Origin of the sequence: Nonomuraea sp. NPDC000554 (assembly GCF_040300065.1) — a bacterium.
Classification (GTDB): Bacteria; Actinomycetota; Actinomycetes; order Streptosporangiales; family Streptosporangiaceae; genus Nonomuraea.
In genome coordinates this window covers 1-171331 of sequence record NZ_JBEPDC010000023.1, presented here as the reverse complement: position 1 = coordinate 171331, position 171331 = coordinate 1, and the positions used below count along the sequence as shown (strand labels likewise).

General features: G+C 70.9%; 151 protein-coding genes, 7 tRNA genes and 2 pseudogenes. 80 read left to right on the top strand and 80 right to left on the bottom strand.

Annotation, left to right across the window (positions count from 1 at the left end):
• Positions 1-690 precede the first annotated feature (690 nt).
• Entirely contained in the window at positions 691-867 is a 177-nt protein-coding gene (locus tag ABT294_RS35900) for a hypothetical protein (RefSeq protein WP_350810781.1), read from the top strand.
• A 128-nt stretch (positions 868-995) separates the two neighbouring features.
• Here the strand turns inward: ABT294_RS35900 and ABT294_RS35895 are convergent, their stop codons facing one another.
• The 4 genes from ABT294_RS35895 to ABT294_RS35880 all read right to left on the bottom strand — a co-directional run bounded on the left by ABT294_RS35895 (position 996) and on the right by ABT294_RS35880 (position 5590).
• Entirely contained in the window at positions 996-2165 is a 1170-nt protein-coding gene (locus ABT294_RS35895; protein WP_350810780.1) for a zinc-dependent alcohol dehydrogenase, read from the bottom strand.
• Complete coding sequence (locus tag ABT294_RS35890; protein ID WP_350810779.1) at positions 2162-3607, bottom strand: SRPBCC family protein; 1446 nt, start codon at positions 3605-3607, stop codon at positions 2162-2164. Before ABT294_RS35890 ends, ABT294_RS35895 begins: the two co-directional genes overlap by 4 nt.
• A gap of 544 nt (positions 3608-4151) precedes the next feature.
• The gene (locus tag ABT294_RS35885; protein ID WP_350810778.1) at positions 4152-4451 is read right to left on the bottom strand and encodes a hypothetical protein; all 300 of its coding nucleotides are present in this window, start codon (positions 4449-4451) and stop codon (positions 4152-4154) included.
• 272 nt (positions 4452-4723) lie between these two features.
• The gene (locus ABT294_RS35880; RefSeq protein WP_350810777.1) at positions 4724-5590 is read right to left on the bottom strand and encodes an RNA polymerase sigma-70 factor; all 867 of its coding nucleotides are present in this window, start codon (positions 5588-5590) and stop codon (positions 4724-4726) included.
• A 241-nt stretch (positions 5591-5831) separates the two neighbouring features.
• Between ABT294_RS35880 and ABT294_RS35875 the strand changes: the two genes are divergently transcribed.
• Complete coding sequence (locus ABT294_RS35875) at positions 5832-6317, top strand: carboxymuconolactone decarboxylase family protein (protein WP_350810776.1); 486 nt, start codon at positions 5832-5834, stop codon at positions 6315-6317.
• A gap of 74 nt (positions 6318-6391) precedes the next feature.
• On the opposite strand, the gene ABT294_RS35870 is transcribed toward ABT294_RS35875, so the two are convergent.
• Positions 6392-7264 carry a LysR family transcriptional regulator gene (locus ABT294_RS35870; protein WP_350810775.1) on the bottom strand — a complete coding sequence of 291 codons (873 nt, stop codon included), beginning with the start codon at positions 7262-7264 and terminating at the stop codon, positions 6392-6394.
• A gap of 82 nt (positions 7265-7346) precedes the next feature.
• Between ABT294_RS35870 and ABT294_RS35865 the strand changes: the two genes are divergently transcribed.
• Entirely contained in the window at positions 7347-8240 is an 894-nt protein-coding gene (locus ABT294_RS35865; protein ID WP_350810774.1) for an MBL fold metallo-hydrolase, read from the top strand.
• 76 nt (positions 8241-8316) lie between these two features.
• Here the strand turns inward: ABT294_RS35865 and glgC are convergent, their stop codons facing one another.
• On the bottom strand, positions 8317-9552 hold the full coding sequence (glgC, locus tag ABT294_RS35860; protein WP_350810773.1) for a glucose-1-phosphate adenylyltransferase: 1236 nt from the start codon (positions 9550-9552) through the stop codon (positions 8317-8319).
• Positions 9553-9708: 156 nt separating this feature from the next.
• Here glgC and glgA point away from each other — a divergent pair, with 156 nt between their 5' ends.
• Positions 9709-10881 (top strand): glycogen synthase, encoded by a 1173-nt coding sequence (gene glgA, locus ABT294_RS35855; RefSeq protein WP_350810772.1) that lies wholly within the window; start codon positions 9709-9711, stop codon positions 10879-10881.
• Between the two features lie 2 nt (positions 10882-10883).
• Here glgA and ABT294_RS35850 read toward each other — a convergent pair whose 3' ends face one another.
• The 4 genes from ABT294_RS35850 to ABT294_RS35835 form a co-directional block, all read right to left on the bottom strand.
• On the bottom strand, positions 10884-11252 hold the full coding sequence (locus ABT294_RS35850) for a PH domain-containing protein (protein WP_350810771.1): 369 nt from the start codon (positions 11250-11252) through the stop codon (positions 10884-10886).
• A 112-nt stretch (positions 11253-11364) separates the two neighbouring features.
• Positions 11365-11778: a nitroreductase family deazaflavin-dependent oxidoreductase gene (locus tag ABT294_RS35845; protein WP_350810770.1), complete on the bottom strand. Its 414-nt coding sequence runs from the start codon at positions 11776-11778 to the stop codon at positions 11365-11367.
• Positions 11779-11856: 78 nt separating this feature from the next.
• Complete coding sequence (locus ABT294_RS35840) at positions 11857-12312, bottom strand: hypothetical protein (protein ID WP_350810769.1); 456 nt, start codon at positions 12310-12312, stop codon at positions 11857-11859.
• Positions 12313-12572: 260 nt separating this feature from the next.
• Positions 12573-13340, bottom strand: coding sequence for a sirohydrochlorin chelatase (locus ABT294_RS35835; RefSeq protein ID WP_350810768.1), 768 nt, complete (start codon positions 13338-13340; stop codon positions 12573-12575).
• Positions 13341-13535: 195 nt separating this feature from the next.
• Between ABT294_RS35835 and ABT294_RS35830 the strand changes: the two genes are divergently transcribed.
• Complete coding sequence (locus tag ABT294_RS35830) at positions 13536-14831, top strand: MFS transporter (protein ID WP_350810767.1); 1296 nt, start codon at positions 13536-13538, stop codon at positions 14829-14831.
• Here ABT294_RS35830 and ABT294_RS35825 read toward each other — a convergent pair.
• The 7 genes from ABT294_RS35825 to ABT294_RS35795 form a co-directional block, all read right to left on the bottom strand.
• A complete protein-coding gene (locus ABT294_RS35825; protein ID WP_350810766.1) occupies positions 14811-15434 on the bottom strand; it encodes a hypothetical protein in 624 nt (207 codons plus the stop codon). The genes ABT294_RS35830 and ABT294_RS35825 overlap by 21 nt on opposite strands.
• Positions 15425-16828 carry a hypothetical protein gene (locus tag ABT294_RS35820; protein WP_350810765.1) on the bottom strand — a complete coding sequence of 468 codons (1404 nt, stop codon included), beginning with the start codon at positions 16826-16828 and terminating at the stop codon, positions 15425-15427. Before ABT294_RS35820 ends, ABT294_RS35825 begins: the two co-directional genes overlap by 10 nt.
• A complete protein-coding gene (locus ABT294_RS35815; protein ID WP_350810764.1) occupies positions 16825-17658 on the bottom strand; it encodes an ATP-binding cassette domain-containing protein in 834 nt (277 codons plus the stop codon). The genes ABT294_RS35820 and ABT294_RS35815 overlap by 4 nt, the downstream gene beginning before the upstream one ends.
• A complete protein-coding gene (locus ABT294_RS35810) occupies positions 17655-18443 on the bottom strand; it encodes a zf-HC2 domain-containing protein (protein WP_350810763.1) in 789 nt (262 codons plus the stop codon). The genes ABT294_RS35815 and ABT294_RS35810 overlap by 4 nt, the downstream gene beginning before the upstream one ends.
• A complete protein-coding gene (locus ABT294_RS35805) occupies positions 18440-18997 on the bottom strand; it encodes an RNA polymerase sigma factor (RefSeq protein WP_350810762.1) in 558 nt (185 codons plus the stop codon). The genes ABT294_RS35810 and ABT294_RS35805 overlap by 4 nt, the downstream gene beginning before the upstream one ends.
• Before the next feature lie 72 nt (positions 18998-19069).
• Complete coding sequence (locus tag ABT294_RS35800) at positions 19070-19891, bottom strand: SPFH domain-containing protein (protein WP_350810783.1); 822 nt, start codon at positions 19889-19891, stop codon at positions 19070-19072.
• Positions 19892-19971: 80 nt separating this feature from the next.
• Positions 19972-21276: an MFS transporter gene (locus tag ABT294_RS35795; RefSeq protein WP_350810761.1), complete on the bottom strand. Its 1305-nt coding sequence runs from the start codon at positions 21274-21276 to the stop codon at positions 19972-19974.
• A gap of 93 nt (positions 21277-21369) precedes the next feature.
• Between ABT294_RS35795 and ABT294_RS35790 the strand changes: the two genes are divergently transcribed.
• The 5 genes from ABT294_RS35790 to ABT294_RS35770 all read left to right on the top strand — a co-directional run bounded on the left by ABT294_RS35790 (position 21370) and on the right by ABT294_RS35770 (position 25366).
• Complete coding sequence (locus tag ABT294_RS35790) at positions 21370-22050, top strand: GntR family transcriptional regulator (RefSeq protein ID WP_350810760.1); 681 nt, start codon at positions 21370-21372, stop codon at positions 22048-22050.
• 10 nt (positions 22051-22060) lie between these two features.
• The gene (locus ABT294_RS35785; protein WP_350810759.1) at positions 22061-22423 is read left to right on the top strand and encodes a DUF2203 domain-containing protein; all 363 of its coding nucleotides are present in this window, start codon (positions 22061-22063) and stop codon (positions 22421-22423) included.
• Between the two features lie 97 nt (positions 22424-22520).
• Positions 22521-23519 (top strand): hypothetical protein, encoded by a 999-nt coding sequence (locus ABT294_RS35780; RefSeq protein WP_350810758.1) that lies wholly within the window; start codon positions 22521-22523, stop codon positions 23517-23519.
• A gap of 5 nt (positions 23520-23524) precedes the next feature.
• Positions 23525-24541 carry a WD40 repeat domain-containing protein gene (locus ABT294_RS35775; protein WP_350810757.1) on the top strand — a complete coding sequence of 339 codons (1017 nt, stop codon included), beginning with the start codon at positions 23525-23527 and terminating at the stop codon, positions 24539-24541.
• Between the two features lie 198 nt (positions 24542-24739).
• Entirely contained in the window at positions 24740-25366 is a 627-nt protein-coding gene (locus tag ABT294_RS35770; protein ID WP_350810756.1) for a CGNR zinc finger domain-containing protein, read from the top strand.
• Here the strand turns inward: ABT294_RS35770 and ABT294_RS35765 are convergent.
• Entirely contained in the window at positions 25256-26704 is a 1449-nt protein-coding gene (locus tag ABT294_RS35765; RefSeq protein WP_350810754.1) for an MFS transporter, read from the bottom strand. The two genes, ABT294_RS35770 and ABT294_RS35765, sit on opposite strands and share 111 nt — an antisense overlap.
• Positions 26705-27066: 362 nt before the next feature.
• On the opposite strand from ABT294_RS35765, the gene ABT294_RS35760 reads away from it, so the two are divergent.
• Positions 27067-27696 (top strand): alpha-ketoglutarate-dependent dioxygenase AlkB, encoded by a 630-nt coding sequence (locus ABT294_RS35760; protein ID WP_350810753.1) that lies wholly within the window; start codon positions 27067-27069, stop codon positions 27694-27696.
• Between the two features lie 143 nt (positions 27697-27839).
• Positions 27840-28916 carry a pyruvate dehydrogenase (acetyl-transferring) E1 component subunit alpha gene (gene pdhA / locus ABT294_RS35755; RefSeq protein WP_350810752.1) on the top strand — a complete coding sequence of 359 codons (1077 nt, stop codon included), beginning with the start codon at positions 27840-27842 and terminating at the stop codon, positions 28914-28916.
• Between the two features lie 40 nt (positions 28917-28956).
• Here the strand turns inward: pdhA and ABT294_RS35750 are convergent, their stop codons facing one another.
• A complete protein-coding gene (locus tag ABT294_RS35750) occupies positions 28957-30012 on the bottom strand; it encodes a beta propeller repeat protein (protein ID WP_350810751.1) in 1056 nt (351 codons plus the stop codon).
• A 146-nt stretch (positions 30013-30158) separates the two neighbouring features.
• Between ABT294_RS35750 and ABT294_RS35745 the strand changes: the two genes are divergently transcribed.
• A complete protein-coding gene (locus ABT294_RS35745) occupies positions 30159-30911 on the top strand; it encodes a thioesterase II family protein (protein WP_350810750.1) in 753 nt (250 codons plus the stop codon).
• 550 nt (positions 30912-31461) lie between these two features.
• Here the strand turns inward: ABT294_RS35745 and ABT294_RS35740 are convergent.
• From ABT294_RS35740 to ABT294_RS35725, 4 genes are all read right to left on the bottom strand, one after another.
• Positions 31462-31536, bottom strand: a tRNA-Val gene (locus ABT294_RS35740).
• Position 31537: 1 nt separating this feature from the next.
• A tRNA-Cys gene (locus ABT294_RS35735) sits at positions 31538-31611 on the bottom strand.
• Positions 31612-31624: 13 nt separating this feature from the next.
• Positions 31625-31696, bottom strand: a tRNA-Gly gene (locus tag ABT294_RS35730).
• 43 nt (positions 31697-31739) lie between these two features.
• Positions 31740-32375, bottom strand: coding sequence for an ACT domain-containing protein (locus ABT294_RS35725; protein WP_350810749.1), 636 nt, complete (start codon positions 32373-32375; stop codon positions 31740-31742).
• An 86-nt stretch (positions 32376-32461) separates the two neighbouring features.
• On the opposite strand from ABT294_RS35725, the gene dusB reads away from it, so the two are divergent.
• The gene (gene dusB, locus ABT294_RS35720) at positions 32462-33571 is read left to right on the top strand and encodes a tRNA dihydrouridine synthase DusB (RefSeq protein WP_350810748.1); all 1110 of its coding nucleotides are present in this window, start codon (positions 32462-32464) and stop codon (positions 33569-33571) included.
• A gap of 31 nt (positions 33572-33602) precedes the next feature.
• Here the strand turns inward: dusB and ABT294_RS35715 are convergent, their stop codons facing one another.
• A complete protein-coding gene (locus ABT294_RS35715; RefSeq protein ID WP_350810747.1) occupies positions 33603-34382 on the bottom strand; it encodes a phytanoyl-CoA dioxygenase family protein in 780 nt (259 codons plus the stop codon).
• 56 nt (positions 34383-34438) lie between these two features.
• Between ABT294_RS35715 and ABT294_RS35710 the strand changes: the two genes are divergently transcribed.
• Positions 34439-35383, top strand: coding sequence for a helix-turn-helix domain-containing protein (locus ABT294_RS35710; protein WP_350810746.1), 945 nt, complete (start codon positions 34439-34441; stop codon positions 35381-35383).
• Between the two features lie 33 nt (positions 35384-35416).
• Here ABT294_RS35710 and ABT294_RS35705 read toward each other — a convergent pair whose 3' ends face one another.
• Together ABT294_RS35705 and ABT294_RS35700 are read right to left on the bottom strand one after the other, a co-directional pair.
• Positions 35417-37498 carry a phosphocholine-specific phospholipase C gene (locus ABT294_RS35705; RefSeq protein ID WP_350810744.1) on the bottom strand — a complete coding sequence of 694 codons (2082 nt, stop codon included), beginning with the start codon at positions 37496-37498 and terminating at the stop codon, positions 35417-35419.
• A gap of 225 nt (positions 37499-37723) precedes the next feature.
• Positions 37724-38881, bottom strand: coding sequence for an ROK family transcriptional regulator (locus ABT294_RS35700; RefSeq protein ID WP_350810743.1), 1158 nt, complete (start codon positions 38879-38881; stop codon positions 37724-37726).
• A 170-nt stretch (positions 38882-39051) separates the two neighbouring features.
• Here ABT294_RS35700 and ABT294_RS35695 point away from each other — a divergent pair, with 170 nt between their 5' ends.
• Genes ABT294_RS35695 through ABT294_RS35665 form a run of 7 tightly spaced genes read left to right on the top strand, consistent with a single transcriptional unit; the run spans position 39052 to position 48601 of the window.
• Entirely contained in the window at positions 39052-40365 is a 1314-nt protein-coding gene (locus ABT294_RS35695) for a glycoside hydrolase family 36 protein (protein ID WP_350810742.1), read from the top strand.
• Positions 40362-41303 (top strand): carbohydrate ABC transporter permease, encoded by a 942-nt coding sequence (locus ABT294_RS35690; protein WP_350810741.1) that lies wholly within the window; start codon positions 40362-40364, stop codon positions 41301-41303. The genes ABT294_RS35695 and ABT294_RS35690 overlap by 4 nt, the downstream gene beginning before the upstream one ends.
• An 8-nt stretch (positions 41304-41311) precedes the next feature.
• Positions 41312-42121, top strand: a complete 810-nt coding sequence (locus tag ABT294_RS35685; protein WP_350810740.1) for a carbohydrate ABC transporter permease — start codon at positions 41312-41314, stop codon at positions 42119-42121.
• Between the two features lie 7 nt (positions 42122-42128).
• A complete protein-coding gene (locus ABT294_RS35680) occupies positions 42129-43454 on the top strand; it encodes an ABC transporter substrate-binding protein (RefSeq protein WP_350810739.1) in 1326 nt (441 codons plus the stop codon).
• 8 nt (positions 43455-43462) lie between these two features.
• The gene (locus ABT294_RS35675) at positions 43463-45007 is read left to right on the top strand and encodes an alkaline phosphatase D family protein (protein WP_350810738.1); all 1545 of its coding nucleotides are present in this window, start codon (positions 43463-43465) and stop codon (positions 45005-45007) included.
• 11 nt (positions 45008-45018) lie between these two features.
• Entirely contained in the window at positions 45019-46980 is a 1962-nt protein-coding gene (locus ABT294_RS35670) for an NPCBM/NEW2 domain-containing protein (RefSeq protein WP_350810736.1), read from the top strand.
• A 13-nt stretch (positions 46981-46993) separates the two neighbouring features.
• Positions 46994-48601, top strand: a complete 1608-nt coding sequence (locus ABT294_RS35665; protein ID WP_350810735.1) for a beta-N-acetylhexosaminidase — start codon at positions 46994-46996, stop codon at positions 48599-48601.
• A gap of 74 nt (positions 48602-48675) precedes the next feature.
• Here ABT294_RS35665 and ABT294_RS35660 read toward each other — a convergent pair whose 3' ends face one another.
• The 11 genes from ABT294_RS35660 to ABT294_RS35610 all read right to left on the bottom strand — a co-directional run bounded on the left by ABT294_RS35660 (position 48676) and on the right by ABT294_RS35610 (position 60595).
• Complete coding sequence (locus tag ABT294_RS35660; protein WP_350810734.1) at positions 48676-49896, bottom strand: MFS transporter; 1221 nt, start codon at positions 49894-49896, stop codon at positions 48676-48678.
• Positions 49893-51218, bottom strand: coding sequence for a hypothetical protein (locus tag ABT294_RS35655; RefSeq protein WP_350810733.1), 1326 nt, complete (start codon positions 51216-51218; stop codon positions 49893-49895). The genes ABT294_RS35660 and ABT294_RS35655 overlap by 4 nt, the downstream gene beginning before the upstream one ends.
• Entirely contained in the window at positions 51211-52761 is a 1551-nt protein-coding gene (locus tag ABT294_RS35650; RefSeq protein WP_350810732.1) for an amino acid adenylation domain-containing protein, read from the bottom strand. The genes ABT294_RS35655 and ABT294_RS35650 overlap by 8 nt, the downstream gene beginning before the upstream one ends.
• Positions 52762-54579 (bottom strand): hypothetical protein, encoded by a 1818-nt coding sequence (locus tag ABT294_RS35645; RefSeq protein WP_350810731.1) that lies wholly within the window; start codon positions 54577-54579, stop codon positions 52762-52764.
• Positions 54576-54833, bottom strand: a complete 258-nt coding sequence (locus tag ABT294_RS35640; protein WP_350810730.1) for a phosphopantetheine-binding protein — start codon at positions 54831-54833, stop codon at positions 54576-54578. Before ABT294_RS35640 ends, ABT294_RS35645 begins: the two co-directional genes overlap by 4 nt.
• Before the next feature lie 2 nt (positions 54834-54835).
• Positions 54836-55705 (bottom strand): aspartyl/asparaginyl beta-hydroxylase domain-containing protein, encoded by an 870-nt coding sequence (locus ABT294_RS35635; RefSeq protein ID WP_350810729.1) that lies wholly within the window; start codon positions 55703-55705, stop codon positions 54836-54838.
• Positions 55706-55737: 32 nt separating this feature from the next.
• Positions 55738-56739 (bottom strand): proline racemase family protein, encoded by a 1002-nt coding sequence (locus tag ABT294_RS35630; RefSeq protein ID WP_350810728.1) that lies wholly within the window; start codon positions 56737-56739, stop codon positions 55738-55740.
• 10 nt (positions 56740-56749) lie between these two features.
• Positions 56750-57580 (bottom strand): PhzF family phenazine biosynthesis protein, encoded by an 831-nt coding sequence (locus tag ABT294_RS35625; RefSeq protein ID WP_350810727.1) that lies wholly within the window; start codon positions 57578-57580, stop codon positions 56750-56752.
• The gene (locus ABT294_RS35620; RefSeq protein ID WP_350810726.1) at positions 57577-58677 is read right to left on the bottom strand and encodes a DUF6421 family protein; all 1101 of its coding nucleotides are present in this window, start codon (positions 58675-58677) and stop codon (positions 57577-57579) included. The genes ABT294_RS35625 and ABT294_RS35620 overlap by 4 nt, the downstream gene beginning before the upstream one ends.
• Before the next feature lie 24 nt (positions 58678-58701).
• Complete coding sequence (locus tag ABT294_RS35615) at positions 58702-59487, bottom strand: DUF6202 family protein (protein WP_350810725.1); 786 nt, start codon at positions 59485-59487, stop codon at positions 58702-58704.
• 613 nt (positions 59488-60100) lie between these two features.
• Entirely contained in the window at positions 60101-60595 is a 495-nt protein-coding gene (locus ABT294_RS35610; RefSeq protein WP_350810724.1) for a DUF2087 domain-containing protein, read from the bottom strand.
• Positions 60596-60612: 17 nt separating this feature from the next.
• Here ABT294_RS35610 and ABT294_RS35605 point away from each other — a divergent pair, with 17 nt between their 5' ends.
• Positions 60613-61176, top strand: coding sequence for a hypothetical protein (locus tag ABT294_RS35605; RefSeq protein WP_350810723.1), 564 nt, complete (start codon positions 60613-60615; stop codon positions 61174-61176).
• 155 nt (positions 61177-61331) lie between these two features.
• On the opposite strand, the gene ABT294_RS35600 is transcribed toward ABT294_RS35605, so the two are convergent.
• Together ABT294_RS35600 and ABT294_RS35595 are read right to left on the bottom strand one after the other, a co-directional pair.
• The gene (locus ABT294_RS35600; protein WP_350810782.1) at positions 61332-63839 is read right to left on the bottom strand and encodes a DEAD/DEAH box helicase; all 2508 of its coding nucleotides are present in this window, start codon (positions 63837-63839) and stop codon (positions 61332-61334) included.
• The gene (locus ABT294_RS35595) at positions 63836-65158 is read right to left on the bottom strand and encodes an acyltransferase family protein (protein ID WP_350810722.1); all 1323 of its coding nucleotides are present in this window, start codon (positions 65156-65158) and stop codon (positions 63836-63838) included. The genes ABT294_RS35600 and ABT294_RS35595 overlap by 4 nt, the downstream gene beginning before the upstream one ends.
• A gap of 182 nt (positions 65159-65340) precedes the next feature.
• On the opposite strand from ABT294_RS35595, the gene ABT294_RS35590 reads away from it, so the two are divergent.
• A complete protein-coding gene (locus ABT294_RS35590; protein ID WP_350810721.1) occupies positions 65341-66588 on the top strand; it encodes a sensor histidine kinase in 1248 nt (415 codons plus the stop codon).
• Complete coding sequence (locus ABT294_RS35585) at positions 66579-67226, top strand: response regulator (RefSeq protein ID WP_350810720.1); 648 nt, start codon at positions 66579-66581, stop codon at positions 67224-67226. Before ABT294_RS35590 ends, ABT294_RS35585 begins: the two co-directional genes overlap by 10 nt.
• Positions 67227-67350: 124 nt before the next feature.
• Here ABT294_RS35585 and mihF read toward each other — a convergent pair whose 3' ends face one another.
• On the bottom strand, positions 67351-67656 hold the full coding sequence (gene mihF, locus ABT294_RS35580) for an integration host factor, actinobacterial type (RefSeq protein ID WP_350810719.1): 306 nt from the start codon (positions 67654-67656) through the stop codon (positions 67351-67353).
• A gap of 650 nt (positions 67657-68306) precedes the next feature.
• On the bottom strand, positions 68307-69536 hold the full coding sequence (locus ABT294_RS35575; protein ID WP_350810718.1) for an ROK family protein: 1230 nt from the start codon (positions 69534-69536) through the stop codon (positions 68307-68309).
• Positions 69537-69556: 20 nt separating this feature from the next.
• Between ABT294_RS35575 and ABT294_RS35570 the strand changes: the two genes are divergently transcribed.
• The 10 genes from ABT294_RS35570 (at position 69557) to rbsK (ending at position 80479) form a co-directional block, all read left to right on the top strand.
• On the top strand, positions 69557-70768 hold the full coding sequence (locus tag ABT294_RS35570) for an MFS transporter (protein WP_350810717.1): 1212 nt from the start codon (positions 69557-69559) through the stop codon (positions 70766-70768).
• A 227-nt stretch (positions 70769-70995) separates the two neighbouring features.
• Complete coding sequence (locus ABT294_RS35565; RefSeq protein ID WP_350810716.1) at positions 70996-72093, top strand: LacI family DNA-binding transcriptional regulator; 1098 nt, start codon at positions 70996-70998, stop codon at positions 72091-72093.
• The gene (locus tag ABT294_RS35560) at positions 72090-73001 is read left to right on the top strand and encodes a carbohydrate ABC transporter permease (RefSeq protein WP_350810715.1); all 912 of its coding nucleotides are present in this window, start codon (positions 72090-72092) and stop codon (positions 72999-73001) included. Before ABT294_RS35565 ends, ABT294_RS35560 begins: the two co-directional genes overlap by 4 nt.
• On the top strand, positions 72998-73816 hold the full coding sequence (locus ABT294_RS35555; RefSeq protein ID WP_350810714.1) for a carbohydrate ABC transporter permease: 819 nt from the start codon (positions 72998-73000) through the stop codon (positions 73814-73816). The genes ABT294_RS35560 and ABT294_RS35555 overlap by 4 nt, the downstream gene beginning before the upstream one ends.
• Positions 73817-73825: 9 nt before the next feature.
• The gene (locus ABT294_RS35550) at positions 73826-75133 is read left to right on the top strand and encodes an ABC transporter substrate-binding protein (RefSeq protein ID WP_350810713.1); all 1308 of its coding nucleotides are present in this window, start codon (positions 73826-73828) and stop codon (positions 75131-75133) included.
• A complete protein-coding gene (locus ABT294_RS35545; RefSeq protein WP_350810712.1) occupies positions 75130-76113 on the top strand; it encodes an ADP-ribosylglycohydrolase family protein in 984 nt (327 codons plus the stop codon). The genes ABT294_RS35550 and ABT294_RS35545 overlap by 4 nt, the downstream gene beginning before the upstream one ends.
• A gap of 5 nt (positions 76114-76118) precedes the next feature.
• Complete coding sequence (locus ABT294_RS35540) at positions 76119-77087, top strand: ADP-ribosylglycohydrolase family protein (RefSeq protein ID WP_350810711.1); 969 nt, start codon at positions 76119-76121, stop codon at positions 77085-77087.
• On the top strand, positions 77084-78232 hold the full coding sequence (locus tag ABT294_RS35535) for an ADP-ribosylglycohydrolase family protein (protein WP_350810710.1): 1149 nt from the start codon (positions 77084-77086) through the stop codon (positions 78230-78232). Before ABT294_RS35540 ends, ABT294_RS35535 begins: the two co-directional genes overlap by 4 nt.
• Positions 78233-78266: 34 nt before the next feature.
• Positions 78267-79598, top strand: coding sequence for an ADP-ribosylglycohydrolase family protein (locus ABT294_RS35530; RefSeq protein ID WP_350810709.1), 1332 nt, complete (start codon positions 78267-78269; stop codon positions 79596-79598).
• Positions 79595-80479: a ribokinase gene (rbsK, locus tag ABT294_RS35525; RefSeq protein WP_350810708.1), complete on the top strand. Its 885-nt coding sequence runs from the start codon at positions 79595-79597 to the stop codon at positions 80477-80479. The genes ABT294_RS35530 and rbsK overlap by 4 nt, the downstream gene beginning before the upstream one ends.
• 54 nt (positions 80480-80533) lie before the next feature.
• Here the strand turns inward: rbsK and ABT294_RS35520 are convergent, their stop codons facing one another.
• Positions 80534-81040, bottom strand: a complete 507-nt coding sequence (locus ABT294_RS35520; RefSeq protein WP_350810707.1) for an NUDIX domain-containing protein — start codon at positions 81038-81040, stop codon at positions 80534-80536.
• 63 nt (positions 81041-81103) lie between these two features.
• The gene (locus tag ABT294_RS35515) at positions 81104-81865 is read right to left on the bottom strand and encodes a FadR/GntR family transcriptional regulator (RefSeq protein ID WP_350810706.1); all 762 of its coding nucleotides are present in this window, start codon (positions 81863-81865) and stop codon (positions 81104-81106) included.
• Between the two features lie 168 nt (positions 81866-82033).
• Here ABT294_RS35515 and leuA point away from each other — a divergent pair, with 168 nt between their 5' ends.
• Positions 82034-83806 carry a 2-isopropylmalate synthase gene (gene leuA / locus ABT294_RS35510; RefSeq protein ID WP_350810705.1) on the top strand — a complete coding sequence of 591 codons (1773 nt, stop codon included), beginning with the start codon at positions 82034-82036 and terminating at the stop codon, positions 83804-83806.
• On the opposite strand, the gene pyrF is transcribed toward leuA, so the two are convergent.
• Positions 83795-84601, bottom strand: coding sequence for an orotidine-5'-phosphate decarboxylase (gene pyrF / locus ABT294_RS35505; protein WP_350810704.1), 807 nt, complete (start codon positions 84599-84601; stop codon positions 83795-83797). The genes leuA and pyrF overlap by 12 nt on opposite strands.
• Before the next feature lie 121 nt (positions 84602-84722).
• On the opposite strand from pyrF, the pseudogene ABT294_RS35500 reads away from it, so the two are divergent.
• The 3 genes and pseudogenes from ABT294_RS35500 to ABT294_RS35490 all read left to right on the top strand — a co-directional run bounded on the left by ABT294_RS35500 (position 84723) and on the right by ABT294_RS35490 (position 87404).
• Positions 84723-85991: pseudogene (locus tag ABT294_RS35500) on the top strand (RNA-guided endonuclease InsQ/TnpB family protein).
• Positions 85992-86084: 93 nt separating this feature from the next.
• Positions 86085-86561 carry a DUF2283 domain-containing protein gene (locus ABT294_RS35495; protein ID WP_350810703.1) on the top strand — a complete coding sequence of 159 codons (477 nt, stop codon included), beginning with the start codon at positions 86085-86087 and terminating at the stop codon, positions 86559-86561.
• Between the two features lie 48 nt (positions 86562-86609).
• Positions 86610-87404 carry a Cof-type HAD-IIB family hydrolase gene (locus tag ABT294_RS35490; RefSeq protein WP_350810702.1) on the top strand — a complete coding sequence of 265 codons (795 nt, stop codon included), beginning with the start codon at positions 86610-86612 and terminating at the stop codon, positions 87402-87404.
• A 12-nt stretch (positions 87405-87416) separates the two neighbouring features.
• On the opposite strand, the gene ABT294_RS35485 is transcribed toward ABT294_RS35490, so the two are convergent.
• Complete coding sequence (locus ABT294_RS35485) at positions 87417-87761, bottom strand: winged helix-turn-helix transcriptional regulator (RefSeq protein WP_350810701.1); 345 nt, start codon at positions 87759-87761, stop codon at positions 87417-87419.
• 88 nt (positions 87762-87849) lie between these two features.
• On the opposite strand from ABT294_RS35485, the gene ABT294_RS35480 reads away from it, so the two are divergent.
• Entirely contained in the window at positions 87850-88485 is a 636-nt protein-coding gene (locus ABT294_RS35480; protein ID WP_350810700.1) for an NADPH-dependent F420 reductase, read from the top strand.
• A gap of 81 nt (positions 88486-88566) precedes the next feature.
• On the top strand, positions 88567-88938 hold the full coding sequence (locus ABT294_RS35475; protein WP_350810699.1) for a hypothetical protein: 372 nt from the start codon (positions 88567-88569) through the stop codon (positions 88936-88938).
• 255 nt (positions 88939-89193) lie between these two features.
• On the opposite strand, the gene ABT294_RS35470 is transcribed toward ABT294_RS35475, so the two are convergent.
• Positions 89194-89853 (bottom strand): endonuclease V, encoded by a 660-nt coding sequence (locus ABT294_RS35470; RefSeq protein WP_350810698.1) that lies wholly within the window; start codon positions 89851-89853, stop codon positions 89194-89196.
• Positions 89854-90086: 233 nt separating this feature from the next.
• On the opposite strand from ABT294_RS35470, the gene ABT294_RS35465 reads away from it, so the two are divergent.
• Both ABT294_RS35465 and ABT294_RS35460 read left to right on the top strand, forming a co-directional pair.
• The gene (locus ABT294_RS35465; RefSeq protein ID WP_350810697.1) at positions 90087-91274 is read left to right on the top strand and encodes an alpha/beta hydrolase fold domain-containing protein; all 1188 of its coding nucleotides are present in this window, start codon (positions 90087-90089) and stop codon (positions 91272-91274) included.
• 168 nt (positions 91275-91442) lie between these two features.
• On the top strand, positions 91443-93056 hold the full coding sequence (locus tag ABT294_RS35460; RefSeq protein ID WP_350810696.1) for an AMP-binding protein: 1614 nt from the start codon (positions 91443-91445) through the stop codon (positions 93054-93056).
• A 141-nt stretch (positions 93057-93197) separates the two neighbouring features.
• Here ABT294_RS35460 and ABT294_RS35455 read toward each other — a convergent pair whose 3' ends face one another.
• The 7 genes from ABT294_RS35455 to ABT294_RS35425 form a co-directional block, all read right to left on the bottom strand.
• Complete coding sequence (locus tag ABT294_RS35455) at positions 93198-95975, bottom strand: WD40 repeat domain-containing protein (protein ID WP_350810695.1); 2778 nt, start codon at positions 95973-95975, stop codon at positions 93198-93200.
• A 274-nt stretch (positions 95976-96249) separates the two neighbouring features.
• Entirely contained in the window at positions 96250-96912 is a 663-nt protein-coding gene (locus tag ABT294_RS35450) for a type 1 glutamine amidotransferase (protein WP_350810694.1), read from the bottom strand.
• Between the two features lie 32 nt (positions 96913-96944).
• Positions 96945-97772, bottom strand: a complete 828-nt coding sequence (locus ABT294_RS35445) for a bifunctional 5,10-methylenetetrahydrofolate dehydrogenase/5,10-methenyltetrahydrofolate cyclohydrolase (protein ID WP_350810693.1) — start codon at positions 97770-97772, stop codon at positions 96945-96947.
• Positions 97769-98374, bottom strand: coding sequence for a cyclodeaminase/cyclohydrolase family protein (locus ABT294_RS35440; RefSeq protein ID WP_350810692.1), 606 nt, complete (start codon positions 98372-98374; stop codon positions 97769-97771). The genes ABT294_RS35445 and ABT294_RS35440 overlap by 4 nt, the downstream gene beginning before the upstream one ends.
• Before the next feature lie 28 nt (positions 98375-98402).
• The gene (locus tag ABT294_RS35435) at positions 98403-98969 is read right to left on the bottom strand and encodes a hypothetical protein (RefSeq protein ID WP_350810691.1); all 567 of its coding nucleotides are present in this window, start codon (positions 98967-98969) and stop codon (positions 98403-98405) included.
• 32 nt (positions 98970-99001) lie between these two features.
• Positions 99002-100006, bottom strand: coding sequence for a LacI family DNA-binding transcriptional regulator (locus ABT294_RS35430; RefSeq protein WP_350810690.1), 1005 nt, complete (start codon positions 100004-100006; stop codon positions 99002-99004).
• Positions 100006-101340: a rhamnulokinase gene (locus ABT294_RS35425; RefSeq protein WP_350810689.1), complete on the bottom strand. Its 1335-nt coding sequence runs from the start codon at positions 101338-101340 to the stop codon at positions 100006-100008. Before ABT294_RS35425 ends, ABT294_RS35430 begins: the two co-directional genes overlap by 1 nt.
• 122 nt (positions 101341-101462) lie before the next feature.
• On the opposite strand from ABT294_RS35425, the gene ABT294_RS35420 reads away from it, so the two are divergent.
• The 8 genes from ABT294_RS35420 (at position 101463) to ABT294_RS35385 (ending at position 111112) form a co-directional block, all read left to right on the top strand.
• A complete protein-coding gene (locus ABT294_RS35420; protein WP_350810688.1) occupies positions 101463-102959 on the top strand; it encodes a sugar ABC transporter ATP-binding protein in 1497 nt (498 codons plus the stop codon).
• On the top strand, positions 102956-103996 hold the full coding sequence (locus ABT294_RS35415; protein WP_350810687.1) for an ABC transporter permease: 1041 nt from the start codon (positions 102956-102958) through the stop codon (positions 103994-103996). The genes ABT294_RS35420 and ABT294_RS35415 overlap by 4 nt, the downstream gene beginning before the upstream one ends.
• On the top strand, positions 103989-104945 hold the full coding sequence (locus tag ABT294_RS35410; RefSeq protein WP_350810686.1) for an ABC transporter permease: 957 nt from the start codon (positions 103989-103991) through the stop codon (positions 104943-104945). The genes ABT294_RS35415 and ABT294_RS35410 overlap by 8 nt, the downstream gene beginning before the upstream one ends.
• Positions 104942-106024, top strand: coding sequence for a rhamnose ABC transporter substrate-binding protein (gene rhaS, locus ABT294_RS35405; protein WP_350810685.1), 1083 nt, complete (start codon positions 104942-104944; stop codon positions 106022-106024). Before ABT294_RS35410 ends, rhaS begins: the two co-directional genes overlap by 4 nt.
• A 14-nt stretch (positions 106025-106038) precedes the next feature.
• Positions 106039-106365 (top strand): L-rhamnose mutarotase, encoded by a 327-nt coding sequence (locus ABT294_RS35400; protein ID WP_350810684.1) that lies wholly within the window; start codon positions 106039-106041, stop codon positions 106363-106365.
• Positions 106362-107507, top strand: coding sequence for an L-rhamnose isomerase (gene rhaI / locus ABT294_RS35395; RefSeq protein ID WP_350810683.1), 1146 nt, complete (start codon positions 106362-106364; stop codon positions 107505-107507). Before ABT294_RS35400 ends, rhaI begins: the two co-directional genes overlap by 4 nt.
• Positions 107507-109555: a bifunctional aldolase/short-chain dehydrogenase gene (locus ABT294_RS35390; RefSeq protein WP_350810682.1), complete on the top strand. Its 2049-nt coding sequence runs from the start codon at positions 107507-107509 to the stop codon at positions 109553-109555. The genes rhaI and ABT294_RS35390 overlap by 1 nt, the downstream gene beginning before the upstream one ends.
• A 141-nt stretch (positions 109556-109696) precedes the next feature.
• Positions 109697-111112, top strand: a complete 1416-nt coding sequence (locus ABT294_RS35385; protein ID WP_350810681.1) for an L-fucose/L-arabinose isomerase family protein — start codon at positions 109697-109699, stop codon at positions 111110-111112.
• A gap of 10 nt (positions 111113-111122) precedes the next feature.
• Here the strand turns inward: ABT294_RS35385 and ABT294_RS35380 are convergent, their stop codons facing one another.
• Genes ABT294_RS35380 through ABT294_RS35365 form a run of 4 tightly spaced genes read right to left on the bottom strand, consistent with a single transcriptional unit; the run spans position 111123 to position 115247 of the window.
• Positions 111123-111953, bottom strand: a complete 831-nt coding sequence (locus ABT294_RS35380) for a carbohydrate ABC transporter permease (protein ID WP_350810680.1) — start codon at positions 111951-111953, stop codon at positions 111123-111125.
• Between the two features lies 1 nt (position 111954).
• The gene (locus tag ABT294_RS35375; protein WP_350810679.1) at positions 111955-112995 is read right to left on the bottom strand and encodes a carbohydrate ABC transporter permease; all 1041 of its coding nucleotides are present in this window, start codon (positions 112993-112995) and stop codon (positions 111955-111957) included.
• 8 nt (positions 112996-113003) lie between these two features.
• Entirely contained in the window at positions 113004-114221 is a 1218-nt protein-coding gene (locus ABT294_RS35370; protein ID WP_350810678.1) for a sugar ABC transporter substrate-binding protein, read from the bottom strand.
• Between the two features lie 36 nt (positions 114222-114257).
• Positions 114258-115247, bottom strand: a complete 990-nt coding sequence (locus ABT294_RS35365) for a LacI family DNA-binding transcriptional regulator (RefSeq protein ID WP_350810677.1) — start codon at positions 115245-115247, stop codon at positions 114258-114260.
• Between the two features lie 88 nt (positions 115248-115335).
• Between ABT294_RS35365 and ABT294_RS35360 the strand changes: the two genes are divergently transcribed.
• Positions 115336-117444: an amylo-alpha-1,6-glucosidase gene (locus ABT294_RS35360; RefSeq protein WP_350810676.1), complete on the top strand. Its 2109-nt coding sequence runs from the start codon at positions 115336-115338 to the stop codon at positions 117442-117444.
• Positions 117445-117456: 12 nt separating this feature from the next.
• Here the strand turns inward: ABT294_RS35360 and ABT294_RS35355 are convergent, their stop codons facing one another.
• The 4 genes from ABT294_RS35355 to ABT294_RS35340 all read right to left on the bottom strand — a co-directional run bounded on the left by ABT294_RS35355 (position 117457) and on the right by ABT294_RS35340 (position 120854).
• Positions 117457-117759 carry a hypothetical protein gene (locus ABT294_RS35355; protein WP_350810675.1) on the bottom strand — a complete coding sequence of 101 codons (303 nt, stop codon included), beginning with the start codon at positions 117757-117759 and terminating at the stop codon, positions 117457-117459.
• A gap of 238 nt (positions 117760-117997) precedes the next feature.
• Positions 117998-118759, bottom strand: a complete 762-nt coding sequence (locus ABT294_RS35350; protein WP_350810674.1) for a chitosanase — start codon at positions 118757-118759, stop codon at positions 117998-118000.
• A 288-nt stretch (positions 118760-119047) separates the two neighbouring features.
• On the bottom strand, positions 119048-119650 hold the full coding sequence (locus ABT294_RS35345; RefSeq protein WP_350810673.1) for an FMN reductase: 603 nt from the start codon (positions 119648-119650) through the stop codon (positions 119048-119050).
• A 115-nt stretch (positions 119651-119765) separates the two neighbouring features.
• Positions 119766-120854: an LLM class flavin-dependent oxidoreductase gene (locus tag ABT294_RS35340; protein ID WP_350810672.1), complete on the bottom strand. Its 1089-nt coding sequence runs from the start codon at positions 120852-120854 to the stop codon at positions 119766-119768.
• Positions 120855-121125: 271 nt separating this feature from the next.
• Here ABT294_RS35340 and ABT294_RS35335 point away from each other — a divergent pair, with 271 nt between their 5' ends.
• Positions 121126-121419, top strand: a complete 294-nt coding sequence (locus ABT294_RS35335) for a hypothetical protein (protein WP_350810671.1) — start codon at positions 121126-121128, stop codon at positions 121417-121419.
• 89 nt (positions 121420-121508) lie between these two features.
• On the opposite strand, the gene ABT294_RS35330 is transcribed toward ABT294_RS35335, so the two are convergent.
• The 4 genes from ABT294_RS35330 to ABT294_RS35315 all read right to left on the bottom strand — a co-directional run bounded on the left by ABT294_RS35330 (position 121509) and on the right by ABT294_RS35315 (position 122582).
• A tRNA-Val gene (locus tag ABT294_RS35330) sits at positions 121509-121583 on the bottom strand.
• Position 121584: 1 nt separating this feature from the next.
• Positions 121585-121658: transfer RNA gene (locus tag ABT294_RS35325), tRNA-Cys, on the bottom strand.
• A gap of 14 nt (positions 121659-121672) precedes the next feature.
• Positions 121673-121744 (bottom strand) — tRNA-Gly (locus ABT294_RS35320).
• Between the two features lie 82 nt (positions 121745-121826).
• Complete coding sequence (locus tag ABT294_RS35315; protein ID WP_350810670.1) at positions 121827-122582, bottom strand: SDR family oxidoreductase; 756 nt, start codon at positions 122580-122582, stop codon at positions 121827-121829.
• A 238-nt stretch (positions 122583-122820) separates the two neighbouring features.
• Here ABT294_RS35315 and ABT294_RS35310 point away from each other — a divergent pair, with 238 nt between their 5' ends.
• Positions 122821-123534, top strand: a complete 714-nt coding sequence (locus tag ABT294_RS35310) for an ArsR/SmtB family transcription factor (RefSeq protein ID WP_350810669.1) — start codon at positions 122821-122823, stop codon at positions 123532-123534.
• A gap of 16 nt (positions 123535-123550) precedes the next feature.
• A complete protein-coding gene (hutH, locus tag ABT294_RS35305; RefSeq protein ID WP_350810668.1) occupies positions 123551-125101 on the top strand; it encodes a histidine ammonia-lyase in 1551 nt (516 codons plus the stop codon).
• A gap of 2 nt (positions 125102-125103) precedes the next feature.
• On the opposite strand, the gene ABT294_RS35300 is transcribed toward hutH, so the two are convergent.
• Positions 125104-126267, bottom strand: a complete 1164-nt coding sequence (locus ABT294_RS35300) for a Rid family hydrolase (protein ID WP_350810667.1) — start codon at positions 126265-126267, stop codon at positions 125104-125106.
• A gap of 57 nt (positions 126268-126324) precedes the next feature.
• Here ABT294_RS35300 and ABT294_RS35295 point away from each other — a divergent pair, with 57 nt between their 5' ends.
• Genes ABT294_RS35295 through ABT294_RS35280 form a run of 4 tightly spaced genes read left to right on the top strand, consistent with a single transcriptional unit; the run spans position 126325 to position 130710 of the window.
• Positions 126325-127242, top strand: a complete 918-nt coding sequence (locus tag ABT294_RS35295; protein WP_350810665.1) for a LysR family transcriptional regulator — start codon at positions 126325-126327, stop codon at positions 127240-127242.
• Positions 127209-128222 (top strand): chorismate-binding protein, encoded by a 1014-nt coding sequence (locus ABT294_RS35290; protein ID WP_350810664.1) that lies wholly within the window; start codon positions 127209-127211, stop codon positions 128220-128222. The genes ABT294_RS35295 and ABT294_RS35290 overlap by 34 nt, the downstream gene beginning before the upstream one ends.
• Positions 128219-129049, top strand: a complete 831-nt coding sequence (locus ABT294_RS35285) for an aminotransferase class IV (RefSeq protein WP_350810663.1) — start codon at positions 128219-128221, stop codon at positions 129047-129049. Before ABT294_RS35290 ends, ABT294_RS35285 begins: the two co-directional genes overlap by 4 nt.
• Before the next feature lie 38 nt (positions 129050-129087).
• Entirely contained in the window at positions 129088-130710 is a 1623-nt protein-coding gene (locus ABT294_RS35280; protein ID WP_350810662.1) for a serine/threonine-protein kinase, read from the top strand.
• Here the strand turns inward: ABT294_RS35280 and ABT294_RS35275 are convergent.
• Entirely contained in the window at positions 130704-132074 is a 1371-nt protein-coding gene (locus tag ABT294_RS35275; RefSeq protein ID WP_350810661.1) for an LVIVD repeat-containing protein, read from the bottom strand. The two genes, ABT294_RS35280 and ABT294_RS35275, sit on opposite strands and share 7 nt — an antisense overlap.
• A 38-nt stretch (positions 132075-132112) precedes the next feature.
• Here ABT294_RS35275 and ABT294_RS35270 point away from each other — a divergent pair, with 38 nt between their 5' ends.
• Positions 132113-132763, top strand: a complete 651-nt coding sequence (locus ABT294_RS35270) for a DUF305 domain-containing protein (protein ID WP_350810660.1) — start codon at positions 132113-132115, stop codon at positions 132761-132763.
• Positions 132764-132774: 11 nt separating this feature from the next.
• Here the strand turns inward: ABT294_RS35270 and ABT294_RS35265 are convergent, their stop codons facing one another.
• The gene (locus tag ABT294_RS35265; RefSeq protein WP_020547189.1) at positions 132775-133191 is read right to left on the bottom strand and encodes an SsgA family sporulation/cell division regulator; all 417 of its coding nucleotides are present in this window, start codon (positions 133189-133191) and stop codon (positions 132775-132777) included.
• Between the two features lie 451 nt (positions 133192-133642).
• Here ABT294_RS35265 and ABT294_RS35260 point away from each other — a divergent pair.
• Positions 133643-133717: transfer RNA gene (locus ABT294_RS35260), tRNA-Val, on the top strand.
• Positions 133718-133771: 54 nt separating this feature from the next.
• On the opposite strand, the gene ABT294_RS35255 is transcribed toward ABT294_RS35260, so the two are convergent.
• The 3 genes from ABT294_RS35255 to ABT294_RS35245 form a co-directional block, all read right to left on the bottom strand.
• Entirely contained in the window at positions 133772-134755 is a 984-nt protein-coding gene (locus ABT294_RS35255; protein ID WP_350810659.1) for a hypothetical protein, read from the bottom strand.
• 108 nt (positions 134756-134863) lie between these two features.
• Positions 134864-135220 (bottom strand): hypothetical protein, encoded by a 357-nt coding sequence (locus ABT294_RS35250; protein ID WP_350810658.1) that lies wholly within the window; start codon positions 135218-135220, stop codon positions 134864-134866.
• A gap of 288 nt (positions 135221-135508) precedes the next feature.
• Positions 135509-136561, bottom strand: coding sequence for an alpha/beta fold hydrolase (locus tag ABT294_RS35245; protein ID WP_350810657.1), 1053 nt, complete (start codon positions 136559-136561; stop codon positions 135509-135511).
• 497 nt (positions 136562-137058) lie between these two features.
• On the opposite strand from ABT294_RS35245, the gene ABT294_RS35240 reads away from it, so the two are divergent.
• Positions 137059-138207, top strand: coding sequence for a carboxylate-amine ligase (locus ABT294_RS35240; RefSeq protein ID WP_350810656.1), 1149 nt, complete (start codon positions 137059-137061; stop codon positions 138205-138207).
• Here ABT294_RS35240 and ABT294_RS35235 read toward each other — a convergent pair.
• The 3 genes from ABT294_RS35235 to ABT294_RS35225 form a co-directional block, all read right to left on the bottom strand.
• Entirely contained in the window at positions 138190-139764 is a 1575-nt protein-coding gene (locus tag ABT294_RS35235; protein WP_350810655.1) for an NAD(P)-binding domain-containing protein, read from the bottom strand. The two genes, ABT294_RS35240 and ABT294_RS35235, sit on opposite strands and share 18 nt — an antisense overlap.
• Positions 139765-140049: 285 nt before the next feature.
• On the bottom strand, positions 140050-140604 hold the full coding sequence (locus tag ABT294_RS35230) for a carboxymuconolactone decarboxylase family protein (protein WP_350810654.1): 555 nt from the start codon (positions 140602-140604) through the stop codon (positions 140050-140052).
• A 183-nt stretch (positions 140605-140787) separates the two neighbouring features.
• A complete protein-coding gene (locus ABT294_RS35225) occupies positions 140788-141630 on the bottom strand; it encodes an aldo/keto reductase (protein ID WP_350810653.1) in 843 nt (280 codons plus the stop codon).
• A gap of 256 nt (positions 141631-141886) precedes the next feature.
• Between ABT294_RS35225 and ABT294_RS35220 the strand changes: the two genes are divergently transcribed.
• A complete protein-coding gene (locus ABT294_RS35220; RefSeq protein WP_350810652.1) occupies positions 141887-143500 on the top strand; it encodes an outer membrane protein assembly factor BamB family protein in 1614 nt (537 codons plus the stop codon).
• A gap of 41 nt (positions 143501-143541) precedes the next feature.
• Here ABT294_RS35220 and ABT294_RS35215 read toward each other — a convergent pair whose 3' ends face one another.
• Positions 143542-144018 carry a hypothetical protein gene (locus ABT294_RS35215; RefSeq protein ID WP_350810651.1) on the bottom strand — a complete coding sequence of 159 codons (477 nt, stop codon included), beginning with the start codon at positions 144016-144018 and terminating at the stop codon, positions 143542-143544.
• A 370-nt stretch (positions 144019-144388) separates the two neighbouring features.
• On the opposite strand from ABT294_RS35215, the gene ABT294_RS35210 reads away from it, so the two are divergent.
• On the top strand, positions 144389-145930 hold the full coding sequence (locus tag ABT294_RS35210) for an acyl-CoA carboxylase subunit beta (protein WP_350810650.1): 1542 nt from the start codon (positions 144389-144391) through the stop codon (positions 145928-145930).
• 354 nt (positions 145931-146284) lie between these two features.
• Here the strand turns inward: ABT294_RS35210 and ABT294_RS35205 are convergent, their stop codons facing one another.
• On the bottom strand, positions 146285-146998 hold the full coding sequence (locus ABT294_RS35205; protein ID WP_350810649.1) for a helix-turn-helix domain-containing protein: 714 nt from the start codon (positions 146996-146998) through the stop codon (positions 146285-146287).
• A 218-nt stretch (positions 146999-147216) separates the two neighbouring features.
• Here ABT294_RS35205 and ABT294_RS35200 point away from each other — a divergent pair, with 218 nt between their 5' ends.
• The 8 genes from ABT294_RS35200 (at position 147217) to ABT294_RS35165 (ending at position 157555) form a co-directional block, all read left to right on the top strand.
• Entirely contained in the window at positions 147217-147474 is a 258-nt protein-coding gene (locus ABT294_RS35200; protein ID WP_350810648.1) for a hypothetical protein, read from the top strand.
• A gap of 65 nt (positions 147475-147539) precedes the next feature.
• The gene (locus ABT294_RS35195) at positions 147540-149756 is read left to right on the top strand and encodes a TOMM precursor leader peptide-binding protein (RefSeq protein WP_350810647.1); all 2217 of its coding nucleotides are present in this window, start codon (positions 147540-147542) and stop codon (positions 149754-149756) included.
• Between the two features lie 559 nt (positions 149757-150315).
• Positions 150316-152712, top strand: coding sequence for a sensor histidine kinase (locus tag ABT294_RS35190; protein WP_350810646.1), 2397 nt, complete (start codon positions 150316-150318; stop codon positions 152710-152712).
• A 93-nt stretch (positions 152713-152805) separates the two neighbouring features.
• Positions 152806-153411, top strand: coding sequence for a response regulator transcription factor (locus ABT294_RS35185; RefSeq protein ID WP_350810645.1), 606 nt, complete (start codon positions 152806-152808; stop codon positions 153409-153411).
• Positions 153412-153462: 51 nt separating this feature from the next.
• Positions 153463-154023, top strand: a complete 561-nt coding sequence (locus tag ABT294_RS35180; RefSeq protein ID WP_350810644.1) for a DUF5987 family protein — start codon at positions 153463-153465, stop codon at positions 154021-154023.
• A complete protein-coding gene (locus ABT294_RS35175; protein WP_350810643.1) occupies positions 154020-155678 on the top strand; it encodes a GMC family oxidoreductase N-terminal domain-containing protein in 1659 nt (552 codons plus the stop codon). The genes ABT294_RS35180 and ABT294_RS35175 overlap by 4 nt, the downstream gene beginning before the upstream one ends.
• Positions 155675-156748: a carboxymuconolactone decarboxylase family protein gene (locus ABT294_RS35170; protein WP_350810642.1), complete on the top strand. Its 1074-nt coding sequence runs from the start codon at positions 155675-155677 to the stop codon at positions 156746-156748. The genes ABT294_RS35175 and ABT294_RS35170 overlap by 4 nt, the downstream gene beginning before the upstream one ends.
• 3 nt (positions 156749-156751) lie before the next feature.
• Positions 156752-157555: a TIGR03084 family metal-binding protein gene (locus ABT294_RS35165; RefSeq protein ID WP_350810641.1), complete on the top strand. Its 804-nt coding sequence runs from the start codon at positions 156752-156754 to the stop codon at positions 157553-157555.
• A 98-nt stretch (positions 157556-157653) separates the two neighbouring features.
• Here ABT294_RS35165 and ABT294_RS35160 read toward each other — a convergent pair whose 3' ends face one another.
• Positions 157654-158406, bottom strand: coding sequence for an alpha/beta fold hydrolase (locus ABT294_RS35160; RefSeq protein WP_350810640.1), 753 nt, complete (start codon positions 158404-158406; stop codon positions 157654-157656).
• Between the two features lie 601 nt (positions 158407-159007).
• Between ABT294_RS35160 and ABT294_RS35155 the strand changes: the two genes are divergently transcribed.
• Positions 159008-159229, top strand: coding sequence for a hypothetical protein (locus ABT294_RS35155; protein ID WP_350810639.1), 222 nt, complete (start codon positions 159008-159010; stop codon positions 159227-159229).
• Positions 159230-159741: 512 nt separating this feature from the next.
• Here ABT294_RS35155 and ABT294_RS35150 read toward each other — a convergent pair.
• Positions 159742-161043 (bottom strand): acyltransferase family protein, encoded by a 1302-nt coding sequence (locus ABT294_RS35150; RefSeq protein ID WP_350810638.1) that lies wholly within the window; start codon positions 161041-161043, stop codon positions 159742-159744.
• A gap of 110 nt (positions 161044-161153) precedes the next feature.
• Positions 161154-162308 carry an epoxide hydrolase family protein gene (locus ABT294_RS35145; protein ID WP_350810637.1) on the bottom strand — a complete coding sequence of 385 codons (1155 nt, stop codon included), beginning with the start codon at positions 162306-162308 and terminating at the stop codon, positions 161154-161156.
• Between the two features lie 198 nt (positions 162309-162506).
• Here ABT294_RS35145 and cmdF point away from each other — a divergent pair, with 198 nt between their 5' ends.
• From cmdF to ABT294_RS35110, 7 genes are all read left to right on the top strand, one after another.
• Positions 162507-164102 (top strand): tyrosine 2,3-aminomutase, encoded by a 1596-nt coding sequence (cmdF, locus tag ABT294_RS35140; protein WP_350810636.1) that lies wholly within the window; start codon positions 162507-162509, stop codon positions 164100-164102.
• Between the two features lie 29 nt (positions 164103-164131).
• Positions 164132-165502 (top strand): condensation domain-containing protein, encoded by a 1371-nt coding sequence (locus ABT294_RS35135; protein ID WP_350810635.1) that lies wholly within the window; start codon positions 164132-164134, stop codon positions 165500-165502.
• A 20-nt stretch (positions 165503-165522) separates the two neighbouring features.
• Positions 165523-167034, top strand: coding sequence for an FAD-binding oxidoreductase (locus ABT294_RS35130; protein WP_350810634.1), 1512 nt, complete (start codon positions 165523-165525; stop codon positions 167032-167034).
• A 127-nt stretch (positions 167035-167161) separates the two neighbouring features.
• Positions 167162-167503 carry a YciI family protein gene (locus ABT294_RS35125; protein ID WP_350810633.1) on the top strand — a complete coding sequence of 114 codons (342 nt, stop codon included), beginning with the start codon at positions 167162-167164 and terminating at the stop codon, positions 167501-167503.
• Between the two features lie 453 nt (positions 167504-167956).
• Positions 167957-169540, top strand: a complete 1584-nt coding sequence (locus ABT294_RS35120) for a 4-hydroxyphenylacetate 3-hydroxylase family protein (protein ID WP_350810632.1) — start codon at positions 167957-167959, stop codon at positions 169538-169540.
• Between the two features lie 38 nt (positions 169541-169578).
• Complete coding sequence (locus ABT294_RS35115; protein ID WP_350810631.1) at positions 169579-169863, top strand: phosphopantetheine-binding protein; 285 nt, start codon at positions 169579-169581, stop codon at positions 169861-169863.
• A 290-nt stretch (positions 169864-170153) separates the two neighbouring features.
• On the top strand, positions 170154-170582 hold the full coding sequence (locus ABT294_RS35110) for an SgcJ/EcaC family oxidoreductase (protein WP_350810630.1): 429 nt from the start codon (positions 170154-170156) through the stop codon (positions 170580-170582).
• Positions 170583-170773: 191 nt separating this feature from the next.
• Here the strand turns inward: ABT294_RS35110 and ABT294_RS35105 are convergent.
• Positions 170774-171331, bottom strand: a pseudogene (locus ABT294_RS35105) (alpha/beta hydrolase); the annotation flags it as partial.

Below are 171331 nucleotides of genomic sequence, written 5' to 3'. Positions count from 1 at the left end.
GATCGCGGCAGTTGCCTATGTCCCGAGACACACCTTGCTGGAGTTTCCTATGTCTTGCGACATGGGTTTCCTATGTCCTGAACCAGCACACTGCCACTCGGACGACGGCCCTGAAAGAAAAGGGCCGCGGGCCTCGGCCTGGCTGACGGGAATGGCGCCCCCCGGCCGGACAGAGCCCACCGCCCCGGGCGCGGCCCACGCCAGCCCAGCCCGGGGCCCACCCCTTCTCCCCGGGCGCGGCCCACGCCGGCCCGGCCCGGAGCTCGCCCCTTCTCCCCAGCCGGAACCTCTGGGGGCGAACCCCTGTGGTGGCCTGACCCGGGACCCCCCAGCCTCTCCCCAGCCGGCGGAGCCCAACCGTCCCACCCGATCGGACGGGCGCTCTCGCCCGGAACCGGCTGGGTTCCCGCTCGGCCGGGTATTCGCGCGCGGCCCGCGGTGGCGGCGTCCCCGGCGAAAACGTGGGATAATTCCCGTCGGTGCCCTCTCGGCCATAGGTGTGGAAGCTTCCACCAACCTCGGCGAGAGGGTTTTTTCATGCCCTGATGCGCCCACATCCGGATATCCCGATCGACGGATCTGGGCTGAGAGACCGTTGGCGACGAGCCCGCGCCATCCCGTCAACGTCCAAGCCGACGCCCTGCTGCCGTCGTCTCGACCACGCCTTTCCCGAGGACCCTGGAGTTTCGCATGCTTGATGAGTACGCACTCGTGCGCCACGCCGAGCTGATCGCCGAGGCGGAGGAGTTCCGCAGGACCCACCCCGCGCAGGAACGACGTCCCGTCCCTGCCCGGAGTCGCGCCGCGGGGATGCTCCGTCGCATCGCCGACCGCCTCGAACCCCCGGCGGACCAGGTGACCGCATGAAGGCGTCCTTCTCCCTCCGCGCCTGCCTGCTGCGGTCGGCGGCCGATTCTGCTACGGCGCGACCGGCTGGGGGACGGTCGCGTCCGGCCGCCCGAACGGGTCGGGGGCCGGACGGACCGTCGCACCTGCTACGGCGTCAGGACGACCTTGTTGCACTCGTCCTGCCTGTTCTTGAACAGCTCGAACCCGTGCGGAGCCTCCCGCAGCGGCATCCGGTGCGAGATGACGAAGCTGGGGTCGATGTCGCCCCTGCGGATCCGCTCCAGCAGCGGCTTCATGTACCGCTGCACGTGGCACTGGCCGGTCCTGAGCGTGAGCGAGCGGTTCATCAGCGAACCCATCGGGAACTTGTCGAGCATTCCGGCGTACTCCCCGATGACCGACACCACCCCGCCGTTCCGGCAGGACAGGATGGCCTCGCGCAGCGCGGACGGACGCTCGGTCTCCAACCGGGTGGTCTGCCTGACCCGGTCGTACGCGTACAGGGCGGGAGTCGGATGATGGCCCTCCATGCCGACGGCGTCGATGCAGGCGTCGGGCCCGTGCCCGCCGGTCATGTCGCGCAGTGCGTCGAGGACGTCCACCTCCTCGTAGTTGAGCGTCTGCGCGCCCGCGCGCTGCGCGTGGTTCAGCCGGTACGGGAACCGGTCGATGCAGATGACCCGCTCTGCGCCGAGCATGTAGGCGCTGGCCACGGCGAACTGGCCGACCGGCCCCGCACCCCACACCGCGACCGTCTGGCCCGGCTTGATGTCGCACATCTCCGCGCCCATGTAGCCGGTCGGCAGGATGTCGGACAGGAAGAGCACCTTCTCGTCGGGCAGATCGTCCTCGATCTTGATCGGCCCCACGTCGGCGAACGGCACCCGCGCGTACTCCGCCTGGCCTCCGGCGTAACCGCCCAGCATGTGCGAGTAGCCGAAGACGCCCGCAGGGGAGTGCCCCATGAACTTCTCCGCCATCCCCGCGTTGGGGTTGGAGTTCTCGCACACCGAGTACAGGCCCGCCTGGCAGGCGAAACAGGCGCCGCACGCGATCGGGAACGGCACGACCACCCGGTCGCCGACGCTCAGGTTCGACACCCCGGGGCCGACCTCCACGACCTCGCCCATGAACTCGTGGCCGAGGATGTCCCCCTTCTTCACCGTGGGGACGTGGCCGCCGACCAGGTGCAGGTCGGACCCGCAGATCGCGGTCGAGGTGACGCGGACGATCGCGTCGCGGGAGTTCAGGATGTGCGGGTCCGGGACCTCCAGCACCTCCAGGGTGTCGCGGCCCATCCAGCAGTTGGCCCTCACGACCGTCCCCCCGATCCGACGGGCTGGGCCGGACGCTGCGCGGCCAGGCGCGGCGTGTACGCGCCCTCCGGGCTGGCCTCGGAGCGGACCACCTCGCCCGTCTCCATGACCTGCTTGAACCGGCGCAGGTCATCGCGTAGCTGCTGCTCGGGGTGCTCGCCGAGCATCCTGGCGAGCACCGCGCTGAGCGCGCGGCCCGGCGTCCCGTACGTCAGATCGACCTGGACCACTGTGCCGTGCCCGCCGAGCGCGTTCGTGAAGCGCACCGAGCCGTTGGTCGTCACGTCGGCGCCGCGGATGGACCCCCAGGTGATCAGGTCGCCGACGCGGTCCTCGAAGATCTCCGCCTCCCACTGGACGCCGCCCATCGGGCCCCTCGCCCTCCACTGGGAGCGGCGCTCGCCGAGCGTCCTGACCGACTCCAGGTGCGTCATGAACTGGGGCAGCTTCTCGAAGTCGCGCCAGTAGCGGTAGACCTCCTCGCGTGGCCGGTTGATCGTGATCGTGGCGCGTACCCTCAGCGGGCCCTTGCCGCGCCTGGCCTTCGAGACGCGGATCGCGGCGTAGAGGTCGATCGCGGTGATCCCGGCGACGGCGACCGTCGCCACCATGATCCGACGCCGCCTTGCCGCCGCCGACCGCTCCCAGCTCCCGAGACGCCCCCGCCCTCCCGCGAGCCCCGCCCCGATCCGCCCCATCTCGGCACGACCTGTCCCGATACGCCCCCAGATCCCCGTGCGGCCTGTTCCGGTGCGGCTCAGGATCCCTGTGCGGCCCGCTCCGGCGCGGCTCAGGATCGCGGCGGGAGCGAGGTCGGCGAGACCCCATGTCACGCCCCGTCCGCGGCTTGGTGTGCGCTTCCAGCGTCCGAGGCGTTTGGCGCCTTCCGACTGCCTCCAGACTCCCGAGCGCATCGCCCCTCCGACGAGCGCCGAGGCGGCCGACCGTCCCGAAAGTCTCCCCGAGCCCGCTGCACGCTCTGAGCCCATGAGCATGGAGCCGAAGGGGATGGAGCGGGTGAGCCTGCCGCCGCGGGACTTGGAACGCGCGAGCCGGGAGCCCAGAGAGCCGGGGACCGAGAGGCGCGCGTCTGAGAGTCTCCAGCCGGTGAGCTTGGCGCCTGAGAGGTTCGAGCGTGAGAGCGCTGACCTCGAGGGCTTCGAGCGTGAGAGGCCGGCCATGGCCTTGCCCAGGAGCGCCAGGTCCATCGCGTCGCCGGCGACGCGGGTCCACACCCACGGCCCCGGCTTGCGGCTGCCCAGCAGCGTTGCGGCGTGCATCAGCTGGCGCGCGCCGACCAGCCGTGTGGTTTCCCGGGCCAGGCGGGAGTCGCCGACCCCGCTGAGGCGGCTGACACTCCTTGGTGCGGTCAGTTGCGCCGTGCCCAGCGCGAGGCTGACCATCCCGAGCATGCGGGCGAGCTTGTCGGTTTTGATGCTCATATGTCCTCACATGGCTGATAGCTGTTCGTCCCCCGTGGACGGCGGACGTCCAGCGACCACGCACAGCCTCACACCCACCCCGACCGAGCGGCGCGGACGCGACGCGAGCCACACGAGCACGCGGACGCACCCGAAGCCGCGCGACGCGAGCCCGGCGGCCCACAAGCCACCTGCCCAGGCCACGCACCGACCTCGGTAACCCCGAGCCCGGCAACCGGGCCACGCGCCCCAAGCCACGCGGCTCAGGCACGGTGGCGTGGGCCCCGGTGGCGTGAACCCCCGTGACTCGAAGCTCCGTGACTCGGGCCTCCGTGCCCAAGCCACGCGGCCCGCGCCACCGTGCTCGAGCCGCGTGGGCTCGGGTCGGTGGCGGGCCGTGTGACGTCAGGCCGATGATCCGAGTCGCGCGGACGTGACCCGAGCGCTCGGACACGACAGGGACAAACACGTCCCCCCGTACGTCGCTCTCCGGTCGTGATCAGCTCTTGGCGGACTTCCCCCGTGGCCTAGGCAGTACCCTCTTGGCCTGGGATGACACCATGGGTCACGCAATGGCCTCCCAGACGGCCTCGAATGCCGACTCGCTGATCTCGGTCAGCTCCCAGATCTCCAGCGGCTGGTCCGTGAGGAAGCCGTGCTCGTCCTGCAGATGACCCCACCAGTAGCGGTGGGCGACCCGCCGGCTGTCGACCTCGATCTGCCGGATCGCCCAGTGCTCCCCCTCACCCTCGACGCTCTCGAACAACCAAACCCCGCCGTCCTCGTCGTCGGCCCGCCAGCGGCGCCGTGGCTCGCCCGACTCGGCGAGCTGTCTGATCAGGGGTTGGCGAAGGTCGGGAAGCACGGTGCCCTCTCTTGCTCGGCGTGGACGGCCACCGGTCGCCCTGCCGGGAGCGTGGCCCTTCTGCCGTTCACCGGTTCGGGTCGCCGTCGGTGAACGGCACGCGCTGGTACATGCGGGAAGGTAGCAGCCGCCTCCGACAATCCCGCGGGTGCGCGTTCGCCGGCCCTTGCCGGACGATCCCGCGCGTGCGCCGTCAACAGAGGGCGCCGCTCCAGCAGGCGACGTGCGGGTGGCGATGCCGGTTGTGTTGTTCGTTTCCGAGGGCCCCGGACTCAGCGGCGCAGGGCGGTCTCCCGCTCCATATGCGACAGCTTCTCGGGATTGCGCACGGCGTAGAGCCCGGTGATGAGGCCGTCGTCGATGCGCACCGCCATGACGGCGTCGATCTCGCCGTTGAGCTGGACGATCAGCGCCGGGTAGCCATTGACCTGCGCCGGCCGCAGAGACGCCACGGCTGCGATCCTGCCCAGCAGGTCGGCCACCCTGCCGGCCCCCACGACGGGCGCCAGCGCGGCCTGCACGACTCCGCCACCGTCAGCCAGGAGGACGACATCCGGCGCGAGGATGTCGAGCAGGCGTTGCAGATCGCCCGTTTCGACCGCCCGCTGGAACGCCTCGAGCGCGTCCCGGATCTCGGCCGGAGAGACGGCCCCGCGCGGTCGGCGCGCCGCGACGTGTGCCCGCGCCCGGTGGACGATCTGGCGGACCGCAGCCGGGCTCTTGTCGACGGCCTCCGCGATCTCGTCATACTCCAGGTCGAACACCTCACGCAGCACGAACACCGCCCGCTCGGTCGGCGTGAGCGTCTCCAGCACCAGCAGCATCGCCATCGAGACGCTGTCGGCCAACTCGACGTCCTCGGCCACGTCGGGCGCGGTCAGCAGCGGCTCGGGCAACCAGGGCCCGACGTAGGACTCCTTGCGCCGGCCGAGCGTGCGCAGCCGTCCCAGCGCCTGCCGCGTGGTGATCCTGACCAGGTACGCGCGCTGGTCCAGCACCGTGTCGAGATCGACGTTCGCCCACCGCAGCCAGGTCTCCTGCAGGACGTCTTCGGCGTCGGCGGCCGAGCCGAGCATCTCGTAGGCGACGGTGAACAGCAGGTTGCGATGGGCGACGAACGCCTCGGTGGCGGAGTCCACGCGGTCGCCACGAGCGGGCGGCTCGGCTGTGTCCCTTGTTCGTCCGCTGCGCTCGCTCAAAGCTGACTCCTGCCTGTTCGCTCTCGACCGTGCCATACACAAGACACCGGTCCCAACCGCTTTGTGACACCCACGATCGGTGGCGCACGTCACACAGCCGCGCTGTCACAAGGATCGGGTCGTCGGCATCTTGTGTTCGTCCAGTGCGGCAGCACGCAACACCACGAATGAGGACGAAGTCATGGAACCCCGTATCGACCTGATGGCCAACGAACTCGGCGCCAAGATCGCCAAGCGGATCTACAACGTCAGCCTGGCGATCGAGCAGTCGCCGCTGCCCAAGGCCACCCAGGATCTGGTGATGCTGCGCGCCAGCCAGATCAACGGCTGCGGTTTCTGCGTCGACTTCCACAGCAAGGACGCCGCGGCCGCCGGTGAGAGCGCGGTCCGGCTCAACCTGGTCGCCGCCTGGCGCGAGTCCACCGTGTTCACCGAGGCCGAGCGGGCCGCGCTGGCGCTCGCCGAGGAGGGTACCCGGCTCGCCGACGCCCACCAAGGCGTGTCCGACGAGACCTGGGCCCAGGTGCGCAAGCACTACGACGACGACCAGATCGTCGCGCTGGTCTCTGTGGTCGCCATGATCAACGCGTCCAACCGGCTCGGCGTGATCGTGCGCAACCAGGGGGGTTCCTACGAGCCCGGTATGTTCACCAGCATGTCGAGCTGATAGGCAGGTGAATCGCGCCCGGCCCAGGACCACTCGATCCGGGCCGGGCGCGGCTACGGATACCCGAACGCGAACTACGTCCGCGCCGACCGGTACGTGTTGACGGCGATCTGGGTGAACGAGCGGATCAACGGGCTCTCCCGCGCGGTCGCCCAGGCGACGACGAGGGGGCTCGGGGGCATGTCGGTGAGAGGCGCGAAGGTCAGCCCGTCGGGCAGGGCGTGGGTGAGGGGCGCGATACCGACCATACCGTTCCAGAGGACGGCCTGGAGGCACTCGTTGACGGTGCGAACCACTGGGCCGGGGGGTCGTTCGCCGACAGGCGTCGCGCCATTCCAGTAGTCGCGCCAGATCGGGTCGGTACCGTCCGGCAGTTGGAACCAGGGACGGCCGGCGAGGTCGGCCAGGCGGAGGGGGCCCCGGCCGGCGAGTGGGTCGTCCGTGCGCAGAACGACCCCGACCTGGTCGGAACGCAGCATGCGCATGCTGATGCCGGTGTCGTCGAAGGGTGATCGGGTGAGTGCCACGTCGACCAGCCCGTTGCGTAGTCCGGTGGTGGGGTCGGTGAAGTCCGCCTCACGGAATCGGATCGAAACCTCGGGATGGTGGCGGCGGAACGTCGCAGCCAGGCGGGTGCCGGCCTCCTCGGCGCTGTCGGCGAGCGTGCCGACGGTGAGTGTCACGGCGCCGGCCGCCGCCGTCACTCGGGTGCGTGCCTGCTCGGCCTGTTCCAGCAGGGTGCGGGCCTCCGTGTACAGGGCGTTTCCGGCGGCAGTGAGCTCGACGCCGGTGGCCGAACGATGCAGCAGCACGACACCCAGGTCGGTTTCCAACTGCTTGATGGCCCGGCTCAGGGGTGGTTGCGTCATGTGCAGCCGGGCCGCGGCGCGCCCGAAGTGTCGTTCCTCGGCGACAGCGACGAAGTAGTGCAGCAGCCGAAACTCCATGAGCAGCGATGATACCGATACGGCATCGGGGTTGCGGGGTCGGTGTTGGACGCCGGCCGCGCGTCCGCGGGACAGTCGGATCATGTCTTCCGAAGCTGTCACCCACGAGCCGGTCGTCGAGATCAGCCAGGTCCAGGAGCTCGACCGCGACCTGGTGGTGATCCCGAACCGCGGGGTCGAGCTCGTGCCCAACATCGGCGTCATCGGCGGCGAGCACTCCGTGCTGGTCGTCGAGACCGGTATGGGGCCGCGTAACGCTGAGAAGGTCCTCGCCTTCGCCTCCGAGTACGCCAAGGGCCGCAAGCTGTACCTGACCACGACGCATTTCCACCCCGAGCACGCGTTCGGCGCGCAGGTCTTCGCGGGCGAGGCGACGTACCTTGTCAACGGCGCGCAGGCCGCGGACCTCGCCGGGAAGGGGCCAGGCTATCTGGAGATGTTCCGCGGCCTCGGCGCGCCCGTCGCGCGGCAGCTGGACGGCGTCGAGCTGGTCACGCCGGACGCGGTCTACGACGACACCTACGAGCTCGATCTGGGCGGCCGGGTCGTGCGGATGCGTGCCACGGGGCGCGCTCACAGCAAGGGTGACCAGGTGGTGACCGTCCCCGACGCCGGTGTCCTGTTCACGGGTGATCTGGTCGAGGCCGGCCAGTTCTCGATCTTCCCGTGGTTCCCGCCGTACGACGTCGACGTCTCGGGGCTGCGGTGGATCGAGGTGATGCGCCGCCTGATCGCCACCGACCCGCGTGTGGTGGTGCCCGGCCACGGCGCTGTTTCCGGCCCGCAGGTACTCGCTGATGTCCGTGACTATCTTGAGCTGTTGCGCGATGAGACCTGGGTACGGCGTGACTCGGCGATGAGCACGGAGACCATCGTCGCCGAAGTCGAGGCGCTGATGATCCGGCGGCACCCGGAGTGGGCCGGGCAGGAGTGGATCGAGAAGGGCGTCGGCTGTTTCTGCGCGGAGCACGCGTGACGGGTAGTCCAGGAAAGTCAGTCATGCGCGTTTCGCGTTGATTCCTGTGCGGCCGCCGCCGGCTCTGCCGCGATGATCAGCGGTCGACGATCTCGTTCTTGCCGATCACCACGACCCCGCCCCTGGTCAGCGCGAACCGGGTGCGGTCGTACTCCAGGTCGAAGCCGATCCGGGCGCCGTCGGGGATCACCACGTTCTTGTCGATGATCGCCTTGCGCACGATCGCGCCCCTGCCGATCTTGACGTTCTCCATCAGCACGGAGTCCTCGACCAGGGAGTGCGAGTGCAGGACCACCTTGGGCGACAGGATCGACCGGCTCGCCGTGCCGCCCGAGACGATCACCCCGGGCGAGACCAGGGAGTCGAGCGCCCGGCCCACCCGGTCGCCCTCGTTGTGCACGAACTTGGCCGGAGGCAGCGGGTCGTGCCCGGTGAAGATCGGCCACTTGTCGTTGTAGAGGTTGAAGATCGGGTGCGCGGAGATGAGGTCCATGTGCGCCTCGTAGTAGGCGTCGAGGGTGCCCACGTCGCGCCAGTAGCCGCGGTCGCGCTCGCTCGACCCCGGCACGATGTTGTTCGCGAAGTCGTACACGTCGGCCCCGCCGGACTTCACCATCATCGGGATGATGTTCCCGCCCAGGTCGTGCTTGCTGGTGGGGTCGAGGGCGTCCTCCCGGAGCGCGTCGATCATGGCCTGGGTCTTGAACACGTAGTTGCCCATCGAGGCGAACACCTCGTCGGGGGAGTCGGCGAGGCCGACCGCGTCCTTCGGCTTCTCCCTGAAGGCGACGATCCTGCGCCCCTGCGGGTCGGTCTCGATCACGCCGAACTGGTCGGCCAGCGACAGCGGCTGCCTGATCGCCGCGACCGTGACGTCGGCGCCGGAGTCCTCGTGCTGCTCGACCATCTGCCGGGGGTCCATCCGGTAGATGTGGTCGGCCCCGAACACGATGACGTGCTCGGGCATCTCGTCGTAGATGAGGTTCAGGTTCTGGAACAGCGCGTCGGCGGAGCCCGAGAACCAGCGCGGGCCCAGCCGCTGCTGCGCGGGCACCGGAGTCACGTAGTTGCCGAGCATGGCCGACAGCCGCCAGGTGCGCGAGACGTGGCGGTCGAGGCTGTGGTTCTTGTACTGGGTCAACACGACGATCTTCAGGAAGCCGCCGTTCGCCAGGTTCGACAGGACGAAATCGATCAGGCGATACATCCCGCCGAACGGCACCGCGGGTTTGGCCCGGTCCGCAGTGAGCGGCATGAGCCTCTTTCCTTCTCCACCCGCCAGCACGACCGCAAGTACCCTCCGCGACCTCATGCCCAGACGCTACCCTCAATTGGCCGATCTATCGACGAAACCTCGTCCGATACTCTCCCGTCGTGTCCCCTTTGTACGACTGGGGCGGGTCCAGCGTTGTCAGACGTTTGCCTGGTGATGTGTCCGGGATGCGGGCACTGATCGTAAGGTCGTGTCATGCGCGTTGATCTGCTCAGCCGGGAGTATCCGCCCGAGGTGTACGGCGGGGCCGGAGTCCACATGGAGTACCTGGCCAGGGAGCTGCGGCGGCTGGCCGACGTCCGCGTCCGGTGCTTCGGCGGCGAGCGCGACGAGCCGGGCGTCAGCGCCTACCGGGTGCCCGCAGGGTTGCAGTCGGCCAACGCGGCCCTGCAGGTGCTCGGCGTGGACCTGGAGATGGCCGCCGCCTGCGAGGGCGCGGACGTGGTCCACTCGCACACCTGGTACGCGAACTTCGCCGGGCACGTCGCGAAGATGCTGCACGGAGTCCCGCACGTCGTCACCACGCACAGCCTGGAACCGCTGCGCCCGTGGAAGGCCGAGCAGCTCGGCGGCGGCTACACGATCTCGTCCTGGGCCGAGCGCACCGCCCTGGCCGGGGCCGACGCGGTGATCGCGGTGTCGGAGGGCATGCGGCGCGACGTGCTCGCCGCCTATCCCGAGATCTCCCCGGGCAGGGTGAGCGTCATCCACAACGGCATCGACACCGCCGAGTACGCCCCCGACCCCGGCGAGGACGTCCTCAACAAGCACGGCATCGACCCGCGCAGACCGTACGTGATCTTCGTGGGGCGGATCACCCGGCAGAAGGGGCTGGTGCACCTGCTGCGCGCGGCGCGCTCCTTCGACCCCGGCGCGCAGCTCGTCCTGTGCGCCGGAGCGCCTGACACACCGGAGATCGCCGCCGAGGTGACGGAGCTGGTCAGGGGGCTCGACCGCGACGGCGTCCACTGGATCTCCGAGATGCTGCCCAAACCGGAGGTCATCCAGCTGCTCACGCACGCCGCCCTGTTCGTCTGCCCGTCGGTGTACGAGCCCATGGGGATCGTCAACCTGGAGGCGATGGCGTGCGAGACCCCGGTCGTGGCGACGGCCACGGGCGGCATCCCCGAGGTGGTCGCCGACGGCGAGACGGGCCTGCTGGTGCCCATCGACCAGGCCGCCGACGGCACCCCGCACGATCCCGCCCGCTTCGAGGCCGACCTCGCGGCCCGCGTCAACGCCCTGCTGGCGGACCCGGCGCGGGCGCGCGCGATGGGGGTGGCCGGCCGCGCCAGGGCCGTCGAGCACTTCTCGTGGGAGAGCGTCGCCCGCCGCACGATGGACCTGTACGCCTCGCTGCAGGGCTGAGGTCAGCTCTGCGAGATGTAGTGCAAGATCACGTTGTGGACGTGGTGCGCCTTGTTGTCGCCGCGGAAGTCCACCTCGTAGGTGTGCGTCCCGACGTGCACGGCGATCGAGCCGGACGAGAAGAACCCGCCGGCCAGCGACTTGTTGCTCACCACGCTCACCGCGGAGATCTTGCTGTACGGGATGCTGGTGATCGCCATCCGCTTGCCCACGAACGACTTGTCCTGGACGATCACCCGTCGGTCGGTCAGCCCGAGGAACCCGGTGCCCGCCCCGATGGCGTCGTACACGGCGATGATCTGCTCGCCCGGCAGGAGTCCGCTCTCGATCTGCTTGAGCTGCTCTTTCCGGTCGTAGGGGATGTCAGCCATGCCAGCAGAACGAACCGGACCGCCGGGAGCGTTCCGCCACGACGGTTAGATCTCCGTGCCGCCGGTTCGGGTCCCCCTGGAGGGGCTCACCTCACCCCGAAGGAGCCGCTCCCTAACCGCTCTCCCGGATGGGCTCCAGAATGACGATCGGGATCTCCCGGTCGGTCTTGTGCTGGTACTCGTCGTAGTCGGGCCACGTCCGCGTCATCAGCCCCCACAGCTCGGGCTTCTCCTCGTCGGTGGCCGTGCGGGCGCGGGCCCTGAACTTCTCGCCCTTCACCTGCACCTCCACCTCGGGATCGGCCTTGAGGTTGAGGTACCACTCCGGATGGCGAGGGTCGCCGCCCTTGGAGGCGACGACGATGTAGTTGTCGCCGTGCTTCTGGTAGATGAGCGGCGTCGTGTAGGACTTGCCCGACTTACGCCCCTTGGTGGTCAGGAGGAGGACCGTGGTGTTGTTCCAGTCATGTCCTTCGCGCCCGTCGGTCTCGCGGTAGCGGCGCACGTGTTCCTTGCCGTAGAGCATTCTCAGGAACTACCCGCTGCGGCTGGAGAACTCCGGCGCGCAGGCCGATCTGTACGAGAAGTTGACCCTGCCGGGCGCTCACAGGTAGGGGCGGGCCACGCTGACGAGCTCCCTGGCGGCGTCGCGGGTGCCGACGGAGACGGCGGAGTCGGGGGTGCGCTCGCGGACGTCGCGGTCGCGGATCGCGAACACCGCCGGAGAGACGCCCACGTCGCCGTACCGGGACGTGACGGCGGCGCACACCGCCCGGCGGACGTCGGCCACCACGCCGCGCGCGGTGTGGCCGGGGCCGGAGGCGGCGAGGTAGCCGAGCATCGCGGCGAACCGCAGCTCCGCCTCCGCCGCGGGGCGCTGCCGCGGCAGCACCGGACGGTCGAGCCAGAAGACCTTGCCGGCCAGGAACCCGTCGTAGCTCGCGCCGTCATGGCCGAGGGCCCGGGCCGTCTCGGCGAGCAGCTCGCCGAACTCCGCCAGGTCTGCCCGGGGCGGCAGGTCGGTGGTGACGAACAGCGGCACGATCAGCGAGTCGAGCATCTGAGTATCCCTCCGTGAGGAGGCTCATCGTAGGGGCCACCACCGACAATCCCGGGGTACGCGCGCCGTGGTCTGGGGACGAAGGGCGACGCGCACCGTCCCGGCGATGGGGCGCCGCGAGGCTCCCGGAGACCCGCCGCGTGGAACTGGCCACCGCACTGGCCACCGCACTGGTCGTCCGCGAGAGCACGGCCGCTCTCCAGCCTGATGGGTGTCCGGGCCTCCGAGAGGTTGCGGTGGCCCGGACGTGCAGGCGTCCGTCAGGACGCGAGCTGGCTTCCGTAGGCGCGCGCGACGAGGTCGGCGATCGTGCTGTGCGCGCCGAGCGGCTCGGCGTGGCCGGCGTCGATCGCGGCGGCGGCCTGCTGGACGAGGTCCGCCGGGGCCTCGTGGCCGATGAGGCAGGGGGAGATGGCCAGGCGTTCCGCGCCCGCGGCCCGCAGCCGCTGGGCGGCCATCTGCACGCCGGGCTCGCTGTCGAGGGAGGCGGCGACGACGGGCAGGGTGAGGCGGGAGGCCAGCAGCACCGCGGTGGCCTGGACGGCGTGCACGGCGCGCTCGCCGCCCACGGTGGCGAGGATGACGGCGTCGACGGGGCTGGAGACGTTCAGCAGGCGGACCCGGTCGGCCCTGGCCAGGCCGCGCTCGGCGAGCCTGATGTGCAGCGCTTCCGCCAGCAGCGGGTGGGGGCCGAGCGCCTCGGTGACGACCGCGCCCGACCCGCTGGCCGCGACGGCCTTGCCGATGGCCGCGAGCACGGCCGGATCGTCCCAGGTGAGCAGCGGCACCACGACGGCGTCGCGCCCCGAGGGCAGGGAGTCGGCCAGCTCGGCGACCGGAGACAGACGCACCTCGATCTGCGGGTTGTCGACCCGGACCACGGCGGCGATCTCGGCCGCCACGCCCTCGGCGCTGCCCGGCGCCGCGAGCACGAGCACGGGGGCGTCCGGAGGCAGGGAGGTGGGCACGGGACGGCGGTGGCGACCGCCGCCCGGCCGGGGGGCGCGTTCACGTACAGGCAGGCTCACAGCCGCGCAGTTTATGCCCATTCAGCCTGCGGCGTTAGTTGAAATGGCAGCATTTCAATCACAACGCGCGGGGTGTGACCGAGATCACATTGTAATAGGCAAAAACGTTGACTTATCGATACAAAACGGCAAACTCAACAGCAACTAGAAACGCGTTCTAGAGCGACAGTCAAACACCGTCCCCGGAGGATGGGAATGAAGCCGTTCTATGTCCGCGAACTGAGCGTCTACCCGGTGGGCGCGCGCCGCATCCGCCTCCTGGCGATCGCCGTCCTGGCGAGTCTGGTGGCCAACTTCGAGACCACGATCGCCACCATTCTTCCCCTGCTGATGAAGGACCTGGGCATGTCGCTCACGGTCTACGGGCAGATCGCGGCGGTGTCCGTGCTGGTGGGAGGGCTGTCGGCCGGGTTCGGCGGCATCCTGTCCGACCGGTGGGGGCGCGTCACCATCCTGGTGCCCACGCTCACGGTCACCGCCGCCTGCAACTTCCTGCTCGCCACCGTCGACTCCGTGGGCGGGCTGTTCGCCGTCCGCTGCCTGATGCTGTTCATCGAGGGCGCGGGCATCACGATCACCGCGTCGCTGGTGCGCGACTTCTCGCCCCGGATGGGCAGGGCGCAGGCGTTCGCCTTCTGGACGTGGGGCCCGGTCGGCGCGTCCTTCCTGGCCTCCGCGCTGGCCGGCCTCACCCTGCCGCTGTTCGGCGACCGCTGGCAGTCGCAGGCGATCATCATGGGCGTCGTCTCGCTCGTCCTGTGCGCGATCATCATCTGGCAGGTCGCCGAGCCGTCCGCGGCGCTGCGGGCGCAGGTGCTCGAGGCCGAGTCGGCGGTCAGCACCGAGGAGAAGATCGACCCCGGCAGGCTCAGAGAGCTGTTCAGGCACCCGCACCTGTGGGCGCACGTGCTCGGCAACACCGGCTGGCAGGTCCTCTACTGGACGTTCGCCATCTTCGGCCAGACGATCCTGACGAGCACGTTCAAGATGCAGACGGCCGCCGCCAACGGCGTGGTCGCGCTCGGCATCGTGCTGAACGCGCTGGCGGTCATCGCGGTCGGCCGCGTCTCCGACCGGTTGCGGCTGCGCAAGCCGTTCACCGCGGTGGGCACCGTCCTGACGATCGCGACGCTCGGCTACTTCATCGCCCTCATCGGCGGGGACGTCTCTCCCGCCCACGTCACGCTCGTCTACGCGCTGCTCTTCCTGTTCCTGGGCGTCGCCTACGTGCCCTGGATGGCGAACTTCTCCGAGGACGCCGAGGACGTCGACTCCCGCCTGCAGGGCGCCGCGCTGGGACTCTGGGGCATGGTCGTCCGGGTCATGGTCGTGGCGCTGCTGGTCGTCTCGCCGCTGGTGGTCGCGGCCGGCGGGTGGGGCGCCTGGCTGCTGGTGGCCCTGGCCGGCCAGGTCGTCTTCCTGCTGTCGATGGCGGCGTACAAGGGCCGCTGGCGGACGTCCCGCGCCGCCTCACCGGAGGTCGCGGCCTGACACCGCCAGCCACGCGTACGGCAGGGGCAGCGCGAGCAGCCAGAACCGGTGCGCCTCGTCCCAGTGGCCGAACCCGCACGTCGGCGGCCAGAGCCTGACCTCCGGCGGCAGCAGGATCGTCCCCAGCACCAGGCCGAGTTGCACGAGCACCGCGGCCAGGGCGGCCTGCCTGCCCTGCGCGTACCGGACGGCGGTGCCCGCTGCCGCCAGCCCGATGCCCAGGCACACACCCACCTCGATCAGCAGGTCGCCGACGGGGAAGAGGGCGTCGTCCGGGAGCCTGGTCAGCACGTAGGCGAAGGCGCAGAGCCACACGGCGACGGCGACACCACCGGCGAGCAGGCAGCGCAACGCCTGCCGCAGTCGGCGCGGCACCGGCTCGGCGCCCCGGTCCACGGCGTCGACCAGGGCGAAGGCGGCGGCCGAGCCGAGCAGGGTGCCGCAGACCCGCATCACGAGGAGCCCGACGGCAGAAGACAGGGGCTGCCCGGCCTGGACGAGCGTGACCAGTCCCGCGGTGAACATGGTCACCACGGCCAGCGGAGCCCAGTCGATGGCCCGCAGCAGCGGCCGGAGCAGGGCGAGGGGGACGGTCAGCGGCATGGCGCGCCCTTCGGTTTCGAGACGGGGTACTGCTGGGAGAGCCCGAGCAGGGGGAGCGCCTGCTCGGTGGTGGTGGCGGGCCGCATCAGCGTGTCCCAGTGCGCCCAGATCCGTTCGCGGATCCCCGCGGTGCGCAGCATGAGCCGGGCGTAGCGGACCTCGGTGTCGCCCCACTCGCTGCCCGGCGTGACTCCGAGATGTTCGTCCATCCTCAGCATGGTGGGCAGGCCGATGCCCGAGCCCTGACCCCACAGCCAGAGCGCCACGACCATGCGCGCCTGCCCGCGGGCGTCGCACTGGGAGTCGAAGCCCGCCACGTCGAAGGCCACGGACTGGGCGAGCGCGGTGCGCTGGTCGGGCCGGCCCCACGCCATGGGCGCGTAGGCGACGCCGGAGTCCATGGAGATGATCCAGGACGAGGTGGCCTGCTCCACTCTGGGGACGAGCCCGCGCCGCTCCGGGGGCACGGCCCGCGCCACCGGCGCCACGGCCTCCGCCCAAAGCGGGATCCAGGGGACGTACTCGGGGAAGGCGCAGTACCGCACACCGTCGTGCTGCTCACAGCGCCGGGCGTCGGCGCCGAAATACCTCTCCCGGACCCGCTGATCGACGTCGCTCAGGTCGAACCGCCCAGCGTGGAGGGGCGTGACCGGGGGGACCGCCGCCGCGGTGGCCCCCGCGGGCACCGCGACGGCCAGCCCCGCCACCGCCGCCACCGCGGCGACGGGCCGCAGGCCGTGCCGGAGCAGCGCCAGCGCGCCCGCCAGCCCGGCCAGGGCCAGCACGTACAGCAGGTGCGGCCCGCTGGGCCGGTCCGGCCAGTCCATCCAGTGCTGCTGCACCACCGGCGACCACCAGCTGCCCGGCCCCGGAGTGACGTTGAGGAAGATCAGCAGACCGAGCCCGGCCATCACCACCGGCCCGGCGATCAGCCGGCGCGCCCACCGGCCCACGGACGCGCCCAGCGCACCGCCCAGCGCACCGAGGGCGAGCCCGGTCAGCGGCTCGAACACGTCCAGCCGGCCGCCCACCGGGCCGCTCGCCAGCCGGACCAGCAGGTAGCCGCCCATGAACACGGTCTCGGCCAGCACCCCGGCGAGGACGGCGGCCGCCAGCACCGCCGCGGTCCTCGCCCTGGACCTGCCGGGCAGCCCGCCGAGGCTCTCCGGCATCCGGTGCCGCCCGTCACGCGAGACGGCCAGGCTCGACACCACGAGCACCGCCCCGGCCAGGCAGGCGGCGAACCCGGTGGCGCGGACGGTGTCGACGGTCAGGTCGGGCTGCTCGCCCCAGCTCAGGTAGACCTGCACCGCCAGGATGAGCGCGGTCCCGCCCCACAGCATCGGGTGCCTGAGCATCCTGCGGACCTCGAAGCGGAAGAGCTGGACGGTCACGCCGCCACCTCCAGCAGCAGGTAGCCGTCCTCCACGCCGGGTTCGGCCGGTTCGGCTCCGGGCGGGCGGTCGCCGAGGGTGCGGTAGCGGCCGTCGGCGGTGCGCCAGAACAGCTGCGACCGCGCCGGTGGCTTGTCGGACAGCCACACCTGCCCGGCCGCGGTGGCGGCCAGCCCGCCCGGGGTTCCGTCGAAGACGACGCGGCCGCGGTCCATGGCGACCACACGCTCGCACAGCGCCGCGACGTCCTCCGTCTGATGGGTGGACAGGATCACCGTGCGGCTCTCGCCGAGCCTGGAGACGAGCGCCCTGAACCGCATCCGCTGCTCGGGGTCGAGCCCGACGGTCGGCTCGTCCAGGATGAGCAGCTCCGGGTCGCCCAGCAGCGCCTGGGCCAGGGCGAGCCGCTGGCGCATGCCGCCGGACAGCTTGCGCACCTTCGTCCGCGCCTGGTCGGTGAGGTCCACCTCGGCCAGCACCCGCCGCACCTCGCGGTGGCGGTGCTCCCTGCCGGTCAGCTCCTTGAGGATCGCCACGTAGTCGACCAGGTCGAACGCGGTGAAGTGCGGGTAGGAGCCGGGGTCCTGCGGGAGGTAGCCCAGCCTGCGCCGCAGCGCGGTGCGCTGGGACGCCTGGCTCGGGTCCAGGCCGAACGCCTCGACGCGGCCGGAGTCGTAGGCGAGCGTGGTGGCCAGGCAGCGCAACAGCGTGGTCTTGCCTGCGCCGTTCGGCCCGAGCAGCCCGGTCACGCCGTGCCCCAGCGACAGCGTGAGCCCGTCCAGCGCGTTCTTGCGGCCGTAGCTCTTGGTCAGGTTCCTGATCTCGATCATGTGAAGGTCACCCTGTAGAGGCGGAGGGACAGCAGGAGCGCGGCGCAGCCGTACCCGATCTGGGCGGCGGCGCCGAAAGCGGTGAGCCAGTCGCCCGTGGCACCGCCCACGGCGGCCACCCCGAGCAGCCAGAGCCCGCCCGTCGCGAGCGCGGCGAGCGGCACGCCCAGCCGCGCCGACAGGGCGAGGCAGCCGGACGTCACCGCGAACGAGGGCAGCAGCCACGCGGCGCTCAGCCCCGGCGGCGCGGGCAGCAGCGGCGAGGCGAGCGCGGCCAGCACCACGGCCACCCCCAGCACGGCCGTGGCCCTGACCATCAGCAGCCTGGGCCCCGACAGCGGCGTGGCCGACAGCAGCTCGTGCGCCGGGTCGACGCGCCGCCCGTAGGCGAGCGCGATCCCGGCGAGCGGCAGGACCGGCGCGAGCGTCAGGAACACCGGTAGCAGCCCGGCCGACTGGCGGGCGGCGAGGACGGCGAAGGCCAGCGCGGCCACCACGGAGCAGATCCACGCTCGGCTCGCGGAGGGCGTCACGGTCAGCAGCCGCGCCACGTGCTCGGGAACGCCGCCCGCGCGCAGCAGCCGGTCCGCCGGCGACGGGCTCGGCTTGGCCACCTCGGCCTCCAGCCGCTGCCACGACTCCCGCAGCCACTCCTCCTCGTACGGCACCGTCGCCCGGCAGTCCGCGCACGCGACGAGATGTGCGTCCACCGACATGGCCTGCGCGGGGTCGAGCCCGTCCGACAGGTAGCGCCCGAGGACGTCGTCGGGAATGTGCCAGCTCATGCGAGTTCCTCCCTGAGCCGTGCCCTAGCGCGCATCGCGCGGGTCTTGACGGTCCCCTCCGGGATGCCGAGCAGCCTGGACGCCTCCTTGACGGTGAGCCCGTCCAGGACGGTCGCCTGGATGACGGCGCGCAACTCGGGCGAGAGCCGGTTGAGCGCGGTGCCGAGGTCACCGTGCTCCACGTTCAGCAGCACCAGGTCCTCGGCGGATTCGATCATCCTCTCCTCGACCGGGACGGGGCGCGGCCCGCGTCCGCGCAGGGCCGAGACGAGGCGGCGCAGCGCGATCGTCCACAGCCAGCCCGCCGCGTTGCCGCCGGTGAAGCGTCCGGCCGAGCGCCACACGGCCAGGAACGTGTCCTGCAGCGCGTCGTCTACCGCGTCCTCGTCGGCGCAGCGGCGCGACAGGCGGGCCCGCAGCCACGGCGCGTGCCTTCGGTGCAGGAGCCGCAGCGCGGTCACGCTCTCGGCCGCGACTGCGCTGATCAGCTCCTCGTCCGTGCTGTCCGCGCCGACGGGCGGGGGCTCGCGGCGGCGGGAGGGGAAACGTCTCACACCCCATCTATCGCACGCGCCGCCGGGAAGGGTTCTCAGCGCGAGGGGGCCGCAGTTTCAGCGCGTGGGAACTCAGCGTGTGGGAACCACGACTGTCTGCGGGTTGCCCGGCGCGTACACGGTGATGCCCTGGGGGAGGGACTTGAGCTTGTCGATCTCGGCGCAGGCCGGGCACTTGTCGTAGCCGTCCTGCCTGGCCTGGTTCGCGTCCGCCTCCGCCTTGGCCTCGGCCACCCGCGCCTGGGCCTCCGAGACGGCGGCGTCGGCGGCCAGCGACCTGTCGACCGCCTGCTGCACCTCGGCCGGGAGCGTGACCTTGACCAGCGTGAAGCGCGGCCCGGTGAGGAAGTCGCCGCCCAGCGTCCGCGGCAGGTCGCGGGCCAGGGTGGCGTTGACCCCGTCCTGCACCTTGGTGATGTTCGTGTTGCTGTCGCCCGCCTTGGCGGCCCCTGTCTCCTTCAGCAGCCCGCACGACGGGACCAGCTCGGCGCAGCGCATCGCGCCGAGCTGGGTGCGCAGCGCGTTGTCGACCACCGGACGGACCGCCTGGCCGAAGAAGGCGGTCCAGCCGTCGTCGCCGTCCCGTGGGGAGAGCGAGCGGTTGTCCTGGGCGCGGAAGGTGCGGGTGCCGTACCTGTCGTCGAACGTCCTCAGCGTCTCGTGGTCCAGGTTGAGCGTGAAGTACAGCGTGCCCTCGATGCCCAGGTTCACGCCGTCGCTGCTGGGCACGGTCACCACGTCCACGCCGAGGGTGGTGGCGCGCTTGGCGTCGAACGGGCCGCCGTCGCGGATCACGGCGACCTCGCCGCCTTCGGTGCTCCGCAGCCCGCCGACGGCCCCGATGAGCGTGGGGATCGCGATCAGCGTGGCGACGACGAGCAGGACGATTCTCACACGTGTCAAGGGGACCTCCCGCGCGGGCGGCGGTGGCAGCCGCCGCCCGCGGCTTTCGCGGCGAATCGTGCGGGACGGGGTCAGGCGCGCTGCGGCTCCTGGTCTTCGGCGGCGAGATCGAGGTCGCGGGTCTCGGGCGCGATGGCCAGGCCCACGGCCGTGACGGCCAGGGCGACCAGCACGTACAGCGACACCGCGAGCGTGCTGCCGTACGCGTCGAACAGCTTGAGCGCGATGATCGGCGCCAGCGCCCCGCCGACGATCCCGGCCACCTGGTAGCCCATGGACGCGCCGCTGTAGCGCAGCCGGGTGCTGAACAGTTCGGCGATGAACGCGGCCTGCGGGCCGTACATCGCGGCGTGCGTCACCAGCGCCACCACGGCGGCCAGCACGATCAGCGGGACCGACTCGGTGTCGAGCAGCGGGAAGAACGCGAACACCCACACGGCCGCGCCCACCACGCCCGCCAGATACACCGGCCGCCTGCCGACGCGGTCCGACAGCGCGCCGAACAGCGGGATCAGCGCCAGTTCCAGGGCGGACGCGATCAGCACCGCGTTCAGCCCGACCGAGCGCTCCAGCTTCAGCTGCCCGGTGATGTAGACGAGGATGTAGGCGGTGAAGATGTAGAAGGCCACGTCCACGCCGATGCGCGCGGTGAACGCCGAGAGCAGGGCTCGCGGGTGCGTCCGCAGCACCTCGACCAGCGGCATCCGCGCCTTCGCGCCCTGCCGCGCGACCTCGGCGAACAGCGGCGACTCGGTCACCTTGAGCCGCACCCAGAGGCCGACCAGCACCAGCACGCCCGACAGCAGGAACGGCACCCGCCATCCCCACGACAGGAAGGCCGCGTCCGACAGCGAGAACGACAGGATCGCCAGCAGCCCGGTGGCCAGCACGTACCCGGCGGGGACGCCGACCTGCGGCCAGCTCGCGTTGAAGCCGCGCCGCCGGTCGCCGCCGTGCTCCAGTGACATGATCACCGCGCCGCCCCACTCGCCGCCGAGCCCGAGGCCCTGCACGAACCGGAGCGTGGCCAGCATGATCGGCGCGGCGGCGCCCACACTGTCGTAGCCGGGCAGCACGCCGATGAGGAACGTCGAGACGCCCATCACCAGCAGGGTCACGACGAGCACGGTCTTGCGTCCCGCGCGGTCGCCGAAGTGGCCGAACACGATCCCGCCCAGGGGCCTGGCCACGAACGCCACGGCGTTGGTGGTCAGCGCCAGGAGGGTGGCGTTCAGCGGGTCGAAGGTGGGGAAGAACAGCTTGCCGAACACCAGGCTCGCGGCCGTGGTGTAGAGGAAGAAGTCGTACCACTCCAGGGACGTGCCGATCAGGCTGGCGAGGATCACCCGCCGGGTCTGCTGGGGGGAGCCGGGCATCGGATCGCTCCTTCGACGAAAGGGGGACTTCTTTCAACGTAAGGATCGTTGAACAATTCGACAAGAGGTTTGTTCGATGATTCGCTGTCAAATGTGGACAACGGCGTTGCTGGTCTCGAACAGGACCGTGGTCGGCTGGGGCGCAGCAGCACGGCCGAGCGGGTGGCCGACATCCTGCGCGACCGCATCACCGAAGGCTTCTTCGAGCCGGGTCAGCGCCTGTCGGAGGAGGCCATCTCCGAGGCGCTCGGCGTCTCACGCAACACGCTGCGCGAGGCGTTCCGGCTGCTCGGCCACGAGCGGCTGCTCGACCACCGGCTCAACAGGGGAGTCTTCGTCCGCATCCTGTCGGCCGAGGACGTGGCGGACCTGTACCGGGTGCGCCGGGTGATCGAAGGCGCGGCCGTGCGGCGCAGCGCGCCGAAGCAGGTGCTGGCCGTGATCAGAGAGGCGGTCACCGACGCCCAGCGGGCCGCGGCCGAGAACGACTGGCAGGGCGTCGGCACCGCGAACATCCGTTTCCACCAGGCGCTCGTCGCGCTCAACGACAGCCCCAGGCTCGACGAGGCGATGCGCCAACTGCTGGCGGAACTGCGCCTCGTCTTCCACGTCATGAAGAACCCGCGCACGTTCCACGAACCCTTCGTCGACCGCAACCACGAACTGCTCGAACTTCTCGAAGCCGGACGCCACGAGGAGGCCGCCGCCTTCCTCGACGCCTATCTCGACCACGCCGAGGAACTTCTCGTCCGCGCCTACGAGCCGAACCGCTAACGTTCCCCGCATGGCCAGGACCTTCACGCCCGACGAGGCCCGCTCACTGATGTCCGCGATCCTCGTGGAGGTCGGCGAGCTGGTCGCGGCCCGCGCCGACCTGCGCGAGATCTCCGTCGACCGCGAGAACGCCGGCTCGTCGGCGCTCGGCGGCATCCCCGAGCTCAAAGCGCTCGAAGCCCGCATCCAGGAGATCATCAGCGGCTGGCAGCAGCAGGGCATCGTGGTGAAGGGCCTCGCGCCCGTCCTGCTCGACTTCCCGTCCGTGCGCGAGGGCGTGCCGGTCCTGCTCTGCTGGGTCGAGGGCGAGCCGGAGCTGGCCTGGTACCACCGCGCCGACCTGGGCTTCTCTGGGCGCCGCCCGCTCACCTAGCGCCGCGCCGCCCAGCTGTGCCGGATCCGTGGCCGACCTGTGACCAACCGGTCACGGCGGGCACGGGTCTAACCCGGTGAGCGAAAGGATCACCGCCATGAGGCACACCTCAGTGTCCGCCGCGCTCCTGGCCGCGGCGGTCATCGGCGGGCTGGGGATCTCACCCAGCGCCGCCCAGGCCCAGACGGGCCCGCCCGCGGCCAGAACCGCGTGGATCAAGTCCTGCACCGGCAAGAACGACGCGACCCGCCCCTGCGGGCACTGGCAGCTCGTCCTGCGCGACGGGCGCGCGATCGTCCTGCGCGACGCCTCGGCCACCACGACCGACCGCCGCGGCCACAAGGTCGCGGAGCCCGGCGCGCTCGCCCTCAGCGGCGACGGCCGCACCGTCGTCTACGAGCGGGCCCGCGACCACCGGCTGGTCGCCAGGGCGGTGGCCGGGGGGCCGGTCCGCGAGCTGCCCAGGTCCCTGGTGCCGAAGGGGTACGGCATCGAGGACGTCAGCGTCTACGTGTCGCCGTCCGGCGACAGGGTGCTGGTCGACTGCATGGACGACGCCGATCGCGTGCCCAGCCGGGTGCTGACGCTCGCCACCGGCAAGGTCGTCCAGATCCCCGGCAGGGACACGCCCGAGGGCTTCAGCGCCGACGGCGACGAGGTCCTGGCGCTGCGCCACCCCACGGACAACACGACCGCCGTGGTCGCGTACCGGCTCGACGGCACCTCCGTCGTCCGGACTCCGCCGCAGGTCGTGGCGAACGCCGCCGACCTCGCGCTGGCCGCCGACGGGCAGACGGTCGCCGTGGTCGCCTCGGGCGACCCCGACAGGAAGAAGCCGCCGAGGCTGCGCACGTACGACCTGCGGACCGGGGAGCTGTCCGGGGGCGTCGACCTCGCGCTGAAGCCCGACGAGACGCCGTACCACGCGCAGTGGGGAGCGGACGGCAAGCTCGCCGCCTACGTCCAGACGGACGAGGTGGGGACGACGGCGGTGGTACGGGTGCTCACCGTCGACACCGAGACCGGCGCGACCACGCGGACCGACCGGTTCACCATCAGCAAGAGCAGGTACGCCCACGTCGAGGCGGGGGAGTGAAGGACATGAAGACCAAGATCACCCTGGCTGTCGCCGCAGGGCTGACCGCGATCGCGACGGCGTCCGCGGGCGTCTCGCCCGCCTCCGCGTCCATGGCGGGTGGGGCCGCGCCCGCGGCCGGACAGACCGGAGTCGCGGCCGAGCCGCACCACGCACACGACAGCATCCGGTACGCCTCGATCAAGGGCTGCTCGACGAAGGACGGCGCGCTGAAGCCGTGCGGCAAGTGGCGGCTCGTCCTGCACGACGGCATGAAGCGGCTGCTGCCCGACGCCCAGACCGTCGCCCTCGACGCGAAAGGCAGGCCCGCGGACTACAACGCCGCACCGATCGCCGTCAGCGGCAACGGCCGGCGCGTCGCCTACTTCACCAAGTCGGGCCGGCTCGCCGTCCGGACGCTCGGGGGCGGCGTCAAGCTCCTGGCCAAGAACGCGCTGCCGCGCGTCGCCCAGTACGACGTGACGCTCAAGATGTCGGACGACGGCGCCAAGCTGGCCGCCGCCCTGGGCGGCGACAAGCCCAAGGCCACCCGCCTCTTCGACACCGCCACCGGCGAGCTGCTCGGCACCGTGCCGGCAGGGGAGACCCCGCTCGGCTTCAGCGCCGACGGAGGCGAGCTGCTGGCCAGCGCCGACGGCGGCGAATCCGTGACGGACCTGACGGCCTACAGCGACACCGGCGAACGGCTCCTGAAGGCCACACCGCCGCAGGTCGTCTCGGCGAACGGCCCGCAGGCCCTGTCAGGCGACGGCAGGACGGTGGCGAACGTCATCACCTCCCGCAAGCCCGAGCTGGTCCTCTGGGACATGCAGACCGACCAGGTCACCCGCAAGAAGATCAAGCTCCCGGCCGGGGACCTGATGATGGTCGACTGGACGGGCGAGACCCAGGTCACCCTGCACCTCCAGAACGGCTCCACGATCACGATCGTCCAGATCGACACGGAGACCGGAGCGGTCAGGCAGCGCGACAGGTACACCTTCCTGAAGGACACCTTCGTCTTCGCGGCCTGCGGCGGCTGACGACCGCCCGGCGCGCGGGCGGCGGAGCTGGGGGAGCCCCGCCGCCCGGCGCAGACCCGGCGACCGACCAGCCCGCGCACGGCGGGACGGCCCGTGCACCGTTGGAGGTCGGATGGCGGCCCCTTCTCCTCTCGCTGTGTCCTTACCCGTCGGCCGGCTGGTCGGCGTCTGTGGAGGGCGGAGCCGTAGATTGCTGGGGTGAAGGCTCACTCGACGAAGGCGATGGCGGCGCGGGCCGTCGGACTGTGCGTGGCACTGCTGTACGAGGAGCCGTCGGTCGAGTCCGTGGTCCGGGTGCTGCGGGAGCACGGTGAGACCGGGGCGCTGGAGGTCGGGGACGACGACGTGCGCGCGATGCGCGGGGCCGCCGCGCGGCTCGTCGAGGTGTTCGCGGCCCCCGACGCCGACACGGCCGCCGAACTGCTCAACGACCTGCTGTCCGCGGGGGCACGTCCGCCCCGGCTGACCAGCCACGGGGGGACGAGCGGGTGGCATGTGCACGTCGACGGCCACGACGACGCGCCGTGGGGGGAGTGGTTCCTGGCGTCGTCCGCGATGGCCCTGGCGGTGCTGCTGGCCGACCAGCAGCGGGTCCCTGGCGGCCTGTGCGCCTCGCCGACCTGCCGGAAGCCGTTCCTCGACCTCGGCGGCGGCAGCCCGCGGCGCTATTGCAGCTCCCGCTGCGCGACCCGCGAACGGGTCGCGGCCCATCGCTCACGCGCGGGACAGGACGGCGAGCACCAGAACGGCCACCACCTGCAGCGCCGCACCGGCCAACAGGGCGGCGGCGACCGAGTGGGCGGCGAGCGGACCGGCCAGCGCTGAACCCAGCGCGTACGAGGTGATCTTCAGGCTGGCCCCGGTGGTGAAGATCTGGCTGCGCAGCCCGGCGGGCGCCTCCCGATGCCGTACGGAGAACAACGCGGTGAGCTGCGGCCCCTCCCCGACGCCCGTGACGGCGGCGGCCAGCACGGCGACCCAGAACGACCCCGCCAACGCGGCCACCACGCCGACTCCGAGTCCAACCGCCACCACCAGCGTGGATCCCGCCAGGACGCTCTCCGCCGACCAGCCGCTCCTGGCCGCCCCGGCGGGCGCCGAAGGGCGGACGGAGGCCGGTGGCAGGTCCGTTGGAAGGGCTGGGCGAGGTCGCGACGAGGCCGCTGGAGGGGCCTTGCGCCCCGCTGGGCGGGTGCGGCGGGCCAGGACGGCGTTCGCGGCGAGCGCCGTGGCGGCGGTGACCGCGAGCAGGAGCGCGCCGTGGCCCGCGCTGCCGGCCAGCTCCGAGCCGAGCAGAGGGGCGCTGACCACCAGCATGGCGGTGCCAGAGATGGACACCATGGAGGCCAGAGTCGCCCGCGCGAGCCTCCTGTTGCGCGCGATGGCGGCGAATCCAGCGACAAGCTCGCCCCAGACTCCCAGCCGCCCCGGAAGCGACGCCTGGACTGGCGGCTGATTTCGAGGTGACGTCTGTGCGGGCGGCTGGTCCGGGAGTGACGTCTGGATCGGCGGCTGGTCGGGAGGGGACGTCTGGATGGACGGCTGACTCGGGGGCGAGACCTGGATCGATCGCTGGGCCGGAGGTGGCGGCCGGTCCGGGGGCGGGCTTTCGGCCGGATGGTTGTGCGGGAGGCGCCAGGCGGCGGGGGCGGCGACGAGCAGGAGCACGACGGAGGCCACGACCGCCGTGAAGCCTCCGCCCAGCGTCGTCAGGACTCCGACCACGGCCGGTCCGGCGAGCCCGGCCACGTTGTAGGTCATGGAGTCGAGAGCGTTGGCCCGGTGAAGGCGGCTGCCCGGCGCGACCAGCGGGAGCTGCGCCGTCCAGCCCGCGTTGAGCGACGGCCCGAGCAGCCCCGTCACGGCGGCGACCCCGATCAGGACGCCCACAGGCACCCGTCCCAGCCCAAGCGACACGATCACCAGCCCGGCGGCGTACCCGAGCAGGCACCAGCCGAGCAGCCTCCCCGGACGGGACGCCCGGTCGAGCAGCACCCCCAACAGCGGCCCACCCAGCGCGGCCGACACGGTGAGCCCGGCCAGCAGCCACGAGGCGACCACGGGAGAACTCGTCGCAGTCAGTCCCACGACGAGAAGGGCTGGTCCGGACATCTCGTCCCCGGTGCGAGCGGTGAGCGCTCCGACCATGTAACGCGATAACACCACAGAGACGTTACCGGATCGGATTCCGGACTGCTCCGCCTGGCCTCCCGTACATATCTACCTGGCCGGATTCCGGAGAGAGCTGTGCCGGATGCGGACCGTGACCGATACTTGGGCTGTGGGGGCGATCGTTCGGTCTGTACGAACTGCGTGCCGCGCAGACCGAACGGTTGCTTTGTCACCTATGAAGCGGCGGCGTGGCTGCGCCTGGTTGGCGGACGAGGTCCGGCCGCCGCCGAAGCGCGCCAGGCGCTGTGACACTCACCGTCAGCACGCGCCGACAGCGCCGAGGAGGCCAGGCAACGTCCCGTATTCGAGGGGCACTCGAATGGGTGTTTGAAGAAGGGCGTAGTATCGCCTCCATGGCGGCTGTATTCCAAGCATCTCTGCTGGATCTGGACGAGGAGCCGGGCGTCGGGCCGCTCGCCTCGACGGTCCGCCGGACGTACCTCGGCCAGGGCGCGTGGATCGACGTCAGGCCGGGCTGGATGGCCGGCGCCGACGCGCTGTTCGACCGGCTGGCGGAAGGGGTTCCGTGGCGCGGGGAGCGGCGGCGCATGTACGACCGGGTCGTGGACGTCCCGCGGCTGCTCAAGTTCTACGACGAGGGTGAGCGGCTGCCCGATCCGTCCCTCGACGAGGCGCTGGCGGCGCTCAACGCCTACTACGGCGAGGAGCTGGGCGAGCCGTTCCGCACGGCGGGGCTGTGCTTCTACCGCGACGGGCGCGACAGCGTGGCCTGGCACGGCGACACCATCGGACGGGGCAGCACCGAAGACACCATGGTCGCGATCGTCTCGGTGGGCACCCCGCGGCCGCTGCTGCTGCGTCCCCGGGGTGGCGGTCACTCCATCCGCCACGATCTGGGGCACGGTGATCTCATCGTCATGGGGGGAAGCTGCCAGCGCACCTGGGAGCACGCCGTCCCCAAGACCGCCCGCCCCGCAGGGCCCCGCATCAGCATCCAGTTCCGGCCGCGCGGGGTCCGCTGACGGCCAGGCCGGAGCTCGTGCTCACCCGCGAGCCTGATCAGGGTCCCCGTTCGATCACGAAGGCCGGGCCGGGGCGCGTCCGCACAAGGGCTTGCTCGTACGATCACACACGGAATCCTTGGCTGGGTCAGAGAGGAGAGCAGGTGCGGCACCAGGTCGATGATGACGGGCTCGTGCAACTACTCACCCCCGACGGGATGCGGGTCGAACATCCCGAGTACGACGTGGACCTGTCCAAGAGCCAGTACCGCGGGTTGTACCGGGACATGGCGCTCGTGCGCCGGATCGACCGGGAGGCGTTCGCCCTTCAGCGCCTCGGCGAGCTCGGCATGTGGATCCCCTGCCTCGGGCAGGAGGCCGCCCAGATCGGCTCGGGGCGCGCGCTCGAACCGGGCGATCACGCGTTCCCGTCCTACCGGGAGCACGGGGTGGCGTGGTGCCGCGGGGTCGAGCCGTTGAGCCTCATGGGCCTGGTGCGCGGCACGACCCACGGCGGGTGGAATCCGGAGGAAACGGGATTTCACCTGTACACGATCGTCATCGGCTCCCAGACCCTGCACGCCGTCGGGTACGCGATGGGCGTGCGGATGGACGGCGCGGACTCCGCCGTCGTGGCCTATTTCGGAGACGGCGCCGCCAGCCAGGGCGACGTCAACGAGGCGCTCAACTTCGCGGCGGTCTTCGACGCCCCGGTCGTGTTCTTCTGCCAGAACAACCAGTGGGCCATCTCGCAACCGGCGGAGCGGCAGACCCGGGTGCCGCTGTACCAGCGTGCTCACGGCTTCGGCATTCCGGGCGTCCGCGTCGACGGCAACGACGTGCTGGCGTGCCTGGCCGTGACGCGAGCGGCGCTGGCCCGCGCCCGGAGCGGCGGGGGGCCGACGCTCATCGAGGCCTTCACGTATCGGATGGGGCCGCACACCACGTCCGACGACCCGGGGCGCTACCGGCCCTCCGAAGAGCTGGAGGTCTGGCAGAAGAGAGACCCGATCCAGCGGATGAGGTCGTTTCTCCTGCGCGAGGGCCTGGCCGACGACGCCTTCTTCACGGAGGTCGACGAGGAGGGCGACCGGCAGGCTCTCGAGCTGCGTCAGGGCGTCGTCGCGCTGCCGGACCCCTCGGTCGACGACCTCTTCCGCCATGTCTACGCCGACAAGCACGCGCTGCTCGAACAGGAGCAGGCGTGGTACGCGGCGTACCTGGACCAGTTCCAGTCCTGACGAGCGACTTCGGCCCGACCCGGGCGGCCGGGCCGAGGAGTCAGCGAAGGGTGAGGCGGGCGATCCTGCCCTGTTCGCCCGACGCCCAGCAGGCCAGGTCGGGCGTGCAGGACACGGTGTCGAAGGAGCCGGTGTCGAACGTCTGCCACGTCCTGCCGCCGGTGTACGTCACGTCGCTGCCCGACGGGCCGACCGCGATGGCCGCGAACGGCAGGTGGGGCACCCACGTGACGCCCGACCGGTAGGCGGGCGGCGGGGTGGCGGCGGGCTGCCAGGTGGCGCCGCCGTCGCCGCTCAGCGCGCCCGCGCTGGGCGACTGCTGGTCCGGACGGTAGTCGCCGCCCACCGCGAGCCCCTGGTGCCGGTTGCGGAACGCCAACCCGAACACGCCGCGCGCCGGGTCGCCCGCCGGGATGGGCGTGTCGGCCACGGTCCAGGTGCGTCCGCGGTCGCCCGTGTGGAACACCCGCGAGCGCTCGCCGCCGCCGCTGGCCAGCCAGGCGTCCTGGCCGCCCGCGGTGACCAGGCACTGGCCGCTCGCGGCGAACCCGGCCTCGCCGGGCAGCGCGTCCGGCATCCCGCTGGACGGCAGCACCTGCCAGCTCCGCCCGCCGTCCTCGGTGGCGAGGACGCGGAACCTGCCGTCGACGGGGTCGCTCATGGCCAGCCCGTGCCGTTTGTCGAAGAACGCCATGCAGTCGTAGAACGCCTTGGGGTCGTCGTTCCTGAACGTCTCGGCCCAGGTGCGTCCGGCGTCCTCGGTCCGGTAGACGCGCGAGTCGCCGCCTTCGCCGATGGACAGCACGACGGCGCGGCGCGCGTCGAACGCCTCCACGTCGCGGAACTGCAGCGTCTGCGTGCCGGGCGGCGAGACCTGCTGCCAGGTGCGCCCGCCGTCGACGGTCCGCAGCACGGTGCCCTCGCTGCCGGAGGCCCAGGCGACGTCCCGGCTGACGGGCGACAGGCCGCGCAGGCGAGCGGTGACGCCGCTGCTCTTGAGCTCCCAGCCGAGCGACGGGACGTCGGCGTGGGCGGGCAGGGGGACGGCGAGCACGCAGGCCGCCGAGAGCGCGGACAACGCGATACGAAGCCTCATGCGGGGCAAACTAGCCCAAACGATCAACGCGGTCCAGGGGATCCGTCCGGCCGGATCCCGTCGCGCCGGGGCTTCGTGGACGGGAGGCGCCCCTCCATGGAAACCTCGGAAATATCACACTTGAATAGGTGAAGGAGTGTTATCAGATGAATATTGAGGCCAATCTATGGATTCGACGTTTTCATCCCTCTAAAGGGGACGTCGTGAGGCTTGTCTGTTTTCCGCATGCAGGGGGATCCGCGAGCTATTACTTTCCGGTTTCCCAGGCCCTGTCACCGGTGGCCGAGGTGCTCGCCGTGCAGTATCCGGGCAGGCAGGACCGCTTCGCCGAGCCCTGCGTCGACGACGTCCACGAGCTGGCGCGGCAGATCTTCGGGAACCTGGGGCCCTGGACGGACCGCCCGCTGGCGCTGTTCGGGCACAGCATGGGCGCCACGGTCGGCTACGAGGTGGCCCGGTTGCTGGAGGAGCACGGCACGACGCCTGTCCACCTGTTCGTCTCGAGCGCCCGGGCGCCCTCGCGTCGTCGCGACGAGCGGGTGCACAGGATGAGCGACGACGAGCTGATCGCCGAGATGCGGCGGCTCGGCGGCACCGACTCCTCGGTGCTCGGCGACGAGGACCTGCTGCGCATGGTGCTGGGCGCGGTACGCAGCGACTACAAGGCGGTCGAGACCTACCTGCACAGACCCGGCCCCAGGCTGGAGTGCCCGATCACCGCCCTGGTGGGCGACGACGACCCCACGACGACCGTGGCGGACGCCGAGCCGTGGAGATCACACACGAACGCGGCCTTCGACCTGAAGGTCTTCACCGGCGGACATTTCTATCTGAATGCACATACGACGGAGATGCTGCGAATAATCACCGAATGTTTGGCGGCGACCGCAGGGGAGTAACGGGCGACCGTCCTGCCGAAAGTGCGCCCAGCTGCTGCCCCACGCCGTCGCCGCCTGGCACCCGTCCGGGTCGGCGCGGCGGGCACGGGACCGCGCGACGGGCTTATCGGCGGGGCGGGAACCGCCTGACAGGCGGAGGCGGATGAGGGCCGTACGGCTGCGGCGCCGCAGGTGGCCGCTGCCGTGCCCGGGCATCGCGGGCTCGGCGACGCGAACGTACGGACAGCACAAGGGTCACGGCCCACAGCGGGATCGAGACGAGGAGAAGAACCATTCCGGTGGTGTAGGCCCCCTCGAAGAGGATCCCGATCCCGGCCCCGGTCGGAATGAACGCAAGGAGGCTCAGATATCAGGCGGTCGATCCGGTAGGGCGGTGACTAGTTCAGACACAGGTCGCCCTTACCTAGGTGTACATGTGCGAACCGCGCACAGTATGCCAGACAGCCCTTCCGGCTCACGGCGTCCGGCGCAAGGCCGTCACGGAGAGCGCACCGGCGGCGAGACGACGAAGAAGCCCCAGCTCACCGAGGTGAGCTGGGGCTTCAGCGCATGGTGGACGATACTGGGATTGAACCAGTGACCTCTTCCGTGTCAGGGAAGCGCTCTCCCGCTGAGCTAATCGTCCTTGGAGGTGGAGACGGGATTTGAACCCGTGTGGACGGCTTTGCAGGCCGCTGCCTCGCCTCTCGGCCACTCCACCGAGCGATTCTCCGAGCGGAAGACGGGATTCGAACCCGCGACCCTCACCTTGGCAAGGTGATGCTCTACCACTGAGCCACTTCCGCGTGTTGTCGCCCCACTACTCTAGCGGGTTTTCTGACCTGATGCTCACTTGCGGAGCTGCCGGGCGACGCTGCGTTCCGTGGCGGGCAGGCTCAGGAAGATCTCCAGGATGCGCGTGAGCCGGTGGACCTCGATGCGGTGGAAGGCCGGGCCCTCGGAACGGGCGAGGAGGAGAGCGAGCGCGAGCGGCGGCAGCGGGGCGTGGATGACGTGCAGGCCGTCGGCGAGCGTGGACGCCGTGGGACGCGCCGGCGTGTCAGTGAGCAGCGGCACGTTCCTGGGGGCGCGCCAGCTCGCGTAGACGACGCCCCGGTCGGTGGTCGTGGCCGCCCAGTCGGCGCTGAACAGGACCGGCAGCGAGTCGATCAGCGTGGTGAGGGCCCGGTCGCCGGCCGTGGTGATGTACTTCAGGATCTCCAGCTCGGGGTACGTGCCGGGGGCCTCGCGGGTGGTCCAGATGCCCTCAGTCTCGACGTCCGGGACGCTCTCCAGGCTCTTGAGCAGGGCCTGCTTGGGCGTGCCCTCCGGGTAGAAGAGCGTGATGTCGTCGGTCGCCCGGCCGGCCCCCCTGTCGAGGACGGTCACCTGCGTGATGTCGGCTCCGGCGGCGCCCAGGGCGCGGGTGACCTGTGCCAGGGACCCGGGACGGTCAGGCAGCGTGATCCGCAGTCGCAGGAGCATCCATCGCCTCCCCAGTCGATACCAGACCAGCTCTCAGCCTATCCGCGAATACCTCTCACGGTCGGACCTGCGCTACAACTGTCGGGGTGAAGATTGGGGCGATAGGGGGGTGGCCCCCCGTTGTGCTGGCGCCGATGGCGGGGATCACGAACGCGCCGTTCCGGGTGCTCTGCCGCGAGCAGGGCGCCGGGCTGTTCGTGTGCGAGATGATCACGACGCGGGCGCTGGTGGAGCGGAATCCCAAGACGCTCAGGATGATCAGGTTCCACGAGTCCGAGACGCCGAGGAGCATCCAGCTCTACGGCGTCGATCCCGACACCGTCGGGCGCGCCGTGAAGATGATCGTCGAAGAGGACCTCGCCGACCACGTCGACCTCAACTTCGGCTGCCCGGTACCCAAGGTGACCAGGCGGGGCGGCGGCTCGGCCCTGCCGTACAAGCGGAACCTGCTGCGCGCCATCCTGCGCCAGGCCGTCGCCAACGCGGGCGCGCTGCCCGTCACGATGAAGATGCGCAAGGGCATCGACGACGATCACCTGACCTACCTCGACGCCGGGCGAATCGCGGCCGAGGAGGGGGTGGCGGCGATCGCCCTGCACGCCCGTACGGCCAAGCAGCACTACGGCGGCGTCGCCGACTGGGAGGCGATCGCGCGGCTGAAGGAGTCCGTGCCCGAGATCCCCGTGCTGGGCAACGGCGACATCTGGTGCGCCGACGACGCGCTGCGCATGGTGGCGCGCACCGGGTGCGACGGCGTGGTGGTCGGACGCGGCTGCCTGGGCAGGCCGTGGCTGTTCCGCGACCTGGAGAACGCGTTCAACGGCGACGCCGGGCGGGCCACGCCGACGCTCGGCGAGGTGGCGGCCGTGATGGCCAGGCACGCCGAGGGGCTCACCGCCTGCTTCGACCTCGAGCGGTACGCGATCGCGGACTTCCGCAAGCACGTCGGCTGGTACCTGAAGGGCTTCACGGTGGGCGCGGAGCTGCGCCGGGAGCTGGCCACGGCCGAGTCGCTCGACGGGCTGCGCGAGAGCCTGGCCAAGCTGGAGCACGACCAGCCGTGGCCGCCGAACACCGACACCCCGCGCGGCAAGTCCGGTGAGCGCGCCAAGGTGCACCTGCCCGACGGCTGGCTGGACGATCCGTGGGACGGCGCCGTCCCGGCCGACGCCGAGTCGGAGGTCTCCGGCGGCTGACCGGCTCCACGGGGCGGTGCGTGCCGCCTGGTCAGTGCGGGCCGACGGGTTCGGTGCCGCAGGGGCCGCCGCCCGTGGCGGGCTCCAGCGTGACCGGTTCGCCGGACATCGTGAGCGTCGGGTAGTACTCCGAGATGCGCTCGGCGGACCGGCCGACGTAGTGGCAGATGAAGCTGCGTCTGAAGCGGTCGGTGGTGCTGTTCGGCTCCGAGCCGTGCACCAGGCTGCCGTTGAAGAACAGCACGTCCCCCGGCTCCATGTCCACCGGGACGCGGTCCAGGCCGGGCGGGGGCGGGACGTACTCCCTGGTGAAGGAGGTGTCCAGGTCGGCCTCCTCCGGGCAGAACAGGTCCATCAGGTGGGTGCCGGGCACCACCTCGAGGCCGCCGTTCGCCCGGTCCACGCGGTCGAGCGCGGCCCACGCCGCCACACAGGTGCCCGGTTCGACCCGGAGGTAGAAGTTGTCCTGGTGCAGCGCCTGGCCGCGCGCGCCCGGCGGCTTGAAGTAGAACATGCTCTGGGCTGCTATCGGCTCCTCGCCGAGAAGGTCGCGCAGCACCGCCGCGATGCGCTGGTCGAGCAGGTACCGTAGCGCCACGTCGCTCACCTGGTGGGGGTGCATGACGCGCGGGTAGTCGCGCAGGATGTCGTACGGCTGGCCGGGCTCCTGCGGCTTGGGCGCGAAGTGGCCCGGGATCGGGCCGTTGGCGTGCAGCGTCATGAACGCGTCGCGCAGCTCGGCGACCTCGTCGGGCGACAGCAGCGCGGGCACGATGACGTACCCCTGATCATGGAAATCGGCGATCCTCATGTATCTCACGCTAGGAAGCCGGACCGGCGAAAGGTATGCCTGTGACCGCTGAGGACATGTCTGTTCCTGCTGCCGAGCTGACCATCGTGGGCCGCCACGACACGACTCCCGGCTACGTGACCCGCCGCACCACCGGTTCGCCGAGCTGGCTGCTGATGTGGACGCAGGCCGGGGCGGGGCTGGTCGAGCAGGCGGGGGCCTCCTTCACGGTGGGGGCCGGGGATCTGGTGGTGCTGGGGTCGGGGGCGGCGCAGTTCTACCGGGTGGCGCCGGGGGCCGGGCGGTGGCGCTTCTGGTGGGCGCACTTCCAGCCGCGCCCGTCGTGGCCGGGGTGGCTCAGGGCGTACGCGCTGGCGCCGGGGTGCCACCTGGTGGGCGGGGTGCCGGGATCGCTGCACGACCGCATCGACCGGACGTTCGGCCGCGCCGTGAGCGACGCCCGCTGGGTCCCGCCGCTGGTCGAGATGGACGGCGGGGAGCGGGAGCCGGCGGCCGCCGGGCGGGAGCCGGCGGAGGAGGACGCGGGGTGGCTGGGCGGGGGCGGCGTGCGGCCCGCCGTCGCCGTCGCGGGCGCGGGGCGGGAGCTGGTGATGGGGGCGGTCGAGGAGGTGCTGGTGCTGGCCACCGCCTCGGCGCGGCGGGCCGGGGAGCCGTCCCGGATGGACGACGCGCGGGACGCCCGGGTGGGGCGGGTGCTGGCGCTCATCGCCGCCGAGCCGGGCGCGCCGCACTCGGTCGCCTCCCTCGCCCGGGCCGTGGCCCTGTCGCCGTCCCGGCTCGCGCACCTGTTCACGTCCGAGACGGGACGCACGCCCATGCAGGCCGTGCGGCAGGCCAGAGTGCGGCACGCCGCCGGCCTGCTGGAGGTGACCGACATGGACGTCGGCCAGGTCGCGGCGGCCTCGGGGTTCGTCAGCCCGTTCCACTTCAGCCGGGCGTTCAGGCGGGAGTACGGCCTGCCGCCCCGCGACTACCGGGCCCGCCTGCGCCGCGAACGGTGACGTCGCCGGCGAGCCGCCCCCTGAGCCGGGCCGTCAGCCGCTGACGCTGGGCCTGCCGTTCTCGACGTGACCCATCAGCCGCCGGACATAGCCGGCGTCGTCCTCGCAGGTGATCTGTACGTCGTACCAGCCATGCGCCTCCTCGAGCGGCCAGACGACCTGCTTGTGCTGGCCGGGCCCGAGCGGCACGGCCTGGTCCTTGTCGCCGTAGGCGTTGGCCTTGACCCGCAGCTTCACCCGCTGGTCGCCCAGGTTCACGATCTCGATCCGCAGCCTGCGCGGGTCGATGTCGATCACCGTGGAGACCTGCACGCGGGCGGCGGCGCCGGACAGCGAGCCGGCGAACTCGCGGCGGAAGCCGTTCGGACCGGTCAGGACGAGGTTGTAGTCATCGCCGGCGAGTTCGACCCGCCGCGTCCGGGTGCCGAGCACGTCGAGCTGGAGCGGCTTGTCGAACTCTCCCGCGTAGGGGTAGAGCGCCATGTGCATGCTCTCCTTGCCGCTGTTGGCCAGCGTCAACTCCAGAGTGCGGCCGAGCAGGCGGGCCCACGCGTTCGGCTGGTACGGCAGGGCGCGGGCCGGCCTGGTGCCCTCCTCCTGGACCGGCATCTTCTGGGCGGCCGGCGGCGTGGGCCGCCATCGGCCGCTGAAGGCGGGGACCTGGCCGGGCCGGGCGGGGGTCGGTCGCTGTGCGTTACCGGAGAAGTCGAAGGCGGAGGTGAGGTCGCCCGCCACGGTGCGGCGCCAGGGGGTGATGTCGGGGAACCGCACGCCGAGCCACGTCTCGAGGAACCGGACGGTCGAGGTGTGGTCGAAGATCTGCGAGCAGACGTAGCCGCCGACCGTCCAGGGCGAGACGACGGTCATGGGCACCCGGACGCCGAGGCCGATCGGGTGGCCGTCGTAGTAGTCGGCGGTCTGCTCCGCAGGCGGCAGCGGCGGCGGGACGTGGTCGAAGAAGCCGTCGTTCTCGTCGTAGGTGATGAACAGCGCGGTCGACTGCCAGACCTCCGGGTTGGAGGCGATGGCGTCGAGGATGTCGTAGGTGATGCGCGCGCTCTGGATCGGCGAGGAGGCGCTGGGGTGCTCGGAGTCGGCCGCCGAGGGCACGATGTAGCTCACTTCGGGCAGCCTGCCCGCGTCGATGTCGGCCTTGAAGGAGGCGGCCAGGGTGCCCGAGGGCACGCGGCGCAGCGCCCGGTCGAACAGCGAGCGCTCGGCCGAGGTCAGTGTGGCCACCCCTTCCTCGAGGCGGGCCAGCATCTGCTCGCGCTTGGCGGCGGAGGCGCCCATGAGCGCGTTGTAGAACGAGTCCATGCTCTTGTGCTCGCCGAGCAGGGCCTTGCGCGCGATCTGCCGGAACCTGGCGAAGAACTCCAGGTTGCTGTCCTGGTAGTTGTCCCACTCGTGGTAGACCTTCCATGGCCGCCCGGCGGCCTCGAGGATCTCCCCGGCGTTCGACCACGTGTAGCCGGCGTGCGTGTCCTCGTCGTAGGCCGCGTTGTCGATGGCCCGCTTGGTGGTGCTGCCCGGCTCGTAGCCGGTGTGCCCGCTGACGTGGTAGTTGCGGTTGGGGCTGGTGGACGACAGCACGGAGCAGTAGTAGCCGTCGCAGACCGTGAAGGTGTCGGCGAGCTCGTACTGGAGGGGGATGTCCTCGCGCCGGTAGTAGGTCATGGTGGCCGGGCTCTTGGCCGCGATCCAGCCGTCGTGCCAGCCCTTGGCGGCGGCCTGGTGCCCGTCGTTCCAGCCGTGGGGCAGGTCCGAGATCCACTGGAGGTCCTTGCCGACCAGGTCGGCCGCGTCCCTGACGGAGAACGGCAGGACCGTCCCCGCTCCCCCTGGCTGCTCGAAGACCGGCTTGCCGCTGGGCAGCGTGATCGCGTTGCGGTCGCCGAAGCCGCGCACGCCGCGCAGCGTGCCGAAGTAGTGGTCGAACGAGCGGTTCTCCTGCATCAGGAAGACGACGTGCTTGACGGCCGACAGGCCGCCCGCGGGGGCGGGCATGGCCAGCGCCTGGTGGACCGAGGGCGGCAGCATCGAGCCGGCCACCGCGCCGCCGATGACACCGGCTCCCACGCTGAGGAAGCGACGTCGAGAGGGTCCTTGGGACATGAGGGTTCCTTCCAATGAACAGGACTAGCCGGGGGAGCCTGTCAATGGTCGGGAAATGGAGCTTTAACTCCGGGTGGGGCGGAGGGCTTGATCGAGTGAACTGAACGGTTCTGCTTCCTCAGAGGCGGCGCCCGACAAGGCCGCCGCCGACTACCCGGCCCGCTGGCGAAGGCGTCGCGCGAGGAGATCGGCGACCACGACCTGTTCCACGCGCGGCAGGATGAGCTAGCGGGGGGACAGGGGGAGGAGGCCGGTGTCGGGAGTAAAGAGCTGGTCGTCGAGGTGGTCCACCGCGTAGTCGATCGCCCCCACCACGACGCACTCCTCGCCCAGCGTGGACGCGCGGACCTCCGGCATCCGCATGCAGGCCCGCTCCAGCCGCTCGCGCAGCGGCGGCAGCAGCACGTCGGACGAGCGGGAGAACCCGCCTCCCAGGACCACGACCTCGGGGTCGAGGATGAGGACCATGGCGGCCGTGCCCACGGCGAGGTCGTCGACGTACCGGTCGACGGCCGCGAGCGCCACCGGGTCGCCGCTCCGGGCGGCGGCGAGGGTGTAACCGGCGGCGTCCTCCGGGGCGGTGCCCTCGGGGACGATCTCGCAGGCGTTCAGGTGCTCGGGCGCGTCGAACCAGCGTGACTGCGGCAGCATGACGATCTCGCCCGCCGCCGCGCCGAAGCCCCTGTGCACCCTGCCGTCGATGATCAGGCCGGTGCCCATGCGGCGGCCCACGTGCAGGAACACGACGTCGCGGGCGCCCCTGGCCGCGCCGCGCCTGGCTTCGGCCAGGGCCGCCAGGCGGCTGTCGTTCTCGATCAGGACCTCGCACGGGAACATCTCGCGCAGCTTGCCCCCCAGGTCCAGCCCTCTCCAGGCGGGGATGGCGGCCGAGTAGGTGATGCGGCCCTCGGGGGTGAGGACGCCGGTGGTGCCGACGGCCATCGTCCACAGGTCGTCGAGGGCGGTGCAGCTGAGCGCCAGGCAGCCGGAGACCGCGCGCTCTATCGCCGCCAGGCGCTCGTCCAGCGGCGCGCCGGGCAGGACGGGCTGCCTGGTCTCGGCGAGGATCTCGCCGTCGAGGTCGGACAGGGCGGCGCGGACGTTGTGCCCGCCGATGTCGACGCCGACGAGGTAGCCGCTGTCGGCGCGGAAGCGGTAGCGGCGGGCCGGCCGGCCCATCGTGCCGGGGCTCGGCGGCACCTCCTCGACCCAGCCCAGCCCGGTCAGCTCGTCCACGACCTCTTTCATGGACGGGCGCGACAGGCCGGTGCGCTCGGCGAGCGCCGACAGGGTGAGTGGCCCGGCTCCGCGCAGCGCCCTGATCGCGGTCAGCGAGTTGAGCTGCCTGAGCCGGGACAGATCGCCGCCGCGAAGGTCCGCCATCGCCGCCCCTAATGTAGGTCTCCTCTGTAACCCCTATTATGCCAGCGCTCACCGACCGCGCACGTCACCGCTCGTGGCCAGGTGATGTCCGGAAATTGCCCATTGACCCTCCGAAATCGCCAGTGCTAATAATGAAGTGCTCCTTCGTAAGTGATCGAGAAGAGGAACGGATGTCGTTCGCAGACATCGGCGAGACCCGGTACCGCCCTGACGGTGCCCGGGTGTTCGAGCACGGCTGGCAGTCGTGGAGCCCCACCGGCGCCTACCGGCTCGGCGACGTCCCGCCGAGGCCGGCGGACACGAACATCCAGACGCTGGCCTACCGCCCCGAGACCACCGTCCCCGACGGCGTCTTCCAGGGGGAGGGGTTGCTCGCGATCGACCCCGGCGACGGCGCGCCCGTCGAGGTCTGGTCGGCGCCGAGCCCGCTGGAGGTGCCCTCGATCCGGGCGCGCGAGGAGGGCGGACGCCTGGTGGTGTCCGCCAACGGGGACGTCCGGCACTGGCAGGCCGAGGGCGGGCTCGACCAGGCATTACGCGGGTGGGCCGACACGATGGCCGAGGGATGGGCGCCGGAGCGCTTCCCGGCCGTCCCGCCCATGTGGTGCACCTGGTACGGCTACTGGGGCAAGGTCACCGACGCGGACGTCCTGGAGAACCTGGAGCTGTCGGAGCGGCACCGGCTCGGGGCTGACATGTTCCTCATCGACGACGGCTACGAGAGCGAGATCGGCGACTGGCTGGACTGGAGGCCCGAGTTCGGGTCGCTGGAACGGGCCGTCGGCGCCGTCACCGAGGCGGGCAGGCGGGCCGGGATCTGGACCGCGCCCTTCCTCGTCGGGCACCGCAGCCGCCTGTTCCGCGAGCATCCCGACTGGCTGGTCGGCGGGGCCGACGCGGGCCACCTGTGGGACCAGGACCTGGCCGTCCTGGACGTCACCCACCCCGACGCCGCCGCTCACCTGGTGAACGTGTTCGCCACGCTCGCCGCGCTCGGCATCACGCACTTCAAGCTCGACTTCGTCTACGCGGGAGCGCTGGCCGGCGCCCGGCACGAGGACCTCGACCCGATCGCCGCCTACCGGCGCGGGCTGGAGCTCATCCGCCAGGGCGCCGGACCCGAGGCCACCCTGCACGGCTGCGGCGCCCCGATGCTGCCCAGCCTCGGCCTGGTGGACGTCATGCGGGTCAGCCCCGACATCGCCCCCACGCTCCACCCCAAGTCGGGCGACATCAGCCAGCCGTCCCAGCTCGGCGCCAGGCTCACCGGCGCGGCCCGCGAGTTCCTGCACGCCAGGTGGTGGGTGAACGACCCCGACTGCATCATCGTCCGGCCCGAGGTGGAGGCCCGCGAGGAGTGGGCCGCGCACATCGACGCGACCGGCGGCCTGCGCGGCTCCAGCGACCCGATCGCCGCGCTCGACGCCTGGGGCCTGGAGACGACCAGACGCCTCATGGTCCCCACCAGGACGGACCCGTCATGACGGGCGGCCTCGCGACGCGCGAGCCGCTGGCGCAGGCGGAGAGTGCGCCGAAGCGGACCAGGACGCGCAGGTTCGGTGACTGGTACGCCTACCTGTTCATCGGCCCCAGCCTGCTCGGAGTGGTGGCGTTCCTGCTGCTCCCCGTCGTCATCGTCTTCGTGCTCAGCTTCTTCCGCTGGGAGCTGCTGTCGGCGCCGACCTTCGTCGGCCTGGAGAACTACCGCCGCCTCGCCGGCGACGGCCAGACGTGGCACTCGCTCTGGGTGACCGTCGGCTACGTGCTCCTGTGCGTCCCCTTGCAGACGGTCCTGGCCCTGACGCTCGCGATGCTGCTGAACCAGCGGATCAAGGGCATCAGGTTCTACCGCTCGCTGTTCGTCGTGCCCTGGATGGCGACGCCGATCGTGCTCGGCCTGATCTGGAACTGGATCTTCGACCCGCGTGACGGCGCGATCAACAGCGCGCTGGCCCTGGTCGGCATCACGGGGCCCGACTGGCTGTCCGACTCCACGTGGGCGCTGCCCGCCGTGGCGCTGGTGACCGTCTGGCAGCACACCGGCTACAACATGCTGTTCTTCCTGGCCGGGCTGCAGGGCATCCCGAAGGAGCTGTACGACGCGGCCTCGACCGACGGCGCCACCCCGGCCCAGCGGTTCTGGAAGCTGACGCTGCCGCTGCTCAACCCCACGATGTTCTTCGTCATGGTGACGAACCTGATCGGGGCGTTCCAGATCTTCGACACGGTGTTCGTGATGACGAACGGCGGCCCGAGCGGCAGCACCGAAGTGCTCAACTTCCGGATCTTCAACACCGCGTTCAAGCAGTTCGACTTCGGCTACGCCTCGACGCTGTCGGTGCTGCTCTTCGTGATCATCCTGACGGTGACGCTGGTGCAGGTCAGGTTCTTCGGCAAGCGCACCACCTACGACCTGAGCTGAGAGACCCCATGACCAAGCGAATCGCGCTCTACGCCACGCTCGCTGTCGGCGCCCTCATCTCCGTCTTCCCGTACCTGCTGGTGGTGCTGACGGCGTTCAAGACCCAGCGCCAGCTCAACAGCACCCAGCCGTGGCTGCCGGGCATCCCGCCCACCACCGCCAACCTGACCAAGATCCTCGGCGGCGACTTCCCCCTGTACATCCTCAACGCCGTCGTCATGACCGCGCTGCTCACGCTCGGCCAGCTGGTGTTCACCACGTTCGCCGCCTACGCCTTCGCCAGGCTGCGCTTCAGGGGCAGGGACGTCCTGTTCTGGCTGTACGTCGCGACCATGATGGTGCCGACCGCGGTCACGGTGATCCCGCTGTTCCTCATCATGCGCGAGCTGAACGTGGTCAACACCTGGTACGGCCTGCTCGCGCCGTACGTGCTCGGCACCCCGTACGGGATCTTCCTGATGCGGCAGTTCTTCAAGGGCCTGCCCGCCGGGTTGGAGGAGGCGGCGCGGATCGACGGAGCAGGCCCGCTGACGATCCTCGTGCGGATCCTGCTGCCGCTGTGCCGTCCGGCCATCGGCACGCTGACCATCATCACCGTCATCTCGTCCTGGAACAGCTTCCTGTGGCCGCTGATCATCACGAGCGGCGACGAGACCAAGGTGATCACGGTGGCCCTCGCCACGCTCAAGGTCGGCATCGGCGTCGACTACAACCTCATGATGGCCGGCGGGCTGATCGCCCTCGCGCCGATGGTTGCGATCTTCGTCTTCTTCCAGAAGTACATCGTCAGGTCGGTGGTCCTCACCGGTCTCAAGTAGGAGACACATGAAATCCCCCCGAACGCACGACATCCGCCGAGCCGTGGCCCTGCTGGGCGTCGCCACCCTCGTCCTCACCGGCTGCGGCTCAGGCGGCGGCTCCGACTCCGGCTCCGGCAAGGTCACGCTGACCTACCGGCTCTGGGACGACCAGCAGAAGGTCGGCTACGAGAAGGTCATGGCGGCCTTCGAGAAGGCCAACCCGGGCATCGACGTCAAGATCGAGCTGCTGCCGTACGACCAGTACTGGACCAAGCTGACCGCCGACGCCGTCGCGGGCACCGGGCCCGACGTGTTCTGGATGTCGCCGATCCAGTTCCCCGAGTACGTCACCAAGGGCGTGCTGGCCGACCTCACCCCGGCCAAACTCGACCTCTCCAAGTACCACAAGACGGTCGTCGACACCTTCACCTACCAGGGCAAGCCGTACGGCGTCCCGAAGGACTGGGGCATCGTCGGCCTGCTCTACAACAAGGACCTGTTCAAGAAGGCCGGCGTGGAGATGCCGGACAAGCTCACCTGGAAGCCCGACGGCACCGGCACCCTGCTCGACACGGCCCGCAAGCTCACCGTGGACGAGGCCGGCAAGCACCCCGACGAGCCCGGCTTCGACCCCGCCAAGGTGAAGACGTACGGCTTCGCGTCCTGGAACCACTACCAGACGCAGTGGATGAACTGGGTCAGCTCCAACGGCGGCAAGCTGCTCGACAAGCCGTTCGGCACGTACACCTTCAACGACGACGCGTCGGTGCAGGCCCTGCAGTTCGGCGTGGACCTGGTGAACAAGTACCACGTCTCGCCGCCCGCCACCCAGACCAACCCGCCCACCGGCAAGATCACCGACATGTTCAAGGCGGGCGAGGTGGCGATGTTCCCCGCCAACAACGCGCTGCTGCCGTTCGTCGCCCCCGAGGCAGGTTTCGAGATAGGCGTCGCCTCCATGCCGGAAGGCCCGGCCGGTCGCTCCGTCAACCTCAACGGCCTGGCCGAGGCCGTCTACGCCAAGAGCAAGCACCCCGAGGAGGCGATGAAGCTCGCCGCCTACCTCGGCAGCCAGGAGCCGCAGAAGATGATGGCCGACGCCGGCTACGTCTTCCCCGCGCTCAACGGCCTCAGCCAGGGCTACGTCGACTTCTGGAAGGCCAAGAAGCTCGACGTCTCCCCGTTCGTCGAGGAGTCGCAGGGCACCACCTTCGCGCTGCCGGTCACGACCGGCTTCACCGGCTTCGAGACCAAGCTCAACGACATCTTCAACGAGATGTACCTCGGCAAGCTCGCGCCCAAGCAGGCCGCCGACCAGGCCGTCACCGAGGGCAACGCGACCGTCAAGTGAGGAACTCCATGATCACCCGGCGTTCGCTGATCGCCGGGGGCGCGAGCGTGGGCCTGGCCGCCGCACTGGGTGCCTCACCCGTGCGCGCGGCGGCCCGCCGTGCGCCCCTGTCCGACCCCTTCCAGCTCGGCGTCGCCTCCGGCGAGCCCACCCCCGACGGCGTGGTCCTGTGGACCAGGCTCGCCACCGACCCGATCGCCCTGGACGGGCTGGGCGGCATGCCGCAGCGCCCCGTCCCAGTCCAGTGGCAGGTGGCCAAGGACGAGAACTTCCGCCAGGTCGTGCAGCACGGCGTGGAGGTGGCCCGGCCGGAGGCGGCGCACAGCGTCCACGTCGAGCTGGAGGGCCTCCAGCCAGGCGCCGAGTACTTCTACCGGTTCAAGGCCGACAACGAGCTCTCCCCGGTGGGCCGCACCCTCACCGCCCCCGCCGCCGGCACCCGGGGGCGCGACCTCAACCTGTCGTTCACGTCCTGCGCCGACTACCAGACCGGCTGGTTCACCCCGTACCGCCGGATGGCCGAGGACCACCCCGACCTGATCGCCTTCCTCGGTGACTACATCTACGAGTACGGCGACTACAAGTACCCGGTACGCGACCAGGCCGGAGGGGAGTGCTTCGACCTGGCCGGCTACCGCCTCCGGCACGCCCAGCACAAGGCCGACCCCGAACTGCAGCTCGCCCACGCCATCGCCCCCTGGGTGGTGGTCTGGGACGACCACGACATCGAGAACGCCTGGGCGGGCGACGTCCCCGAGCAGCCCGACCCGCCGTTCCTCAAGCGCAGGGCCGACGCGTTCCAGGCGTACTACGAGAACATGCCGCTGCGCCGCGCGCAGCGGCCCGACGGCGCCGCGCTGAAGCTGTACCGGAGCCTGCGCTGGGGCGCCGTCGCCAACCTGCACCTGCTCGACACCCGCCAGTACCGCGACCTGTACGCCTGCACCGGCAAGAGCGGCACCATCGGCCCCGACTGCCAGGAGCGGCTGGCCCCGAACAGGACCATTCTCGGCAAGGACCAGGAGGCCTGGCTCGACGGCGAGCTGAAGAACTCCAAGGCCACCTGGGACCTGCTCGGCCAGCAGGTCTTCTTCATGGAGATGGACTGGACCAATGGCGAGGGCAAGGGCTACTCCAACGAGGGCTGGGACGGCTACGTCGCCTCCCGCAACCGCCTGACCGCCGCCGTCGACGACTACCGGCGCAACGCCGTCGTCCTCACCGGCGACGTCCACTCGCACTGGGCGGGCGAGGTCAAGCGCGACCACCAGGACCCGGAGTCGAAGTCCGTCGCCGTCGAGCTGGTCACCACCTCGGTCACCAGCGCGGGCAACGGCATGGACGAGTACCCCAACACGCAGGTCCTGCTGAACGAGAACCCGCACGTGAAGTTCTTCAACGGCCGCCGCGGCTACGTCCGGAGCCGGATCAGCGACCGCGAGATGAAGGTCGACTTCCGCTCCCTGGCGCGCGTCACCGAGCCGTACGCCCCCGCCTACACCTCCGGCTCGTTCGTGATCGAACCGGGCCGCCCCAGCCTCAACCCAGCCTGACGGGACCCCCCATGCGCACACCCCAGGCCGCCCTCGCGGCGGCCCTCCTCGCCATGCTCGTCGTGCCGTTACCCGCCCGGGCCGAGCCGGCGCAGGCCGCGCCGGCCGGCCCGCCGATGGGCTGGAGCAGCCGCGCGCTCGGCTGCTCCGTCTCCGAGGCGTCGGTGCGGCAGGCGGCCGACGCGCTGGCGGCCCTCGCCCCGCTCGGCTACCGCTACGTCATCCTGGACGGCTGCTGGCAGGCGGCCCAGCGAGCCGACGGCAGGCTCGCCGCCGACGCCACCCGCTTCCCCGGCGGCGTCCAGGCGCTCGCCGACTACGTCCACGCCAAGGGGCTCAAGCTCGGGCTCAGCCTCTCGGCGGGCACCAAGGCGTGCTCGGGCGGCGGCCCCGGCTCCTACAAGAGCGAGGCCGCCGACGCCGAACAGGTCAAGGGCTGGGGCGTCGACTACGTCAAGTACGACTGGTGCAACGTCCCCACCGCCGACTTCCCCGGGCAGAACGTCCAGCAGATCGCGCAGACCCTGTTCCCGCGCATGCGCCAGGCCCTCGGCGGCTCGGTGGCGTTCGCGATGAACAACGAGGACGGCAGCACCGTGCCCTGGCTGTGGGGCAAGGACGCGGGGGCCACCACCTGGCGGACCAACGTCTACAACAAGCCCCTCCCCGACAACTACCCGACCATGGTCGACGTCTGGGAGTTCAACCAGCTCCGCGCCGAGTACGCCGGGCCGGGCAGCTGGGCCGACCCCGACCTGATCCAGGCCGGCGGCGGCGGCATGACCGAGGCCGAGTACCGCACCCAGTTCACGCTCTGGGCGATCGGCGCGGCCCCGCTGATCCTTCAGGCGGACCCGGCCAAGGCGCCCGCCGCGGTCGTGGCCATTCCGAAGGTGATCGCCGTCGACCAGGACGGGCTCGGGACGCAGGGCCGGCTGGTGAAGAGCGACGGCTGGTACCACGTGCTGTCGAAGCCGCTGAGCAACGGCGACCGGGCGATCGCGCTGTTCAACGAGAGCGACAGGGCGGCGACGATCTCCACCACGCTCGGCGGCTCCCGCTACCGGGTCGAGGAGCTGTGGACCGGCGCGGTCACCTCCACCAAGGGCGCGCTGTCGGCCCAGGTGCCCGCGCACGGGGCCGTGCTCTACCGCGTCTCCGAGAGCCGGGATCAGGCGCCGCCGCTGGTCACGTTCGAGGTGGACCCGGCCAGGTTCCTCGGCGACGACCGGCCGTCCGTGCTGGAACCGGGCAAGGAGGGCGAGGTCGTCACCCGGGTCACGAACACCGGGGCGACCGGGCGGCTGCGCGACCTGGAGGTGACGCTGGCCGTCCCGGACGGGTGGCAGGCGACCGCGCGGACGTCCAGGAAGGCCGCGACGCTGGACGGCGGCGCGACGTTCACGGTGACGTGGGCGGTCACCCCGCCCGCCTCCGCCGAACGGAGGAACCACGACCTGTCGGCGACCGTCACCTTCGGCGGGGGCAAGGTCGGCGGGGCCGCCGTGGTCACCGTCGCCCAGGCGCCCGGGCCCGGCACGTCCTACCTGAGCGACCTGACCTGGACCAGCGTCAAGAACTACTTCGGCCCCGTCGAGAAGGACACCAGCAACGGCGACAGGGCCGCCGGCGACGGGCGCCCCCTCACCATCGAGGGCGTCAGGTACGCCAAGGGCCTCGGCGCGCACGCCCCGGCCGACATCGAGTACTACACCGCCGGGCGCTGCTCGACCGTGGAGTTCCAGGCCGGCGTCGACGACGAGGTGGGCCAGGCCGGGTCGGTGGACCTCGAGGTGTGGGCCGACGGCGGCAGGGTCGCACACTCCGGCCTGGTCACCGGCGCCCAACCGGCCAGGAAGGTCACCGCGTCCGTCGAGGGCGCCCGCTACGTGCGGCTGGTCGCGACCAACGGCGGCGACAACGCCACGTCCGACCACGCCGACTTCGCCGACGCCGTCATCACCTGTCACTAGGAGGATCCCGGTAATGATCGTTCCCAAGCCCGTCCACTACCGCAGCCGGCCAGGGCGGTTCGTCCTCGACCGGGACACCGCGCTCGCCGCGGACCCGGCGCTCGCCGAGGTGGCCGCGTGGTTGCGCGGTGAGCTCAGCCCCGTCACCGGGGGTGAGCTGCTGCCGGGCAGGCCGGGCCCGGGGACGATCACGCTGGGCCTGGACGACCTGCCGCCCGAGGCGTACCGGCTGACGGTCGCCGAGGACGGCGTGCAGATCGACGCCGGCGGCCCGGCGGGGGTGTTCTACGGAGCGCAGACGCTCAGGCAGCTACTGCCCGCCTCCGCCTTCAGGAAGGCGGGGACGGGCGGGCCGCTCGCGCTGCCCGCCGTCCAGATCGAGGACGAGCCGAGGTTCGGCTGGCGCGGCTGCATCCTGGACGTCGCCCGGCATTTCATGACAAAGCATGATCTGCTGCGGTTCATCGACCTGATGGCCCTGCACAAGCTCAACGTCCTCCACCTGCACCTCACCGACGACCAGGGCTGGCGCGTCGAGATCAAGCGCTACCCGAGGCTCACCGAGGTCGGCTCGTGGCGCAAGGAGAGCCAGACCGGCTGGAACGGCGCCATGGACGGCCGCCCGCACGGCGGCTACTACACCCAGGACGACCTGCGCGAGATCGTCGCGTACGCCGCGCGCCGGCACGTCACCGTCGTCCCCGAGATCGACCTGCCCGGCCACACCCAGGCCGCCATCGCCGCCTACCCCGAGCTGGGCAACCTCGACACCCCCCTGGAGGTCGGCACCACGTGGGGGATAGGGGAGAACGTGCTCAACGTGGAGGACGCGACGATCACGTTCTTCCAGGACGTCCTCGACGAGGTGCTGGAGCTGTTCCCCAGCCCGTACGTGTGCGTCGGCGGCGACGAGTGCCGCAAGGACCAGTGGCGGGCCAGCCCTGCCGCGCAGCGCCGCATCGGCGAGCTGGGCCTGCGTGACGAGGAGGAACTGCAGAGCTGGTTCATCGGCCAGTTCGACGAGTACCTGACGGCCCGGGGACGCAGGCTCGTCGGCTGGGACGAGATCCTCGAAGGCGGGCTCGCCCCGGGGGCCGTCGTGGCGTCCTGGCGGGGCGACCTCGGGGCGGTGACGGCGGCCGGATCCGGGCACGACGTGATCACCTGCCCGAACACGTCCGTGTACTTCGACTACCGGCAGGGGGCGGGGGAGGACGAGCCGATCCCCTTCGGGACGGTCCTCACCCTGGAGGACGTCTACGCCTTCGACCCCGTCCCGTCCGCGCTGCGTGACAGCCCCGCCGCGTCGCGGGTGCTCGGCTCGCAGTGCGGCATCTGGACCGAGCTGATCGACTCCAACCGCCGCGTCGACTACATGGCCTTCCCCCGCGTGGCGGCCTTCGCCGAGACCGTGTGGAGCCCGGCGGAGCGCGACCTGACGGACTTCCGCACCCGCCTGGCGGCGCACCTGCCCCGCCTGGACGCGATCGGCGTGGAGTACCGCCACGAGTCGGGCCCCCTCCCGTGGCAGACGAGACCCGGGGTCCCCGGCCGCCCGGAGGACCCGGCGCAGTGGCAGGCCAAGATCGACGCCTGGACCAGCAACCTCAGACGCCCGTAGCGGAGCCCGACCGCCCTGGACCTGGCCAGACTCCCCAGCCCACGCGGCCCGGGCCGGGGTCTTCCGACAGCCGGTCATCCAGCGGGGCGGGTTGCCGTCCGGGAGACACGGGTCAGGAGGGGGTGGCAGGCCAGACCGGCGACGAGGAGCAGCGTGGCGAGCACGAGCCAGCCGGGAAGTCCAAGGGCCAGCGGAAGGGCGCTCATGACCGCCGGTGACACCCCTTCGCCCAGCCCGTGCCCCAGGCCGAAGACCCCCGCGTACTGGCCCTGGGCATGGGGCGGGGCGAGGCCGAAGGAGTACTCGGCCGAGGCGGCGCTGTGCCAGATCTCTCCCAGCGTGTAGGCGATCACTCCCGCCGCCAGCAGGAGAGCGCCGAACCAGGGCGGGACCCCCTCGGCCAGCGCCATCAGGAGCATGCCCACCCACAGGGCGGCCCCGGCCCAGCGCATCGCGCGTCCCGCGGACGGCACGTCGGCGACGTTCCTGCTGATGTGCACCTGGAGGACGACCACCATGATCGTGTTGAGGACGAGTGCCGCGGAGATCGTCCACCGGGGAGCGGACGTGTGCTCCACGATCCACAGCGGCAGCAGGAACGTCGGGATGGTGAAGTGCAGCGACATCACCGCGTTGATCCCGGTCAGGGTCAGATAGGTGCGGTCACGCAGAGCCGCCCAGCCGCGATCGGCGCCGCCCGCACCTTCGGGAGCGCCTTCGAGGGTGAGAGGCGGTAGCCACAGGAGGATCAGACCGGAGACGAGGTAGGTCAGCGATCGGCAGATCATGACGGTGAGGAACGCCGCCCTGGTGTCCGCCTGGATGGCGAAGCCCGCCGCCACCGTGCCGAGCGCTATCGCGAGATTGCCCACCGACCGCAGATAGCCGCGGAAGACGGCCGGCGTCGGCCCGCCGAAGCCGCGCACGAGCGGGGCCAGCGTCGACCAGCTCGCCGCGATCACCGCGCCGGACAGCAGGGAAACCAGCAGGTAGGTCCAGAACGTGTCGACCAGAAGCAGACCGGTGTTCACCACCGTTCCGCAGAGCGCCACCCCGATCTGGACGCGCTTCGGCCCCCACCGGTCCGCCATGCGGCCGACGTACACGCCCGCGACCAGCCCCGTCATCGCCGCCGCGAACAGTCCGGCGGCCACCTGTGAGGCGGGCAGGCCGACGATCCGGGTGAAGAACAGCGCACCGGCCGCGACGAACAGTCCCGTGCCGAAGCTGTGCACGAAGGACGTCGCCGCGACGACCCTCTGGCCCCTGCCGTCCGGTAGCAGGACGGCCGTCACCGCCACAGGGTGTCCCCGAAGTCGGCGGCCGGCCGCCAGTTCCGTTGGAAGTCCCGCCTGTCTCTGGTCGACAGCTCGTCGGGAAGCATCCAGAGGCGCTCGTCGAACCAGCGCCTGACGTCCTCGAAGCGTTCGGTGAGCTGCTCGGTCGAGTCCGCCACGACCATGAACTGCCCGACCCGCTGACTGGTGGTGGCCGGGCCGGCCGCGAAGTGCGTGCCGACCGGGTGGTCGATCCGGGCGAACTCGACGTGCGGCAGAGCCAGGAGGTCGGCCGGCGTGGGGCAGTCGAGCAGCGTTCCGGGACGCCCGGGCAGGTAGGTGCCCCCGAAGACCTTCTGCCTGAGCTTCACCTCGATCCCGGGACGGAGCCCGAGCGCGATCTGGACGGCGCACTCGGCGATGTTCACCCCGAACTTCGCCTGTATCTGCTCGTGGATCAGCCCGCCTCCGCGACGGGCGGCGCATTCGCCGAACGTCAGCGCCCCGGACGACCGGTCGTGGAAGAGCTCCATGTGGAACGCCCCGTCCCGAAGCCCGAGCGCTCCGAGCGCGGCTTCCACGAACCCCCGCGCCTTGTCGTACACCCAGCGCTCCTCGACCGGGTCGAAGTGGCGCAGCCAGAGCGGCTTCCCGCTCCGGATGGCGGTCAGGCACGGATCCCCGTACGCGCCCACGGCGCAGAACAGCAGTTCCCCGCCGTGGACGACCCCGTCCACGAACCACTCGTCGCCGGCGACGTACTCCTCCAGCACGAAGGTGCGCTGGCTGACCTTCTTCCGCCTGTGCTCCTCGCTCTGGGCCCGCAGATCGTCGATGCTCTCGACCATCGAGGTGAGGGCGGTCGCGGCGCCGGCCACGGGCTTGAGCACGGCGGGGACGAAGGGCAGTTCCTCGATGCCGGAGACGGACAGGACGTCCTCCACGACCACACACTGTGCCGCGGGCAGGCCGGCGTCGCGCACCGCGGCCTTCTGCAGGCTCTTGTCGCGAAAGCGCACCGCCACCTCCGGGTCGAGGCACGGCAGGCCGAGATGGCGAGCCAGGATGCCCGCCGTGACCATGGAGTACTCGTCAGAGGTGTGCACGGCGTCGAAGTCGTCGGCGCCCAGCCCTGCCCGGCGCAGCCCCATCAACACGCCCTCGACACTGCTCTGATCGTCGACCCTGAGCACGGAGAGCTCGGACGGGATGGTCATGAGCCCGTCGTCCCAGCCGGCCGCGCCGCAGACGACGACGGCGGCCACGCCCAGCCGGACACAGGCGTCGAGGGTATACCGATCCAGACCCACGATCAGCAGGCGGGGACGGCGCTCAGTCATGGTTGTTCCTCCTGAAGTGCGTGCTTCCCCAGGCCTCCAGGGCGGCCCGGTCCACCTTTCCGTTCGGCGTCAGGGGCAGCGCCTCGACGGCCACCGCATGGGCGGGCACCAGATACTCGGGGAGCACCTTCGCCAGAGCCGGCCGCACCGCGAGCGGGTCCGCAGAACCGGCCCTCCCATTCGACACGCCCTTCGACACGCCCTTCGAGCCGGCCGTGTAGGCCAGCACCATGGACTGGTAGCTGCCGTCCGGTTCGCGGATCGGCACGACGGCGCAGTTGAGAACGCCTGGCAGCGAACGAGCGGCGTGCTCCACCTCGGCGGGCTCGACCCGGAAGCCGCGGAGCTTCACCTGGCGGTCCCGGCGGCCCAGGTAGCGCAGGTCGCCGTCGCCGTCCACCCGCCCCTGGTCACCCGTGCGGTAGACCCGGGTCGGCACGCCTTCGATGGGCACGGTGCGGAACCGCTCCGCGGTCAGCTCGTCCTGTCCCAGGTAACCCAGGGCCAGGCCGTCACCGGCCACGCAGATCTCGCCCTCCTTCCCGGAGAGGCACACCTCGTCGTCGGCCATCACGAAGATCCGGGTGCCCGGCGCTGCGGTGCCCAGAGGAACGCCGTCGGAGGCGTCGCAGTCCCGCGCGGAGACCTGGTGGGAGGAGACGAACATGCAGCATTCGACCGGGCCGTAGCAGTTCACCAGCGGGATCGCCGGATGGGCCCGGATGAACCTGGCCGCGTGGGCGCCCGACATCGCCTCGCCGCTGACCAGGACCCTCCGCAGTCCGGCGAAGCAGCCGGGGTCCACGTCGACGAACAGGTTGAACAGGGCGGTCGGCAGGTGCGCCGCGTTCGCGCCGTGCTCGGCGACGGCGGCGCGCAGGGTCTCCGGGAGGAAGCTCTGGTCGCCCGGGAGGAGGCAGGTTCCCCCCGCGACCAGGGTTCCCCAGACCTCCAGGGCGTACATGTCCCACGCCGCGTTCGACACCTGCGGCATGACGTGGCCGGGGCCGAACGAGGCCGGGCCGTCTCCGCGGAACAGCCGCAGTGCCGCCCGGTGCGGCAGGACCACCGCCTTGGGCACGCCGGTGGTCCCCGAGGTGAAGATGGCCATCGCCGCCGTGGCACCGTCGGCGTCGCGCCGGGGCGGGGCCACCGCACGGTCAGCGGACTCCCGCGGTGACTCCCGGGGCGGGGTCCAGACAGGGAACGGGTGTGCCTGCGAATCCGCGACGGCCACCGGCGACGGCAGGCGTCCGGCGAGCGACTCCAGCCGCTCGGCGGGCCAGCCCGGGTCGAGCACGGAATAGGCCGCCCCACACTTCAGCAGGGCGAGCTGGACGACGACCAGACGCGCGGACCGGGGAAGGATGACGGGGACCATGCTCCCGGGACCGATGCCGAGGTCGGCGAGCAGCGACGCGAAGAAGTCGGCCGCCCCGTCCAGGGTGCGGTAGCTGACGGCCACCCCCCGCTCGACCAGCGCCGGATGGTCCGGCCTCTCCCGTGCCCGGCGAGCCACCGCTGCATGGAGGGTGCTGTCCACCTAGGCCTCCTCGGGCGGCAGGACGGCGAAAGGGCAACGCAACAGGGAGATCGCGAGATCCTGCACGCCGAAGACGGTGAAGTGGTGCTCCTGCGGCGGAGCCGACGGGTCGAGACACACGTCGAACAGGACGCTCCGGCGCTCCCGCCGGCCGAGCCGCACCGCGTGCGTCGCCGGGGATATCCGGGCGCGAAGGCTCCACGGGACGATCACGCCCACCTGCACCGGCCCCGGCCGCAGCGGCTCGACCGTGGCCTCGATGCGCAGCGTCGCCCCGGCGAAGACCGTCGGGGCGGCGCTCGCGTCGAGCCGTACCCCGCCGTCCATCGTGTATCCGACCGGACCGCAGCTCAGGCAGACGTGCGCGGTGGTGTCGGGGACGCGCGCGCTGAACCCGCGGCGCCGATACTGCCAGGCCGTCCGACCGCACAGGACGCACGGCGTGGTCGTCGCGTCCGGCAGGGAGACCGAACTCCGGTCGCCGAAGAAGCGGGAGAACTCGGCGAGCCCGTCGTCGGGGCGTTGCGCGATGCGTACGGCGATCGCCTCGTCAAGCGATCGGGCCTCGTCCCGGAGCGAGCGCAGGAACGCGGCCCTTTCCACGGCCAGCCCCATGACCGGACGGACGGCCGTCGTCTCAGCCTGCTCCGCCACCTTCGCGAACCCTTCCCGCAGGGGATGGGCGGCCGGCAGCATGCCGGTCATGAGGAAGCCGCGTGCCCGGGAGCCGAGGTCCTTGACGAGCCCCGCGGGCTCCTCATCCTCGAGCACGGGGGCCGGTGGCGCCATGTCCCCGTAGGCCGAACTCGGCAGCCCCACCTGGATGAACGTGGGGTAAGGGTGCATGGTGCCGAGACTCGCGTTCAGCAGCCGAGCCGTGCTCCCGCCCCGATCCGCGGAGTCCAGCCAGATGAGGTTCTCCACCCGGGCCGACTGGTGCATGGACAGCGCGGCCACCACCGTCTGGGCAGGGCCGTCGACGGCGTTGAGGAGCAGCTGGTAGCGGGGACTGTAGGAGGCGAGGTCCGCCAGGGCGCCGCTGTCGCAGCCGCTGAGCACGAGTTCCGCGGCGCGAACCCGATGCGCGGGGACCAGCTTGTCCTCCGGCTTGTAACAGCCCCGTCCGTAGGCGCACGTGGGACCGGGCCGCGCGGGGCCGGCGACCGGGCTCAGCCCGCACACCGTGTGCGCGCCCAGGTTGATGCTGTCCTCGGTGCCGTGCCCGCTGACCATGACGCGTTTCCAGACGCGCTCCGCCGCGATGCGGCCGAGATCCGCGCCGCCCAGGGTCCGCGAGTCGTAGTAGGTCGCCGAGGTGGACACCGGCTCCGTGTCCAGATCGGTGAACAGCCCGGTCTCGCCCACGGCGGCCACCTCCCCGTACTGTTTGGCGATCATCCACGTGAGCGAGTGCGGGTCGCGGCCCGTAAGCAGGAAGACGTCCCGGCCACGACGGCAGGCGTCGATCAGGACCGGCCCGAGGACCTCCATCCGCAGATCCGCGTAGCAGCCGAGGATCACCAGCGAGCCGTCGCCCGCGGACGGCTCGCCGTCCGTCCACTGCCGGGCCAGCGGATGGGCGAACGAGCGCACCGCCTCCGGGAGGTCCCCCAGGACGGCCCCCGCCGCGCACCTGGGGGGCTGCCGCAACGCGGGATAGAGCCCCGACGCGAGGTCGAGCGCCGTCACCAGGTCGGAGCGTTCGCCGGTCCACACCGGAACGGCGCTTTCGCGGCGGCCCTCCGACCAGGCCGCCTGGAACTCGGCGACCTCGCGTCCGAAGTCGGCGAAGCTCGACACCGCGCGGAACACGCTCACGTCGACGCTCCGATGTTCGTGATCGCCAGCGCGAGGGCCTCGATCGTCCGGTGTTCGAAGATCGCACGTAGGGACAGATCGCAGCCGAGGTCGTCCGCGAGCCTCGCGGCGGCCCGCATCGCCCCCAGGGAGTGGCCGCCCAGGTCGAAGAAGTCCTGGTCGGGCTCGATCCGGTCGAGGTGGAGGATGTCCCTCCAGACCTCGGTGATGTGCTGACACAGTTCCGGATACGACAGCTGATCGTTGCCGGCCATGCTCACCCTGGCAGGAAGGTGAAGTCCTCGCCGACTTCACGGGAGAGGACGAAGAACTTCCTGGCGCGTTCGGCGATGTCGATCAGTTCCGCGTCGCCGGACCGCCGGGTGATGTCGATGAGCCAGTCCCACGAGGCCCCGATCGGCACCTCCTCCGTGAAGTGGATCCGGCCCAGCAGGAAGGCGATGTCCTTGATGTTGTGCCGCGACACGACCGTGCTCAGGCCGCGCAGCCGCTCGGGCAGATCCGGAGCGGCCGGCGCGCGTTCCACCAGGGTGGGCCGCAGGCCCGGGTCGTGGAACTCGGGCCGGGCGAAGATGTCGGCCGGTCGGAACCCCGGACCGGCCGCGAAGTCGAGGCAGAGCGACCAGCGGCTGCGCGAGGACATGTTCATGCCCGCGTGGACCTGGGCCGCGTCCAGGAACCACACCTCGCCCTTGCGCATGTGGAAGACCATGTCCTCGTCGGAGTTGACCGAGTGCTCGTTGTCCTCCAGCAGGATGATCACCCGGAAGAACTGCTCCACCTCTCCGGCCTCGATGAAGTCGCGGTGCGGGATGATGGAGAACTCGACGACGTTGCGCGCGCGCACCATCGTCATCCGATCCGGGTTGAACCAGGTGGTCAGGATCTCGCGAAGGTAGGGAACCTCGTCGAGGACCGGGGTGGGGCGTCCGGGACGCTGCTCGTGGCCGTACCAGAAGCCGTCGGCGTGGTCGCCGGAGGCGTTCCACAGGTTGATGTTCAGCCAGGTGCCCGTGGTGAAGACCCGGTACGGCTCCTGCGGGACGGGCATGGACGCGAGCCGCGCGATGTCCTTGGCGATACGTTCCTCGTCGAAGGGGATTCGGCCAAGAATCGTGGAGGCCATGGGGAGACGTCTCCTTCCTTGCGGATGGGTGGTCAGAGCTCGAAGCCTGCGGGGAAGGGGTCGTCGGGGGACAGGAAGTACTGCGCGGTGCCCGTGATCCAGGCCCGTCCGGTGACCGTCGGCACGACGGCCCTGCGGTCGGCGACGGTCGTCTCCTCGACGAGGCGGCCGGTGAACTGCGAGCCGATGAAGGACTCGTTGACGAAGTCGGCGCCGAGTTCCAGCTCGCCGCGGGCGTGCAGCTGCGCCATCCGCGCGCTGGTGCCGGTGCCGCACGGCGACCGGTCGAACCAGCCGGGATAGATGGACATGGCGTGGCGCGAGTACGCCGCGTCGGATCCCGGCGCGGCGAAGTACACGTGCCGGACGCCTCGGATCCGCGTGTCCTCGGGGTGGACCGGCTCGTCCGTGGCGTTGATCGCCTGCATGGTGGCCAGCCCCGCGGTCGTCATCTCGTTCTTGGCCTTCCTGTCGAACGGCAGCCCGTAGTCGTCGAGTCGCACGATCGCGTAGAAGTTGCCGCCGTAAGCGAGGTCGTAGCGGACGGAGCCGAACCCGGGGACCTCGAGCTCGGCGTCCAGCCGCTCGCAGAACGCCGGAACGTTCCTCAGGGTCACGCTCCGCGCGACCCCGTCGGAGACCGCCACGTCGACCACGACCAGACCCGCCGGGGTCTCCAGGCGCACGGTGGTGACCGGCTCGGTCACGGTGACCATGCCCGTCTCCACCAGGACGGTCGCGACCCCGATCGTGCCGTGCCCGCACATCGGCAGGTAACCGGACACCTCGATGAACAGCACGCCCCAATCCGCGTCGGGCCTGGTGGGCGGCTGGAGGATGGCCCCGCTCATCGACGCGTGCCCCCGCGGCTCGGTCACGAGCAGGGTCCTGATGTGGTCGAGGTTCTCGCGGAAGTGGATCCGGCGTTCCGCCATCGTCGCTCCGGGGATCACCCCGACGCCACCGGTGATCACACGGGTGGGCATGCCTTCGGTGTGGGAGTCGACCGCATGGAAGATTCGCTTGGTGCGCAAGTCATCCCTCTCAGTGCTGGTGGAGGTCGTCGTCGGACAGGTGGATCGTCCCGGCCATGTACTGCCTGGCCGCGCCGAACAGGGCGACCCGGTCTCCGTCCAGGCCGCAGTCCAGGTTGATCGTGCGGGTCCGGCCCAGCCGTGGCGAGAACTGCTGGGCACGCAGCCGGGGCTTCCCCAGCCGCCCGGCCCAGTACGGGACGAGCGCGCAGTGCGCCGACCCGGTGATGGGATCTTCGGGGATCGACAGCTTCGGCCCGAAGAAGCGTGAGCAGAAGTCGGCCTCGGCCCCTGGCGCGGTGATGACCACGCCACGCAGGTCGAGCGCGGAGAGGGCGACCTGGTCCGGCACCACCGATCGGACCTGGTCCTCGGTGTCGTAGACCACGACGTAGTCCATGGACCTGTAGACCGCTGACGGTGTCGACGGCCCCAGCCCTCGCAGCAGGTTCTCCGGCGGTTCGACCGGGGAGAAGCCGAGGGCGGGGAACGTCAGGCCGAACAGGTCCCCGTGCCGGGCGACCACGAGCGGCCCGCTGGCCGAGTGGAACGTCACCTCGCCTCGGTCCGGCTGGAGATGTGTCAGGACGACGTACGCCGCGCCCAGCGTGGCGTGCCCGCACAGCTCGACCTCGGTGGCCGGAGTGAACCAGCGCAGGTCGTAGGCGTCTGCGTTCCGCACGATGAAGGCCGTCTCCGGGAGGTTGTTCTCCAGGGCGATGGCCTGCATGACGGCCTCGGGCAGCCACTCGTCGAGCAGGCAGACCGCTGCCGGGTTCCCCCAGAGGATCCGGTCGGTGAACGCGTCGATCTGGAAGATCGGGATGTTGATCACGTTCACACGCCCAGCCTCCGCTTGGCCTCGGCGAAGAAGGGGATGTGACGGTAGTCCCGCGCCTCCTCGTCGTAGTCCGTGTACCGGTTGGTGAACCCGAGCAGCCGCTCCCTGACCAGCTCCGAGGGCTCACCGTGGATGTGCCGTTCGATCTCCTGGATCTCGCCGAGAAACCGGGCCAGTACGGCGGGCAGATCCGGGCGCAGGTGGATCCGGCCGTCGCGCAGCCGGATCCCGTCGGCGGCGACCAGGTAGTTGAAGAGCAGCTGGGACGCGACCGCGTCGTAGTTGGGCCTCGGGATCCCCTCCACCGCGTAGCGGAGCAGCCGCTCGGACAGCACGTACTCGTAGGTGAGCCTCGCGCCGCGCTCGGGCAGGGCGGAGTCGTTGAGGCAGGCGAGCATCGCCGACACGTCGACCCGCAGTTCCTCCAGGCCCGCCAGCGGCTTGAACTTCTTCACCGGGAGGAAGGCGGGGATCGGCATGTCTCCCTGCCGGTGGTGGTACTCGTGCAACCGCACCCACCACGCCGACGCCTGCTCGATGTCGCCCGGCGCCGCGGCTTCGACCAGCGGGAACGATCCCTTCGCCATGATGTCGGCCACGAGCAGCCGGGTCAGGCGCAGATGCCGTTCGACGAACTTGTCGATGAAGTAGAAGATCAGGTCGCCGCTCTCCTGGCGGCCGTCGATGTGGTTCTCGGGGAAGAGCGCCACCACCGGCCGGGCCTCGAAGCCCTTCGACATCCGTTCGATCGTCACCGGCATCGTCGGGCTGGGATATCTGGCGTCCAGATGATCGTCGCTCGGGAGCGGCCGGTAGGTGAGGAAGTCGAGGGACAGCGTCGGGAAGTACGGCGCGTCGAACAGCGAGAAAATGGAATTGTCCATCCGGTTGTTGATGTGCGCCTTCGTCTGGAGCAACCGGGGATCCTGGTCGAAGGCCATGGCGTCGTCGGCGAACGCCTGGACGATCGGCACGTGCCGGAGCACGGGCGAGGTGATCAGCTCATGGGACAGGTGCTTGAGGAATGCCTCGTTCCGGACGTCGCTCCGCCGGACCGAGCCCCGTAATGTGTTGACCGCGTCAATGACATCGTTCACTGGCTCTGCACGCCCTTCCCCCGGTCAGCCAGTAGAAATCCGATCCGCGAAATCGTCGAGCGCGCCCGCCCAATGGGTCGCGTAGTCCGCGGCGAGCAGCACGAGCTCTTCGGCGTCGTTTCCGTTCTCGACCATGGCTGTCATGCCGGTCTCTTCATCGCTGACCGATGTGGCGTGACTGGTCTCGGCTCTGATGTGCGCGTCTATCCACACCAGCGCGTCGGGCGCCGCGAACAGCTTTCGCCCGTCGACCGTGACCTTGCCGTAAATGCGCCGGAACGCGACCGCGATGTCCAGCGCGATGGCCTCCACGACCCGCAGCTGCACCGCCGCGCCCAGTCGGTGACCGGCCATGTCCGTCATCGCGCCCAGCAGCTTGGCGACGCCCTTCGGAGGAGTCCCCGCCGCGTCCTCGCCGGCCACTTCGGCCAGCGGCCTGACGATCGAGTCGGCCCACCACAGGTAGTGGATGCCGGCGGCCCCCTTGGGCGCCACCGAGCTGAAATCCTCGGCCAGGTTGTCCAGGTCGTCGCCGATGACCCGGTAGGCCGTCTGGAATGCCGCCAGCACGTCCCTGTCCGGGGTTCTCTGTGACATGAAATGCCGTGCCGCCACGCCCAGCCCGGAGATCGTCGTGAACATGAAGGTCTTGGTCATCACCTCCCACTGGCGCGCCACGGCCAGCGCGTCCGTCGCCGTCACCTGGTCGACGTCCTTGGCCGCGGCGAAGAACCGATTCCCCGGCCTGACCAGCTGAGCTGCCTTAACCACTTCGGCCACACGTTCGTCAAGTCCTGCGATGCCTGACACGAACCCCTCCTCGACCCCGAGTGGAGGACTAATATGTCACACATCATAGATCACTTGCGATAGAGATGGCCATCAATGAGTCGTTCGAGACTTCAGAAATCCTTTGGCCGCCTTGCGCCTTATGCGATGAGCAGGGGCTTCGCGGAGGAATAGGCGGCGAATTCGCATTAAATCGGTCAATGGCAACCAAGAGGTTGAGTTTTGTCGAGTTTCTAATGCAGATTAGGCCGTGACCGTTTCGGGAGGGCAGAGTCGCCGTGGGCGCGGGCGATGTCCGGATACGGCCCGCAGCAGGTGTCCGAGGGCGGGCCGCAGGCGACCAGGCGCCGGGACGCGGCCGCGGAGACCTCGGGGCACCCTCCCCGGGCCCCACCCCTGGTCAGCAGAGGGATCTCGATGGTGGCGGCCGGAGTCAGGGGCCGTCACACCAGCCCGGCGCGGGCTGGGTCGGCGGGGCGGCGCACCGGCCCCGCGTCGAGCGTGCCGTCGACGACGGTCGTGACGGTGACGGCCGTGGGCGGCAGATGGTGGCTCAGGGTGATGCCGGGGTGCCGCTCGGCCGGCGCCGGCAGCAGCGTGGGGGCTGTCTCATGGGTGGTGCCGGTGCTGCGATTCAGAGGTCCACCGGGCCGCCGCTGCGCCAGTAGACGTTGCCCTCCCGGGAGAGGAGGGACTCGTCGATCAGATAGCGGCGCAGGGCGGCGTGGTCGTCGTGGAAGGCGCGCAGGGCTACGTTGACGTCCTTCTCCGCGTAGCGGACGCCCGGCTCGAAGAGCTGGGCGATGTAGCGGAGCACCACCAGTCGCTTGTCGCGTTTCATCGGCATCGTCTGCAGCCGGCCGTCGACCAGGAAGGTGCGCAGCAGGCGTTCCTCGGCGCTCACCTCCGGGGCGGGGTCGGCGGTCGCGCGCAGCAGGTCGCGGAAGCGTTCTGGGGTGGCCCGCCACACGCCGTCGTCGTCCTGCGCGGCCAGGCCGCCGGTGGCCAGCCGGTCGAGGGCCTTCGGTGGCAGCCCTTCTGTGACGCCGAGCACCAGGGAGGCGAAGGCCCGCAGGGTGTCGTCCTGGTACAGCAATCCGAGGACTCGCCTGATCTCTTGCTCGCTCATTCGTACAATTTTGACCCATGATCAGCGCGATTCTGTTAGCGGCTGCTGTCGCCATCCCCAACGGCTTCCTGCTGTACGAGAAGGCCGCGTCCAAGAAGGACGACAACCCCGAGACCTCATGGCAGGTGAGCGGGAAGAAGGGCGCCAAGCTGGTGGTGAACCCGTGCGACAAGGCCGAGCTCGGCCAGGCGGGACGCACCTCGGCCAAGACCGTCGTCTACACGGCGGTGCCGGACTTCTCCAAGTCCGAGCAGGTGATCCTGTACGCCGCCCCCGCTGACGCGGCCAGGGCCCTGCGGGAGCTGCGGACCGCCCTGAAGACCTGTGGCTCGTCCGCGTACCGGTACGCCACGAGCGCGGTCACGCTGGGCGACGAGGCGGTGCGCGTCTCGGGGCAGAGCTACCAGGGGAAGAAGATCGGCATCGGCGGGGAGCGGGCGGTGGTGGCCCGCCGGGCCAACGCGCTGGTCCTGTACACGCAGGCGGGCGAGTGGGGCAAGCCCGCCACCTCCGACTACGCCCGGCAGACCAAGGACGCCAAGCGGATGCTCGCGAAGATCTGCGACATCGCTTCCTGCTGAGCACCGCGAGCTCCGCGAGCTCTGGCGAATTGTGCGGAATGTCTCGATCTTGGGACATTCTGATGACCAGATGCGGAAGCTCCTGGCGAGAGACTAGAGGCACGAGCGTGTGTCGGAACGTTGTTGCCAGTCCGTTCCGGCACACGCCTTCAATCTCAGAGCCGGTTCAGCCCCTGCACGTGGACGACGGCCCGGCCCTCCTCGTCGGAGCCCGCCAGGTCGATCTGCGCGTCGATGCCCCAGTCGCCGTCGCCCGCAGGGTCCCTGATCGTCTGGCGGACCTTCCACAGCCCGCTCTCCTCCTCGATCCGCAGCAGCGCGGGCCCGCGCGCGTCGGCGTCGGTGAGGATCTCCTCGTGCTCGTCGTAGTAGGCGTCGAGCGCGGCCCCCCAGTCGACGTCGGGGGCCAGTTCCTCCAGCTCGCCCTCCTTCTCGATGGCGCAGAGCTCGACCAGGCGGAACATCGCGTTGCGCACCAGCACCCTGAACGCCCGCGGGTTGCCGGTGACCGGCCGCACCTTGGCCTCCAGCTGCTCCTGCTGCTCCAGCGCCTCGGCCGGGTTGGCCAGCTTCTCCCACTCGTCGATCAGCGACGAGTCGACCTGCCGGACCAGCTCGCCGAGCCACTCGATCAGGTCGACCAGGTCGTCGCGCTTCAGGTGCTCGGGGACGGTGCGGCTGAGCGTGCGGTAGGCGTCGGCCAGGTAACGCAGCACGGTGCCTTCGGAGCGGGCCAGCTCGTAGAACTGGATGTACTCGCTGAAGGTCATCGCCCGCTCGTACATGTCGCGTACCACCGACTTCGGGCTGACCGTGTAGTCGCCCACCCACGGATGCCCCCGCCGGTACGTCTCGTACGCCCCGAGCAGCAGGTCGTCGAGCGGCATCGGGTACATGACCTCGGCGAGCTGCTCCATCCGCTCCTCGTACTCGATCCCGTCGGCCTTCATCTGCGCGACCGCCTCGCCGCGGGCCTTCTTCAGCTGCGCCGACAGGATCTGGCGCGGGTCGTCGAGGATGGACTCCACGATCGACACCATGTCGAGGGCGTACCCGGGCGACTCCTGGTCGAGCAGGTCGAAGGCGGCCAGCGCGAACGTGGACAGCGCCTGGTTGAGCGCGAAGTCCTCCTGCAGGTCGATGGTCAGCCTGGCCCGCCTGCCCTGCTCCTCGGGCTCCGTGAGCTGCTCGACGATGCCGCCCGCGAGCAGCGACCGGTAGATGGCGATCGCCTGGCTGATGTGCCGGCGCTGCCACTTGCGGTCCTCGTGGTTGTCGGTGAGCAGGTGCTTCATCGCCTGGAAGCAGTCGCCTGGACGGTTGATGACCGCCAGCAGCATCGCGTTGCTCACCTTGAACCGGGAGTTCAGCGGCTCCGGCTCGGCCTGCTGGAGCTTGTCGAAGGTCTCCTCGCTCCAGCCGACGAAGCCCTCGGGCGGCTTCTTGCGGGCGTAGCCGCGGCGCCGCTTCGGGTCGTCGCCGATCTTGGCGAGCGCCTTGGCGTTCTCGATGTCGTGCTCGGGCGCCTGGCAGGCGACGTAGCCGATCGTGTCGAAGCCGGCCCGCCCCGCGCGGCCCGCGATCTGGTGGAACTCGCGGGCGCGCAGCCGCCGCACCTTGTTGCCGTCGTACTTGGACAGGGCGGTGAACAGCACCGTGCGGATCGGCACGTTGACGCCCACGCCCAGCGTGTCGGTGCCGCAGATGACCTTCAGCAGCCCCGCCTGGGCGAGCCGCTCCACCAGCCGCCGGTACTTCGGCAGCATCCCGGCGTGGTGGACGCCGATGCCGTGCCGCACCAGCCGCGACAGCGCGCGGCCGAACCGGGTGGTGAAGCGGAAGCCGCCGATCATGGCGGCGATCGCCTCCTTCTCGGCCTTGGTCGCCATGTTGATCGACATCAGCGCCTGGGCCCGCTCCATCGCGGCGGCCTGGGTGAAGTGGACCACGTACACGGGCGCCTGGCCGGTGCTGAGCATCTCCTCCAGCGACTCGTGCAGCGGAGTCATCCGGTACGAGTACACCAGCGGGACCGGCCGCTCGGCGTGCTTGACGACCGCGGTGGGACGCCCGGTGCGCCTGGTCAGGTCGCGCTCGAACATGGAGACGTCGCCGAGCGTCGCCGACATCAGGATGAACTGCACGTTCGGCAGCTCCAGCAGCGGAACCTGCCAGGCCCAGCCGCGGTCGGGCTCGGCGTAGAAGTGGAACTCGTCCATGACGACCTGGCCGATGTCGGCCGCGGCGCCGTCGCGCAGCGCCACGTTGGCCAGGATCTCGGCCGTGCAGCAGATGATCGGCGCGCCCGGGTTGACGCTGGCGTCGCCCGTCATCATGCCGACGTTCTCGGTACCGAAGATCGCGACCAGGTCGAAGAACTTCTCCGACACCAGCGCCTTGATCGGCGCGGTGTAGAAGGTGCGGACGTCCCGCGTCAGGGCCGTGAAGTGGGCGCCGGCGGCGACGAGGCTCTTGCCGGAGCCGGTGGGGGTAGCCAGGATCAGGTTGCTCCCGGACACCACCTCGATGAGCGCCTCCTCCTGCGCGGGATAGAGCGTGAGCCCGCGCTCGGCGTTCCAGGAGGCGAACGCGTCGAAGATGGTGTCCGGCTCGGCGTCGATCTCTTCGGGCAGGCGGTCAACGAGTAGGCTCACGCTCCCTATCCTGCCGAAGTTTCTCCCATGCTCGAACCCCGGCGGGAGCCGCGCCCGGCCGAGAGCGGTGTTTGAGGGCCGGTCGCCAGCAGGCCGCCGAGGATCGCGACCGTCGCGACGACCGGCGTCCAGCCGGGCGCGAACCCGGCCACGGTCAGCATCAGCAGCCCGCCGCCGACGAGCGCGGCCGCGCCGAGCGAGGAGCCCCAGGTCGCCTTCCCGTACGGCAGCGCGGGCGGCTCCTCGAAACGGGCGAACCCCTTCAGCAGCGGCCACATCACCAGGCAGAGCAGCCCGAACCAGAGCGGCCACCCGGCGAACCAGCCGAGGCTGGCCGGCGCCGGGGTGTCGAGGCCCAGGCCGACGACCACCACGCCGGTGACCGCGAACAGCGCGGGCATGTGCCACAGGTAGACGGTCATGACGCGCGGCCCCGCCCAGGCGAGCAGCCCGTCCGTCCTGAGCCGCAGGATCAGCGGGCGCAGCAGCGTGGCCAGGCCGATCTGCCCGGCGGCGACGGCCAGCATGGCCAGCGTGGGCGGGGCCATGTTGGACACCTCCGCGCCGGGCAGGCCGATCATGCTGCCCGGGTACGGGCCGAACGCCACCAGCAGCGCCGCCGTCCCGAACCCGCCGATCGCCAGCGGCCACGGACGGGTCAGCCGGCCTTCGGCGTACAGGAAGCCGAGCTGGTGCACCGCCAGCCAGACGAACACGATGTTGAGGTAGCCGAGCGGCTCGACGCCGGTCGAGAAGCGCACGACGTCCGTCAGCGCCGCGCCGGCCGCCAGTGCCGCCGGCACGCGCAGCCCGTGCCGGGCGTGCAGACCCAGCAGGGACGGCGTGGCCACCACGGCGATCACGTACACGGCGAGGAACCACAGGAGCTGGCCGGTCAGCTTCGCGCCCGTCTCCAGCGGCTGCGCGGGCACGCCCAGTTCGAGCAGCAGGTGGGGGAGCGGGATCCACACCGCCGCCAGCGGCAGCAGCGGCCAGGCCAGGCGGCGCAGCCGGACGGCCAGCCACCGCTGGGTGCCGTGCGCGGCGCGGCCGAAGCTGATCGCGTTGGCGGCGCCGCCCGCGAAGAACACCAGCGGCATGACCTGGCTGATCCAGGTGACGACCCAGACGCCCGGGGTGGCCAGCGCGTTGCCCGTGCCGAGCCGGCCGTCCTGGTAGGTCAGCACCGGGATCGTCCAGTGTTGCAGGACCACCAGCGCCATCCCGAACACGCGCAGGAGGTCGATGAACGGGTCCCTGACGGCCTTGCGGCTCCGCGGGAGGGGCCGTACCGGAGACTCGGCCGGACGGTCGAGCAGGACGGTCATGGGGCCTCGTTTCATCGGGGAACGGATGAACCAAGGCTTCCGTCTGGGACGTCTGCGCACAGTGCCGTGAGCCGCCCTCTTCGAGTCGAGGTCGCACCACCGGCCGTGGTAGGGCTGGCCCTACCGTCGAACGCCTGCGCACCGGGTCGAACCGGACTCGGCGGAGCCCTAGCGTGTAGGGCATGCGCTCCCTGATGCGGCGTGTCCTGCTCGACACGCGCTACACGCTGATCGGCTTCCCCACGGCCGTCATCGGCTTCGTGCTGCTGCTGCCCGGCTTCGTCGCCGGCATCGGCACGTCGGTCGTGTGGATCGGCGTGCCGATTCTGGCAGGCACCCTCCTGATCGCCAGGGGCTTCGCCGACGCCGAGCGTGGCTGGCTGTCGGACGTGCTCAAACGTCCGCCGGTGCGGCCCCGCTACAAGCAGCCCCCGGAGGGGGCGGGCAGGTTCCGCAGGCTCGCCAACCCGATCACCAGCGGCCAGTCGTGGCTCGACCTGCTGCACGGCATCCTGAACTTCCCGCTGGTCATCGTCTCGTTCGTGCTGACCCTGGTGTTCTGGGCGGTGCCGGTCACGGCCCTGACCTACCCGCTGTGGGGCCTGATCACCGCGCGGATCCCCGGCAACCAGGAGCTGCCCGAGGTGATCGGCCTCGGCAGCGGGTACGCGATCGGCTGCGTCTTCTACGTCTCCCTCGGCCTGGTCGTGCTGGTCCTCATGCCGTTCGTCGTGCGCGCGTCCGCGCTGATGCGCGCCGCGCTCGGCAGGGCGCTGCTGACCGGCGTCGCCGAGCTGCAGGAACGCATCGACGACCTGGCCGAGGGCCGCGCGGCGGCCGTCTCCGCCGAGGCCAACGCGCTGCGCAAGCTGGAGCGCGACATCCACGACGGGCCGCAGCAGCGCCTCGTCTCGCTCGCCATGGAGCTGTCGAGGGCGCAGCGGCAGATGCAGCGCGACCCCGAGGCCGCCCAGGTCACGATCAGCTCGGCGATCACGGCCACCCGGGAGACGCTCGACGAGCTGCGCGCCCTGTCGCGCGGCATCGCGCCGCCCATCCTGTCCGACCGCGGCCTCGCGCCCGCGCTCGCCGCCCTCGCCGGGCGCTGCACCGTCCCCGTCGACCTGGACGTCCAGGCCACCGAGCGGTACGAGGCGGCCGTCGAGAACGCCGTCTACTTCGTCGTCGCCGAGTCGCTCACCAACGTCGCCAAGCACAGCCAGGCCACCCAGTGCACCATCCAGCTCAGCCGCACCGGAAACACGCTGCTGCTCACCATGGGGGATGATGGGGTCGGCGGCGCACACGTCGCCAAAGGACATGGTCTGGCCGGGCTGGCCGACCGGCTCCGCGCGGTCGACGGGGAGCTGGTCGTGCAGTCGCCGGAAGGCGGGCCGACAGTGATCGTGGCGGAGGTGCCGTGCGCGTAGTCGTGGCCGATGACGCGGTTCTGATCAGGGAGGGCCTGGTCAGGCTGCTCGAAGAGTTCGGCTGCGAGGTGGTCGCGGCCGTGGGCGACGGCACCGCCCTCGTCGAGGCGGTCGCCGAGCATCGGCCCGACGTGTCGGTGGTGGACGTGCGGATGCCGCCGTCCTTCACCGACGAGGGGCTGCGCGCCGCGGTCGAGGCGCGGAACCGGGTGCCGGGGGCGCCCGTGCTGATCCTGTCGCAGTACGTCGAGGTCTCCTACGCCGACGACCTGCTCGCCGACGCCAGGGGCGCGGTGGGCTATCTGCTCAAGGACAGAGTGGTGGACGTCGACGAGTTCCTGGAGGGCCTGCGGCGGGTGGCCGCGGGCGGGACCGTGTTCGATCCGCAGGTGGTGTCGCAGTTGATGGTGCGCAGACGGAAGGACGACCCGCTGGCGCAGCTCACGCCGCGCGAGCGCGAGGTGCTCGGCCTGATGGCCGAGGGCAAGTCGAACCCGGCCATCGGCAGGCAGCTCGTGATCAGCGACGGAGCCGTCGAGAAGCACATCAGGAGCATCTTCAACAAGCTCGGCCTCTACGCCGACGACAGCGACCAGCATCGCCGCGTGCTGGCCGTGCTGGCGTACCTGCGCTCCTGAGGCCGACGTGTGGCGTGGCCTGTGTCCGCGCGCGGATGTGGCGGGGGTTCCGAGGGACGCGAGGCGCCGGTGAGGTCTTCGGCCGGTCCGCGCGGCGTTCCGCGCGGACCTGGCCGCGCCGGGGCTAGCCGAGCGCGTCGACCAGCTTCTTGCGCTGCTGGGCGCCCAGGCCGCCGAGGCGGCGCTTCTCGTCGACGCCGGCCTCCTCCATGAGCGCGGTGGCCTTGGCCGGGCCGACGCCCTTGACCGCGCGGAGGGCCTGCGACACCTTGATCTTCTTGGCGATGTCGTCGTCGCGCTCCAGGAGCTGCGCGAACGACAGCTCGCCCGCCTTGACCTTGGCGAGCAGGGCGGTGCGGGCCGCACGAGCCTCTGCGGCCTTGGCCAGAGCCGCCTGACGCTGCTCGGGGGTGAGAGTGGGAAGTGCCATCTCTGTTCTCTCCTCGGGGAGTTAACGATCGGGAATGTGTTACCCGTAGTGCAGTGGCTAATCATGGCGGATACCAGCGGTTCGTGTAGCGGAAAGCGACCGCTCAAGGTGCCCGCCACACCGACGCGGCCCCTTCCGCACACGCACTGTCCTGCGCGACCGTGTCTCCGCTGACCCCCATGCCGCCGACCACGCGTTCACCCACCGTAGCCCTTTCGGGGCGGGAATCCACCTCCGATACCCCAGAAACGGCCCTCGTCGGGGACGCGGAGCTCGCTGTCGGTAGCGGCCGGCGAAGCCGGGCCGGCGCAGGCGTCCGCGGCGCCGGGCACCGGCTCCGGCCCGGCGCTCACACGCTGGAGAAGCCGCAGGTCGTGGGCGGCGCGGCCGGTGCCGACGAAGATCGCTGTTCCCGGCTCCGCGCCTGCTCCAGGGCGGTGTCGCGGGTGGCCGGCGAGGGGCCGGGAAGCCCCGGTTCCGTCCCGGCCTGGAGGGGGGCACGCTCGTCCCGGCGGACCGCGTCCGAAGATCGTCAGACGGGGTCCCGCGTGGGCGGGGTGCGTGCCTCCGCTGGGTGATTCATGCCTGTCCGCGTGTTATCCGTCACATTTGTCCACTCGGGAGTGTCGCAGCCTCAGCGGACCCCCTGGTCACGCCCCCTGGCGGGTGCGTCGCCAGGACTCGACGCCCTCCGGCGTCAGGAACTCGTCGAAGACGGACTCCATCGCGCCGATGAGCGGCCCGCGCCAGCCGAGGGCGGAGGCCTCCAGACGCGGCGGGCGCTCGCGGCGGATCGCCATCAGGCCGGGCCCGAACCCGCCGGTGATCGCCGGCAGGGCGTGCTCGTACAGGTCCACGGCCAGGCCCGACAGCGTCACGGCCTCCGGGTCGTGCGCGTTCACCAGCGCCGCCACTCCCCGTCCCAGCGACCGCGCGCTGGACGTCAGCGCCTCCAGGGCCGCCGCGTCGCCCGCCGCCGCCCCCGCCACCAGGAGTTCGGCCTGCTCCCGCCCCTGCCCGCCGCCGAACGCCAGGCCCAGGTGGCGTAGCAGCGCGTTGGTGCCGACGTCCATGCCCCAGCAGCCGACGGCCCCGCACATGCAGGGCGCGGTGCCGCCGGTGAGCGGCATGTGCCCGAACTCCGCGCCGATCCCGCCGGCTCCGGCCAGGGGCCGCCCGTCCACGACCAGCACGCCCCCGAGGTCGAAGTCCACGTGCAGGTGCAGCCCGACGCCGACCCCGCGCAGCCGCCCCCGCCGGGCCTCGGCCAGCGCGGCGAACGCCGTGTCGTTGCCCACGCGGGCGCCGGCCAGCGCCGGGTCGGCCTGCTGCGCGCCGGAGACGAGCAGGCCGGGGACGTCCACCGCGTGCCAGCGCAGGTGCGCCACGTCCACCAGGCCGTGCCCGCGCACCGGGCCGGCGACCGCGACGCCGACGCCGACCACCCGGTCGCCAAGCCGCCCGAGGTGGGCGCGGAGCTCCTTGCCGAGCGGCACGAGGGCGCCCTCGGGCGTGCCGTCGTGGCGGCGCACCTTCAGCACCGTGACGTGGCCGCCCAGCTCGCAAGCGGCGACCTCCCAGGCGTCCTCGCGCACGTCCACGGCCAGCGCGAGCGGCCCCTCGCGGTGCGGTCCCGGCACCTGGGTCGGACGCCCCCTGCCGTGCTCCTGCGCGGGCTCCTCGTGCAGCAGCCGGTCCGCGACCAGCTCGTGGACCAGCACCGACGCGGTGCCCCTGGCCAGCTCCAGGTCGCGGGTGAGCTGCGAGCGGGTGCGGGAGGCGCCGCAGTCGTGCACGGCGCGCAGCAGCCGGACCCGGTTGTGCGCGCGCAGCTCCACGCTGGTCGTGGCGCCGGTCTTCGCCATTGTGGGAACCTTCACCCGCTTATTATGCTCTTGCCGTGAACAAAAGTGACGTGATCGCCAGACGGGCCAGGGTCGGAGTCTTCGGGTTCTTCGTGTTGAGCGGATTCGTGATGGGCCTGTGGGCGGCGGGGCTGCCGTCGCTGAACGACCGGCTCGACCTCGGCCCGGCCAAGCTGGGCAGCGTCATGCTGCTGATCTCCGGTGGCGCGCTGGTGTCGATGCTGGTGGCCGGGCCGCTGGTCGACAGGTGGTCCAGCAGGGCGGTCTGCTGGGTGGGCGGGCCGGTCTCGGCGCTCGTCCTGCTCGGTCCGGCCCTGGCCCCCTCCTACCTGGCGCTGGTCGTCCTGGCGGTCGTCTTCGGCATGGGGCTGGGGGTGACGGAGGTCGCGATGAACGCCCACTCGGTGGAGGTCGAACGCCGCTACGGGCGTCCGATCATCTCGGCCTTCCACGGCGCGTGGAGCCTGGGCGGCGCGGCGGGCGGAGCGCTGACCGCGGCCGTGCTCAGGGCCGGGCTGGACGCCCAGACGCTGCTCGTGGTGGCCGCCGTCGTGGTGCCGTTCCTGTACGTGCCGGCGGCCAGGATGCTGCTGCCCGACCCGCCCGCGCACGCCGCCCAGGGCGGGGGCGCCGAGGGCGCGCAGAGCAGCCCGCTGCGCTGGGGCCTGATCGCGTTGCTCGGCGTGGCCGCCTTCGCGGGGCACCTCAGCGAGGGCGCCGCCATCGACTGGGCCGCGCTGCACGCCCGCTGGATCCTCGACACGGACCCGGCCGCCGCGCCGCTCGCGTACACGATCTTCGCCGTGGCGATGACCACCGTCCGCCTGCTCGGCGACCCCATCCGCGCCCGCCTGGGCTCGGTCCGCACGATCCAGCTCGCGGGCGCCCTCGCCACCTGCGGGTACGTCCTGGTGCTCGGCGCGCCCCTGACGGGCGAGGCGCTCAGGGTGGTCTGCGCGTGGACCGGCTGGGCGCTGGCGGGCGTCGGGCTGGCCACGGTCGTGCCGGTCATCTTCAGCGCCGTCGGCGCGGCGGGCGGGCCGGTCGGCCGCGCGCTGTCGCTGGTCACCGCGTTCGGCTACAGCGGCATGCTGGTGGGGCCCGCCGTGCTCGGGTACATCGCGGAGGCGTCGTCGCTGCCGGTGGCGCTGATCATCCCGGGCGTGCTGGCCGCGGTCGTCGCCCTCTCGGGCGCCCCCGCCATCCGGGCCCTCCCGCGGGCCGACCGCGTGCCCGTCGAGTCCTGACGGCCTCTCCCGCGCTCCCCGCGAGCCCGTCGAGTCCTGACGCCTTCCCCCCGTGAAGCGGCAGCCATCCAGGCCCCGGACGGCTGCCGCTTTGCGCGTTCGTGGGGTTGACCTGGGGTTATTCGATCGTTACTTGACCTGCTGGTTACATCCATGTTTCATGTGCGGCACATCGTAAACGTTTACAGAAGATGATCTGGAAACGTTTACTTCACGGAAGGACAGCCTTGGCCGAAGGACCCACGATCACTACGATCGCCGAGCGTGCGGGCGTCTCGATCGCCTCGGTCTCGCGGGTGCTCAACGGCCTGCCGACCCGGCAGGAGACCGTCCGCAAGGTCATGGCCGCCGCCGACGAGCTCGGCTACGTGCGCAACGCCGTCGCGAGATCGCTCAAGTCGCGCCGCACCCACCAGGTCGCCTTCGCCATGGCCGACGTGGGCAACCCCGCCTACCTGGCCATGCTGCGGGAGATCCAGCCCGTGCTGAAGGCCGCTGGGTACCGGCTCGTCCTGCACTCCACGGACGCCGTCGCCGCCGACGAGATCGACGTGCTGCACAGCCTCGGCGAGCGCTACGTCGACGGGCTGATCATGAGCCCGCTGCGGGTCACCGACGAGCACCTGCAGATGCTGTCCGCCGCCAGGGCGCCCGTGGTGATCATCGGGTCGGTGCCCGAGGGCACGCCCGTCGACAACGTCCGCGCCGACTCGCACACCGGCGTCAGGCTGGCGCTCGACCACCTGCACGCCCTCGGGCGGCGCCGGATCGCGCTGGTCAACGGCCCGCTCGACACCGTCCCCGGCGCGGCGCGCAGCGGCGCCTACCGGGACGCGCTGCTGGCGCTCGGCCTGCCCTACGACGAGAACCTGGTGCAGATCGGCGACTTCTACCGGGCCGAAGGGGCCCGCGCGGTGGCGGACCTGCTCGCCAGGGTGTCCGACGTGGACGCGCTGATGTGCGCGAACGACCTGATCGCGCTCGGCGCCCTGGACGTCCTGCGGGCGGCCGGCAAGCGGGTGCCCGAGGACGTGGCCGTGGTCGGCATGGACGACACCGACCTCGCCGCCGCCTCCTGGCCGTCGCTCAGCAGCGTCTCCCTCGGCTCCGCCGAGCGCGGCAAGGCCGCCGCCGAGCTGCTGCTCGACCGGTTGCAGCACGGCGACCGCGAGCCCCGCCTGGTAACCGTGCCGCCGCGGCTGGTGGTGCGGGCGTCCACGGTGGGTGAGCAGGTGGGTGAGCAGGCGGCCGGTGCGCCGGGAGACGGCACTGGGCGGCCGGCGCGCCGGGCGTCCACGAAAGCGAAGGGGGGAAGCGGTTCATGACCGCGACCGCGACCAGGCCGTCCCGGCCCGCGCCGCGCACGCGGCGCGGCGGGCTCTCGCGGCAGACCCGCGAGATGTGGGTGCTGATGCTGCCCGCGCTGGTGCCGGTGCTGCTGTTCAGCGTGGGCCCGCTGCTGTACGGCATCGGGCTGGCGTTCACCGACGCCAGGGCGGGCAGGAACACCGAGATCAGTTTCGCCGGGCTGCAGAACTTCGGCGAGCTGCTGGCCGACGGCGAGTTCTGGTCGTCGATGCAGATCGGCCTGATCTGGTCGATCTCGGTGACGGTGCTGCAGTTCCTCGCCTCGCTCGGGCTGGCGCTGCTGCTCAACGAGAAGCTCTGGTTCAGGGGCCTGGCCAGGGTGCTCGCGGTGGTGCCGTGGGCGATGCCCCCGGTGGTCATCGGCCTGATGTGGCGGCTCGTCTACCACCCGGACGCCGGCATCGTGAACAGCACGCTCGGCACCGACATCAACTGGCTGGCCGACTTCTCCTGGGCGCTGCCCGCCGTGATCGTGATGGGCATCTGGAGCGGCATGCCGCAGACGACGGTCGTGCTGCTGGCCGGGCTCCAGGGCATCCCCACGGAGCTCTACGAGGCGGTCGCGGTCGACGGCGCGGGCACCTGGCGCCGGTTCTGGAACATCACGCTGCCGCAGCTGCGCCCGATCATCGTCACGATCACCTCGCTCGACTTCGTGTGGAACGTCAACCAGTTCAGCCTGGTCTACGTGCTCACCCAGGGCGGCCCCGGCGGGCGGACCCGGCTGCCGATGCTGTTCGCCTACGAGGAGGCGTTCAGGTACGGCTTCTTCGGCTACGCGGCCACGATCGGCGTCAGCATCGCGATCGTCGTGCTCGCCCTGCTCGGCGTCTACCTGTGGCGGCAGATGAGGGAGGCGTCATGAGAAAGACCCTGCAGTTCGTCGCGCTCTGCGCCTACATCGTCTTCCTGGCCTTCCCGCTGGTCTGGCTGCTGTCGACGGCGCTCAAGACGCCGCAGGAGATGGCCGGCCTGCACCCCAGCTGGATTCCCGAGCATCCGACGCTGGCCAACTTCGCCGACGCGTTCGGCGAACAGGACCTGGTCGGAGCCGGGCTGCGCAGCCTGATCGTGGCCGTGTGCAGCTCGCTGCTGACCGTGGCCATCTCGCTGCCCGCCTCGTACGCGCTGGCGCGCTACAAGGGCGTGCTCAGCCGGGTCGCGATCGGGTGGGTGCTGGTCAGCCAGATCTTCCCGTTCATCCTGATCATCATCCCGCTCTTCATGGTGCTGCGGAAGATGGACCTGGTGAACACGCTGCCCGGCCTGATCGTCGTGCACGTGACGTTCACGCTGCCGTTCGCCCTGTGGATGCTCCAGGGGTACGTGCGCTCGGTGCCGCGCGAGCTGGAGGAGGCCGCGTCCGTCGACGGCGCGGGCCGCATCCGCTCGATCGTCAGCGTGGTCGCGCCGCTGCTGGCTCCCGGCGTGGTGGCGACCCTGCTGTTCTCGTTCATCTCGTCATGGAACGAGTTCCTGTTCGCGCTCGTGGTCCTCAAGGACCCCGATGTGATGACACTCCCTCTGACGCTGGTGCGGTTCACCGGCCCCGAGGGAGTGGCCAGGCTCGGCCCGCTGGCCGCGGCGTCGCTCATGGCGACGATCCCGAGTCTGATCTTTTTCGCAATCATCCAGCGACGGCTGAGGTCCGGCCTGATGGCTGGCGCTGTGAAGGGCTAGGAGGCTCTAATGCGTATCAGATCCGCAGTGGCGGCGGCGGCGATCGTCGCCCTGGCCGCCGGGTGCGGCGGGAGCGGCGGGGACAGCGGTTCCTCCGGCGACTCCAACGAGCCGGTCAAGCTCAACTTCCTCAGCCTGGCCTGGCAGAAGGAGTCGGTGGCGGCCAACAAGCAGCTCGTCGAGGAGTGGAACAAGGCCAACCCGAAGATCCAGGTCACCTACGTCCAGGGCAGCTGGGACAACGTCAACGACCAGCTCGTCACCTCCTTCGAGGGCGGCGACGCGCCCGACGTCATCCACGACGACTCCCCGGCGCTGTCCGGCTTCGCCTCCAAGGGCTACCTGCTGGACCTGAAGGACAAGGTGCCGGCCGAGCTGAAGAGCGACATCCCGCAGGCCGCCTGGGACACCGTCACCTTCGACGACGGCAAGGGCAACCAGGGCGTCTACGGCGTGCCGTTCCTGCAGGAGTCGACGGTCGTCATCGCCAACAAGAAGCTGCTCGACGCCGCCAAGGTGCGCGTCCCCACCCCCGACAACCCGTGGACGTGGGACGAGTTCGCCGAGATCAGCAAGAAGCTGACCAAGAGCGGCCAGTTCGGCGTGGCCTGGCCGATGAAGTCGCCGGTCAACAAGACGCTGAACCTGGCGCTCAACTTCGGCGGCACCTTCTTCCAGACCTCCGGCGGCAAGACCACGGTCAAGGTCGGCCCGGAGGAGAAGGAGGTCCTGCAGCGCATCCACGACCAGCTCTACAAGGACAAGTCGGCCGACACCTCGGCGCTCGGCATGGGCACCGCCGACCCGCTGCCCGGCTTCTTCGCGGGCAAGTACGCGATGCTGCCGGTGGGCGTCTACCTGCGCCAGCAGGTCGTCGAGCAGGCCCCGAAGGGCTTCGACTGGGTGACGCTGCCGCCGCTCAAGGGCACGTCCTCCGACCAGGGCGCGGTCTCGCAGACCCTGTCGGTCGCCGCTGACAGCAAGCACCCGGACGAGGCGCTGAAGTTCATGTCCTTCTTCCTGAACGGCGCGAACCAGGCCAAGCTCGCCAAGGGCGACTGGCTGCTGCCGACGTCGGTCAAGGCCGCCTCCGACCCGTCGATGACGGCCAAGGAGAACGGCTGGGACGTCGCCACCGCCTCGGGCAAGAACCTCGTCGTCGCGCCGTTCCTCAAGGTGAACGGCTTCGACGAGTGGAAGAGCAAGGTGGCGACGCCGGTGCTGCAGGAGTACTACGCCAACAAGATCACCATCGACGAGGCGGCCAAGAAGCTCGTCGAGGACGGCAACAAGGTGCTGGAGCGGTACCAGAAGTGACGTACCGCGACCGGGCCCGGGGGTGTCTGCTCGGCCTCGCGGCCGGCGACGCCCTCGGGGCGCCCGCCGAGAACCTCACCCCGTCGGAGATCCGGCGGCGGTGGGGACGGCTGACGGAGATCGAGGGCGGCGGCACCGACGACACCGAGTACGCCATCTTCGCCTCGTCCCTGCTGGTCAGGCACGGCCACGACCTCACCTCGGAGGACGTGGCCGCGGCCTACCGGTCCGAGATCATCCCGCTGGTGGCAGGGCCGATGAAGGGGGCGGGCTTCTCGGAGCTCGGCACCGTCGAGGCCCTGCGCCGCGGCCTGGAACCCCCGCTCACCGGCCGGGTGCACCTGCACGGCTGGTCCGACGGCCTGGCGATGCGCGCCGCGCCGTACGGCGTCTTCTGCCCGGGCGACCCGGCCGAGGCGGCCCGCCTGGTGGAGCAGGACGGCCGCGTGAGCCAGTCGGGCGAGGGCATCCTGGGCGGGCGCGCGGTGGCGGGCGCGGTGGCGGCCGCCATGACCGGCGCCTCCCCGCAGGACGTGGTGTCGGCCGCCCTGTCGGTGATCCCCGAGGACTCGTGGACGTCCCGCACCATCGTGCGCGCCCGAGACGCTCTCGCCGCGGCCCCGGGCGACGGCCCAGTCGACGAAACCGTCGAGGCCCTGCACGAGGCCGTGGTCGTCAAGCACTACCCGTGGACCGACGTGGCCCCGGAGGCCGTGGCGCTGGCGATGGCCGCGTACCTGGCCGGCGAGGGCGACGTCGAGACGAGCGTGACCTTCGGCGTGAGCCTCGGCCGCGACGCCGACACCATCGGAGCCATCGCCGGCGCGATCGCCGGAGCCGGTCAGGGCGAGCGCGGCACGCCCGAACGCTGGGCCGCCCGGATAGGCCCGGCGACCGGCAAATGCCTGCCCGTGGTGGCGGGCAGACACGTGCTGGACGTCGCTGATGAGCTCGCTGACGAGCTCGCGGAAGGACTCTAGAGAACATGTCGGGGGACAGAACCAGGGGAGCCTTCGCCGGGCTCGCCCTGGGAGACGCCGCGGGCTGGCCCGCGGCCAGGCACCGATCGGCCCTGCACGCGCCCTGGAGCAGGCGCCTGTACCGCGAGCTCGACGCCTTCGCCGAGGAGCACGCGGTCACCACGCTGCCGGTGCCGTTCGCGCTCAACCAGCCGACCGCGCCGCTGGCCGTCGGCCCGTCCGACGACGCCGAGTGGCTGGCCTGGACGGCGCTCACCATCGACCTGCCCCGCGCCGAGGCGTTCAGGCGGCTCGCCGGGCGCTCGGACGTCAGGGCCCGCATCTCCGTCGCCAGCGCGCTGGACAACCTGGCCAAGGGCGTCGAACCACCTGCTAGCGGCCACGACAACCCGCACCACTTCGACGACGCCGCCGCCGTCAGGGCCGTGGCGTTCGGGGTGCTCGGCAGGGACCCGTCCGAGGACGCGCGGGTGACGAACGCGGGCGACGGCCTGCTCGGCGCGCAGGCGATGGCCGCGGCCGTGTCGGAGGCCGTCTCCACCGGCTCGGCGGCAGGGGCGGTCGCCGCGGCCCTGGCCGTCCTGCCCGAGGACACCGCCATCGGGCACAACGCGCGCCTGGCGCTGGACGTCGCCCGGACGGCGGGCGGCGCGTTCGCCGCCGTGCCCGCGCTCGACGCGGCGCTGATCGACCACGTCTACAGCTACGGAGTCGGCGCGGCCCAGACGGTGCCGGTGGCGCTGGCGCTGGCCGAGGTGTCGGGCGGCGCGCTCGGCGAGGCCGTGCCCGCCGCCGCGTGCCTGTCCACGCTGGCCGACTCCGCGCCCGCGCTCACCGGGGCGCTGACCGGGGCGTGCAGCGGGTACGCCGCGATCCCGCAGGGGTGGATCGCGGCCTCCCGCACGCTCGCCGGTTGCTGCCTGCCGGAACTGGCAGGCAAGGATCTCATCGAACTCTTGGAGGAACTCGTATGACGCCGCTTGAGGACAGGGCGACTGGCTGCGTGGCGGGGGCGGCGGTCGGTGACGCGCTGGGCGGCGCCACCGAGGGCTGGACCCCCGAACAGATCACGCAACGCTACGGCGGGCAGGTCGAGGGCGTCGTGCCGCCGTTCAACGAGGACTGGCGCAACGCCCGGCCCATCGCCCCCTACCACAAGGGCGACGGCAACATCACCGACGACACCCTCATGACGCACGCGCTGATCCGCGTCTACGAGAAGGTCGGCGGGCACCTCGGCGCGTACGCGATGGCCGAGCACCTGGTGCCGGAGCTGATGGGCGAGCGGCGCTGGATCCCCGAGCTGGAGGCCGACGCGCTGCCGTTGCAGCGGATCTTCCTGGCCGAGAAGTGGATCGTGGCCAGGCTGCACTACGGCCACGTGGACCCGCGCGAGGCCGGCGTCGGAAACATCGTGAACTGCGGCGCGGCCATGTACGTCGCGCCTGTCGGCATCGTCAACGCCGCCGACCCCGACGCCGCCTACGCCGAGGCCATCGACCTGACCGGCGCCCACCAGTCGAGCTACGGCCGCGAGGCCGCCGGAGTGATGGCCGCGGCCGTCGCCGAGGCCATGCGTCCCGGCGCGACGGCCGACTCGGTGGTGGCGACCTGCCTCAGGCTCGCCAAGGACGGCACCAGGGCCGCCATCGAGGCCGTCTGCGAGACGGCCCGCGGCTTCGGCCACTGGGACGGCTCCTTCGAGGCGCTGCGCGCCGCCATGCGCCCGTTCGACACGGTCGCCGACACCTACCGCGACCAGGGCCTCGGAGCGCGGCGGCCGAGCCGCGTGCACAGCATCGAGGAACTGCCGCTGGCGCTCGCCTTCCTGGTCGTGGCCAAGGGCGACTACCGCGAGACCGTGCTCGGCGGCGTCAACTACGGCCGCGACGCCGACTCGATCGCGTCCATGGGCGGCGCCATCGCGGGCGCGCTCGGCGGACTCGCCGCGGTCCCGTCGGACTGGGTGGAGCAGGTCGGCACCGCCAGCCGCACCGACCTGGTGGCGCCGGGCCGCGCGATCGCCGGGGTGGCGCGCCGCGTCCACGCCGACGACCTGGCCCGCCGCCGCGCCCACGAGGCCGCCTTCGCCGACCTCACCACGGGCGAGGCCCGATGACCCCGCCGTCCGCGCGCCGAACGGCGGGCTGCGGATGATCAGGCTCACCTGGGTGCAGCCGGAGGACCTGGTGGGGCACGAGCTGCGCCAGGCCGCCGAGGACGGCAGGGACGTCCGCGAGATCGCTGACCGGTGGCACGCGGCAGGAGGGCACGACGCGCCCCCGCGCGCCGGAGCCTCGGAGCCCGGCGCGCTGAAGCTGCGGCCCCTGGCCGAGCAGCTGCTCGACGAGCTGGCCGCCATCCCGTCGCCGCTGGACGAGCCGTCCGAACTGGCGGCCGTCGTCGACGCCTGCCCGGACTGGCCGGACAAGGGGCGCGGCGCGTCCCCGGTGGATCCGGCGCGGGTGCTCGGCGCCTGGCTGGGCCGGGCCGCCGGGTGCGTGCTGGGCAAGCCGGTGGAGAAGATCCCGCGCGAGGGCATCCGCCAGATCGCCGAAGCCACCGGCAACTGGCCCATCCGCGGCTGGTTCACCGCCGAAGGACTCCCCGGCGACATCGCCGAGCGGTGGCCGTGGAACCGGCGCAGCGCCGTCAACTCCCTCGCCGAGAACATCGACGGCGTCCCCGAGGACGACGACCTGAACTACCCGCTGCTCGCCCTGTCGGTGCTGGAGCGGCACGGCCGCGGCTTCACCACCGACGACGTGGCGAAACTCTGGCTGGACGAGCTGCCCGCCGGGCGCACGTTCACCGCTGAGCGGGTGGCGTACCGCAACCTGCTCAACGGCGTCGAGCCGCCGGAGACGGCCACCCACCGCAACCCGTTCCGCGAGTGGATCGGCGCGCTGATCAGGACGGACGTGTACGGCTGGGTCAACCCGGGCGACCCGGCCACCGCGGCCGAGTTCGCCTGGCGCGACGCCCGGCTCACGCACACCGCGAACGGCGTCTACGGGGCCATGTTCGTCGCCGCCATGTGCGCGTCCTCGCTGGTCGCCGGCTCGGTGGAGGAGGTGGTCGAGGCGGGGCTGTCGGTGGTGCCGCCGCGCTCCCGGCTGCACCGGGCCGTGCGCCAGGCGGTCGAGGACGCGTCCCGCGAGCCGGACTTCGAGCGGGTGATCGACCTGCTCCACCAGCGCCACGGCGACCTGCACTGGGTGCACACCGTCAACAACGCCGCGCTGGTCGCGGCCACGCTCGTGCACGGGCGCGGCGACTTCACCGCGTCCATCGCCGGAGCGGTCGCCGGAGGCTGGGACACCGACTCGGCCGGGGCCACCGCCGGGTCGATCGCGGGCGCGCTCAACGGCGGGGTCCCCGACCAGTGGCGGATGCGCGACAGCCTGGCCAGCAGCCTGACCGGCTTCGACGGCATAGGGCTGGCTGAGCTGGCCCGACGCACTCAGGAGATGATGGGGGCATGATCTCGGTCTTCGGCAGCGCGAACATGGATCTCGTCGCGTACGTATCGCAGGCCCCCAAGCGGGGAGAGACCGTCACGGGGCGGGAGTTCCGCACCGTGCCCGGCGGGAAGGGGGCGAACCAGGCGATCGCCGCCGCCCGGGCGGGCACGCACGTCAGCTTCCTGGGCGCGGTGGGCGACGACGGGTTCGGCACGGAGATGCGCGCCACCCTGGCCGAGGCGGGCGTGGACGTCGAGCGGCTGCGTCGGGTGCCCGGCCCCAGCGGCATCGCGCACATCGTGGTCGACGACGCGGGCGGCAACTCGATCATCGTGGTCCCCGGCGCGAACGGCACCGTCACCGGGCTCACCGACGAGGACCGCGCGGTGATCGCCGCGTCCCAGGCGCTGCTGCTCCAGCTCGAACTGCCCATGGAGGCGGTCGTCGCCGCCGCCCGGGCGGGGCGGGCCTCGGACGTTCCGGTCATCCTCACGCCGGCGCCCGCGCAGCCGCTCCCGGACGAGCTGCTCGACGCGGTCACGGTGCTCGTCCCGAACGAGCACGAGGCCGCCGCCATCACCGGCGTCACCGACCCGGACGCGGCGGCCGACGCGCTGCTCAAGCGGGTGCCGGAGGTGCTGATCACACTGGGTTCGGAGGGCGCGCTCTACGCGTCCCGCTCGGGCGAGCGGCTGCGCGAGCCGGCCGTGCGGGTGACGGCGGTCGACACCACGGCGGCCGGAGACACGTTCGTGGGCGCGTTCGCCGTGGCCCGCGCGGAGGGCCGGGCTCCGGCGGAGTGCCTCCGCTTCGCCTCGGCCGCCGCCGCCCTGTCGGTGCAGCGGGAGGGCGCGAGCACGTCGATGCCCACCCGTGCGGAGATCGAGGACGTCCTCGCCTGACGCGCCCCCCGGCCGCCGTGGCAGGACGTCTCGCGGTGGCCGGGGGCGTTTCGCTCAGGGCTGGACGTGCGTCCAGGCGAGCCTGACGGGGGCGCCCGGCCGGGCTCCTGACAGGACACCGGGCAGGACCGTGGCCAGGCCGGGCGGGAAGACCCGTTCGGTCGTCGCCATCAGCTCGGCCACGGACCACCACCAGTAGCCGAGCCAGCTGTCCGACTCCTCCGGTTCCATGGCGGAGATATCGAGGGACGGGCTCGGAACGCGGGCGAAGAAGTACGTGTGAACCGTGTAGTAGCGGTGGCCTTCGATCGACCACTCGCCCTCGTTGACCGCGACCGCGTCGCCGAGGTCCGCCGTGGTCACCGCGTGGCCCGTCTCCTCGCGGGCCTCCCGCGCGGCGGCCTCGGCGAGGCTCTCGCCCGGCTGGACCGCGCCGCCGGGCAGGTGCCACGCGGGCGTCTGCGGCCACGGGTCCGGTGGCGAGAAGCGGAACAGCAGGATCCGGTCGTCGGGCGTGGCCAGGATGACGCGCGCGGTGGGCCGGGGAGTGGGGGAGCTCACCGTTCGTACGGTAACAAGGCCAGGTGCGGATAAGACTGACAATTCCGCTTCCCCTGGCCCGGGTCAGGCGCGTTGCAGGTGGGCGAGGGTCTGCGCCAGTTCGGCGTGGAGGATGTCGCCCGCCGCGTCCGCGTCGCCGCGCGCGACGGCCGCCACCAGGTCGGCGTGCGCCTCGTCGCCCGGGTTGGGGTCGTGCGCCCGCAGGCCGAGGAGGTCGACCAGGTCGATGAGGTGTTCGCGGAGGACGGGGGCGAACTCGGCGAACAGGTCCGACAGGACGGGGTTGCGGGCGGCGGCGACGACCGCCGCGTGCAGCGCGATGTCGGCGTCGACGAAGGCCGCGTTGCCGGCGGCGCCGTCCGCCTTGTCGCCGCCCGAACCGCCCGAACCGCCCGTTTCGCCGCCCGAACCGGCCGCGTCTCCGGCCGCCGCGTCCCGGCGGGCGCGCAGGGCGGATTCCAAGGCTGTGACGTCCTCGTCGGTGCGGCGGGCGGCCGCCAGTCTGGCCGCCTGGGTCTCGACGATCAGGCGGACCTCGTAGACGTCCGTGATCGCCGCCCGGCGCAGCCGCGCGGGCCAGTCCTCGGCGGGGACGGTCGCCACCACGAACACCCCCGACCCCTGGCGGGCCTGCACCAGCCCGGCGCCGGCCAGCGCCCGCAACGCCTCGCGGACCGTCGAGCGGCCCACCCCGAGCGTCTTGGCCAGCGCGTTCTCCCCGGGAAGCTTCGTGCCGACCGGCCAGTGCCCGCCGGTGATCTGCTCGCGCAGGTGGTCGGTGGCCTGTTCGACGAGCGGGCTGGGACGGAGGGTGCCGAGCGGCATGTGAACCTCTCAGGTTGTCTGAGGACCTGTGGTGTGGTTAGTCTAGCCGCCATGACGTCCCGCGGTCTCCTTCTCGGCCGCCGCGGCGGGGCCTGACCGGACCGGCACCCCGCCGCGGCGGGCTCGTGCTGCCGGTCGACCCGTACGACCACAGAGAAGGACCTTTTCATGCAGACTCCCCAGGGGCCCGTGCCCGCCGACGCGCCGCGCTGGAACCCGCAGCGCTCCAGCCCCATGCCGTACCACCGCTACCGGCCCGCCCACGAGCGCGTCGAGGTGCCGCTGACCGGGCGCGGCTGGCCGTCCAGGCGGATCGATCGGGCGCCGCTGTGGGTGCCGGTCGACCTGCGCGACGGCAACCAGGCGCTGGCCGAGCCGATGGACCCGGCCCGCAAGCGCCGCCTGTTCGACCTGCTCGTGACCGTGGGCTTCAAGGAGATCGAGGTCGGCTACCCGTCGGCCAGCCAGACCGACTTCGACTTCGTCAGGCACCTGGCCGAGCCCGGCGTGGTGCCCGAGGACGTCACGGTGGTGGTGTTCACCGCCGCCAGAACCGACCTGATCGAGCGGACGTTCGCCTCCGTCGAGGGGCTGCCGCGCGTCGTCGTCCACCTCTACACCGCGACCGCCCCCACCTGGCGGGACGTCGTGCTCGGCCACGGCAGGGACGAGCTGCGCGCGCTCATCCGCCGCGCCGCCGAGCACATCGCCAGGCTGGCCGACGCCCGGCCGGGGCCGCCGGTGCGCTACCAGTTCTCGCCCGAGGTGTTCAACCTGACCGAGCCCGACTACGTCCTGGAGGTGTGCGACGAGCTGACCGCGCTCTGGGACGCCGCCCCCGACCGCCCGGTGGTCCACAACCTGCCGGCCACGGTCGAGATCGGCACCCCGAACATCTACGCCGACCAGATCGAGTACATGCACCGAAACCTCGCCCGCCGCGACTCGGTCATCCTGTCGGTGCACCCGCACAACGACCGCGGCACCGGGGTGGCGTGCGCGGAGCTGGCGCTGCTGGCCGGGGCGCAGCGGGTGGAGGGCTGCCTGTTCGGCAACGGCGAGCGCACCGGCAACGTCGACCTGGTCACGCTCGCGCTCAACCTGCACGCGCAGGGCGTCGACCCGATGGTGGACTTCTCCGACATCGACGAGATCCGGCGGACGGTCGAGCACTGCAACCGGCTCCCCGTCCACGACCGCCACCCGTACGCGGGGGACCTCGTCTACACCGCGTTCTCCGGCACCCACCAGGACGCCATCAGCAAGGGCCTGGCCCACCACGCCAAGCGGGCGGCCGACCTGGGCGTCCCGGCGGAGCGGGCGCCGTGGGCGGTGCCGTACCTGCCGATCGACCCGGCGGACGTCGGGCGCGACTACGAGGCCGTCATCAGGGTGAACAGCCAGTCGGGCAAGGGCGGGATCGGCTACCTGCTGCAGTCGCGGCACGGGCTGGACCTGCCGCGCCGGATGCGGATCGACTTCGCGTCCGTCGTGCAGCGGGCCACCGACGGCAGCGGCGAGGAGATCACCCCGGACCAGCTGCTGGAGCTCTTCGACGCCACCTACGTGGCGCCCGGTGAGCACGGGCCGCTGACCCTGGCCGGCTGGACCACGTCCGAGACCGCTCCCGGCAGGCACGAGTTCACCGCCACCGTCCAGGGAACCCCGCACGTGGACGGTGGCGAGCTGCGCGGCACCGGCAACGGGCCTCTGTCGGCGCTCACCGAGGCGCTGGCCGGCGCCGGGATCGCCGCGGACATCCTGCACTACGCCCAGCACGCCACCGCTCCGGGGCCCGACAGCCAGGCCGTCGCCTACGTGGAGTGCGGGGTCGGCCGGGCCACCTGCTGGGCGGCGGGGCGCGACACGTCCGTGCTGACGGCGTCGGTGCGGGCCGTCATGGCGGCGGTCAACCGGGCCCTGGCCGCGTCAGACGGCTAGCTCGCTCGCGCAGGCGTCGCGGTACTGCAGGGTCCTGGTGCGGACCCGGGCCGGGTCGGTCAGCACGTCCCGGGAGACCGAGGGGATCACCGCGTGCCGCACCGGGGCGAACAGGCGCGCCAGGTCGGCCGGGGAGGCCCCCTGCGCGCCCAGGCCCGGAGCGAGGATGGGGCCGTTCAGTTCGTCGAGCGGGTGGTCGAGCGCGGGCAGCGTGGCGCCGACCACCACGCCGACGGGGCCGAACGGCGACCTGCCCGCGTTCGCGGCCGCGGCGCCCGCGAGCACCTGACCGGCGACCGCCGCCTGCAGCTCGGCCGCCTCCGGGTTGGACGTGCGGGCCAGCACGAACACGCCCGCGTCGTTGGCGACCGCCGACGCGATCGCGCCCTCCAGCGAGCCGAACCCCAGGTACGGGCTGAGCGTCACCGCGTCGGCCGCCAGCGGGCTGCCGTGGTCGAGGTACGCCTCCGCGTAGGCGGCCATCGTGCTGCCGATGTCGCCGCGTTTCACGTCGAGGAGCACCAGGGTGCCCGCGTCGCGGAGGTCGGCGATCACGCCTTCCAGGACGGCGATGCCGCGGCTGCCCCACCGCTCGAAGAACGCCGACTGCGGCTTCACGACCGCGGCCACGTCGCTCACCGCGTCGGCCACCGTGCGGCTGAACCGCTCGAGCCCGGCAGGGGAGTCGTCGAGGCCCCACGCGTTGAGCAGCGCCGGGCTCGGATCGATGCCCACGCACAGCGGGCCGCACTTGTCGAGCCTGGCACGCAGCCGTGCCCCGAATGGCTCACTCATCAAAACTCCTTGAGCGTGGAGACCCGTGCCTTCAGGCGGGGGGGAGGAAACGGGGCACGGTGCCGCATGTTTTGGTTCGAACTTGTGGACGAAACTTTACTTAGCGTAGTAGCTTGCGTGCGTGGCGCAGTTGGTCAAGCGGGCGTTCAAGTACCGCTTCTATCCGACCTCCGAGCAGGCCGAAGAGCTTGCCCGGACGTTCGGCTGCGTCCGCCTCGTCTACAACAAGGCCCTTGAAGAGCGGACCCGCGCCTACACACTGGAAGGCCGCCGTGTCTCCTACGCGGAGTCCTCGGCGGCGCTCACGGAATGGAAGCACACCGAAGGGCTGGGGTTCCTGTGCGAGGTGTCCTCGGTGCCGCTGCAGCAGACGCTGCGCCACCTGCAGGCGGCCTTCGGCAACTTCTTCGCTGGGCGGGCCAGGTATCCGAGGTTCAAGTCCCGCAAGAAGTCGCGTATGTCGGCCGAATACACACGGTCCGCCTTCACGTACCGGGATGGGCGGCTCACCCTGGCGAAGATGGCTGAGCCGCTGGCAGTCGTGTGGTCGCGTCCTCTTCCCGAGGGTGCGCGGCCGTCCACCGTGACTGTGTCCAGGGACGCGGCCGGACGGTGGTTCGTGTCCCTGCTGTGCGAGGACGCCATCCGCCCGCTCGACCGGGCCGAGGCAGCGGTGGGAGTTGACGTGGGCATCACCGCCCTGGTGACCCTGTTGACCGGGGAGAAGATCGTCAACCCCCGCCATGAGCGGGCCGACCGGCGCAAGCTCGCCAGAGCCCAGCGAGCGCTGGCCCGTAAGGAGAAGGGGTCGGCGAACCGGGTCAAGGCCAGAGTTCGCGTGGCGAAGGTGTACGCCCGTATCGTCGACCGCAGGCGTGATCATCTGCACAAGGTCAGCACACGGCTTGTTCGCGAGAATCAAGTGATCGCCGTGGAAGGCCTGACCGTCCGCAACCTGGTCAAGAACCACCGCCTGGCCCGTGCCATCTGCGATGCGTCGTGGCTGGAACTGCGCTCCATGCTGGAGTACAAGGCAGCCTGGTACAGGCGGCAGCTGGTGGTCGTGGACCGCTGGTTTCCCTCCTCCAAGCTGTGCTCGGCATGCGGCAGCATCCAGCAGTCCATGCCGCTGAACGTCCGATCGTGGGAGTGCGCCTGCGGCGCGTCTCACGACCGGGACGTCAACGCGGCCCAGAACATCCTCGCCGCCGGGCTGGCGGAGAGGTGAAACGCCTGTGGAGCTGATGTAAGACCTCAACAGGAGACCAACCTCCTCGGCGGGCGATCGGCGGTGAAGCAGGAAACTTCACGGGCGACCGTGAGAATCCCCCTCGTTGACGAGGGCGAGGATGTCAACACCAGGTCCCCCTCACGACCGTTCGAAGACTAGCCCGCGACGGCAGCCGCCAGGAAGGTTTCGGCCCAGGCGGTTATGCGCCCCCCGCAGTATTTCAGGGATGGCCGGTGGGGTAGAGGAGCAGACATGTACGAGATCGCTCAGCGCACGCTGGCGCTGCGCACCGAGCCGCCGCGCGAGGTGACCGTGACGGTCGGACTGCCGTACGAGGAGCCGACGGGGGAGTGGTCCGCGCCCTACCGGATCGACGGGCTCGAAGGCTGGGAGCACGAGCGGAAGGTCACCGGGATCGACTCGCTTCAGGCCATGGAGCTGGTGCTGGTGGTGTTGCGTGCCGCGCTCGCCGGCTCGCACGAGGCCAGGGCGGGCCTGCTGAGCTGGGACCACGAGCCGGACGGGCGGCGTCCGCAGACGGTCTACCTGAGCCTGGACGAGGACCACGACGTCGCCTACATCGCCATGAAGCACGACATCGCCCCCGGTGAGGCCGTGCGTCAGGCGGTCGTCGAAGGGGTGGTGCTCGACTACGCCGAGTCGGGCGAGCTGCTGGGGCTGGAGCTGACGCACGCCGCGAAGCTGCTGCCGTCGGAGATGCGCATCTGACCCCCGCCGGGAAGCCCGCCGAATCATGACGATCGGGATAATCGGCAGGTGACTCCTCCCCGCATCGTGGCCACCGACCTGGACGGCACCCTCCTCGACTCCCGTCACTCCGTCTCCCCGCGCACCCGCCGCGCGCTCCGGCTCGCCCGTGAGAGCGGCGCCGAGATCGTGTTCGTCACCGCCAGGGCGCCGCGCGGCGTCGACCAGATCGCCGAGCAGGCCGGCGTCACCGGCACGGCGATCTGCAGCAACGGCGCGGTCGTCTACGACCTCGACACCAGGGAGATCGTCGCGACGCACGCGCTGGACCCCGGCGGGTTGCGCGAGATGGTGGAGATCCTGACCGAAGCGCTGCCCGGCGTCGCGTTCGCGGCGGAGACGGGCAGGGGGGTGCTGGCCGAGCCGGGATACGGGGTGGCCCACACGAACGACGCGGCCTGCCGGCGGGAGGTGCCCGCCGTCTCCGAGGCGGACGAGCCGGTCGCCAAGTTGCTCGTCTGGTCGCGGACGCACCCGGTGGACGAGATGTTCGCCGCCGCCGTCGCCGCGGTGGACGGGCAGGCCGAGGTGACCCACTCGGGCGTGCCCGGGCTGCTGGAGATCAGCGCGACCGGCGTGACGAAGGCGGGCACGCTCGCCCTGCACTGCGAGGCGCGGGGCGTGGCCGCGGCGGAGGTGGTGGCCTTCGGCGACATGCCGAACGACCTCGCGGTCCTGACCTTCGCCGGAGCGGGGTACGCGATGGCCAACGCCCACCACCTGGTCCGCTCGGCCGTCGAACGCCACACCCTGTCCAACGACGAGGACGGGGTGGCGGTCGTCCTGGAGCGGCTGTTCGGCTGAGCGCCGTGCGGGTCAGGGCTGCTCCTGCCGGCGGTCCTGGGCGGCCATGACCTCCTCGGCGTGGTCGAAGGCCCACTCGCCGAACACGCCGATCGGGGTGAGGAGGGTGCGGCCGAGGTCCGTCAGCGTGTACTCCACCCGCGGCGGGGCCTCGGCGTAGGCGTGCCGCTCCACCAGGCCGTTGAACTCCAGGCGGCGCAGCGTCTCGGTGAGGACCTTCGGGCTGATGCCGCCGATCTCCGCGCGCAGCTCACCCGGCCGGCGGGGCCCGTGGCGCAGCGACCAGAGGACGACCGCGTTCCAGGTGTTGGCGATCAGGTCGAAGGCCAGTCTGGCCTGGCAGTCGGCGAGGAACAACGGGGACCTCCGTTAGGCACCGATCGGTAACCGGCGGGATTTCTACATTCGTCCCACCAGTAAACCTCGGAACGACATGGAGGACGGAATGCGGATCGGCATTCTCGGAACGGGCGGCATGGCCGACGCGCTGGGCACGCAGTGGGCCAGGGCCGGGCACGAGGTCATGATCAGCGGAAGGAACCCGGACAAGGCAGCCGCTCTGGCGGCGAAGCTCACGACCGCCCGCACCGGCACGTGGGCGCAGGCCGCCGAGTTCGGGGACGTGGTGCTGGCGGCCCTCCCGGTGGAGGCGCTGCGCGAGGTGCTCCAGGCGGCAGGCCCGGCGCTGCGGGACAAGCCGCTGATCGACGTCGCCAACGGCGCCGGCCCGGACGCGTACGACCCGGCGCGTCCCATCGCCGACATGGTGCGGGAGATCACGGGGGCGCGGGTCGTGAAGGCCTTCAACCTCGGCCACGTGGACGTGTGGCGTATGACGCCCCCCGTCTTCGGCGGCAGGCCGCTGGCCGTCCCCCTGTGCGGGGACGACGAGGAGGCACTCGCCGCGGTTCGCCACCTGGTCACGGACCTGGGATGCACGCCGGTGGACGGAGGCGGCCTGCGCCGGGCACGGCTGCTGGAGGCCACGGCGGCGTTCGTCATCGGGCTCTGGTTCGGCGGCGTCGACGCCCAGGCGATCCTGACCCCGCAGGGGGCGGCGGGCGTACCCCTCTCGGTGTAGCCGGGATCGCGACGGCGGGCGGATGTGGCCGTGACGCGGGCGCACGATGCTGGGGGCCTCACGGAACCGAAGGAGAGTCCAGTGGTTACCCAGGTTGCCAGTCGGAGCGGGTACCTGACCGCGTTCAGGGTCGTCGCCACGCTCAACACGCTGTCGGTGCTCGTCCAGGCGGTGACGGCGGGGCAGCTCATGAGCGGGGTGTCCACGGGGCTGCACGGGACGGGCGCGTTCGCCGTGCACGCGCTCGGGCTGGCGCAGCTCGTCGTCGCCGTCCTCCTCTGGCGGCCCGGACGCGACGCCGGGTGGCCCGCGCTGGTCAGCCTGGCGGCGCTGCTGCTCGGGTTCGTCCAGTCCGCGATGGGCGGCTCCGGCGTGCTGTCGGTGCACGTGCCGCTCGGGATGTCGCTCTTCGGGCTGAGCGTCTGGCTCCTGGTCTGGGCCTGGCGCCGCTGACCCTCGGCGGCCCCACGTGGCTGCAGAGGGGGCCGCCGAGGGGGCTCCCGTGTCAGAGGCCGTCCCCGTAGCGGGGGACGGTCGGGAAGGGGGCAGGCTCGAACGCGGAGAGACCGGCGCCGGGGCCGAGCGGCGCCGACTGGCCGGAGCCCGAGACGGGCAGGGCTCGTCCGGTCGGCGTAGCGGGCGAACCAGGAGTCCAGCCGTCCCGCCAGGTCGCGCCGGATCGCGGCCGTCGCCGGGTCTCCCGCCCGGTCACGCGCCGTGGCGGGCCAGATGGTCGGCCCTGCGGATCGGCTCGGGCAGCCGGACGGACGGCGCGAGCCGCAGCACCTGGTCGCAGGCCGTGCCGAGGGCGATGCGGTGGCCCTGGGAGACGTACACCGGCTTGACCCCGCGCCGCGTCCGCAGCGCCCGGCCCACGGTGACGCCGTCGAGGACGATCGGGGACCAGGCGCCACGCTCGGGGGACGGCTCCTCATGCGTCCCGACGAAGGCCGTCTTGCCCACGCCCAGCGCGGGCAGCCCGGTCAGCACGCCGAGATGGCAGGCCAGGCCGAAGCCGCGCGGATGCGCCAGGCCGTACCCGTCGCAGACCAGCAGGTCGGGAGTGACGGTCAGCCGTTCCAGCGCCTCCACCAGGGCGGGCAGCTCGCGGAACGCGAACAGGCCCGGCACGTAGGGGAAGGCCGCCCTGCCGTGCACGACCACCTGCTCCACCACGTCGAGCGTGCCGCCGTCGAGCACCACGACGGCGGCCGACAGCTCGTCGTCGCCGTGGTAGTGCACGTCGAGGCCCGCCACCGTGGTGAACGCGGTGGGCCCGGTGAGCTCGACGCGGTCACGGAGGCGCTCCTGGATCGCCTCCGCCTCCGCGATGTCGGCGGGCCACGGGTGAAGCCGGTCTACACGCACCCGCCCACGCTATTGCCTCTCCGGCACTCGGCGCACAGCCCGCCGACGCCCCGAAGACCGGAAGCGCGCTCCCCGTTCAGCGGGCGGCGGCCGGAAGGGGGCTGCTCACCTTGCCCGCGCCGACCGGCACGCGCGTCCCCGCCGCGCCCGTTCAGTGGGTGGCGCGGCCGGAAGAGCGCTCCCCGCTCTCCCGCCCCGCCGACCGGCTCGGGGCGGCGGGTTAGGGTCGAGCCATGGACGTGCGGGTGATCGTCGGGCCGGGGGTGGTGGCCGACCGTGGCCTGCTCGGGGAGGTCGCCGGACGCGAGTTCGCCGACCTGGGCGTCAGCGGCGCCCTCGGCCACGCCACCAGCGCGGACGAGGTGCGCGCGGCGCTCGCCGGGCGGGCGTCCGAGGCGGTCGTGGTGGTGCTGGGAGCCGACCCCGAGGTGCGGAGGCTCATGCTGGAACCGTCCGAGGGCGTGGTGTGGGTCGACCTCACCCGGCGGGACTCCGGGCCCCGGGGAGTGGCGCGGATCCACGGGCGCGGGGTATCCGGGCTGGAGTGGGGGATCAGGCACGCCGTGCGCCGCGCCCGCCGTCCGTGCCCGCGGGTGCCGTACGGGGAGCACGCCGACCAGTGGGCCGAGCTGCACCTGCCGGAGTCGGCTGGGCCGCATCCGGTGGTCGCGCTGATCCACGGGGGCTACTGGCGGTCCATCTGGGGGGCCGACCTCATGGACGCGCTCTGCGACGACCTGGCCGGGCGCGGGTTCGCCGCGTGGAACCTCGAGTACCGGCGGCCCGACCTGCACGGGTGGAAGGCGACGACGTCCGACGTGGCCGCCGGGCTGGCGGCGCTCTCCGGCGTGGACGCGCCCCTCGACCTGGGCCGGGTCGCGGTCGCGGGGCACTCGGCGGGCGGCCAGCTCGCGTTGCGGGCCGCGGCCGACGGCGCGCGGATGGCTCTGGCGGTGTCGCTGGCCGGGGTCCTGGACCTGGTGGAGGGCGACAGGCGGTGGATCAGCTCCGGCGCCGTGGCCGCCGCCCTGGGAGCCGACGGGGAACGCGAGCGTGCCGGCGAGGGCGAACCGGCGTTGCGAAGTGACGGTGCTGCGGAGGGGGAACGGGCGTCGCGGGGCGAGCGTACTGGGGAGGGCGAACCGGCGTCGCCAGGCGACGGTGCCGGGGAGGGCAGCCTTGAGCTCGCGCAGGCGAGCCCGCTGCTCAGGCTGCCGATGCGGGTGCCCCGGCTGGTGGTGCAGGGGGCGGGCGACGACCTCGATCTCGTGGACTTCGCCCGGCGGTACGCCGCCGCCGCCGAGCGATGCGGCGACGACGTGACCTACCTGGAGCTGCCGGGCGACCATTTCGCGGTGATCGACCCGCGAACGCCGATCTGGCAGGCCACCGCCCGCGCCATCGCCGAGTCCCTGCGCTGAGCCACTGCCGTGCTTTCTGCCCTGGGCCCCTGCCCCGTGCTTCCTGCGCTGAAGTTCCCGCCCTCAGCCCCTGTACGGGCCGTGGTGCCGAGGTGCCGGGGTGCGGTTCGTGGAGGGCCGTGGGATTGCGGGCTGGCGCGCGCGGCCGTTCCGTCCCAGACTGTGGGCATGCAGTCGTACGCCAGCTCAGCGGCACCGACGCCCCTCCTGGGCGAGACCATCGGCGAGAACCTGGAACGGACGGTGGCCCGCTTCGGCGACCGGGAGGCCCTGGTGGACGTCCAGGCCGGACGCAGGTGGACCTACCGCGAGCTGAACGCCGACGTCGACCGGCTGGCGCTGTCGCTGCTGGCCAGGGGGATCGAACAGGGCGACAGGGTCGGCATCTGGGCGCCCAACCGCGCCGAGTGGGTGCTGGTGCAGTACGCCACGGCGAAGATCGGCGCGGTGCTGGTCAACGTCAACCCGAGCTACCGGTCGCACGAGCTGGAGTACGTGGTCGAGCAGTCGGGCATGCGGCTGCTGATCAGCGCTCTGGACCATCGGGGCACCGACTACCGCGCGATGGTGGCGGAGATCGGCTTCACCGACGTCGTCTACCTGGACGACCCGTCCTGGGACGCCCTGCTGGCCGAGACGGCCGACGCCGGGGAGCTGCGTGACCGGATGGCGCGGCTCGCCTTCGACGACCCGATCAACATCCAGTACACCTCGGGCACCACCGGGTTCCCCAAGGGCGCCACCCTGTCGCACCACAACATCCTGAACAACGGCTACTTCGTCGGGGAGCTGGTGCACTACACCGAGGCCGACCGGGTCTGCCTGCCGGTGCCGTTCTACCACTGTTTCGGCATGGTCATGGGCAACCTCGGCGCGACCTCGCACGGCGCGTGCATCGTCATCCCGGCGCCCGGCTTCGACCCGGAGGCGACGCTGCGGGCCGTCCAGGACGAGAGGTGCACGTCCCTGTACGGGGTGCCGACGATGTTCATCGCCGAGCTTGCCCTGTCCGGAAAGTTCGACCTCTCGTCGTTGCGGACGGGCATCATGGCCGGGTCGCCGTGCCCGGTCGAGGTGATGAAGCGGGTGGTCGGCGAGATGAACATGCGCGAGGTCGCCATCTGCTACGGGATGACGGAGACGTCCCCCGTGTCCACGATGACGAGGGCCGACGACGACCTGGCGCGCAGGACCGAGACGGTCGGACGGGTGATGCCGCACGTCGAGGTGAAGATCGTGCATCCGGAGACCGGGCTGATCGTGCCGCGTGGCGAGCCCGGCGAGCTGTGCACGCGCGGATACTCCGTCATGCTCGGCTACTGGGAGGAGCCCGGCAAGACCGCCGAGGTCATCGACGCCGCCCGCTGGATGCACACCGGTGATCTCGCCGTCATGGACGACGACGGCTACGTCAACGTGGTCGGCCGGATCAAGGACATGGTGATCAGGGGCGGGGAGAACATCTACCCGCGGGAGATCGAGGAGTTCCTCTACCGGCATCCCGACATCTCGGACGTCCAGGTCATCGGCGTGCCGGACGAGAAGTACGGGGAGGAGCTGATGGCCTGGGTCGTCATGCGCGAGGGCGCGCAGGGGCTGACGGCCGAGGCGGTGCGGGAGTACTGCCAGGGCAGGCTGGCGCGCTACAAGATCCCCCGCTACGTGCACGTCGTCGAGTCGTTCCCGATGACGGTGACAGGCAAGATCCGCAAGGTGGAGATGCGCGAACGCGCCGTGGACCTGCTCGGCCTGCACACCGCCGCCGCCCTGCGCAACGCCTGACGGCCGCACGCGCTCGGAGGGCCGGCGGGGGCGCGCCCGCCGCGATCCCGCAATGGCGCATGGGAGACCGTGCATGACCAACCGAGATCAACACAGCACATCAAGGCGATCTTCAATCACCCCGACGTACGGAAATCGGGACTAGCGGGGCTGGTTCAGTTTGAAGCCGTACAGGCCCGCGTCGCCCGCCACGTAGACGCGGGTGCCGCCCGGCGTCCAGGCGCAGCCGTTGAGCGTGTCGTCCAGCGTGAGCCCGGCCAGGACGGCTTCGGCGCCGACGTCCCAGACCAGGAGCTCGCCGTCGGTCGAGGTGCTGGCCAGCCACCAGCCGAACGGCCCCGCGGCCAGGCCGGTCAGGTGGCTCAGCGGGCCGACCAGCGTCGTCAGCGGCGCGCCGTCGGGGTCGCACAGGTGGATGTCGCCCTCGCGGGTGGCGGCGGCCAGCCAGGCGCCGTCGGGGGAGGCGGCCAGCGTGGTCACGTCCTCCAGGCGGAGCAGCGCCCGGATGTGCCAGCCGTCCGCGTGCCACACCTGGACGTGCTCGTCGCCCGACGCCGCCAGCCAGGAGCCGTCGGGCGCCACGGCGAGGGACCTGATCATCTCCTTGGTGCGGAGGTCGCGCAGCGGAGTGCCGTCCGGGCGCCAGACGCGCACCTCGTCCCCGGCGGTGGCGAGCCAGGAGCCGTCGGGGGAGATCACCACGTCGTCGCGGCTCCACGGAGGGGCGGACACCCTGGCCCGGACCGTGCCGTCGCGTCCGGCCAGCCAGAGCTCCCCGTCGCCGGTCGTGGCCGCGAGCCACGACTCGTCCGGGGAGATCGCGACCGCGGTGCATCCGCCCGCCTCGCCGATCGTGCCGAGCGCGCTGCCCTCGTCGTCCCACAGGGCCGGCCCGCCGGGGCCCGCGGTGGCCAGCCAGCCGCCTTGCCCCGCCACGCGGACCGCCGACAGCCTGCGGCGGCGCATGTGCTCGTCCGGGGGCGGGACGTGCCGAACCCTGTCCCAGATCCTGACGGTGCCGTCCTCGCCCGCGCTGGCCAGCCACGTGCCGTCCGGGCTGAGCGCCACGTCCAGGACCGTGCCGCGATGGCCGGAGTCCAGCGGGACGCCCGGGTCGCCGGTGCAGACCTCCGGCGCCGCCTCGACCGTGCCCTGCGGGGTGCCGTCCTGCGTCCAGAACCGGGCGCCCCCGCCGCCGGTGAGTACCAGCCCCGTGCTGTCGGAGGAGATGGACAGGGTGCCGCCGGGGTCGAGGCCGGCCCGCGCGTGCCAGAGCGGGGTGCCGTCGCCGCGCCAGGCGCGGAGGTCCTCGTAGGGGCCGGCCGACGCCAGCCAGGTGCCGTCCGGCGCGATCGCCACCCGTGACACCGGTCCGTCGTGGCCGCGCAGCACCGCCTCCTCGGTGCCGTCGGGACGCCACAGCCGCACTGTGCCGTCGTCGCCGCCGGTGGCCAGCCAGCTCCCGCAGGCGGCGACCGCCACCGCGTTGATCTGGCCGTCGTGCCCTTCCAGCGTGGCGCGGACGGTGCCGTCGGCGTTCCAGATCGTGGCCGTGCCGCTCTCGTCCCCGGCGGCCACCCAGCCGCCGTCGGGGCCGAACGCCACGGCCGTCGCCGCGCCCGACTCGCTCGACAGCGTCCGGCGGAGCGCGGGATGCGCCAGGTCCGGCGGCTCCCACAGGCATTCCAGCCACGCGCAGCCGAGGCCGCGCAGCAGCGCCCTGACCTCGTGGGCGATCATCGGCACCGCGTGCAGCCTGGCCGCCAGGACGGCGAGCCGCCTGGTCCCGTCCTGGGAGCGTTCGAGCAGGTGGGTGTTCTGGGCGAGCGTGTGGCGCAGCCGCTCGGCCAGCGGCGTGCCCGCCCGTGTCAGGTCCCGTTCGACCTCCGTGACGCCGTACACCTCCAGCTTGGACGCGATCCACCCGCCGTCGCACACCAGGTCGGCCACGTCGCCGCCCGCCGAGGTGTAGTGGTCGGGCAGCCGGGCGAGGACGTAGGAGCGCTCCTCGGCGGACTCGAGCGTGCCGGAGCCGTCGTCGAGCGCCCTGACCAGGGCGGCGGTCACCTCGCTGCCGACGGCGCCGCGCGCGTAGGCCCTGACCGCGTCGGGCAGGACCACGACCTGCCGGTCGGGTGCGAGCGAGAGCAGGCCCAGGGCGCTGAGCCCGGCCAGGGTCAGCTCGGTGTCGACGCTCGACAGGCCGGCGGTCTCGTGCCAGAGCAGCCGGACCAGGCCCGCCGGGATCGTCCCGTCACCGGCGAAGACGCCCAGCTCCACCAGGCGCTCGACGCTGTCCGGCAGCCCGAGCCGGGGCAGGCCCTCCGCGAGCACCCGGTGCACGGCCGCCGTGCGCGCGCCCGCGTCGGCCAGGTCGACGTCGCGCGGCGCGGCCGTGTGGAGCGCGTCGGCGAGCGCCACCAGCAGCGGCCAGCCGCGCTCCAGCGGCGGCACCTCGACGATCGTGGCGTGCTCGGGCAGCCCGGCGGCGGTCCGCGCGGTGGCGAGCACGCTGGAGTGGGGCGCCAGCATGGCGGTGGCGTACACCAGGGCGGGATGGCGCAGGCCGTCGAGCACCACCAGCCCGTCACCGGGACGGGTCGAGCAGGCGACCATGCCCTCCGGGTCGCTGACCACCTCCAGCGGGTCCAGCTCGTCGCCCACCGCCTCGATCCGTTCCATCAGGTGGCCCCGGAGGATCTCGGGCGGGTCGGCGTCCACGGTCAGCCAGGCGACGCCCTTGGGGAAGCGCCTGCGCACCCGGGGATCCGCGCAGGCCGCGGCGGCCAGCGCGGTCGTGCCGAAGCCCTCGGCGCCGTCCACTTCGGGGACGAGCGCGACCAGGCCGCTCTCGCCCGAGACCAGCGCCGACACCAGCTGCTCCAGTTCGGCCGGGCGGTCGATCCATTCGGCCTTCATGCACGTACGACGAACTGGCCAGATGTCGGGTTCCTCCGAACGAGCCCTTTTATCGGCATTCAGTCCAACAAATAGCCCCACAGCAAGCCCCCGACCGGCCCGGGCGCTCCCGAACCACCCCAGGCCAAACCATCCCCGTATCCTCCCGCCGAACCGCCCCGAGACCAGCCCCGTGTCCTCCCGGACCGGCCCCGCTCAGCCCAGGTACTCCCGGACCGCCGGGGCGCGGGCCCGGGCGTTGTGGGGGTGCTGGGTTGGGCGGCGGCGTGCCGGGTCAGGTGGCGAGCTTGGCGAAGCGGGTCGCGACCTCGCGCCAGATCGGCGTCGAGATCGGCTCGTCCGCCACCGCCTGGGCGTACACCTCGTCGGGGTCGAAACCGGTCACCTCCCACTCGCGGATGCGCGGCGGCAGCACCTCCGGATGGAACTGCACGCCCCACGCCCGCTCACCCACCCGCAGCGCCTGGTACGGGCACCGCTCGGTCTCGGCCAGCCAGACGGCGCCGGGCGGCAGCTCGGTGATCGCGTCCACGTGGTGCTCGATGGCGGGCACGACCGGGGGCAGTTCGCGGAAGAGCTCGTCGTCCGCCGCCTCCGGCCTGATGGTGACGGGGACGCTGCCGTTCTCGGGCGCGCCCACGTCACCGGTCACCTCCCCGCCCGCGACCTCGGCGAGCATCTGCCCGCCCAGGCAGATGCCGAACAGCGGCACCTCCTCGGTGAGCGCCTGCCGGACCAGGTCGCGGGTCGGCGCCAGCCACGGCGCCCTGTCGTCGTCGCCGGGCAGGTAGCCGCCGCCCAGCACGACCATCGCCGCGTGGTGGAGCCGGGCGGGCAGCGGCGCGCCCTCGTGGGCGCGGACCACGTCCAGCCGGAGCCCGGCCTCCTCCAGCCAGCCGCCGAAGCGGCCGGGCCCGCCGCTGCGGCTGTGCTGCACGATCAGGACGTCACGCCTCAGACGGGTCGGACTCACCGCAGGCCCGCCGCTCGGGCGGTGTGGCTCAGCAGCAGCGCGGTGGTCACCGGGCCGACGCCGCCGGGCACCGGGGTCAGCGCCGCCGCCCTGCCCGCGACCGCGTCGAAGTCCACGTCGCCGACCAGGCGGCCGTCCTCGGTGGGGTTGGTGCCGACGTCGATCACGACCGCACCGGGCGCCACGTGCTCCGCGCCGATCAACCCGGCCCGGCCGACGGCCGCCACCAGCACCTCGGCCGTCGACGTGACGGCCGCCAGGTCGCGGGTGCGCGAGTGGCAGACGGTGACGGTGGCGTGCCTGTCGAGCAGCAGGTGGGCGAGCGGCTTGCCGACCACGGTCGAGCGGCCCACGACGACGGCCCTGGCTCCCGAGAGCTCCACGCCGTAGTGGTCGAGCAGCGCCAGCACGGCGGCGGCGGTCGCGGGGGCGAACGCGGGCAGCCCGGCGGCCAGGCGGCCGAGCGAGAGCGGGTTCGCCCCGTCGACGTCCTTGGCCGGGTCGATCGCGCCCGCGAGGTCCTGCAGCGACGCTCCGGCGGGCAGCGGGGTCTGCAGCATGACGCCGTGCACGGTGTCGTCGGCGCTCAGCCGGGCGAGCGTCTGCCTGATCCGCTCGGGCTCCGCGTCGGGGCCGAGGTCCACCAGGTCGCAGGTGATGCCCACCCCGGCGGCGGCCTTCGCGATGGACCGGACGTACCACAGGCTCGCCTCGTCGGCGGTGGCCACCACGACGGCCAGCCTGGGCTGCGGGCCGGCCTCCACCAGCGCCGCGACCTCGGCCCTGAGAGAGGCGGCCAGCTCCCTGCCTGTCAGCGTCCTCATGCGTTGATCTCCTCGCGCACCTGGGCGGTCACCCGGTCGGCCCTGGCGACGGCCGAATCCACCCCGGCTATCCTGGCGCGCAGCTGCTCCGCGGCCCGCTCGTCCTTGATGCCCGTCACGTTGATCTCGACGTTCACCCTGGCCGTGGTCAGCGCGGCGCGGGCCGCGTCGGCGGCGGCGGCCACGTCCGTGATGACGTTGCGGTTGCCGATCGGCAGCAGCACCTCGCAGAGCTCGACCAGCCGGGACGCGGCCTCGACCACCCGGGCCGGCGGCTCGGCCGCCCCCACCAGGGCCGCGGCGATCGCCGCGCTGCGCTCGTCGCCCTTCGGCATCCGGTAGGCGTCGGCGACGGCGGTGAACGCCGCCGCGTCCTGCTCGCCCAGCCGCAGCGCCCTGGCCCTCAGCGTGTCGGTCTCGGCGATCACGCTCACGACGAGCTCCGAGTGCTTGATGTACTTCTCCCCGGTCGTGTAGCGGGCCACCATGCCGAGCAGCGCGGCGGCCTGCGCCGCGTGCAGGGCCGCGGTGGCTCCCCCTCCCGGCGCCGGTACGTGGGCGGCCAACTGGTTCAGGAAGTCGACGATCCTTGTGTCGCGCATGGCGGCATTCTGCCAGGCGACCTTGGTCTCACTCGCGGTGCATCGGCCGCGTGGCGTCCTCCGGCAGCGTCGAGTACGGCGCCGTGTGAGAGGGCGACGTGTGAGACGGCGAAGGGGGGTACGGCGCCGGGGGGTACGGCGCCGGCATCCCGTACTCGTGGGCGTGCTCCGGCGCGGCGAGGGCGGCTCGCGCGCCACGCCATCTCGACGGGAACGCCGACACCACCAGCATCGTCACACCGAGCAGGAAGAAGACCCCGGAGTAGAGCAGGGTCTGGAAGCCGATCCGGAGCGGGCCGTCGATCCAGTCGAGGGGGAGCACCCGCACGCCCTGCATCTCGATCCACGGCACCAGGCCGAGCGCGGTGAAGGCGAGGCCGCCCATGAGCGAGGCGACGGGCGACATCCGCGAGCCGAGCAGGAAGGCCAGCAGGAGCGCGCTGAGGGCCACCACGACGAGCCCGAGCCAGGAGACGACGAACTGCTGGTACTTGGCGGCGGTGTCGCCGATCCCGAACGCCAGCCCAGCGGCGATCAGCGGAGGGAAGAGCAGCCCGGCGACCACTCCGAGCGCATGACGTGCACCATTTGTCATGATCAACCCCGTTTGTCGGTTAGGGCCACAACCTACCGCGTGGACTCCCGGACGACGAGGTCAGGCTGGAACATGATCTGCTGGTGGGCGTGCGTGCCGGGGTTGTCGCACTCGTCGAGGAGGAGCTCGGTCGCGACCCGTCCGAGCTGGTAGGTGGGCTGCCTGATCGAGGTCAGCGAGACGGTCGAGGCCGAGGCGAAGTCGATGTCGTCGTAGCCGATCAGCGAGACGTCGTCGGGCACCCTGACCCCCGCCTGGAGCAGGCCGCGCAGCATGCCGAGCGCCAGCAGGTCGTTGGCGCAGAACAGCGCGTCGGGCAGGTCGCCCTGGGCCAGCAGCTTCTCGGCCGCCTGCTGGCCCGCCTTCGCGGTCATCGCCGGCATCGCCACCTCGCGCAGGGCGTGCGGATCGCGACCGGCCGCCGCCAGCGCCCGTTCCGCGCCGCGTCGCCGGTCCTGGCACTGCCGGATCGTCGCCGGGCCCGTCACGTAGCCGATGCGCTCCGCGCCACCCTCCAGCAGGTGCGCGACGGCCATCGTGCCGCCCGTGACATCGTTGACCGCGACCGCGCACTGGTCGGCCCCCTCGGCGGGATGGTCGACGAGCACCACGCAGATGCCGCGCTCGCGCAGCCGGTCGAGCCGGTGCGGGTCCTCGTCGGACGGCGTGATCAGCACCCCGCGCACCCGCTGCTCGGCGAAGACCAGCAGGTTGTGCTCCTCCTTGACCCGGCTGCCCGAGGAGTTGCCGAGGATCACCGCGTAGCCGCGCTCGCTCGCGACGTCCTCGACCCCGGCGGCGACGTCGGTGAAGAACGGGTTGCCGATGTCGATCACGGACAGCCCGACCGTGCGGCTGTGCCCGGCCCGCAGCGTGGACGCCGAGCCGTGCCGGACGAAGCCCAGGTCCCTGATCGCCGCCTCGACCCTGACCCGGGTGGCCGCGGCGACCTTCTCGGGACGGTTCAGCACGTTGGACACCGTGCCGGGCGACACGCCGGCCATCGCCGCGACGTCCTTGATGCTCACCGTGCTCATCAGGGCTCCCATGTCCGCACACCCGCGTTCCGCCGTACCAGCTCCCGCATCTCGGCCAGGTCGCCGACCAGGCCGCGCGCCCGCGCCTGGACGAGCGCGTTGCCCAACGCGGTCGCCTCGACCGGGCCCGCCACCACGGGAAGGCCGGTCGCCTCGGCCGTGAGCCTGCACAGCAACGCGTTGCGCGACCCGCCTCCGACCAGGTGCACGACCTCGACCCGCCGCCCGCTCAGCCGCACCGCGTCGGCGATGGCGCGCTGGTAGGCGAGGGCGAGACTCTGCAGGATGCATCGTACGACCTGCGCCCGGCCCTCCGGTGCGCGCTGCCCGGTGCGGGCGCAGTACGCGGCGATGCGGGCGGGCATGTCGCCCGGCGGGAGGAACGCCGGGTCGTCGGGGTCGATGACGGTGTCGGTGCCGGTCCGGCCGGCGGCGTCCAGGAGCGGCTCCAGGTCGGGGTCGCCCCAGGCGCGCAGGCACTCCTGGAGGATCCACAGGCCCATGACGTTGCGCAGGTAGCGGGTGGTGCCGTCGATCCCGGCCTCGTTGGTGAAGTTGGCCAGCCGGCTGTCCTCGGTCAGGACGGGCGACGGCAGCTCCACGCCCACCAGGGACCAGGTGCCGCAGGAGATGTAGGCGAAGTCGCCGGTGGTGGCGGGGACCGCGACCACGGCCGAGGCGGTGTCGTGGGAGGCGACCTTGGTGACGGCGGTGGTGTAGCCGACCTCCGCGGCGACGTCCTCCCGCAGCGGGCCGGCGGCGCCCTCGGTGATCGGGCGGAAGATCCGGCGGGGCAGGCCGAGTTCGGCGATGAGATCCCAGGCCCAGTCGCGGCGGGTCACGTCGTACAGGCCGGTGGTGGAGGCGTTGGTGCGTTCGGTGCCCGCGGAGCCGCTCAGCCAGTAGCCGAGCAGGTCGGGGATCAGCAGTAGCGTCTCGGCCCGGCCGAGGTCGTCGTTGAGCAGCTGGTTGACGGTGTTGAAGCGGAGGAACTGCAGCCCCGTCACCGGGTACGGGTCGGCGCGCTCGGTGACGTGCTCGGTGCGGGCGTCGCGGTAGTGCACCGGGTTGCCGAGCAGCGCGCCGCGGGCGTCGAGCAGGCCGTAGTCCACGCCCCACGAGTCGATGCCGACGGACTCGGCGGGGCCCGCCGCGCGCAGGCCGTCCAGGACGTCCCGGTAGAGCGCCAGGACGTCCCAGTGCAGCGTGCCCGCCACGCGGACGGGCCGGTTGGGGAAGCGGTGCGCCTGCGACAGCGTCACCCCTGCGGCGGAGAACTCGGCAGTCATCACGCGCCCGCTTGAGGCGCCCAGGTCCACGGCGGTGAATCGCACGAGCTGATTAAAACGTAACAATCACGAAAGCGCCATAAGGATGGTGCGCCCATTGACGGTCGCTGGTAGAGGGCCTACATTCCGGGGCACTGTTGTTAAAACGTTTGTTGCCTGGAGGCGGCATGAGTGCTCCCCCCACACTCGCGCTCGCGAACGTCAGCAAGTCGTTCGGGGCCGTACGGGCCCTGCGCCAGGTGTCGCTGGAGCTGTTCGCCGGCGAGACACACGCCCTGGCGGGGGAGAACGGCGCCGGCAAGTCCACCCTCGTCAAGACCCTCGCGGGGGTCCACCGGCCCGACAGCGGGCAGGTCCTGCTCGACGGCGTCCCGGTCGTCTTCGCCGGACCCGCGGACGCCCAGCAGGCCGGCGTCGCCGTCATCTACCAGGAGCCGACGCTCTTCCCCGACCTGCCCGTCGCCGAGAACATCTTCATGGGCCGCCAGCCCCGCGCGAGCCTGGGCCGCATCGACCGCGCGGCCATGCGCGCCCAGACCCGCGAGCTGTTCGGACGGCTCGGCGTCGCGCTCGACCCCGACCAGCCGGCACGCGGCCTGTCGATCGCCGACCAGCAGCTCGTCGAGATCGCCAAGGCCCTCTCCCGCGACGCCCGCGTCCTGGTCATGGACGAGCCGACGGCCGCCCTGTCAGGCAACGAGGTGGCCCGGCTGTTCTCGGTGGTCGAGGCGCTGCGCGAGCACGGGTGCGCGATCCTGTTCATCTCGCACCGGCTGGACGAGATCTTCGCCCTGTGCCAGCGGGTCACCACCCTGCGCGACGGCGCGTGGATCGCCGGCGAGCCGGTCGCGGGGCTGACGCACGAGGACCTGGTCCGCCGCATGGTGGGCCGCGACCTCGGCGCCCTCTACCCCAAACAGGACACCACCCCCGGCGAGGTCGCCCTCCAGGTGGAGCGGCTGACCCGCGAGGGCGTCTTCACCGACGTCTCCTTCCAGGTGCGGCGGGGCGAGATCGTCGCGCTGGCCGGGCTCGTCGGGGCCGGGCGCAGCGAGGTCGCCAGGGCGATCTTCGGCATCGACCGCTGGGACGCCGGCTCCGTCCAGGTGGACGGCGTGCGACTGCCTCCGGGCAGCCCCACGGCCGCGATGGGCGCCGGCCTCGCCCTCGTCCCGGAGGACCGCCGTCAGCAGGGGCTGGTCATGGAGCTGTCGATCGAGCGCAACATCGGCCTGACCGGGCTGCGCGCCCTGCGCCGGGGGCCGACGATCTCGCGGGCCGCCGAGCGTGACCGGGCCAGAGACTGGGCCGCGCGGCTGCGGCTCACGTTCGCCAGGCTCAGCGACGGGGTCGGGGTGCTGTCGGGCGGCAACCAGCAGAAGGTCGTGCTGGCCAAGTGGCTGGCCACGGCGCCGTCCGTGCTGATCGTGGACGAGCCGACGCGCGGCATCGACGTCGGCGCCAAGGCCGAGGTGCACCGGCTGCTGTCGGAGCTGGCCGGGCAGGGGATCGCCGTCCTGATGATCTCGTCCGACCTGCCCGAGGTGCTCGGCATGGCCGACCGCGTGCTGGTCATGCACGAGGGACGGCTGACGGCGGAGATCCCCCGCGCGGACGCGACCGAGGAGACCGTGATGACCGCCGCCACGGGACGGGCCGCGTGAGCGCCCCCGCGGCCCGCGCCGAGACACGCCCGAGCGCCTCCGCGACGCGAAGCGGACGCGGCCTGGTCGACCTCGTGTTCCGGGCCCGCGAGCTGAGCCTGGTCGTCGCGCTGGCCGTGCTGGTCGCCGTGACCGCGGGGGTCAACGGCACCTTCCTGTCGGGCCAGGGCATCGAGGACATCCTGCTCAACACCGCCATCCTCGCGCTGCTGGCCGTCGGCCAGTCGATGGTGGTGATCACCCGCAACCTGGACCTGTCCGTCGGCTCCGTGGTCGGGCTGGCCGCGTTCGTGACGGGCGACCTGCTGGCGAGAGGCGGCGGCGTCGTGACCGGCGCGCTGCTCGGGGTGGCGATCGGCGCCGCCTGCGGCCTGCTCAACGGGCTGCTGGTCAGCTTCTGCCGGGTGCCGGCCCTGGTGGTCACGCTCGGCACGCTCTACGTGATCCAGGGCGTCGACCACTACGTCGCCCACGGCCGCCAGATCAACGCGGTGGACCTGCCCCCGGCGCTGCTCGCGCTCGGCAACGGCAGCGTGCTCGGCGTGCCGTACCTGCCGCTCGGCACGCTCGTGATCATGCTGGTGATCGGCTACTACCTGCGCTCCTACCCGAGCGGGCGGGAGTTCTACGCGATCGGCTCCAGCCCGGAGGCCGCCCGGCTGGCGGGCGTCCCCGTGCGCCGCAGGGTGCTGGCCGGCTACCTGGTCAGCGGCTGCCTCGCCGGGCTGGCCGGGGTGTTCTGGCTGGCCAGGTTCGGCACGGTCGTCGCCGACTCCGCGCACGGCTGGGAGCTGCTCGTGGTCAGCGCCGTGGTGGTCGGCGGCGTCGCGATCACCGGCGGTGTCGGCAGCGTGTACGGGGCGGCGCTCGGCGCGCTGCTGCTGACCACCATCGGCAGCGCGCTCGTGGTGCTGCGGGTCAACCCGTTCTGGCAGCAGGCCGTCACCGGGGCGCTGCTGCTGCTCGCGATCAGCGTCGACCGGGCGCTCGCCCTCAGGGTCGCCCGCCTGCTCAGGAACAGGAGCCGCCATGGCTAGGGTGCTGCGCTGGGACGTCCTGGTGGGCGCGCTGCTGGTCGCCGTCGTCGCCGTCGGCTCGGTCGCCTCGCCCGGCTTCGCCACGGCGGGGAACCTGTCGTTCGCGCTCGGCGACCTGGGCGAGATCGCGCTGATCGCGCTGGCCATGACCATGCTGGTGGTCGCCGCCGAGGTGGACCTGTCGGTCGCGTCCGTGCTGGGGCTGGCGAGCGCGCTGGTCGGCGCGCTCTGGGACGGCGGCCTGCCGATCGAGACGATCATCCCGCTCGTCGTGCTCGCCGGAGCCGTGTGCGGGCTGGTGAACGGGCTGCTGGTGACCCGGCTCGGCCTGCCGTCGCTGGCCGTCACGATCGGCACCCTCGCCCTCTACCGCGGCCTGGCCTACGTCGTCCTCGGCGACCGGGCGGTGGCCCAGTTCCCGCCGTCGTACGTCTCCCTCGCCGTGGACGACGTGCCGGGCACGCCGATCCCGTACCCGATCGCGCTGTTCGTCCTGCTGGCCGCGATCGCCGGGGTGGTGCTGCACGCCACCGGCTTCGGCCGCGCGCTGTACGCCATCGGCGCGCAGGAGCAGGCCGCGTTCTTCGCCGGGATCCGCGTCAAGCGCGTCAAGCTCCTGCTGTTCGTCGTCTCCGGGACGGTCGCCGCCTTCGCCGGGGTCGTCTTCACGCTCAGGTACGGCTCCGCCCGCGCCGACAACGGCATGGGCATCGAACTGGCCGTGATCGCCGCCGTGCTGCTCGGCGGCGTCGACTTCGACGGCGGCAAGGGCACCCTCGGCGGCGTCATCGCCGGAGTGCTGCTCATCGGGCTGCTGCGGAACCTGCTGATGCTCGGCGACGTCTCGACCGAGATCCAGTCGATCGTCACCGGGCTGCTCCTCATCGTGTCGGTGCTCACCCCCCGCCTCGTCTCCCTGGTCAGGCCGGCCCTGAAAGGAACCTCATGATCCCGCTGCGTTCCACTGTCGCCTCCACCGGCGCCGCCGCGCTGCTCGCCCTGAGCCTGGCGGCCTGCGGGGGCACCACCAAGTCGTCCGTCACCTCGGCCCCCGCGCCGGCCCCCTCCTCCTCCCAGGCGGCCAAGGCCGACCCGGACGCCCCCATGAAGCAGGGGATCAAGCTGGCGTTCCTCCCCAAGCAGATCAACAACCCCTACGAGACGATCGTCGACAACGCGGGCATCGAGGCGGCGAAGGAGTACCAGGGCGAGGCCAAGGAGGTCGGGCCGTCCGACGCTTCGGCGTCCTCGCAGATCTCCTACATCAACACGCTCACCCAGCAGGGCCACGACGCCATCCTCATCGCCGCCAACGACGCCAACGCCGTCTGCGGGCCGCTCCAGCAGGCCCGCGCCAAGGGCATCAAGATCGTCGCCTACGACTCCGACGCCTCCCCGCAGTGCCGCGACCTGTTCATCAACCAGGCCAGCTCGGAAGAGGTCGGGCGCAGCCAGGTCAAGCTGCTGTCGCAGCTGATCGGCGGCAAGGGCGAGATCGCCATCCTGTCGGCCACCGCGAACGCGACCAACCAGAACACCTGGATCACCTTCATGAAGGACGAGCTGACCAAGCCCGAGTACAAGGACATGAAGCTGGTCAAGGTGGCCTACGGGGACGACGACGACCAGAAGTCCTTCACCCAGACGCAGGGCCTGCTGCAGGCGTATCCCGACCTGAAGGGCATCATCTCCCCGACCACGGTCGGCGTGTCGGCGGCGGCGCGCTACATCTCCGGCTCCAAGTACAAGGGCAAGGTCGTGCTCACCGGCCTGGGCACGCCCAACCAGATGCGGCAGTTCGTCAAGGACGGCACCGTCGCGAAGTTCGCCCTGTGGAACCCGAAGGACCTCGGCTACCTGGCCTCCTATGCGGCGGCGGCGCTGGTCTCGGGGCAGATCACGGGCGCCGAGGGCGAGACGTTCAAGGCGGGCAAGCTCGGGGAGCGCACGATCGGCAAGAACGGCGAGATCATCCTCGGCCCTCCGTTCACCTTCGACGCCGCCACCATCGACCAGTTCGACTTCTGAGCAGAGAGGTTCTTGTGGAACGGGTGTGTTTCGTGCTGAAAGTACGGCCGGAACGGATGGAGGAGTACCGGGAGCGCCACCGGAACGTGTGGCCCGAGATGCTCGACGCCCTCCAGAAGGCGGGGTGGCGCGACTACTCGCTCTTCCTCGCCGCCGACGGATTGCTCGTCGGCTACCTGGAGACCGACGACTTCGAGGCGGCGCAGGCGGCCATGGCCGCCACCGACGTGAACGGGCGCTGGCAGGCGGAGATGGCGGAGTTCTTCGAGCAGGGACGGCCCGACGAGGGGCTGGTCCGGCTGGCCGAAGTCTTCCATCTGGATGGGATCGGGGATAAATGATCAAGGATTTGCTGCGCCGGCAGCGCATCGAGACGCCGTCCTGGGCGTACGGGAACTCCGGCACCAGGTTCAAGGTGTTCGCCCAGCAGGGCGTGCCCCGCGACCCCTACGAGAAACTGGCCGACGCCGCCCAGGTGCACCGGTACACCGGCGTCGCGCCGACCGTCGCGCTGCACATCCCGTGGGACCGGGTCGACTCCTACGAGGACCTGGCCAGGCACGCGGCCGAGCTCGGCGTGGGCATCGGGGCGATCAACAGCAACGTGTTCCAGGACGACGACTACAAGCTCGGCAGCGTCACCCATCCGGACCCGGCCGTCCGCCGCAAGGCGCTCGGCCACCTGCTGGAGTGCGTGGACATCATGGACCAGACCGGGTCCGACACCCTCAAGCTGTGGTTCTCCGACGGCACCAACTACCCCGGCCAGGACGACCTGCGCGCCCGCCAGGACCGCCTCGCCGAAGCCCTGGCGAGCGTGTACGAGCGGCTCGGCGACGGCCAGCGGTTCCTGCTGGAGTACAAGCTGTTCGAGCCCGCCTTCTACATGACGGACCTGCCCGACTGGGGAACCGCCTACGCCCACTGCCTGAAGCTGGGCCCTAAGGCGCAGGTCGTCGTCGACACCGGCCACCACGCGCCCGGCACGAACATCGAGTTCATCGTGGCGTTCCTGCTGCGGGAGGGCAAGCTCGGCGGGTTCGACTTCAACTCGCGCTTCTACGCCGACGACGACCTCATGGTGGGCGCCGCCGACCCGTTCCAGCTCTTCCGGATCATGTTCGAGGTCATCGGCGGCGGCGGGTTCACCGACGAGACCGCGTTCATGCTCGACCAGTGCCACAACATCGAGCCCAAGATCCCCGGCCAGATCCGCTCGGTGATGAACGTCCAGGAGGCCACCGCCAAGGCGCTGCTCGTGGACCGCGACGCGCTGGCCGCCGCCCAGCGGGCCGGGGACGTGCTCGGCGCGAACGCCGTCCTCATGGACGCCTACAACACCGACGTCCGGCCGCTGCTCGCGGAGCTGCGGCAGGAGATGGGCCTCGCGCCCGACCCGATGGCCGCCTACGCCCGGTCCGGATACTCCGAGAAGATCGTCGCCGACCGTGTGGGCGGCGCCCAGGCAGGCTGGGGGGCCTGATGCACGACAGCGACGCCGTGAGGGACCTGCTCGGACGGGCGCACGCCCTCGGCGCGGACCCGCGCAACACCAACTACGCGGGCGGCAACGCCTCCGCCAAGGCCACCGCGCCCGACCCGGTGACGGGCGGGGGCGTCGAGCTGATGTGGGTGAAGGGGTCGGGCGGCGACCTCGGCACGCTCACCGCCGCCGGCCTGGCCGTGCTGCGGCTGGACCGGGTCAGGGCGCTGGCCGAGGTCTACCCGGGCGTGGAGCGCGAGGACGAGATGGTCGCCGCGTTCGACTACTGCCTGCACGGCAAGGGCGGCGCCGCGCCGTCCATCGACACCGCCATGCACGCCCTGCTCGACGCCCCCCACGTGGACCACCTGCACCCCGACTCGGGCATCGCGCTGGCCACGGCCGCCGACGGGCCCGCGCTCACCGAGCAGATCTTCGGCGACCGGGTCGTCTGGGTGCCGTGGCGGCGTCCCGGCTTCCAGCTGGGCCTGGACATCGCCGCGGTCAAGGCGGGCAACCCGCAGGCCATCGGCTGCGTCCTGGGCGGCCACGGCATCACCGCCTGGGGCGCGACCAGCGCGGAGTGCGAGGCCAACTCCCTGGAGATCATCCGGACGGCCGAGCGGCACATCGCCGAGCACGGGCGTCCCGAGCCGTTCGGGCTGGTCGTCCACGAGCCGCTGCCCGAGGGCGAGCGCCGCCTGCGCGCCGCCGCGCTGTTCCCCGTGATCAGGGGGCTGGCGAGCACGGACGCCCGCCAGGTCGGCCACTACACCGGCACGCCCGAGGTGCTCGACTTCCTGGCCCGCGCCGAGCACCCCCGCCTGGCCGCGCTCGGCACCTCCTGCCCCGACCACTTCCTGCGCACCAAGGTCGCGCCGCTCGTCGTCGACCTGCCGCCGGACGCGCCGCTCGACGACGTCCTGGTGCGGCTGCGCGAGCTGCACGCCCGCTACCGCGAGGACTACGCCGCCTACTACCGGCGCCACGCCACGGACGGCTCACCCGCGATGCGCGGCGCGGACCCGGCCGTCGTGCTGGTGCCCGGGGTCGGCATGTTCAGCTTCGGCAAGGACAAGCAGACCGCCAGGATCGCCGGCGAGTTCTACGTCAACGCGATCAACGTGATGCGCGGGGCCGAGGCCCTGTCCGGCTACCAGCCGATCGACGAGGCGGAGAAGTTCCGCATCGAGTACTGGGAGCTGGAGGAGGCCAAGCTGCGCCGCCTGCCAGCCCCCAGGCCGCTGGCCGGGCGCGTGGCGCTGGTGACGGGAGCCGGCTCGGGCATCGGCGCGGCGACCGCCCGGCGGCTGGCCGCCGAGGGCGCCTGCGTGGTGCTCGCCGACCGCGATCTCGCCTCCGCCGAGAAGGTCGCCGCCGAGATCGCCTCGGCCGCGCACCGGACGTCCGACGTGGCCGCGGTGGTGCGGGTGGACGTGACGTCCGAGGAGCAGGTGGCCGAGGCGGTGCGGCAGGCGGTGCTCGCGTTCGGCGGCGTCGACCTGGTGGTGAACAACGCCGGGCTGTCGCTGTCGCGCACACTCCTGGAGACCACGCTGGACGACTGGAACCTCCAGCACGACGTGATGGCCAGGGGCTCGTTCCTCGTTTCCCGCGAAGCCGCCCGAGTCCTGATAAATCAGGCAATGGGGGGTGACATCGTGTACATCTCCTCGAAGAACGCGGTGTTCGCCGGGCCGAACAACGTCGCCTACGGCGCGGCCAAGGCCGACCAGGCCCACCAGGTGCGGCTGCTCGCGGCCGAACTGGGCGAGCACGGCATCCGCGTGAACGGCGTCAACCCCGACGGCGTGGTCCGCGGCTCGGGGATCTTCGCCTCCGGCTGGGGCGCGAACCGCGCGGCCGTGTACGGAGTGGAGGAGGAGCGGCTCGGCGCCTTCTACGCGCAGCGCACCCTGCTCAAGCGGGAGGTGCTGCCGGAGCACGTGGCCGCCGCGGTGTTCGCGCTGACGGGCGGCGACCTGTCGCTGACCACCGGCCTGCACGTCCCGGTGGACGCCGGGGTGGCCGCCGCCTTCCTGCGCTGACCCGCCACCGCCTCCCGCCACCCCCAACCGCCTCCCGCCACCGCCTCTCGGCACCCGGCGGGCGGCGCCGCCCCGCTTCCCGGGCTGGACCACCGTGTTGCCCCGCCCTGACGGCGGGGATCCGACGCTCAAGGAGTTTCGATGACGCTCGAACGGATCACCACGCCACGCACCAGGGTCGGGCTCGTCGCGGGCGGGCTGGGCGCGTACTGGCCGCAGTTCCCCGACCTGCTGCCGCAGCTCCAGCGCTCCTCGGCGCGGGTGAGCGAACGGATGCGCGCCCTCGGCTGCGAGGTGGTGGACGCGGGCTTCGTCTCCGACGCCCAGGAGGGCGCGGCGGCGGCGGAGCGGCTGCGCGAGGCCGGATGCGACCTGATCGTCGGCTTCCTCACCACCTACATGACCGCGACCATGCTGCTCCCGGTCGCCCAGCGCACCGGCGCCCCGGTGCTGCTGATCAACCTGCAGCCGTCGGAGTCGATGGACCACGACACGTTCGACACCGGCCAGTGGCTCGCCTACTGCGGCGCCTGCCCGCTGCCGGAGATGGCCAACACCTTCATCAGGGCCGGGATCCCGTTCAGGTCCGTGTCGGGCTACCTGGAGGACGAGCGCGCCTGGACCCGCATCGAGAGGTGGGTGAAGGCGGCAGGCGTACGCGCCGCGCTGCGCAGGGGGCGGCACGGCCTGATGGGACACCTCTACCCGGGCATGCTCGACGTCTCCACCGACCTGACGCTGGTGCCGGTCAACTTCGGCGGGCACGTCGAGGTGCTGGAGTTCGACGACCTGCGCGTCCGGGTGGAGGACGTCACCGACACCGAGGTCAAGGAGCGGACGGAGCTGGCGCGCGAGGTGTTCGACCTGGCCGACACCGTCGTCGCCGAGGACCTCGCCTGGGCCGCGCGGGTCTCGGCCGGGCTGGACCGGCTGGTGGCCGACTTCCAGCTCGACAGCCTCGCCTACTACCACCGGGGCCTGGACGGCGAGATCCACGAGCGGCTGGGCGCGGGCATGATCCTCGGCTCGTCGCTGCTCACCGCGCGGGGCGTCCCGGCAGCGGGGGAGTACGAGCTGCGCACCTCGCTGGCCATGATGATCATGGACAGGCTCGGCGGCGGCGGCTCCTTCACCGAGCTCCAGGCGCTGGACTTCCTGCGCGGCCACGTCGAGATGGGCCACGACGGCCCCGCCCACCTGGCCATCAGCTCGCGCAGGCCGCTGCTGCGCGGCCTCGGCGTCTTCCACGGCAAGCGCGGCTGGGGCGTGTCGGTCGAGTTCGACGTCACGCACGGCCCCGTCACGGCGTTCGGGCTGCTCCAGCGGCGCGACGGCCGCTTCGGCTTCGTCGTGTCGGAGGGCGTGACCGTGCCGGGGCCGCACCTCAAGATCGGCAACACCACGTCCCGGGTGGACTTCGGGCGCGACCCCGGTGAGTGGACCGACGCCTGGAGCGCCACCGGCATCTCCCATCACTGGGCCCTGGGCACCGGCCACCGCGCCGCCGAGCTGCGCGCGGTGGCCGACCTCATGGACGTGCAGCTGGTCGAGGTGTGACCAGCGGCGATCAGCCCTTCTCGCCGCCCTCGGTGGCGCCGCGGATGAAGAAGCGCTGGAAGACGACGAAGATGACCGCGACCGGGATGGTCGCGAGCAGGGCCGCGCCGAGCTTCAGCGGGTACTGGGTGCCTCCGCCCAGCGACCCGCTGACCAGGTCCGCCAGGCCGCGGGGGAGCGTGAACAGGCTCGGATCCTGCACCGCCACCAGCGTGTGCGGGAACTCGTTCCACGACCCCTGGAACGACAGGATCGTCAGCGTGATCAGCGCCGGCCTGGCCATCGGCAGCACCACCGACCAGAACGTGCGGAACGGGCCCGCGCCGTCGATCCGCGCCGCCTCCTCCACCGCGACCGGGATCGACTCGAAGAACTGCTTCATGATGAACACCCCGGCCGCGTCCGCGATCAGCGGCAGCATCAGCGCCAGGTAGCTGTCGTACATGCCGAGCTGGTTCAGCACCAGGAACTTCGGGATGAACAGCACCACACCCGGCACCGCCAGCACCGCGACGACCGCGGCGAACAGCGTCCTGCGCCCGCGGAAGCGGAGCCTGGCCAGGGCGTACCCGGCCAGCGAGTCCAGGAACACCCGCCCGAGCGTCACCACGACCGTCATCAGCAGCGAGTTGCCCACCCAGAGCGGCAACCCCGTGTCGAGGAAGACCCGCTCGAACCCCGCCAGCGTCGCCGGATGCGGGATGGGGGAGAGCGGGTTGGCGGCGGCGTCCGGATCGGTCTTGAACGCGTTCGCGACCTGGATGACGAACGGGTAGACGAACACCAGGGCGAAGAAGATCAGAATCGCGTACCCGGTGCACGCGCTGGCGAGTCTGCGCATGTCAGGCCCTCCTTTCCCGCAGGACCCAGCGCTGGAAGAGCGTCAGCAGCACGATGATGAGGAACAGGACGAACGAGATCGCCGTCCCCGCGCCGTAGTCGAAGTCGCGAAACGCCGTCCGGTACGACAGGAACGCCGGGGTGAGCGTGGTCTTGGCGGGATTGCCCTGGCTCATCACGTAGATCTGGTCGAACACCTGCCACGACCCGATCAGGCCCAGCGTCAGCACGAGGAACATCGTCGGCCTGAGCATCGGCAGCGTCACGTACCTGAAACGCTGCCACCGCCGCGCCCCGTCCAGCGTCGCGGCCTCCTCCAGCGCCACCGGAATGTCCTGCAGCGCCGCGAGGAACATCAGCATGAACGTGCCGGAGGTGGTCCAGACGACCAGCGCGATGATCGCGCACATCGCCACGCTCGGCCCCGACAGCCACTCCCACCACGACAGGCCGAACGGCCCGTCACCTGCCAGCGCCGCCGGCGGGTCGTCGATCCCGAGCAGCACGTGGACGATCCCGCGCGGGTCGGAGAACCACTCTGGCCCCTGGACGCCGAACATCGCGAGCAGCTGGTTGACCGCGCCCGAGTTGCTGAAGATGAACAGGAACACCACGCTGATCGCCACCGAGCTGGTGACCGACGGGAAGTAGAACGCGGTCCTGAAGAACGACTTGCCCTTCAGCAGCCGGCTGTTCACCACCAGCGCCAGCCCCAGCGCGAGCACCGTCTGCAACGGGACGACCAGCGCCACGTAGTAGAAGTTGTTCCTGATGCTGATCATGAAGTTCTCCCGCGCCAGGTCGTCGCGGGTGAACAGGCGGCTGTAGTTGTCGAGCCCGGCGAACGGCACGCCGCTCTTGAACGGGCTGCCCTGCCCGTTCCACGACGTCAGGCTGACCCACATCGCCATCAGGATCGGCAGCAGCAGGAACAGGCCGAGGATCACCACCACGGGCGCCACGAACAGCCAGCCCGCCAGGCTCTCCCCACCGCGTCGCGGCGTGGCGGCGTGGCCGCCGCGACGCCGGCGCGGGCGCGTCATCGGGCGCATTATTCGCCCAGGGCCGACTGCGTGTTCTTCTGCAGCCTGGCCAGGATCGCCTTCGGGTCCTTCGAGGCGAGCTGCTGGAGCTGCGCGTCGAAGTCGGACAGGACGCTGTCCATCTTGGCGGCGTTGACCGGCCCCTGCGCGTAGTCGGCGCCGTTGACGAACGCCGTGTCGTCGGGGAACTCCTTGACGTAGGCGTCCTTGGCCGACTGGCGCGAGGGCATCACGCCGAACGCCTTGGCGAAGGTCAGCTGCTGGTCAGCCTTGGTCATCGCCTCGACGAAGCTGATCGCCGCCGCCTTGTTGGTGCTCTTGGCCGCGATGCCCCAGCAGTTCGTGAACGACAGCGTGCCCTTCTTGGCCCCGGCGGGCAGCTCGTGCACCGAGTACTTGAGGTCCGGGTGGTCGGCCTTGAGCGCGCCCTTGATCCAGTTGCCCTCGATCGTCATCGCGGCCTTGCCCTCGCCGAACGCCGCGCCCGACCAGTCGGCGCCCAGCTGTTTCGGGGACTGCGCCAGCTTCTCCTTGACCAGCTTCTGCACGTACTCCAGGGCCTGGAGGTTCTCCGGGCTGTCGGCGGTGGCCTTCGTGCCGTCCGGGCTGGTGATCCAGCCGCCGGCCTGGACCATGAACGCACCCATCCTGTCGCGGTTGTCGCCGAGGGCGAGCGGCGTGATCCCCTTCGCCTTCAGCTTCTCCGCCGCGGACGTGAGCTGCTCCCAGGTGGTCGGGATCTCGGCGCCCGCCTTCTTCCACAGGTCGTCGTTGACGATCAGCGCCAGCGTGGAGAAGTCCTTGGGGGCGCAGTAGAACTTGCCGTCGCGGGTGAACGTGGTGCGCAGGCTGGGGTAGAAGTCGTCCGGGTTGGAGATCTTGTCCGCGTACGGCTCCAGGGCGCCGACGCTCGCGTAGTCGGCGAAGCGGGCCGCGTCCACGTAGAAGACGTCGGGCGGGGTGCCGCCCGCGAACGCCTGGCCGAGCTGCTGGTGGATGTCCTGGGCCGGGGTGACCTCGGCCTGGTTGCCGCTCGACTTCGCCCACGCCTCGGCGGCCTGCTTCACGACGGCGGTCTCAGAGTCGCCGGAGGAGGCGATGAGGACCCGCAGCGAGACGGGCCCGCTGCTCTGGGGGGCGGCCGAGGGCTTGTCCTCGAAGCCGCTGCCGCACGCGGTGGCGGCGAGGGCCAGGACGCTCAGTGCCGCGAGGGGGAGGTGTTTCATCGGGGGTTTTCCTTTCAGAGTGGACTCAGGCTGGACTCACGCTGAGCGCCGGATGACGAGAGAGGGTTCGAGCAGCACGTGCTCCGGTGTCCGCGAGGCGCCGGAGCTGGGAAGCCCGGAGTCGAGAAGCGCCGTCAGCACGTCGACGCACCGGGCCGCGGCCTCCGCCAGCGGCTGGCTCAGGCTGGTCAGCCCGACGGCGCCCGCCACGGGCGTGTCGTCGAAGCCGATCACCGGCACGTCCCCGGCCTGCAGGGCGCCGAGCGCCACGGAGTCGCTGACGCAGACGAGCGCGGTCGCGCCGGCCGCGATCAGCTCCCGCGCGGCGCTCTCCCCGCTGGCAGCCGACCCGTCGGTCCGCCGCTCCAGCGGGTCCGGACGGTCGCCCCGCGCTGCCAGGGTCCTGGCCCAGCCGTCCCGGCGGTCCTCACCGACACCGGAGCCCTCGGGCCAGCCGATGAAGCCGATACGGCGGTGGCCGGCGTCGAGCAGGTGGCGGGTGGCGGCGGCGGTGCCCGCCGCGCCGTCCACGTCCACCCAGGGGTGCGCGCCGCCGTCGGGGGTGCCCCAGGGGCGGCCGAAGGTCACGAACGCCAGCCCGCGCTCGGCCAGCCAGGACGTGCGCACGTCGCCGAAGTGGGTGCTGGTCAGCACGAACGCGTCCGGCTCGTACGCCCCCAGCAGGTCGTCGAAGGTGCCGATCTCGGACCGGTCGTCGTCGGCGGTGTAGAGGATGACCCGGTACCCGGCCCTGGCGGCCGACTCGGTCAGCCCATGCAGGAACCGGTCGAAGACGTTCATACCGTCCTGGGTGGACTCGATCCGTACGGCGAGCAGCCGCGACCTGCCGGTGCGCATCCGGCGCGCGGCCTGGTTCACCCGGTACCCCAGTTCCTCGACCGCCCGCAGCACCCGATCGCGCGTCTCCTCGCGCACCATCTCAGGGGTGTTCAGCACGTTCGAGACCGTCTGCCGGGACACGCTGGCGTGCCGCGCGACATCGGCGATCGTCACCTTTTCGGCCACAAATCCTCTTAAATCGGTTTGATCGTTCAAATCGCAGTATGGCAGGATTGGATCGTTCAAGTAAGCGGAGCGTTAGGCACTATTCACCGTGCAAGTTCCGCCTGTCAAGATTCGGGGGCCGCTCGTGCTCGACCACGACACGCATCGCCTGCAACCGCTGCTGCACGACCTGGTCAGCACCGTGCTGGCACCGACGACCGCGCTCAGCGGCACGGACGGCCAGATCAGGCCCGCCGGAGTGCAGGGCCTGTTCCACGCGGACTCGCGGGCGCTGTCACAGGCCAGGCTCACGATCGACGGCAGGGAGCCGGAGGCGGTCAGCCACGCGACGCGGAACGCCGGGCACACCCGCTTCGTGTCACTGGCCCGCTGGCTCGGCGACCGGATCGCCGACCCCACGGTGCGGATCGACCGCGTCCGCGAGGTCACTCCCGGGCGCCTGTCGGAGAGCGTGGAGATCGCCTCCACAGCCACCGTCCCCGTCACGGCCACCGTGACGCTGGACGTGAGCTGCGACTTCGCCCCGATCGAGGTGGTGAAGTCCGGGCGCACCGCCCTGCCCGCCGAGGCGTCCAAGGCCGGAGACGGCGCGCTGGCGTGGAGCTCGGACCCGATCAGCGTGCTCGTGACGGGCACAGACGCGACGGGCGCACCCGCCACGGCGGACCGCACCGACGACGGCGGACGGCTCATCTGGCAGGTCGCGCTGGCCCCCGGAGAGCGCGTCACGTTGCGATGGCTCGCCGTCGTGGACGACCCCGCCGCCGCGGTCGCCGCACCCGCGCGCCCGCTGGAGTGGAGCGTGCCGCGGGTCGAGGCCGACGACGCCCGGCTGGTGCGGCTCGCCGAACGCTCCCTGGAGGACCTGCGCTCCCTCCGCCTGACCGAGACCGGCGACCCGGAGGAGACGTTCCTCGGGGCCGGGGTGCCCTGGTTCCTGACCCTGTTCGGACGCGACAGCCTCTGGGCCGCCCGGATGGCCCTGCCCCTCGGCACCGAACTGGCCGCGAGCACCCTCCGGGTGCTGGCCAAGCGGCAGGGGAAGGGGTTCGACCCCGACTCGGGGGAGGCGCCCGGGAAGATCATGCACGAGCTGCGACGGCACGACTTCGCCAGCGACGGGATGAGCCTGCCCGCCGCCTACTACGGGACGATCGACGCCACCCCGCTCTGGATCAGCCTGCTGCACGACGCCTGGCGGTGGGGGCTGCCGGAGTCCGAGATCGAGCCGCTGCTCCCGGCGCTGGAAGCGGCGCTCGGCTGGCTGGGCGAGCACGCCGACCCCGACGGCGACGGCTTCCTGGAGTACATCGACACCTCCGGCCGCGGGCTTGCCAACCAGGGGTGGAAGGACTCCGGCGACGCCGTCCGCTTCCGCGACGGGCGGCAGGCGGAGCCGCCGATCGCGCTGGCCGAGGTCCAGGGGTACGCCTACGCCGCCGCCCGGCAGGGCGCCGCGCTGCTGGAGGCGTTCGGACGCGACGGGGCCGGGCGGTGGCTGGAGTACGCCGCGGGCATGGCCACCCGCTTCCGCGACCGCTTCTGGGTGGACGGCGGCTACCCGGCGCTCGCGCTCGACGGCGACAAACGTCCCGTCGACTCGCTGACCAGCAACATCGGGCACCTCCTCGGCACCGGCCTGCTGTCCGAGGCGGAGGAGGCCAGGGTGGCCGAGCTGCTCGGCGGGCCCGCCATGTCCGGAGCCTTCGGGCTGCGGACCATGTCCACGGACGACCGCGCCTTCAGCCCGCTGTCGTACCACTGCGGGTCCGTCTGGTCGCACGACACGGCCATCGTCATGGCGGGCCTGGCAGGGGCCGGGCACGGCGGCCCGGCGGGCGACCTGGCGCACGGGCTGCTGGCGGCGGGGGAGGCGTTCGACTACCGGCTGCCTGAACTGCACGGGGGCGACAGCAGGGAGACGGTCGGCAAGCCGGTGCCCTACCCCGCGGCGTGCCGGCCGCAGGCCTGGTCGGCCGCCGCCGCGGTGACGCTCCTCCAGGTGGCGGTGGGGCTCTACCCCGACGTGCCGAACGGCACGGTCGCGCTGCGCCCGCTGGCGGGCGCGCCGCTGGGAGCGGTGACCGTCCGGGGGTTCAGGGTGGCGGGCGCGGACGTGACCGTCTCCGTCGACCGCTCAGGCACGGCCGAGCTGACGGGCCTGCCCACCGGCCTCACCCTGGACCGGCCCGCCTGACCGCGTGGGCCTTCAGGCTTCGCCGTGATAGGCGCGCAGCTCGCGGCGCGCCTGGCGACGGCTGCGGCGGCGCTCTTCACGTCGGAAGTGGTACCACTCCCGGCCCCCATCACCGCCGCCGCAGTCGAACCAGTAGTGGGCGGTGCCGCGCCAGTAACAGCCGCTTGTGCGGTGGCTCAGGGACGCGCTGCCGGCGGTGATCTCGTCCGGCAGCGTGCACGGCCCGAACCGATGATCATGCACGGGCCGGCAGGTCACCATCGGCGCGTCGGCTATCCGCACCCACCAGGGCCGGGTCCTGTCGGTCTTGCTCATACGGTCGCCTTCCGGCTCCGTGACGCCCCTGGCTGGGGCCGTCATAAGACCGGGTGCACCGTGATCACCTCCGGCTTCGCGCACGAGGCGCCGTGGACCGGCGCGGCGGCCCCGCCCCGCGCGGGACGGCTGCGGCGGCCCCGCCGATGCGCAGTGGCCTGCGATCCCGCCTGGGCGGAGTGTCCTCGCGGACCCCGAGGCGGAACCGCCTGTGGCGGCCCCGCCAAGGCTCCGGGGGTTACTTCTTGATCGTGTAGCTGTCGCCGTACACCTTCCAGGTCAGCGGCGGGTCGAGGTCGAAGTTGCCCTGCTTGAGGAAGACCCGCTGCTCGGTGTCGACGCGGCTGGTGTCCTCGTGCGCCTCCTCGGCCTTCATCGCGGCCTTGCGGGCGTCCAGGAACGCGTTCAGGTACTTCGTCTCGTCGCCGCCCTGCGCCGGGGGCTTGGCCTTGGCCAGGGCGCTCTTCCTGATGCCGCCGAAGCTGAGCTTGTCGGTGCCGGGGCCGTGCATCACGATCGCATCGTAGTAGGCGAACTGGCCGAGCGCGCGCAGCCCGTCCTGCTTGGCCTGGTCGACGGCGGGGGTGAAGTAGACGCGGTCGCGCTCGTCGTTCTGAGCCTGCTGGAAGGCGGGGTCCTTGGCGGCGGTCTTCCAGTCCTTGGTGAAGTTGGGGTCGAGGCCCTTGTGGGAGTCGCTGCCGTTGACCTTGCGCAGCGCGGGCAGGTACTTCGCCAGCACGTTGTCGGGCTTGCGGTCGGTGTAGAGCTGGACGAGCTCCAGCATGTCGCCGGTGCCCGAGCAGAAGCCGATGATCCCGGCGGTGTAGCCGCGGTCGTCGTCGATGTCCTCGATGTAGCCGTACTGGGCCTTCCAGTTGAGGGAGGAGTTCTCCGCGCTGGACACCAGCTGCATCGCGATGTCCTTCTTGTGCGGGTCGGTGAGGTCGACCGGAGCGCTGAGGCTCAGGGCGAGGAGGGGGACGAGAGCGATCTGCAGCACGTGACTCTCCTGTGAGGGGGATTCATTAGGAAAGATTCCTAACGAACCATACTCACGGGAGTCAACAGATGGGGCGGATGTTGTGAAATTTAGGCCCCCGTGGCAAAGAAGCCGCGGACTCCCAGGACGGCCGGCCGCAGCCTGGGCACGTGGCGCAGACGTTGTCGCCACCCGAGATGCCGGCCCCACGGCCGTGCGGCGAGGACCGTCGCGGGCGGAGGGCCAAGCCGGGCTTCTCGGGAGGACCGTCGCGGGCGGAGCGCCAAGCCGGGCCTCTCGGGAGGACCGTCACGGGCGGAGGGCCGCCAGTTGCTCCTCGAACGGGACGACCTCGTCCGCCTGCTCGCGGGCCGGGGCCCGGCGCAGCATGAGGTCGGCCAGTTCCTCCGACGCGCGCGCGATCCGCTCGGACAGCCCGTCGGTGAAGGCGTCGCCGCCACCACCCCAGTCCTCCGACGCCGCGTACACCGCGGTCGGCGCGACCACGGCCCGCAGGTAGGCGAACAGCGGGCGCAGCGCGTGCTCCAGCGCGAGCGAGTGCCTGGCCGTGCCGCCGGTGGCGGCGATCAGCACGGGCTTGCCCACCAGCGCCGTGGTGTCCAGGACGTCGAAGAACGACTTGAACAGGCCGCTGTAGGACGCGGCGAACACCGGCGTGACCGCGATGAGCCCGTCGGCCTCCGTGACCGCCTCGATCGCCTCGCGCAACCTGCCGTTCGCGAACCCGGTCACGAAGTTGTTGGCGATGTCCACGGCGAGTTCGCGCAGCTCGATCACGCGGACGTCCGCCGCGCCGTCGAGCCGCCGCCCGGTCGCCTCCGCGAGGCGGTCGGCGAGCAGGCGGGTCGAGGACGGCTGTGTCAGGCCCGCCGTGACGACGACGAGTTTCATGGGGTGGATCTCCTTCCGGTCGGGGGCCGGGCTTGGGGCGGCCCCCGGTCGTTCACGCCGGGCGTCCTGGCGGCCGCTTCGGCCGGTGGGTCAGGACGTCCGGGCCGCCCGGTGGTCAGGCGGCCGGTTCGGACGTGCGGGCCGCCAGCAGCGACGCGTGGCTCGGCGCGTCAGGCACCTCGGCGGGCCGGTTCTTGGCGAACTCCGCACGGAGCACCGGGACGACCTCCTCGCCGAGGATGTCGAGCTGCTCCAGCACGGTCTTCAGCGGCAGGCCCGCGTGGTCCATCAGGAACAGCTGGCGCTGGTAGTCGCCGAAGTGCTCGCGGAACTGCAGGGTCCTGTCGATGACCTGCTGCGGGCTGCCGACCGTGAGCGGCGTCTCCTCGGTGAACTCCTCCAGCGACGGGCCGTGCCCGTACACGGGCGCGTTGTCGAAGTACGGCCGGAACTCGCGGACGGCGTCCTGCGAGTTCTTGCGCATGAACACCTGCCCGCCCAGCCCGACGACGGCCTGCTCGGGCGTCCCGTGGCCGTAGTGGGCGTAACGCTGCCGATACAGGTTGATCAGCCGGATGAAGTGCTCCTTCGGCCAGAAGATGTTGTTGGCGAAAAAGCCGTCGCCGTAGTACGCGGCCTGCTCGGCGATCTCCGGGCTGCGGATCGAGCCGTGCCACACGAACGGCGGCACCCCGTCGAGCGGGCGCGGCGTCGAGGTGAACCCCTGCAGCGGCGACCGGAAGCGGCCCTCCCAGTCGACGACGTCCTCGCGCCAGAGCCGGTGCAGCAGCGCGTAGTTCTCGATGGCCAGCGGGATCCCCTGGCGGATGTCCTGCCCGAACCACGGGTAGACCGGGCCGGTGTTGCCCCTGCCGAGCATGACGTCCACCCGCCCGTCGGCCAGGTGCTGGAGCATCGCGAAGTCCTCGGCGATCTTGACCGGGTCGTTGGTCGTGATCAGCGTGGTGGCCGTGGAGAGCGTGATGCGCTCGGTCCTGGCCGCGATGTAGCCGAGCATGGTCGTCGGGGACGAGGGGACGAACGGCGGGTTGTGGTGCTCGCCGGTGGCGAACACGTCCAGCCCGACTTCCTCCGCCTTGAGTGCGATGCTGACCATCGCCTTGATCCGCTCGTGCTCGGTCGGAGTCCTGCCGGTGGTCGGGTCCATGGTCACGTCGCCGACGCTGAAGATCCCAAACTGCACTTTAGTCACCAGTCTTGACTGTTGAAAGTTTGACAGTTCCCCTAAGCGTCGTGCCGCTCCCAGATATTCCAGGTGCCAGACCCCGTCGGGATTCGCCGCTCTCGGGCCCGCCCCTGCCCGGAAATGCTACTCACCGTCCAACGCGCGGATCGGCGCGGTCGTGCCGGTTTCGGGGGCGCCGCACGTCGTCGCTGACTTTAGATGGTCGCCTCATTACTCTGAGTGACTGATCGGGTTGTGAACGGCAGCCCAGCGTCTAGGAGGAACCACCATGCGACGCCTCACCATGGCACTCGCGGCCCTGTCGGCGGCCGGGACACTCGCCATCACCCTCCCCGGCTCCGCCTTCGCCGCGGACGGCGTCCTGCTCATCAACGGGCGGAAGTTCTTCGAACCCAGCGGCTGCGTCAACGTCCCCAGCCGCTTCGGGGTGAACGTCCTGAACGGAACGAACGAGGTCGCCTTCGTCTTCGAGGGCATCGACTGCACGGGAGACGTCCTCGCGGCCGTCGAGCCGGGTGACGAGGCGTTCGTCGAGAATGGAACCAGCGTTTTCATCCGATAGGTTCCTCCGGGCCGGGGTGACCAGCCCCTGCAGGGGGACGAAGCAGCCCCAGACGCCCGGTAGGAGCCGGGAGCTGGGGCTGCAACGCGTGGTGGACGATACTGGGATTGAACCAGTGACCTCTTCCGTGTCAGGGAAGCGCTCTCCCGCTGAGCTAATCGTCCTTGGAGGTGGAGACGGGATTTGAACCCGTGTAGACGGCTTTGCAGGCCGCTGCCTCGCCTCTCGGCCACTCCACCGAGTCGAAGCTCCGAGCGGAAGACGGGATTCGAACCCGCGACCCTCACCTTGGCAAGGTGATGCTCTACCACTGAGCCACTTCCGCATTGCCGCCGCGGCTGCGGCGACGAGAGAACTCTAGCGAATCCTGGCCGAGTCCCCAAACCGGAGCCGATCGGGAGGGCCGGTCAGATGTCGCCGAGCGTATGGCCGCCGTTCACGGTGACCGTCTGGCCGGTGACGAACCCGGCCGCGTCGGAGGCGAGGTAGGAGACGGCCGCGGCGACGTCCTCGGGGGTGCCCATGCGTCCCAGCGGGACGTCCGAACGGTAGGAGTCCAGCTCCTCATCGGACGCGCCGGAGTGCCGTTCGACCGGGATCCAGCCGGGGGCGACGAGGTTCACGGTCACGCCGTGCGCGCCGAGCTCCCTGGCCCACGCGCGGGTCAGCCCCAGCTGGGCGGCCTTCGCGGCGGCATACGCCGACATGCCGGGCACCAGCCGGTCCACGATGTCGGACCCGATCTGGATCACCCGCCCGCCGCCTCCCGCCTTCATCCCGGGCAGGGCGGCCTGCACGAGCAGCGTGGGACTCTTGACGAAGAAGCGGAGCTGGTCGAGGTGCGTGTCCCAGGTGAGGTCCTCGAACGCGACGGACGGCTGCGGCCCGGTGGCGTTCAGCACCAGCACCCGGACCGGCCCCAGCCGCTCGGTGACGCGTCCGACCAGGTCCGACACCTGCGCCTCGTCGGTCACGTCCGCCGCGAACGCCTCGGCCGGCGCGCCGGCCGCACGGATCCTCTCGGTGAGCCGCCGGGCGCCCTCGGCGTCGGACCGGTAGTTGACGGCCACCGCCCAGCCGTCGCGGGCCAGCCGCTCCGCGATCACGGCCCCCAGCCCTCTGGACGCGCCGGTGACCAGCGCCACGCCCTTCACTGCCGCCATCCGAGCCTCCTCGACAGGCCGCCAGCGTACGCGACAACCCCCGACGCCCCGCCCGACCCACGCGATACCCGCGACACCCGCACGACCCTCGCACGACACCGCCCGCATGACACCCCACGACGCCGCTTCACGATGCCGCCCGCACGACAACCCCGCGCCCGCCCCCGACCGAGGCGCCCGTGACCACTCCCGCGACGGTTCGTCCGGGGGCGAAGTGTCCGTGGGTTAGCGTCGAGGTATGGCTGTGGAACACGTCGCGCACGACGCCGACATCGCCCCCGTCGCGGCGCTGATCGCCGAGCCCGCCAGGGCCGCGATGCTGACCGCGCTGCTCGACGGCCGGGCGCTGGCCGCCGGGGAACTGGCGAGGATGGCGGGCGTGAGCGCCGCCACCGCCAGCGCCCACCTGGCCAGGCTGCTCGACGGGCGGCTCGTGGACGTCGTCCGGCAGGGCCGCCACCGTTACTACCGGCTCGCCGGGCACGAGATCGCCGAGGTCCTGGAGGTGATGGCGAGGATCAGCACCCGCCCGCCCGTCCGGTCGCTGCGGCAGTCACGGCAGGCGCGGCGGCTGGAGGAGGCCCGCACCTGCTACGACCACCTGGCGGGACGGGCCGGAGTGGCGCTGCTCGAGCAGCTCAGGCAGGGCGGCTACCTGCACGGCCAGGAGGTCACCGAAGCGGGGGAGCGGCTGCTCGGCGGCCTGGGCGTGGACGTCGAAGCGGCCCGCGCGGCCAGGCGGCGCTTCGCCCCCGAGTGCCTGGACTGGACCGAGCGCCGCGCCCACCTCGGCGGCGCGCTCGGAGCCGCGATCACCACCGTGCTGTTCGAGCGCGGCTGGTACCGGAGAGAGGCCGTGCCCCGTGCGGTGACCCTGACGGAGGCGGGCAGGGAAGGGTTGGCGACACTGTTCTCCGGTAAGGAGCTAACATCGCATACGCCGGTTACCTAAGCGAGAGAGTCCCATCATGCGCGACAACGGAGTCGTGAACGTCGGCCCGGAGCCGTTGAGCTTCGACGACGTCATCCGGGTGGCCCGTCACGGAGCCCCCGTCCAGCTCAGCGACGACGCGATGGCCGCGATCTCGGCCGCGCGTCAGCGGATCGACGAACTGGCGGAGAGCCCGGTGCCCGCCTACGGCGTGTCCACCGGGTTCGGCGCGCTCGCCACCCGGCACATCGACCCGGCGCTGCGCGCGCAGCTCCAGCGCTCGCTGGTGCGCTCGCACGCGGCCGGAAGCGGCCCCGAGGTCGAGACCGAGGTCGTGCGGGCGCTCATGCTGCTGCGCCTGCACACGCTCGCGACCGGGCACACCGGCATCAGGCCGACCACCGCCAGGACACTCGCCGCGCTGATCAGCGCGGGGATCACCCCGGTCGTGCACGAGTTCGGCAGCCTCGGCTGCTCGGGCGACCTGGCGCCGCTGGCGCACGTCGCGCTGGTGCTCATGGGCGAGGGCGTCGTACGCGACAGGTCCGGAAACCTCACCTCGGCGGCCGAGGCGCTCAAGCAGGCCGGCATCGAGCCCGTCGAGCTGGCCGCCAAGGAGGGGCTCGCGCTCATCAACGGCACCGACGGCATGCTCGGCATGCTCATCCTCGCCATCGACGACCTGGCCAGGCTGCTCAGGAGCGCCGACGTGAGCGCCGCGATGAGCGTGGAGGCGCTGCTCGGCACCGACGCGGTGTTCGCCCCCGAGCTCCAGGCGCTGCGCCCGCAGCCCGGCCAGGCCTTGGCCGCGGCCAACATGGTGCGGATCCTCGCCGAGTCGCCGATCATGGCCAGCCACCGTGACCCCAACGCCTGCACCCGCGTCCAGGACGCCTACTCCCTGCGCTGCGCGCCGCAGGTGGCGGGCGCGGCGCGCGACACGGTCGCGCACGCCGCCAACGTCGCCACCTGGGAGCTGGCCAGCGCCGTCGACAACCCCGCCGTCCTCGCCGACGGCCGGGTCGAGTCGAACGGCAACTTCCACGGCGCCCCGGTCGCCTACGTGCTGGACTTCCTGGCGATCGTCGCCGCCGACGTGGCCTCGATGTCCGAGCGCCGCACCGACCGCTTCCTGGACGTCGCCCGCAACCACGGCCTGCCCGCCTTCCTGGCCGACGACCCCGGCGTGGACTCCGGCCACATGATCGCCCAGTACACGCAGGCGGCCGTCGTCTCGGAGATGAAGCGGCTGGCCGTCCCCGCGAGCGTCGACTCCATCCCCAGCTCGGCGATGCAGGAGGACCACGTCTCGATGGGCTGGTCGGCCGCCCGCAAGCTGCGCAGGTCGGTCGACGGGCTGACCCGGGTGCTGGCCGTCGAGGTGCTCACCGCCGCCCGCGCCCTCGACCTGCGCGCACCGCTCAGGCCCGCCCCCGCCACGGCCGCCGTGGTGGCCGCGCTGAGGGAGAGCATCCCCGGCCCCGGCCCCGACCGGTTCCTGGCGCCGGAGATCGAGGCGGCCGTCCGCATGGTGGCCGACGGCGCCGTGGTGGCCGCCGCCGAGTCCGTGACGGGCCCGCTGGCCTGAGGTCAGCGGAGGGCGGCGATCACGTCCACCTCCAGCAGCAGGCCGGGCATGAACAGCTTCGACACCTGCACGGTCGTGCTGGCAGGCGGCGTGCCCGTCAGGTACTTCCTGCGGACCTGTCCGTATTCGAAGCGCTGGTCCATGTCCGTGAGGTAGGTCCGGATGAAGGCGATGTCCTCGAACGTCGCCCCCTGGTCGGCCAGGACGCGTGACAGGCACTGGAAGACGTGCTCGGCCTGCTCCGTCATCGACCCCTCGCCGACCAGGTTCCCCTGCTCGTCGAAGGCCGCCTGCCCGGAGACGTAGAGCATGTCGCCGACCCGCACGGCGTGCGAGTAGAAACCGTTGGTCGCGGGCACGGTCGCGGGGTTGACCGGGACGGTCCGCCGCCCGGGGGCTCCGGAGACGTGCCCGGTTATGGCCGTCAGGTCGCGCCCGCCCAGCCCGGCCGCCTCGGCCTGCTGCAGGCGCTTCCTGGCGGCCGTGGCCAGCGACGCGCCGTCCCAGGCGGCCAGCCCCAGGTCCTTGGCCGCCAGCGACAGCGAGTACCGGGTCTCCGCGGACGGCGTCCGCAGGCGCTCCGCCAGCCCGCCGAGCGGCGTCCCCGACAGCACGTCGATCAGCGCGTCCCGGTCGACGCCGTGCTCCTGCCCGTACGCGAACGTCTCGGCGAGCAGCACCTGCGCGGGCACGAGCGCGCTCATCACGGCGAGCTTCAGAGCCGCCCCGGCCCCCAGCGGCCCCACCTCGCGTACCGTGCCGAACACCGACAGCACGTCGCGGCAGCCCGACACGTCCCCTCCGGCGAGTACGGTCAGCGTGCCCTCGGCCGCGGGACCGACGCTGCCCAGCACCGGCGCGTCCACCAGGCCGATGGAGGCGGGCAGCAGCGCGCGCAGCTCGCGGACCGCCTCCGGCCCGATCGTGGACATCTCCACCACCGTCGCACCGGGCCGCAGCCCGGGCAGCGCGGCAGTCAGCACCTCGCGCACCGCCGCCGGGTCGCTCAGCACGGTGATGACGAGCTCCGCCCCGTCAACCGCCTCCGCCACGGGAACGCCGCCGCGCCGCCACGTCGTGACCTTGTGCCCGGTCGTGTGCTCGGCCTCAATGAGCCGCTGGGCCATCGGGACGCCCATGCGTCCCTGTCCGAGAAAAGCAATCATGTCCTTAGTGAACCGATATGCGAGGCATTCCACCACCGACTAGATTGCATACCAGCCATGACTGACGTGAATGCCTTCGACACCGGCGCGCTCCGCCTCTTCGACGAGGTCGCCAGGAGCGGCTCCTTCACCGCCGCCGCCGAGCTGCTCGGCTACACCCAGTCGGCCGTCTCCCGGCGCGTCGCCGCCCTCGAACGCGCGGCCGGTGGGCCGCTCTTCGAGCGGCTCGCCCGAGGGGTACGGCTGACTCCGGCGGGGGCGGCTCTGCACCGGCACGCCGTCACCGTGCTCGACCGGCTCGAGCGAGCGGGCGAGGAACTGGCCGCCATCCACGGCGGCAGCGGTGGCACGCTGCGCGTGGGCGCGTTCGCCACCGCCAACGTCGACCTCGTTCCAGCCACGCTGAAGGCGTTCGCGCACCACCGGCCCCGCGTCGAGCTGCGGCTGGTCGAGGGGCTCACCTCCCGGCTGATGGAGCGGCTGCGCGCGGGCAGGCTGGACGTCGCGGTGATCAGCGACTACCCGGCCGGGCTGCCCGCGGAGGACGGCCAGGTTCTGCCGCTGCGCGAGGACAGGCTGCTGGTCGCGCTGCCCCGCGCGCACCGGCTGGCCGGCGAGGACAGCGTCGACCTGCGCGACCTGCGCGAGGAGACGTGGATCGAGGCGGCTCCGCGCGGCCAGCCGACGCTGCTCGTCACCGCCTGCGCCACCGCCGGGTTCACCCCGCGCAGCGGGCTCCGGGTGGCCGAATGGTCGGGGAAGTTCGGGTTCGTCGCCGCCGGGCTCGGGGTGACGCTGGTGCCGGAGCTGGCGGCCCGGGCCGTCCCGCCCGATCTGGTGCTGCGCCCGCTGCAGGGGCTCGCGCCCGCGCGGAAGGTCTACGCGGCGCTGCCGGAGAGCCCGCTTCCCGCCGCGCTCGAGTTCGTCCGGCTCCTGGGAGAATGGCAGACGTGTACGACGGTTTCGCCCACATAGGTCACGTCCTCGCCACGGGGGTGCGCGACCTGACGACCGACCTCGCCGCCCTCGACGGCGAAGGCTGGTGGGCGGTGGTGGTCGACTACGAGGGCAAGGTGACGTGCGCCCGCTTCGACCGCGTACGGCCCGCGCCGCTGCCCCGTCCGGCCGCCCCCTGGTACGGGCCGCACCCCGGCCAGTGGCGCAGCTCGCTCGACCGCGACGCCTACGAGCGCGGCGTGCGGGCCATCCGCGACTACATCGAGCAGGGCGAGGTCTACCAGGCGAACCTGTGCCGCGTGCTGACGGCGCCCGTGGCGCTCGACGCCGACCCCCTCGCGCTGGCCGCCAGGCTCGCGGCGGGCAATCCGGCGCCGCACGCCGCCGTCATCCACGTGCCCGGCCTCAGCGTCGTGTCGGCCTCGCCCGAGCTGTACCTGTCGCGCGACGGCGACGTCGTGGAGTCCAGGCCGATCAAGGGCACCGGCGTGACCGCCGACGACCTGCTGGAGAAGGACTACGCCGAGAACGTCATGATCGTGGACCTGGTCCGCAACGACCTCGGCAGGGTCGCGGCCGTCGGATCCGTCGAGGTGCCGTCGCTGTGCGCGGTCGAGGAGCATCCCGGGCTGGTCCACCTCGTCTCGACGGTCCGGGCCAGGCTCGCACCGGGCAACGGCTGGCCGGAGCTGTTCGCGGCGACGTTTCCGCCCGGTTCCGTCACCGGCGCGCCCAAGTCGTCGGCACTGCGCATCATCAATGAGCTCGAACCGGTGCCCCGGGGGCCGTACTGTGGGGCTGTGGGCTGGGTTGACGCCGACCGTCGCAGGGCGGCGCTGGCCGTGGGCATCCGCACGTTCTGGATCTCCGCCGGTGAGATCCGGTTCGGCACGGGCGCGGGCATCACCTGGGGGAGCGACCCCGGGCGGGAGTGGCTCGAGACCGAGTTGAAGGCGTCCAGACTCATCGCACTGGCATCCTCAGGAGGAGACACATGAACATCCCTGTCTGGGTCAACGGGGAACTGATCGACCCGTCGCAGGCCACCGTCTCGGTGTTCGACCACGGGCTGATGGTCGGCGACGGCGTGTTCGAGACGATCAAGATCGTGAACGGCGAGTCGTTCGCGCTCACCCGCCACCTCGACCGGCTCAAGCTGTCGGCCCAGCGCATGGACCTGCCCGAGCCCGACGTCGACGCCATCGCAGAAGGCGTCGCCAAGTGCCTGGCGGTCGCCCCCGACTGGGCGCTCGGCCGCATCCGCATCACCTACACCAGCGGCCCGGGCCCCCTCGGCTCCGACCGCGGGAACCAGGGCACCACCTCCGTCGTGATCGTCGACGAGCAGAAGCCGTTCCCCGCCACCGCGAACGTCACCGTCGTCCCCTGGCCGCGCAACGAGCGCGGCGCGCTGTCGGGCGTCAAGAGCACCTCGTACGGCGACAACGCCAAGGCCCTCGCCTACGCCAAGGCGCGCGGCGGCGGCGAGGCGATCTTCGGCAACCTCGCGGGCGACCTGTGCGAGGGCACCGGCTCCAACATCTTCATCGTCCGCGACGGCCGCCTGCTCACCCCGACGCTGGAGGCCGGGCCGCTGGCGGGCGTCACCAGGGCGCTCGTCCTGGAGTGGTGCGGCGGCGACGAGGTCGACGTGCCGCTGTCGGCCCTGTACGAGGCCGAGGAGGCGTTCCTCACGTCCACCACCCGCGACATCCAGCCGATCAAGCTCGTCGACCAGACCGAGCTGCCGGTCGCCCCAGGCCCGATCACCGCCAAGGCCATGCGCGTCTTCGCCGAGCGCGCTGCGGCCAACCTGAACCCCTGATATAACCTAGCCTCACAAACGGATCTTGTGAGGCGTACGTGGCTGTCGGCGCGCTGCGCTCGGGCGACCCCGGGCGGTTAGGGGAGCACGCCGTCGTGGGCAGACTCGGCCAGGGCGGGCAGGGCGTGGTCTACCTCGCCGAGACCCCGGGCGGTGAGCGCGTGGCCATCAAGGTCATGACGGGCGACCTCGATCGGTCCTTCGAGCGCGAGCTGGCCGCCGCCCGCCAGGTCGCCGAGTTCTGCACCGCCCGCGTGATCGCCGCCGACCTCGACCACGACCCGCCCTACGTGGTCAGCGAGTACATCGACGGCCCGTCGCTGGCGGCGGTCGGCCCGCTGGGCGGCGCCGCGCTGATCCGGCTGGCCATCGGCACGGCCACCGCCCTGACCGCCATCCACCGGGCCGGCGTGGTGCACCGGGATTTCAAGCCTGCCAACGTGCTGATGGCGCCCGACGGGCCGCGCGTCATCGACTTCGGCATCGCACGGCTGTCGGGGCTCACCGCCTCCCACAGCCAGCTGGCCGGCACACCGCGGTACATGGCCCCGGAACAGTTCGGCGACGGGCCGGTGGGCGCGCCCACCGACATGTTCGCGTGGGGTTCGACGATGGTCTTCGCCGCCTCCGGGCGCCCGCCGTTCCGCGGCGACAGCATCGCCGCGGTGGCCTACCAGATCCTGCAGGCCGAGCCTGACCTGGGCGACCTCAGCGCGCCGCTGCGCGGGCTGGTCGCGCGCTGCCTGGCCAAGGACCCCGCCGTCCGGCCCACCGCCCGCGACGTGCTCCTCGAACTGGTCGGCGAACACGGGGCGGCCGAGCTGGACCTGACCACCGTGGAGGCGGGCCTGCCCCGGGTGTCGCGCAGGGGCCTGCTGGTCGGGGCCGGGGCCGTCCTGGCCGCCGCGGCGACGAGCGGGGTGCTGCTGTGGCGCAGGGCCGCCGGGGGTACGACGAGCGCGCCGCCGGCGGCCTCGGGAAGCCCGGCGGCGGTGACCGCGTCCCCCTCAGGTCCGGCGGCGGAGCCGCGCGCGCTCATGGCGGCGATACAGACGGCCCTCGGCGCCACGCCGATGGCCGACCTCACCTACGAGGGAGGGCTGTCGCAGAGCAGCTTCAACGCCAACGCCACGGGGAGGCTCGTCTACGACCTCGGCGCGGGGTCCGCGACGAACGCGGTGAGCTACGACCTGTCCGTTCTCGCGTCCGCCACCGGCGACAAGCGGGTCAGAGCCGCCGTCATCCGCCAGAGCGCCGCCTACGGCATCTACATCAACGGCCGCAAGACGAAGGAGCGCGACCCGTCCGAGATCGTGGCCCACGTCCGGCTCATCGAGCTCATGGCTTCAGTCGCGATGCTCACCGAGCTGGTCGCGCTGACGCCCGCCGTGCGCCGATCGGGACGCGTCTACACCGGCTCGCTCCACACCGTGACGACTCCGCAGACCCTGCAGGACATCCTCATGGAGATCGCCGGCGGCTGGACGCAGAAGGAGCTGGCGAAGACGACCCTGAACTGGAAGGTCGAGCTGGACCCCCAGGACCGCCCCGTGTCGTACCTGCTCGTCTGGAGGTATCCGATCGAGGGCGACATGCTGACCTCCACCTGGGAGACCCGCTACAGCCACTGGCGCTCTGGGACGATCACCGCGCCTCAGTAGGTCTTCTGGGTCTGGACGTTGAAGTCGTCCATCTTGACCTGCTTGGCCGGGTCGGTCAGCGGGTCGTCGATCCTGATCACGTCCAGGCCCTCGCGCATGTCGCTGGAGTAGATGTAGCCGTTGTAGTAGTACGCCGACCACGACCCCGCCGCGCCGCCCGCGAACGGCCCGCGCTCGAAGTAGCCGATCTCCCTGGGGTTGCTGGAGTCGGTGAAGTCCCAGATCGACACGCCGCCCTGGTACCACGACTGGACCATGACGTCCTTGCCCTTGACCGGGATCAGCGAGCCGTTGTGGGCGACGCAGTTCTCCTTCTCCTGCTGTTCGCGCGGGATCTTGAAGTAGCCGCGGAGTTCCAGCCGGTTGTCGACCAGATCGTAGATCGCGTCGGCGCCCTTGGTCGGGGGCGTCCTGTGGTCACAGGTCGGGGCCGAGCCGCCGCCCAGCTCGTCGCTGAAGACGACCTTGGTGGCGTCGTTGTTGAACGTGGCCGAGTGCCAGATCTGGAAGTTCTCCGTGTCGCGGACCTGTTGCAGCACCTTGGGATGGACCGGGTCGGAGATGTCGAGCAGGAAGCCGTCGCCGAAGCAGGCGGCGGCGGCCAGGTGCTTCTCGGGGAAGGCGGTGATGTCGTGACAGCCGGTGCCCTCCTGCGGGCGATCCACCCCGAGGGGAGGCTTGGCCACGACCTTCGCCGCCTCGGGGTTCTTGGTGGGGATCTCCACGATCTGCAGGAGTTCGTGCGGAGGCGGGCAGGTCACCGAGTCCGGCTGAGGGCCGGGGGAGGAGACGTAGACGTAGAGCTTCTCGCCGTCGGGCACCATCGTGTGCGTGTGCGAGCCGCAGTCGGTGGCGACGGCCGCGACGTACTTGGGGCTCCGCTTGTCGCTGATGTCGAAGATCCGCAGGCCCTCCCAGGCGCGCTCCTTCGTCGTGGACGCGCAGGTCTCGTCGCTTCGCGGCTCGTCGATCGAGAGGATCAGCAGGTCGCCGTAGACGGAGACGTCGTTCTGCTGGGCCGGGCAGGCCACCTGGCTGACCGTCTTGGGCTTGGTCGGGTCGCTGATGTCGTAGATCGCGAAGCCGCCGAAGTTGCCGACGAACGCGTAGTCGCCCTGGAAGGCCAGGTCGGTGTTCCAGTCCATGTCACCGGCCAGCGGCGCGGCACGGGGCACGTGGGCGACCTGGGTCACGTTGGCGCTCGTCATCACGTTCCCGGCGGCTCCCGGGGTGGCCGCCAGGCCCGGCTTCGCCGTGCCCTTCCCGGGTTCGGACGTCGCGGCTCTCGGCGTCGTGACGGCGCACGCGGACACCAGCATGAGTAACACGCATGCCACCGCCCCTCCGAGTTTGGCAGCGTTCACGCGTGTCCCCCTTATCGTTTTGACTCAGTATGGAAGCTATGTCAGCCATGAGTCCGGCGCGCGCGTTCTTGGTCGCTCTTCTGGCGTCGCTGGCCCTCACGGGCTGCGCCGAGGAACCCGAGCAGCCACCGGCGGTGGGCACGGGCGCACCAGTGATCGTCCCACAGGGTCCGGGCACCCCGGCCAGGACGGCCACCCCGGGGGAGCGGGTGGGGGAACGGCCGCCGGGGCCGGTGGCGGCCGACGTCCGGTTCGCCGAGGCCATGATCCCGCACCACCGGCAGGCGCTGGAAATGACCGGCCTGGTCAAGGACCGGACCACAAATGCGGAGATCAGGCGCTATGCCGAGCAGATCGCCGTGGCCCAGCAGCCGGAGATCAAGCTCATGACCGACTGGCTGGGCGAGCTCGGCCGCTCGGCGCCGGCCGGCCACGCCCACGCCCAGACCGGCGACGGCATGGCCGACGAGCAGGAGCTGAATCAGTTGGGCGCGGCGAGGGGCGCCGCGTTCGACCGGCTGTTCCTCACCCTGATGATCAGACACCACGGGGGAGCGGTGCGGATGGCGGGAGAGGAACTCAAGGCCGGCCAGGACCAGCGCATGCGCCTCATGGCCAAGGACGTCTACTCGGGCCAGAGCATCGAGATCAGCAGAATGCGCGCCACCCTGGACTCACTGCCGGGGTGACACGCGCTGGTTCAGGACGGCCAGAGCATGTTGGTGAGCTCGGCGTCCAGATCCATGAAGTCGGTCTCGCGACCGGCCGGCACCTTCTCGTACGTCCGGTGCAGGAACTCCGTCAGCGGGGCCAGCGGCACCTCGAAGAGAGCCTGACCGAACGGTGAGGTCAGGCTGATATGGAGGGTGCGCTCGCCGTCGGCGCGTGCGGGCCAGACCTGCACGTCGCCGTCGCCGACACGTCTCACGATGCCAACGGTCAGAAGTTCCCTGGCAAAGATCCACTCGACCGGTTCGTCGTTCCCTACGTGGAAGGCCATGCGTATGGCATACGGGTCGTCGGCTGTATAGCTCAGCCCGGCAAGGAGGGGGACGGTAGTACGGTCGGGGACCACAAGCCGAAGGCCAAGCTCGGCGGAGACGGTGGTGCTGTTCATCGTCAGCCAAACCTTTTCGTCGTAGGTCCCCACACGGGGCTTTCACTGCTCTGACGGACTTCGTCCTGAGCTATGACGCGGAACGAAGAAACCTGTAGGAAAGATTCCGCTCCGAGGCCCTTCTGTAACGCACATCACAGCTGGACATTTGGGCAACTACCTGGCTAAACGGCATCAATCGGGTCGTATTTGCAAGGGTTTTGCGAGTTGTGGAGCCTGTCTCGGCGGGCCGACCAAGAACGTTTCCTACTAAAGATCACGATCGGCACCTTCCGGGACACGACGATGGTATGACAACGAGCAGCCACACCGACGGGCAACTGCCCCCTTTCCCCCGATTCCCCTCCGGCCTTCGTCGCTACCCCTCGGGCCGGGAGATCGTCGCTTCGCCAGCACCCCCCGAAGTGCGGTATGGTTTTCCCCGTCGGCACCGCGAGGGGCCGCACAGGGCGGGCGATTAGCTCAGCGGGAGAGCGCTTCGTTCACACCGAAGAGGTCACTGGTTCGATCCCAGTATCGCCCACCACGTCAGAGGCCGCCTCCCATGCGGGAGACGGCCTCTTGTCATGTCCGGGGTGCCCTACGACGAGAACCAGTCCACGATCGGGTACCACGGGATGATCCCCCGTCCGGCGAGCAGCCGTACGTCCCAGTAGAGGAAGGTGAAAGCGCCCGCGACGATGAGGGCCGAGGCCGTCAGGACGGCGACCCGGCTCGGCTTCGTGGCCAGCCACCGCTGCGGCCGGCCGTTTGCGACGACGGTCAGGACGAGGAACAGCACCGACATGATGACGATGTTCCCGAGCGACTGCAGGCTGAAGGCGACCGCGCCGTAGAGCGGGTTCCCGCTGTCAGCCGCGTCGCGGAACATCTGCCGGAACAGGGGGAAGGGGCGCCCGATCAGGAATCCGCCGATCAACCCGCCCATGAAGACCATCGGGAAGTTCGGGAAGCGCGCGGCGATCCGGGCGAACGGGTCGGGCACGATGCCGAGCGCCGCGAGGCCCAGGTACAGCATCACCAGTCCGATCACTCCGAAAACGGCCATCGACTGGATGCTGCGCGGCGACAGGCTCCCGGCGACGTTCTGGGCGGTCGAGAACTGCGGCATGCGGGTGCCGACCAGCCCGACGACCGCGCCGTACGTGGCGGACACCGCGAGCATGCCGACCGACAGCCAGCCCAGCGGCTTCAGCGTGCGCAGCAGCCGACCCCAGCGGCTGCCGCCGGCGCCGAGCAGGGGCGCCACCGCGCTGAGCGCGGCGACGTTGCAGGCGGTGAACGTGCCGGCCAGCCCGGACACGAACGCGAACGTGATGCCCGCAGCCACTCCCGCGATCGGCGTCGCCTTCGCGTCGTGCCCGAGCAGCGCGTTGGCGACGCTGTCGCCGATCTCCTGGTCGACGAACTGCGCCGACCAGAAGACGGTCAGCAGGAAGCCCCCGAGCGCGCTGAGCAGCACGACCAGCCAGCGCCTGCGGGGGAAGGCGCCGTTGACGAAGGTGGACGTCGCGGGGGCGGGATGAAGGGCCTCGCGGTCGGGCATGGTCCTGGGACGTGCCATCGTGATCTCCTCCGGCGAGGGGGGTGGTCCGCAGTCGCGCTCGGCGCTGCGGCGAGATGGCGGCCGGAACGCGGCGTCGCGGCAGTTCACCCACAGGATGAAGGTGTCTTACCCAACGGCGCTTCTGTCGGACTGCGCACTCCGCGGAGCGAGTCGCTTCACCGCGTAGACGAGCAGCGAGAGGCCCGCGGCGAGCAGCAGCGCGGTGAACACCCACTCGTTGGAGCCCCCGGGGCCGTATACGCGGCTTGACCGGCCGACGTCGACAGCCTTGGTCTGCTGGCCGACGCGGAGCGTGTCACTGTCGCTGCCGTACAGGGAGACCTGCCGCCGCTCCCCGTTGTCCGCGCGGAACTCGCCCAGCCAGTTGCACTGCTCGTGCGGGCCGTGATAAACGCAGTCGAGCCTTTCCGCCGTGAAGACGCCGGGTGTCCCGTCAGCCCGGGCGGCCCGGATGGCGGGCATGACACTCGGCACAGCGAGGAAGAGCAGAAAGCCCGCAACGAGCCCCAAGACTGCGAAGAACCACGGCGAACTCTCGCGGCGCGCATGTCGACGGATCACCACCCAATTGTGATGATCGAGGCTGCGAAATCCTTCTTCCAACGTGCTCGACCCTGAAAGCTTGCGGCTCTGGCACGCCAGGCCGTCGGCGGTGATGCCGTGGTGCTCTGTTCGGTGGGGTCCGCCCAAAAGGTTTGACCAGAGGCCGGCGTCCGGCCTCTGGTCAGGTGCCTGGGATCGGTGTCTGTGCTACCGGGCGCAGCCGGCGAGTTCGGGCCGAGGTGGTGTGGTGTTCTCGGTGCCGAAGAAGAGGCCTGCGCAATCGCTCAGGAAGGTCGGATTCTCCTCGGGGACGAAATGCCCGGAGTCGGGCGCAACCGCGGAACGAACGTCGTCGGCGACCTTGCGGAACGAGTCGGCGACGCCGGGCCCGAACGAGTACTGCCCACCGATCCCCAGCACCGGCATGGGCAGCCGCTTCGCCGCGTTGGCCTTGTTGTTCTCCGCGTCGCCGGCGAACGCCCGGTAGTACTCGTACCCCGCGGTCCGCCTGGCCGGGTCCGCATAGGCCGCGAAGAACGGCTCGCGATCCACGGCGTCCTGGCGATGACTGAAGTCGAACATCATGCCGAGGTAGGTCCTGACGTCGTCGTTGTCCATGATCTGCTCGGGAATCGGTGCGGGGGAGGAGTTGAACCGGAAGTGCCAGCTCAGTCCGTACAGCTCCTCAAGGCCGAAGCCGGCCAGTGGCGTCTCGATCGCGGCGAGCCGGGTCACCTCGGTCGGGAAGTCGCGTGCGTAGGGGTAGGCGACCAGGGCGCCGAGGTCGTGGCCGAGTAGCCCCACCTGGCTGAAGCCCAGACGTTGCACGGCCTGGTGAATCCGCTGTGCGGTGGTGACCTTGTCGTAGCCGCCGGCCGGTATGGAGGAGTCTCCCAGCCCCGGCAGGTCGAACGCGATCACGGTGTGCTTGCGGGCGAGCTCGGGCATCACCTGACGCCATATCAGCCACGTCTGCGGCCAGCCGTGCAGGAGCACGATGGCCGGGCCGGACCCGCCCATGACGTAGTGGAGGGTGCCGCCGTCGACAGCGACCTTCCCGTGCGTGAACCCGGGAGCGAAGAGCGCCGGGCCGGTCGAGGGTTCCTTGGGCGTTCCGCTCGCGTCGGCGCCGGCAGTCATGGTGAACAGGGCCACCAGGGCGACGAACACGCTGATGGCGGCCCGCCCCAGTCTCGTGACGCGTGGTCTGGGTCTCGGTGTTTGCACGGTGTCGCGGGCGGGTGTTTCCTCTTGCCGCATGTCCAGTTCCCTTTCCGAGCGCAGAGAACCACGTGACGAGCCAGCGTTCGGCGACATGAGCCCACTTCCGCGTTGCGCCCATTACCGGTCGGCGCGCACCGCCAACACCAAGGCTGGGGGGTGGCAGCAGCGGAGGCCGCCGGTCACTTGGCGTCATGTGTTCGAGTGAATCCTGCACGATTGGAGATCACGCCGTCTTCTTCGATCGTGCTCTCTGCCAAGCCCGTGGACTCGCCACGGTTGTCTCAATCCATGAGACGGGAGAGCCCCGGGAGACTCCGTGATCTGGGTCGGCGGCTTCGCTGTTTCCCGTCCTTACGCATTGGTTCGGCGTCGGCATAACAAAAGGTGATGAGGAACTCCACGCGCGTTCATAATGAGGTGGTAAGAGCCTCTAACAAACGGCGCTCGGGCGCGATCGAGCTCATTGTGCGAGGACGTGAAGTACGGTTGCGTCGGAGCACGTTGATGATCAACGCCGAGCCCTCGGAGCAGCGATGACGGAGACCGCCGAATCCCCGCAGCCAGTGCCCTTCGACGCCGCCTGCCCGCTGGTGGGGGTCGAGGAGGAGTACCTGGTCGTCGACCCCCTGACGCGCGAGGTGTCTCCGCGGGCCGCAGAGGTGATCGCGCAGGCCGCGAAGGAGCTGGGGGAGCGGACGAGCACCGAGATCACCAGGTACCAGGTGGAGGCCAAGACGCCACCGAGCGCCGACCTCTCCGACCTGGAAGAACAGGTGCGGCGCATGCGCGTGGCCACGGCGGCGGCGGCCCGGGAGCGCGGGCTGGCGGTGGTGGCCTCGGGCACCCCGGTGCTGGGCGACGTCGTCCCGCCGCTGATCACCGATCACCCCCGGTACGACATCGGGATCGCGACCTACCGATCGCTCCACGACGAGCAGACGATCTGCGCCGGGCACGTCCACGTGCACCTGCCCGACCGGGAGCAGGCGGTGCTCGTCTCCAACCATCTGCGGCCGTGGCTGCCCGTCCTGATCGCGATGACGGCCAACTCCCCGATGTGGACCGGCCGTGACACCGGCTATGCGAGCTGGCGCACGCTCTGCTGGACCAAGTGGCCGGTCGCGGGTCCCCCGCCGTACTTCTCCTCGCTGGCCGAGTTCGACGAGCTGATCGGCAGGCTGACCGAGGCGGGCGTGCTGGTGGACCCGGGAACGATCTTCTGGGACGTCCGGCCGTCCTCCCGGCTGCCGACGCTGGAGATCCGGGTGACCGACGTGCCCGCCACCGCGGAGGAGTCGGCCCTGCTCGCCGCCGTGGTGCGGGCGCTGGTGGTGACCGCGCTGGGGCGGGTCGCGGCCGGCGACCCCGGCCCGCGGCTGTCGGCCGAGCTCCTGCGCGCGGCGTACTGGCGGGCCGCCCGCGACGGGCTGGACGGGCACGGCATCTCCCCCGTCACCGGCGAGCTGCTGACCGCCGGCGACCTGCTCGACGCGCTCGTACGGCACAGCCGGCCGGCCCTGGAGGAGACCGGCGACCTGGAGATGGTGACCGATCGGCTGGCGTGGCTGCGCGCCACCGGCACGGGGGCGGCACGTCAGCGGGCCGCCCTCGCCAAGCAGGGGCGGCCCGCCGACGTGGTCGACTATCTGATGGAGCAGACCACGTCAGGAGCTCTCGGCTGACGCGCCGTCCCGCGCGGCCAGCTCGTGCGCCAGGAACGCGCACAGCGGCTGCACGTGCCGTACGGGATGACGCCATTCGGCGAGCAGGTCTTCCAGGAGGTGGCGTTCGGCGACCAGGTCACCGCGGCGCCAGTGGCGGATGACCGGATGCAGGAAGGCGCTCTCCTCGGCCCGGTCCGGGGTGGGGTGGCGCTGGATGGCGAAGACGTCGCCGTAGTCCTGGCGGCCCCACCGCAGGGTGACGGTGAAGACCTGGGCCTCGCCGGCGAATCGCTCGACCGCGTAGTCCTCGGGCAGGTCCTCGTAGTGGCGGACCTGCCCGGTGGCCGGGTCGACCACGTACGCGTCGCACAGGTACTCGAACTGGGTCCACAGTGCCGAGCTGTGGTTGACCCGGTCGAGCATCGTGCCGGCCAGCCTGTCGGGATCGGCCGGGAGCTCCTGGTGGTTGAGCGGCGTCTGCTCGTAACGCTCGGCGAGCAGCCTCGACATCGTGCGCAGGTTGTAGCGGAAGCCGTCGATGAACGCCGACGACGCGCGTTTGAAGTCGCGACCCTGCATCAGCGTGCCCGCGAAATAGAGCCCGTCGACGTTGACCGACTGCCAGTCAGGGCCGATCGCCGGGATCCGCCCGTTCGGGGCGAGCTCGGGCCGGCACGAGACGGCGAAGGGGCCGGTGTCCATGCGGAAGCCGGTGCACCGTAACACCGCGTCGTACTCCAGCAACGCCTGCTCGCCCTCGGCCAGGGTGTAGGTGATGGCGGCCTTGAACGTGTCACCCTCACGCCAGATCCGGTCGATGTCGCATTCGAGCACGCCGTGGAGCGTCTTGAACCAGTAGCTGTCGAGCAGCGCGCCGTACTGGCCGCGCACGTCCCCGGGATGCTTGCTCGTCCAGGACAGCCGGACGGGATGCGGGCTGGCAAGGTGGATGACGGCGGCGTGCGGGAGCAGGGCCTGGGCGGTCTCGAACGCCGAGTTGCCCTTGCCGATGATCAGCACCCGCTTGTCGGCGAACCCCTCCCCGCTCGTCGGCATGTCCTCATACCCGGTGGCGAGCTCGATGCCCGGGATGTCGGGGATGTTCGGCCCGCCCCAGCCGGTCGCCATGACGACGCACTCCGCGTGGAACACCTGCCCGGCGGCGTGCACGGCGAACCGGCCGCCGACCTTCTCGATCAGGTCCACCGGTGTGGAGAAACGCACGTTGAGTTTGTGCTCGCGCTGGAAGTCGGCGAGGTAGCCGACCAGGTCGTCCGCGCTCGGGAAGTACTCCTTCGAGTAGCGGGGGAACAGCAGGTCGGGCGCGTCGTTGAGCAGGGAGTTCCAGTCCCAGCGCAGCTTGATCTCAGGATCGTCCTGGGCGGTGTGCACCTTGTTCAGCGAGATCAGGCGACGGTGCCGCGGATAGCGGCGGAAGAAGGACGCCGGGGCGGCGTCACGCTCCAGGGTGAGGTAGTCGGCCCCGGCCCGCTGCAGGAAGTAGCTGAGCTGCAACCCGGCCGGTCCCGCGCCGATGATCAGATAACGGTGGGCGAAGGTCGCGGTCATCGGCATCGCGGCCCCGGCTCGCCGGGCACCCCGGGCCGCCCGCGCATGGGACGCGCGGTCTGCGGCCGGCGGCTGAACGGGCCGGGAACGCCCGGCTGATCATGGCCCAGCGTGACATGCGCCATGGACACTCCTTGAGGGATGGGCGACGGAGCACTTCACGCGCAGCGTGAGCGATCACCGTGGCCGAGTCAACCCTCATCCGGGCGCAGATCAGGCAATGGGTGAATTATTTGTCAATTTCGCTATAAAACGGTCTTTAGCGGTCGTCCCGCTGCTTACAGGGGACGCTCAGGCCTGGCCCTGCAATTCGGTCAGCCCCGCCACGTAACCGTCGGACCGCTTCGCCCGCTCGGCGTAGACGGCGGGGTCGTCCGGGGCGTAGGTGGCCAGGCCGTCCACATAACGGTTGAACATGCAGAAGGCGGCCGCGATCAGCACGGTGTCGTGGATCTCCATGTCGGTGGCGCCCAGGGCCCGGGCGGCGGCGACGTGCTGCTCGGTGACCGCACTCCCGCTCTGCTGCACCGCGCCCGCGATGTCCATCAGCGCCCGGAGCTTCCCGGAGACCGGCGCCGCGCTCAGGTTGACGCAGGCCTGCTCCACCAGCGGCATGCCCTCGTCGAGGTGGGCGGCGGCGATCGCCGCGTGCGTGGAGAAGCAGAACCGGCATTCGTTCAGCGACGACACGTACGCCGCGATCAGCTCCCGTTCTCCGCGTGACAGGGTGCTCTCCCCGCACAGCAGTACCTCCACCAGCTCGTTCAACGGGCGGGCGGTCTCCGGGCGATACAGAAAGAGACTGCGAATTCCCGGTTCATCAGAGTTAAGGGAGATAAAAGCCATGAGTACCCCTTCGTGGAAGTTTGGATACTTATAGCTTTGGTCTTTCGTTTCTCCGCCGCATCTCATGATGTGTGTTAGGTCGCAGCCAGGGCACGCCACTCAGTCGAGGCGCTCCTCGCGACGATGCTCAGGACGGAAGACCTGGCCGGCCCTCGACGGGGAAGGCCCGAGCGGGATGGGAGGTCACTCCGGGACGTAGTCGAAGGTGTCCGGATGCGGCCCGCGCCGGCCCGCCTCACCCTTGTCGAGTGAGTTGATCGCCTCGACCTCCTCCGCCGACAGCGAGAAGCCGAACACGTCGAGGTTCTCCTCCATCCGCTTGCGCGACGTCGTCTTCGGGAAGACGATGTCGCCGCGCTGGATGTGCCAGCGCAGCGTGACCTGCGAGATGGACTTGCCGTGGGCGGCGGCGACCTTGCCGATCAGTTCGTTGCCGAGCACCGCGCCCTGCCCGAGCGGCCCCCACGCCTCAACCGCGATGCCGTGCCGGCGTGAAGCCTCGCGGGCGGTGTCGTTGGCGAAGTACGGGTGCACCTCGATCTGGTTGACCGCGGGCACCAGCCCGGTCTCGGCGATGACGCGGTCAAGGTGCGCGGGCTCGAAGTTCGACACGCCCGCCGTGCGCAGCCGGCCGTCGGCGACCAGGTCGGTGACGGCCTTCCAGGTCGAGACGTAGTCGCCGTCGTAGCGCGTGGGCAGCGGCCAGTGGATCAGGAAGAAGTCGAGCCGGTCCAGGCCGAGCCTGTCCAGGCTCTCGTCGAAGGAACGGCGCACGTCGTCCGGACGGTGGTCGCCGGTGCTGAGCTTGCTGGTGACGTACAGCTCCTCGCGCGGGATGCCGGACGCGGCGATGGCGGCGCCGACCCCCTGCTCGTTGCCGTACAACTGCCCGGTGTCGATGTGCCGGTATCCCGCCTGGAGCGCCTGGCCGACGACGTCGGCGGTCTGGTCCGCTGGGATGAGGGCCGTCCCGAAGCCGAGCTGCGGGAGGGTGCTCTGGTCGTTGAGAGTGATCATCGGAACCATGGCCTCAACCGTAGACGCGGGAGCCCGGGCCAGAAAGCCCCCGACAGTACCCGGCGCGAGTGCGGCGCGAGTCCGCCGTGCGTCACGCCGACAACGTCATCACGGCTACGGCCATCGGCGCCGCGGGCAGGCGGTGTGGCCTGTGAATACCGCAATCGAGAAGAAGGCGCCGAGCGGGCCGGCCGGTAGCGTGCCGCTGGAAAAGCGCCGAGCCATCCCTCAGCGCTCGAAGGATCGAGACAAGAGGAGGGGTCGGATGCCATCGAACCAGACTCGCGGCACCCGGCCGGTCGCCCGGCTGCTGTCCGTCGTCGCGGTGAGCGCGGTCATCGTCGGCACCACGGGCGCCGGTGTGTTCACACCGGCGACGGCGGACACCCCGGGCGACTACGGCGTCGCGCCGACGTGGTCGGCGCCCAACGGGAACAAGGCGAACACCCGACGCGTCCGCGGTCCGATCGACTCCAGGTCGGTCTCGCGGCTAGGCGTCGCCTGGTCGGTGCCGATCAAGGCGCCTTCGGACCGCTGGGCGGGCTCCTACGCGACGACGCCCGTCGTGGCCGACGGCGTCGTGTACACGCAGGATCTCGGCTCGAACGTCTACGCGATCGAACTGCGCACCGGCCGGCTGTTATGGACGAAGATGTACAACGCGCCCAGCAGCGGCCCCAACGGCGTGAACGTGGGCGACGGCAGGGTGTACGGCGCGACCGTGACGTCCGCGTTCGCGCTCGACGCGCGGACGGGTGCGGAACTCTGGAGCAAGCCGCTCGTTCGCAACAAGAACGAGGGCATCGACATGGCCCCCGGCTTCAACGACCACACCGTCTACGTGTCCACGGTCCCCGGCAACCCCGACACCTTCTTCTCAGGCGACGGCGTCGGCGTGCTCTGGGCGCTGGACGCCGCGACCGGCCGTCCCAAGTGGAAGTGGAACACGGTCCCGACCGACCTCTGGGGCAAGCCGGAGATCAACTCCGGCGGTGGGCTGTGGCATCCGCCCGGCTTCGACGAGAAGGGCGACCTCTACGTCTCCGTCGGCAACCCGGGGCCCTTCCTCGGCACGGAGGAGTACCCGTGGGGCTCGAGCCGGCCGGGCCCGAACCTCTACACCAACTCCATCGTCAAGCTCGACGCGGCGACGGGCAGGCCGCTGTGGTACCAGCAGCCGCTTCCCCACGACATCTACGACTGGGACCTCCAGAACTCTCCGGTCCTGACCCGCGCGGGCGGCAGGCCGACGGTGCTCGCCTCGGGCAAGCTGGGCTACGTCTACGCCTACGACCAGCGCACCGGCGAGCTGCTGTGGAAGACACCGGTGGGCAAGCACAACGGGCATGACGACGACAACCTGCTCGCCCTCAGGGGCGAGTACGCGAAACTGCCGCAGATGCCGTTCACGGTCTATCCCGGCGTGCTCGGCGGCATTCCGGCGCCGATCGCCGTGGACGACACGACCGTGTACGCCGCGGTGAACAACTACGCCGCGAACTGGACGAACCAGGTTGTGCCGGAGTTTCCGCCGTTCGACGAGGCGACGGGTGAGCTGGTCGCGATCGATCTGGCGACCGGCGCGATCAAGTGGACGCACCCGTTCGGCCAGTCACCCTACGGCGCGGCGACGGTGGCCAACGACCTCGTCTTCACCACGACGTTCGACGGAACGGTTCACGCGCTGAACACCGGGACGGGCCAGGAGGTCTGGCAGGCGAAGCTGCCGGCCACGTCGAACTCGCCGGTGGCGGTCCATGGGGACACCCTGCTCGCGGCCGGCGGCTGGCCGCAACTCCCCGGTGAGAAGGCCGAGATCGTCGCCTACCGCCTCGGTGCGACCGCGAGCACCTCGCCGTCTACGTCCGGGGCGCGCTGATGCTCCCCGGCACGTAGGCGGCACCGCCGGTGCAGCACGAACTACCCGTACGAGGGGGAGGAGGCGCACGTGCACGCCATGTTCGCGCGCTCCGACTCTCGCGGACGGCGGTGCAGGATCATCGCCACCACCATCGGGACGAAAACGACCGCGTTGTAGAACAGGTGCAGCTCCATGCGCGGGAAGACGAGCTGCAGAATGCTGGTCGGCGCCGGGCGGCCGAGCAGGTTGTGATGCGTCAGCGCCTGCAGGAGCAGCAGCAGGTGCTCTAAGTGGTGCCAGATCTGGATGCCCAGCGAGACGTTCCACCAGGTACGGGCCCGGCCGGTGAAACCTTTGCGGAGTGCGACGAGCCCGATGAGCATGAGCAGGGCGTAGCCGTAGTGCATCCACTCGGACCTCACCAGCCAGGGGAAGAACTCCCCGAGCACGCCGAGCGCGTCGGGGAGCGGCCAGCCGAGGACGTAGACCTGGATGGCCTGGGCGACGTGCTCGGCCCAGTGGGCCACCACGACCACCAGGAAAATGTTGAGACCGATTCTGTGGTACCGCCCGTTAAGCGATCCGATTCTTTGCGGATGGCCATGCGCGGCGGCCGCTCCAGCAGCCATGGGAAACCTCCGTATCGGGATTGACCGAAATTTCCGTTAGCTGGCTAAATCTGGCTTAACTTAGCAGCTCGGTGCGCATGGTGGTTTCTTTGAAATTGCTGTGTCCTCTCGCGTCGGCACAGCCGGAGAAGACATGAGGATCTCCCCGCGGGCACGCTTGAGCGATGACTCCCGCCCATGATCCCCCTTTAGCGAGGTATCTGTGATGCTGGCCAACCAGCAGTCCAGTCCGCCGGAAGCACTCCGAGAGCCCTCCGAGAGGGAGGAACCGCGGACGATGCCCTCGCTGCGCGAGCGGCACGGCCGGCTTCGTCACGAGATCGCCGCCGGGTCCCGCGACGCGGTGGCCAGGCAGCGGACGCTCGGCAAACGGACCGCCCGCGAGCGGCTCGACCTCCTGCTGGACGACGGGTCGTTCGTCGAGATCGAGATGTACCGCCGTCACCAGGCCCACGGAATGAAGCTCGGCGAGAACCGGCCGTACACCGACGGCGTGATCGCGGGCTCCGGCACGATCGACGGCCGCAGGGTCTTCGTGTACGCCCAGGACTTCACGGTGTTCGGCGGCTCGCTGGGCCAGGCGCACGCCGCGAAGATTCACAAGGTGATGGACCTGGCGATCGCTGCCGGAGCCCCCGTCATCGGGCTCAACGACAGCGGGGGAGCGCGGATCCAGGAGGGCGTCATGTCCCTCGACGGGTACGGCGGGATCTTCCGCCGCAACGTCCAGGCCTCGGGCGTCATCCCGCAGATCAGCGTCATTCTCGGGCCGTGCGCCGGAGGAGCGGCCTACTCTCCGGCGCTCGCCGACTTCACCTTCATGGTCCGCGACGTGGCGAGGATGTACCTGACCGGGCCCGACGTGGTCGAGGCGGTCAGCGGTCAGCGCGTCAGTCACGAGGATCTAGGGGGCGCCGACGTCCATGGCCGTCGCACCGGAGTGGCGACGCTGGTCTACGACGACGAGGAGAGCTGTCTGGACGACGTGCGCTACCTGGTCTCCCTGCTCCCCAGCAACAACCTGGACCCGCCCCCCAGCCTGCCGTCCAGGGGGGCGGCCTCCGACCACCGTCCCTGGCTCGCCGAGATCGTTCCCGTCGAGTCGCACAAGCCGTACGACATGCGCGCGGTCATCGCCGAGCTGGTCGACGACGGGGAGTTCATCGAGGTGCACGAGATCTGGGCGCAGAACGTCGTCTGCGTCCTCGCCCGTGTCGACGGCGAGGTGGTCGGCGTGGTCGGCAACCAGCCCATGGTGCTCGCGGGCGTGCTCGACGTCGCCGCGTCGCAGAAGGCCGCCCGGTTCGTGCGGTTCTGTGATGCCTTCAACATCCCGATCGTGACGCTGGTGGACGTCCCCGGATTCCTTCCCGGCACCGACCAGGAGCACGCCGGAATCATCCGGCACGGCGCCAAGCTGCTGTACGCCTACTGCGAGGCGACCGTGCCGCGCATCCAGGTCATCCTGCGCAAAGCGTACGGCGGGGCGTACATCGTCATGGACTCGCGTTCCATCGGCAGCGACCTGTCGCTGGCGTGGCCCACCAACGAGATCGCGGTCATGGGCGCGCAGGGCGCGGTGAACGTCCTCTTCCGCAAGGAGCTGGTGGCCTCCGCCGACCCGGAGGGCCTGCGGGCCGAGCTGACCAGCGAGTACGCCGAGCAGCTCATGCATCCCTACTACGCGGCCGAGCGGGGCCTCGTGGACGACGTGATCGACCCGGCGGAGACCCGGGCCGCGGTCGCGCGCGGACTGGCCATGCTGAGGAACAAGCGGCAGACGCAGCCACAACGCAAGCACGGCAACATCCCGCTGTAGTCACCGGCCCGCGCAGACCCTGCCGACGTCCTCAACCTCCCACCGCGTCCGGAGGCGGAGGGCGACGAGTTCGGCGTCGTCGTGGAAGCTTGTGAGGCAGCGGCGACGCAGGCGGTCTCCACCGCCACACTTCGGCCCGTGTCCGTGCCGGCCTGGTCGCCGACAGGCAGGCCGGCGACGACCGGTCACGCGGTTGGGCCGAGGGCGTGGCGACCGCTCTTTTAGGGCTGGCACGTGGTACGGCCCGGAAGTCCCCTCTCGGCCGCTGGCCGGGACCAGCACCGCGCCAGAGATGTCGAACGGACATCCTCGCGTTGACAAACACAGGAGGTCGGCCTGCCGATGCGGGTGCGGCTACACCGGGAGGCCGACCGCCTTCGATGACTCCCGGTCGAGGAGGGCGGGGAGGATCGGGGGATCCACTTCCTGTATCCGCCTGAGCCGGAGGACGATGTTCGCGGGTGACTCAGGCCGTGCGGAGATCGGGCCGTACACCGCGATCGACCCGATGCCGTGCCTCGGGAAGGACCGGGCCAGCACATAGCAGTCGTTGGGCGCGACGCCGCTGAGTTCGAACGGCCCGGCCTGCGGAATCATCGTGGGCAGCACGGGCAGCCCTTCGGGAATGCGGCGCGGGAAGATTCCGATGAAGGTGGGATCGTCCCGTGCCTCGGCCGCGACCGTGATGACGCCGCGGATGACCGCCGGCCCGATGCTCACCGGTGGCGCCGGCCGGAAGCCGCCGTTCTGCCGATAATCCACAGGTGCCATCCCGACCATGCTCTTGAACCTGGAGCTGAATGTCCCCACCGCGGAATATCCCACTATGTGGCAAATTTCCGTCACGCTGTGCGACGTTTCCAGTAGGAGTCGCTTGGCTTTCTGCAGGCGGAGAGCGGAAAGGAACCGTCCCGGCGAAACTCCGGTTGCCCGTTGGAAAATGCGAGAGAAGTGGAACTTGCTGAACCTGGCGACGTGCGCCATGTCATCGACCGTTACCTCTTCGCTCAGATTCTCATGGAGCATTGCGATGACGGCTTTAATGGATTCTTCACTCACCGTGTCCATCTCACCGTGTCCATCTCAGCCTCCGTCCTGGCTGTGTCAACGGGTGGAAGCTCGTGAGTCGGAGTCTAGTATGCACCTTTTGTCGTGTTCTATAGAGAGATTCACGACCCGGGTGTGAAAAATTCACATATGGAATGGTGAATCTATAACTTTTCCCGTCGTGGCGGCTGACGCACAATCCTGGGTGTCATAGCCGACGCAATCCGAGGAGCCGGCAGATGGCCGCTGTCAACGCGCGTGCAGACAAGATCAAGGAACAGGACTGGCGGTTCGCCGAGCTGGTCATGCGTGCGTGGACGGAACCGCGGCTCGCGGACGACTACCGCGAAGATCCGGTGGGCACGCTGGCCCGGTTCGGCATCGTCATCACCAGCGAGGAAGAGGCGCCGGAACTCCGGCTGGATGACGTCGCCATCCAGGTCGAGGACCTCGACCACCCGAGCGAACAGGTCATGGCCATCCCGTCGTTCAGGTGAATGCCTGACGCGGCGCGATGAAAGTCAGGCGCACCGGAGACCCCTGTATCACCTTCAGGCGCCATGTGCGGGTTGAGCTGACTTCCGGAGGATCCGTCTACCTCGTCTCGCCCTCCGGGACGTTCGCCCTGTCGGGGACGCACGCGCACGCGGTCGCCACACTGCTCGACGGCACCAGGACCTTGGCCGAAGTGCGGGAAGCCCTCGCACCCACGTGCTCGTCGGAAGAGCTGGGTCAGATGCTCGGCCGGCTTTCGAAGGCGAACCTCATCGGGTTCCGCCACTCCTCGCAAACGCGGGACACCGAGGCCGAGGCCTACTGGGACCTGGCCGGGCTCGACGGAGACCAGGTCGATCAGGCGAGCGTGGACATCGTGCGGGTCGGGAAAGCCGACGCGGAGCATGTCGAGGACGCGTGCCGGGCGATGGGGCTGAGCAGGGGAGACGGCGCGGGCGCCGCCGATCTCTCGCTGGTCTTCTGCGACGACTACCTTGATCAGGAGCTGGACGGGATCAACACGCGGCACCTCGCGCTGGGACGAGCCTGGTTGCCCGCCGTCACGTCCGGCGCCGTTCACTGGATCGGCCCGGTCTTCGACCCGAAGGCGGGGCCGTGCTGGTCCTGCCTGGCGGGCCGGTTGCGTGAGCAACGGCAGGGGGAGAGCTGCGTGCGGCGCGAGCTGGGCGGGACAGGTTCCGTCCGCCCTCCGCCGGCCTCGCTCCCCGCGACGCGCATGATCGGGATCCAGCTCGCGGTCCTGCAAGCGGCCAAGTGGCTGGCGGGGGAGCGGGACGACCTGTCCGGCGTCCTGTGGACGCTGGACACCACCACGTTGGAGAGCCGGCGGCACGTTGTGGAGCGTCGGCCGCAATGTCCTTCTTGTGGGGATCCGAAGATGGTGGCCGCTCAGGCCAGAGCGCCGATCGTCGTGCGGCCTCGGCTCAAGGCCACCTCGTCCGGGCCCGGCAACGGTCACAGGTCGCTCTCCGCCGAGCAGGTGTGGCAGCGGTACGGCCACCTGGCGGATCCCGTCACGGGCGTCACGGGGGAGATCCGGCGTGACTCTCGTGCGCCGGCATTTGTGCACTCCTACCTCGCGGGACACAACCGAGCGCTGCGATCGGACCGCCTCGAAGCGGCCAGGGCGGGGCTTCGGTCACGGAGCGGCGGTAAAGGGGCCGGCGACATCGAGGCCAAGGTGGGAGCCCTCTGTGAAGCGGTGGAGCGGTACTGCGCCTCCCGCTTCGGGGACGAGGAGACGGTGCTCGACACTCTTCGTGGTCTCGGCCCCCAGGCCCTGCATCCCAACGACTACCAGCTCTTCCATTCGCGCCAGTTCAGCGAGCGCGAGCGCTGGAACGCCTCCACCACGCCGTTCCACCAGGTGCCGGAGCCCTTCGACGAAACGGCCGCTGTGGAGTGGACGCCGGTGTGGTCGCTGACGACAGGACGGCACCGCTTTCTCCCCACCGACGTGCTCTACTTCCGCGGCGACGCGGCTCCCGCCCCGCTGTGGGCCGACTCCAACGGAAACGCCGCGGGCTCGAGCCTGGAGGACGCGATCCTCCAGGGGTTCCTTGAACTCGTGGAGCGGGACGCGGCGGCCCTGTGGTGGTACAACCGCACGCGTCAACCGGAGGTCGACCTCGCCTCGTTCGGCGACACGTGGATCACCGACCTCCGCGAACGCTATGCCGAAGTGGGCCGGCGTCTTTGGGTGCTCGATCTGACCACCGACCTGGGCATCGCGGCGATGGCGGCGATCTCCCAGCGGGTGGACAAGCCGGCTGAGGACCTCATGCTCGGGTTCGGAGCGCACTTCGATCCGCATGTCGCCGTCCGACGGGCTCTCACCGAACTCGGCCAGCTGCTGCCCGCTGTGGCCGGGGCCAAGGCCGACGGGACCGGGTACGGCGCGGCCGATCCGCACCTCCTGGACTGGTGGCAGACGGCGACGACGGCGGCGCACGCCTACCTCCTGCCCGACCCCCTCCAGTCGTCACGGCGCAGGTCCGACTACCCGTACGTGCCACGCGCCGATCTGTGCGACGACATCGACCACGTCCGCGGCCTGGTCAGCCGGCTGGGCTCCGAGCTTCTCGTACTGGACCAGACGCGCCCCGACATCGGCATGCCTGTCGTGAAGGTCATCGTTCCCGGCCTCCGGCACTTCTGGGCGAGATTCGCCGAAGGCAGGCTCTACGACGTGCCGGTCCGTCTCGGCCGCCTCGGGAAGGCGACCTCGTACGACGAGCTCAACCCGATTCCTTTGTTCCTCTGACGGCATTCTTGCCGACCCCAGCCGTCGCGGGAATTTGAGCGAGTGTGCCATTACCGAAAGGCGATGATCTTTTCGGCGGCTCCACTATCGGGCTGGAGCGTGTCTGAAATTCGGCGTGGCGGAGCGAGAGCATCAGGCAGCCGATGATGGCACGGTACTGGCTGACACGTTTGCCGAAGCGGGTGGCGATCGCCGCCCGCCGCCTGGGCGTGCCGAAGCATCGTTCGACCAGGTGGCGCGGCCTGTGGACCCGGGTGCGCGGCCGCGGCGTTTCGGGATGTCGCATCACGGCGCGCCGGCCGGCAGCCGCCGCAAGAAGCCGTCGATGACCTGGCGATAATCACACCACGGACGACCCTTACCGCCTGTGGCGGACAGTAACCGCTCCATCTACATACCGGGTTTCATCGGTAATTTTATCACGTCTCACCGGGAACAAAGATCTGACAACTCCTGTCGTGATCACTTGTAAGACGCGCTCTAGTCCAGTCGATCGGCCTGATATAGCCTCATCTTCGACTGAGGCTGCGCCGATTCGCCGGGGTCGGAAGGGGCGGGGATGACCAAGAGTCTCGTGGCGGGGGCGCGAGATGTCCGATTAATCCGATTTATCCCCTTAAGTCGGATCTTCTCCCTGGTCTCCCGGATGCGGCGCAACGGCGGCCCCACGGTGCCGGCGCCGCGACTGGCCCTGATGGTTACCGCTGGAGTGCTCTTCGGGTTCGCGTTCGACGCGATCCTGAACACGCTCAACGGCGTGGGCCGGGAGTCGGCGCGGGTGCCTGAAGTCGTGGCTTTCGGCGCCTGTATGGCCGTGGCGTTCGGATTGCAGATCGCGCATTCTTTCGGGAAGCCGTGGCGCTGGCCGCTCAGCGCCCGAATCGCCTCCGTGACGACGCTGGCGGTCGCGGTGTTCGCCCCGGCCCTGTGGATCGGCCCGCAGGCCTCCGCCATAGTGCCGCTGCTGGCCTCGTCCGTTCTCCTTGTTGTCGCCGCCCCGTACAACTGGCTCTTATGCGCGCTGGTGTGCGTCGCCAACGCCGTGTTGTTCTACGCGTACGGACTGGGCGCGATCAACATTGTTTTTGTTCTTGCGTTCACCCTCGTGCACGGCCTGGTCTTCTATGGCCTGAGTTTCCTGGCGACCCTCGCCGAGGAGTTGGAAGGCGGCCGCAGCTCGCTGGGCCGGATGGCGGCGGCCGGCGAGCGGGTGCGCATCGCCAGAGACCTGCACGACGTGGTCGGGCACGATTTGCTGGCGTTCACCCTGAAGAACGAGCTCGCGCACCGGCTGTTGCCGGCCTCGCCGGAGCGGGCGAAGGAGGTGATGTGGGAGGCCCTGTGGATCGCCCGCTGGGCGACCGCGGCCCTGCGGATGATTCCGATGGGCGACCAGAAGTTGTCGTTGGCGGGAGAGGTCAGATCGATCGAGTCGACGCTGTCGGCGGCGCAGATCGAGGTTCGGATGGACGTTCGCTGCCGCGACCTTCCGGAAACAGTCGATTCGGTGCTGGCCATTGTGCTGCGGGAAGCCATAACCAATGTATTACGCCACAGCAAGGCCCGTCAATGCGATATTGCAGGCGGCGTGCGTGATGGTCTCGTATGGCTGAGCGTGGCAAACGACGGGGTCAATTCCGATACGATTTCATCGGGCGGCAGCGGGCTCGATAATCTGACCTCGCGGCTGGCTGAGATCGGCGGGCAGATCACGGTGAGCCGGGAGGACAGCTGGTTTCGTCTGCTCGCCGAGATCCGGTTGTCCGATGTGCCGGCCGAGGCATTGGCGCAGCAACGCAACCTCGGTGGCGGAAACCTCTCCGATCTCTCCCGGCAAAGCTCTGTCAGGTGGGCGCCCGGAGCCGCCAATCTCCTGACGTCGGCGGTTTTGCTGGGCTATATTCCCATCTTGATCACGAACATTCTCTGGCGGAATCCTGCGGGCTTCACGTTAGGTGTGGGGATCTGCCTGGCCGTCCTTTTCGTCACCCAGTTCGCGCACACGTTCTTCGGCCCTCGAGCCTGGCCGGGCCTTCTCCGCGTGGCGACCCTTTCGATCCAGGCGGTGGCGTCGTTCGTTTCGGTGATATGGGTGGGCGCGCTGTGGGGGGCGATGGCGGGCTTCCTCGCCGGGTCGATCCTGCTGGTTCTGCGCGGAAGCCGGCGATGGTGGCTGTACGCGGCCGTGGGGGGAGCCGTCCTGGCCGTCGCCCTGGCCATCGGGGACGAGACGGTCTTGCTGGGATATCTGGTGAGCTCGACCCTGCAGGCCGGGCTGGCCATCTACGGGCTCACGTCGCTGTCCGCGGTGGTCTCGGAGCTTCGGGCAACCAGGGACGAGATCGTCCGCCTGGCCGTGACGCAGGAACGGCTAGGGGTGGCGCGCAAGGTGAACGACTTGCTGGATCGTGATCTTTTTACGATCATGTGGAACTGCGGCGTGGCTCACGGTCTCACGCTGACCGAGCCGGAGCGCGCGCAGGAGCACATCATGGAAGTTCTGGCGGCGGCCCGCCGACTGGTCGCCGAGGTGCGCTCCACGGCGAGCGGGTATCGGCACGTGTCGTTGGCGGCGGAGGTCGAGTCGACCCGCGCGGCGTTGTCGGCAGCGGGAATCGAGGCGCGGGTGGACATCGCCTGCGACCGGCTCCCAGAGGAGTTCGACGTGGCGCTCGCCATGGTGCTCCGTGATGCGATCACCAGCGTGGTGCGGCTGGGCGGCGTGCGCCGGTGCGTCGTCGCGGCGAGCGTCGAAGACGGCGGCGGTGTGCGGCTGCGCGTCTCACACGACGGCGCAACCCGGGCCGAAAGCGACGAGGACGTGTTGGAGCATGTCCGGGCGCGCGTGGAGGCCATCAACGGCAGCTTGCGGGCGGAGACGGAGGGGGAGTGGTTCCACCTCACTGCCGAGATACCTTTTGCTGTCATGCGTGACCTGCGGTCGGTATATCAATAATCTTCCTTGGTCGGCCGGGGTAATTCGTACAACCAACCTGGAGGACGGCAGGCAATGGGGTGGGGCCAGCCCGGGAGATGATTGGTGGTTCAGATGCTGAAGCTCCTTCTCGCCGAAGACGTGCGGATCGTGCGTGAGGCTCTGGTGGCGCTCCTGGAGAGCGAACGCGACCTGAGAGTCGTGGCCGAGGTGGAGAGTGGCGACCGGATCGTCCCTGTCGCGCTGGAGAAGCGTCCCGATGTGGCGATCATCGACATCGACCTGCCCGTGATGGACGGTCTCACGGCGGCGCACGAGCTCCATCAGCGGTTGCCGGCCTGTCGCAATCTGATCTTGACAGGGCTGGGCCGGCCTGGAACGCTCCGGCGGGCTCTGGCCGCATCGGTGTCCGGGTTCCTGCTCAAGGACATGCCGGCGAACCGGCTGGCCTCGGCGATCAGGGAGGTCGCCGCCGGAGGACGGGTCATCGACCCGCAACTCGTCCTGACCGCCTGGGACGTGGGCGAGAACCCCCTGACGCAACGGGAGATCCAGGTTCTCCGGCTCGCCGCGAAAGGCGCGGAGCCGCCGGAGATAGCAGCCAGCCTCCACGTGTCGCCAGGAACCGTACGAAACTACTTGTCGAAGATCGTTGTCAAGCTCAATGCCCGTAATCGCGTGGACGCCATTCGCATCGCCACCGAAGTCGGCTGGTGCTGACCGGGCTCACAAGGAGATGCGCGACATTCTGGGTGCTCCGACGATGAAGGCATGGATTCGGACCGAACTCATGAGCGCACGCTCACCCTGGAGGCGTTCGCGGACACGATCGTTCCCGGCGAGAAACGGTCTCCCGACGATGCGGCCATCGCGGGGGCCTCGGCGGGCGGCGGCGCCGTCGCGGCAGGTGCACTGGCACTGCTGGAGTGGGACGCGGCGGGTCTGAGCCGCGCGCTCGACGACTACGTCAGGGATCTCAACGCGCACGCGCGGCAGTACGCCGCGGAGCAGCGGCTGTCGCTCGATCCGGCACTTCCCCCGTTCGCCGCCCTGCCCTTCGATCGGCGCACCGACCTGGCCACCCTCCTGACCGCGCCCGGCCATCCCGAGAAGGAGCTGTGGGTGCTGCTCGCGCTCTTCTGCTACATGGCCTACGACTCCGCCGCGCACCTGCCCACGGCAGAGGCGATCGCCGCCGGCCATCCCGGGCTCACCTCGATGGGGATCACACCCCCCGATCCGGACGGCCTGTGGCGGTACCCCAAGAACTCCTACGGCCGGCCGCTGGCTCGCCTGCACCCGGACACGACCGCATCAGGGAGCCTGCGATGACCAGCGTGGAACAGACCGACGTGCTCGTCGTGGGCAGCGGCTTCGGCGGCGCGATCGCCGCCTACCACCTCGCGGCGGGCGGCGCCGACGTGGTGATCCTCGAACGCGGGCCCTGGGTGGAGACGGAAGAGTTCGAGCACGACTACAAGCTCGGGTCGTCGTACACGCGGATCTTCGACTTCACCGTGGGCGACGGTATGAACATCCTCGGCGGCAACTGCGTCGGCGGTGGCAGCGTCATCTACTTCGCCGCCATGCCGCGCGCACCCCGGTTCGTCTTCGAGCGGCACGGCAGCATCGGCAGGCGGATGTGGCCGGCGAGCATCAACCGGGACACGCTCGAGCCGTGGTACGACCGCGTCGCGGAGTCGATCCCGGTCAGCACGCAGGGATGGGAGGACGTCTCCTATCCCGGCGGCCTGTGGGCCGCGGCCTGCGACCATTCCGGCCGCACCGCGAACCCGGTGCCGGTCGCGATCGACAACGACACGTGCGTCAAGTGCAACTGGATGATGGCCGGATGCCGGTTCGGCGCCAAGCGCTCCCTGCTCACCAACTACCTCCCCGCGGCGATCGCGCACGGGGCCTCGGTGCGGCCCCTCCACGAGGTGCAGCGCATCTCGCGGACCGATGGTGGCGGTTACCGCGTGCACTACGACCTCATCGACGGCGAGGACTACCGGCTTCGCGGTGACTCCGGCGCGATCGACGCCAAACTCGTCATCCTCGCGGCCGGCGCCGGCGCCACCCCCGTCATCCTGCAGCGGAGCGAACCGGGGCTCGGTCCGATGCCGCACGGGGTGGGGCGCTACTTCTCGGGCAACGGGGAACGGCTGGTCACCGCCGTCATGAACGAGGAGCGTGTGCGCGAGGTGCTCGGGCTTGACCGGGGGGACGGGACGGCGTACGAGGCGTTCCACATCGGCAAGGGGCCCTGCGTCGCCAACTGGGATCGTCTGGACGGCTCTCTGCCCGAGTTCAGCCGCTATTCGCTGGAGCAGCTCTACTTCCCTCCGGGCCTTGGCACGATCTTGGCTCAGACGCCCGACGAGCTGCGGTCGGGGCCGGGGCCCTCGTGGTTCGGGCTGTCGAAGAAGGAGATGCTCAAACGCTGGAAATCCTGGCTGATCATCTTCGAGATGATCGAGGACGCCAACGAGGGCGTCTTCGGGCCCCCTCCGCCCACCGGCAACGCCGTCCGGATCAGCCAGCAGATGCTGGGGCGGGGCACGTTGCGCTACGACCCGGCGCCCAGCACGCTGCGGGCGTGGGCGCAGGCGGACGCCGACGCCAAGGAGATCCTGGAACGTGATGGGCTGGCCCGCGCCGAGGCGTGGTCGAACGACGTGGTCGGGGCGTACACGGTCCATCCGCTGGCCTCGTGCCGGATCGGGGACGACCCGGCCACCTCGGCTCTCGACGACCGTCACGAGCTGCGCGGTCACCCGGGGATCTTCGTCACGGACGGTTCCGCGGTACCGGGCGCGCTGACGGTCAACCCGGCCATGACGATCGCCGCGCTCGCCGAGCGCGCGATCCCCGGCATCGTCGACGCCGCGCGAGAGCGGGGCGTCCAGGTGCGGTACGGCGCGCCCGCTCCCGACGGCGGCACCAGCGGACGGCGTGGCGTCGCGCATCTCGCGGACAGACGATGACCGGGCTCGTCGCGCGCATGACCCGGCGCAGGGGGCTGAGTCAGGTGCGCCATGTCACCCCGGTCCCGCCCAGCGCCGCACGCGGGCTGGTCGCGGACGTCTACGCCCAGGTCGAGCGTGACTTCGGGATGCTCGCGCCGCCGGTCGCGCTGCACTCGCCCGCCCCCGAGTCGCTGGCGGCCGCCTGGGCGATGGTGCGCGAGTCGTTGGTGGTCTCGGGACCCCTGGACCGCGCGGTCAAGGAGGCGGTGGCGACCGCCGTGTCCCAGCAGAACTCGTGTCCGTACTGCGTGGACGTGCACGGCACGATGGCGCACGGGCTCATGGCGGAGCGCGATGCCGCCGCCGTGAACGGCGGGAGGATCGAAGAGATCGCCGATGTCGCGATCCGCCGCGCGGTGGCGTGGGCCAGGGGCGACCTCGACGACATGCCCGTACCCGCTGAGCAGGCCCCAGAGCTCTGGGGCACCGCCGTGACCTTCCAGTATCTGAATCGCATGGTCAACGTGTTCCTGCCGGACGGGCTGTTCCCCGCCGGCGCGGCCGTGCCGCGCCGTCTGATCGGTGTGCTCGCGCGGCCCCTCGTCCGCAGGATGAGCGGGCCGGGTGCGGCGGTACGCCTGCTTCCCCCAGCGCCGATCCCCGACGACCTGCACTGGGCGTCAGAGAGTGTAGCCCTGCGGGAGGGGTTCGCCGCCGCCTACGCGGTGATGGAGGAGGCCGGTGCCAGGGCGGTGCCGGATGACGTGCGCGAGCTGGTGCTCGGCCAGCTCGCGCTGCGCGGTGGGCGACCGCCTGGCCTCAGCCGCGGCTGGGCGCACGAGGCCGCCGCCAGGTTGCGGCCCGCCGAGCGCGCCGCCGCCCGGTTGGCTCTGCTGACGGCGATCGCCGCGTATCAGGTGGACGCGACGGTCGTGGACGACTTCCGCAGGGACGGGGCCGGCGATCGAACGCTCATCGAGCTCACCGCGTGGGCGAGTTTCACGGCCGCCCGGCATTGGGCGAGCGCCAGAGCGCAGACAGCGCAGACAGCGCAGACAGCGCAGAGGCAACGAGACGGAAAGGGCTGACGCATGAGCGACCTACAGAAGGTGATCGAGGACCTCAGCGCGGAGAGCGCGGAGCTGGATGAGCTTCTGGCCGACCTGCCGGCCTCGCGATGGAAGGAGCCGACGCCCGCTCCCGGCTGGACGATCGCCCATCAGGTGGGGCACCTGTCGTTCATCTACCGGATCGCGGGGATGGCGGCGTCCGACCCTGACGGGTTCCGGTCGATGATGGCGTCCATCAAGGACGGTTTGAGTGAGGCCGTCAACGCGGCGTTGGACGAGTACACCGCGCTGTCGCCCGTGGAACTGCTGGCGCGTTGGCGGGAGGAGCGAGCGGCCGGGATCCGCGCGCTGGCCGCGGTGCCGGATGGGCAGGTGGTGCCGTGGCTGGTGCGGCCGCTGCCGGCGGAGATCCTGGCCTCGGCCGGCATCATGGAGACCTTCGCCCACGGCCAGGACATCCTCGACGCGCTGGGAATCCCGCGAGAGCCCACCGACCACATCAGGTATCTCGTCATTTTCGCCGTGCTGACCTGGGACTTCGGCTACGAGGCGCGCGGCCTGACCCCACCGGACGTGCAGTTCAGGTACGAGCTGACCGCACCGTCCGGTGAGCTGTGGGCGTACGGCCCGGAGACCGCCGACCAGAAGATCGTCGGCTCGGCGCTCGACTTCTGCCTGCTGGTGACCCGGCGCCGGCACCGCGACGACTGTGACGTCACCGCGGTGGGACCCGACGCCGACGCGTGGCTGGACATCGCTCAGGCCTACCGCGGACCCGCGGGGCCGGGCCGCCGGCCCGGTCAGTTCGCGAAGCTTCCGGCGTGAGTCCGCGGATCGCGCTGGAGGCTGCCTCGGAGCGGTTCACGGAGTGCGCGGACCCGCGGCGACGCGCATGGGGGAGCCCGGAGGCCGGTGACCGGTGTTCAGTCGAACGCCGCCGTTCCGGCGCTGGGGACTCCCACGCTGCGGTCCACCTCCAGGAGCAGTTCGGAGAGTTCGGCGGGAGAGGAGAGCATCGGCCAGCGGCCCGTCGGCAGCGTGCGGAAAGTCCATCCGGGTTCGTCACGCAACCGGCTGATGTCGTCGCCGATGCTGCCCTCGAAGTGATCCTTCTCGCAGATGACATAGGTCGCCGAGTGAGTCGCCGGCGGCCGCGTGAGGATCGCCGGGTCGGAGATCGAACGGCCGGGGTGCCCGACGCAGTGCCTGCGGAGCCACCGCGCGTCCCGGAGGGAGAGATCCTGTCCGGCCGCGATGGCGGCGACGGGCGGCGGGGGGAGGCGCCCGTCGTTGTCGTCGATGAGGCGCATCTCTTCCGCGCGCAGGCTGTCGGGGAAGGCGTCGAGCATGGACTTGCCGTCGTGGGCGACGAACGCCTCCACGTACACGGTATGCGCCACCCGCTCCGGCGCCCGATCGACCACGCTGCCGGCGACGATGCCCCCGTAGTCGTGGGCGACCAGGATGACGTCGTTCAGGCCCTCCTCGATGAGGAGGGACAGCGCGTCATCGACGTGGTCCGCGAGGGTGATGTTCTTCTCGTCGGCGTCGGAGAAGGACAGACCCGACAGCGTCACAGCGAGGGTACGGTGGCCCGCAGCGCGCAACTGTCGCTCGATCCGTTGCCATATCCACGCTCCGGCCCACAGGCCGGGAATGAGTACGTAGCTCCTCATGCCGCGCCTCTCGAGAACATCGCAGTGGCTGTATGTCCGGCACGCATCGCATCATGTTGCCATCGTGAGTTCCGGGGTGTACGAAAGGCAGAGATGGGGCGTATCGGATTCGAGCTTGTCCGGTGGGATGCGGAGACCGTGCCCGATCGCCATAAGTGCCGCTTCCTTTCGAACCCACGCCCTGGCGAATCCGGCCCTGTGCTCACGCATATGTACCGAGCGTAACGCGACAAGCTCCACTGAGGCCAATACGGTCTCGGCACCCGGCACATTCCGCACCGCTTCGACCTCGACGCTCGAGGGAGCGATCCAAGGTGCTGTGCCGTCGTCGTCCGGAGCGACCGGCAGGCAGTGACGAAGCACCGGCGTGCCGCAATGCGGCGATCCCCGCTTTCGCGGACGATCTCCGTGGGGTTGAGGTCGGCACGGAGGACCTGGGGGAGATCCTGGGCGTGACACTCGTTCTTGGGGAGCAGTTCTTTGTCCATGTGTGAATCCCTGAGATTCTTGAATGGAGGACGGCTCCGTGTCAAAGGCCTCCGAACTCAGATGGCTGTGAGCTGGGTCCGACAGAATTTGACGTCACTGTGTCGCGGGCTTGGTGACCCGCGCCGTCCTCATCTGGCCGATGGCCGGTGCGCCCGGGGCCGCGCACCGCCGAAGCGACCGCTTCGCGATGATCTCGTCCGACCAGGAACCCGATCATTGCCAAGCGACCGAGAGAGCCGTCGTGACCTGCTCAACCGCGGGCGGGGAAGCCTGCTTCCAGGTGCTCGGAGCGCGCCGTGATCTCGATGCGGTTCCCGAGGTCCTCTTCACGTGAAGCAGGTAGCGCGGCGGTCGGTCACGCGCGTCTATGTCGGCGACGCACCCGTCGGCGGGCTCCCCCGAGGTGTGCCGGCCCGCCGCGACATGGTCGGCGGCGCCAGGGTCGCCGCCCCCCGCACTGCCGCCGGCGTGCCTGGCCGGCCATTGACCACAGCCGCGCGGTTGTGCCGTCCCGATTATCGATCATGCCTGCCTCCTGGCCGTACAAAGAATGCGATCATTCTTTCGGCGTCGCGACTGCCAGTTCTTCTTCGCGATTGCGGAGGTGAGCGGCCCGGCCCGTCATGATCCAGCACCGACGATGTGTCTGGTGATGCAGCAGCTGGGTTTTGCCATGCTTTGTGGTGAAAAGTCGATCAAAGTCCCATCTCGGGGTGCTCCGCTCGTGGCCAAGCGGGTTCAGGTATGCGAGATGGAGGCGCTCGCCCGTTGCGAAAAAGTGACGAGCCCGGCAGGACTGCCGGTTGAGGACAGTCCTACCGGGCTTGACCGGCTGCTCGGAGTCGGTCAGGAGGTCGCCGTCGGCACCCCTGACCGGAGGAACCGGGAACCGAGACGGGCGGCCGGCCGCTCGACGAGGTAGTACGTGAGCGTCGACAGGATGATCGTGATGGCCAGCACCTCGGCGATCAGCTGCCAGAACCCGATCGTGCCGATCACCATGAACATCGGCTGCGGCGGCGTGCCGAACAGGTTGCCCATGCCGAACGCGAAGTACATCGCCGGGAAGTGCCACAGGTAGATGCCGTACGAGATGCGGCCGAGGAAGCGCGACACGGGGTTGCCGAGCAGCGCGTCCATGAACCGGGACCGGGCGCCCGGCGCGAACAGCGGGACCGTCATCAGCACGGCGAACAGCAGGAACAGGATCTGGTCCATCAGCGCCTGGCTCAGCGGAGGGTAGTCACCGTCGCCGGCCGCCGAGAACGGCTTGACGCAGTTGAGGACGTAGACCCCGAACGCGGCCGCCCACCACGTCAGAGGCGACTTCGCGGCCAGCCGGTAGATGGCGGGCTCCCGCCCGGTCGCCTCCTGGTACGCCGACAGCGCGGCGAACATCATGCCGATCGCCATCAGGCCGAGGAACCCGGGCGGCCAGAACATCTGGACCGGGTACGCGCCCATGAACGGCAGGTGGACGTAGACCTCCCACGCGAGGCCGAGCAGCACGATCGAGGACAGCGGCCAGATGATCCGGCGCAGCCGCTGTGCCGGGTCGCTGACCCGCCGAGCGTACTTGTTGATCAGCCAGGCGCCCAGCGGGAGCAGCAGGTAGAAGGTCAACTCGGCGTCGACGCTCCAGGTGATCTCCATGCCGGGGATCATGGCGTTCTTGGTGTCGACGAACCACTGCAGCAGCAGCACCGGACGCAGAACGTCCCACAGGCTGTCGATCGTGGGGAGGTTGATCAGCAGCAGCGAGGCGGCGACGACCGCCCAGTAGCCGGGCAGGATGCGCAGCAGCCGCCGGACGAAGAACGGCTTCAGCGGCGGCCGCTGGCTTCCCGCGAACGTCGCCCTGACGAACGGGCGGTACAGCAGCAGGCCCGAGAGCAGGAAGAACGGCGACAGCGACACGGTCAGGCCGACGGACAGCCAGTTGAAAACCGGCCAGCCCTTGTGTTCGCCGACGTCCATGACCCCGCCGGCGTAGGTGACGTGCGTGAGCAGCACCGCGAGGGCGAGGACGCCGCGGATGCCGTCCAGTACCGGAACCCGGGCCTTCTTTGGCGCTTCCTTCGATTTCGGAACGTTCTCGGCCTGCTTCTGCATCCCCTCATCGGGGTTGCCCGCTAACTCGGCGACCATCGGTGTGCTCCTTTATGCAAAGGATGGAGACCTCGATTTGTGCGGTCATTCAAGGCGGCGGGCGCTTCTCGTGCATCTTCCAAAATGCTCGAATTGTCGCGGATCCAGGGCTACCCGAGCGTGCGGACGAACGCCCGGATGTCGTCGACGAGGAGCTGGGGTTCTTCCAGGGCCGCGAAGTGACCACCGCGGTCGAGCTCGGTCCAGTGCGTGATGGTGGGGATGTCCCGGTCGGCGAGGCGGCGCAGCGGCAGGAACAGGTCGTGCGGGAAGACGGCGACGCCGACCGGGACCGACTGCGGCGGCGGCACCGCCCCCGTGACGGCCCGCCGGACGTCCTCGGCGCCCTCGTAGTAGAAGTGCGCGGACGACCCCGCGGTGGCGGTCAGCCAGTAGAGCGTCACGAGGGCGAGGATGCGGTCGCGGTCGATCGCGTCCTCGGGCAGCTTCGCCGCCGGGTCGGTCCACTCCTGGAACTTCTCCACGATCCAGGCGAGCTGGCCGACCGGCGAGTCGGTGAGGCCGTAGCCCAGCGTCTGCGGCCGGGTCTGCTGGATCTTCATGTAGCCGGACTGGTCGACGTCGAACCGGGCCAGCTGCTCCAGGCGCTTCCGGTCGGTCTCGGACAGGTCGGCGAGCTCGGCCGGGTCGCCGGACGGAAAGGTCATCAGCATGTTGACGTGCACACCTTGGATGTGTGCCGGGTCCATGAGACCGAGCACGAGGGAGATCACCGCCCCGGCGTCACCTCCCTGCGCGACGTACCGGTCGTAGCCCAGCCGGCGCATCAGCTCCGCCCAGGCGCGTGCGATGCGGGGCACGTCCCAGCCGGTGTTGCGCAGCGTGGAGAACCCGTAGCCGGGGATGGAGGGGATCACCAGGTGGAACGCGTCCGCGGGGTCGCCGCCGTGGGCGGCCGGGTTGGTCAGTGGCCCGATGACGTCGGCGAACTCCGGGAACCCGCCCGGCCAGCCGTGCGTGAGCAGCAGCGGGGTGGCGTCGGGCTCCGGTGAGCGGACGTGCAGCAGGTGCACGTACTCGCCGTCGATCTCGGTGCGGAACTGCGGGTAGCGGTTGAACTCAGCCTCGACCGCGCGCCAGTCGAAGGACGTCCGCCAGTACTCCGCCAACTCCTTCAGATAGTGCAGCGGCACGCCACGCTCCCAGCCGAACCCGGCGAAGTCGGCCGGCCACCGGGTGGCCGCCAAACGGCGGTGCAGGTCGTCGATCTGGGCCTCGGGAATGTTGATGCGGAACGGCTCCACGGTGGGTTCCCCTCTTTGCGTGCCGAACGACGAGGAAGGAAGAGCGAGCGGCTCTTCGCCTGGAAATCATCACCAGGCCGCGGATCGGCCTTCAACTTCTGGTGTGCGACCTGGTAGCGCACGCCCAGAGAAGCCCTCCGGCGGCCGGGCGGGACACCATGGGCGCAAGTGCTACGGCCACCTTGACGGGGTGAAGAAGTGGTTCAGAATGACGCATCCGTCGACTTCGACGGGGAGAAGTTGGACATCGACGGCATCCGGCGGGTCGCCGAGGACCGGGCACCCGTGACGCTGGGCGAGTCCACGTTGGACCGGGCGGCGACGAGCCGGGAGCAGTTCGAGGACATGGTTCGCCAGGGTGTCCCCGTCTACGGTGTCACAACCGGCTACGGCGAGATGATCTACATGCTGGTCGGCACGTCCAAAGAGGTCGAGCTGCAGACCAACCTGGTGCGCAGCCACAGCGCGGGCGTCGGACCGCTGTTCGCCGAGCAGGAGGCGCGGGCGATCCTCGCGGCGCGGCTGAACGCCCTCGCCAAGGGCTACTCCGCGGTCCGCCCCGAGCTGCTCGAGCGCATGGCCCTCTATCTCAACCTCGGAATCACCCCGGCGATTCCGGAGATCGGCTCGCTCGGCGCGAGCGGCGACCTCGCCCCGCTCTCGCACATCGCGACGGCGTTGATCGGCGAGGGCTACGTCCTCAAGGACGGCCGGAGCGTCGAGACCGCCTCGGTGCTGCGCGAGCACGGCATCGAGCCGCTGGAGCTGCGGTTCAAGGAGGGCCTCGCGCTGATCAACGGCACCTCGGCGATGACCGGCCTGGGGTGCCTGGTGCTCGGCCGGGCGCTCAACCAGGCGCGCCAGGCCGAGATCGTCACGGCCCTGGTGGTGGAGACGCTGCACGGCTCGAAGAGCCCGTTCCAGCCCGAAGGCCACGACATCGCCCGGCCGCACCGCGGCCAGATCGACACCGCGGCGAACCTGCGGGCGCTGCTCGCCGGCACCCGGCTCGCCGTCGAGCACGCCGACCTGCGCCAGCAGGCGAAGGAGCAGGCGACCGGCGAGGTCTCGCGCACCGACGTGTGGATCCAGAAGGCCTACACGCTGCGTGCCATCCCGCAGGTGGTCGGAGCCGTGCGCGACACCCTCTATTACGCCGTCCAGACCGTCGAGACCGAACTCAACTCAGCGAACGACAACCCGCTGTTCTTCGAGGGCAAAGAGGTCTTCCACGGCGCCAACTTCCACGGCCAGCCGGTGGCGTTCGTGATGGACTTCACCACCGTCGCGCTCACCCAGCTGGGTGTGCTCTCCGAGCGGCGGACCAACCGGCTGCTCAACCGGTACCTGTCAGGGCTGCCCGAGTTTCTCGTCGCGTCCGGCGAACCGGGCCTCAACAGCGGGTTCGCCGGTGCGCAGTACCCGGCGACGGCGCTGGTCGCGGAGAACAGGACCATCGGCCCGGCCAGTACGCAGAGCGTCCCGTCCAACGGGGACAACCAGGACGTCGTCAGCATGGGCCTCATCGCCGCGCGCAACGCGCGGCGGGTGCTGTCGAACAACGACTACATCCTCGCCGTCGAGTACCTCGCCGCCGCGCAGGCCGTGGACGTGTCCGGCCGTTACGACGGGCTCAGCCCGGCCGGCAGGGCGACGTACGACATGGTGCGCTCCATGGCGCCCACCCTGGAGCGGGATCGGTACATGGCCGACGACCTCGAGCGGGTGGCCGCGGCACTGTCCCGCGGGGAGTTCCTCGACGTCGTCCAGCAGGCAGGCATCGAGCTGCGTTGAACCGCTGATCACGAAAGGTGCTCCCAGCGATGACCCACACCACGCCATCGCCCGTGTCGGCGGCGAAGCGGATTCCGGTGTCCTTCGCCCAGCAGATGCTGTGCATGTTCGACGCCGGAGACCCGGACTCCGGGCCGTTCGGTCCACGGCACAACATCACCTGGGGTTGGCGGATCCGCGGCCCGGTCGACACCGGCACGCTCTCGGAGGCGCTCGACGACGTCGTGGCCAGGCACGAGGCGCTGCGCACGCGAATCGTGCGCGACGGCGACGACCTGTTCCAGACCGTCGCGCCGCCGAGCCCGGCACAAGTCTCCGAAGCGGACCTTTCGGACACGGTTCCGGAGGAACGGGACCGGCGCGCCGAAGAGCTGATCATCGAGCTCGAGGGCGGCAGGTTCGGCGTCGAGCCGCTGCCGCTGCTGCGCGCCGTGCTCGGCCGGTTCGACGAGCAGGACTCGGTGCTGGTGCTGATCGCGCACCACGCCGCGGTCGACGGCTGGTCCATGCAGGTGCTGATCGACGACCTCACCGCCGCGTACGCCCGGCGGCGCGGGCACGCCGTCGCCGATCGCCCCGAGCCCGCCCAGTACGCGGACTACGCGGTCTGGCAGCGGGAAGCGGAGGCCGAGGTGGTGCCGCCCGCGTCGCGCGCGTACTGGCGCGACAAGCTGCGCGGCGCGCAGATGGTCACCATGCGGATGGACCACCCGCGCTCGGCGAACCTGCCGAAGAACACCTCGGTGATCCGGTACGCGATCGACGCGGACCTGGCCGCCGCGGTGGCCGCCGTGGCGAAGGACAGCCGCAGCTCACCGTTCATGATCCTGCTCGCCGCGTACAACGTGCTGCTGGCCAGGCGGACCGGGAGCGGCGACATCGTGGTGCCGACCATCGGGGCCAACCGCAAGCAGTCCCGGTTCCAGGGCACAGTGGGGAACTTCACCAACTTCATCCCGCTGCGCACCGACGTGACGGGCTGTGCCACCTTCCGCGACGTCGTCGACCGGACCCGCTCGACCTGCATCGAGGCGTACTCCCGGGAGATCCCGTTCCTTCTGGTGCTCGGGGAGGCGCCCGAGCTGATGGCCCGGGCCGCCGCCGACGACCAGGCCCTCATCGCGTTCCAGGTGCTGCAGCTTCCGTTCGTGCTGGACGGCGACGCCGTCGGCGACCTGGAGCTGCGCAACGTCCCGCGGCGGCTGTCGCAGAAGGTGGCGACCGAGATCCCGGACGGCGCCCTGTGGCAGCTGGACGTCTCCCCGTCCGGCGAGATCAACGTGTACCTGGGTTTCAACACCCACAAGTTCAACGACATCACGATGCGCACGCTGGCCGACGAGTTCAGCCAGGTGCTCAAGGACGGCGTCTCCGACCAGCACGCGCCGCTGCGGATCTGACGAACGGACGAGGAGTCGACGTGAACGAATCGGCCATCATCCCGCGGTTCGGGCCCGCCACCATCACCGCGGACGACCCGCGCTACGAGAGCCTGCTGCGCGGCACCAACCACCGGTTTGTGGCCAAACCGGACCGGGTGTGCGTGGTGACGAGCACCGAGCAGGTGGTCACGGTGGTCGGCGACGCGGTCGCGAGGGGCCTGCGGGTGACGGTGCGCAGCGGCGGGCACGGTTTCGAGGGGTTCTTCGCCGCCGAGGGGGGCGTCCTGCTGGACCTGTCGGAGATGACCGACGTCTCCTTCGACCCGTCCCGCGCCGCTTTCGCCATCGAGCCGGGGGCCACCCTCGGCCACGTCTACCGGGTCCTGTTCAAGGGCTGGAACGTGACGATCCCGGGCGGTGAGTGCACCGAGGTCGGTGTCGGCGGGCACTTCGCCGGCGGCGGGTACGGCCCGTTGTCGCGCCGGCTGGGCGCGGTCGTCGACTACCTGTACGCGGTCGAGGTCGTCGTGGTCGACGCCGACGGCGTCGCGCGCGCGGTGGTGGCCACCCGCGAGCCCGACGACCCGCACCGCGACCTGTGGTGGGCGCACACCGGCGGCGGAGGCGGCAACTTCGGCGTGGTGACCCGCTACTGGGTGCGCTCACCCGGCGTCACCTCCGCCGACCCCGCCGAACTGCTGCCGAAGGCGCCCAGCCGCTGGCGCGTCGCGTTCTGCATGTGGCCGTGGGAGTCGATGACCGAGGAGTCGTTCACGACCCTGCTGCGCAACGTCGGCACCTGGTTCGAGCGGAACAGCGCCCCCGGCGCACCGCACGCCCAGCACTCCGCGTCGTTCTACGCCTCGCATCGCTCCGGCGGGGCGCTGCTGCTCCAGGCGATGATCGACGACGAGATCCCGGACGCGGGGGCGTTGCTGGACGCCTACTTCGACGCGGTGAGCGAGGGCGTCGGCGTCGAGTCGAGCCGCACCCAGGTGGTGCGGCCGTGGCTGTACTTCGCGGCCTACCCGAACTGGGGCGACCCCGGCACCCAGGACATCCGCCGGATCAAGATCAAGGCCGCCTACCTGCGCAAGGGGTACACCGAGCGTCAGCTCGCCACCATCTGGCAGCACCTCACCGGCGAGCACGGCGTGCAGAACCAGCTGATCCTGATCGGCTACGGCGGCCAGGTGAACACCGTTCCTCCGGACGCCACCGCGACGGCGCAGCGCGACTCGGTGCTGAAGGCGGCCTACATGGCGGTGTGGGGTGACGAGGCGGAGGACCACACGCACATCACCCGGCTGCGCGAGTTCTACCGCGACGTGTACGCCGACACGGGCGGCGTGCCGGTGCCGGGCGAGGTCAGCGACGGGTCGTACATCAACTACCCGGACGTCGACCTGGCGGACCCGACCTGGAACGCGTCGGGGGTGCCGTGGTCCACCCTGTACTACAAGGACAACTATCCACGACTGCAGCAGGTCAAGCAGCGCTACGACCCGGGCGACGAATTCCGTCACGGCTTATCCATCGAGCTGCCCTGAATAGCCGCGTCCGCTTGGCAGCGCAGTCCAGAAGATGCCGGCCGGCGGCAACCAGACTAAGAAGGCACGGAGCGGCTACCTTCCGCATAAGATCATGTACTGATCGAGAAAGAGAAGGAGGGCACGGATGCCTCAATTCGCAGTGCTTATCTACGAGAAGGAAATCCCATTCGAGGACATTCCGCCGGAGGTTCTCGAGGCTCACGGCGAGGTTCCCGAGAAGATCGAGAAGGCGGGCGGGCAGCTCACGGCGGGCTTCGCCGCGGACTCCGCGTCGGCCGCCCGGTCGGTTCGGGGCGACAAGGTCACCGAGGGCGCGTTCTATGACGTCACCCAGCAGCTCTCCGGGTTCTTCGTCATCGAGGCGCGCGACATCGACCACGCGGTGGAGCTCGCCAAGTTCGTGCCGATCGTCGACGGCGGTGTCGAAGTGCGTCCCCTGCTTGAGGGCCCGCCCGAGGAGGAGTAACCCCGAGGATTAACCAGGCCCGCGACCCACGCGAGCCGAGCGCCAACCCGGTGGAACCGGACGATTGCCCCGGGTTGGCGCTTTTGGGTCGATGTCGGGTGATACGGAATTCGGCTCAGAACGTCAATTGAAGTAATAAAGGCCGCCATTTACCGGTTCGGTGCCCTTCGTCCGCAGCGTGGCGGGCCTCAGCGCCGACGACAGCGGGACCTTTTCTGGACGACCCGGCACGGTCCGGGTGGAGAACCGTTCGCAACAGGGCACATCCCGCGACCGGCGAGCAGCTTCCCCCAACATGAGCGGCCCGGTCGATGACGGGGAGTGCCCGTCGGCCGCCGTCATCGGCGCACTCCGTACCGATGCGCGTCCGGCGACTCTCGCCGCGCTCGCACCGGGTATTTCCTGCTGTCGCAATCGAACTCGCGAAGCGAGGTCTCACCGAAAGGACGTCCGATGGCCGAACAGGAGCACGGTCCTGCCGGTACCGCCGATCGCCCGCCGGGGCCGCGTCCGCTCAACGGCGCCGAGTACCTGGAAAGCCTGCGGGACGACCGCGCGATCTACCTCTACGGCGAGCGCGTCAAGGATGTCACCACGCACCCGGCGTTCCACAATCCGGCCAGGATGGTGGCCCGGCTGTACGACGCGCTGCACGACCCGACGACCAAGGACACCCTGACCTGCCCGACCGACACCGGAAGCGGCGGGTACACCCATCGGTTCTTCACCACGCCGCACAGCGCCGAAGACCTCGTGGCCGACCAGCGGGCGATCGCCGCGTGGGCGCGGATGAGCTACGGCTGGATGGGACGCAGCCCCGACTACAAGGCCTCGTTCCTCGGCACGCTCGGCGCGAACGCCGAGTTCTACGAGCCGTACGCCGACAACGCGCGGCGCTGGTACCGGGAGTCGCAGGAGAAGGTCCTCTACTGGAACCACGCGATCGTGCATCCGCCGGTCGATCGCAACCGTCCTCCCGACGAGGTGGCCGACGTCTTCGTGCACGTCGAGAAGGAGACCGACGCGGGGCTGATCGTCAGCGGCGCCAAGGTGGTGGCCACCGCGTCGGCGCTGACGCACTACAACTTCGTCGCCCACTACGGCGTGCCGTTCAAGAAGCGTGAGTTCGCGCTGGTGGCGACCGTGCCGATGGGGGCGCCGGGGGTGAAGCTGATCTGCCGCACCTCCTACACCGCCTCGGCCGCCGTGATGGGCAGCCCCTTCGACTACCCGCTCTCGTCGCGGCTCGACGAGAACGACACGATCTTCGTCCTGGACAAGGTGCTCATCCCCTGGGAGAACGTGTTCATCTACGGCGACCTGGGCAAGGTGCAGATGTTCACCGGCCGGTCCGGGTTCCCCGAGCGGTTCACCTTCCACGGGTGCACGCGGCTGGCGGTGAAACTGGAGTTCCTGGCCGGCCTGCTGGCCAAGGCGCTGGAGATCACCGGCGTGGACGAGTTCCGCGGGGTGCAGACCCGCCTCGGCGAGGTGCTGGCGTGGCGCAACCTGTTCTGGGCGTTGTCCGACGCCGCCGCGCGCAACCCGGTGGACTGGGTGGGCGGCGCGGTGCTGCCCAACCCGGCGTACGGAATGGCCTACCGGTGGTTCATGCAGAGCGGCTACTCGCGGATCAAGGAGATCGTCCAGCAGGACATCGCCAGCGGCCTGATCTACCTGAACTCCAGCGCCGAGGACTTCGCCAACCCGGAGATCCGGCCCTACCTCGACCGGTTCCTGCGCGGCTCGAAGGGCACGTCCGCGGTCGAGCGGGTCAAGCTGATGAAGCTGCTGTGGGACGCGGTGGGCACCGAGTTCGGCGGGCGGCACGAGCTCTACGAACGCAACTACGCCGGAAACCACGAGAACGTCCGGACCGAGCTGCTGTTCGCGCAGATCGCCGGCGGTGAGGTCGACGGCTACAAGGCGTTCGTCGATCAGTGTCTGGACGAGTACGACCTGTCCGGCTGGACCGTGCCGGACCTGTCCTCGTTCCACGACCTGCGCGGCGTCCGCAACGGTCTGATCAACGGCTGACATCGACGGCTGACATCGACGGCACAGGAGGTCAACGCATGAGCAGCGAGAGTGGAAGCAGACTCGACCGGGCCGAACTCGAACGGCGGGTGACCGAGATCTGGCGTGACGTGCTGGGCACGCGGCCAGGCCAGGACGACGCGACGTTCTTCGAACTGTCCGGACAGTCCATCGCCGCGGTGCGCATCACGGCGCGGATCGAGGACGAGGCCGGTGTGCTGGTCGACATCGGCGAGCTGTTCGAGGACCCGGACCTGCCCGCGTTCGTGGCCATCGTGCTGGCCAAGGCGGAGGCGGAAGGTCAGCCGAAGTTGTCGGCCTGACCTGCGCTTGTGTCGCAACGCGGGAGATGTGCGCGGCACCGGCCGGATGGCACGATGGAACCAGTGGGCCGGGGAACTCGAGCCCGGGGGAGGGTCAGGCGCCGTAGGCGGACGTGCGAACGCCGGACCAGTTGGTCACGCCGTCTTCTTGCTCACCACCGGCGAATCCGCGCGGGTGAGCACGGTCGCGCGCGAATTCCGGGCCGTCACCCCTCGACAGCGGCGCCGAGCTGGTCGCGCCGGCTGGCCCGTCCCGATCCCCTCACCGTCATCGCGGCGAAAGGAACACCATGACCACGACCGAGGTATCGGCCGCCCAGCAGGCGGCCGTCGCGGCGATCGCCCAGAAGATGATCGCGGCCTGGGCGCACCACGACGCCGACGGCTTCGCCAATCTGTTCATCGAGGACGGCACCCTGATCCTTCCCGGCGTGTTCCGGCAGGGCCGCGAGGACATCCGCGCCTACTTCAAGGACGCGTTCGACGGCCAGTACAAGGGCACCCAGGTCACCGGCAAGCCGATCAGCCTGAAGTTCTACGGACCCGACGTCGCGCTGCTGCTCTCCCAGGGCGGCGTGATCGCGTCGGGCGAGACCGAGGTCGCCGACCCGCAGGCCATCCGGGCGTCCTGGTTCGCCGTCCGCGTCGATGGGAAGTGGCTGCTGGCCGCGTACCAGAACAGCCCGGCGAAGGTGGGTCTGCCGGCACCCGGCGCCTGACGGACATCTTGTCGGCGGCTCGGCCGGAGGCGGCGGCCGCCTGGTCTTCCACGTCTTCGCCGCGCTCGCCGAGTTCATCCGCGAGCTCATCGTGGCCGGCACACGCGTCTGCGCCGCCCGCACCGGTCCTGCCGGTGCGGGCGGGGATGGCACCGCTGCGTGCCTTCCCTGGAGCCGTCGGCGTGCCGGGGTCAGCCGGCGAAGTACTTGTCCACGATCGGGGCGAGGACGTTGGCGGCGATCTCGTGGGTCTGGCCTTCGATGTCGCGGACCTCGGTGGTGCTGGGCAGCACGTCGTTGAGGGCGTGGGCGGCGTTGTGCATCCACTGCTCGCTGGCGCCTCCGAAGAGGATGAGCGTGGGTACGGTCAGCGACTTCCACCGGTCGGTGGGCAGCGGCTTGCCGGACATAAGGCCGTCCATGATCTCGCCGTCGTAGGCGACGGTGTCGCCGACGGCTTCCATCGCCGCGAAGAACGGCTGGGCGCGCATCTCGTCCACCATTTCGGTGGGGAGGAAGACCGTCTTGGTCAGGGCGTGGGCGATGGCGTCGCCCTTGCGGCCGTCGGCGATGATCTTCTTGGCCTCGTCGAGGTAGTCGTCGGGGCGCGGCGGGTGGGTGTCGTCGACGATGAACGGCGGCTCGTAGACGGCCAGTTTGGTGATGGGCAGGCCGCTGGCGGCGGCGTCCAGGGCGAGGACGGCACCGGAGGAGATGCCGACGACGTTGGCGGTTCCGCCGGCCTCCTT

Coding starts and splice junctions, on each gene's coding strand:
- ABT294_RS35900 (WP_350810781.1), top strand. CDS start 691: ATGCTTGATGAGTACGCACTCGTGCGCCACGCCGAGCTGATCGCCGAG.
- ABT294_RS35890 (WP_350810779.1), bottom strand. CDS start 3,607: ATGAGCATCAAAACCGACAAGCTCGCCCGCATGCTCGGGATGGTCAGC.
- ABT294_RS35875 (WP_350810776.1), top strand. CDS start 5,832: ATGGAACCCCGTATCGACCTGATGGCCAACGAACTCGGCGCCAAGATC.
- ABT294_RS35870 (WP_350810775.1), bottom strand. CDS start 7,264: ATGGAGTTTCGGCTGCTGCACTACTTCGTCGCTGTCGCCGAGGAACGA.
- ABT294_RS35865 (WP_350810774.1), top strand. CDS start 7,347: ATGTCTTCCGAAGCTGTCACCCACGAGCCGGTCGTCGAGATCAGCCAG.
- glgC (WP_350810773.1), bottom strand. CDS start 9,552: ATGAGGTCGCGGAGGGTACTTGCGGTCGTGCTGGCGGGTGGAGAAGGA.
- glgA (WP_350810772.1), top strand. CDS start 9,709: ATGCGCGTTGATCTGCTCAGCCGGGAGTATCCGCCCGAGGTGTACGGC.
- ABT294_RS35850 (WP_350810771.1), bottom strand. CDS start 11,252: ATGGCTGACATCCCCTACGACCGGAAAGAGCAGCTCAAGCAGATCGAG.
- ABT294_RS35845 (WP_350810770.1), bottom strand. CDS start 11,778: ATGCTCTACGGCAAGGAACACGTGCGCCGCTACCGCGAGACCGACGGG.
- ABT294_RS35840 (WP_350810769.1), bottom strand. CDS start 12,312: ATGCTCGACTCGCTGATCGTGCCGCTGTTCGTCACCACCGACCTGCCG.
- ABT294_RS35830 (WP_350810767.1), top strand. CDS start 13,536: ATGAAGCCGTTCTATGTCCGCGAACTGAGCGTCTACCCGGTGGGCGCG.
- ABT294_RS35825 (WP_350810766.1), bottom strand. CDS start 15,434: ATGCCGCTGACCGTCCCCCTCGCCCTGCTCCGGCCGCTGCTGCGGGCC.
- ABT294_RS35815 (WP_350810764.1), bottom strand. CDS start 17,658: ATGATCGAGATCAGGAACCTGACCAAGAGCTACGGCCGCAAGAACGCG.
- ABT294_RS35810 (WP_350810763.1), bottom strand. CDS start 18,443: ATGAGCTGGCACATTCCCGACGACGTCCTCGGGCGCTACCTGTCGGAC.
- ABT294_RS35795 (WP_350810761.1), bottom strand. CDS start 21,276: ATGCCCGGCTCCCCCCAGCAGACCCGGCGGGTGATCCTCGCCAGCCTG.
- ABT294_RS35785 (WP_350810759.1), top strand. CDS start 22,061: ATGGCCAGGACCTTCACGCCCGACGAGGCCCGCTCACTGATGTCCGCG.
- ABT294_RS35780 (WP_350810758.1), top strand. CDS start 22,521: ATGAGGCACACCTCAGTGTCCGCCGCGCTCCTGGCCGCGGCGGTCATC.
- ABT294_RS35775 (WP_350810757.1), top strand. CDS start 23,525: ATGAAGACCAAGATCACCCTGGCTGTCGCCGCAGGGCTGACCGCGATC.
- ABT294_RS35760 (WP_350810753.1), top strand. CDS start 27,067: ATGGCGGCTGTATTCCAAGCATCTCTGCTGGATCTGGACGAGGAGCCG.
- ABT294_RS35750 (WP_350810751.1), bottom strand. CDS start 30,012: ATGAGGCTTCGTATCGCGTTGTCCGCGCTCTCGGCGGCCTGCGTGCTC.
- ABT294_RS35745 (WP_350810750.1), top strand. CDS start 30,159: ATGAATATTGAGGCCAATCTATGGATTCGACGTTTTCATCCCTCTAAA.
- ABT294_RS35725 (WP_350810749.1), bottom strand. CDS start 32,375: ATGCTCCTGCGACTGCGGATCACGCTGCCTGACCGTCCCGGGTCCCTG.
- ABT294_RS35715 (WP_350810747.1), bottom strand. CDS start 34,382: ATGAGGATCGCCGATTTCCATGATCAGGGGTACGTCATCGTGCCCGCG.
- ABT294_RS35710 (WP_350810746.1), top strand. CDS start 34,439: ATGTCTGTTCCTGCTGCCGAGCTGACCATCGTGGGCCGCCACGACACG.
- ABT294_RS35705 (WP_350810744.1), bottom strand. CDS start 37,498: ATGTCCCAAGGACCCTCTCGACGTCGCTTCCTCAGCGTGGGAGCCGGT.
- ABT294_RS35700 (WP_350810743.1), bottom strand. CDS start 38,881: ATGGCGGACCTTCGCGGCGGCGATCTGTCCCGGCTCAGGCAGCTCAAC.
- ABT294_RS35695 (WP_350810742.1), top strand. CDS start 39,052: ATGTCGTTCGCAGACATCGGCGAGACCCGGTACCGCCCTGACGGTGCC.
- ABT294_RS35690 (WP_350810741.1), top strand. CDS start 40,362: ATGACGGGCGGCCTCGCGACGCGCGAGCCGCTGGCGCAGGCGGAGAGT.
- ABT294_RS35685 (WP_350810740.1), top strand. CDS start 41,312: ATGACCAAGCGAATCGCGCTCTACGCCACGCTCGCTGTCGGCGCCCTC.
- ABT294_RS35680 (WP_350810739.1), top strand. CDS start 42,129: ATGAAATCCCCCCGAACGCACGACATCCGCCGAGCCGTGGCCCTGCTG.
- ABT294_RS35675 (WP_350810738.1), top strand. CDS start 43,463: ATGATCACCCGGCGTTCGCTGATCGCCGGGGGCGCGAGCGTGGGCCTG.
- ABT294_RS35670 (WP_350810736.1), top strand. CDS start 45,019: ATGCGCACACCCCAGGCCGCCCTCGCGGCGGCCCTCCTCGCCATGCTC.
- ABT294_RS35665 (WP_350810735.1), top strand. CDS start 46,994: ATGATCGTTCCCAAGCCCGTCCACTACCGCAGCCGGCCAGGGCGGTTC.
- ABT294_RS35655 (WP_350810733.1), bottom strand. CDS start 51,218: ATGACTGAGCGCCGTCCCCGCCTGCTGATCGTGGGTCTGGATCGGTAT.
- ABT294_RS35640 (WP_350810730.1), bottom strand. CDS start 54,833: ATGGCCGGCAACGATCAGCTGTCGTATCCGGAACTGTGTCAGCACATC.
- ABT294_RS35635 (WP_350810729.1), bottom strand. CDS start 55,705: ATGGCCTCCACGATTCTTGGCCGAATCCCCTTCGACGAGGAACGTATC.
- ABT294_RS35610 (WP_350810724.1), bottom strand. CDS start 60,595: ATGAGCGAGCAAGAGATCAGGCGAGTCCTCGGATTGCTGTACCAGGAC.
- ABT294_RS35605 (WP_350810723.1), top strand. CDS start 60,613: ATGATCAGCGCGATTCTGTTAGCGGCTGCTGTCGCCATCCCCAACGGC.
- ABT294_RS35595 (WP_350810722.1), bottom strand. CDS start 65,158: ATGACCGTCCTGCTCGACCGTCCGGCCGAGTCTCCGGTACGGCCCCTC.
- ABT294_RS35590 (WP_350810721.1), top strand. CDS start 65,341: ATGCGCTCCCTGATGCGGCGTGTCCTGCTCGACACGCGCTACACGCTG.
- mihF (WP_350810719.1), bottom strand. CDS start 67,656: ATGGCACTTCCCACTCTCACCCCCGAGCAGCGTCAGGCGGCTCTGGCC.
- ABT294_RS35560 (WP_350810715.1), top strand. CDS start 72,090: ATGACCGCGACCGCGACCAGGCCGTCCCGGCCCGCGCCGCGCACGCGG.
- ABT294_RS35555 (WP_350810714.1), top strand. CDS start 72,998: ATGAGAAAGACCCTGCAGTTCGTCGCGCTCTGCGCCTACATCGTCTTC.
- ABT294_RS35550 (WP_350810713.1), top strand. CDS start 73,826: ATGCGTATCAGATCCGCAGTGGCGGCGGCGGCGATCGTCGCCCTGGCC.
- ABT294_RS35540 (WP_350810711.1), top strand. CDS start 76,119: ATGTCGGGGGACAGAACCAGGGGAGCCTTCGCCGGGCTCGCCCTGGGA.
- ABT294_RS35535 (WP_350810710.1), top strand. CDS start 77,084: ATGACGCCGCTTGAGGACAGGGCGACTGGCTGCGTGGCGGGGGCGGCG.
- ABT294_RS35530 (WP_350810709.1), top strand. CDS start 78,267: ATGATCAGGCTCACCTGGGTGCAGCCGGAGGACCTGGTGGGGCACGAG.
- rbsK (WP_350810708.1), top strand. CDS start 79,595: ATGATCTCGGTCTTCGGCAGCGCGAACATGGATCTCGTCGCGTACGTA.
- ABT294_RS35515 (WP_350810706.1), bottom strand. CDS start 81,865: ATGCCGCTCGGCACCCTCCGTCCCAGCCCGCTCGTCGAACAGGCCACC.
- leuA (WP_350810705.1), top strand. CDS start 82,034: ATGCAGACTCCCCAGGGGCCCGTGCCCGCCGACGCGCCGCGCTGGAAC.
- pyrF (WP_350810704.1), bottom strand. CDS start 84,601: ATGAGTGAGCCATTCGGGGCACGGCTGCGTGCCAGGCTCGACAAGTGC.
- ABT294_RS35495 (WP_350810703.1), top strand. CDS start 86,085: ATGTACGAGATCGCTCAGCGCACGCTGGCGCTGCGCACCGAGCCGCCG.
- ABT294_RS35480 (WP_350810700.1), top strand. CDS start 87,850: ATGCGGATCGGCATTCTCGGAACGGGCGGCATGGCCGACGCGCTGGGC.
- ABT294_RS35465 (WP_350810697.1), top strand. CDS start 90,087: ATGGACGTGCGGGTGATCGTCGGGCCGGGGGTGGTGGCCGACCGTGGC.
- ABT294_RS35460 (WP_350810696.1), top strand. CDS start 91,443: ATGCAGTCGTACGCCAGCTCAGCGGCACCGACGCCCCTCCTGGGCGAG.
- ABT294_RS35455 (WP_350810695.1), bottom strand. CDS start 95,975: ATGAAGGCCGAATGGATCGACCGCCCGGCCGAACTGGAGCAGCTGGTG.
- ABT294_RS35445 (WP_350810693.1), bottom strand. CDS start 97,772: ATGAGGACGCTGACAGGCAGGGAGCTGGCCGCCTCTCTCAGGGCCGAG.
- ABT294_RS35440 (WP_350810692.1), bottom strand. CDS start 98,374: ATGCGCGACACAAGGATCGTCGACTTCCTGAACCAGTTGGCCGCCCAC.
- ABT294_RS35435 (WP_350810691.1), bottom strand. CDS start 98,969: ATGACAAATGGTGCACGTCATGCGCTCGGAGTGGTCGCCGGGCTGCTC.
- ABT294_RS35430 (WP_350810690.1), bottom strand. CDS start 100,006: ATGAGCACGGTGAGCATCAAGGACGTCGCGGCGATGGCCGGCGTGTCG.
- ABT294_RS35420 (WP_350810688.1), top strand. CDS start 101,463: ATGAGTGCTCCCCCCACACTCGCGCTCGCGAACGTCAGCAAGTCGTTC.
- ABT294_RS35410 (WP_350810686.1), top strand. CDS start 103,989: ATGGCTAGGGTGCTGCGCTGGGACGTCCTGGTGGGCGCGCTGCTGGTC.
- rhaS (WP_350810685.1), top strand. CDS start 104,942: ATGATCCCGCTGCGTTCCACTGTCGCCTCCACCGGCGCCGCCGCGCTG.
- rhaI (WP_350810683.1), top strand. CDS start 106,362: ATGATCAAGGATTTGCTGCGCCGGCAGCGCATCGAGACGCCGTCCTGG.
- ABT294_RS35390 (WP_350810682.1), top strand. CDS start 107,507: ATGCACGACAGCGACGCCGTGAGGGACCTGCTCGGACGGGCGCACGCC.
- ABT294_RS35385 (WP_350810681.1), top strand. CDS start 109,697: ATGACGCTCGAACGGATCACCACGCCACGCACCAGGGTCGGGCTCGTC.
- ABT294_RS35380 (WP_350810680.1), bottom strand. CDS start 111,953: ATGCGCAGACTCGCCAGCGCGTGCACCGGGTACGCGATTCTGATCTTC.
- ABT294_RS35375 (WP_350810679.1), bottom strand. CDS start 112,995: ATGACGCGCCCGCGCCGGCGTCGCGGCGGCCACGCCGCCACGCCGCGA.
- ABT294_RS35370 (WP_350810678.1), bottom strand. CDS start 114,221: ATGAAACACCTCCCCCTCGCGGCACTGAGCGTCCTGGCCCTCGCCGCC.
- ABT294_RS35355 (WP_350810675.1), bottom strand. CDS start 117,759: ATGAGCAAGACCGACAGGACCCGGCCCTGGTGGGTGCGGATAGCCGAC.
- ABT294_RS35345 (WP_350810673.1), bottom strand. CDS start 119,650: ATGAAACTCGTCGTCGTCACGGCGGGCCTGACACAGCCGTCCTCGACC.
- ABT294_RS35335 (WP_350810671.1), top strand. CDS start 121,126: ATGCGACGCCTCACCATGGCACTCGCGGCCCTGTCGGCGGCCGGGACA.
- ABT294_RS35315 (WP_350810670.1), bottom strand. CDS start 122,582: ATGGCGGCAGTGAAGGGCGTGGCGCTGGTCACCGGCGCGTCCAGAGGG.
- ABT294_RS35310 (WP_350810669.1), top strand. CDS start 122,821: ATGGCTGTGGAACACGTCGCGCACGACGCCGACATCGCCCCCGTCGCG.
- hutH (WP_350810668.1), top strand. CDS start 123,551: ATGCGCGACAACGGAGTCGTGAACGTCGGCCCGGAGCCGTTGAGCTTC.
- ABT294_RS35300 (WP_350810667.1), bottom strand. CDS start 126,267: ATGATTGCTTTTCTCGGACAGGGACGCATGGGCGTCCCGATGGCCCAG.
- ABT294_RS35295 (WP_350810665.1), top strand. CDS start 126,325: ATGACTGACGTGAATGCCTTCGACACCGGCGCGCTCCGCCTCTTCGAC.
- ABT294_RS35290 (WP_350810664.1), top strand. CDS start 127,209: ATGGCAGACGTGTACGACGGTTTCGCCCACATAGGTCACGTCCTCGCC.
- ABT294_RS35285 (WP_350810663.1), top strand. CDS start 128,219: ATGAACATCCCTGTCTGGGTCAACGGGGAACTGATCGACCCGTCGCAG.
- ABT294_RS35270 (WP_350810660.1), top strand. CDS start 132,113: ATGTCAGCCATGAGTCCGGCGCGCGCGTTCTTGGTCGCTCTTCTGGCG.
- ABT294_RS35265 (WP_020547189.1), bottom strand. CDS start 133,191: ATGAACAGCACCACCGTCTCCGCCGAGCTTGGCCTTCGGCTTGTGGTC.
- ABT294_RS35255 (WP_350810659.1), bottom strand. CDS start 134,755: ATGGCACGTCCCAGGACCATGCCCGACCGCGAGGCCCTTCATCCCGCC.
- ABT294_RS35250 (WP_350810658.1), bottom strand. CDS start 135,220: ATGCCCGCCATCCGGGCCGCCCGGGCTGACGGGACACCCGGCGTCTTC.
- ABT294_RS35245 (WP_350810657.1), bottom strand. CDS start 136,561: ATGCGGCAAGAGGAAACACCCGCCCGCGACACCGTGCAAACACCGAGA.
- ABT294_RS35240 (WP_350810656.1), top strand. CDS start 137,059: ATGACGGAGACCGCCGAATCCCCGCAGCCAGTGCCCTTCGACGCCGCC.
- ABT294_RS35235 (WP_350810655.1), bottom strand. CDS start 139,764: ATGCCGATGACCGCGACCTTCGCCCACCGTTATCTGATCATCGGCGCG.
- ABT294_RS35230 (WP_350810654.1), bottom strand. CDS start 140,604: ATGGCTTTTATCTCCCTTAACTCTGATGAACCGGGAATTCGCAGTCTC.
- ABT294_RS35225 (WP_350810653.1), bottom strand. CDS start 141,630: ATGGTTCCGATGATCACTCTCAACGACCAGAGCACCCTCCCGCAGCTC.
- ABT294_RS35220 (WP_350810652.1), top strand. CDS start 141,887: ATGCCATCGAACCAGACTCGCGGCACCCGGCCGGTCGCCCGGCTGCTG.
- ABT294_RS35210 (WP_350810650.1), top strand. CDS start 144,389: ATGCCCTCGCTGCGCGAGCGGCACGGCCGGCTTCGTCACGAGATCGCC.
- ABT294_RS35205 (WP_350810649.1), bottom strand. CDS start 146,998: ATGGACACGGTGAGTGAAGAATCCATTAAAGCCGTCATCGCAATGCTC.
- ABT294_RS35200 (WP_350810648.1), top strand. CDS start 147,217: ATGGCCGCTGTCAACGCGCGTGCAGACAAGATCAAGGAACAGGACTGG.
- ABT294_RS35190 (WP_350810646.1), top strand. CDS start 150,316: ATGACCAAGAGTCTCGTGGCGGGGGCGCGAGATGTCCGATTAATCCGA.
- ABT294_RS35185 (WP_350810645.1), top strand. CDS start 152,806: ATGCTGAAGCTCCTTCTCGCCGAAGACGTGCGGATCGTGCGTGAGGCT.
- ABT294_RS35180 (WP_350810644.1), top strand. CDS start 153,463: ATGGATTCGGACCGAACTCATGAGCGCACGCTCACCCTGGAGGCGTTC.
- ABT294_RS35175 (WP_350810643.1), top strand. CDS start 154,020: ATGACCAGCGTGGAACAGACCGACGTGCTCGTCGTGGGCAGCGGCTTC.
- ABT294_RS35170 (WP_350810642.1), top strand. CDS start 155,675: ATGACCGGGCTCGTCGCGCGCATGACCCGGCGCAGGGGGCTGAGTCAG.
- ABT294_RS35165 (WP_350810641.1), top strand. CDS start 156,752: ATGAGCGACCTACAGAAGGTGATCGAGGACCTCAGCGCGGAGAGCGCG.
- ABT294_RS35160 (WP_350810640.1), bottom strand. CDS start 158,406: ATGAGGAGCTACGTACTCATTCCCGGCCTGTGGGCCGGAGCGTGGATA.
- ABT294_RS35150 (WP_350810638.1), bottom strand. CDS start 161,043: ATGGTCGCCGAGTTAGCGGGCAACCCCGATGAGGGGATGCAGAAGCAG.
- ABT294_RS35135 (WP_350810635.1), top strand. CDS start 164,132: ATGACCCACACCACGCCATCGCCCGTGTCGGCGGCGAAGCGGATTCCG.
- ABT294_RS35125 (WP_350810633.1), top strand. CDS start 167,162: ATGCCTCAATTCGCAGTGCTTATCTACGAGAAGGAAATCCCATTCGAG.
- ABT294_RS35120 (WP_350810632.1), top strand. CDS start 167,957: ATGGCCGAACAGGAGCACGGTCCTGCCGGTACCGCCGATCGCCCGCCG.
- ABT294_RS35115 (WP_350810631.1), top strand. CDS start 169,579: ATGAGCAGCGAGAGTGGAAGCAGACTCGACCGGGCCGAACTCGAACGG.
- ABT294_RS35110 (WP_350810630.1), top strand. CDS start 170,154: ATGACCACGACCGAGGTATCGGCCGCCCAGCAGGCGGCCGTCGCGGCG.